Annotated in this window: 200 protein-coding genes, 3 tRNA genes, 1 other RNA gene and 4 riboswitches (1 of these 208 running past the window's edge); of the genes, 107 read left to right on the top strand and 97 right to left on the bottom strand. The window is 73.5% G+C overall.

Annotated elements, in window-relative coordinates; translation table 11 throughout:
- Both ACP7CD_RS08415 and ACP7CD_RS08410 read right to left on the bottom strand, forming a co-directional pair.
- Nucleotides 1-3,387, bottom strand: the 5' portion of a protein-coding gene (locus ACP7CD_RS08415; protein ID WP_426120030.1) for a Pls/PosA family non-ribosomal peptide synthetase. The gene continues 597 nt to the left of window position 1, outside the view; only the first 3,387 of its 3,984 coding nucleotides appear in the window; it begins with the start codon at nt 3,385-3,387; its stop codon lies off the left edge, out of view.
- A 432-nt stretch (nt 3,388-3,819) separates the two neighbouring features.
- Nucleotides 3,820-4,860, bottom strand: a complete 1,041-nt coding sequence (locus ACP7CD_RS08410; RefSeq protein ID WP_426119957.1) for a hypothetical protein — start codon at nt 4,858-4,860, stop codon at nt 3,820-3,822.
- A gap of 155 nt (nt 4,861-5,015) precedes the next feature.
- On the opposite strand from ACP7CD_RS08410, the gene ACP7CD_RS08405 reads away from it, so the two are divergent.
- Complete coding sequence (locus ACP7CD_RS08405; RefSeq protein WP_426119955.1) at nt 5,016-6,515, top strand: amino acid permease; 1,500 nt, start codon at nt 5,016-5,018, stop codon at nt 6,513-6,515.
- Nucleotides 6,516-6,668: 153 nt separating this feature from the next.
- Here the strand turns inward: ACP7CD_RS08405 and ACP7CD_RS08400 are convergent, their stop codons facing one another.
- Nucleotides 6,669-7,391 (bottom strand): sirohydrochlorin chelatase, encoded by a 723-nt coding sequence (locus ACP7CD_RS08400; RefSeq protein WP_426119953.1) that lies wholly within the window; start codon nt 7,389-7,391, stop codon nt 6,669-6,671.
- Nucleotides 7,392-7,534: 143 nt separating this feature from the next.
- On the opposite strand from ACP7CD_RS08400, the gene cobA reads away from it, so the two are divergent.
- The 11 genes from cobA to ACP7CD_RS08345 all read left to right on the top strand — a co-directional run bounded on the left by cobA (nt 7,535) and on the right by ACP7CD_RS08345 (nt 22,993).
- Complete coding sequence (gene cobA / locus ACP7CD_RS08395) at nt 7,535-8,557, top strand: uroporphyrinogen-III C-methyltransferase (protein ID WP_426119951.1); 1,023 nt, start codon at nt 7,535-7,537, stop codon at nt 8,555-8,557.
- Nucleotides 8,547-9,398: a uroporphyrinogen-III synthase gene (locus tag ACP7CD_RS08390; RefSeq protein ID WP_426119949.1), complete on the top strand. Its 852-nt coding sequence runs from the start codon at nt 8,547-8,549 to the stop codon at nt 9,396-9,398. The genes cobA and ACP7CD_RS08390 overlap by 11 nt, the downstream gene beginning before the upstream one ends.
- A 1,868-nt stretch (nt 9,399-11,266) precedes the next feature.
- Nucleotides 11,267-11,593: a hypothetical protein gene (locus tag ACP7CD_RS08385; protein ID WP_426119947.1), complete on the top strand. Its 327-nt coding sequence runs from the start codon at nt 11,267-11,269 to the stop codon at nt 11,591-11,593.
- Nucleotides 11,594-11,595: 2 nt separating this feature from the next.
- Complete coding sequence (locus ACP7CD_RS08380; protein ID WP_426119945.1) at nt 11,596-12,936, top strand: glycosyltransferase family 2 protein; 1,341 nt, start codon at nt 11,596-11,598, stop codon at nt 12,934-12,936.
- Between the two features lie 22 nt (nt 12,937-12,958).
- Complete coding sequence (locus ACP7CD_RS08375) at nt 12,959-14,731, top strand: polysaccharide deacetylase family protein (protein WP_426120029.1); 1,773 nt, start codon at nt 12,959-12,961, stop codon at nt 14,729-14,731.
- 58 nt (nt 14,732-14,789) lie between these two features.
- Nucleotides 14,790-16,577 (top strand): polysaccharide deacetylase family protein, encoded by a 1,788-nt coding sequence (locus tag ACP7CD_RS08370; RefSeq protein ID WP_426119943.1) that lies wholly within the window; start codon nt 14,790-14,792, stop codon nt 16,575-16,577.
- Nucleotides 16,565-18,268 carry an endo-1,4-beta-xylanase gene (locus tag ACP7CD_RS08365; protein WP_426119941.1) on the top strand — a complete coding sequence of 568 codons (1,704 nt, stop codon included), beginning with the start codon at nt 16,565-16,567 and terminating at the stop codon, nt 18,266-18,268. Before ACP7CD_RS08370 ends, ACP7CD_RS08365 begins: the two co-directional genes overlap by 13 nt.
- A 400-nt stretch (nt 18,269-18,668) precedes the next feature.
- Nucleotides 18,669-20,609 carry a glutamine--fructose-6-phosphate transaminase (isomerizing) gene (glmS, locus tag ACP7CD_RS08360; protein WP_426119939.1) on the top strand — a complete coding sequence of 647 codons (1,941 nt, stop codon included), beginning with the start codon at nt 18,669-18,671 and terminating at the stop codon, nt 20,607-20,609.
- A gap of 481 nt (nt 20,610-21,090) precedes the next feature.
- Nucleotides 21,091-21,744 carry a deoxyribose-phosphate aldolase gene (gene deoC, locus ACP7CD_RS08355; protein ID WP_426119937.1) on the top strand — a complete coding sequence of 218 codons (654 nt, stop codon included), beginning with the start codon at nt 21,091-21,093 and terminating at the stop codon, nt 21,742-21,744.
- A gap of 187 nt (nt 21,745-21,931) precedes the next feature.
- A complete protein-coding gene (locus ACP7CD_RS08350) occupies nt 21,932-22,372 on the top strand; it encodes a hypothetical protein (protein WP_368826944.1) in 441 nt (146 codons plus the stop codon).
- Nucleotides 22,373-22,549: 177 nt separating this feature from the next.
- Entirely contained in the window at nt 22,550-22,993 is a 444-nt protein-coding gene (locus ACP7CD_RS08345) for a hypothetical protein (protein WP_426119935.1), read from the top strand.
- A 138-nt stretch (nt 22,994-23,131) separates the two neighbouring features.
- Here ACP7CD_RS08345 and mfd read toward each other — a convergent pair whose 3' ends face one another.
- Entirely contained in the window at nt 23,132-26,851 is a 3,720-nt protein-coding gene (gene mfd / locus ACP7CD_RS08340; protein WP_426119933.1) for a transcription-repair coupling factor, read from the bottom strand.
- A gap of 197 nt (nt 26,852-27,048) precedes the next feature.
- Between mfd and ACP7CD_RS08335 the strand changes: the two genes are divergently transcribed.
- From ACP7CD_RS08335 to ACP7CD_RS08315, 5 genes are all read left to right on the top strand, one after another.
- On the top strand, nt 27,049-27,546 hold the full coding sequence (locus tag ACP7CD_RS08335) for a DUF2505 domain-containing protein (RefSeq protein WP_115162483.1): 498 nt from the start codon (nt 27,049-27,051) through the stop codon (nt 27,544-27,546).
- 313 nt (nt 27,547-27,859) lie between these two features.
- Nucleotides 27,860-28,573 (top strand): YveK family protein, encoded by a 714-nt coding sequence (locus tag ACP7CD_RS08330; protein ID WP_336650062.1) that lies wholly within the window; start codon nt 27,860-27,862, stop codon nt 28,571-28,573.
- Nucleotides 28,570-29,631 (top strand): glycosyltransferase, encoded by a 1,062-nt coding sequence (locus ACP7CD_RS08325; protein ID WP_426119930.1) that lies wholly within the window; start codon nt 28,570-28,572, stop codon nt 29,629-29,631. Before ACP7CD_RS08330 ends, ACP7CD_RS08325 begins: the two co-directional genes overlap by 4 nt.
- Nucleotides 29,628-30,971: a hypothetical protein gene (locus ACP7CD_RS08320; protein ID WP_426119928.1), complete on the top strand. Its 1,344-nt coding sequence runs from the start codon at nt 29,628-29,630 to the stop codon at nt 30,969-30,971. Before ACP7CD_RS08325 ends, ACP7CD_RS08320 begins: the two co-directional genes overlap by 4 nt.
- On the top strand, nt 30,968-32,308 hold the full coding sequence (locus ACP7CD_RS08315; RefSeq protein ID WP_336650065.1) for a polysaccharide biosynthesis protein: 1,341 nt from the start codon (nt 30,968-30,970) through the stop codon (nt 32,306-32,308). Before ACP7CD_RS08320 ends, ACP7CD_RS08315 begins: the two co-directional genes overlap by 4 nt.
- Here the strand turns inward: ACP7CD_RS08315 and ACP7CD_RS08310 are convergent.
- From ACP7CD_RS08310 to ACP7CD_RS08290, 5 genes are all read right to left on the bottom strand, one after another.
- Complete coding sequence (locus ACP7CD_RS08310) at nt 32,241-33,059, bottom strand: hypothetical protein (RefSeq protein ID WP_426119925.1); 819 nt, start codon at nt 33,057-33,059, stop codon at nt 32,241-32,243. The genes ACP7CD_RS08315 and ACP7CD_RS08310 overlap by 68 nt on opposite strands.
- Before the next feature lie 147 nt (nt 33,060-33,206).
- Nucleotides 33,207-33,785 (bottom strand): aminoacyl-tRNA hydrolase, encoded by a 579-nt coding sequence (gene pth, locus ACP7CD_RS08305; RefSeq protein ID WP_426119923.1) that lies wholly within the window; start codon nt 33,783-33,785, stop codon nt 33,207-33,209.
- Between the two features lie 302 nt (nt 33,786-34,087).
- Nucleotides 34,088-35,497 carry an MFS transporter gene (locus ACP7CD_RS08300; RefSeq protein ID WP_336649591.1) on the bottom strand — a complete coding sequence of 470 codons (1,410 nt, stop codon included), beginning with the start codon at nt 35,495-35,497 and terminating at the stop codon, nt 34,088-34,090.
- A 246-nt stretch (nt 35,498-35,743) separates the two neighbouring features.
- Nucleotides 35,744-36,961: a cobalamin-independent methionine synthase II family protein gene (locus ACP7CD_RS08295; RefSeq protein WP_052132989.1), complete on the bottom strand. Its 1,218-nt coding sequence runs from the start codon at nt 36,959-36,961 to the stop codon at nt 35,744-35,746.
- Between the two features lie 40 nt (nt 36,962-37,001).
- Entirely contained in the window at nt 37,002-38,204 is a 1,203-nt protein-coding gene (locus ACP7CD_RS08290; RefSeq protein WP_017833110.1) for a cobalamin-independent methionine synthase II family protein, read from the bottom strand.
- A gap of 13 nt (nt 38,205-38,217) precedes the next feature.
- Nucleotides 38,218-38,321, bottom strand: a riboswitch (SAM riboswitch).
- A 192-nt stretch (nt 38,322-38,513) separates the two neighbouring features.
- Between ACP7CD_RS08290 and ACP7CD_RS08285 the strand changes: the two genes are divergently transcribed.
- Entirely contained in the window at nt 38,514-39,278 is a 765-nt protein-coding gene (locus ACP7CD_RS08285; protein ID WP_017833111.1) for a 3-hydroxybutyrate dehydrogenase, read from the top strand.
- 157 nt (nt 39,279-39,435) lie between these two features.
- On the opposite strand, the gene ACP7CD_RS08280 is transcribed toward ACP7CD_RS08285, so the two are convergent.
- Nucleotides 39,436-40,215, bottom strand: a complete 780-nt coding sequence (locus ACP7CD_RS08280; protein WP_426119920.1) for an IclR family transcriptional regulator — start codon at nt 40,213-40,215, stop codon at nt 39,436-39,438.
- Nucleotides 40,216-40,357: 142 nt separating this feature from the next.
- Between ACP7CD_RS08280 and ACP7CD_RS08275 the strand changes: the two genes are divergently transcribed.
- The 3 genes from ACP7CD_RS08275 to ACP7CD_RS08265 are packed head-to-tail and all read left to right on the top strand — an operon-like array spanning nt 40,358 to nt 42,980.
- Nucleotides 40,358-41,095: a CoA transferase subunit A gene (locus tag ACP7CD_RS08275; protein ID WP_419966501.1), complete on the top strand. Its 738-nt coding sequence runs from the start codon at nt 40,358-40,360 to the stop codon at nt 41,093-41,095.
- Nucleotides 41,092-41,793, top strand: a complete 702-nt coding sequence (locus tag ACP7CD_RS08270) for a CoA transferase subunit B (RefSeq protein ID WP_115163072.1) — start codon at nt 41,092-41,094, stop codon at nt 41,791-41,793. The genes ACP7CD_RS08275 and ACP7CD_RS08270 overlap by 4 nt, the downstream gene beginning before the upstream one ends.
- On the top strand, nt 41,790-42,980 hold the full coding sequence (locus ACP7CD_RS08265) for an acetyl-CoA C-acetyltransferase (RefSeq protein ID WP_426119917.1): 1,191 nt from the start codon (nt 41,790-41,792) through the stop codon (nt 42,978-42,980). The genes ACP7CD_RS08270 and ACP7CD_RS08265 overlap by 4 nt, the downstream gene beginning before the upstream one ends.
- A gap of 79 nt (nt 42,981-43,059) precedes the next feature.
- On the opposite strand, the gene ACP7CD_RS08260 is transcribed toward ACP7CD_RS08265, so the two are convergent.
- Nucleotides 43,060-43,740 carry a hypothetical protein gene (locus tag ACP7CD_RS08260; protein ID WP_426119915.1) on the bottom strand — a complete coding sequence of 227 codons (681 nt, stop codon included), beginning with the start codon at nt 43,738-43,740 and terminating at the stop codon, nt 43,060-43,062.
- A 133-nt stretch (nt 43,741-43,873) separates the two neighbouring features.
- On the bottom strand, nt 43,874-44,473 hold the full coding sequence (locus tag ACP7CD_RS08255) for a MarR family winged helix-turn-helix transcriptional regulator (RefSeq protein ID WP_426119913.1): 600 nt from the start codon (nt 44,471-44,473) through the stop codon (nt 43,874-43,876).
- 97 nt (nt 44,474-44,570) lie between these two features.
- On the opposite strand from ACP7CD_RS08255, the gene ACP7CD_RS08250 reads away from it, so the two are divergent.
- The 4 genes from ACP7CD_RS08250 (at nt 44,571) to ACP7CD_RS08235 (ending at nt 49,456) form a co-directional block, all read left to right on the top strand.
- Entirely contained in the window at nt 44,571-45,797 is a 1,227-nt protein-coding gene (locus ACP7CD_RS08250; protein ID WP_017833117.1) for a homogentisate 1,2-dioxygenase, read from the top strand.
- Entirely contained in the window at nt 45,794-46,666 is an 873-nt protein-coding gene (locus ACP7CD_RS08245) for a hypothetical protein (protein WP_426119911.1), read from the top strand. The genes ACP7CD_RS08250 and ACP7CD_RS08245 overlap by 4 nt, the downstream gene beginning before the upstream one ends.
- Before the next feature lie 85 nt (nt 46,667-46,751).
- A complete protein-coding gene (gene fahA, locus ACP7CD_RS08240) occupies nt 46,752-47,972 on the top strand; it encodes a fumarylacetoacetase (protein ID WP_426119909.1) in 1,221 nt (406 codons plus the stop codon).
- 116 nt (nt 47,973-48,088) lie between these two features.
- The gene (locus tag ACP7CD_RS08235) at nt 48,089-49,456 is read left to right on the top strand and encodes a short-chain fatty acid transporter (protein ID WP_426119907.1); all 1,368 of its coding nucleotides are present in this window, start codon (nt 48,089-48,091) and stop codon (nt 49,454-49,456) included.
- A 69-nt stretch (nt 49,457-49,525) separates the two neighbouring features.
- On the opposite strand, the gene ACP7CD_RS08230 is transcribed toward ACP7CD_RS08235, so the two are convergent.
- Together ACP7CD_RS08230 and ACP7CD_RS08225 are read right to left on the bottom strand one after the other, a co-directional pair.
- A complete protein-coding gene (locus ACP7CD_RS08230) occupies nt 49,526-49,819 on the bottom strand; it encodes a hypothetical protein (RefSeq protein ID WP_052132987.1) in 294 nt (97 codons plus the stop codon).
- A gap of 206 nt (nt 49,820-50,025) precedes the next feature.
- Complete coding sequence (locus ACP7CD_RS08225) at nt 50,026-51,552, bottom strand: gluconokinase (protein ID WP_426119905.1); 1,527 nt, start codon at nt 51,550-51,552, stop codon at nt 50,026-50,028.
- Between the two features lie 217 nt (nt 51,553-51,769).
- Here ACP7CD_RS08225 and ilvD point away from each other — a divergent pair, with 217 nt between their 5' ends.
- From ilvD to ACP7CD_RS08210, 3 genes are all read left to right on the top strand, one after another.
- The gene (gene ilvD, locus ACP7CD_RS08220) at nt 51,770-53,602 is read left to right on the top strand and encodes a dihydroxy-acid dehydratase (RefSeq protein ID WP_272026195.1); all 1,833 of its coding nucleotides are present in this window, start codon (nt 51,770-51,772) and stop codon (nt 53,600-53,602) included.
- A gap of 157 nt (nt 53,603-53,759) precedes the next feature.
- Nucleotides 53,760-55,244 (top strand): alanine/glycine:cation symporter family protein, encoded by a 1,485-nt coding sequence (locus tag ACP7CD_RS08215; protein ID WP_426119902.1) that lies wholly within the window; start codon nt 53,760-53,762, stop codon nt 55,242-55,244.
- A gap of 71 nt (nt 55,245-55,315) precedes the next feature.
- A complete protein-coding gene (locus ACP7CD_RS08210; RefSeq protein WP_206539742.1) occupies nt 55,316-55,837 on the top strand; it encodes an OsmC family protein in 522 nt (173 codons plus the stop codon).
- 66 nt (nt 55,838-55,903) lie between these two features.
- On the opposite strand, the gene ACP7CD_RS08205 is transcribed toward ACP7CD_RS08210, so the two are convergent.
- Nucleotides 55,904-56,398, bottom strand: a complete 495-nt coding sequence (locus ACP7CD_RS08205) for a CoA-binding protein (protein ID WP_426119900.1) — start codon at nt 56,396-56,398, stop codon at nt 55,904-55,906.
- Complete coding sequence (locus ACP7CD_RS08200) at nt 56,395-57,798, bottom strand: O-acetylhomoserine aminocarboxypropyltransferase/cysteine synthase family protein (protein WP_426119898.1); 1,404 nt, start codon at nt 57,796-57,798, stop codon at nt 56,395-56,397. Before ACP7CD_RS08200 ends, ACP7CD_RS08205 begins: the two co-directional genes overlap by 4 nt.
- Nucleotides 57,799-57,879: 81 nt before the next feature.
- A riboswitch (SAM riboswitch) is annotated at nt 57,880-57,978 on the bottom strand.
- A gap of 152 nt (nt 57,979-58,130) precedes the next feature.
- On the opposite strand from ACP7CD_RS08200, the gene ACP7CD_RS08195 reads away from it, so the two are divergent.
- On the top strand, nt 58,131-59,198 hold the full coding sequence (locus tag ACP7CD_RS08195; protein ID WP_426119896.1) for a tartrate dehydrogenase: 1,068 nt from the start codon (nt 58,131-58,133) through the stop codon (nt 59,196-59,198).
- Nucleotides 59,199-59,267: 69 nt separating this feature from the next.
- Here the strand turns inward: ACP7CD_RS08195 and ACP7CD_RS08190 are convergent, their stop codons facing one another.
- From ACP7CD_RS08190 to ACP7CD_RS08160, 7 genes are all read right to left on the bottom strand, one after another.
- Nucleotides 59,268-60,887, bottom strand: a complete 1,620-nt coding sequence (locus ACP7CD_RS08190) for an SLC13 family permease (RefSeq protein WP_426119894.1) — start codon at nt 60,885-60,887, stop codon at nt 59,268-59,270.
- 79 nt (nt 60,888-60,966) lie between these two features.
- Entirely contained in the window at nt 60,967-61,689 is a 723-nt protein-coding gene (locus tag ACP7CD_RS08185; RefSeq protein ID WP_017833855.1) for a 2Fe-2S iron-sulfur cluster-binding protein, read from the bottom strand.
- 79 nt (nt 61,690-61,768) lie between these two features.
- Nucleotides 61,769-62,527: a succinate dehydrogenase gene (locus ACP7CD_RS08180; protein WP_426119891.1), complete on the bottom strand. Its 759-nt coding sequence runs from the start codon at nt 62,525-62,527 to the stop codon at nt 61,769-61,771.
- Between the two features lie 238 nt (nt 62,528-62,765).
- Nucleotides 62,766-64,892, bottom strand: a complete 2,127-nt coding sequence (locus ACP7CD_RS08175; protein ID WP_426119889.1) for an AMP-binding protein — start codon at nt 64,890-64,892, stop codon at nt 62,766-62,768.
- Between the two features lie 59 nt (nt 64,893-64,951).
- Nucleotides 64,952-65,773: an ABC transporter permease gene (locus ACP7CD_RS08170; protein WP_095649792.1), complete on the bottom strand. Its 822-nt coding sequence runs from the start codon at nt 65,771-65,773 to the stop codon at nt 64,952-64,954.
- Nucleotides 65,770-66,813, bottom strand: coding sequence for an aliphatic sulfonate ABC transporter substrate-binding protein (locus ACP7CD_RS08165; protein WP_426119887.1), 1,044 nt, complete (start codon nt 66,811-66,813; stop codon nt 65,770-65,772). Before ACP7CD_RS08165 ends, ACP7CD_RS08170 begins: the two co-directional genes overlap by 4 nt.
- 95 nt (nt 66,814-66,908) lie before the next feature.
- On the bottom strand, nt 66,909-67,742 hold the full coding sequence (locus tag ACP7CD_RS08160) for an ABC transporter ATP-binding protein (protein ID WP_426119885.1): 834 nt from the start codon (nt 67,740-67,742) through the stop codon (nt 66,909-66,911).
- A gap of 5 nt (nt 67,743-67,747) precedes the next feature.
- A riboswitch (SAM riboswitch) is annotated at nt 67,748-67,852 on the bottom strand.
- Nucleotides 67,853-67,959: 107 nt separating this feature from the next.
- Here ACP7CD_RS08160 and ACP7CD_RS08155 point away from each other — a divergent pair.
- A complete protein-coding gene (locus ACP7CD_RS08155; RefSeq protein WP_426119883.1) occupies nt 67,960-68,637 on the top strand; it encodes a maleylpyruvate isomerase N-terminal domain-containing protein in 678 nt (225 codons plus the stop codon).
- 97 nt (nt 68,638-68,734) lie between these two features.
- On the opposite strand, the gene ACP7CD_RS08150 is transcribed toward ACP7CD_RS08155, so the two are convergent.
- Nucleotides 68,735-69,700 carry a hypothetical protein gene (locus ACP7CD_RS08150; RefSeq protein WP_426119881.1) on the bottom strand — a complete coding sequence of 322 codons (966 nt, stop codon included), beginning with the start codon at nt 69,698-69,700 and terminating at the stop codon, nt 68,735-68,737.
- A gap of 180 nt (nt 69,701-69,880) precedes the next feature.
- Here ACP7CD_RS08150 and ACP7CD_RS08145 point away from each other — a divergent pair, with 180 nt between their 5' ends.
- Nucleotides 69,881-70,345 carry a CoA-binding protein gene (locus ACP7CD_RS08145; protein WP_017833863.1) on the top strand — a complete coding sequence of 155 codons (465 nt, stop codon included), beginning with the start codon at nt 69,881-69,883 and terminating at the stop codon, nt 70,343-70,345.
- Nucleotides 70,346-70,474: 129 nt separating this feature from the next.
- Nucleotides 70,475-70,589, top strand: a riboswitch (SAM riboswitch).
- Between the two features lie 78 nt (nt 70,590-70,667).
- Nucleotides 70,668-72,086, top strand: coding sequence for an LLM class flavin-dependent oxidoreductase (locus ACP7CD_RS08140; protein ID WP_426119878.1), 1,419 nt, complete (start codon nt 70,668-70,670; stop codon nt 72,084-72,086).
- Between the two features lie 92 nt (nt 72,087-72,178).
- On the opposite strand, the gene ACP7CD_RS08135 is transcribed toward ACP7CD_RS08140, so the two are convergent.
- A complete protein-coding gene (locus ACP7CD_RS08135) occupies nt 72,179-73,309 on the bottom strand; it encodes a Vms1/Ankzf1 family peptidyl-tRNA hydrolase (RefSeq protein ID WP_368795068.1) in 1,131 nt (376 codons plus the stop codon).
- 160 nt (nt 73,310-73,469) lie between these two features.
- Here ACP7CD_RS08135 and ACP7CD_RS08130 point away from each other — a divergent pair, with 160 nt between their 5' ends.
- Entirely contained in the window at nt 73,470-73,688 is a 219-nt protein-coding gene (locus ACP7CD_RS08130; protein ID WP_017833866.1) for a hypothetical protein, read from the top strand.
- A 39-nt stretch (nt 73,689-73,727) separates the two neighbouring features.
- On the opposite strand, the gene ACP7CD_RS08125 is transcribed toward ACP7CD_RS08130, so the two are convergent.
- Entirely contained in the window at nt 73,728-74,474 is a 747-nt protein-coding gene (locus ACP7CD_RS08125; RefSeq protein WP_426119875.1) for an SDR family NAD(P)-dependent oxidoreductase, read from the bottom strand.
- Nucleotides 74,475-74,700: 226 nt separating this feature from the next.
- Here ACP7CD_RS08125 and ACP7CD_RS08120 point away from each other — a divergent pair, with 226 nt between their 5' ends.
- The 4 genes from ACP7CD_RS08120 to ACP7CD_RS08105 all read left to right on the top strand — a co-directional run bounded on the left by ACP7CD_RS08120 (nt 74,701) and on the right by ACP7CD_RS08105 (nt 77,811).
- Nucleotides 74,701-75,519: a DUF4397 domain-containing protein gene (locus tag ACP7CD_RS08120; RefSeq protein ID WP_133409026.1), complete on the top strand. Its 819-nt coding sequence runs from the start codon at nt 74,701-74,703 to the stop codon at nt 75,517-75,519.
- Between the two features lie 176 nt (nt 75,520-75,695).
- On the top strand, nt 75,696-76,307 hold the full coding sequence (locus ACP7CD_RS08115) for a class F sortase (protein WP_426119873.1): 612 nt from the start codon (nt 75,696-75,698) through the stop codon (nt 76,305-76,307).
- A 129-nt stretch (nt 76,308-76,436) separates the two neighbouring features.
- Nucleotides 76,437-77,000 (top strand): RNA polymerase sigma factor, encoded by a 564-nt coding sequence (locus ACP7CD_RS08110; protein ID WP_368795064.1) that lies wholly within the window; start codon nt 76,437-76,439, stop codon nt 76,998-77,000.
- Nucleotides 76,984-77,811: an anti-sigma factor domain-containing protein gene (locus tag ACP7CD_RS08105; protein ID WP_426119870.1), complete on the top strand. Its 828-nt coding sequence runs from the start codon at nt 76,984-76,986 to the stop codon at nt 77,809-77,811. Before ACP7CD_RS08110 ends, ACP7CD_RS08105 begins: the two co-directional genes overlap by 17 nt.
- A gap of 16 nt (nt 77,812-77,827) precedes the next feature.
- Here ACP7CD_RS08105 and cls read toward each other — a convergent pair whose 3' ends face one another.
- The 5 genes from cls to purS form a co-directional block, all read right to left on the bottom strand.
- Nucleotides 77,828-79,321, bottom strand: coding sequence for a cardiolipin synthase (cls, locus tag ACP7CD_RS08100; RefSeq protein WP_426119868.1), 1,494 nt, complete (start codon nt 79,319-79,321; stop codon nt 77,828-77,830).
- A 31-nt stretch (nt 79,322-79,352) separates the two neighbouring features.
- Complete coding sequence (locus ACP7CD_RS08095; protein WP_426119866.1) at nt 79,353-79,871, bottom strand: GNAT family N-acetyltransferase; 519 nt, start codon at nt 79,869-79,871, stop codon at nt 79,353-79,355.
- A 91-nt stretch (nt 79,872-79,962) separates the two neighbouring features.
- A complete protein-coding gene (gene purL, locus ACP7CD_RS08090) occupies nt 79,963-82,260 on the bottom strand; it encodes a phosphoribosylformylglycinamidine synthase subunit PurL (RefSeq protein WP_426119864.1) in 2,298 nt (765 codons plus the stop codon).
- Between the two features lie 17 nt (nt 82,261-82,277).
- Nucleotides 82,278-83,072: a phosphoribosylformylglycinamidine synthase subunit PurQ gene (gene purQ, locus ACP7CD_RS08085; RefSeq protein ID WP_017833876.1), complete on the bottom strand. Its 795-nt coding sequence runs from the start codon at nt 83,070-83,072 to the stop codon at nt 82,278-82,280.
- Between the two features lie 2 nt (nt 83,073-83,074).
- Nucleotides 83,075-83,338 (bottom strand): phosphoribosylformylglycinamidine synthase subunit PurS, encoded by a 264-nt coding sequence (gene purS, locus ACP7CD_RS08080; RefSeq protein WP_031283211.1) that lies wholly within the window; start codon nt 83,336-83,338, stop codon nt 83,075-83,077.
- A gap of 187 nt (nt 83,339-83,525) precedes the next feature.
- On the opposite strand from purS, the gene ACP7CD_RS08075 reads away from it, so the two are divergent.
- Both ACP7CD_RS08075 and ACP7CD_RS08070 read left to right on the top strand, forming a co-directional pair.
- A complete protein-coding gene (locus tag ACP7CD_RS08075) occupies nt 83,526-84,017 on the top strand; it encodes a hypothetical protein (protein ID WP_426119861.1) in 492 nt (163 codons plus the stop codon).
- A 53-nt stretch (nt 84,018-84,070) separates the two neighbouring features.
- Complete coding sequence (locus tag ACP7CD_RS08070) at nt 84,071-84,685, top strand: helix-turn-helix domain-containing protein (RefSeq protein ID WP_426119859.1); 615 nt, start codon at nt 84,071-84,073, stop codon at nt 84,683-84,685.
- Nucleotides 84,686-84,692: 7 nt separating this feature from the next.
- Here the strand turns inward: ACP7CD_RS08070 and ACP7CD_RS08065 are convergent, their stop codons facing one another.
- From ACP7CD_RS08065 to ffs, 6 genes are all read right to left on the bottom strand, one after another.
- The gene (locus ACP7CD_RS08065) at nt 84,693-85,070 is read right to left on the bottom strand and encodes a Rieske 2Fe-2S domain-containing protein (protein WP_115163060.1); all 378 of its coding nucleotides are present in this window, start codon (nt 85,068-85,070) and stop codon (nt 84,693-84,695) included.
- Nucleotides 85,067-86,002: a 3-methyladenine DNA glycosylase gene (locus ACP7CD_RS08060; protein WP_426119857.1), complete on the bottom strand. Its 936-nt coding sequence runs from the start codon at nt 86,000-86,002 to the stop codon at nt 85,067-85,069. Before ACP7CD_RS08060 ends, ACP7CD_RS08065 begins: the two co-directional genes overlap by 4 nt.
- A 46-nt stretch (nt 86,003-86,048) precedes the next feature.
- The gene (locus tag ACP7CD_RS08055) at nt 86,049-87,335 is read right to left on the bottom strand and encodes an aspartate kinase (protein WP_017833882.1); all 1,287 of its coding nucleotides are present in this window, start codon (nt 87,333-87,335) and stop codon (nt 86,049-86,051) included.
- A gap of 96 nt (nt 87,336-87,431) precedes the next feature.
- Nucleotides 87,432-88,028, bottom strand: a complete 597-nt coding sequence (gene recR, locus ACP7CD_RS08050) for a recombination mediator RecR (protein ID WP_017833883.1) — start codon at nt 88,026-88,028, stop codon at nt 87,432-87,434.
- 91 nt (nt 88,029-88,119) lie between these two features.
- Nucleotides 88,120-91,233 (bottom strand): DNA polymerase III subunit gamma and tau, encoded by a 3,114-nt coding sequence (locus tag ACP7CD_RS08045; protein WP_426119854.1) that lies wholly within the window; start codon nt 91,231-91,233, stop codon nt 88,120-88,122.
- Between the two features lie 75 nt (nt 91,234-91,308).
- Nucleotides 91,309-91,405: signal recognition particle sRNA small type (ffs, locus tag ACP7CD_RS08040), an RNA gene on the bottom strand.
- A 132-nt stretch (nt 91,406-91,537) separates the two neighbouring features.
- On the opposite strand from ffs, the gene ACP7CD_RS08035 reads away from it, so the two are divergent.
- Nucleotides 91,538-91,622: transfer RNA gene (locus ACP7CD_RS08035), tRNA-Ser, on the top strand.
- Between the two features lie 125 nt (nt 91,623-91,747).
- On the opposite strand, the gene ACP7CD_RS08030 is transcribed toward ACP7CD_RS08035, so the two are convergent.
- On the bottom strand, nt 91,748-92,557 hold the full coding sequence (locus ACP7CD_RS08030) for a hypothetical protein (protein WP_426119852.1): 810 nt from the start codon (nt 92,555-92,557) through the stop codon (nt 91,748-91,750).
- A 181-nt stretch (nt 92,558-92,738) separates the two neighbouring features.
- Here ACP7CD_RS08030 and ACP7CD_RS08025 point away from each other — a divergent pair, with 181 nt between their 5' ends.
- Nucleotides 92,739-94,106: a hypothetical protein gene (locus ACP7CD_RS08025; RefSeq protein ID WP_426119850.1), complete on the top strand. Its 1,368-nt coding sequence runs from the start codon at nt 92,739-92,741 to the stop codon at nt 94,104-94,106.
- A 68-nt stretch (nt 94,107-94,174) separates the two neighbouring features.
- The gene (locus ACP7CD_RS08020) at nt 94,175-94,525 is read left to right on the top strand and encodes a type II toxin-antitoxin system VapB family antitoxin (protein ID WP_133409040.1); all 351 of its coding nucleotides are present in this window, start codon (nt 94,175-94,177) and stop codon (nt 94,523-94,525) included.
- On the opposite strand, the gene ACP7CD_RS08015 is transcribed toward ACP7CD_RS08020, so the two are convergent.
- Together ACP7CD_RS08015 and ACP7CD_RS08010 are read right to left on the bottom strand one after the other, a co-directional pair.
- Nucleotides 94,509-95,177 (bottom strand): TetR/AcrR family transcriptional regulator, encoded by a 669-nt coding sequence (locus ACP7CD_RS08015; RefSeq protein WP_017833887.1) that lies wholly within the window; start codon nt 95,175-95,177, stop codon nt 94,509-94,511. The genes ACP7CD_RS08020 and ACP7CD_RS08015 overlap by 17 nt on opposite strands.
- Nucleotides 95,178-95,383: 206 nt before the next feature.
- A complete protein-coding gene (locus ACP7CD_RS08010) occupies nt 95,384-96,241 on the bottom strand; it encodes a hydroxymethylpyrimidine/phosphomethylpyrimidine kinase (protein WP_017833888.1) in 858 nt (285 codons plus the stop codon).
- Between the two features lie 225 nt (nt 96,242-96,466).
- Between ACP7CD_RS08010 and ACP7CD_RS08005 the strand changes: the two genes are divergently transcribed.
- Both ACP7CD_RS08005 and ACP7CD_RS08000 read left to right on the top strand, forming a co-directional pair.
- Nucleotides 96,467-97,177, top strand: coding sequence for a queuosine precursor transporter (locus ACP7CD_RS08005; protein ID WP_426119847.1), 711 nt, complete (start codon nt 96,467-96,469; stop codon nt 97,175-97,177).
- Nucleotides 97,178-97,230: 53 nt separating this feature from the next.
- On the top strand, nt 97,231-97,890 hold the full coding sequence (locus ACP7CD_RS08000) for a DUF4126 domain-containing protein (protein WP_035927819.1): 660 nt from the start codon (nt 97,231-97,233) through the stop codon (nt 97,888-97,890).
- Here ACP7CD_RS08000 and ACP7CD_RS07995 read toward each other — a convergent pair.
- Nucleotides 97,875-98,684, bottom strand: a complete 810-nt coding sequence (locus ACP7CD_RS07995; RefSeq protein WP_426119845.1) for an MBL fold metallo-hydrolase — start codon at nt 98,682-98,684, stop codon at nt 97,875-97,877. The two genes, ACP7CD_RS08000 and ACP7CD_RS07995, sit on opposite strands and share 16 nt — an antisense overlap.
- A gap of 43 nt (nt 98,685-98,727) precedes the next feature.
- Complete coding sequence (locus tag ACP7CD_RS07990) at nt 98,728-99,201, bottom strand: SRPBCC family protein (protein WP_158279191.1); 474 nt, start codon at nt 99,199-99,201, stop codon at nt 98,728-98,730.
- Nucleotides 99,202-99,262: 61 nt separating this feature from the next.
- Here ACP7CD_RS07990 and ACP7CD_RS07985 point away from each other — a divergent pair, with 61 nt between their 5' ends.
- Nucleotides 99,263-99,985 carry a TVP38/TMEM64 family protein gene (locus ACP7CD_RS07985; protein ID WP_426119842.1) on the top strand — a complete coding sequence of 241 codons (723 nt, stop codon included), beginning with the start codon at nt 99,263-99,265 and terminating at the stop codon, nt 99,983-99,985.
- A 109-nt stretch (nt 99,986-100,094) separates the two neighbouring features.
- Here the strand turns inward: ACP7CD_RS07985 and ACP7CD_RS07980 are convergent, their stop codons facing one another.
- Nucleotides 100,095-101,648: an alanine/glycine:cation symporter family protein gene (locus tag ACP7CD_RS07980; RefSeq protein ID WP_284563288.1), complete on the bottom strand. Its 1,554-nt coding sequence runs from the start codon at nt 101,646-101,648 to the stop codon at nt 100,095-100,097.
- A gap of 212 nt (nt 101,649-101,860) precedes the next feature.
- Nucleotides 101,861-102,052 (bottom strand): hypothetical protein, encoded by a 192-nt coding sequence (locus tag ACP7CD_RS07975; RefSeq protein ID WP_017833895.1) that lies wholly within the window; start codon nt 102,050-102,052, stop codon nt 101,861-101,863.
- A 161-nt stretch (nt 102,053-102,213) separates the two neighbouring features.
- On the opposite strand from ACP7CD_RS07975, the gene ACP7CD_RS07970 reads away from it, so the two are divergent.
- The 3 genes from ACP7CD_RS07970 (at nt 102,214) to ACP7CD_RS07960 (ending at nt 103,804) form a co-directional block, all read left to right on the top strand.
- Nucleotides 102,214-102,639, top strand: a complete 426-nt coding sequence (locus ACP7CD_RS07970; RefSeq protein ID WP_035927806.1) for an Lrp/AsnC family transcriptional regulator — start codon at nt 102,214-102,216, stop codon at nt 102,637-102,639.
- A 67-nt stretch (nt 102,640-102,706) separates the two neighbouring features.
- Complete coding sequence (locus tag ACP7CD_RS07965) at nt 102,707-103,198, top strand: universal stress protein (RefSeq protein WP_095651286.1); 492 nt, start codon at nt 102,707-102,709, stop codon at nt 103,196-103,198.
- Nucleotides 103,199-103,336: 138 nt separating this feature from the next.
- Nucleotides 103,337-103,804, top strand: a complete 468-nt coding sequence (locus ACP7CD_RS07960) for a universal stress protein (protein WP_035927799.1) — start codon at nt 103,337-103,339, stop codon at nt 103,802-103,804.
- Here ACP7CD_RS07960 and tgt read toward each other — a convergent pair.
- The 5 genes from tgt to ACP7CD_RS07935 form a co-directional block, all read right to left on the bottom strand.
- Nucleotides 103,786-105,087: a tRNA guanosine(34) transglycosylase Tgt gene (gene tgt / locus ACP7CD_RS07955; RefSeq protein WP_172604389.1), complete on the bottom strand. Its 1,302-nt coding sequence runs from the start codon at nt 105,085-105,087 to the stop codon at nt 103,786-103,788. The genes ACP7CD_RS07960 and tgt overlap by 19 nt on opposite strands.
- 66 nt (nt 105,088-105,153) lie before the next feature.
- Nucleotides 105,154-105,696 (bottom strand): NUDIX hydrolase family protein, encoded by a 543-nt coding sequence (locus tag ACP7CD_RS07950; RefSeq protein ID WP_017833900.1) that lies wholly within the window; start codon nt 105,694-105,696, stop codon nt 105,154-105,156.
- Between the two features lie 62 nt (nt 105,697-105,758).
- Nucleotides 105,759-107,072, bottom strand: a complete 1,314-nt coding sequence (locus ACP7CD_RS07945) for a glycoside hydrolase family 76 protein (RefSeq protein ID WP_284563289.1) — start codon at nt 107,070-107,072, stop codon at nt 105,759-105,761.
- A 42-nt stretch (nt 107,073-107,114) separates the two neighbouring features.
- Complete coding sequence (locus ACP7CD_RS07940) at nt 107,115-108,368, bottom strand: DUF418 domain-containing protein (protein WP_017833902.1); 1,254 nt, start codon at nt 108,366-108,368, stop codon at nt 107,115-107,117.
- A complete protein-coding gene (locus ACP7CD_RS07935) occupies nt 108,365-109,306 on the bottom strand; it encodes a pseudouridine synthase (protein ID WP_043739122.1) in 942 nt (313 codons plus the stop codon). The genes ACP7CD_RS07940 and ACP7CD_RS07935 overlap by 4 nt, the downstream gene beginning before the upstream one ends.
- 121 nt (nt 109,307-109,427) lie before the next feature.
- On the opposite strand from ACP7CD_RS07935, the gene idi reads away from it, so the two are divergent.
- Complete coding sequence (gene idi / locus ACP7CD_RS07930) at nt 109,428-109,979, top strand: isopentenyl-diphosphate Delta-isomerase (protein ID WP_368827465.1); 552 nt, start codon at nt 109,428-109,430, stop codon at nt 109,977-109,979.
- A 27-nt stretch (nt 109,980-110,006) separates the two neighbouring features.
- Here idi and ACP7CD_RS07925 read toward each other — a convergent pair whose 3' ends face one another.
- Nucleotides 110,007-110,915 (bottom strand): LysR substrate-binding domain-containing protein, encoded by a 909-nt coding sequence (locus ACP7CD_RS07925; protein ID WP_426119836.1) that lies wholly within the window; start codon nt 110,913-110,915, stop codon nt 110,007-110,009.
- A gap of 127 nt (nt 110,916-111,042) precedes the next feature.
- Here ACP7CD_RS07925 and ACP7CD_RS07920 point away from each other — a divergent pair, with 127 nt between their 5' ends.
- A complete protein-coding gene (locus ACP7CD_RS07920; protein ID WP_426119833.1) occupies nt 111,043-114,549 on the top strand; it encodes a bifunctional proline dehydrogenase/L-glutamate gamma-semialdehyde dehydrogenase in 3,507 nt (1,168 codons plus the stop codon).
- A 104-nt stretch (nt 114,550-114,653) separates the two neighbouring features.
- On the opposite strand, the gene ACP7CD_RS07915 is transcribed toward ACP7CD_RS07920, so the two are convergent.
- Both ACP7CD_RS07915 and ACP7CD_RS07910 read right to left on the bottom strand, forming a co-directional pair.
- Nucleotides 114,654-115,352, bottom strand: coding sequence for a class F sortase (locus tag ACP7CD_RS07915; RefSeq protein WP_336649612.1), 699 nt, complete (start codon nt 115,350-115,352; stop codon nt 114,654-114,656).
- A gap of 14 nt (nt 115,353-115,366) precedes the next feature.
- Nucleotides 115,367-116,131: a hypothetical protein gene (locus ACP7CD_RS07910; protein ID WP_336649613.1), complete on the bottom strand. Its 765-nt coding sequence runs from the start codon at nt 116,129-116,131 to the stop codon at nt 115,367-115,369.
- A 553-nt stretch (nt 116,132-116,684) separates the two neighbouring features.
- Between ACP7CD_RS07910 and ACP7CD_RS07905 the strand changes: the two genes are divergently transcribed.
- Nucleotides 116,685-117,014, top strand: a complete 330-nt coding sequence (locus ACP7CD_RS07905) for a CU044_2847 family protein (protein WP_336649614.1) — start codon at nt 116,685-116,687, stop codon at nt 117,012-117,014.
- 78 nt (nt 117,015-117,092) lie between these two features.
- The gene (locus ACP7CD_RS07900; protein ID WP_336649615.1) at nt 117,093-119,093 is read left to right on the top strand and encodes a CHAT domain-containing protein; all 2,001 of its coding nucleotides are present in this window, start codon (nt 117,093-117,095) and stop codon (nt 119,091-119,093) included.
- An 18-nt stretch (nt 119,094-119,111) separates the two neighbouring features.
- Here ACP7CD_RS07900 and ACP7CD_RS07895 read toward each other — a convergent pair whose 3' ends face one another.
- Nucleotides 119,112-120,350: a S1C family serine protease gene (locus ACP7CD_RS07895; RefSeq protein ID WP_426119830.1), complete on the bottom strand. Its 1,239-nt coding sequence runs from the start codon at nt 120,348-120,350 to the stop codon at nt 119,112-119,114.
- Nucleotides 120,351-120,552: 202 nt separating this feature from the next.
- Nucleotides 120,553-121,044: a nucleoside deaminase gene (locus ACP7CD_RS07890; RefSeq protein WP_368795035.1), complete on the bottom strand. Its 492-nt coding sequence runs from the start codon at nt 121,042-121,044 to the stop codon at nt 120,553-120,555.
- A gap of 374 nt (nt 121,045-121,418) precedes the next feature.
- Here ACP7CD_RS07890 and ACP7CD_RS07885 point away from each other — a divergent pair, with 374 nt between their 5' ends.
- From ACP7CD_RS07885 to ACP7CD_RS07875, 3 genes are all read left to right on the top strand, one after another.
- Nucleotides 121,419-122,717: an MFS transporter gene (locus ACP7CD_RS07885; RefSeq protein WP_426119827.1), complete on the top strand. Its 1,299-nt coding sequence runs from the start codon at nt 121,419-121,421 to the stop codon at nt 122,715-122,717.
- A gap of 226 nt (nt 122,718-122,943) precedes the next feature.
- On the top strand, nt 122,944-123,306 hold the full coding sequence (locus tag ACP7CD_RS07880) for a hypothetical protein (protein WP_284563293.1): 363 nt from the start codon (nt 122,944-122,946) through the stop codon (nt 123,304-123,306).
- 102 nt (nt 123,307-123,408) lie between these two features.
- Nucleotides 123,409-124,512: a pyridoxal-phosphate-dependent aminotransferase family protein gene (locus ACP7CD_RS07875; protein WP_035927767.1), complete on the top strand. Its 1,104-nt coding sequence runs from the start codon at nt 123,409-123,411 to the stop codon at nt 124,510-124,512.
- A gap of 16 nt (nt 124,513-124,528) precedes the next feature.
- On the opposite strand, the gene ACP7CD_RS07870 is transcribed toward ACP7CD_RS07875, so the two are convergent.
- Nucleotides 124,529-124,651, bottom strand: a complete 123-nt coding sequence (locus ACP7CD_RS07870; protein ID WP_284563294.1) for a hypothetical protein — start codon at nt 124,649-124,651, stop codon at nt 124,529-124,531.
- Nucleotides 124,652-125,005: 354 nt separating this feature from the next.
- Between ACP7CD_RS07870 and ACP7CD_RS07865 the strand changes: the two genes are divergently transcribed.
- A complete protein-coding gene (locus ACP7CD_RS07865; protein ID WP_109221736.1) occupies nt 125,006-125,566 on the top strand; it encodes a hypothetical protein in 561 nt (186 codons plus the stop codon).
- Between the two features lie 89 nt (nt 125,567-125,655).
- Here ACP7CD_RS07865 and ACP7CD_RS07860 read toward each other — a convergent pair whose 3' ends face one another.
- From ACP7CD_RS07860 to tadA, 9 genes are all read right to left on the bottom strand, one after another.
- Nucleotides 125,656-127,185: a stealth conserved region 3 domain-containing protein gene (locus tag ACP7CD_RS07860; RefSeq protein ID WP_017833913.1), complete on the bottom strand. Its 1,530-nt coding sequence runs from the start codon at nt 127,183-127,185 to the stop codon at nt 125,656-125,658.
- Between the two features lie 127 nt (nt 127,186-127,312).
- Nucleotides 127,313-128,155: a DNA-formamidopyrimidine glycosylase family protein gene (locus tag ACP7CD_RS07855; RefSeq protein WP_017833914.1), complete on the bottom strand. Its 843-nt coding sequence runs from the start codon at nt 128,153-128,155 to the stop codon at nt 127,313-127,315.
- A 27-nt stretch (nt 128,156-128,182) separates the two neighbouring features.
- On the bottom strand, nt 128,183-133,201 hold the full coding sequence (locus tag ACP7CD_RS07850; protein ID WP_426119823.1) for an Lhr family ATP-dependent helicase: 5,019 nt from the start codon (nt 133,199-133,201) through the stop codon (nt 128,183-128,185).
- Nucleotides 133,191-134,036: a DUF4232 domain-containing protein gene (locus ACP7CD_RS07845; protein WP_095651279.1), complete on the bottom strand. Its 846-nt coding sequence runs from the start codon at nt 134,034-134,036 to the stop codon at nt 133,191-133,193. Before ACP7CD_RS07845 ends, ACP7CD_RS07850 begins: the two co-directional genes overlap by 11 nt.
- A 142-nt stretch (nt 134,037-134,178) precedes the next feature.
- A complete protein-coding gene (locus ACP7CD_RS07840; RefSeq protein WP_426119821.1) occupies nt 134,179-137,049 on the bottom strand; it encodes an FAD-binding and (Fe-S)-binding domain-containing protein in 2,871 nt (956 codons plus the stop codon).
- An 84-nt stretch (nt 137,050-137,133) separates the two neighbouring features.
- The gene (locus ACP7CD_RS07835; RefSeq protein ID WP_095651277.1) at nt 137,134-137,460 is read right to left on the bottom strand and encodes a 2Fe-2S iron-sulfur cluster-binding protein; all 327 of its coding nucleotides are present in this window, start codon (nt 137,458-137,460) and stop codon (nt 137,134-137,136) included.
- A gap of 122 nt (nt 137,461-137,582) precedes the next feature.
- The gene (locus ACP7CD_RS07830; RefSeq protein WP_035927749.1) at nt 137,583-138,416 is read right to left on the bottom strand and encodes a thioesterase family protein; all 834 of its coding nucleotides are present in this window, start codon (nt 138,414-138,416) and stop codon (nt 137,583-137,585) included.
- A 208-nt stretch (nt 138,417-138,624) separates the two neighbouring features.
- Nucleotides 138,625-138,714, bottom strand: a tRNA-Ser gene (locus ACP7CD_RS07825).
- A gap of 29 nt (nt 138,715-138,743) precedes the next feature.
- Nucleotides 138,744-139,289, bottom strand: a complete 546-nt coding sequence (gene tadA / locus ACP7CD_RS07820) for a tRNA adenosine(34) deaminase TadA (RefSeq protein ID WP_426119818.1) — start codon at nt 139,287-139,289, stop codon at nt 138,744-138,746.
- Between the two features lie 88 nt (nt 139,290-139,377).
- On the opposite strand from tadA, the gene upp reads away from it, so the two are divergent.
- The 5 genes from upp (at nt 139,378) to ACP7CD_RS07795 (ending at nt 144,218) form a co-directional block, all read left to right on the top strand.
- On the top strand, nt 139,378-140,013 hold the full coding sequence (upp, locus tag ACP7CD_RS07815) for a uracil phosphoribosyltransferase (RefSeq protein ID WP_031283230.1): 636 nt from the start codon (nt 139,378-139,380) through the stop codon (nt 140,011-140,013).
- Nucleotides 140,014-140,520: 507 nt separating this feature from the next.
- Nucleotides 140,521-141,345: a winged helix-turn-helix domain-containing protein gene (locus tag ACP7CD_RS07810; RefSeq protein ID WP_031283231.1), complete on the top strand. Its 825-nt coding sequence runs from the start codon at nt 140,521-140,523 to the stop codon at nt 141,343-141,345.
- Between the two features lie 96 nt (nt 141,346-141,441).
- Nucleotides 141,442-141,981 (top strand): SixA phosphatase family protein, encoded by a 540-nt coding sequence (locus ACP7CD_RS07805; RefSeq protein WP_017833923.1) that lies wholly within the window; start codon nt 141,442-141,444, stop codon nt 141,979-141,981.
- Between the two features lie 53 nt (nt 141,982-142,034).
- Entirely contained in the window at nt 142,035-143,021 is a 987-nt protein-coding gene (locus ACP7CD_RS07800) for an aldo/keto reductase (protein ID WP_017833924.1), read from the top strand.
- 12 nt (nt 143,022-143,033) lie between these two features.
- Complete coding sequence (locus ACP7CD_RS07795; RefSeq protein WP_095651261.1) at nt 143,034-144,218, top strand: FAD-dependent monooxygenase; 1,185 nt, start codon at nt 143,034-143,036, stop codon at nt 144,216-144,218.
- 83 nt (nt 144,219-144,301) lie between these two features.
- On the opposite strand, the gene ACP7CD_RS07790 is transcribed toward ACP7CD_RS07795, so the two are convergent.
- Nucleotides 144,302-144,377 (bottom strand) — tRNA-Arg (locus ACP7CD_RS07790).
- 299 nt (nt 144,378-144,676) lie between these two features.
- Between ACP7CD_RS07790 and ACP7CD_RS07785 the strand changes: the two genes are divergently transcribed.
- From ACP7CD_RS07785 to ACP7CD_RS07775, 3 genes are all read left to right on the top strand, one after another.
- Nucleotides 144,677-146,542, top strand: a complete 1,866-nt coding sequence (locus ACP7CD_RS07785; RefSeq protein WP_017833926.1) for a phosphoenolpyruvate carboxykinase (GTP) — start codon at nt 144,677-144,679, stop codon at nt 146,540-146,542.
- 178 nt (nt 146,543-146,720) lie between these two features.
- Entirely contained in the window at nt 146,721-147,212 is a 492-nt protein-coding gene (locus ACP7CD_RS07780) for an RrF2 family transcriptional regulator (RefSeq protein WP_017833927.1), read from the top strand.
- A gap of 58 nt (nt 147,213-147,270) precedes the next feature.
- Nucleotides 147,271-148,458, top strand: coding sequence for a globin domain-containing protein (locus tag ACP7CD_RS07775; protein ID WP_017833928.1), 1,188 nt, complete (start codon nt 147,271-147,273; stop codon nt 148,456-148,458).
- A 66-nt stretch (nt 148,459-148,524) separates the two neighbouring features.
- On the opposite strand, the gene ACP7CD_RS07770 is transcribed toward ACP7CD_RS07775, so the two are convergent.
- Nucleotides 148,525-149,925, bottom strand: a complete 1,401-nt coding sequence (locus ACP7CD_RS07770; RefSeq protein WP_035927725.1) for a phosphomannomutase/phosphoglucomutase — start codon at nt 149,923-149,925, stop codon at nt 148,525-148,527.
- A 73-nt stretch (nt 149,926-149,998) separates the two neighbouring features.
- Between ACP7CD_RS07770 and manA the strand changes: the two genes are divergently transcribed.
- Nucleotides 149,999-151,102, top strand: a complete 1,104-nt coding sequence (gene manA / locus ACP7CD_RS07765) for a mannose-6-phosphate isomerase, class I (RefSeq protein WP_035927721.1) — start codon at nt 149,999-150,001, stop codon at nt 151,100-151,102.
- Between the two features lie 23 nt (nt 151,103-151,125).
- Here the strand turns inward: manA and mdlC are convergent, their stop codons facing one another.
- Nucleotides 151,126-152,727, bottom strand: a complete 1,602-nt coding sequence (gene mdlC, locus ACP7CD_RS07760; RefSeq protein WP_426119812.1) for a benzoylformate decarboxylase — start codon at nt 152,725-152,727, stop codon at nt 151,126-151,128.
- Nucleotides 152,728-152,821: 94 nt separating this feature from the next.
- Complete coding sequence (locus ACP7CD_RS07755; protein ID WP_426119810.1) at nt 152,822-153,772, bottom strand: LysR family transcriptional regulator; 951 nt, start codon at nt 153,770-153,772, stop codon at nt 152,822-152,824.
- A 132-nt stretch (nt 153,773-153,904) separates the two neighbouring features.
- On the opposite strand from ACP7CD_RS07755, the gene ACP7CD_RS07750 reads away from it, so the two are divergent.
- The 5 genes from ACP7CD_RS07750 (at nt 153,905) to ACP7CD_RS07730 (ending at nt 157,675) form a co-directional block, all read left to right on the top strand.
- On the top strand, nt 153,905-154,870 hold the full coding sequence (locus ACP7CD_RS07750) for an ABC transporter substrate-binding protein (RefSeq protein WP_031283239.1): 966 nt from the start codon (nt 153,905-153,907) through the stop codon (nt 154,868-154,870).
- A 38-nt stretch (nt 154,871-154,908) separates the two neighbouring features.
- Nucleotides 154,909-155,703 (top strand): ABC transporter permease, encoded by a 795-nt coding sequence (locus tag ACP7CD_RS07745; RefSeq protein WP_051063790.1) that lies wholly within the window; start codon nt 154,909-154,911, stop codon nt 155,701-155,703.
- On the top strand, nt 155,700-156,473 hold the full coding sequence (locus tag ACP7CD_RS07740) for an ABC transporter permease (protein WP_017833935.1): 774 nt from the start codon (nt 155,700-155,702) through the stop codon (nt 156,471-156,473). The genes ACP7CD_RS07745 and ACP7CD_RS07740 overlap by 4 nt, the downstream gene beginning before the upstream one ends.
- Nucleotides 156,463-157,368, top strand: a complete 906-nt coding sequence (locus tag ACP7CD_RS07735; protein WP_244296652.1) for an ABC transporter ATP-binding protein — start codon at nt 156,463-156,465, stop codon at nt 157,366-157,368. Before ACP7CD_RS07740 ends, ACP7CD_RS07735 begins: the two co-directional genes overlap by 11 nt.
- Nucleotides 157,369-157,462: 94 nt before the next feature.
- Nucleotides 157,463-157,675: a hypothetical protein gene (locus ACP7CD_RS07730; RefSeq protein WP_017833937.1), complete on the top strand. Its 213-nt coding sequence runs from the start codon at nt 157,463-157,465 to the stop codon at nt 157,673-157,675.
- Between the two features lie 60 nt (nt 157,676-157,735).
- Here ACP7CD_RS07730 and ACP7CD_RS07725 read toward each other — a convergent pair whose 3' ends face one another.
- Nucleotides 157,736-158,950: a glycerophosphodiester phosphodiesterase family protein gene (locus ACP7CD_RS07725; RefSeq protein ID WP_035927705.1), complete on the bottom strand. Its 1,215-nt coding sequence runs from the start codon at nt 158,948-158,950 to the stop codon at nt 157,736-157,738.
- 130 nt (nt 158,951-159,080) lie between these two features.
- Between ACP7CD_RS07725 and ACP7CD_RS07720 the strand changes: the two genes are divergently transcribed.
- A complete protein-coding gene (locus ACP7CD_RS07720) occupies nt 159,081-160,421 on the top strand; it encodes a hemolysin family protein (RefSeq protein ID WP_031283023.1) in 1,341 nt (446 codons plus the stop codon).
- A 55-nt stretch (nt 160,422-160,476) separates the two neighbouring features.
- Here ACP7CD_RS07720 and ACP7CD_RS07715 read toward each other — a convergent pair whose 3' ends face one another.
- Together ACP7CD_RS07715 and ACP7CD_RS07710 are read right to left on the bottom strand one after the other, a co-directional pair.
- The gene (locus ACP7CD_RS07715; protein WP_426119804.1) at nt 160,477-162,195 is read right to left on the bottom strand and encodes a thiamine pyrophosphate-binding protein; all 1,719 of its coding nucleotides are present in this window, start codon (nt 162,193-162,195) and stop codon (nt 160,477-160,479) included.
- Nucleotides 162,192-162,974 carry a cyclase family protein gene (locus tag ACP7CD_RS07710; protein WP_095651255.1) on the bottom strand — a complete coding sequence of 261 codons (783 nt, stop codon included), beginning with the start codon at nt 162,972-162,974 and terminating at the stop codon, nt 162,192-162,194. The genes ACP7CD_RS07715 and ACP7CD_RS07710 overlap by 4 nt, the downstream gene beginning before the upstream one ends.
- A gap of 285 nt (nt 162,975-163,259) precedes the next feature.
- Between ACP7CD_RS07710 and ACP7CD_RS07705 the strand changes: the two genes are divergently transcribed.
- Nucleotides 163,260-164,135, top strand: coding sequence for a shikimate dehydrogenase (locus ACP7CD_RS07705; RefSeq protein ID WP_017833453.1), 876 nt, complete (start codon nt 163,260-163,262; stop codon nt 164,133-164,135).
- A gap of 63 nt (nt 164,136-164,198) precedes the next feature.
- On the opposite strand, the gene ACP7CD_RS07700 is transcribed toward ACP7CD_RS07705, so the two are convergent.
- The 3 genes from ACP7CD_RS07700 to ACP7CD_RS07690 are packed head-to-tail and all read right to left on the bottom strand — an operon-like array spanning nt 164,199 to nt 166,136.
- Entirely contained in the window at nt 164,199-164,546 is a 348-nt protein-coding gene (locus tag ACP7CD_RS07700; protein WP_095651254.1) for a GNAT family N-acetyltransferase, read from the bottom strand.
- A 22-nt stretch (nt 164,547-164,568) separates the two neighbouring features.
- The gene (locus ACP7CD_RS07695; RefSeq protein WP_017833455.1) at nt 164,569-165,579 is read right to left on the bottom strand and encodes a pirin family protein; all 1,011 of its coding nucleotides are present in this window, start codon (nt 165,577-165,579) and stop codon (nt 164,569-164,571) included.
- Entirely contained in the window at nt 165,576-166,136 is a 561-nt protein-coding gene (locus ACP7CD_RS07690) for a carboxymuconolactone decarboxylase family protein (protein ID WP_017833456.1), read from the bottom strand. Before ACP7CD_RS07690 ends, ACP7CD_RS07695 begins: the two co-directional genes overlap by 4 nt.
- A gap of 234 nt (nt 166,137-166,370) precedes the next feature.
- Between ACP7CD_RS07690 and ACP7CD_RS07685 the strand changes: the two genes are divergently transcribed.
- On the top strand, nt 166,371-166,667 hold the full coding sequence (locus ACP7CD_RS07685; RefSeq protein WP_017833457.1) for a DUF1540 domain-containing protein: 297 nt from the start codon (nt 166,371-166,373) through the stop codon (nt 166,665-166,667).
- A gap of 149 nt (nt 166,668-166,816) precedes the next feature.
- A complete protein-coding gene (locus ACP7CD_RS07680; RefSeq protein ID WP_017833458.1) occupies nt 166,817-167,386 on the top strand; it encodes a hypothetical protein in 570 nt (189 codons plus the stop codon).
- A gap of 34 nt (nt 167,387-167,420) precedes the next feature.
- Here ACP7CD_RS07680 and ACP7CD_RS07675 read toward each other — a convergent pair whose 3' ends face one another.
- The 5 genes from ACP7CD_RS07675 to ACP7CD_RS07655 form a co-directional block, all read right to left on the bottom strand.
- Complete coding sequence (locus ACP7CD_RS07675; RefSeq protein ID WP_426119800.1) at nt 167,421-167,924, bottom strand: metallophosphoesterase family protein; 504 nt, start codon at nt 167,922-167,924, stop codon at nt 167,421-167,423.
- Between the two features lie 5 nt (nt 167,925-167,929).
- Nucleotides 167,930-169,000, bottom strand: coding sequence for a HoxN/HupN/NixA family nickel/cobalt transporter (locus tag ACP7CD_RS07670; protein WP_426119798.1), 1,071 nt, complete (start codon nt 168,998-169,000; stop codon nt 167,930-167,932).
- 92 nt (nt 169,001-169,092) lie between these two features.
- On the bottom strand, nt 169,093-170,445 hold the full coding sequence (locus ACP7CD_RS07665; RefSeq protein ID WP_426119796.1) for an MBL fold metallo-hydrolase: 1,353 nt from the start codon (nt 170,443-170,445) through the stop codon (nt 169,093-169,095).
- A gap of 123 nt (nt 170,446-170,568) precedes the next feature.
- Complete coding sequence (gene trxA, locus ACP7CD_RS07660; protein ID WP_426119794.1) at nt 170,569-170,943, bottom strand: thioredoxin; 375 nt, start codon at nt 170,941-170,943, stop codon at nt 170,569-170,571.
- A gap of 144 nt (nt 170,944-171,087) precedes the next feature.
- Nucleotides 171,088-171,951 carry a sulfite exporter TauE/SafE family protein gene (locus ACP7CD_RS07655; RefSeq protein WP_426119792.1) on the bottom strand — a complete coding sequence of 288 codons (864 nt, stop codon included), beginning with the start codon at nt 171,949-171,951 and terminating at the stop codon, nt 171,088-171,090.
- A gap of 250 nt (nt 171,952-172,201) precedes the next feature.
- Between ACP7CD_RS07655 and ACP7CD_RS07650 the strand changes: the two genes are divergently transcribed.
- On the top strand, nt 172,202-172,621 hold the full coding sequence (locus ACP7CD_RS07650) for a DUF302 domain-containing protein (RefSeq protein WP_095651249.1): 420 nt from the start codon (nt 172,202-172,204) through the stop codon (nt 172,619-172,621).
- A gap of 98 nt (nt 172,622-172,719) precedes the next feature.
- A complete protein-coding gene (locus tag ACP7CD_RS07645) occupies nt 172,720-173,262 on the top strand; it encodes a type 1 glutamine amidotransferase domain-containing protein (protein WP_426119789.1) in 543 nt (180 codons plus the stop codon).
- Nucleotides 173,263-173,482: 220 nt separating this feature from the next.
- Here the strand turns inward: ACP7CD_RS07645 and ACP7CD_RS07640 are convergent, their stop codons facing one another.
- The 3 genes from ACP7CD_RS07640 to ACP7CD_RS07630 form a co-directional block, all read right to left on the bottom strand.
- A complete protein-coding gene (locus ACP7CD_RS07640; RefSeq protein ID WP_426119787.1) occupies nt 173,483-175,087 on the bottom strand; it encodes an ABC transporter permease in 1,605 nt (534 codons plus the stop codon).
- Entirely contained in the window at nt 175,084-176,040 is a 957-nt protein-coding gene (locus ACP7CD_RS07635; protein ID WP_336649631.1) for an ABC transporter ATP-binding protein, read from the bottom strand. The genes ACP7CD_RS07640 and ACP7CD_RS07635 overlap by 4 nt, the downstream gene beginning before the upstream one ends.
- A 136-nt stretch (nt 176,041-176,176) precedes the next feature.
- Nucleotides 176,177-177,274: an acyltransferase family protein gene (locus ACP7CD_RS07630; protein ID WP_017833467.1), complete on the bottom strand. Its 1,098-nt coding sequence runs from the start codon at nt 177,272-177,274 to the stop codon at nt 176,177-176,179.
- A 256-nt stretch (nt 177,275-177,530) separates the two neighbouring features.
- Here ACP7CD_RS07630 and ACP7CD_RS07625 point away from each other — a divergent pair, with 256 nt between their 5' ends.
- From ACP7CD_RS07625 to ACP7CD_RS07610, 4 genes are all read left to right on the top strand, one after another.
- Nucleotides 177,531-178,532, top strand: coding sequence for a hypothetical protein (locus tag ACP7CD_RS07625; RefSeq protein WP_426119785.1), 1,002 nt, complete (start codon nt 177,531-177,533; stop codon nt 178,530-178,532).
- A 56-nt stretch (nt 178,533-178,588) separates the two neighbouring features.
- Entirely contained in the window at nt 178,589-179,074 is a 486-nt protein-coding gene (locus tag ACP7CD_RS07620) for a hypothetical protein (protein WP_017833469.1), read from the top strand.
- 31 nt (nt 179,075-179,105) lie between these two features.
- A complete protein-coding gene (locus ACP7CD_RS07615) occupies nt 179,106-179,231 on the top strand; it encodes a hypothetical protein (RefSeq protein WP_426119782.1) in 126 nt (41 codons plus the stop codon).
- Between the two features lie 167 nt (nt 179,232-179,398).
- Complete coding sequence (locus ACP7CD_RS07610) at nt 179,399-180,682, top strand: cytochrome P450 (protein WP_426119780.1); 1,284 nt, start codon at nt 179,399-179,401, stop codon at nt 180,680-180,682.
- Here ACP7CD_RS07610 and ACP7CD_RS07605 read toward each other — a convergent pair.
- Nucleotides 180,640-181,482 carry an SDR family oxidoreductase gene (locus ACP7CD_RS07605; protein ID WP_035928139.1) on the bottom strand — a complete coding sequence of 281 codons (843 nt, stop codon included), beginning with the start codon at nt 181,480-181,482 and terminating at the stop codon, nt 180,640-180,642. The two genes, ACP7CD_RS07610 and ACP7CD_RS07605, sit on opposite strands and share 43 nt — an antisense overlap.
- A 135-nt stretch (nt 181,483-181,617) precedes the next feature.
- Between ACP7CD_RS07605 and ACP7CD_RS07600 the strand changes: the two genes are divergently transcribed.
- From ACP7CD_RS07600 to ACP7CD_RS07590, 3 genes are all read left to right on the top strand, one after another.
- Complete coding sequence (locus tag ACP7CD_RS07600; protein WP_336649637.1) at nt 181,618-182,118, top strand: pyridoxamine 5'-phosphate oxidase family protein; 501 nt, start codon at nt 181,618-181,620, stop codon at nt 182,116-182,118.
- A gap of 76 nt (nt 182,119-182,194) precedes the next feature.
- The gene (locus tag ACP7CD_RS07595) at nt 182,195-182,734 is read left to right on the top strand and encodes a DUF488 domain-containing protein (RefSeq protein WP_336649638.1); all 540 of its coding nucleotides are present in this window, start codon (nt 182,195-182,197) and stop codon (nt 182,732-182,734) included.
- The gene (locus ACP7CD_RS07590) at nt 182,722-183,054 is read left to right on the top strand and encodes a cupin (RefSeq protein WP_336649639.1); all 333 of its coding nucleotides are present in this window, start codon (nt 182,722-182,724) and stop codon (nt 183,052-183,054) included. Before ACP7CD_RS07595 ends, ACP7CD_RS07590 begins: the two co-directional genes overlap by 13 nt.
- A gap of 33 nt (nt 183,055-183,087) precedes the next feature.
- On the opposite strand, the gene ACP7CD_RS07585 is transcribed toward ACP7CD_RS07590, so the two are convergent.
- Nucleotides 183,088-183,255: a hypothetical protein gene (locus tag ACP7CD_RS07585; RefSeq protein WP_017833475.1), complete on the bottom strand. Its 168-nt coding sequence runs from the start codon at nt 183,253-183,255 to the stop codon at nt 183,088-183,090.
- 183 nt (nt 183,256-183,438) lie between these two features.
- Between ACP7CD_RS07585 and ACP7CD_RS07580 the strand changes: the two genes are divergently transcribed.
- Nucleotides 183,439-184,098 (top strand): SDR family oxidoreductase, encoded by a 660-nt coding sequence (locus ACP7CD_RS07580; protein ID WP_426119777.1) that lies wholly within the window; start codon nt 183,439-183,441, stop codon nt 184,096-184,098.
- A gap of 104 nt (nt 184,099-184,202) precedes the next feature.
- Here the strand turns inward: ACP7CD_RS07580 and ACP7CD_RS07575 are convergent, their stop codons facing one another.
- Nucleotides 184,203-184,667 carry a nuclear transport factor 2 family protein gene (locus ACP7CD_RS07575; RefSeq protein WP_426119774.1) on the bottom strand — a complete coding sequence of 155 codons (465 nt, stop codon included), beginning with the start codon at nt 184,665-184,667 and terminating at the stop codon, nt 184,203-184,205.
- On the bottom strand, nt 184,664-185,203 hold the full coding sequence (locus ACP7CD_RS07570; protein ID WP_336649641.1) for a nuclear transport factor 2 family protein: 540 nt from the start codon (nt 185,201-185,203) through the stop codon (nt 184,664-184,666). The genes ACP7CD_RS07575 and ACP7CD_RS07570 overlap by 4 nt, the downstream gene beginning before the upstream one ends.
- Before the next feature lie 145 nt (nt 185,204-185,348).
- Here ACP7CD_RS07570 and ACP7CD_RS07565 point away from each other — a divergent pair, with 145 nt between their 5' ends.
- From ACP7CD_RS07565 to ACP7CD_RS07550, 4 genes are read left to right on the top strand one after another with little or no spacing between them, the layout of a single operon-like run.
- Complete coding sequence (locus ACP7CD_RS07565; protein ID WP_017833479.1) at nt 185,349-185,831, top strand: pyridoxamine 5'-phosphate oxidase family protein; 483 nt, start codon at nt 185,349-185,351, stop codon at nt 185,829-185,831.
- On the top strand, nt 185,828-186,166 hold the full coding sequence (locus ACP7CD_RS07560) for an acylphosphatase (RefSeq protein ID WP_017833480.1): 339 nt from the start codon (nt 185,828-185,830) through the stop codon (nt 186,164-186,166). The genes ACP7CD_RS07565 and ACP7CD_RS07560 overlap by 4 nt, the downstream gene beginning before the upstream one ends.
- Before the next feature lie 41 nt (nt 186,167-186,207).
- Nucleotides 186,208-187,173, top strand: a complete 966-nt coding sequence (locus ACP7CD_RS07555) for a cation diffusion facilitator family transporter (protein ID WP_336649642.1) — start codon at nt 186,208-186,210, stop codon at nt 187,171-187,173.
- On the top strand, nt 187,163-187,552 hold the full coding sequence (locus ACP7CD_RS07550) for a hypothetical protein (protein ID WP_017833482.1): 390 nt from the start codon (nt 187,163-187,165) through the stop codon (nt 187,550-187,552). Before ACP7CD_RS07555 ends, ACP7CD_RS07550 begins: the two co-directional genes overlap by 11 nt.
- On the opposite strand, the gene ACP7CD_RS07545 is transcribed toward ACP7CD_RS07550, so the two are convergent.
- Together ACP7CD_RS07545 and ACP7CD_RS07540 are read right to left on the bottom strand one after the other, a co-directional pair.
- Nucleotides 187,527-187,970: a DUF779 domain-containing protein gene (locus ACP7CD_RS07545; RefSeq protein ID WP_336649670.1), complete on the bottom strand. Its 444-nt coding sequence runs from the start codon at nt 187,968-187,970 to the stop codon at nt 187,527-187,529. The two genes, ACP7CD_RS07550 and ACP7CD_RS07545, sit on opposite strands and share 26 nt — an antisense overlap.
- Nucleotides 187,971-188,057: 87 nt before the next feature.
- The gene (locus tag ACP7CD_RS07540) at nt 188,058-188,828 is read right to left on the bottom strand and encodes a spermidine synthase (protein ID WP_031283031.1); all 771 of its coding nucleotides are present in this window, start codon (nt 188,826-188,828) and stop codon (nt 188,058-188,060) included.
- Nucleotides 188,829-188,919: 91 nt separating this feature from the next.
- On the opposite strand from ACP7CD_RS07540, the gene ACP7CD_RS07535 reads away from it, so the two are divergent.
- Nucleotides 188,920-190,449, top strand: coding sequence for a DHA2 family efflux MFS transporter permease subunit (locus ACP7CD_RS07535; protein ID WP_426119770.1), 1,530 nt, complete (start codon nt 188,920-188,922; stop codon nt 190,447-190,449).
- Nucleotides 190,450-190,468: 19 nt separating this feature from the next.
- Here the strand turns inward: ACP7CD_RS07535 and ACP7CD_RS07530 are convergent, their stop codons facing one another.
- A complete protein-coding gene (locus ACP7CD_RS07530; RefSeq protein WP_197723068.1) occupies nt 190,469-191,083 on the bottom strand; it encodes a cyclodeaminase/cyclohydrolase family protein in 615 nt (204 codons plus the stop codon).
- 231 nt (nt 191,084-191,314) lie between these two features.
- On the opposite strand from ACP7CD_RS07530, the gene ACP7CD_RS07525 reads away from it, so the two are divergent.
- From ACP7CD_RS07525 to ACP7CD_RS07490, 8 genes are all read left to right on the top strand, one after another.
- Nucleotides 191,315-191,566, top strand: coding sequence for a hypothetical protein (locus ACP7CD_RS07525; RefSeq protein ID WP_017833487.1), 252 nt, complete (start codon nt 191,315-191,317; stop codon nt 191,564-191,566).
- Between the two features lie 81 nt (nt 191,567-191,647).
- Nucleotides 191,648-193,543 (top strand): pyruvate kinase, encoded by a 1,896-nt coding sequence (locus ACP7CD_RS07520; RefSeq protein WP_426119767.1) that lies wholly within the window; start codon nt 191,648-191,650, stop codon nt 193,541-193,543.
- A gap of 63 nt (nt 193,544-193,606) precedes the next feature.
- The gene (locus tag ACP7CD_RS07515; protein WP_017833489.1) at nt 193,607-194,581 is read left to right on the top strand and encodes an acyl-CoA thioesterase; all 975 of its coding nucleotides are present in this window, start codon (nt 193,607-193,609) and stop codon (nt 194,579-194,581) included.
- A gap of 105 nt (nt 194,582-194,686) precedes the next feature.
- Entirely contained in the window at nt 194,687-195,505 is an 819-nt protein-coding gene (locus ACP7CD_RS07510) for a di- and tripeptidase (protein ID WP_426119765.1), read from the top strand.
- Between the two features lie 169 nt (nt 195,506-195,674).
- Nucleotides 195,675-196,616, top strand: coding sequence for a glycerophosphodiester phosphodiesterase (locus tag ACP7CD_RS07505; protein WP_426119762.1), 942 nt, complete (start codon nt 195,675-195,677; stop codon nt 196,614-196,616).
- A 115-nt stretch (nt 196,617-196,731) separates the two neighbouring features.
- Nucleotides 196,732-197,649 carry an FAD:protein FMN transferase gene (locus ACP7CD_RS07500; RefSeq protein WP_426119760.1) on the top strand — a complete coding sequence of 306 codons (918 nt, stop codon included), beginning with the start codon at nt 196,732-196,734 and terminating at the stop codon, nt 197,647-197,649.
- 22 nt (nt 197,650-197,671) lie between these two features.
- Entirely contained in the window at nt 197,672-199,342 is a 1,671-nt protein-coding gene (locus ACP7CD_RS07495) for an FAD-dependent oxidoreductase (protein ID WP_109242922.1), read from the top strand.
- Between the two features lie 469 nt (nt 199,343-199,811).
- Complete coding sequence (locus tag ACP7CD_RS07490; RefSeq protein WP_426119757.1) at nt 199,812-203,879, top strand: Pls/PosA family non-ribosomal peptide synthetase; 4,068 nt, start codon at nt 199,812-199,814, stop codon at nt 203,877-203,879.
- Between the two features lie 112 nt (nt 203,880-203,991).
- On the opposite strand, the gene ACP7CD_RS07485 is transcribed toward ACP7CD_RS07490, so the two are convergent.
- Entirely contained in the window at nt 203,992-204,699 is a 708-nt protein-coding gene (locus tag ACP7CD_RS07485; RefSeq protein ID WP_426119755.1) for an AfsR/SARP family transcriptional regulator, read from the bottom strand.
- A 324-nt stretch (nt 204,700-205,023) separates the two neighbouring features.
- Between ACP7CD_RS07485 and ACP7CD_RS07480 the strand changes: the two genes are divergently transcribed.
- The gene (locus tag ACP7CD_RS07480) at nt 205,024-205,287 is read left to right on the top strand and encodes a hypothetical protein (protein WP_017833496.1); all 264 of its coding nucleotides are present in this window, start codon (nt 205,024-205,026) and stop codon (nt 205,285-205,287) included.
- A gap of 118 nt (nt 205,288-205,405) precedes the next feature.
- Here the strand turns inward: ACP7CD_RS07480 and purB are convergent, their stop codons facing one another.
- Entirely contained in the window at nt 205,406-206,833 is a 1,428-nt protein-coding gene (gene purB, locus ACP7CD_RS07475) for an adenylosuccinate lyase (RefSeq protein ID WP_426119752.1), read from the bottom strand.
- Nucleotides 206,834-207,000: 167 nt separating this feature from the next.
- On the opposite strand from purB, the gene ACP7CD_RS07470 reads away from it, so the two are divergent.
- The 5 genes from ACP7CD_RS07470 to ACP7CD_RS07450 all read left to right on the top strand — a co-directional run bounded on the left by ACP7CD_RS07470 (nt 207,001) and on the right by ACP7CD_RS07450 (nt 213,738).
- Complete coding sequence (locus ACP7CD_RS07470) at nt 207,001-208,164, top strand: histidinol-phosphate transaminase (RefSeq protein ID WP_035928359.1); 1,164 nt, start codon at nt 207,001-207,003, stop codon at nt 208,162-208,164.
- 56 nt (nt 208,165-208,220) lie between these two features.
- Complete coding sequence (locus ACP7CD_RS07465) at nt 208,221-209,528, top strand: thiamine pyrophosphate-dependent enzyme (protein WP_426119751.1); 1,308 nt, start codon at nt 208,221-208,223, stop codon at nt 209,526-209,528.
- Nucleotides 209,525-210,508: an alpha-ketoacid dehydrogenase subunit beta gene (locus tag ACP7CD_RS07460; RefSeq protein ID WP_035928182.1), complete on the top strand. Its 984-nt coding sequence runs from the start codon at nt 209,525-209,527 to the stop codon at nt 210,506-210,508. The genes ACP7CD_RS07465 and ACP7CD_RS07460 overlap by 4 nt, the downstream gene beginning before the upstream one ends.
- Nucleotides 210,509-210,590: 82 nt before the next feature.
- A complete protein-coding gene (locus ACP7CD_RS07455; protein WP_426119749.1) occupies nt 210,591-212,039 on the top strand; it encodes a dihydrolipoamide acetyltransferase family protein in 1,449 nt (482 codons plus the stop codon).
- A gap of 469 nt (nt 212,040-212,508) precedes the next feature.
- Entirely contained in the window at nt 212,509-213,738 is a 1,230-nt protein-coding gene (locus tag ACP7CD_RS07450) for an aminotransferase class I/II-fold pyridoxal phosphate-dependent enzyme (protein ID WP_035928190.1), read from the top strand.
- On the opposite strand, the gene ACP7CD_RS07445 is transcribed toward ACP7CD_RS07450, so the two are convergent.
- From ACP7CD_RS07445 to ACP7CD_RS07425, 5 genes are all read right to left on the bottom strand, one after another.
- The gene (locus tag ACP7CD_RS07445; RefSeq protein WP_426119747.1) at nt 213,704-214,465 is read right to left on the bottom strand and encodes a DNA-3-methyladenine glycosylase I; all 762 of its coding nucleotides are present in this window, start codon (nt 214,463-214,465) and stop codon (nt 213,704-213,706) included. The two genes, ACP7CD_RS07450 and ACP7CD_RS07445, sit on opposite strands and share 35 nt — an antisense overlap.
- A 130-nt stretch (nt 214,466-214,595) precedes the next feature.
- Nucleotides 214,596-215,609, bottom strand: coding sequence for a hypothetical protein (locus tag ACP7CD_RS07440; protein WP_426119745.1), 1,014 nt, complete (start codon nt 215,607-215,609; stop codon nt 214,596-214,598).
- Nucleotides 215,606-216,901: a sensor histidine kinase gene (locus ACP7CD_RS07435; RefSeq protein WP_017832666.1), complete on the bottom strand. Its 1,296-nt coding sequence runs from the start codon at nt 216,899-216,901 to the stop codon at nt 215,606-215,608. Before ACP7CD_RS07435 ends, ACP7CD_RS07440 begins: the two co-directional genes overlap by 4 nt.
- Nucleotides 216,902-216,934: 33 nt before the next feature.
- On the bottom strand, nt 216,935-217,651 hold the full coding sequence (locus ACP7CD_RS07430; RefSeq protein ID WP_058873970.1) for a response regulator transcription factor: 717 nt from the start codon (nt 217,649-217,651) through the stop codon (nt 216,935-216,937).
- A gap of 136 nt (nt 217,652-217,787) precedes the next feature.
- The gene (locus ACP7CD_RS07425) at nt 217,788-218,756 is read right to left on the bottom strand and encodes a hypothetical protein (protein WP_426119742.1); all 969 of its coding nucleotides are present in this window, start codon (nt 218,754-218,756) and stop codon (nt 217,788-217,790) included.
- A 113-nt stretch (nt 218,757-218,869) separates the two neighbouring features.
- Here ACP7CD_RS07425 and ACP7CD_RS07420 point away from each other — a divergent pair, with 113 nt between their 5' ends.
- Nucleotides 218,870-220,576 (top strand): long-chain-fatty-acid--CoA ligase, encoded by a 1,707-nt coding sequence (locus ACP7CD_RS07420; RefSeq protein WP_426119740.1) that lies wholly within the window; start codon nt 218,870-218,872, stop codon nt 220,574-220,576.
- A gap of 10 nt (nt 220,577-220,586) precedes the next feature.
- Here the strand turns inward: ACP7CD_RS07420 and ACP7CD_RS07415 are convergent, their stop codons facing one another.
- Nucleotides 220,587-221,201, bottom strand: a complete 615-nt coding sequence (locus ACP7CD_RS07415) for a flavin reductase family protein (RefSeq protein ID WP_426119738.1) — start codon at nt 221,199-221,201, stop codon at nt 220,587-220,589.
- A 186-nt stretch (nt 221,202-221,387) separates the two neighbouring features.
- Here ACP7CD_RS07415 and ACP7CD_RS07410 point away from each other — a divergent pair, with 186 nt between their 5' ends.
- From ACP7CD_RS07410 to catC, 3 genes are all read left to right on the top strand, one after another.
- Nucleotides 221,388-222,323 carry a LysR substrate-binding domain-containing protein gene (locus ACP7CD_RS07410; RefSeq protein ID WP_229587721.1) on the top strand — a complete coding sequence of 312 codons (936 nt, stop codon included), beginning with the start codon at nt 221,388-221,390 and terminating at the stop codon, nt 222,321-222,323.
- Nucleotides 222,320-223,423 carry a mandelate racemase/muconate lactonizing enzyme family protein gene (locus ACP7CD_RS07405; protein ID WP_017832660.1) on the top strand — a complete coding sequence of 368 codons (1,104 nt, stop codon included), beginning with the start codon at nt 222,320-222,322 and terminating at the stop codon, nt 223,421-223,423. The genes ACP7CD_RS07410 and ACP7CD_RS07405 overlap by 4 nt, the downstream gene beginning before the upstream one ends.
- Before the next feature lie 78 nt (nt 223,424-223,501).
- Nucleotides 223,502-223,780: a muconolactone Delta-isomerase gene (catC, locus tag ACP7CD_RS07400; protein WP_017832659.1), complete on the top strand. Its 279-nt coding sequence runs from the start codon at nt 223,502-223,504 to the stop codon at nt 223,778-223,780.
- Nucleotides 223,781-223,882 lie beyond the last annotated feature (102 nt).

Here is a 223,882-nt window from a genome sequence, read left to right as displayed (position 1 = left end):
GACGATGCCGTCGAGGCCTCCCCCGGCCCGCATGTACACGGTGGTGAGCACGAAGACGATCGCGAGGTCGATCCACGCGGTGACCATGAAGGGCACGGCGCGCAGCGACTCGACGAGCGTGCGGGCCACGACCAGGCGCCGGCGGGGCCGGTAGGTGACGGCCTCGTCCGCGGTGTCGGTGACGCGGCTGATCGGCTCGGGCAGCCGGCCCAGCCAGGAGGTGCCGCGCTCGGCGTCGGCCGGGGCGGAGGAGAGCACGGCGACCAGGGAGTCCTCGGGGACGTCCCGGTCCGGGCCCACGATCGCGGAGTTGCCCACGAAGGAGCGCTCGCCCACGGTCGAGGGGCCCACGTGGATCCAGCCGAAGCCGGTCCGGGCGGAGCTGACCATCGAGTGGTCGGCCATGAAGGAGCCGGACTCGAAGGTGGTGAGGTGCGGCAGGGTCTCCACGGTGGAGATCTCCACCTGGTTGCCCACCCGGGCGCCCAGCAGCCGCAGGAAGAACGGCGTGGCGATGGAGGCGTAGACCGGGTAGGTGGAGACGAGGCTCTTCTGCAGCAGCACGCCCGTGAGCCACACGGCCCAGCCCACGGTGCCGTCGGCGGCGTGGTGGCCGGGACGGATCAGCAGGGCGAGCGCGCGCACGATCAGCACGAGCAGGGCGAGGTAGACGAGGACCGTGAGCACGGCGAAGACGGGCACCCACAGGGCCATGACGGGGAAGACGAGCTCGTAGAGCTCGAGCCCGCGTACCTGGGTGAAGACGATCAGCGCGCCGGGGACCACAGCCAGCACGGGCAGGATGCCGACCGTGCCGAGACCCAGGGCGTACAGCAGCCCGGTGAGGAACCGGTTGCTGCGGCCGGGGGCCCACTCGAGCCAGGACTCCCCGGCGGGGCCGAGGTCCACGAGCGGGGAGCCGCCCTGCAGGCGGCCGGCGGGGACGGTGCCGGTGACGTGGGAGCCGGGGTCGACCTCCGCACCGGCCTCGACGACGGCGCCCGGGCTCAGGAGCGTGCGGGTGCCGACCCGGGCGTTCTCGCCCACGGTCACGCCGCCGAGGTGGAAGACGTCGCCCTCGAGCCAGTAGCCGGACAGGTCCACCTCGTGCTCGATGGCGGCGCCGTCGCCGATGCGGGCCATGCCGCTGACGGGGGGCATCGTGTCGAGGTGGGCGTGGCGGCCCACCCGGTTGCCGAGCAGCCGGAAGAGCAGCACCATCACGGGGGCGCCCATGAGGGGCTCGAACTTGTTGAAGATCAGCACCCGCTCGGCCATCCAGACCCGCAGGTGGGTCCAGGAGCCGCGGGCGTGCGCGCCGGGGCGCAGCCGGAAGGTCAGCAGCCGGATGAACAGCGCGGTGAGCACCAGCCGGCCGGGCAGGGCGAAGAGCACGAGCCAGCCGAGAGCCAGGGGCAGCAGCGGCGGGTTCGGGACCCAGCCCGCACCGAGCACGTTGAAGAGCAGCCACACGACGATCGTGGCGCCGACGACGTAGCGCAGCCCCGAGACGGCGTAGAGGGCCGTGAGGAAGGGGATCTGCACGAGGCCGTTCCAGCGGGGGACGTCCGTCACCCGGCGCTCGCGCGCGGCGTCCTGGGCGACGACGTCGACGGGCGCCAGCGTGGTCAGGTACTCGTGCATCCCGGCGAGCGTGGGGTGCCGGTAGATCTCGGCGATCGCGGCGTCCGGGTAGGTGCGGCGGATCTCGGAGACGAGCTTGGCCACCGCCACGGACGTGCCGCCGAGGACGAAGAAGTCGCTGTCCTCGTCGATGGGCAGGGGGCCGAGCTGGTCGGCCCACAGGGCGGCGAGCCACTCGAGCTCGGCGTCGATCTGTGAGGCCTCCGCGGCGGCGCCGGCGGAGGGCAGCGGCCAGGGCAGGGCCTTGCGGTCCACCTTGCCGGAGGTCTTCAGGGGCAGCTCGTCCATCAGGGTCAGCGCGGGCACCATCTGGCCCGGCAGCCGGTCGGCGAGCAGGCGGCGGGCGTCGGCGAGGTCCACCGAGCCCGGGGCCTCGGCCACGAGGTAGCCCACGAGGACCTGGTTGCCGGCCGGGGTGGTGTGCACGGCGGCGGCGCCGGCCTGCACGCCGGGCAGCCGCGACATCTGCTCGTCGATCTCGCCCATCTCCACGCGCCGGCCGGAGATCTTGACCTGGTCGTCGGCGCGGCCCACGAAGACGATGCCCTCGGGGTCGGCGCGCACGAGGTCCCCGGAGCGGTAGGCCCGCTCCCAGCCCAGGGTGTCCATGGGCGCGAACTTCTCGGCGTCCTTGGCGGGGTCCAGGTAGCGGCCCAGGCCCACGCCGCCGATGATCAGCTCGCCCTCCTCGCCCCACCGGACGGGGTTGCCGGAGGTGTCGACGATCGCCAGCTCCCACCCGGGCAGCGGCAGACCGATGCGCACCGGCGGCTCGCCGGTGAGCACGGCGCCGGTCGCGATGACCGTGGCCTCGGTGGGGCCGTAGGTGTTCCAGACCTCGCGGCCGGGGTGAACCAGGCGGGCGGCGAGCTCGTTCGGGCACGCCTCCCCGCCGAAGATGAGCAGGCGGATGCGGCTCAGCGCCTCGGCCGGCCACATCGACGCGAGCGTCGGCACCGTGGAGACGGCGGTGATGTCCCGCTCGACCAGCCACGGGCCGAGGTCGGTGCCCGAGCGCACCACGGCGCGGGGGGCGGGGACCAGGGCGGCGCCGGAGCGCCAGGCCAGCCACATCTCCTCGCACGAGGCGTCGAAGGCCACGGAGAGCCCCGCCATCACGCGGTCGCCCGGGCCCAGGGGGCGCCGGGGCAGGTAGAGCTCGGCCTCGGCGTCCACGAGGGCGGCGGCCGAGAGGTGGCTGATCGCCACGCCCTTGGGCTTGCCGGTGGACCCGGAGGTGAAGATGATCCAGGCGTCGTCGCCCGTGCCGGGCTGCTGGCAGTCCGCGCCCGCGCGGACGCCGGTGCGGGGCCGGAGGGACAGGTCCGCGCCGTAGACGGCGCACACCGAGGCCTCCTCCCAGACCGTGTTCGCCCGCTCGTCCGGGTCGTCGAAGTCGACCGGGACGTAGGCGGCGCCGGCGAAGATCGTGCCGAGGACGGCCACGTAGAGGTCCACGGTCCCGGAGGGGACGCGGATGCCCACGCGGTCCCCGCGGCCGATGTCGAGGTCCCACAGGCGCTGGGCCTGGGCCTCGACGCGCTCGAGGAACTCGGCGTAGCTGAGCACGGTGGTCCCGTCGTCGAGGGCCACCGCGTCCGGGTGGCGCGAGACGGTGTCCATGACGATGTCCACGAGCGTGCGCGGGGCCGGCGCGGGCGAGACGGGGAAGACGGCGCGGCCCGGGACCTGCGGCATGGGCTGCGTGTGCAGGGCGCGGTCGAGGACCTCGCCGTCCTCCATCGGGTCCTGCTCCGGGTAGCGGTCCTCGAGCAGGTGCCGACCGCCTCCCTGGCGGGTCGAGCTGCTGCGCGTGGTCGGGCGCACTGTCATTGAATCCCCCATCGACTTCACTGCCGCTGCGGATCTGCACAGCGGCCGGTGCCGACAGGAAGGACGGGCCCAGGGACCGGACGGACCGGACGGAAGGCACCCCGGGGGCACGCGCGCCGGATCAGCGCGGTGCCGAGAGTGTGTGTTCGGCCGTGATGCCCCCGCATCGGCCTTCCCCCTGAGCCGGCTCCCCTGCCAGCTTTGCTTACTGCACCGTACGGTCGGTGCTATTGCATATGCAAGCCGAACGGGGTGTCGCGGCGCCGTCCCGGAGCCCCCGCCTCGGCCACTGCGCCGCGCCATTCCGCCGATCTCGCACTGACCTGGGACGACGACGAGAGATCAGTCACGTCCGCCTGCCGCGGCCCCCCTCGGTGGCTCTGCCGAGGGGGCGGGCGAGAGCTCCGCCGAGCGCTCTTCCGGGGTCTCCCCGGCGGTCATCGCGGCGTCGAGCACCCGGGCCTCGGGCAGCTCGAAGTGGTCCACGCCCTCGCGGTAGCGCACGCTGGTCCGCGCCCAGCCGGTGTCCTCGTACCAGGCGTGCCCGGCGGCCGCCGCGGAGAGCGCGTCGAACGGGGCGTAGGGGTCCGTGCCGTCGTCCTCGAGGCCTACGTCCCAGTGCAGGACGAGCTGCTCGAGCTGCTCCTGAGTCGGCTCCGAGGTCCCGGTGGACGGCGCCCCGCCGCCGCCGGAGAGCACCGCGCCGCCGCCCTGCAGGAAGTCCGCGCGGTCGGCCAGCAGCTCGTAGCTGATGAACTCGGCGCCCCCGGAGTAGCCGTGCAGCCACGTGCGGGAGCGGTCGAGGTCGTACTCGGCGAAGATCCGCTGCTCGGCCAGGGCCAGGAACCACTCGGCGTTGCCGTCGAGATCCTCCCACCAGGTGGGCTCGCCCTGCCGGTCCGGGGTGCGGGGGGCCACGAGCACCGCGTTGTGCGAGCGCGCCACCTCCGCGAGGCAGGAGACCTTGTGCCCCGGGTGCTCGTACTCGTAGGCCCCGTCCCCGTGCAGGCGGAAGACCACGCCCACGGGCTCGCTCCAGTCGATGCCGTCGGCGAAGACGTGGTAGCTGCTGGTCGTGCCGTCGTGCTCGAAGGGCACGTCGAGCCGGTCCGCGGTCCCCTCCGCCCAGCGCAGTCCGCCGGAGAGCACCGGGCCGGTGCTGAGCGGGCGGGCTCCGCCGCGCGGGGCGGTGCTCACGTCCTCGAGGCCGTAGGGGGCGCAGGAGACCTGCTCGTCCGGCCCCGGGGCCGTCGTCCACGCCCACCGGGCGGCGAGCGTCGCGGCGACCAGGGCCAGGAGGGCGCCGGTGAGAATGGCCACATCCACGATCGGGCGGGATCCGCGGCGCGGCGCGGCCTGGCCCGGATCCGGATGCGTTTTCACCCGTCCATCCTAGGCGGAAGCACGACCGGCGGCTTCCCGCCGAATTTCGGTTTTGCAATCGTTCCCCCATAATCGGCCAGGACCGTTCGGGGGGACGGCGCCCCCCACTTCCTCCTTCCGTGGTCCGTCCACCGCAGCAGAGGAGAAGATTCCGCGTGACCATCACCGCACGCTCGCAGGCCGAGCAGAGCGCTCCTGAGATCCAGGAGCAGCCGCCGGCCCAGGACAGGCTGCGCCGCAGCCTCAAGCCCCGCCACCTGACCATGATCGCGATGGGCGGCGCCATCGGCACCGGCCTGTTCGTGGCCTCGGGCAACACCATCGCCACCGCCGGGCCGGGAGGGGCGCTCCTGGCCTACGTGGTCATCGGCTTCATGGTCTTCCTGCTGATGCAGAGCCTCGGCGAGATGGCCACCTACCTGCCGGTCTCGGGCGCCTTCGAGGAGTACTCGACCCGCTTCGTGAGCCCGTCCTTCGGCTTCGCCATCGGCTGGAACTACTGGTACAACTGGGCGATCACCGTGGCCGCCGAGCTCGTGGCCGCCGCGCTGATCATGCGCTACTGGTTCCCCGACTCGCCCTCCTGGATCTGGTCCGGGTCCTTCCTGGCCATCCTGTTCGCCCTCAACGCGCTCAGCGCCCGGGCCTACGGCGAGAGCGAGTTCTGGTTCTCCCTCGTCAAGGTCGTCACGATCGTGCTCTTCCTGGGGCTCGGCATCCTCATGATCGTCGGCATCCTGGGCGGGGAGTCGCCCGGCTTCGAGAACTGGACCACCGGGGAGGCGCCCTTCGTGGGCGGCGGCCTCGGCATCCTGGCGATCTTCATGGTGGCCGGCTTCTCCTTCCAGGGCACCGAGCTCGTGGGCGTGGCCGCCGGCGAGGCGGAGAACCCCGAGAAGAACGTCCCGCGCGCCATCCGCACCGTGTTCGTGCGCATCCTGCTCTTCTACGTGGGCGCGATCACCGTGATCGGCTTCCTCATCCCCTACACCAGCCCCAACCTGCTCACCAATGGCGTCGAGGACATCTCCATCTCCCCGTTCACCCTGGTCTTCCAGAACGCGGGCGTCCTGGCGGCGGCCTCGGTGATGAACGCGGTGATCCTCACCGCCATCCTCTCCGCCGGCAACTCCGGGCTCTACGCCTCCACCCGCATGCTCTGGGCGCTGGCCGACAGCGGCAAGGCCCCGCGCTTCCTCGCCAAGGTGAACCGCCGCGGCGTGCCCATGAACGCGCTGATCGCCACCACCCTGGTGGGTGGGGCGTCCTTCCTCACCACCTTCATCGGGGACGGTGACGCCTACGTGTGGCTGGTCAGCGCCTCGGGGCTGGCCGGGTTCATCGTGTGGATGGGCATCGCGTGGAGCCACTACCGCTTCCGCAAGGCGTACACCGTCCAGGGCCACGACCTGGCCGACCTCCCCTACCGGGCACGGTTCTTCCCGCTCGGGCCCCTGGTGGCGCTCGTGCTGTGCGCCGTGGTGATCCTCGGGCAGAACTACCAGGCCTTCATCGGCGACATGGACCTCATGGCCGCCCTGACCGCCTACATCGGCCTGCCGCTGTTCCTGGCCCTGTGGTTCGGGCACAAGCTGGTCACCGGCTCCAAGATGGTCCGCTACGAGGACGCCGACCTCACCCGCCCCCGCGACTGACCACCGGCCCACTTCCGCCACTCGCCCCGCCGAGCCCCCACACTCCGGGCCGCACTTCCGCCGAGTCCCCAGTGCTGTGGCAGTTCCCCAAACTTAATCTGGGGATCTGCGACGGGACTGGGGACTCGACGTTTCGGCAGGCGAGCTGAGGGCTCAGGCCACCGAGCGGTAGCGGGAGACCACCACGTCCACCAGCTCGGCGGGAACCTCTCCCTCCGGCACGGCCAGCGGCTCGGTGTCCACGTCCGCGCCGGCCTTCCGGGAGAGGTCCAGGAAGTAGCCGGGCGCCAGCAGGTAGTTGGCGACGACGACGCGACCCCCGTCCGCCAGGCCGGCCCGGGCGCCGGACACCGCCTCGGCCACGCGCGGACAGGCGGCGGCCAGGTAGGACACGGTCACGGGCCGCTCCAGCTCCTCTGCCAGCAGGTCCGCCACCGCGGCGCAGTCCATCACCGCGCGTCGGTCGGAAGACCCGGCGGTGGCCAGCACCACGGAGTCGTGCTCCCCCAGCGGGGCCCCGGCGGCCGTGCAGGCCTCGTGCACCCGCCGGGCGAGCAGCCGGGCGAGCGCCCGGTCCGGGCCCAGGGCGGCCGAGACCCGGTGGAGGTCGTCGGCGGCGACCGCCTCGGCCACGTCCACGTAGACGTGATAGCCGGCGGAGAGCAGCAGCGGCACCACCACCGCGGGGCGCCCGGCGTACTGCTCGGTGCGCTCGGCCAGGTCGGGGGTCTGCACGTCCACCCACGTGGGCACCACCTCGACGTCCGGCAGCTCGGCGGCGACGGCGTCCACGAGGCGCTGCACGGCGGTGCGCCCGGACGGGGAGCTGGTGCCGTGGGCGCAGGCGAGCAGGACGGGGGCGTCGGAGGTCGTCATGGATCCCAGCCTACGAAAGACGGCCCGCGGCGGTCGCCGGCGTCACGCGGCGTCACGGGGGCAACCGTGCTGTAACACGCGTGCCGCATCCTGGTAGTGGCGGCCGGCCCGCCACGACCCCCGCTCTCCCCCTGGAGGACCGCATGCTGTTGACCGCCGACCTCACCGGAGTCCCGGTGCTCGTCCTCGGCGCCCCGGACGACGCCCGCCGCGCCCGGCGCCGCTACGAGGCGGCCGGCGCCGCCGTCCGCTCCGTGGCCGAGCCCGCGCTGCTCGACCCGGCGGACCTCGCGGGCGTCGCGCTCGCCGTGGTCGTGGGCCCGGCGGCGCAGCGCTGGCGCGAGGCCTTGGCCGCGGCCGGCGCCCGCGTGCCCGTGGTGCAGGAGCCTGCGGCCCGCACCGGCGGCCGGGTGACCCTGGTCGGCGGCGGCCCCGGCGCGGACGACCTGCTCACCGTGCGCGCCGTGGCGGCCCTGCAGGACGCCGACGTGGTGTTCGTCGACCGGCTCGCCCCCGCGGGCGCGGTGGCCGCCGCGGCCCCCGGCGCCGAGATCGTCCCCGTCGGCAAGACCCCCGGCCACCACCCGGTCCCGCAGTCGCAGATCCAGGACCTCATGGTGGAGCACGCCCTGGCCGGGCGCTCGGTCGTCCGGCTCAAGGGCGGGGACCCCTACGTCTTCGGCCGCGGCGCCGAGGAGCTCGCCGCGTGCGCCGCCCACGGCATCCCCGTGGACGTGGTCCCGGGGATCACCAGCGCGGTCTCGGTGCCGGGCGCGGCCGGGATCCCCGTGACCTTCCGCGAGGTCTCCCGGATGTTCACGGTCGCCTCCGGGCACGTGCCGTTCTCCGAGGCGGAGCTCGCCCACTTCGCCGGCCTCGGCGCCGGCGGGGGCACCCTGGTGGTGCTCATGGGGGTGGCCACCCTCCCCCACCTCGTGGCCGGCCTGGTCCGCAACGGCGCCGATCCCAGGACGCCACTCGCTGTGGTGGAGCGCGGGTTCACCGACCGGCAGCGCTCCACCATCAGCACGCTCGCCACCGCGGTCGCGGACACCGCGGCGGCGGGCTGCGGCTCGCCCGCCGTCGTCGTCGTCGGTCCCGTGGTCCGCCTGGCGACCGCCGAGCGGGACGCGTTCCTCGCGGAGGTCACCGCCCATGGCTGCTGAGGACCTGCCCCTGGCCGGCCGGGTGGTCGGCGTGACCGCGCACCGCCGCTCCGAGGACCAGATCGCCGCCCTCGAGCGCCGCGGCGCCCGCGTGCTGCACGCCCCCGCCCTGCGCGTGGAGCCGGTCGGCGAGGACGCCGGGCTCGCGGCCGCCTCCCGGGCGATGTTCGAGGCCCGCCCGGACCTCGTGCTGCTGACCACCGGCTACGGCCTGCGCCGCTGGCACGACGCCGCCGTGGCCCAGGGCTTCGACGCGGACCTGCTGCTGTGCCTGCGCGAGGCCGCCGTCTACGTGCGCGGGCCCAAGGGCCGCGGCGCGGTGCGCGGCCTGGGCCTCGAGGACGCCGGCATGTCCGCGGACGAGACCACCGCCGGGCTCGTGGACCTGGTGCTGGCCGAGCACGGCGGGAATCTCGCCGGGCGCACGATCGGCCTGCAGCTGCACGGGATCGCGGACGCGGTCCAGCGCCGCCGGCTGACCGACGCCGGGGCTCGCGTGCTCACCGTGACCCCCTACCGGTGGGCCCCCGCCGACGACGCCGGGCAGGTGCCGGTGCTCGTGCGCGAGGCCGCCGCCGGGCGGGTGGACGCCGTGACGTTCACCGCCGCCCCGGCCGTGGACGCACTGTTCAGCACGGCGGAGGAGCTGGGGCTGCACGAGGAGCTGCTGGCCGCGTTCCGCCGCGGGATGCTGGCCGCGACCGTGGGGCCGGTGACGGCCGCGCCGCTGCTCGAGCTCGGGATCGACCCACTGGTGCCGGAGCGGTTCCGGATGGGCGCGATGCTCAAGCAGCTCACGGAGGCTCTGGCCGGGACGGGCACCGACGACGACGCACGGTAGGCGTCCCGACCGCGGCCGCACGCGGGGACCGCTCGGTGGTGGTGGAGCGCCCGGTGGCCGACCGGCCACCGCACGGCAACGACACGGCAACAGGTACGGCAATGGCAACGACAACGGCCCCGTGACCGATCGCCGGCGCCACGGGCGCGGGACGATTGCGGGGGCGCGCCGGAGCGGGGGTCAGGGGAACCGGGGGTACCCCGACGCACCCCTGCGACCGCTCAGCAACCGCCGACGTCGCAGGTCAGGCGGACTTTCGGTCCGCGTGCACTGAATGTAGCAGAATGTTCCGCATTAGCGAACACTTTCCTGATGTAATGGTGACGGAATGGTCACGGCCGCCGAGCTGCCGTCCGGCCGAGTCCCCTGCCGGGCCCCGCCGGGCCTGATACCGGACTCTCCGAGGGGCTGTGCACCGGGCTCTCCACCATGCTCCGTGGGGCTCCACCAGCCTCTTCGCCGGACTCTCCGTGGGGCTCCACCAGCCTCTCCGCCGGACTCTCCGCGGATTCCTCCTGCGGACGCCGCGGCGGTGGGCGGCAGGCTGGGCGCGGACCGCCCGACCGCCGACAGGCCGCCCGTGACCATCCCTCAGCTCGCCTCGTACGTCGACGACACGCTGCTCAAGCCGGAGACCTCCCGCGAGCAGATCGCCACCCTGTGCGAGGAGGCTCGTCAGTACGGCTTCGCCTCGGTGTGCACCAACCCGGTGTGGACCGGCTCCGTGCGAGCAGCAGCTGGCAGGCAGCGACGTACTGACCTGCGCGGCGGTCGAGACCGGCGCCTCCCGGATCGGCGCCGGCAGCGGTCCCGCACTCCTCAGCTGAGCCCACCGCGCCTTCCGCGGGCCACTCCTGCCCAGCCATGGCTGTCCGCGGCAGCCCCAGACATGCACACCGTCTCCGGCTCATGGCCTGCGCCCAGAGCCCCATGGTCCGGCACGTCGGAGGCGTTCGTGGCACAACTTCTCGCCCCATAGAATTGCATCCATTCCCACGGTACAGCGGACCCGGGCGGCTGCGCCCGCGGGGACTGCTTTGTCTAGTCAGCGCGACAGCCACCCGGTTGTGTCTGCAACACACCGTCACGAATGTGACCACACTTCACAGTCGCGCATAGCCAATTGGGGGACACGGGGAGATTGTCCCGACCACAGTTCGGCCTACATTTTTAGAGCGTATCGACGCCCCTGCCGTCCCGACCTACCTCCAATTCAGTCATTGACGATCCCAAATACATACTTCTGAATTGGCTGCCCTCAATGTGTCACGTGGTTCCGCCTATGACTGCAAGCGCAAATACTGCATGCTCTCTGGAGGTTGGTTCTTCCGGGGGGACGGGCCAACTGACTCGCGAACGAGAGTCGGTAATGCTTTCAGGGGGCTAGCAATGTGTTCGGCAGACAGATCCGTCATGCCTACAGGCGAATTCATCGGTACGCATGCATTCGGGCTCACTGGCCTTTCTGACATTTACGAAAAGAATCTCGGACGCGGTGCGCGACGCGAGCGTGGAGCACGCCGGAACCTCCGAGAGAGGTGCCGCGGAGTTCCCCGGTGCCGGTTTCGACTCGGACCGACAAGAGTTCCAGTCGCCGGCCAAGGGGCCGGACAGCGGTTCATCGACGACCCCACTCCGGAGATCAGATTTCTGAAACCGCTCAACGGTATCGAATCCCCGAAGACACATCTGGGAAGTATCGACACCATGGTCCGCCCGACATACTTTCCGCTCCCTGAGCGTGAAGTTCCATTCGCGCTCCTCGGAGCACAGGGGTTGGCGGAACAGTGCGGCCAGCTCCAGGGTCGCGCCGCAATAGATGACACGCACGTATTAGGGGAGGTTTTTTCATGATGCAGGTTGGGAACGTGGTCACTGTGACCGGGCAGGTGACCTTCGGCCGGGACGCAGCGATGTTCGAGAGCCTGCTCGATTTCGTGGCTCAGTTGAGTGTGGTGCTGTGGTCCTTGGTGATCCTCACTTTGGTCATCCGCTTCATCGGCGTCTCCATGTATCGGCGTGGTGCCGCTCGCACGGGCCTCGCCGGCGCCGTGGCGCCGAGCGAGACCGTTCCGGCCGCCGCCACGAGCACCACGTTCGACGGGATCCGGCAGCCGGCCGGGGTGTCGGCTGCCGCGTCCGCAAAGACCCCGCGCCGCGTCCCCGCGTTGGCCGGCAGTTCCACGGGGTGGTGAGCATGGACATCGCACTGGTGATCTTCTGGCTGTTCGCGGGCGTCAGCATCCTCTACGTCGTGCACTTCGGTCTGTACCTGGTGGGCGCCAACTTCTACGACGTCTGGCAACAGCGGCGGAAGAGCATGTGGGGTGGGGTCCGGCTCCCGAACGCGAGCGAGCCGGAGTGCGCGGCGACGGCCATCTGGAGCCGCTCTGGCCCTCCAGAGGTGCCCGGGCTCATCTCCGTCGTCATCGCCGCTCACAACGAGGAGGCCGTGATCGTCCGGACGCTCGACTCCCTGCGGCGCAGCACCTATCCCTTCTACGAGGTCCTCGTCGCCGACGACGCCTCCACAGACCGCACCGGTCAGCTGGTCCTCGACTACCAGATGCAGCACCCCGACCTGGACCTGCGCATCGTGGAGATGCCCGAGAACGTCGGCAAGGGCGGAGCCCTCAACGCTGCGCTTCGCCAGTACGCTCGCGGCCAGTTCGTCATGACATTCGACGCCGACTCGATCATCGAACCGGACGCCATGATGAATGCCCTGTCCTACTTCGATGACCCGTATGTGGCCGGTGTTGCCGCCAACGTGCAGATCCTGGAAGAGCCGACAGCGCTGGGCATCCTGCAGCGCTTCGAGCACATGATCGGATACCGCTCCAAAAAGCTCTACTCGATGCTCAATTGCGAATTCGTGGTCGGTGGAGTGGCCTCCACCTACCGGATGAGCGTGCTGCGCAAGGTCGACTTCTACGACACGGACACCCTCACCGAGGACATCGGGCTGAGCGCGAAGATCACCAACCTGGGCAACCGACGCTTCCGCATGATCTACGGCGCGGACGTGGTCGCCAAGACCGAGGGGGTACTCACCTTCCGGGCGCTGGCCAAGCAGCGCTACCGCTGGAAGTACGGCAGCATCCAGAACCTCATCAAATACCGCGGCCTGGTGCTCAACCCGAGCCGCCGGTACACCCGCACGCTGACCTACTACCGCATGCCGATGGCGCTGCTCAGCGAGTTCACGCTGCTCGTCTCACCCCTCGCCCTGTCGTATGCGGTCTACTGGTCGCTGGCCACGCAGACGGCGGGCCTGGTGATCGGCGCATACGCAACCATCACCGCATACACCCTGCTGACGGTCTGGATGGACGAGAACCTGTCGAGGCGCGAACGCGCCCGGTTGTCGATCTATGCACCGACGGCGTACTTCTTGTTCTACATCATGGACCTGATCCAGCTGACGGCGGCGATCCGCTGCATCGCGAACGCGCAGGGCCTGTTCAAGCGCCCTGAGATCAACACGTGGAAGTCCCCGGAACGGGCCGGCAGTGTGGAGGTGGCCAGTGGTGCGTGAGCGTGGATGGTTCCGCAGGGTGATGTTCAATCCGCTCGTCGTCGTCTCCCTGGTGGCAGCCCTCATCACCAGCGGATGGATGCTGTACACCGCGGGGACGGACGGCATCGCTCAGGCGCGGCCCGGCTCGAACCTGCTCCCCCCGCTCCAACCGACTGCGGAGGGCGCCCCGGCTTCGGGAGTGTCGGCGGCCGCTGAGTCCGCGGTCGACTGGAACATCAGCCGCAGCGGTGACGCCCAGGCTTCGCTGGAGCTGGTCGACGGGCAGGTGCGCGACCAGGCCCAGGCCTTGCAGCTGGACGTCGCCCGGTACGGCTCGGGCGATGTGACGCTGACGAGCCCACGGGTGGAGGTCGAGCCCAACGAGACCTATCTGTTCAAGGCCTTCACCACCAGCAGCACGGACTTCACGCTGCTGGTCCGCCGGCACCACGCCGACGGCAGTGTGACTCTGGAGCAGCTGCCGAACCAGCTCGAGCGGCCGAGCGAGCTCCCGTTCACGGTGAGCGACGCGTTCGACAGCGCGGACACGGTGACCGCGGTGGAGTACGTCTTCCGGGTCGCCTCGAAGGGCACCCTCACGGTCGAGGGCGCGTACCTCGAGGCGGCGGACGACGTCCGGTTGCCGCCCGCCGCGGCGACGGGCCCCAACCTCGTTCCCAACCCCGAGCTCACCGGCCCCCAGCCGGGCGCACCCGACTCATGGTCTCCGTACACCTCCGGAGCGTCGACGGTCGAGTCCGGCCGCGGCCAGGACGAGGACGGCAGCTTCCTCTGGACCCGCATCGCGAACTACCAGGACGGCGAGGCGAAGTGGGAGTACCAGCCGGTCCCGGTGACTCCTGACCAGTACTTCGAGTTCGGGGCGACCTACCGGTCCGAGCGCAAGGCGGACGTCGTGGCGGAGTTCGTGCGCGCCGACGGTGAGCGCGAGTTCCACCACCTGGCGACGGTGCCGCCGGCAGGTGAGTGGACGAGGATCAAGAAGTCCTTCCAGGTTCCCAAGGGTGCGACGACGGCCGTGGTCACCCTGGTCTCGCACGGCAACGGCACCACCGGAGTGCGCGACCACTCGCTGGTCGATGTCACGAAGGAGGGCCCCCTCCGCTGGGACCAGCCCATGGTGTCGATCTCGTTCGACGACGGCTGGCAGTCGATCTACGACCACGCCTTGCCCCTGATGGACGAGCACGGGTTCCGGTCCACCCAGTACGTCAACCCCAGCTCCCTCGAGACCCCGGACTTCATGACGGCCGCCGAGGTGCGGCAGATGCACGAGGCCGGGCACGAGATCGCCGCGCACAGCTACGAGCACGTCGATCTCACCTCGATCGGCGCCGACCGGCTGGAGGAGCAGATGCGGCAGGGTGACGAGATGCTGGAGGAGGCCGGTCTCGGCACCGACAACCTGGCACCCCCGTACGGACGGTCGGACCCCCAGGTCGACTGGCATGCGAGCAAGTACTTCGACATCGTGCGCAGCACGAAGCACGGCATCAACACCCGGCAGAACCTCGACACGCACGATCTCAAGGTCTACTACGTGACCAACGAGACCACGCAGGACGAGCTGGCCGCAGCGCTCGCCGAGACGTCTCGGGCGAACGGCTGGCTGATCCTCGTCTACCACCAGGTCGCGGATCCCGACTCGTCCTGGACTGAGCAGGAGGCGATCCTCGCGGACCGGAACAACATCAGCACCGACGTCTTCGCCGATCAGCTGCGGCTCATCGACGAGAGCGGCATCGAGGTCCAGCCGGTCGCACCAGCGTTCGAGCAGCTCCAGGGCTCGTGATGGCCCCCAACAGTGTGATCCGGCTCTGCCGGCCACCCGGAAGAAACCGGAGAATGCCATGAGCAGAAGCAGGTTCCGCTTCCCACGGTCGGGCGCCAGGCTCGCCGCAGCGGCAGGGGCGGTGCTGGCACTGACCGCGGGGCTGCTGACACCGACGACGGCGCACGCCGCCGTGGCGAACCCGGAGCCTTCGCCGCTGGTGTCCTTCACCTTCGACGACGGCTTCCTCAGCTCCCTCACCGAGGCCGCACCCACGCTGCAGAAGCACGGGCTCACCGGCACGAACTACGTCCCCACGGACTGCGTCGGCATCACCACCGTGCCGAACTCGTGCCGGGCGAATCCCAGCGTCCCGTACATGACCTGGGACCAGATCCAGGAGCTGCAGAACACCTACGGCTGGGAGATCGGCTCGCACACCGCCTCCCACCGGTGCCTGGCGAGCGCCGGCAACGGCTGCCAGGACAACAGGCTGACGCCCGCCGAGATCGATGCGGAACTGGCCGGCAGCAAGTCCGCCCTCGCTGCGCGCGGCATCAACGCGACCGCGTTCGCCCCGCCGTACGGCGACTACGACCAGACGGTCATGGCCACAGCGGCCAAGTACTACAGCTCGATGCGGGGCTTCGCCGACACGGGCAGCAACTACTGGCCGTACAGCGACTACCTGCTGCAGAACGTCCCGGTCCAGGAGGGGGTCACCCCCGTCGAGACCCTGAAGGCGAAGGTCGACGAGGCGATCGCCAACGACACCTGGGTCGTGTTCACCTTCCACGAGATCGCCGCGGATCCGAGCCAGGACCCCGATGCCTTCGAGTACGGGACGGCGGAGCTGGACGAGCTCGCCGCCTACGTGCAGACCAAGGTGGCGGCCGGGGAGATCGAGAACGTCAACGTCTCCGAAGGCCTCGTGTCCGGCACCCCCAACAAGATGCCCAACGCCAGCTTCAACGCGGGCGTCGGCGAGGGGTGGCGGACCGATGCTCCCGCGACCATCACGGCGGATGCCGGCGGCAGCGGCAGCTACCCCGATCCCACGAGGTCGGTGAAGCTCGTGTCAGGTGCGACCCCGTCGCACCTGTTCTCACCCCAGGTCGCCGTCACCCCGGGGACGAACTATCTGTACAAGACCTTCCTCGACGTCTCCTCGCTGACCTCGGGCGAGGTGGCGTTCTACATCGACGAGTACGTCGCGGCCGGGAACTGGGTCTCCGGGCAGTACAAGACGCAGGAGAACTCCCGGTGGGTGCAGGAGCTCAACTTCGCCTATACGCCGAGTTCGACGGACGTCGCCGAGGCCAGTCTTCAGGTGATCGTCGAGGGGACCGGGATCACGGCCCATCTGGACAACGTCGAGCTGCTGGCCCTCGGCGCCGAGACCCCGCCACCGCCCGCCGCCAACCTGGTGGCCAACGGCACCTTCGACGCCGGCATCGCCGATGGCTGGAGGACCGACGCCGCGACGGCCGTCGTGGCCGACGACGCCGGCAACGGCTCCCCGGCCAACCCGGTGAACTCGGTGAAGGTGCAGGGGACGGCGGCCAACGTCCACCTGTTCTCGCCGCTGGTCGACGTGACGCCGGGCGACTACCGCATCTCGGCGCACCTCGACATCAGGGATCGCACCACCGGTGACGTCGGCTGGTACATCGACGAGTACGACGCCGACGGCAACTGGATCTCCGGGCAGTGGAAGCTGGCCAGCTCCGACGCGGGCGTCACCGACGTCGACCTGACGTACTCGCCGAGCTCGGCCGACGTCGCGACGGCGAGCCTGCAGGTCTACGTGACCGGGGACACCGAGCTGCTGGCCTACCTCGACGACGTCCGCTGGTGGCGGCCCTGAGGGCCGGGCACACACGGGTCCTGGCCGTGATGGCGTCCGGTCTGCTGCTCGCCGTCGTGGGGTGCTCCCCCAACGATCCGGCGCCCGGGCCCGACGTTGCCGTCGACCTGCTCCAGCAGGACTGGCAGCACGTGCCGGGGGTGACGAACGGCGGCGACGTCCTGGAGGTCTCGTCCACCGCGCGGCGCATCGTCGAGCAGGACGGCGGGGGCGGCCAGCCGAACCCGGCGCTCAACCTGGCCGGAACGCACCTGGTGGCCGAGGGGGACTTCACTCTCAGCGCCTCCTTCTCCGACGTGACCGGCGATGCCTCCTGGGCCATCTACGACAGCCCTCCGGTGATCGCCGACGAGTTCCGGATCCAGCCGGCGGGCCTGCGGCTCACCCTGCGCGGCGACGACCTCGAGATCGAGGTCTTCGACGGTTCGCCGCAGGAGGATGTTAATGAACCCTGGCCGGTGTACGAGGAGCACGTCACGGTCTCGGACCCGGAGGCCACGCTCACGGTGCGCCGGTCCGGGGACACGCTCGAGATCGCGGACGACGGGGACACCGTGTCCTCGCTGCCCTACGGCGGGGTGTTCGAGTCGGGAGAGCTCTGGCTGGGGCTGTCGAGCGAGGACGGCTCCTTCCAGGTCGACTCCCTCACCGCCACCGCGCCGGAAGGGGCACCGCTGGCCGCCGCAGGCCCGGCGGTGGCGCGGGCCGAGCGGTCGGAGGACGGGCTGCAGGCCCTCGCCGACCGGGAACGGCCGGGCTTCAGGATCGGCGCCGCGGTGGCACTGGGGCCGCTGGTCTCGGACTCCGACTACGCGCAGGAGCTCATCGGCAACTTCGGCGCCGTCACGCCGGAGAACGCGATGAAACCCCAGTACCTCTCCCCGCAGCAGGGCGTGTACACCTTCGAGGAGGCCGACGCGATCCTCGCGATCGCCGAGAGCAAGGGCATGGCGGTGCACGGGCACACCATCGCGTTCGGCGAGGCCCTGCCCCGCTGGATGCAGGAGCTCCCGGCCGGCACCGAGGAGGAGCGCCGCGCGAGCGGCGAGGTGCTCCTGGACTACGTCACCACCGTGGTGACGCACTTCAAGGGGCGACTGGACTCGCTCGACGTCGTCAACGAGCCGTTCGACGTCGATCAGGGGACCAGTCTTCAGGAGCACGTCTGGTACCGGGTCTTCGGACCCGACTATCCGGCGGTCGTCTCCAAGGCCGTCCACGCCGCCGATCCCGACGTCAAGCAGTTCATCAACGAGAACGGGGCGGACGTGCCGGGTGACCGCCAGGACGCTCTGCTCGAGCTCGCCCTCGAGACCAACGCTCAGGGCGGTCACATCTACGGCGTCGGCCTCCAGGCCCATGTCTACGATCTCGACACCGACGCCATTCCCGCCGACGACCTCAGCGATACGCTCGATCTCTTCGAGGACGCCGGGTTCCGCGTCCGCATCTCGGAGAACGACGTCACGGACGACCGAGGAACGGAGGCCCAGGCCGAGCAGTACGCCGCAGTGCTGGCCACCTGCCTGCGTTCACGTACCTGCGTCTCGTACACCACCTGGGGCGTGGACGACCGCTACAACTGGTGGATCGACGGCCACGGCAAACTGCGCCAGGGCAACGACTTCCTGTTCGACGACGGGCGCCCGACCCCGGCATACGAGGCCATGAGGCAAGCGCTGGGCGGCTGAGCGCAGGGCTCCAGGCGCACAAGCCGTGCGATCACTGCTGCCGGGGAAGAGAATGCCTCAGCCAGCGAGCAGAATCAGTGCTGCCCTTGGCCTGAGCACAATACAAGCGGGTGTTGGGCCCCTTGTCCAAAAATTCCACCCAGTAATGCCTTCAGTTTTCAGTCCGAGCGAAGGCACTATTCAGTGATGCTTTCCGATCAACAATTCCTGATCCCCCGCGGAGTCGTGCACCTGCACTCGACAACCAAGTTTTTTCCGATACAGATCAACCGGCCCTCCTAATGACGCAGCATTACCAGCAGTGGCGTACTACTTTTCCGTACCGCTGGAGCAACAACATGTATTCGCTCAAGGCACGTCACACTATTTCACAAATACCGGCACCAGTAAGCTCGAGGTCATGTGTGGAATTGTGGGATATGCAGGCCGGAATAACGGCCAGTCATCGTCGGCGCTGAATTCAGCCGCTCCGGCATTCGAGAACGAGCCGTCCGGAGCGCAGCACCGAGCGCTCGACGTCGTCATGGAGGGCCTCCGGCGCCTCGAGTACCGCGGGTACGACTCCGCAGGCGTGGCGGTGATCACCGCCGACGGCATCGAGTCGCGCAAGAAGGCGGGCAAGCTGAGCAACCTCGTGGACGAGCTGACCGCCGACCCGCTGCCGCCCTCACTGACCGGTATCGGCCACACCCGCTGGGCGACCCACGGTGGACCCACCGACCAGAACGCGCACCCCCACCTCGCCGACGACGGGAAGCTCGCACTGATCCACAACGGGATCATCGAGAACTTCGCCGAGCTCAAGGCCGAACTCGCCGGTGAGGGCCTGATCTTTCTCTCGGACACCGACACCGAGGTCGCCGCCGGGCTCGTTGGCCGCCTCTACCGTGCACTCGTCGAGAGCGGCGCCGAGGGCGACCTCCTGACCCTGGCCCTGCAGCAGGCCTGCCAGCGCCTCGAGGGTGCCTTCACCCTGCTCGCCATCCACCGGGACCAGCCCGGCACCGTCGTCGCCGGACGCCGCAACTCCCCGCTCGTGGTCGGACTCGGCGACGGCGAGAACTTCCTCGGCTCGGACGTCTCGGGCTTCATCGACTTCACGCGCCGCGCCGTCGAACTCGGCCAGGACCAGATCGTCACCATCACGCCCGACGACGTCACCATCACCGACTTCTTCGGCGCCCCCGCCGAGGGCACAGAGTTCCACGTCAGCTGGGACGCCGCCGCGGCCGAGAAGGGCGGCTTCGACTCCTTCATGGAGAAGGAGATCCACGATCAGCCGGATGCCGTCGCCCAGACACTTCTCGGGCGGTCCGACGTCTCGGGCGACCTCGTCCTCGACGAGCTCCGCATCGACGAGTCGATCCTGCGCTCCGTCGACAAGATCGTGGTGCTCGCCTGCGGAACCTCTGCGTACGCCGGACAGGTCGCCAAGTACGCCATTGAGCACTGGTGCCGGATCCCCACCGAGGTGGAGCTCTCCCACGAGTTCCGCTACCGGGATCCCATCGTGAACGAGAAGACCCTCGTGGTAGCGATCTCGCAGTCCGGCGAGACCATGGACACGCTCATGGCTGTCCGGTACGCCCGAGAGCAGGGCGCCAAGGTCGTCGCGATCTGCAACACCAACGGCTCCACAATCCCCCGCGAATCGGACGCCGTGCTCTACACGCACGCCGGCCCCGAGATCGCCGTGGCCTCGACCAAGGCGTTCCTCGCCCAGATCACCGCGGCCTATCTGCTGGGCCTGTACCTCGCACAGCTGCGCGGCAACAAGTTCCGCGACGAGATCTCCGATGTGCTCGCCGACCTCTCGGAGATCCCCACCACGATCCAGACCATCCTCGACGACGCCGAGAAGATCAAACGGCTCGGCGCGGAAATGTCGAACGCGAAGTCAGTACTGTTCCTCGGCCGCCACGTGGGCTTCCCCGTGGCCATGGAGGGCGCGCTCAAGCTCAAGGAGCTCGCCTACATCCACGCCGAGGGCTTCGCAGCAGGTGAACTCAAGCACGGCCCGATCGCACTCATCGAGGCGGGACAGCCCGTCGTGGTGGTCATGCCGTCACCGAACGCATGGGATTCCCTGCACGCCAAAGTGGTTTCCAACATCCAGGAGATCCGTGCACGCGGTGCCGTGACGATCGTCATCGCGGAGGAGGGCGACACCTCGATCGACGACCACTCGGAGCATGTCTTCTACGTGCCTTCGTCCCCGGCACTCCTCGCACCGCTGCTCACCACGGTCCCGCTGCAGATCTTCGCTCTCGCCTTCGCCAGCGCCAAGGGCTACGACGTGGACCAGCCGCGCAACCTGGCGAAGTCGGTCACGGTCGAGTAGTCCCAACCCGGTGCCTTCGTCATGGGCTCGGAGGCCTTGGACTTGTCCTGGCGCCGCACGCGTCTGCAACCGGTGTACCGGTTGCGGCGGAGCATGATCGGCGGTGTCGTGGGACTCCATCCCAGTGGCTCGTGCGTCAGTTGCCGCACCACCGTGTCTCTCGGCACGCCTGGGCCCCGCAGTGTGGCACTGCTGGCCCGCCTCCACGGTCCGACGGTCCAGGGCCGCTCGATCAGGCTCGAGGCGCTCCCCGATGACGTCGGGGTCGAGCCCGTCCGGGCCGGCGCACGCGGGCAGGTCAGGGCAAAAGAGGTGGCGTCAGGCACTTCGACGTCCTCCGGAAGGGCGGCGTAGGAATCGCCATCATCGGGAGGCCTCGACGCCTACCGCGCGGGCATCGTTCAGCGGGGTGAGTGCCACAACGTCAAGGGTTCCGTGGGTAGGCTGGGCGCGACCCGCCCGTCCTGTCGAAAGGCCGCCCGTGACCACCCCCCAGCTCGCCTCCTACATCGACCACACGCTGCTCAAGCCGGAGGCCTCCCGCGAGCAGATCGCCACCCTGTGCGCGGAGGCGAGGCAGTACGGCTTCGCCTCGGTGTGCACCAACCCGCTGTGGACGCCGTTCGTGCGGGAGCAGCTCGCGGGCAGTGACGTGCTGACCTGCGCCGTGGTCGGCTTCCCGCTGGGCGCGTCCGCCACGGAGGTCAAGGCGTTCGAGACCGCGACGGCCGTGGCCGCCGGGGCCGACGAGATCGACATGGTCATCGACATCGCCGCCGCCCGCGCCGGCGAGCGCGAGCGGGTCGAGGCCGATGTGCGCGCCGTCGCCGAGGCCGCCCACCAGGGCGGGGCCCGGCTCAAGGTGATCATCGAGACGTGCCTGCTGACCGACGAGCAGAAGGTCCTCGCCTGCGAGGCCGCCGTGGCCGCCGGCGCGGACTACGTGAAGACGTCCACGGGCTTCTCGACCGCCGGGGCCACCGTGGCGGACGTGCGGCTGATGCGGGCCACCGTGGGCCCGGACATCGGGGTCAAGGCCTCCGGCGGGATCCGCACCCGCGAGGACGCCCTGGCGATGATCGAGGGCGGCGCCTCCCGGATCGGCGCCAGCAGCGGTCCCGCACTGCTCGGCTGAGTCCGCCGCCCGCTGGTCGGCCGAGCGCATCCGGTCCTGCTCGGTGGAGCGCACCGGCCCGGATCTCCTGAGCCCGCCGCGCCCTCCACCGGGCACCGCCGCGGGCCGCGCCCGAACGACTAGACTGGCCCCGAACGCCCTGCGGCCGCCGTGGCCGGCCGCTCCCACCGTCAGAAGGATTGGATCCATGGCCAACCGAGCCCAGTCGTCCACCAGCACCGCTGCGGACGCGACGCCCAGCGGCCGCAGCGGCGGCGCCACCGTCCGCTCCCACTCGGGCCAGGGACGCACGGTCAACAACCTGGTCTTCCTCGTCCTGTGCATGGCGATCATGATCGGCAGCTTCATCGCCTTCGCCAGCTACCCGAACAGCCCGCTGATCTGGATCGTCGGCCTGGGCCTCTACGCCCTGGCACTGCTGATCCCCGTGGGCATCCTGCAGAACAGCACCGCGAAGAAGGCCGAGGGCGGGCGCACCATCCTCATGCACGTCCCGCCGAGCACGGAGGTCGCCGGCGAGCCGACCACCGCGGCGGCCTTCCCGGACCCACCCCGCAACATCGGCACCCGGGACGCCGAGGTCCGTGCCGAGCACAAGAACGACACCCTGGGCAAGGCGACCCAGTAGACCGTCCCGCACGACGACGCACGGCCCCCTCCCGCACCCGCGGCAGGGGGCCGTCGGCGTTGCGGACGAGGCGGTCGCGCGGAGCATCCGGGCGTCGGTCGGTGCGACTAGACTGGCCGGGAATGCTTCGCGGCCGCCCGTGACCGGCCGCCTCCCACCGCCAGAAGGGTTAGATCCATGGCCAACAGAGCCCAGTCCTCCACCAGCGCCTCGGCGGACGCGTCGACCGGCCGCAGCGGCGGCGCCACCGTGCGCTCGCACTCCGGCCAGGGACGCACGGTCAACAACCTCGTATTCCTCGCGCTGTGCATGGCCATCATGATCGGCAGCTTCATCGCCTTCGCCAGCTACCCCAACAGCCCGCTGATCTGGATCCTCGGCCTGGGCCTCTATGCCCTGGCGCTGCTCATCCCCGTGGGCATCCTGCAGAACAGCACCGCCAAGAAGGCCTTCGGCGGGCGCACGGTCCTCATGGACGTCCCCTCGACCACCGAGGTCCCCGAGATGGGCCGGGGTCGCACCGCCGCCGCGTTCGACGACGGCCCCCGCGAACCCCGCGAGCGCGACGCCAGGACCGCATCTGTCCACCACGGTGACAAGTACGGCAAGAACGTCGAGTAGGGCCGCGCCGGGTTCGACGTCGTCGGGTTCGACGTCGTCGGGCCCGACGACCGCTCGCACCGCAAAGGTCCCCTCCCACCGCGGGAGGGGACCTTTTCCGTGCCCGGTGGACCGGACGGCGGCCGCCGCGCCCACGGATCAGGCCGTGGCCGGCTCCTTCGCGAAGACGGCCTCGACCACGCCGCGGGCCCAGGCGAGCACCGCGCCGTCCACGAGGTCCTTGCCGCCGATCCGCTCGGTCTTGGGCTTGGGGATGAGCACCTGGAAGGTGTCGGTGCCGGGCACCGCTTTGACCTGCGCGCCCGGGTAGAGGCGGGTGAGCCGCATCTGCCGGGACTCGGGGAGGTCGGCCGGGGCGAAGCGGACCACGTTACCCTGGGCCGCGACGTCGGTGAGGCCGGCGGCGCGGGCGGTCACCCGGAAGCGGGCGACCTCGAGCAGGTTCTGCACGGGCTCGGGCACGTCGCCGTAGCGGTCCACCAGCTCGTCGGCGACCTCCTGGATCGCCTCCTCCGTGGCGGCGTTGGCGAGGTTGCGGTAGGCCTCCAGGCGCAGCCGCTCCCCCGGGACGTAGTCGTGGGGCAGGTAGGCGTTGACCGGCAGCTCGATCTTCATCTCGGTGGGCCGCTCGTCCTCCTCGCCGCGGTACTCGGCGACGGCCTCGCCCACCAGGCGCAGGTACATGTCGAAGCCCACCCCGGCGATGTGCCCGGACTGCTCCCCGCCCAGCAGGTTGCCGGCGCCGCGGATCTCGAGGTCCTTGACGGCCAGCTGCATGCCGGCGCCGAGCTCGTTGTGGGCGGCGACGGCCTTGAGCCGCTCCAGCGCCGTCTCGGAGAGCGGCTTCTCGGCCTGGTACAGGAAGTAGGCGTAGGCCCGCTCCCGGCCGCGGCCCACGCGCCCGCGCAGCTGGTGGAGCTGCGAGAGGCCGTAGCGGTCCGCGCCGTCGACGATCAGGGTGTTGGCGTTGGCGATGTCCAGGCCGGTCTCCACGATGGTGGTGCACACCAGGACGTCGAACTTCTTCTCCCAGAAGTCCACGATGATCTGCTCGAGCCTGGACTCGGACATCTGCCCGTGCGCCACGGCGATCCGCGCCTCGGGCACGAGCTCGGCGAGCTCCTTGGCCTTGCGCTCGATCGAGGACACCCGGTTGTGGATGTAGAACACCTGGCCCTCCCGCATGAGCTCGCGCCGGACGGCGGCGGAGACCTGCTTGTCGGTGTAGGCGCCCACGTAGGTCAGCACGGGGTGGCGCTCCTCCGGCGGGGTGGCCAGGGTGGAGGTCTCGCGGATGCCGGTCAGCGACATCTCCAGGGTGCGCGGGATAGGGGTCGCGGACATCGCCAGGACGTCCACGTTGGTGCGCATCGCCTTGAGCTTCTCCTTGTGCTCCACGCCGAAGCGCTGCTCCTCGTCGATGACCACGAGACCGAGGTCCTTGAACTGGACCTCCTTGGACAGCAGCCGGTGGGTGCCGATCACCACGTCCACGGTCCCGTCCTTCAGCCCGGCGAGCGTCTCCTTGGTCTCCTTGGCGGTCTGGAACCGGGAGAGCGCGGCCAGGCGCACCGGGAAGCCGGAGAAGCGCTCGGTGAACGTCTCGGCGTGCTGCTGGGCCAGCAGCGTGGTGGGGACGAGCACGGCGACCTGCTTGCCGTCCTGCACGGCCTTGAACGCCGCGCGCACCGCCACCTCGGTCTTGCCGTAGCCCACGTCCCCGGAGATCAGCCGGTCCATGGGGACCTCCCGCTCCATGTCCGCCTTGACCTCGTCGATGGTGGTCAGCTGGTCCGGCGTCTCGATGTAGGGGAACGCCTCCTCGAGCTCGCGCTGCCACGGGGTGTCCTCCGCGAAGGCATGCCCGCGGGAGGCCATCCGCGCCGAGTACAGGCGGATCAGCTCGTTGGCGATGTCCCGGACAGCCTTCTTGGCGGCGCGCTTGGTCTTGTTCCAGTCCGTCCCGCCCATCTTGGACAGGGTGGGGGTCTCGCCGCCCACGTAGTTGGTGACCTGGTCCAGCTGGTCGGTGGGCACGAACAGGCGGTCCCGCGGGCCGTTGCGCTTGGACGGCGCGTACTCGAGCACCAGGTACTCGCGCACGGGCTTGGGCTGGCCGGGCTTGATCATCGCCCCGGCGATGGGCCGCTGGATGAGCTCCACGAACTGGCCGATGCCGTGCTGCTCGTGCACCACGAAGTCGCCCTGGCTCAGCGCCAGGGGGTCCACGGCGTTGCGCTTGCGCCGCACCGGGAGCTTGCGCATGTCCTTGGTGGTGTAGGGGCTGGCCTTGCCCAGCAGGTCCGCCTCGGTGAGCAGCACGATCTGCGGCCCGTCCAGGGCGAAGCCCTTGCCGGCCACGGCGGTGGTGAGCTCCACGATCCCGGGCTGCGGCGGCTCGGCGAGGGACTCGCGGCGGGCGGCGGGGATCCCGGCCTCGTGCAGCAGCTCGGCGATCCGGGCCAGCGGGCCGGGTCCTTCCGTGACGGCGACGACGCGCCAGCCGTCCGACACCCGCCCCTGCAGGAACTCGAGCATCGCCTCGACATCCCCGTGGAAGCCCAGCGGGTCCCGGGCGGCCACGGTGAGGGTGTCGGCGTCCGAGTCGATGAGGGCGATGTCCTCCGCGGCGGTGTCCGCGTCCACGTCCTGACCGGCCACGGCGTTGACGTTGAGCGCGGTGACGGCCCACCAGCCGAGGCCGGTGTCCAGCGCGGTGGCCCGGGCCTCGGCGAGGGTCTGGAAGGACCCGGAGGCCAGGGTGCGGCCCTCGCCGTCTTCGTTCCGGACGACGTGCTCGGCGGAGGTGATGTCGATGGGCGCGGACTGCCCGTCCGAGGCGGAGTCCCACGCGGCGAGGAGGAACTCCTCGTTGGTGGCCACGAGGTCGTGGGCGCGGGTGCGAACCTTCTCCGGCTCCATGACCACCACGAGCGAGCCGGGCGGGAGCAGGGACAGCATGGGCACCAGGCCGTCGACCAGCAGCGGCGCGAGGGACTCCATGCCCTCCACGTAGATGCCGCCGGCGATCCGCTCGAGCATCGACTCCGCGCCGGGCAGGGAGTTCTTGAGCTTCGCGGCCCGGGACATCACGGACGGGGTGATGAGCACCTCGCGGCACGGCGGGGCCACGAGCCGCTCCGGGTGGTCCCCGGTGGTCAGGGTGCGCTGGTCGGCCACAGCGAACCAGCGCAGCTCGTCGACCTCGTCCCCGAAGAACTCGATGCGCACCGGGTGGTCCTCGACCGGCGAGAACACGTCGATGATCCCGCCGCGCACGGCGAACTCCCCGCGCCGGGTGACCATGTCCACCCGGGCGTAGGCGGCCTCGGCGAGCGAGGTCACGGCGGCGTCGAAGTCGAGCTCCTCGCCCCGGGCGAAGCGCACCGGCGCCATGTCCCCCAGGCCTTCGACGACGGGCTGGAGCACGGAGCGGACCGGGGCCGTGACCACCCGCAGCGGGCGCTCGGCGTCCTTGCCGGCCAGCCGGCGCAGCACGTCCAGTCGGCGGCCCACGGTGTCGGAACGCGGCGAGAGCCGCTCGTGCGGCAGGGTCTCCCACGCCGGGAACTCCGCGACCTCCTCGGCCGGCAGATACGCGCCCAGGGCCGCGGCGAGGTCCTCGGACTCGCGGCCGGTCGCGGTCACGGCCAGCAGCACCGGGGCGCGGGATCCGTCCGGTGCCGGGGCGTCGTCGAGGGCGCCGCGCAGCTGGGCCGTGAGCACCGCGCGCATCCCGTCCGGGGCGCTGATCACGGTCTCGGCGCTGCGCTCCCCCGGCGGCAGGCCGGCCTGGGTGCGGAGATTGGCGAAGGAGCGCTCCGCCCCGAGGGCGGCGAGCAGTCCGGACAAGGTCATGGGGTGGCAGTCTCCTGGGACGCTGAATGGGTGCTGGTGGAGCACAGAGGCAGTCGGAGCCAACGTTCGCGGGTCCCAGCTTACTCCCGGGCCCCGACAGGGCCCCTCCCGGAACCCACGGTCCGGGGGTCGAAGGCCCGCCTACCATGGGAGCACGCAACCGCCGCTGCCGATTCACCCTTACCGAGGAGTCCTCCATGGCCGTCACCGCCTCCACCACCGTCCCCGCTCCCCTCGACCAGGTCGTGGTGACCTTCACCGACGAGGAGTTCATCCGGCACGTGACCCACCGCGCCGGGGCCACCCTGGACTCGGTGGAGGTCGCCGGGGACGTGGAGGCGCAGTTCGCCGTGACCACGGTGCGGACCATGGCCGCGGACCGGCTGCCGGAGATGGCCCGGAAGTTCGTGGGCTCCTCGGTGCAGCTCACCCAGGTGGACACCTACCACACCCCCGATGCCGACGGGATCCGGATCGTGCGCACCGAGATCTCCGTGGGCGCGCTGCCTGTCTCCGGTTCCGCGACCCAGACCCTCACCCCGCAGGGCGGGTCCACCGACGTGCACGTGCACTGCGTGGTCAAGGCCAACATCCCGTTCGTGGGCAAAATGGTCGCCGAGGCCGCCGAGCCGTTCATCGGCAAGGCCCTGTCCCTGCAGTCCCAGGAGGCGGAGGCCTGGCTCGCGAAGCGCTGAGCCCGGTTCGGCCGCAGCACCGGCACACCCCGGACGTCGTCGCGTTGCGTGCCCGGCAGCGCCGGGCCCGTCAGACGCCCCCTTCCTGTCCCCCGAACGGTCCGCGCTGTCCCCAGAAGAAGGTGCGCCCGGGGGATCTCCCCATCGGCACCCGGTCGGTACGCTTCAGATGCATATACATTCGCTTGCTTGTGCGAAGGACCGGGGGTTCTTCGCCTCGCACAGTCGCGGGCCGGGGGGTCGCCGCGGGACCGGGGGCTGAGCTCCGGACCGGTGCACCAGCCCCGTCGGACCGCAGGGGGAGAACACCGTCATGGAACCGATCGACTATCTCGTCGCCGTGTGGCGCAGCCGCTTCGTGATCGTGCTGCTCACCGCGCTGGGCCTGGGCGCCGGCCTGCTCGTGGCCACCAACACCACACCCACCTTCCAGGCCAAGAGCGCCGTCCTGCTGACCCCGAGCCCCGGGGTCTCCAACGACGAACTCGGGGAGGTGGGCAACTACATGAACTACCAGATCCACTCCTACGCGGAGCTGGTGAACAGCCGGGTGGTCCTGGATCCCGTTCTCGAGGACGTGGACCTGCCCTACGGCGTGGACTGGCTCGCCGCCCAGGTGGACGCCCAGGTGCCGGTGAACACGTCGATCATCGACATCAGCGTGGACGACACCGATCCGGCCCGCGCCGCGCGGCTGGCCAACGCCGTGGCCAAGCACCTCGAGACCGCCGTCGAGGCGGCAGCTCCCGAGCCCAGCGAAGGAGCGTCCACACTGGAGCTCCAGACCGTCGCCGATGCCACCACCCCGCAGAACCCGATCGCCCCGCGCACGCCCCTCTACGTCGCCGGTGGCGGGGGCGTGGGTTTCTTCCTCGCCGTGCTGCTCGGCCTCGCCCGCTTCGCCCTCCTGCGCTCCCGCCAGGTGTCCGAGCCGGCCCCGCCGGGCCGCCGCGCCGCAGCCGGCGCCATCCCCGGCGACCAGGACTACACGGTTCCGGAGCGCGAGCTGGAGGGCATCCGCTCATGACCACGGTGATGTCCTCGTTCCCGCAGCCGCGGCCCACCACCAATCCGTACATCGTCCAGCTCGCCGGCGCCCTGGCCCGGACGGAGGGGATCGAGTTCGCCACGTTCTCGTGGCGCACCGCCCTGACCCGCCGGGTGGACGTGTTCCACGCGCACTGGCCGGAGATCCTGGTGGGCGGGCGGACCGGGCCCAAGAAGCTCGCGCGGCAGGCCCTGTTCGCCGCCATGGTGCTGCGCTTCCGCGCCCAGGGCACCGCGATCGTGCGCACCGTGCACAACCTGCACCTGCCGGAGGGCATCTCCCCCGTGGAGCGCGCGCTGCTCACGTGGTTCGACCGCTGGACCACCCACCGGATCATCCTCAACGAGAGCACACGATTGCCCGAGGACCAGCCCCGCTCCCTGGTGCTGCACGGGCACTACCGGGACTGGTTCGCCGGCCAGGAGCGGCGGGAACCGGTGCCGGGACGGCTGGCGTTCGTCGGCATGATCCGCCGCTACAAGGGCACCGAGACGCTCGTCGAGGCGTTCCGGTCGCTGCCCGACCCGCGGCTGTCCCTGTCCGTGTCCGGGCAGCCCTCGAACGAGGAGCTCGCGGCCGACCTGCGCGCGGTGGCCGGGGAGGATCCCCGGATCCGGTTCCGCTTCGCGTTCGTCGACGACGCGGAGCTGGTCGCCGCTGTCACCGAGGCCGAGCTCGTGGTGCTGCCCTACCGGCACATGCACAACTCGGGCGGGGTGCTCACCGCCCTGTCCCTCGACCGCCCCGTCCTGGTCCCGGACAACGAGGTCAACCGGCGGCTGGCCGAGGAGGTCGGCCCCGGGTGGGTGCACCTGTTCCAGGACGAGCTCGACGCCGAGGACCTGCAGCGAGCCCTCGACGCCGTGACCGCGGGCGGCCCTGCCCGCCGCGCCGCCCGGCCCGACCTGAGCCGGCGCGAGTGGTCGACGGCCGGAACGGACCACGCCGAGGCCTACCAGCGGGCCCTCGTCACGGCGCGCGGGGCTGCCATCGATGAGACGGTCCCGCAACCCGCCTCCTCGGGAGATCTGCGGTGAGCGCCGCCCCGGCGGCCCACCGGCGCTCTCGGGCCACCAGCGCAGCGACCACGGGGACCGGCCGTCTCGAGGGCCGGCGCCCGTACCGGAACCTCGTGCTCCTGTGGCTCGTCTTCGCCGCAGCCGCGGTGGCCGTGATCAATGCCGGGATGCGGATCGAGCTCGGCGCCGGAGTGACCACCGGGTGCGTCCTGGCGCTCGCCCTGCTGCCGATGTGGCTCTCGACCGCCCTGCGCTACCGGCACTTCCCGTGGCTGCTGGGCCTGACCGTGGCCTCGGTGGCCTCAGGGGTCTGGCTGACCGCGGCCAGCTCCTCGACCTACGAGGTCTCGTGGTCCCTGTCCGTGCAGAACTCCGCCCTGCTGGCGGCCTCCGTGCTGGGCACCGGGCTGATCCTCTGGCTGCGGCCGGTGCTGAGCGAGTGGCAGATCGGCCTGCTCTTCGGCCTGGGCCTCCTGGCCGAGGCCACCACCGTGCCGGGCCTGGACAACCCGTGGAAGTACCAGTGGGCCATGCCCGTCGCGGTCCTGGCGCTGGCTGGGGCCCAGGCCCTGCACAGCCGTCTGCTGGGGGTCCTCGCCCTGTTCGGGCTCGTGGTGGTCTCGGCCGCCCTGGACTCCCGGTCCCTGACCGGGATGTTCCTGGTGGCCGGTGTCGTCCTCACGGTCCAGGCCCTGCCGCTGACCGACCGGATCCGGCGGATGGGCGCCGTGCGCATGATCGTGCTCGTGGGGGCCGTGGGCGCGGTGGCCTACTGGCTGTTCACCCGCTTGGCGCTCAACGGCACGCTCGGGCTGGCCACGCAGCTGCGCACGGAGGAGCAGGTGCTGCGCGCCGGCTCGGTGCTGCTCGGCGGACGGCCCGAGATGGCCGCGACGGCCGGACTGTTCCTGCACCGCCCCGAGGGCTTCGGCTCCGGCACGGTGCTGAACCCCATGGGGATCACCGCGGCCCAGGAGGCCATGAGCCGACTCAACTACGACCCGGACAACGGGTACGTCTACAACTACATGTTCGGGCGCAGCCTGGAGGTGCACTCCGGGGTGGGCGACCTCTGGGCCCTGTTCGGGCTGCCGGGGCTGGTGCTCGCGGGGCTCCTCGTCTGGGCGCTCGTCGACTCGCTCGCCCGGCAGTTCTCGTCCCGTTCCGTGACGCCCCTGCAGGCCGCCACCCTGCTGTTCACCCTGTGGACCATGTTCTTCGGCCCGCTGTACACGGTGGCGCCCATCCTGACCTTGTGCCTCGGTGTCATCCTGGTGCCCCAGGGAGCGCCGCGCTTCCTGGGCGTCCGCAGACGCGATCTGCCTGCCCCCGCCGATGTCGTGGACGGCCGGCCGTGAGCATCATCGCGACCACCAGGCGCCAGCAGTTCCGGGCCGTGGGATCCACCGCCATGGCCAAGGTCCTGCTCATGGGCATCTCGGGTCTCGTGGGCATCTTCACCACGCGCCTGATCATCAGCAACTTCGGCACGGAGGCCTACGCACAGTACGGGCTGCTGACCTCCATCCGCGACCTCCTTCCCTTCGCCGATCTCGGAGTCGCCGCGGCCGCCATCTCCGTGATCGCAGCGTCCCAGAACCCTTCGCAGGACGACGTCGTCCGGCGCACCCTGCTCTCCGCGTTCCGGATCATCTTCCTCTCCACGGCGGCGATCTGCCTGGTGGCCGTGATCCTGACGGTTTTCGGACTCTGGCGGCCCCTGCTCGGCAACGCCATGAGCACGGAGGCAGAGTTCCCGGCCATGGTCGCCATGGTGATCTTCGCCGTGGGGCTGCCTCTGGCGGTGGGCACCCGGGTCCTGGTGGGACTGGGGCGGACCACCCGCCAGATCGCCAATCAGTTCGTGGTGGCCCCCACCATGTTCCTGCTCGTGAGCCTGGCGGTGGCCCTGTCCGCGCCGGCCGGCAGCTGGCTGGCGGTCTTCTCCTACGGCGCCAACGCCTTGGCCGGGGCGCTGGGACTGTGGCAGGCCGCCCGGTTGCTGCGACCTCAGCTGGGACGGGTGGCGCGCCAGCTGCTGCGGCCCCGCCAGTTCCCGGGTCTGCGCATCATGGACGTGGCCGGGCCGATGCTCGTGCAGATGATCATGCTGCCGATCGCGCTGGCCACGGACCGGATCATGCTCTCCCACCTGGCCCCGGGCACAGAGCTGGTGCAGTACAGCCTGGGCTACCAGCTGTTCGGCATCATCCTGCAGACGGTGGCCGCCGCGGGCGTGGCCCTGTGGCCGGTGTTCGCCCGCAACCGCGCCACGGCGACCGTGCAGGCGCCGTGGCAGATGTCCTTCGTGTTCGTGGCGGGCGGGACCGCACTGGCCCTGGGGCTGTGCCTGGTCTCGCCGTGGGTGGTCGGCTTCGTCTCGGACGGCAAGATCGAGCTGCCCGCGACCCTGCTGGTGGCCTTCAGCGCCTACGTGGCCGTCGAGGCCGCGAAGTTCCCGCTGGGCATGTACATGACCGACGTGCAGGGGCTGCGGTTCCAGATCGCGCCGATCATCGTCATGGTGCCGCTGAAGATCGGTCTGGCGCTGCTGCTGATCCCCGTGCTGGGAGCCGCAGGCACGGTGTGGAGCACCGTGGTGGCCATGGGCCTGTGCCAGGTGCTGGTCAACGTGTGGTGGATCCGCCGGGACGTGGCGCGGCGTCGAGCCGCGGCGGTGCAGCCGGCGGGGTGAGCGGCTGCGGGACCGGTGTCGTGGCCGGTGCCCGGGCGGCGGCGCTCGGCTCTCCGGAGGGGTCACCGCCCGGCGGGGCCTGGGTCCAGCGCAGCGCCAGCACCAGACAGGCGGTCATGGTCAGCAGCTTCGCCGTGACGCGCACATCGACCAGTACGAATCCTGAGAGACCGTCGACCAGTCCGCCGCCGAAAGCGCTGAGCAGCACGTAGCCCACCGCCACGGCCCCGAACGGCGCCGTGGCGGTCAGCAGGAGAAGCGCGGCCCGGCGGGCCGGGGCGGCGCTGGTCGTGTACGTGCGGACCAGCGCGGCGCCCAGCACGGCGCCCACCACCGCCCAGAAGAGAAGTCCTCCCAGTTCCTGACCACCCGCCGCGGACAGCGCGGAGTCCCACCGCTCCAGTTCGAGGAGCGCTCCTGCGCGCTCGTGCAGGCGGAACAGGTCGTCGACCACCATGACGAGCAGCACCGCCCCCCACACCGCCAGGACGCGGCGCCCCGGCGCGCGCCGGGCCAGCAGCATCAGGAGCACCGCGGCGACGCTCAGCTGCAACAGGCCCCAGAGCTCCACGAGGGAGCCGTCGGCGCCGCCGTTCCACACGGCTTGGCTGCGGAAGGGCAGGGGCCACCGCTCGTCCGGATCAGCCCGCTGCACCACGTGATGCAGGCGGTGGGACGTCAGCACCAAGGCATCCGTGGCCAGCAGAGCCAGGGACAGCACCCCCAGGCCGAGCGTCCCGAATCTGGGCACGGCCCGGCGCGGGCCCCTTCTCGTCCTCGAACCCACCCCATGGTCCTTCCCCCGGTCGGCGCCGCGGTGGATCGCCCGCACGCCTGCGGGAAGTCTAGAGAAGTTGCCGGAGCGAATGCTGACGGTGTCCTTTGTGAAGGCCGCGCGTCAGCGCGCGTGGAACTTCTGCTGCGCCTCGAGCAGGCCGTTCTCGACGAGGTGCTCCACCGCGTCGGCGGCGTCGTCGAGCAGGAAGGGCAGTTCTTTCCCCTCGGTGGAGGAGAACGGCTTGAGCACGTAGGAGGCGGCGTCCATCCGGCCCGGCGGGCGGCCCACGCCCACGCGCACCCGGTAGTAGTCCTTGGTGGACAGGGCCTTGGACATGTCCCGCAGGCCGTTGTGCCCGCCCTCTCCCCCGCCGATCTTGAGCTTGAGGGCGGCGAAGGGGATGTCGATCTCGTCGTGCACGGCGATGACCCGCTCGGCGGGGATGCCGTAGAACTTGGCGAGGCCGGCCACGGGCCCGCCGGAGGTGTTCATGTAGGTCATGGGCTTGGCCAGCACCACCCGCGGCCCGCCCGGGCGCAGCCGGGACTCCAGGACCTGGGCGCGGGCCTTGTGCACCTTGAAGCTCCCGCCGAGCCGGGAGGCGAGCTCGTCGAGGACCATCTGCCCCACGTTGTGCCGGGTCCGGGCGTACTCGGGCCCGGGGTTGCCCAGTCCCACGACCAGCCATGCGTCGGACATCGGTGCCTCCATCGAAGGTGAGAAGAGTGGGGTGTGAAGAGTGCGGTCATGCGAAGTGGGGGGGGGGGGGGCCCCCCCCCCCCCCCCCCCGGCCGGAGGGGGGGGGGTGAGGGGGGGGGGGCCCGGCGCGGGCGCGGGGGCCCCCGCGCCCCGGGGGGGGGGGGGGGGGCCCCCCGGGGGGGGGGGGGGGGGGGGGCGGGGGGGGGGGGGGGGGGGGGGGGGGGGGGGCCCCCCCCGCGGGCCCCCCCCCCCCCCCCCGGGGGGGGCCGGGCGCGCGGCTCGGTCCTCGGCCGGGGCGGCGCTCAGTCGCGCTGCTTCTCGGCGGCCTGGGCGGCCGCGAGGATCTCGGCGGCCTCGGGGTGCTCGGCGACGTAGTCCTCGTGCACTTCCTCGACGTGCAGGTCGATCTCCTGGATGTCCTTCGGCACCATCGAGACGGCGATGAAGGAGACGATCGCGATGCCGGCGATGTAGACGCCGATCGTCCAGGACATCCCGGTCTCGTTGAGCAGCAGCTGCGCGATCATCGGGGCGAACGCGCCGCCGATGATGGAGCCGAACGCGTAGCCGATCGAGACGCCCGAGTAGCGCACGCGGGCCGGGAACATCTCGGCGTAGAGCGCCGACTGCGGTCCGTAGGACGGGCCGAGTCCCACGGTGAGGATCACGATCGCCAGGGCGAACAGCGGCAGGGACGCGGTGTCCAGCAGGAACCACATCGGCACGGCCCACAGGATGATGATGGCGTAGCCGATCTGGAAGGTGCGCACGCGCCCGATCCGGTCCGAGATCCAGCCGCCGAACATCGTGAAGACGAGCCAGCCCGCGCCACCGATCAGGGAGGCGATGAGGGTCTGCGAGCGCGGCATGCCCAGCACGTTGGAGCCGTAGGAGGCGAAGAACGCGATCACCAGGTAGCCGGCGGCGTTGTTGGCGGCGAAGATCAGGGCCGCGAGGGTGACCGGCTTCTTGTGGTGCTTGAACAGCTGGCCCAGGGGAGCGGAGGACTCCTTCTTGCGCAGCTGCATCTCCTTGAAGACCGGGGACTCGTCGACGGTCTTGCGGATCAGGTAGCCGACCACGATCAGCACCACGGAGGACAGGAACGGGATGCGCCAGCCCCAGGCCTGGAAGTCCTCGGGGGACATCATCGAGGTGAGGGCGAACATGAAGGACGTGGCGAGCAGCATGCCCAGCGGCACGCCGATCTGCGGGTAGGCGCCGAAGAGCCCGCGCTTGTTCCGCGGGGCGTGCTCGACGGACATCAGGGCCGCGCCGCCCCACTCGCCGCCGGCCGAGAAGCCCTGCATGATGCGCAGGAGCACCAGGAAGATCGGGGCCCAGATGCCGATCGTCGCGTAGGTGGGGAGCATGCCGATCAGCATCGTCGCGGCACCCATGCCCACCAGGGTGAGGACCAGGACGATCTTGCGGCCGTACTTGTCGCCGAGGTGACCGGCGACCACCGCGCCCAGCGGGCGGAAGAGGAAGCTGATGCCCAGGGAGGCCCACGCGACCACCTGGGCGAGGCCGGCGTTCTCCTCGGACAGCGGCGCGAAGTACAGCGGCGCCAGGACGAAGGCCGCGGCCTGGGCGTAGATGAAGAAGTCGTACCACTCGATGGTGGTGCCCACGAGGGTGCCGGCGAGGACCTTGCGCTCCTCGCGCGACATCTCGTGCCGCCCGGCCGGGGCGGAGGATGGGTGCGCCATGGGATCTCCAGGGAATCGGGGACGGCGACGTCCGCGGCGGAACCGAACGCATCATGACCGAACGTTCGGTATTGCATTGCGATACTACGGGCGGAAGTGACGCCTGTCACCCTCCGTGCGGAATAATCAAACCATGTATCACTAATGTGACACAGACCACCGGGGATGGAAACCGCCGGGCCCGGCCCTCGCAGGAGGACCGGGCCCGGCGGCGCGGCAGGGGCGTCGGGGACGCCGGGATGCGGCTCAGCGGTAGAGCCGCTCCGTGGCCAGGCGCGCTCCCTCGACGAGGGACTCGAGCTTGGCCCAGGCGATCTGCGGGTGCAGGCGCCCGCCCAGACCGCAGTCGGTCGACGCGACGACGTTCTCGCGGCCCACGACCGAGGCGAACTGCTCGATCCGGTCGGCCACCAGCTCCGGGTGCTCCACCACGTTCGTCGAGTGGGAGACCACGCCCGGGATGATCACGCGGCCCTCGGGCAGCGCGTGGTCCTTCCAGACCTTCCACTCGTGGGCGTGCCGGGCGGAGGCGCCCTCGAAGGTGTAGCCGCCGGCGTTGATGGTCAGCATCAGGTCCACGAGGTGCTTCAGCTCGAGGTCCGTGGTGTGCGGGCCGTGCCAGGAGCCCCAGCACAGGTGGAAGCGGACCTGCTCCTCGGGGATCCCCCGCAGCGCGTGGTTGAGCGCCTCGACGCGCAGCCGCGTGAACGCCAGGTAGTCCTCGACCGTGGGCTCGGGGTTGATCTGGTCCCAGGACTCCGCGATGGACGGGTCGTCGATCTGCACGGTCAGCCCGGCGTCCGTGATCGCCAGGTACTCCTCGCGCATCGCGTCGGCGCACGCGTAGACGAGCTCCTCGTCGGTCCTGTAGTACTCGTTCGTCACGCGCGCGGCGGAGCCGGGGGAGAGGGCGGCCACGAACCCGGTCTGCGCCCCGGTGGCCGCCATGGCCGCCCGGAGGTTGCGGACGTCCGAGGCCACGGCCTCCTGTCCCGTGTAGGTCAGCGGCCCGGTGATCTTGGGCTGCGTGGTCGAGGAGCGCCCGGTGAGGATGCCCGACGCCGGGTCCTCGTACGCCTCCCGGAAGCGCTCGCGGTCCCGGCGGTCCGGGAAGCTCGTGAGCACGATGTGGCCGGGCGAGGAGCGCCTCTTCTCCGTGGACGCCCACCGGTCCTCGTCGGTCGGGGTGAGCCCGCCGAGGCGGGAGAAGGAGTAGTTCCACCACGCGCCGTAGTCGACCGCGCTGGACATCGTGTGCCCGTACTCGCCGTCGTTGACCACGTCCACGCCGATCTCGCGCTGCCGGCGCACCACGTCCTCGACGCCCACGGCGAGCTCGTCGGTGAGCTGCTCGAACGTGATGGCGCCCTCGGCGTGCCGCTGGTTGGCCTCGAGCAGCCGCGGGGTCCGCGGCAGGGAGCCCACGTGGGTGGTCTGCACGTGGTCGGTGTTCTGCATGGTCATGCGTGTCCTCCTGAGGGTCTGCGGGAAGGTCGGGGGCCGGTCAGGACCAGAGCCGGCGGGAGGCGAGCTCGGCCCCGCGGGCGAGGGTCTCGAGCTTCGCCGCGGCGATCTGCGGGTGGATCCGCCCGCCCAGGCCGCAGTCGGTCGAGGCGATCACGTTCTCGCGGCCCACCTGGCGGGCGAAGCGCTCGATCCGGTCGGCCACCAGCTCCGGGTGCTCCACCACGTTGGTGGCGTGGGAGACGATCCCCGGGATGATGATCTTGCCCTCGGGCAGCTCGTGGTCCTGCCAGACCTTCCACTCGTGCTCGTGCCGGGCGTTGGCGGCCTCGAAGCTGTAGCCGCCGGCCCTGATGGAGAGCATGAGCTCCACCAGGTGCTCGAACCCGAGGTCCGTGGTGTGCGGGCCGTGCCAGGAGCCCCAGCACAGGTGGAAGCGGACCTGCTCCTCCGGGATGCCCTCGAGGGCATAGTTGAGGGCCTCGACCCGCTTGCGGGTGAACGCGAGGTAGTCCTCCACGCCGGGCTCGGGATTGACCTGGTCCCAGTTCTCCGCGATGGACGGGTCGTCGATCTGCACGATCAGCCCGGCGTCGGTGATCGCCCGGTACTCCTCGCGCATCACCTCGGCGCAGGCGGTCAGCACCTCGTCCTCGTCCGCGTAGTGGGTGTTCTCCAGCCGCGCGCACGAGCCCGGGGACAGCGCGGCGAGGTAGCCCTCGCTCGCGCCCGTGGCCTGCAGCCCGGCCTTGAGGTTGCGGATGTCCGCCTCCAGCGCCGCGTGGCCCGTGTACTCCAGCTTCCCGGTGATCTTCGGGAACGGCGCCTGCTTGCCCGTGGTGATGCCCGAGGAGGGGTCCGTGTACGCCTCGTGGAAGAGCCGGCGGTCCCGGCGGTCCCCGAAGCTCGTCAGGACCACCCTGCCGGGCGAGGAGCGCTGCGGCTCCTGCTCCCACAGGTCCACGTCGCCGGGGGTGAGGCCCGAGATCCGGGCGAAGACGTAGTGCCACCACGCGCCGTAGTCGACCTCCGCGGCCATGACGTGGCCGTACTCGCCGTCGTTGACCACGTCGATCCCGAGCTCGCGCTGTCGGCGGACCACGTCGACCACCGAGTCCTGCAGGAGCCGGTCGTACTCCGCCTCCGGGACGGCCCCCTTCGCCCGGTTGGCCTCGAGCAGCGCCGGGGTGCGCGGGAGGGACCCGGCGTGGGTCGTGCGGATGCGGTCGGCGCTTCGCAGCATGGGTCGTGCGTCCTTTCCATCGGTCCTGGCGGTAGCACCGGAGGCGGGACGGGGATGCCGTCGCCCGGGTTGCTGCGGCGTCGTCGAGCCAGATCTCTCGGCCGCTCTGGATGGTGACCCTGTCATCCAAGCGCACCCGTGCGCGCTGCGCCATTCGGCGCCCGGATGACGGACATGACGCCGTGTGACGCGACCCAGCGCGCACTCCCGGGAGGAGCTGTCCTTCGCGAACATGGCCTGGATCACATACCGTGGCGGTGATCCGTGCCCCTCACCCCGCGGGCACGACGGACCAGAGGAAGGACCCCCATGTCCCAGACGCCCCAGCAGCAGGACCTCGAGGGCCGCACGGCGCTCGTCACCGGTGGCGCGAGCGGCATCGGCCTGGCCGCCGCCTGGGCCCTCGCCGGCTCCGGCGCGCACGTGGTCGTGGCCGACGTCGACGAGGCCGGGGCGCAGCGCGTCGCGGACGAGCTCGGCGGCCGCGCGTGGGCCGTCGACCTGCTCGACACCGCGGCGCTCGCCGAGCTGAGCCTCGAGGTCGACGTGCTGGTCAACAACGCCGGCATCCAGAAGGTCGCCCCCCTCCAGGAGTTCGACCCCGCGGACTTCCACCGGATCCTGGTGCTGATGCTGGAGTCCCCGTTCCTGCTGGTGCGCGCCGCGCTGCCGCACATGTACGAGCGGGGCTGGGGGCGCGTCATCAACGTCTCCTCCGTGCACGGGCTGCGGGCGTCCCCCTACAAGAGCGCCTACGTCTCGGCGAAGCACGGCCTGGAGGGGCTGTCCAAGACCGTCGCGGTGGAGGGCGCGGCCCACGGGGTGACGAGCAACTGCATCAACCCCGGCTACGTGCGCACCCCGCTCGTCGAGAAGCAGATCGCCGACCAGGCGAGGGTGCACGGGATCCCCGAGTCCGAGGTGGTGGAGCGGATCATGCTCGGCGAGACGCCGATCAAGAAGCTCGTGGACCCGGAGGACGTCGGCAGCCTGGTCGCGTGGCTGGCCGGACCGCACGCGTCCATGGTCACCGGGGCCTCCTACACGATGGACGGCGGCTGGACGGCGCGCTGAGCCCGCCCCGAGCCGCGGCGGCGCCCTGCGGCGCCGCGTCCGGACGGCCCGGCGGCCCGGACTGACCTGGTGGTCCGGACGGTCCCGGTGGCCCGGACGGTCCGCTGCTGGTCCTGACGGACCGGCGGCCGGCCGGTCCGCCGCCGGTCCGGGCCGCTCAGCGATGACCCAGCTCCCGGGAGAGCCGGTGGGCCTCCGTGAGCAGGGCCCGGCCCAGGAGCTGCCGGCGCTCGCCGCTGAACCGGGGCTCGATGCCCGTGAGGCTCAGCGCGTAGACCGGCGCGCCCGTCGCGTCGAAGACCGCGGCGGCCATGCCCCAGCTGCCCTCGACGATCAGCCCCGGGTTCACGGCGAAGCCCTCCCGCCGGACGTCCGCGAGCAGCTCCCGGATCCGCTCGGGCGTGTGCAGCGGGCCCCACTCGGCGCGGGCCCCGGCCGTGGCCGCGAGGACCCGGTCCACCTCCGCGTCCGGAAGGTGGGCCAGGACCGCCAGTCCCGCCGAGGCCACGCCGAGCGGCAGCCGCAGCCCCTCGTAGAGGACGTGGGAGCGGATGGGGAACGCGCCCTCCACGCGCGCCAGGCAGACCGTCTCCAGCCCGCGGCGGACCGAGAGGAACGCGCTCTCGCCGGTGGCCTCCGCGAGCCGGCGCAGCGAGGGCCCGGCCAGCTCCCGGATCGGATAGCGGTGGGCCGCCACCGCGCCCAGCACGTACAGCTCGGGGCCCAGCTGCCAGGCCCCGGTTTCGGCGTCGCGGTCCACGAGGCCCTCCTCGGCCAGTCCCGTGAGCAGCCGGTGCACGGTGGGGCGGGTCAGTCCGGTCTCGGCGGCGAGCTCCGCCACCGTGCTGCCCCGCTCCCGCCCCGCGACGGCCCGCAGCAGCTGCCCCACCCGGTGGACCACCTGGGTCCCCTGGCCCGTCGTCCGCTCCTGTCCCATGACTCCACTATATGGACAGTCGGAGGACGAATGGCCGGATGCTGAGGAGAAGCGCCGTCGTCCCGCCGAATCTGTTGACCGTCATGTGGATGCTCCCTAGATTGAGTGCTGGGTCACAGTCCGACGAGAGGAAGGGACAAGGGTGTCCAAGGTCAGAGACAACGCCGCCGAGCTGCTGGCGGAGAGCCTGCGGGACGGCATGACGCTCGCCGTGGGCGGGTTCGGGCTGAGCGGGATCCCCCGGGATCTCATCGACGCGGTGCGGGACTCCGGGGTCACGGACCTCACGGTGGTCTCCAACAACATGGGCGTGGACGGCAAGGGCCTCGGGGTCCTGCTCGAGAACCGCCAGGTGAAGAAGGTCCTCGCCTCCTACGTGGGCGAGAACAAGCTGTTCGCCCAGCAGTACCTGGACGGCGAGCTCGAGGTCGAGTTCAACCCCCAGGGCACCCTCGCGGAGCGGCTCCGGGCCGGCGGCGCGGGCATCCCCGCCTTCTACACGAAGACCGGGGTCGGCACCCTCGTGGCCGAGGGCAAGCCGCACGCCGAGTTCGACGGCGAGACCTACGTGCAGGAGCGCGGCATCGTCGCCGACATCGCCCTGGTCCACGCCCACACGGGGGACGCCGACGGCAACCTCGTCTACCGCTACACCGCGCGCAACTTCAACCCGATCGTCGCCACCGCCGGGAAGGTCACCTTCGCCGAGGTCGAGCACGTCGTGGCGGTCGGCGAGATCCACCCCGACCACATCGTGACCCCGGGCGTCTACGTCCAGCACGTCGCGCAGTACAGCGGCGCACCCAAGGACATCGAGCAGCGCACCGTCCGCCCCCGCCCCGCCGGGCGGGCCACCCAGCAGAACGGAGACCAGGCATGAGCTGGACCCGCGACGAGATGGCGGCGATCGCCGCCGTCGAGCTCTCCGACGGCGACTACGTCAACCTCGGCATCGGCATCCCCACCCTCGTGGCCAACAACCTGCCCGAGGGCGTCGACGTGGTGCTGCAGTCCGAGAACGGCGTGCTCGGCATGGGCCCGTTCCCCTACGAGGGCGACGAGGACCCGGACCTCATCAACGCCGGCAAGCAGACCATCACGCTGCTGCCCGGAGCCTCCATCTTCGACTCCGCCACGTCCTTCGGGATGATCCGCGGCGGCCACGTCAAGATCGCGATCCTCGGCGCCATGCAGGTCTCCGGGACCGGCGACCTCGCCAACTGGATGATCCCCGGCAAGATGGTCAAGGGGATGGGCGGCGCCATGGACCTGGTGGCCGGCACCCCGCGCGTCGTCGTGCTGACCGAGCACGTCACCAAGGACGGCTCCGCCAAGATCAAGACCGAGTGCGACCTCCCGCTCACCGGGGTGCGCGTGGTCGACCGCATCGTCACGGACCTGTGCGTGTTCGACGTCGAGGACGGCGGGCTCGTGCTGCGCAGCCTCGCCCCCGGGGTCACCGAGGACGAGATCCGCGAGAAGACCGAGGCGTCCTTCCGCACGGACCTGCAGGACGTCACCCCCGACACCGTCCCCACCGAGACCGCCGCCGCCGGCGGCGCTGAGGAGAACCGATGAGCACCGCCACCGACGTCGTCGTCCTGTCCGGCGCCCGCACGCCCCAGGGCAAGATCCTGGGCCACCTGGCGTCCTTCACCGCGGCCGAGCTGGGCGCCCACGCCATCCGGGCCGCGCTCGAGCGCGGCGGGATCGCCCCCGAGCAGGTGGACTACGTGCTCATGGGCCACGTCCTGCAGGCCGGCGCCGGGCAGAACCCGGCCCGCCAGGCGGCCGTCACCGCGGGCATCCCGCTGAGCGTGCCCGCCGAGACCGTCAACAAGGTCTGCCTCTCCGGGCTCGTGGCCATCACCAACGCCGCCCGGATGATCCGCGCGGGCGAGGCCGAGATCGTCGTGGCCGGCGGCCAGGAGTCCATGACCAACGCCCCGCACCTCGCGATGGGCGTGCGGCAGGGCAAGAGCTACGGCGACCTCAAGCTCGAGGACGCGGTGGCCAAGGACGGGCTCGTCGACGTCGCCGCGTGCGTGTCCATGGGCTCGCTCACCGAGTCCGGCAACAGCGAGCGCTCCATCTCCCGCGAGGAGCAGGACCAGGTCGCCGCCCTGAGCCACCAGCGCGCGGCCCGCGCCGCGGAGGAGGGCGTCTTCCGCGACGAGATCGCCCCCGTGTCCGTCCCACAGCGCAAGGGCGACCCGCTCGTCGTCGACGCCGACCAGGGCGTGCGCCCCGACTCCAGCGCGGAGTCCATGGCGAGGCTGCGCCCCGCGTTCGCGAAGGACGGCACGATCACCGCCGGCAACTCCTCGCCGCTCTCGGACGGCGCGGCCGCCGTGGTCCTGACCAGCCGGGAGTACGCCGAACGCCACGGCCTCGAGTACCTGGCCGTGGTCGGTGCCCCGGGCCAGGTGGCCGGCCCCGACACCTCGCTGCACTCCCAGCCGTCCCGGGCGATCGAGGCCGCGCTCGAGCGGGCCGGCTGGTCCGTGCAGGACCTGGACTTCATCGAGATCAACGAGGCGTTCGCGTCCGTGCTGATCCAGTCCCTGCGCGACCTCGACTACCCGCAGGAGCAGGCCAACATCCACGGCGGCGCCGTGGCCGTCGGGCACCCGATCGGCGCCTCCGGGGCCCGGCTGGCGCTGCACGCGGCGTTCGAGCTCTCCCGCCGGGGCTCCGGCCGGGCCGCGGTGTCGCTGTGCGGCGGCGGCGGCCAGGGCGAGGCGCTGCTGCTCTACCGCGACTGACCCGCGTCCCGTCCGCTGACCCGCGGGGGGGGGGGCCCGGGTGACCACGAAAAATCGTGGTCACCCGGGCCCCGGCGGGTCATTCGATGATCCTGAGGTCACGCGCGGCGAGCTCCCTGCGCACGAGAGCCACCAGGTCGTCCGGCCGGTGCACCACGGTGGCCCAGTCCGTCCGCAGGATCCGCCACCCGAAGTCCCCGCGATACAGGCCGCGCGGCGTCCGGATGCGCACCTGCAGCTCCGGCCGGGGCAGTCGCGCGCGAAGCAGCACCAGCCGGGTCAGCGTCTCGCCGGGCGACTCGGAACGACCGTCGGCGAGGTCGAGCACCCGCCGGGCCCGGCGGCACCCCGGCGCGCCGGCGCGGCGCCCGAGCAGGGCGAGCAGCTCCGCGCGCTCGGTGCCCCGGTGGAGGGCGTGGTCGGCGGTCACCACCGCCTCGCGGAGGGGCAGGGTGGACGCGCAGTCCAGCACGGTGCGGGGCACGGACGTGGCCAGCAGCCCGCCCACTCGGACGACGTGCTCCGGCGGCAGCTCGGCCCAGTGGTGGACGCAGGTCCGGTTGTTCCGGGAACCGCGGCCGGGCGGAGAGACGACGTGCGGTGCCGCCGGTCGGTGCAGCAGGTCCAGGCCGTGGAGCAGGGCCGCCGAGGAGTGCCCGAACACCGGGGCACTGGCGGCGCGCAGGGCCAGGGCGGCGTGCACCTGCCGCAGCCGTCCCTCCGCTCCCAGGTCCCGCCACCAGGACGGTGTCGCGTACACCCCCTGCCGGATCCGGAGGAGGTCGCCCCGACGGACGGCCCGGGTGACCACGGAAAATCGTGGTCACCCGGGCCCCAGCGGGTCATCCGGCGAGAGAGTGGTCTGCGGTCCCGGGGGTGGCCCGCCCGCAGGGCTACTTGCGGGCGCGGGCGCCGATCCGCTCGCGCTGCTCCATGAGCTTCTCCAGCAGCGTCACGAGCGTGTGCTGCTCCTCCTCGGTCAGCGCCTCGGCCCACTGGCTCTCCCGGTCGTTCTGCGCCCGGAACGCCGTGCGGATCTTCTCCTGCCCGGCATCGGTGAGGTGCAGGGTCACGGACCGGCCGTCGGCGGCGGAGGCCTCGCGCCGGAGCAGGTCCTTGCCGACCAGCGTGCCCGTCAGGTTGGAGACCGCCGCGCGGCTCATCCCCGTGAGGCGGGCGGCCTCGTGGGGATTGAGGGGACCGGCCACCCAGAGGACCAGGAGCAGCCGGAAGCTCGACCAGGTCCCGCCGGCGGGGCGGTGGATCGACGACTCGAAGTCGTAGACCGCGGTGGACGAGGACCGGTTGAGCGAGAGGAACACCCGGTTGGCCGCGAGGTCGGCATCGGGGAACTCCTCGGAGATCCGGCGCTGGGCGGCCTGGACGAAGGACCAGTAGTCGGGCAGCGCGGCGGCGGAGGGCGTCGCGGAGGACGCCTCGGTGGACGCCCCGGTGGGCGTCGCTGGGGGCTCGGTGCGGTCGGCGAGGGGCATGGCGTCGATTCTAGGGGAGGGGTTGCCCCATATAATACAACGCTTTACTATCTGGGGGAGAGCTGGATCACAGACCGCCACACGCAAGGAGACGGCCATGGCCTACTACCGGCAGCTGGGCCCGGTGCCCCGGCAGCGTCACACCCTGTTCAAGGACGACGAGGGCAGGATCCTCTACGAGGAGCTCATGGGCGAGGAGGGCTTCTCCTCCGACTCGTCGCTGCTCTACCACCGGCACATCCCCTCGGCGATCGTCGGGACCCGCGGCTGGGAGCTGCCCGACCAGACCCTGACCCCCAACGACCCGCTGCTGCCGCGGCACTTGAAGCTGCACGAGCTGTTCACCGAGGAGCAGGCCGCCGGGACCGACGCGGTGACCGGCCGCCGGCTGGTGATGGGCAACGCGGACGTGCGGCTCTCCTACGCCTGGGTCGGGAAGACCTCCCCGCTGTACAAGAACGCCGTGGGCGACGAGTGCGTCTACGTGGAGCGCGGCTCGGCCCTGGTGGAGACCCAGTTCGGCCCGCTCGAGGCCGTCGAGGGCGACTACGTCATGATTCCGCGCGCCACGATCCACCGCTGGGTGCTGCGGGAGGGCGAGACGGCCCGGCTCTACTTCGTGGAGGCGAACTCCCACATCACCCCGCCGCACCGCTACCTCTCCAAGTACGGGCAGCTGCTCGAGCACGCCCCCTACTGCGAGCGCGACCTGCACGGTCCCTCCGGCGTGCTCCTGCGGGACGAGACCGACGTGGACGTCTACGTCAAGCACCGCGGCCGCGGCCCCTCGGGCCTGGACGGGACGGTCCACGTCCTGCCGCAACACCCCTTCGACGTGGTGGGCTGGGACGGGTGCCTCTACCCGTACACCTTCAACATCAAGGACTACATGCCGATCACCGGCAAGGTGCACCAGCCGCCGCCCGTGCACCAGGTCTTCGAGGGGCGCAACTTCGTCATCTGCAACTTCGTGCCCCGGAAGGTCGACTACCACGAGCTGGCCGTCCCGGTGCCCTACTACCACTCGAACGTGGACTCGGACGAGGTCATGTTCTACGTGGACGGGGACTACGAGGCGCGCAAGGGCTCGGGCATCGGCAGGGGGTCGATCTCCCTGCACCCGGGCGGGCACCCGCACGGCCCGCAGCCCGGGGCGATCGAGAAGTCCCTGGGCGTGGAGTACTTCGACGAGACCGCCGTCATGGTCGACACCTTCGCCCCGCTGGAGCTGGGCGAGGCGGGCCTGGCCGGCGACGACGGCAAGTACGTCACGTCCTGGACCCCCGGCCGGGAGTGGACCGGCGGGCTCTGGTCGAACTCGTGAGCGCCGCCCCGACCACGGAGACCGCCGAGCGGCGCGTCCCGGCCCAGTTCGTTGCGTTCTTCGACGACGCCGCGACCTTCCCGCCGGGACTCGCCCCGCTGGAGAAGGCGGTCGCGGACCACGTGGCGCGGTGGGCGGACCCGCTCGTCGCCGCCGTGGGTCCGGCCGTGCTGAAGCTCGACGACCTGCCGGAGGCCCGGCGCATCGCCGCCGGCCTGGACCGCGGCGGCCGGGCGGTCGAGGTCTCCGTCGTGGTCCCGGCCGGGCGGCTGCGGGCGGCGCTGGACGCCGTCGAGCAGGCCGGGCCCGAGCTGCGGGTCGTCTCGATCGAGCTCAGGACGGACCCGTCGGACACCGACACCTGGCAGGCGCAGATCACCGAGGCGGCCCGGGTGCAGGACGTCCCGGTCTACGTCGAACTGACCGCGGACCAGGTCCGCGGCGGGGCGCTGGAGCTGCTGCAGGGCACCGGGCTGCGCCTCAAGCACCGCACCGGCGGGATCGAGGCGCACCTGTTCCCCAGCCCCGAGCAGCTGGCCGCGGTGCTCACCGAGGCCGTGGCCGCCCGGATCCCGTTCAAGCTCACCGCCGGCCTGCACGAGGCCGTGCGGTACACGAACCCCGCCACGGGGTTCACCCACCACGGCTTCCTCAACATCGCGATGGCCACCGAGGCCGCCCGCGCCCACGAGCCCGCCGAGCGGGTGGCCCGGCTGCTCACCGAGACCGACCCGGCACCGCTCGTCGAGCTCGCCCGGGCCTCCGACGGGTCCTGGCGCGGGTCCTTCACATCCTTCGGGACGTGCAGCGTGGGCGAGCCCGCCGCGAGCCTCGAGCGCCTCGGCCTCTTCCCGCACGGCCTCACCTGACACCGAGCCCTCCCGCCCCGGGACCACCGGGGCGGGAGGGCGCCGCCGTCGCCACCGTCCCCCCACGTCCAAGGAGATCCACCCCGTGAGCACCGCCGCCGACCGTTTCGCCGCCGAGGGCTTCGGCCCCGAGAACCTGCCCTACGCCTCCTTCTCGCCCACCGGCGGGGACCCGCGCCTGGGGGTGCGCCTGGGGGACCGGGCGATCGACGTCGCCGCCCTGGCCGCCACGGTGGAGGGGCTCGACGCCGCCGCGCGCACGGCGGTGTCGGCCCCGAACCTGGACGCGCTGCTCGCGGCCGGCCACGGGACCTGGACCGCGCTGCGGGCCTGGCTCGTCGAGGTCGTGACCGCCGACGGGCTCGCGGACACGGTGGAGCAGGCTTCCCATCCGGTGGACGGGATCGCCCTGCACATGCCGTTCACGGTGGCCGACTACGTCGACTACTACGCCTCCGAGCACCACGCCTCCAACGTGGGGAGGATGTTCCGTCCGGACCAGGCCCCGCTGCTGCCCAACTGGAAGCACCTGCCCGTGGGCTACCACGGCCGGGCCGGCACCGTGATCCCCTCCGGCAAGGACTTCCCCCGGCCCAAGGGCCTGCGCCCCGAGCAGGACGGGCCGCCCAGCTTCGGCCCCTCCCGCCGCCTGGACATCGAGGCGGAGCTCGGCTTCGTCCTCGGCGGGGCGGCCCCGGCCGGGGAGGTCTCCCTGGAGCAGGCGGCGGCAGAGCACCTCTTCGGGGTGGTGCTGTTCAACGACTGGTCCGCCCGTGACATCCAGGCCTACGAGTACGTCCCCCTGGGCCCCTACCTGGGCAAGTCCTTCGCATCCTCGATCTCGCTGTGGGTCGTGCCCTGGCAGGCCCTGACCGCGGCCCGCGTGGCGCCCCCGGCGCGCGAGCACGAGCTCGCCCCCTACCTCGACGACGAGGGCAAGGAGCCGTGGGGACTGGACATCACCCTGGGCGTGAGCGTGGACGGCCGGACCGTCTCGCACCCCCCGGCGTCCACCCTGTACTGGACCGCACCCCAGATGGTCGCGCACATGAGCGTCAACGGCGCGTCCCTGCGCCCGGGGGACTTCTTCGGCTCCGGCACCGTCTCCGGCCCGGAGAAGGACCAGCGCGGGTCCTTCCTGGAGCTCTCCTGGGGCGGCAAGGAGCCGTTCGCCCTGCCCGGGGGCACCGAGATGACGTTCCTGGCCGACGGCCAGAGCGTGACCCTCACCGGCACCGCGCCCGGCCCCGGCGGCTCCGTCATCGACTTCGGCGAGTGCACCGCCACGATCCTGCCCGCCACCTGAATACTGGTCCCGTCCCCCGCCGGTGACCACGACCGACCCCGCCGACCCCGCCGCGCCGCGACCGGCGGGGGAGGGCGTGGCCGCCCGCGCGTCCGCCGACAGCAGGAGTCCCCGCCATGAGCACCGGCACCCGTGAACCCGCGATCGCCCGGGCGATGCGGCCCGTCAACTCGGTCGTCGAGAAGTACATCCCGTCCGCGCTCAACTTCGCCATCCTGCTGAGCGTCGCCGTCGGGCTCATGGCCCTGCTGCTCACCGACGCCGGACCCGCCGACGTGCTGCGCGGCTGGGGCGAGGGGCTCGCCGGGCTGCTCGCGTTCATGACGCAGATGGCGCTGATCCTGCTGCTGGGCCACGCCCTCGCCAACACCCGTCCCGTGCGCCGGCTGCTCGGCGCCCTGGCGCAGGTGCCCCGGACGCCCCTCCAGGCGTACGTGTTCGTGTTCCTGGTGGCGGCGGTCGCCTCCCTCATCACGTGGGGGCTCGGCCTCGTCGTCGGCGCCCTGCTCGCCCGCGACGTCGCCGCCGCGGGGGACCGACGCGGCCTGGAGCTGAGCTTCCCGATGCTCGTGGCCTCCGGGTTCTCCGGGTTCGTGGTCTGGCACATGGGCTACTCCGGGTCCGGGCCGCTCACCGCGGCCACCCCCGGCTCCTTCATCGAGGAGCAGCTCGGACGCACCGTGACCATCACCGAGACCACGTTCTCCGCCTGGAACCTCACCGCCGTCGTCGCCACCGTGGTCCTCGTCGCGCTGGCCCTGTGGCTCATCGCGCCCCGGGCCGTGGACCCCGCCCACCGGATGACCGCCGCCGCCCTCGCCGCCTCGGAGCAGACGGTCACCGAGGAGGAGGTCGTCACCCCCGCCGACCGGCTCGACGCCAGCCGGGTCCCCACCCTGGTCGTGGGACTGGCGCTCGCCGGCTACCTGGTGCTGCACTTCGCCGAGGGCGGGACGGTGACGCTCGATGTCGTGAACTGGATGTTCCTGGGCCTGATCTTCCTGCTCGCGCGCAACGCCTTCGAGGTCATGGCGCTGATCAAGAACGCCGCCGCGAACGTGGGCGACATCCTCCTGCAGTTCCCGCTCTACGCCGGGATCATGGGGATGATGGCGGCGACCGGCCTGATCCAGGTGCTCTCCGACTCGGTCGTGGCCGTCGCCACGCCCCAGACGCTGGGGCTGCTCGCGTTCCTCTCGGCGGGGCTCGTGAACTTCTTCGTCCCCTCCGGCGGCGGGCAGGTGGCCGTGCAGGCCCCGATCCTGCTGGACGCCGGCGCCCGCCTCGACGTGGACCCGGCCGTGGTGATCATGGCGATCTCCTACGGCGACCAGTGGACCAACATGATCCAGCCGTTCTGGGCGCTGCCGCTGCTGGCCATCGCCGGGCTCAAGATCCGCGACATCCTGGGCTACACCACCGTGGTGCTCGTGGTCTCGGGCCTGGTGTTCGGGGCGACCCTGCTGCTCGTCGGCGCGGGCTGAGCGGGCCTCGGCCCGCGCCGCCGGCTCCGTGCCGCTGGATCCGTGCCGCGGCGGCCGGGGAGCGTGTGCTCAGGCGGTGCGCTCCGGGGCGCCGCGGCCGGTGCCGTGGCGCAGGAAGTCGGCGCTCGAGGGCACGCGCGGGTGGTACCGGCGGTCGAGGAGGGTGTTGGCCGCCCAGCTCAGCAGGTCCCGCTCGCGGACCGGCAGGTCCAGGCACTGGTGCAGGTACGCGCTGACCTCGAGCTCGTCGGCCGTCCCGCCCAGGTACAGGTAGCGGACCCAGAGCCGGCGGTGCCCGATCGACGCCCGCTCGAGCGCCTGGTGCAGTCCGACGGCTTGTTCCCGGCCCAGGGAGTCCTCCATCGTGGTTCCTTCCGTGCGGTGCGGGGGTAGGGGGGTGCGGAAGCAGGGTGCTCGAGCTCCGGAGGGAGCACGCACCCGCACCCACAGGCTCCACGGTAGGAAGGCGGCCGTGCCGGGGCCACGGTATTAGCGGAGGTACACCATTGTGTCCGAGTGTGAGGGAACACCCGGCCGGCACCCAGGCGACGCCGAGCCGCCCGGCCGGGTCAGGAGCCGACGACCGCCCCGTAGAGCTCCTCGAAGCGGGCGCGCGCGGCGCGGTAGTGCTCCGCGCGTCCGGGCACCGGCCGGTGCTCCGGCCCGTAGGGCGGGGAGGCCCGCTCCACGTCCGGGGCGAGGCTCTCGAGGGCGAGCAGGGCGGTGCCGCGCAGGGTCGCCCGCTTGAACTCGGCCCGCGCCACCGGCTTGCCGAGGGCGTCGGCGAGCAGCTGCAGCAGCTCCGGCACGTCCTGCGACGCGCTGCCGGAGGCCACCACGCGGTCCACGCCGCCGGCGGCGTCCTCGAGCTGCTCGGCCACCCGGGCGTACGAGACCGCGACGCCCTCGAGCACCCCGCGGGCCAGGTCGGCCCCCGTGCTGGAGGCCGAGACGCCGGCGAACACCGCCCGGGCGCCGCCGGCCCAGCCCGTCGAGCGCTCGCCCGTGAAGAACGGCAGGACCACGGGGGTGGATCCGGACACGTCCGCGGCGGCGACGTCCGCGAGCGCGGTGCCCTCCGGCAGGGCCACCGTGCGCTCGAGCCAGGCGAGCGCCCGGCCGACGTCGTTGAGGGCCCCGCCCAGCAGGCACCGCCGCGCGTCCACGCGGTAGCACCACAGCCCCGGCGGCACCCGCTCGGGGATCCGGTGCAGCAGCACGCGCGCGGCCCCCGAGGTGGCGGTGGACACGACCATCGTCGAGGCGTCGGTGCCGCCCGTGCCGAGGTTCGCGCTCAGCCCGTCGGCCACCGGCGCGAACCACGCCGCGCCCTCGAGGACCGGCCAGCGCTCGGCCACGGACGCCGCGACGTCCGGGATCGGCTCGTGCGGGTCGGCGAGCGGGTTGAACTGCTCCGCGTCCAGCCCGCAGGCCAGGAGCAGGGGCTCGTCCCACCGGCCCGTGCGGCGGTCCAGCATCCCGGTCCACGCGGCCGTGGCGGTCCCGGCGCGCGCGGTGCCCAGCAGGCGCAGGTGCACGTACTCGCCCAGGGACATCCACCGCCGGGCCCGCTCCCACGCCTCCGGGTCCGTCTCCCGGAGCCACCGCAGCCGCGGGGCCAGGTACGAGGTGTGCAGGCGGGCGCCCGTGCGCTGCAGGGCGGCGGGCTCGTCGAGCTCGCCGCGCAGCCCGGCCAGCTGCTCAGCGCACCGGGAGTCGGCGTAGGTGAAGCACGTGGTGACCGCGGCGCCGTCGGTCCCGACGCCGACCAGCGAGGACGCGAAGGTGTCCAGGGCGACGCCCGCGACCCGGCCGGCCAGTGCGGGTTCGGCCAGGACGAGGTCGAGGACCGCCGCGAGCTCCTCCGTCACCTGGTCGGGGTCGATCACGGAGGTCCCGTCCGCCGCGGTGGTGAACTCGTGCTCGACCTTGTGCCGGTAGCCCCGCACGGGGGTCCCCGTGGCGTCGTGCAGACCGCCCCGGCTGCCCGTGGAGCCGACGTCCAGGGCCATCACCAGCGGGTCGAGGGCCTCGCGCAGGTCCACGCTGAACGCGGCGCCGTCGTCCGGCCGTGGGGGCGTCGGGTGGTGGCTCATGGTCGGCTCCTCCTGGGGGCTGCGCGGCTGGCCCCAGTGTAGGAGGCGGCGCGGCGCGACGGTCACATCGTGAGACGCGGGTCCGCCCACCAGGACGTTGCGGTCGAAAAGCGTATTCTGGACGGCGGACCGCCGGCGGCCGGCCCGGGTGCCCCACGGCCCGTGCGCCGCCCGCCCCGCCACCGGACATCCCCGACCGAGGAGACCCAGCTCCGCCATGCCCCACCTCCGCTCCCGCACCTCGACCCACGGCCGCAACATGGCCGGCGCCCGCGCCCTGTGGCGCGCCACCGGCATGGGCGACGACGACTTCGGGAAGCCGATCGTCGCGATCGCGAACTCCTACACGCAGTTCGTGCCGGGCCACGTGCACCTCAAGGACATGGGCGACCTCGTGGCCTCCGCGATCCGGGAGGCGGGGGGCGTGGCCAAGGAGTTCAACACCATCGCGGTCGACGACGGCATCGCGATGGGCCACGACGGGATGCTCTACTCCCTGCCCTCCCGCGACATCATCGCGGACTCCGTGGAGTACATGGTCAACGCCCACCGGGCCGACGCCCTGGTCTGCATCTCCAACTGCGACAAGATCACGCCGGGCATGCTGCTGGCCGCGCTGCGGCTGAACATCCCGGTGGTCTTCGTCTCCGGCGGGCCCATGGAGTCCGGCGAGGCCGTCGAGGGCGTCGTGGAGCACCGCCTGGACCTCGTGGACGCGATGTCCATGGCCGTCGACGAGTCCGTCACCGACGAGCAGCTGGGCCAGATCGAGCGCAACGCCTGCCCCACCTGCGGGTCCTGCTCGGGCATGTTCACCGCCAACTCCATGAACTGCCTCACCGAGGCCCTCGGCCTGTCCCTGCCCGGCAACGGCACCACGCTGGCCACCCAGGTGGCCCGCAAGGAGCTCTTCCTCGAGGCCGGCCGCCGGGTGGTGGACCTGTGCTGCCGGTACTACGAGCAGGACGACGAGTCCGTGCTCCCGCGCAACATCGCCACCAAGGCCGCGTTCGAGAACGCCATGGCCCTGGACATCGCCATGGGCGGGTCCACCAACACGATCCTGCACATCCTCGCCGCGGCCCAGGAGGGCGAGGTCGACTTCACCCTCCCGGACATCGACGCCCTGTCCCGCCGGGTGCCCTGCCTGTGCAAGGTCGCGCCGAACTCCACCCGGTTCCACATCGAGCACGTGCACCGCGCCGGCGGGATCCCCGCGCTCCTCGGCGAGCTGCGCCGCGCGGGCCTGCTCAACGAGGACGTGCACGCGGTGCACGCCCCGGACCTGGCCACCTGGCTGGACGAGTGGGACGTCCGCAGCGGCCGGTCCTCGGAGCGCGCCCGGGCGCTCTTCCACGCCGCGCCCGGCGGCGTGCGCACCACGCAGGCGTTCTCCACGGCCAACACGTTCGAGTCCCTCGACCTCGACGGCGAGGACGGCTGCATCCGCTCGGTGGAGCACGCCTACACACGGGACGGCGGCCTGGCGATCCTCTACGGCAACATCGCCGAGGACGGGGCGGTCATCAAGACCGCCGGCATCGACGAGGAGCTGTTCCACTTCGTGGGGAGGGCCTTCGTGGTCGAGTCCCAGGACGAGGCCGTCTTCGAGATCCTGTCCAAGAACGTGGAGCCCGGCGACATCGTGGTCATCACCCACGAGGGCCCCAAGGGCGGTCCGGGCATGCAGGAGATGCTCTACCCGACCTCCTACCTCAAGGGCCTCGGCCTCGGCCGGGAGTGCGCGCTCGTCACCGACGGCCGCTTCTCCGGCGGCACCTCCGGCCTCTCGATCGGGCACATCTCCCCGGAGGCCGCCGCCGGCGGCGCCGTGGGCCTCATCGAGACCGGCGACGAGATCGAGATCGACGTCGCCCGGCGCGTGCTGCGCGTGAACGTGGACGACGCGACGCTGGCCGCCCGGCGGCAGGCCAGAGGGCCGGCCCCGTGGTACCCCACGAAGCCGCGCGAGCGCCAGGTCTCCAAGGCCCTGCGCGCCTACGCCTCGATGGTCACCTCCGCGGACAAGGGCGCCGTGCGCGTGATCTGACCCCCTCCGGCCGCGATCCCGGGGCCCGCAGGACACCGAGACGCGGGTCACTTCCACTAGAGTTCCGTCGGGGCGCGCAACCGCTGCGCCCGGTCTTTCACGCGGGCCCCGCAGACCCCACGCCGGGGACCCGCGTCCGTCACAGTTCGGAGCTGCAATGGAACTCATCACCGATCTCGTGGGCACCCTCGGCGGCTGGGTGTGGAACGTGGTCTTCGCCATCCTCATCGGGGTGGGCCTCTACCTGACCGTCCGCACCGGCGTGGTGCAGCTGCGGCTGGTCCCGGAGATGTTCCGGGTGCTCAACGACAAGCCCGGTCTGGCCGAGGACGGCCAGAAGGGCATCTCCGCGTTCCGTGCCTTCACCGTCTCCGCCGCGTCCCGGGTGGGCACCGGCAACATCGCCGGCGTCGCGATCGCCATCAGCCTGGGCGGGCCGGGCGCCGTGTTCTGGATGTGGGTGATCGCCGGCATCGGCGCGGCCAGCGCGTTCACGGAGTCCCTGCTGGGCCAGCTCTACAAGATCAAGGCGCCCACCGGCTACGTGGGCGGGCCCGCCTACTACATGGAGCGCGGCCTCGGCGCCCGCTGGATGGGGCTGCTCTTCGCGGTCGTCATCACCTTTACCTACGGGTTCGTGTTCAACTCCGTGCAGTCCAACTCGATCGTGGACGCGCTCGGCGGCTCCCTGGGCGTGGACATCGCGGCGGCGGAGGCCCTGTGGTTCCGGATCCTGGTCGGCGCCGTGCTCGTGGGGCTGACCGCCGCGATCATCTTCGGCGGCATCCGCCGGATCTCCGCGGTCTCCGAGATCGTCGTCCCGATCATGGCGGTGCTCTACCTCCTGCTGGGCCTGCTCGTGGTCTTCCTGAACCTCGGCGAGGTCCCCGCCGTGCTCGGCCAGATCCTCGAGGGGGCCTTCGGCATCCGCGAGTTCGTCACCGGCGGGCTGATCGGCGTCATCATCCAGGGCATGAAGCGCGGCCTGTTCTCCAACGAGGCCGGCATGGGGTCGGCCCCCAACGCCGGCGCCACCGCGTCCGTGTCCCACCCGGCGAAGCAGGGCTTCCTGCAGGCGCTCGGCGTGTACTTCGACACCTGGCTGATCTGCTCGATCACCGCGTTCATCGTGCTCCTCTCCAACCCCGAGTTCGGCGGCCGGGAGGGCGCGTCCCTGACCCAGTCCGCGCTGGCCCTGCAGCTGGGCAACTGGGCGGTGCACTTCCTGACCGTGGCGATCTTCCTGTTCGCGTTCACCTCCGTGATCGGCAACTACTACTACGGCGAGTCCAACGTCCGCTTCCTCACGGGCTCGCCCGCGGCGATGACCGCCTACCGCGTGCTGGTGCTGGTGTTCGTCTTCGGCGGCGCCGTGCTGGCCCTGGACCTCGTCTGGTCCCTGGCCGACCTGTTCATGGCGGTCATGGCCACCATCAACCTGGTGGCCCTGGTGCTGCTCGCCGGCGTGGCCGTCCGGGTGCTCCGGAACTACGAGGCCCAGCGCAAGCAGGGCCTCGAGCCGATCTTCCACAGCGGCGACGTCCCGGGCCTGTCCGGGCTCGGCGCGTGGGACGGCACCGACGTGGTGACCACCCGCGGCTACTGGGACGAGCTGGCGCAGAAGCCCACGAGGACCCGCTGACGGGCACGGAGCAGCAGGCCGGGGCCGGGACCGCGTGGCGGCCCCGGCCCCGGCCCCTCTACAGTGAGGTCATGGAATCTCGTACGGACATCGACGCCTCGGCCCTGCGGCAGCTGCAGGCCCCCCTCAAGGAACGCTACCGGGAGCACCCCGAGGAGGCCCGCACACCCCTGCACGCCCGCGGCGACTTCCGCGATCCCGGGCTCACGACCACCGTCGACTCGTGGGCCGGGCCGGTGCGGGCCGGCCTGCACGCCGCCACCGGCGGTGACGGCAGCGACGCCTGCTCCGGGGACATGCTCCTCGACGCGCTCGCGGCCTGCGCGGGCGTGACCCTGCGCAGCGTGGCGACGGCCATGGGCGTGCCGATCCGGTCGGCCGAGCTCCGCGCGGAGGGCATGTTCGACGCCCGCGGGACGCTGGGCCTGGACCGGTCCGTGGCCGTGGGGGTCCAGGACGTCGTCCTCACCGTCCGCCTCGACACCGACGCCGACGACGCCACCCTCCAGCGGCTGGCCAAGTCGACCGAGCGGTACTGCGTGGTCAGCCAGAGCCTGAACACGGACGTGGCGTTCGTCGTCGAGCGCGTGTAGCGGCCGCATCCTCGCCGGACGCGGAACGGCTCCGTGCGCCCCAGGGCGCACGGAGCCGTTCCGCGTTCAGGACAGGACCTGGCGCCTCGACGAGATGACCCCGGTGTTGAAGCCGGCCAGGTGGAGCCCGCCGTGGAAGCGGGCGTGCTCGATCTTCAGGCAGCGGTCCATGACCACGGAGAGCCCGCCCTCCTCGGCGATCCGGGCGGCCTCCTCGTGCCAGGACCCCAGCTGCAGCCACAGGGTCCTCGCCCCGACGGCCACGGCCTCGTGGGCCACGCCGGGGAGGTCGTCGTGGCGCCGGAACGCGTCGACGACGTCGGGCGTCTCCGGCAGGTCCGTGAGGGACGGGTAGACGGGCCGGCCCATGATCTCCCGCAGCGCCGGGTTGACGAAGTACACCCGGTACGGCGAGGAGGACAGCAGGTAGGTCGAGACGAAGTAGGAGGCGCGGGACGGCTTGTCGGACGCGCCCACGACGGCGATCGACTCGGTGCCGTGCAGGATGCTCAGCCGCTCGGGCGCGCTCGGCCCAGTCCACGTGCGGGTCTCGGCGGTCATCGGAGCGCTCCTTCGGTCGTGACGTCGGCGTCGGCAGCGGCGGCGTCGGCGGTGTCGTCGGCGGTGGCGCCGGCCGCGCGGCCGGGGGTCTCCCGGGGCAGGCCGGTGGCCGCCGTGAGGGCCTGGTCGAGGTCCCAGAGGATGTCCTCGACGTCCTCGAGGCCCACCGACAGGCGGATGAGGTCCTCCCGCACCCCCGCGCCGACCAGCTGCTCGGCGCTCAGCTGCTGGTGCGTGGTGGAGGCGGGGTGCAGGACGAGGGTGCGGGCGTCGCCGATGTTGGCGAGGTGGCTGGCCAGCTGCAGGTTCTCGATGAAGCGCGCGCCGACCTCCCGCCCTCCGAGCCGGTCCGTGGGGGAGACCCCGAACGCGAACACGGAGCCCGGGCCGAGGGGCAGGTACCGCCGGGCCCGCTCGTGGTGGGGGTGGCTCGGCAGCCCGGCCCAGTTGACGTAGGAGACCCGGGGGTCCTCCTCCAGCCACCGCGCGACGGCCCGCGCGTTGGCCAGGTGCGCGTCCATGCGCTGCGGCAGCGTCTCCACGCCCTGGAGCAGGTTCCAGGCGGACTGGGGCGCCAGGGCGGGGCCGATGTCCCGCAGCTGCTCGGTGCGCAGCCGGGTCAGGAATCCGTACTCCCCGAAGTTCCCCCACCAGGTGACGTCGTTGTACGTGGGCACCGGCTCCGTCATGGACGGGAAGTTGCCGTTCGCCCAGTCGAAGCGGCCGGACTCGACGACGACGCCGCCCAGCGTGGTGCCGTGCCCGCCCAGGAACTTGGTGGCCGAGTGGATGACGATGTCCGCCCCGTGCTCGATCGGGCGGACCAGGTACGGCGGGGTCATGGTCGAGTCGACGACCAGCGGCACGCCGGCCTCGTGCGCGACCGCCGCCAGGCCCTCCAGGTCCGCGACGTCGCCGGAGGGGTTGGCCACGACCTCCGTGTAGACGGCCTTGGTGCCCGGGTGCACCGCCGCCCGGTAGTCGGCGGGGTCGGTGCCGGGGACGAACGTGGTCTCGATCCCGAAGCGGCGCAGGGTGACGTCCAGCTGGGTGACCGTGCCCCCGTAGAGCTGGGCGGAGGCCACGATGTGGTCCCCGGCCTGGGCGAGCGCGGCGAACACGAGGAACTCGGCGGACATGCCGGAGGCGGTGGCCACGGCGCCGATGCCGCCCTCGAGGGACGCAATGCGCTCCTCGAACGCCGCGACGGTCGGGTTGCCGATGCGGGAGTAGATGTTGCCGTACTTCTGCAGGGCGAACAGGTTGGCGGCGTCGTCGGCGTCCTTGAAGACGAACGAGGTGGTCTGGTAGATCGGGACCGCACGGGCGCCGTGCTCGGCGTCGGGGGTGCCCCCGGCGTGCAGGGCGCGGGTGCGGAACCCGAACTGGTGGTCGGCCATGGGGAAGCTCCTCGTGCGAGTGGTGCCGCTGGACGGTCCCGGACGTCAGGAGGGTCCCGGCGGGGGTGCCGGGGGTGCGGTGCCCCATCGGTCCTGGCGGTAGCACCGTGCGGTCTGCGACGTCGACCACGGTTGCTGCGGCGTCATCGGTCCAGGTCCCTCGGCCGCTCGGGATGGCTGCCTCCCATTGTGCTGCCCGGGGCCGCCCCGCGCCAACCGCGGGCCCGGGCCGGCCCGCCCGCACACCGGGCGGGCCGGCCGGAGCGCTATGATCTGCGCCATGCGCGGAAGGCGCCCGCCTCCCCCGCGCCCACGACGCTGCGGAGGACCAGGTGACGAGGACACGGCACTACACCATCGACGTGATCGCCGGCGACGGCATCGGCCAGGAGGTCATGCCGTCCGCGCTGCGCTGCGTCGACGCGCTGGCGCAGGCGCACGGCTTCACCGTCGACTGGCGCGAACGGGGGTGGGGCTCCGACCACTACCGGGCCCACTCCCGGATGATGCCCGTCGACGGCATCGAACAGCTCGCCTCCGGCGACGGCGTCCTGCTCGGGGCGGTGGGCGCCCCGGACATCCCCGACGACGTCACCCTGTGGGGCCTGCTGATCCCCATCCGCCGCGAGTTCCACCAGTACGTCAACCTCCGGCCGATCCGGATCCTCCCGGGCGTGACCTCGCCCCTGCGCGGGCTCGACGAGCTGGACCTCGTCGTCGTCCGCGAGAACATCGAGGGCGAGTACTCCGAGGTCGGCGGCCGGCTCTACCGCGGCCGGCCCGAGGAGATGGCCGTCCAGGAGTCCGTGTTCACCCGCGCCGGCGTCACTCGGATCGCCCGCTACGCCGCCGAGCTGGCCCAGCGCCGCACGGGCCGGCTGGTCTCGGCCACGAAGTCCAACGGCATCATCCACACCATGCCGTTCTGGGACGAGGTCGTGGAGGCCACGGTCGCCGAGTACCCGGGCGTGACGGTCGAGAAGGTCCTCATCGACGCGCTGGCCGCCCGGATGGTCCTCAAGCCGCGGAGCGTCGACGTGATCGTCGCCTCCAACCTCTTCGGCGACATCCTCTCCGACCTCGCCGCCGGGGCTGCCGGCTCGATCGGTGTCGCCCCCAGCGCCAACCTGAACCCGGAGAAGACCCACCCGTCCATGTTCGAGCCGGTGCACGGCTCCGCCCCCGACATCGCCGGACAGGGCGTCGCCAACCCCGTGGGCACGATGTGGGCGGCCGCCATGATGCTGGACCACCTCGGGGAGACCGGGGCGGCCCGGCACCTGGAGTCCGCCTTCGAGCAGACCATGGCCGGCGGCACCCTGACCGGGGACCTCGGCGGGACGGCGAGCACGGAGCAGTTCACGCAGGCCGTGCTGGCCCGGTGCACCGACGCCCCCTGACGCAGGAGGTGGCACGACCAGGGGGCCCGTGGACACCCATGGGCCCCCCTGCGCCGGGACGAGGACGGGCTAGATCACCAGGCCCAGGGCGAAGGGCCCGATGAGCACGGTGAAGATCGTGATCAGGATGACGCCCACGATGTTGAGGACGATGCCGCCGCGCACCATCTCGGCGATCTTGACCTGGCCGGTGGCGAAGACGATGGCGTTGGGCGGGGTGCCCACGGGGAGCATGAACGCGCACGTGGCCGCCAGCGCCGCCGGGATGAGCAGCGTCATGGGGTCCACCCCGATGCCGACGGCGACGCCGCCCAGGATCGGGATGAAGGTGGCCGCCGTGGCGGTGTTGGACGTGATCTCGGTCAGGAGCAGGACGATCGTGACCACCGCCGCGAGCAGCAGGACGATCGGCAGCGCGCCGAGCCCGGAGACCTGCGCGCCGAACCAGGCGTCCAGGCCCGTGCCGGCCACGGCCGCGGCCAGCGACAGGCCGCCGCCGAAGAGCAGGAGCACGCCCCACGGGAGGCCCTCCTCGGCGTCCTTCCACTCCAGGGTCATGTTGCCCTGCTTGTCCCCGGGGAGCAGGAAGAGCAGCACGCCGGCGCCGATGGCGACCACCGTGTCGTCGAAGAGGTCCAGCCAGGGCAGCTGCTCGCCGATGGTGCCGATGCCGGACAGCAGCCCCGGGACGATCCAGAAGAACGCGGCGATGACGAACACGACGAGGACGGTCCTCTCGCCCTTGCTCATGGGCCCCAGGGCGGCGATCTCCTCGTTGATCAGCTCCTTGCCGCCGGGCACCTCCGCCAGGTCGAAGCGGAAGATGACGCGGGTGATGAGCAGCCAGGCGAGGCCGATGAAGACCACCACGATCGGCACGCCGAGCATCATCCACTGCGCGAAGCCCACGGTCCGGTCTAGCTCGTCGCTGATGTAGCCGGCCACGATGGCGTTGGGCGGGGAGCCCAGCAGGGTGCCGAGGCCGCCGATGGTGGCGGCCCAGGCGATCGCCAGGACCAGGGCCACGCCGAACAGGCGCACGTCGCGGTCGTCGATGACGTCGCTGATGGCCTTGCCGCCGCGGATGTCCTCGCCCATGGCCTCGGTCTCGGCCCGGGTGCCGGCGTTGCGGCTGTTCTCGACCACCAGGGTCAGCACGGACAGCCCGATCGGCAGCATCATCAGCGTGGTCGCGGTGTTGGAGACCCACATGGAGAGGAAGGCCGTGGAGATCATCAGGCCGAGGATGATCTGCCGCGGGTGGGTGCCCACCCGGCGCAGGGTCAGCAGCGCGATCCGGCGGTGCAGGTTCCACTTCTGCATGGCGATCGCGATCAGGAAGCCGCCGAGGAACAGGAACACGATCGGGTTGGCGTAGGGTGCGGTCGTCTCGGCCACGGTGAGCGCCGTGAGCACCGGGAAGAGCACGATGGGCAGCAGCGAGGTGATGGACAGCGGCACCGCCTCGGTCATCCACCAGACCGCCATCAGCGTGGCGACCGCACCCACCACCCGGGCGTCGGCCGAGACGTCCGCGCCGCCGAGCAGGAACCAGACCAGGAAGGCCAGCAGCAGGCCGAGGCCGCGGAAGAGCCAGGTCTTCGCCGCCGGGCGGGCAGGTTCACGGTCGTCGGGCTCGTAGTCGAACTCGCCCTGTTCGGGGACGATCTTTCCGGGGCGCTCGCTCATGTGATCCACCTCATGGTCTCGGGGGCGTGCCCGAAAGGTAGCAGTCACGTCACGGGGCGGCAAGGCGCGCCGCGCCGGGTCATCCGGGGTCCGGGGCGTCCCTGCTCCGGCGCGGGAAACGGTTGCGCAGGTTCTCCTGCGCCACCGCGGAGAGGTTCTCGATCGGCAGCCCGGCCGGGCAGACCTCCACGCAGTCGCCGAGCAGGGAGCAGGGCCCGAACTGCTCCTCGGAGGCGTCGATCACCCGGGCGGAACGCTCGCGGCGCTCGGCGTCGTCCTTGGCCAGCGGCGGCAGCTCCCGCAGCATCGTGCCCACGAACAGCTGGCCGGACCCGTTGGGGCAGGACGCCACGCACGCCCCGCAGCTGATGCAGCCGCCGTTGGCCAGGGCCTTCATCGCCACCGGGAACTTGCCCGCCTTCGCCACGAGGCGCAGCGCCTTCTTGTCCACGGAGAGGTCCCGCTTGACCGGGAAGGACGCCGCCCGCAGCGGCTCGATGCGCACGCGGTCCCCGTCCCGGTAGGCCCCCAGGTGCTGCATGCAGCTCGCGGCGTTGCGCTCGGGGCCGTGCGCCACGCCGTCGACCGTCACCCCGCACTTGCCGCAGACCCCTTCGCGGCAGCCGTCGTCGAAGACCACCGGGTCCTCGCCGGCGGCCTCCAGCTGCGCGTTGATCCGGTCGAGCAGCTCGAGCACGGTCATGTCCGGGCTCGCGTCCGGGACGTCGTAGGCCGTGAAGTCCCCGGGCTCCTCCGGGGAGGGCTGACGCCACACGTCCACGGTCAGGGAGAAGGTGCTCACTCGCTCGGGTCCTTGTCGTCTCGAAGAAGGTCGTCCTGCAGGACGTCGTCCCGCAGGCGGGGGAGGGCGGCCACGGGGCTCAGCGCACCGCGCGGGTCAGCACGGCCACCGGGATCGTGGTGTTGCCGGCGGCCACCGCGGCGCCGAACGCGTTCGCCGCGATCCGCAGCCGCCGCTGGAAGCGCCGGTCACCGCCCACGCCCACGTCATTGGCGATCTCCGGGATGCCGTGCACCAGGTGGGCGGCCAGCGCCGCCATGGACAGGGCGTAGGCGGCGGCCACCGGCGGGCGGGAGAGGCTGGCCACGAGGTTGGCGTGGGCGCTGCCGTGCTCGAAGCCCCGGGCCGCGGCGGGCCGGGCGCCCAGGGTCAGGTCGAGCACGTGGAAGAGGGTGAACAGCCCGAGCACGCCGCCCGTGCTGCGCATCGAGCGCTTCGCCACCGTCCACGGGGAGCGACGACGGCCCCGCGGACGCCGGCCGGTGCGCGGCAGCAGCGTCCCGTTCGCCGCCCAGGACCGCGCGGTGAGCACCGCGGCGGCGCCCGTGTGGACCACGAGGCCGGCGGCGAGCACGCCGCGGGCCGTCCAGAGCACCGTGCCGCGCGGCAGCACGGGGGCGCCCGCCGTGCGGAGGAGCTCGGCGTAGGCGTCGAACTTCTCCGCGCCCTGGTAGACCTTCAGGTTCCCCAGCATGTGCACCAGCACGTAGCCCGAGAACAGGGCGCCGGAGGCTGCCATCGCGAGCTTGAGGTCGGTGTTCGGCAGAGCGGGCAGCAGCCCGTCCGGCGCGGAGCGGGCCGTGCCTGCGGGGCGGGGGGAGTCGTTCACGGCATTCATCCTAGGGGCGGTGCGGGCTGAGACGTCACAACTCTCAACGTCCTTGCGGAGAGGGTCGCGGACCGTCACGGAGCCGCGCCGAGGGATCGTTTCCCGCCTCCGCGGCGGCGCGAGGGGTCGTTTTCCGCCGGTGCGAGCAGCTCATTCCGACCGGAAGCGACCCCTCGCGGCCGGAGGAGCGCCGGAAGCGACCCCTCGCGGCCGGAGGAGCGCCGGAAGCGACCCCTCGCGGCGGGGGCTAGCGCCGTGCGGCCAGGACGTCGGCGATGCGCTCGAGGGACTCCTCGTTCTGCAGCGAGGACCGGTCGCCGAGCGGGGCGCCCTCCCACAGCTGCGCGAGCAGCCGCCGGGTGATCTTCCCGGACCGGGTCTTCGGCAGGTCGGGGACCGCCACGACCGCCCGCGGCTTGGCGATCGGCCCGATCTCGTGCGCCACGTGCTCGCGCAGGGCCGCGGTCAGCTCCTCCGCCGGGACCCGGCCGGCCTCGGGGGTCAGCACCACGTAGGCGAGCACCGCGTGCCCGGTCAGCTCGTCGCGCACCGGCGCCGCGCCGGCCTCCACCACCCACGGGTGGGTGACGAGCGCCGACTCGATCTCGATGGTGGACAGCCGGTGCCCGGAGACGTTGATGACGTCGTCGACCCGCCCCAGGATGTAGATGTCCCCCTCCGCGTCGTAGCGGGCGCCGTCCCCGGCCAGGAACCAGCCCTGCTCCGCGTAGGACTCCCAGTAGGAGGACAGGTAGCGCTGCGGGTCGCCCCACACGGTGCGGGCCATCGAGGGGCCGGTCCGGTCCACCACCACGAAGCCCTGCACCCCGGGCGGGACCGTCTCCCCGGCCTCGTCGACCACGCGGGTGGAGATCCCCGGGACCGCCCGGGTCGCGCAGCCGGGCTTGAGCGCGGTGCGCGGGGCTCCGTCGTCGAACGTCCCCGGGGGCGCGAACTGCGGGTCGTGCGGACGCGGGGACATCACGGTGGCGCCGGTCTCGGACTGCCACCACGTGTCCACGAACGGCACCTCGTCCCTGCCCAGCTGTGCGCGCAGCCAGCGCCAGGCCTCGGGGTTGATCGACTCGCCCACGGAGCCGAGCAGCCGGATCGAGTTGAGGTTGTAGAGCGGCGGGACGCCCTTCGGGAACGCGCCCATCAGGGAGCGGATCAGCGTGGGCGCCGTGTAGTAGGCGGTGACCCCGTAGCGCTCGATCACCTCGAAGTGCCGGCCCCAGTGCGGGGTGTTCGGGGTGCCCTCGTAGATCACCTCGGACACGCCGTTGACCAGCGGCCCGTAGATCTCGTAGGTGTGCGCGGTGACCCACGCGAGGTCCGCGGTGCACCAGTGGACGGTCGAGTCCACCTTCGCGGGGTCGTTGACGGTGGCCAGCTCGTCCGGGCGGAGCCGGCCCTCGTCGTCGAGCACGTCCGGCAGGAGGTCGAACAGCAGCGCGTGGGTGTAGGCGGTCTGCACGAGGTAGCCGCCCATCGTGTGCACCAGGCCCTTGGGCCGTCCGGTGGTCCCGGAGGTGTAGATGATGAACAGCGGCGTCTCGGCGTCGAACGCCTCGGGCACGTGCACGTCGGACTGCTCGGCGACCAGCTCGTGCCACCACACGTCCCGCCCGCGCGTCCACGGGACCGCGTCCTCCTCCTTCGAGTGCGTTCCCCGGGTGCCCCGCGGCAGGTCCGTGCGCCCGGGCCGGGAGGTGCGGCGCACGACGACGACGTGCTCGATCGCGTTGTCACCGCTGCAGGCCTCGTCGGCCACGGCCTTCACGGGCACCACGGCGCCGCGCCGGTGCTGCCCGTCCGTGGTCACGAGGACCTTGGCGCCGGTGTCCTCGACGCGGAAGCGCAGCGCCTCGGCGGAGAACCCGCCGAAGACCAGGGAGTGCACCGCGCCGATGCGGGCGCAGGCCAGCGTGATGATGACGGTCTCCGGGATGACGGGGAGGTAGATCACCACCCGGTCGCCCTGCTCCACGCCCAGCGCGAGCAGGGCGTTGGCGGCGCGGGAGACCTCCCGCTGCAGGTCGGCGTAGGTGTAGACCAGCCGGTCCCCGGGCTCCCCCTCGAAGTACAGGGCCACGTGGGCGCCGCGGCCGGCCTCGACGTGGCGGTCCACGCAGTTGTGGGCCACGTTGAGCCTGCCGCCCTCGAACCACGCGATCTCCGGGACCGACCAGGTGGGGCCGCCCTGCTCGTCCGTCCCGAGCCGCCGCGGGGCCTCGAAGCGGTGCGCGGTGGTCCACGGCCGCGCCCAGTCGAGGCGGGACGCCTGCGCCTCCCAGAAGGCGATCCGGGCCTCGTCCGAGACCAGGGCGGGATTGGGGGTGGGGGAGGAGGGGTCGCTCCAGCTGAAGCTCACGGTGCTGCTGTCCTTTCCGGCCGGCACGGACGACGGTTCCACTGTGCCAGGCGCACGTGTCAGGCCCATTTCTTGGCGGCCCACTTCTCGAAGACCCCCAGCAGCGCGTCCGTCGCCTTGCCGAGCACCGCGAGCAGCACGATGGCGAGCAGCAGGCGGTCGGTGCGGCCGTTGTTCTGCGAGTCGGTGAGCAGCCAGCCCAGGCCCATGGAGGCGCCCAGCAGCTCGGCGGCCACGAGGAACAGCCACGCCTGGGCCAGGGCCAGGCGCAGCCCCGAGATGACCGACGGCATGACGGCCGGCAGCTGCACCGTGGTGAGCAGGCGCAGCCCGTGCAGCCCGAACGCCCGCGCCGCCTCGATGAGGTTGCGGTCCACGTGCTGCAGGGCCGCGGAGACCGTGGTGTAGACCGGGAAGAACGCGCCGATGGCCACCAGCGTGACCTTGGAGTCCTCGCCGAGCCCGATCCACAGCAGCAGCAGCGGCACCCACGCCAGGGACGGCACCGCGCGGAACGCCCCGATCGTGGGGCCCACCAGCGTGGAGCCCCAGCGGGAGAGGCCGATGAAGGACCCGGCCACGAGGCCGAGCCCGGCGCCGATCAGGAAGCCGATCAGCACGCGCTGGGTCGAGATGCCCACGTGGGTCCACAGGTCCCCGCCGGCCAGCAGGCCGATCCCGGCCTCGAGCACCGCGAGCGGGGCCGGCAGCTGCACGGCGCTGAAGACCCCGGCGGTGGACAGCACGTGCCACAGCACCAGCAGCGCGGCGGGGAGCAGCAGGCCCAGCCCGGTGCGCAGCAGCGGCCGCCGCCGGGGGGCCGCGGCGGGGGCGTCCTCGAGACGCTGAGCCTCCTCGGCGGGGGCCAGGGGCTGCGTCACTGCCCGTCCCCGACCAGCTCGGCCGCGCGGGAGGCGTCGGCGTTCTCGGCGTAGGAGCTCTCCACGATGCTCCCGAGCGCCTCGTCGATCTGCTCCTGGCCGGCCACGTCGTCGGACTCCACGAAGATCGGCCCGACCTTCTCGAGGACCGCCAGCTGCTCGTCGCCCGGCACGTGGTCGATGTCCAGGTTGGTGCGCTCGAGCACCTTCTCGGCCACGGACAGCTCGATCCCGGCCGCCTCGGCGAGCAGCTGCGCGGTCTCCTCCGTGTTCTCCTGCGCCCACTGCCGGGCGTAGGCGTAGACGTCCACCACGGTCTGGGCGGCCTCGGGCTGCTCCTCGAGGAAGCTCTCGTGGGCGTTGAGGAAGCCGTAGGTGTTGAAGTCGACGTTGCGGTAGAACAGCTCCGCGCCGTTCTCCTCCGCGGCGGCCATGATCGGGTCGAGCCCGGACCAGGCGTCCACCTGGCCGTTCTCCAGGGCGGCGCGGCCGTCGGCGTGCTGCAGGTTCTGGATCGTGACGTCCCCGGCGTCCACCCCGGCCTCGTCGAGGGCCTGGAGCAGGAAGAAGTACGGGTCGGTGCCCTTGGTCGCGGCCACGGTGCGGCCCTCGAGGTCCGCGACCTCCTGCACCTCGCTGCCGGCGGTGGTGACCAGGGCGGACCACTCCGGCTGCGAGTAGAGATCGATCACCCGGATCGGGGTGCCGTTGCTGCGGGCCAGCAGCGCCGCGGAGCCCGCGGTGGAGCCGATGTCCACCGCCTCCGCGCGCAGCGCCTCGTTGGCCTTGTTCGACCCGGCGGACTGCACCCACTCCACCTCGATGCCCTCCTCGGCGAACGCGGTCTCGAGCCAGCCCTTCTCCTTGATCACCACGGAGAGCGGGTTGTAGGTGGCCCAGTCCACGCGGACGGTGCCGTCCCCGGCGGCCTCCGCGGGCGGCTCACCGGAGCCCTCACCGGCCATGCACCCGGTCAGGCCCAGGGCCAGGACGGCGGCGAGTGCGGGGACGGTGCGGACGGAGCGCTGGGGCAGGGGCATGGCGGAGCCTTTCGTGGTGGACGGACGGTGCCGGGCGGCGCGGGCGGGTGCCGCCGCTGGTCCGGGGAGGGGAGTCGGGGTGGGGGCGGGCCGCGTCAGCGGGTCGCGGGGTGGTGGGTGTCGACGCCGAGGTGGCCGAGGAGCTGCACGCGCAGCTCGGCGAGGACCTCGGAGGCCCGGTCCCGGGGGCGCTCGCCGGGGACGGCGAGGATCGTGCTGATCGAGGCGGGGGCGGTGGGCCCGGTCCGGCCTAGGACCACGATCCGGTCCGCGAGCTGCAGCGCCTCGTCGACGTCGTGGGTGACGAGCAGGACGGTGGTGGGCTGGGCCGCGTGGATCGTGAGCAGCAGGTCCTGCATCTTCAGGCGGGTCAGGGCGTCGAGCGCGCCGAAGGGCTCGTCGAGCAGCAGGACCCCGGGATTGCGGGCCAGGGCCCGGGCCAGGGACGCGCGCTGGGCCATGCCGCCGGAGATCGCGCGGGGACGGTGGCCGGCGTGCGCGGTGAGCCCCACCAGGCGCAGCAGGTCGTCGATCACGGCGTCCCCCTCGTCCCGGGGGAGTCCGCGGGGCAGGCCCAGGCGGACGTTCTCGCGCACCGAGCGCCACGGCAGCAGGCGGGGCTCCTGGAAGGCGACCGCGCAGCGCGGGTCGATGCCGGACACGGGGGTGCCGTCGATGAGCACCCGTCCGGCCGAGGCGGTGTCGAGCCCCGCCGCGGCCCGCAGGAGCGTGGACTTGCCGCACCCCGAGGGCCCCAGGACCGCCAGGACCTCGCCGGGCCGGGCCGTGACGTCCACGTCCTGCAGGACGTGGTGGGTCTCGCGGCCGGACGGGAAGGCCTTGCCGACGTGCTCGAAGGCCACGGAGAAGGCGCGCTTCGCGGCGCCCGGTGCGGTGGCCGGCGCAGAGCCCAGCAGGGAAGTGCTCATGATCAACTCCATCGGTCCTGGCATTAGCACCTCGCACGGAGGATCAGACGGATCCGTGCCGGTTGCTGCGACGTCGACGAGCCAGGTCTCTCAGCCGCTCCGGATGGTTACACCGCCAATTGAACGTCCTCGGCGTGTTCCCTGGCAAATCCGTCGCATCCGTGGTGATCGCGACACATCGCTGGCACGGGAGCCCTCCGTGCCGCACCATGGACCCATGACGAGCCGCAGCAGCCCGGCCCGGGCGGACCTGGTGCGCGACGCCTGCACGGCGTTCGGCGCGGTCCTCGACGGGCTCGGCGACGACGACTCCTGGGCCGCCACCGGCTGCCCGGGGTGGTCGGTCCGGGACCTCACCCACCACTGCGCGATGGACGCCCTGCGGGGGCTGGTCGCCCTGCACACGCCCACCACCGCCCGCCCCGACCGGGACGCCGCGACCTACTGGACCGACTGGGGCGGCGATCCCGCCGGGGCCGCCGAGGCCCGGCGCCACACCCGCGTGGTCGCGTCCATGGTCCTGGACTGGGAGCCGGTGCGCGCCCTCCACCGCGAGACCACCCGGGCGCTCGTGCACGCGGCGCAGCACTGCGGCGGCGGCGCGGTCCGCACCCAGGGGCACGTGCTGCGCGTCGAGGACCTGCTGAGCACCCTCGCGGTGGAGGCCACGGTGCACCACCTGGACCTGATCCAGCACCTGGACGGCTCCCCGGGTCCTGCTGTGGACGGGCTCGCCGAGGTCCGCCGGGTCCTCACCGACCTGTGGGAGCGGGAACCGCTCGAGCACTGGAGCGACGAGCACTTCGCCCGCGTGGGCACCGGCCGGGCGGAGCTGACCGCCCAGGAGCGGGCGGAGCTGGGCGCGCACGCGGACCTCCTGCCGCTCTTCTCCTGACCCTCCCCCCTCCGCGAGGTCGCACGTGGCGGCCACCTCGGGCGCGCCGGTCGCCGACACGTGCTGTCTCGGCGGGGTCGGTGCGGACCCCGCGGGGTCAGTGCGGTTCCCGGGTGCGGATCGCGCTCCGCACGAGCGCCACCGCGCGCGGGACGGTCCCGGACGGTGTCACCACGTCCTCGACGAGGTCGCGATGGGTGATGCGGACCTCGGTCCAGCCCGCGGCCTCCGTGCGGCGCAGCCGCCGGATGTCGATCTCGCGCTGACCGGGGCGGTCGTGGTGGGCGCCCTCGTACTGGACGCTGACCCGGGCGGACTCGACCGCGAGGTCGGGGAGGACCTCGGTGCCGTCCGGGGCGGCGATCCGGTGGTCGGCCACCACCTCCGCGATCCCGTGCTCCTGCAGCAGCAGCCGGAGTCGGGTCTCCTGGGCCGAGTCCACGCCGGGCATGGAGCGTTCCGCGGCGAGGCGGAGTCTGCGCACGCCCCGTCGCCGCGCGTACCCGCGCAGCTGGCGCAGCAGCTCGGCCCGGGGCACCAACGGTGGGACGCCGCTCCGGAGACCGTGGCGGTGCTCGCAGACGACGCCGTCGACGCAGGCCACGAGTTCGTCCGGGCTCAGCACCGGTGCCAGGTCCAGCAGCGTCCGCACCGGGACCGTGACGACGACGCCGTCCACGTCCACGGTCTCCCAAGGGGCGAGCTCCGCGTGGTGGCCGGTCACGCCACGGCGTCGTGGAGGCGCACCGTCGTTGGCGCGGGTGACGTGGATCGGCGCGACGCCCCGGAGCCGCCGCGGCAGCCGGAAGCCCCAGACCACACCGGCGCTCGCGTGGCTGAGCGCGCCGCCCTGGGTCAGCGCGAGCACGGGACGGGCGCCGGCGAGCACGGTGGTCCGCGCCTCGCCGGACGGGCCGCACGGCACGATCTCGTGCACCCCGCGGGAGAGGGTGCGGTACCGCAGCCCCCGGCGCTGGGAGTCGGTGACGCCCAGGGCGTCGGCCTCGTCGGCGGTGAACGGGCCGTGCCGGAGCGGGGAGGGAACGGGTCGTGGTGCGGGCATGGCACGACTCAACAGGTCGTCGAGGGCGACGGGCTGCGTCGTCGTCGGCCTGTGGAGGACGCTTCCGTGCGACACCGCCGCGGTCGCACGTGTCGGCGACCCGCGGGCCTGAGGTCGCCGACACGTGCAACCTCGCGGAGGAAGAAGGAGGGGGAACGGGTTCCGTGCCAGGCTGGGGGCATGAGCCGCAACGACCCCGCCGTCATCGACCGCCTCATGACCCGGCCCGGCCGGTGGGCCGTGGTGGGGCTGACCGGCAACACGGCCCGTCCGGCGCACTCGGTGGCGAAGCGGATCCGGGACGACCTCGGCATGACGATCGTCCCGGTCAACCCGAAGGGCGAGCCGGTGCACGGCGAGCCCGGCCATCGCACGCTCGCCGAGGTCCCGGGGCCGATCGACGTGGTGGACTGCTTCGTGAACTCCCGCCGCGTCGGCGCGGTGGTGGACCAGGCCATCGCCGTGGGCGCCGCCGCGGTGTGGCTGCAGCTGGGCGTCGTCGACGAGGACGCCGCCGCCCGGGCGGAGCGGGCCGGCCTCGACGTGGTCATGGACACCTGCCCCCTGATCGAGCTCCGGTCCCTGCTCCGGCGGGGCTGGACCCTGGACCCGGGCCGGACCCCGCCGCTCGCCCCGCCCGGCTGAACGACCCGGCGGAGCCGCCCGTACCGGATCGGCACCGTCCCGCTGCCGGCCGGGGCCGTCCCTGTGCGGCGGGACCGCACAGGGGTTGCACCCGGTCAGGGGCCACCCGCTAAGCTGTCCCCCGACGACGATGACGAGTCCCGACACGAAGCTCTGGCTGGTCGGGCGGCAACCCTCTCCCGTAGCGGGGTGCCCCAGATGAACATCGGGCCGCGGTGCACGTGCTCCGCGGCAAGTACGGCGCCCACCAGTGCGTCGGACCCGCGGGCAGGTCTCCACGACGCACGGGCGCGGGTCGGCATCGACCCGGGAGGAACACCCCATGAGCAAGCGCATCGCCCTGAACGCCTTCGACATGACCTGCGTGGGCCACCAGGCCCCCGGTCTGTGGAAGCACCCCCGCTCCCGGGCGGACGAGTACAACACGATCGAGTACTGGACGGACGTCGCCCAGGTCCTGGAGAAGGGGCTCTTCGACGCGCTGTTCCTCGCGGACGTCGTCGGGTACTACGACGTCTACCAGAACTCCGCGGCCCCGGTGATCCGGGACGCCACCCAGATCCCGGTCAACGACCCCTTCATGCAGATCTCCGCGATGGCGGCCGTGACGAAGCACCTCGGCTTCGGCGTGACGAGCGCGATCACCTACGAGCAGCCGTACCCGCTCGCCCGGAAGTTCGCGACCCTCGACCACCTCACGAAGGGCCGGATGGGCTTCAACGTGGTGACGTCCTCCCTGAAGTCGGCCGCCGAGAACCACGGGCTGACGGAGCAGATCTCCCACGACGAGCGCTACGAGATCGCCGAGGAGTTCATGGAGGTCTGCTACAAGCTCTGGGAGGGCTCCTGGGAGGACGGCGCGGTCCGGCGCGACCGGGTCAACGGGGTCTTCGCCGACCCGGCGCTCGTGCACCCCATCCAGCACCACGGCAAGTACTTCGACGTCCCCGGCATCGGGCTGACCGAGCCGTCCCCGCAGCGCACGCCGCTGATCTTCCAGGCCGGGGCCTCCTCCCGCGGGCGGGCGTTCGCCGGCCGCCACGCGGAGGCGGTGTTCGTGGGCGGCATCCGCCCGGACCTGACCCGGGTGGTGACCGACAAGCTGCGCGACGAGGCGGAGGCCAGCGGCCGGAACCGGGACGACCTCAAGATCTTCGCCATGCTGCACGTGATCGTCGACGAGACCGACGCGAAGGCCGAGCAGAAGCGCCGCGACTACGAGCGGTACGCCGACACCGACGGCGCGCTGGGCCTCGTGGGCGGCTGGTCCGGGCTGGACCTGGGCCGCTACGACGAGAACGACGTCCTGGAGTACATCAAGACCGACTCCATCCAGTCCTTCCTGACCCCCTTCACCACGGCCGACCCGCACAAGAAGTGGACGATCAAGGAGGTCGCCAAGCACATCTCGATGGGCGGCATGGGCGTGCCGATCGTCGGGTCCCCGCAGACCGTGGCCGACGAGCTCGAGCGGTGGATCGACGAGGGCGGGCTGGACGGCATCAACCTCGCCTACCACGTGTCCCCGGGCTCGTTCGAGGACTTCGTGGAGTGGGTCGTGCCGGAGCTGCAGAAGCGCGGCCGCTACCGCACCGGGTACGAGGGCACCACGCTGCGCGAGAACCTCTACGGCAAGGGGCAGACCAAGGTGCTCGGCACCCACCCCGCCGCCGCGTTCCGGGGTGCCTACGCGGGCAGGCCCTCCGCCGCGGACACCCCCGCCCGCCAGCTGGCCCTCTGAACCCCGTCCCCTGAGTTTGCGGCTCCGCCGGGAGCGCGGGGCAGGGCACGGACGAGGGCCCCCGCGTGCGGGGGCCCCTCGTCCGCGCCGGGTCAGGACGCCGGTGCGGCGCTCCAGCGCAGCAGGGCCGCGACGTCCGTGCCGTGGGGCAGCGCCCCCGGCGGCACGAAGACGGGGCGGCCGTCGGTCAGCACCGCGGCGCGCACCAGCGCGGCGTCGGCGGAGACCCGGCCCAGCACGCCGGCGCCCACGGCCTCCGACTCCTCCAGGGCGATCCACGGCTCGGCGTCCAGGGCGATGAGCTGCTGCTCCGTGTCCAGGTGGGTGTCGTCGAGCAGCAGCGTCTCCGCCTGGGCCTGCTGCAGGGCCGAGACCACGGGCGCCATCCCCGAGACGGCGGTGGGGTCCGCGCGTCCCTGCTGCTCGGCGAGCCGCTCGAGCAGCGCCTGCTGGCGGTGCGCCACGACCTCCGCCACGCGCTCCTCGACCTGGTGGTCGAAGTCGGCGGACTTGCTGCCCTCCGCCCGGGTGTTGGCGTCCACGACGCTCAGCATCGCCCGGGTCGCCTTGGACAGCTGCTCCTCGACCAGGCCCCGGGCCCGCAGGTCCCCGGCCAGGACGACGAGCTGCGCCCCGCTCTCGGCCACGACCTTGTCGATCTGCTCGGCCACCTGCTCGGTGTTGCGCCGCCACACGTCCTCCGTGTGCCGCTGCCAGCGCCCCTGCGACCAGCCGCCCCCGGGGAACTTCTTCAGGTGCTCGGTCTCGCCCTCGATCTGCTGCTCGTCCGCGGCCCGGACGCGGCTGGCGTGCTGGAGGCAGATCTCGCCGCCGTCCCGGCCCACCTCGGCGACCACGTACGGGAAGTCGTCCGGGCGGTGCCGGAACAGGGGAGTGAGATCGGGGACGTCCTCCACCTGGAGGACACCGCGGCCGGCCCGGGGACCGGGGAGGACCTCGTCGATCTCCACGGTGCCTCCGCGCACCAGCAGGTACCGGCACACCGGGTCCGGCACGCCCTCGGCCGGGCGCACGGCGGCCTCCACCGCGGCGAGATCGGCCTTGCTCGCGCCCTGGCGCTCCAGCTCTCGGCAGATGTTCTCCGGAAGCACGTCGATGGCGTGCAGCGAGTCGACGGTGCCGGTGCTGATGTCCGTGTAGACGGTGCACCAGGGGCCCTTGCTCTTGAACAGTTCGGCGTAGCGGTGGAATCGGCTCGTCATGATCGACAACTCCTGCTGTTGAGCGGTGCTTCCTGTGGTGCAGACCACGTTATCCGACCACCAGGGGGCTGGGAACAGACGACCCGACGAGTAGGGTCGGAGGCACACGACCGGTCCCACGGCCGGTGGTCCCGCAGGTCCCACGACGCAGGAGGCAGCCATGAGCGACGTACCCGAGTACGACGAGGCCGACCGGCTCGAGCAGTCGATCGACGCCGATCAGCAGGATCTCGACGACCAGGACGAGGAGGCTCCGGTGCACGCGCCCGACCGCTCGGAGGCGTCCTCCCTCGAGGCGAACCCCGACGACCTCGTGGAGCAGGACCAGGAGGTCGTCCTCGACGAGCCGCAGGAGGTCTCCACGCTCGAGGAGGAGTGAGCCGCGCACCGCGCGGGGGCACGGACCCCGCGCGGTGCGTCACACCGCGGACCAGCCGCCGTCCGAGGGCATGATCACGCCGTTGACGTTGGAGGCGTCGTCGCTCGCGAGGAAGACGATGACGGCGGCGACCTGCTCGGCCGTGGCCGTGTAGGGGATGTTCTGCATGAACCCCGCCATCCGTCCGGGGAAGAGGTCCGAGAGCATGGGCGCCTCGATGCCCGTGGCCGTGGCGCCGGGGGCGACCGCGTTGGTGCGGATGCCGTCCGCGGCGTGCATGAGGGCGGTGCTCTTCGTCAGCCCGGCCACCGCGTGCTTGGAGGCGGTGTAGGCCGCGCCCGCGGCGGAGCCGCGCAGGGACGCCTCGGAGGCCACGTTGACGATCGCTCCCCGTCCGGAGACCCGGAGCAGCGGGATCGCCGCGCGGGTCAGCCGCATGACGGAGCCGACGTTCACGGCGAAGACCCGGTCCCACGTCGCGTCGTCCACCTCGGCCACGGACTCGAAGCGGTCCATGATCCCGGCGTTGTTGACCAGCACGTCGAGCCGCCCCTCGGTCGCCGCCAGCACGCGGCCCACCGCCCCCTCGTCCGTGAGGTCCGCGAGCACGGGGAAGAGCGGCAGGCGCGGCGCGCCCGCCACCAGGGCCTCCAGCCGGCGGGCCGACAGGTCGACCACCACCACGGTGGCCCCCTCGCCGGCCAGCCGCAGCGCGGTGGCGCGCCCGATGCCCGAGCCCGCCCCGGTGACGACGGCGGTCCTGCCGGTGAAGCGGTGGGTGTCCACGGTTCCTCCTGGAGGTGCGAGAGGTGCCCGGGCGGGTGCCCGGACGGCGGCTACCGGGGGCCGCGCGGGCCACGGCGCCGCCCTCTTCATTGTGGTGCGGAACGGGTCCGGAAAAACTTCTCGGAAAAAATGTGACCTGCTGCATCCACGGAGGGGTCCGCGGCAGTAGTACGGGTGCAAGGTCGATTCCGCTTCCGCCAGGGAGCCCGTTCAAGGAGCAGTTACCATGCGCAAGACCCTTTCCGCCGCAGCAGTCCTCGGCCTCGGTGCCGGTGCCCTCAGCATGAGCCCGGCGTTCGCCGCCGAGCACGCCGAGCTCTCCGTGCTCCACGGTGTCCCCGACACCGTCGTGGACGTCTACGTCAACGGTGAGCTCACCCTCGACGACTTCGAGCCGGGAACCCTGGCCGGCCCGCTGGAGCTGCCCGCCGGCAGCTACGACCTGGCCATCACGGCCCCCGACGCCGCCGACGCCTCGGAGCCGATCATCGGTCCCGTCACCGCCGACCTGCAGACCGGGATGAGCTACACGGCCGCGGCCCACCTCGACGCCGAGGGCAACCCGACGGCCGCCCTGTTCACCAACGACATGTCCGAGATCGAGGCCGGGAAGTCGCACCTGACCGTCCGGCACGTGGCCGCGGCCCCGGCCGTGGACGTCCTCGCGGGCGACCAGGCGATCATCACCGGCCTCGAGAACCCGAACGAGGAGACCCTCCCGGTCGACGCCGGCACGGTCTCCGCGTCCGTGGCCGCGGCGGGCACCACCGACCCGGTCATCGGCCCCGCCGATCTCGAGCTCGCCGAGGGCACCCACAACATCGTGTACGCGTGGGGCTCCCTCGAGGCCGGGAACCTGGACCTCGCCGTCCAGACCCTGGAGGGCATGGAGCAGGCGCCCGAGGCCGTGCCGGGCGGCCAGTCCGGTCTCGCGGCCCAGGAGCAGCGCACGATGCTGACCGCCGGCCTCGCGGCCGCCGGTGCGCTCGGGCTGATCGGCGCGGCGTACGGTGCCCGCCGGGTGCTCGCGGGGAACCGCCGGTAGTGAGCGGTCCTGACAGGCACGGTCCGGGTGCGCGGCAGGCTGCGGCCCACCGCGCGCCCGGACCGACAACTCCCGGCACCCGTCGTCGTCGTCTGGCGGCGGTGGGTGCCGGGGCGGTCGCCTCGGTGTCCCTGCTCGCGGCAGCGGCCGTCACCGCTCTCCCGGAGAGCGGGGCCGTGCCGCCCGCGAACTCCCTGGCGGCGGGACCGTACCAGGGCGAGGACTCGGTGCCGGCACTCGCCGGCCTCGACCGTCCTGTCTCCGCGGAGGTCCCGGCGCAGTCCGCCGCGGCACCCGCGGAGATCCCGGTCGCTCCCGCCACCCAGGCTCCCGCCGAGAAGGTCCCGGCGCCCGTGCGGGTGGTCGTGGACGGCTCCCCGATCGACATGCCGGTGGTCCCGGTGGGGGTCGAGGACAACGGGGCCATGACCATCCCGGACAACCACGTGGAGCTGGGCTGGTACCGGTACGGTCCGTCCCCCGGGGCGGACGAGGGCGCCGCGGTCGTCGCCGGCCACGTCGACACCCTCACCGAGGTCACGCCGATGGCGCAGCTCGAGGACGTGCCGGTCGGGGCGGAGGTCCGGGTGGAGCGCGCGGACGGGAGCGTCCAGCGCTACCGCACCGAGTCCGTCCAGCACGTGCACAAGAAGTCCCTCGCGGAGGCGGACCTGTTCCGCCGGACCGGCGAGCCGGTGCTCCACCTCGTGACGTGCGGCGGGGAGTGGCTCGAGGAGATCGGGGACTACGAGGACAACGTGGTGCTGCGGGCGGTCCCGGTGCCCTGAGCGGCGGAGGGAGGCGAGAGGCGCATGACCGGATGGCCGGTGTCCACTAGGCTGGGCACGACTCGTGCGCCCGGGCACCGCCCGGCCGTCCGCGACCACGACCTCCGCCCCACGAGGAGCCCTTCCACGATGCCGACGCCGCCCCCGGAATGGGGACCCGAGCTCGACGCCGCGTTCGCCGCGGGGGACGAGCAGGCGCTGAGTGCCGCGTACCGGCACTGCGCCGGGGTCATCCGGGGTCTCGCCCTCCGGGCCCTGCGCGACGACGCGGGTGCCGACGACGTGGTGCAGGAGGTCTTCATCCGGGCGTGGAAGTACCGGTCCGGCTACCGCCCCGAGCACTCCTCGGCCCCCGCCTGGCTCATCGGGATCGCGCGCAACTGCATCGCCGACGCCGCGAGGACCGCCGGCCGCGAGGCGGAGCGGCGCCAGGCGGACGCAGTGCGCACCGACCGGGAGCCGCGGCACGAGGAGTCGGACCTGCTGGTGGACCGGCTCGTGGTGCGGGCGGAGGTCGAGCGGCTCGGGCCCCCGAAGTCGACGATCATGGCGCTGGCGTTCTACGAGGAGCTCACGCACCAGCAGATCGCACAGCACCTGGACCTGCCCCTCGGCACGGTCAAGAGTCATCTGAGGCGCGGCCTCACGAACCTGCGAACACGATTGGGAGACGGACATGGCACACCTGAGTGAGGAGTCGCTGACGCTCCTGGCTCTGGGTGAGGCCGTCGACCCCCAGAGCCAGGAGCACGTCGCCTCCTGCCCGGACTGCGCGGCCGAGCTCGCGTCCCTGCAGCGCGTCGTGCACGCTGGCCGGGCCGAGGCGCCCGCCCTGACGGCCCCCGGCCCCGGCGTCTGGGCCGCGATCCACGCCGAGCTGGGCCTCTCCGACGAGGTCGCGGCGGATCCGCTCGCCGGTGCCCGGGACGGCGCCCGCGGCGACGCCTCCGCCGGAGACGGCATCGCCGGCGACCCCCCGGGTGCCGCGGACAGCACGCGGGCCGACGACGCCGCAGGGCGCGGCGGGGCGACCGTCGTCGACCTCGACGCCCGCCGGCGGAGGCCCCGGCGCGGGGTGCCGTACCCCCTGGCGGCCGCCGCGGCCGCCGCGGCGCTGGTCGTGGGCGGCGTCTCGGTCTGGGGCGCGCAGCGGCTGGGCCTGGAGCCGGATCCCACGGTGCTGGCCACGGCGCAGCTCGAGCCCCTGGCCGGCTACACCGCCCGCGGCTCGGCGGAGGTGGACGAGCGCCCGGACGGCACCCGTCAGCTGGTGGTGCGGACCGACCCCGCCGACGTGGACGGGTTCAAGGAGGTCTGGCTGCTCGCCCCCGACGCGCAGCGGATGGTCAGCCTGGGCGTGATGGCGGGGGACGAGGCGGTGTTCGTGCTGCCCGAGAACCTGGACGTCGGCGAGTTCCCGGTCGTGGACGTCTCGAACGAGCCGATCGACGGCGACCCGACGCACTCGGGGGACTCGATCGTGCGCGGCGTCCTGGAGGTCTGAGCGCGGGCTCGGCCCCTCAGAGCAGGGCCGAGGTCAGCCGGGCCACGTTGTCGGCGTACTTGTGCCACAGCGGCCGCCGGTTCCACGCGTCGAAGTCCAGCAGGGTGCTGGCCTCGTGGAACTCGGCGACCACCGCGTCCATCCGCCGCCGGAAGTCCCGGTCCGCGATGAACACGGAGACCTCGAGGTCCAGGGCGAACGAGCGCTCGTCCATGTTGGACGAGCCGATCACGGAGACGTAGTCGTCGACGAGCACGAACTTGGCGTGCAGCACGGTGGGGGCGCGGTACCGGTAGATCTTCACGCCGGCCGCGACGAGCTCCTGGTAGTAGGAGTTCTGCGCGTGGTAGGCGAGGAAGTGGTCGGAGGTCTCGCCCACGAACAGCCGCACGTCCACCCCGGACTGCGCCTCGGTGGTCAGCGCGTGCATCAGCGACTCGTCCGGGACGAAGTACGGGCTGGCGATGACGATCTGCTCGTTGGCGTTGTAGATCAGGTGGTTGAACAGGCGCAGGTTGTTCTCGGTCTCGAACCCGGGGCCGGAGGGCACGACCTGGGCGAAGACCGGCCCCTGGGTGTCCGGGAGGTCGCGGGCGGCCTCGTCGAGCAGGAGGTCGCCGGTCTCGGAGTACCAGTCGCTCGTGAACAGGGCGTTGAGCTCGGCGACCACGGGACCGGTGCACTCGAGCATCAGGTCCTTCCACTCGAGTCCCTTCCGGCGGTTCCGGCGCTTGTTGTAGGAGCGGTGGATGATGTTCTGCGAGCCCGTGTAGGCCAGGGAGCCGTCGACCACGAGGATCTTGCGGTGGTTGCGCAGGTCGGGCCGCTGCCACTCGCCCTTCCACGGGCGGACGGGCAGCATGCGCTGCCATGGCAGCCCCGCCTCGTCGAAGCGCTTGATCATCCCCCGGTACCCCGGGTAGCCCACGGAGCCGAGGTGGTCGATGAGCACCCGCACCCGCACCCCCCGCCGGTGGGCGCGCACCAGGGACTCCAGGAGGGGGCGCGAGGCGTCGTCGATGGCCACGATGTAGAACTCGAAGTGGACGTAGTCCCGGGCCCGGTCCACGGCGTCCGCCATGGTCCGCATCGCCTCGTGGTTGTCGGTGAGGATCTCGAAGGAGTTGCCGCCGACCATGGGCAGGGCGCCGAGCTTGTAGTTCAGGGCCGCGGTGGAGCCGACCCACTCGGGCAGCTCCTCGTCCGTGTTGCCCAGGATGTGGAGGTCCGGGGTGTTCTCGCGGATGACGTCGTTCATCTTCGCCTGCATCGCCATCCGCTTCTTCGGCAGCTTGGCGGAGCCGATGGCCAGGAACAGCAGGATCCCCACATAGGGCAGCAGGAAGATCGCGAGCAGCCAGGCCAGGGCCACCGAGGGCCGCCGGTTGTGGGGGATCCAGCCCAGGGCCACCAGGTTGATGAGCAGGCCCAGCACCAGCACCACGAGCGTCGCGGTCTCCGGGAGGAGGTGCGCGGGGATGCCGCTGAAGGGGAACAGGGCCGGGATCACCTCGCCAGTCTAGGTTCCGGCGCCGCGCGGTCTACGCAGGGCGCGGCAGGACGTAGTCGGTCTCCGGGCCGGGGGTCTCGCGGTGGACGAAGCCCGCGGCGACGAGCACCTGCGCGGCCGGCGCGTTGTCCGCGGGCACGCTGGCGCGCACCCCGGTGACCGCGGGGTCCGCGAACGCGACGCCGAGCAGCGCGGTGATGCCCTCCTGGGCGTAGCCCAGGTTCCGGCGGTCCGCGGCGAGGGACCCCACGATCTCGAGCTCGTCGTCGATCGGGGGGCCCACGAAGCCGGCCGTGCCGACGATCTCGCCGGTCGACTTCTCCACGATGGCCATCCGCGCGTACACGGACTCCGTGAAGAAGTAGCCCCCGGCCATGAGGGACTCGCGGGCGAAGTCCATGTCCTCGGCGGTCGGGAAGCCGCGGGCGAAGTGGGCGCCGTGCTCGCCGGCCGCCACGGCGTCGAGCTCCTCGGCGGTGAAGGGGCGGAGCAGGAGCCGTTCCGTCTCCAGGACGGGTGCGGGGCGCTGGGCCTCGAGGTCCTCAGTCATGCTGGTGCTGCTTTCTGCGGGTCCGGGTGCCGAGGGTGGACAGGGGATCCGCGGAGCGGGGTGCCGGGGGCGGGGATCCGCCCCCGGCGGATCAGCCGAAGTACTTCGGCAGCGTGCCCTCGTGCGCCGTGCGCAGCTCGTCCAGGCCGATGCCGAACTCGCTCTGCACGTCCAGCGCGCGGTTCTCGGTGTCCACCACGCCGATCCGCGTGTGCGGATAGGCGCGCATGGTGCACATGTCCTTGAACCGTACTTCCTCGCTGCGGGGCACGGCCACCACGGCCCGTCCCTGGGTCTCGGAGAAGAGCATGGTGAACAGGTCCACGCCGTCGCGCTCGCACACCTCGCCCAGCCCGATGCGCGCACCGGTGTCGAAGCGCAGCGCCATCTCGGCGAGGGTCGCCGCGAGGCCGCCCTCGGCGACGTCGTGCGCGGCGTCGATCATGCCGTCGCGGGACATGTTGATCAGCAGGTCGCCGAGCAGCTTCTCCTGGGCGAGGTCCACGGCCGGGGGGAGCCCGCCGAGGTGCCCGCGCAGGTTCGCCCACTCGGAGCCGTCCAGCTCGTCCCGGGTGGTCCCGAGCAGGTAGATCGCCTGGCCGTCCTCGCGCCAGCCCGACGGCGTGCGTCGCCGGACGTCGTCGAGCACGCCCAGCACCGCCACCACGGGCGTCGGGTGGATGGCCACGCCGCCGGTCTGGTTGTAGAGGGAGACGTTGCCGCCCGTCACGGGCACCCCCAGCTGCTGGCAGCCGTCGGCGAGCCCGCGCACGGCCTCGGCGAACTGCCACATGGTCTCCGGGTCCTCGGGGGAGCCGAAGTTCAGGCAGTCGGAGACGGCCGCGGGGCGGGCGCCGGCGGTGGCCACGTTGCGGTAGGCCTCGGCCAGGGCCAGCTGCGCGCCGGCGTACGGGTCCAGGTAGGCGTAGCGGCCGTTGCAGTCGGTGGACAGGGCCACGCCGAGGCCGGTCTCCTCGTCCACGCGGACCACCCCGGCGTCGTCGGGCATCGCCATGGCGGTGTTGCCCTGCACATAGCGGTCGTACTGGTCGGTGACCCAGTCCTTGGCGCAGAGGTTCGGGGAGGCCATGAGCTCGAGGACGGCGTGCTTGAGCTCCGCGCCCGAGGGCCGCCCGGCGTCGGCCGGGGAGCCGGCGAACCGGTCGGCCTGGAGCCGGTCCTGGTCCGCGGGCCGGGTGTAGGGCCGGTCGTAGACGGGGCCCTCGTGGGCGACGGTGCGGGGGTCGACGTCGACGATGACCTCGTCGTCCCACTCGATCACGAGCCGGCCGGTGCCGGTGACCTCGCCGATCCAGGAGTGCTCGACGTCCCACTTGTCCATCACGGCCTCGAAGGCGGCGACCTTCTCGGGGGTCACGACCGCCATCATGCGCTCCTGGGACTCCGACATGAGGATCTCGCCCGGGGTCAGGGTGGGGTCGCGCAGGAGCACCTGGGTCAGGTCCACGTGCATGCCGCCCTCCCCGTTGGAGGCCAGCTCCGAGGTGGCGCACGAGATGCCCGCGGCCCCCAGGTCCTGGATGCCCTCCACGAGGGAGCCCTTGAACAGCTCGAGGCAGCACTCGATGAGCACCTTCTCCGCGAACGGGTCGCCGACCTGGACGGCCGGCCGCTTGGACGGCTTGGCGTCGTCGAAGGACTCCGAGGCGAGCACGGAGGCGCCCCCGATGCCGTCGCCGCCGGTGCGGGCGCCGAACAGCACCACCCTGTTGCCCACGCCGGAGGCGTTGGCGAGGCGGATGTCCTCGTGGCGCATCACGCCCACGGCGAGCGCGTTGACGAGCGGGTTGCCCTGGTAGCAGGAGTCGAAGACGACCTCCCCGCCCACGTTGGGCAGGCCCAGGGAGTTGCCGTAGCCGCCCACGCCCGCCACCACGCCGTGCACCACGCGGGCGGTGTCCGGGTGGTCGATCGCCCCGAAGCGCAGCGGGTCCATGACGGCCACGGGCCGGGCGCCCATCGAGATGATGTCGCGCACGATCCCGCCGACGCCCGTGGCGGCGCCCTGGTAGGGCTCCACGTAGGACGGGTGGTTGTGGGACTCGATCTTGAAGGTCACGGCCCAGCCGTCCCCGAGGTCGGTGACGCCGGCGTTCTCGCCGATTCCCACCAGCAGGTCCTTCTTCATCTCCTCGGTGACCTTCTCGCCGAACTGGCGCAGGTGGACCTTGGAGGACTTGTAGGAGCAGTGCTCGGACCACATGACCGAGTACATGGCGAGCTCCGCGGCGGTGGGCCGGCGGCCGAGGATCTTCTTGATCTCCTCGAACTCGTTGTCCTTGAGGCCCAGCTCGGCCCAGGGCAGCTCGGTGTCGGGGGTGGCCGTCGCGTGCTCGACGGTGTCCAGGTTGAAGTGCTTGTCGCTCATGGAGTGCTCGGTGTCCCTTACTTGACCAGTGCCTTGAGGGCGGAGACGAACAGGCCCAGCCCGTCCGTGCCGTCGCGCATGCCGACCTCGCCGGAGGCCGAGGAGTCCGCGCCGAAGCCCGGCTCGACCGCGTGCTCGGGGTGCGGCATGAGGCCCACCACGTTGCCGCCGGCGTTGCAGATCCCGGCGATGTCCCGCCGGGACCCGTTGGGGTTGCCCCCGACGTAGCGGAAGACCACGCGGCCCTCGGCCTCGAGGGCGTCGAGGGTCCGCTCGTCCGCCACGTACTGGCCGTCCTGGTTCTTGAGCGGGACCACGATCTCCTGGCCCTGCTCGAACTCGGTGGTCCACACGGTCGTGCTGTTCTCCACGCGCAGGCGCTGGTCCCGGCACAGGAACTTCAGGCGCTCGTTCTTGATCATGGAACCCGGCAGCAGGTGCGACTCGGTGAGCATCTGGAAGCCGTTGCAGATCCCGAGGACCGGCAGCGGGGCGGACCCGGAGGTGCCCGCGGCGTTCGCGCCGTCGATGATCGGCGCCATGATGGGGGCGAACCGGGCGATGGCCCCGGCGCGCAGGTAGTCGCCGTAGGAGAAGCCGCCGGGCAGGATCACGGCGTCGACGCCCTGCAGGTCCTCGTCGGCGTACCAGAGGGGGACGGGGGTGCCGCCGGCCAGCGTCACGGCGCGCGCCGCGTCGCGGTCGTCGAGGGTGCCGGGGAAGGTCACGACGCCGACGCGCGCGCCGGCGAGCCCAGCGTCCGGCGCGGGGCCGGAGAGGTCCGCGATGAGGGGGGTCTCGAGACCGGCCATGCTCAGTTCTCCTCGGTCTCGTCGAGCACGGCCACGCGCACGACGTCCTCGATGACGGGGTTGGAGAGCAGCTTCTCCGCGGCCTCGCGGGCCTGGGCCAGCGCGTCCTCGGTGGCCTCGCCGTCGACGGTCAGCTCGAAGCGCTTGCCCTGCCGGACACCGGCGAAGCCGTCCAGGCCGATGCGGGGCAGTTCGTTGGCGATCGCCTTCCCCTGCGGGTCGAGGATCTCGGGCTTGGGCATGACGTCGACAACAATGCGGGCCATCGGGGAACTCCTGAGGGTCGAGCAGCGGGCCGGGATCCGGCGAACGTCAGCCATTCTATCGGCTCGGGCACGCCGGTCGTGCCGGGCCCGGACCGCCCGCCGGGTGTGGTAGGGGTCACCCGCCGGCAGGCCGCCCGGGCGGTGGGCCCCGGGATTCTCCAAGGCGTGTCCGGTAGACCGTGGTGCCATGAGCACCGCACCGCAGACCGCAGGGGCCCGCACCGACGACGCACGCCTGGTCTCGGTCTACCGCCGGGTCCTGACCCTGCTGGGGATCGGCACGGTTCTCGGCGCCCTGACCGAGCTGGCGATGCTGCGGCACTGGCAGGGACCCGCCCAGCTGGTGCCGTGGGCGGTGCTGGCCGTGCTGCTGCTCGGGGCCGTGGCGTGGCTGGTGCGGCGCACCACCGGGACGGCCCGCACCGTGCGGGTCGCCGCGGTCGTCTCCGTGCTCGGCAGCGCCTACGGCGTCTACGAGCACGTCCTGGCGAACCTGAGGGCCGGATCGCTGGACCCGCGGTACGCCGAGGCCTGGGACGCGATGTCGGGCGCGGCCCGGCTGTGGGCGGCGACCAGCGGGGCCGTCGGGCCGTCCCCCGTGCTCGTGCCCGGCACGATGGGCCTGGCGGGGGTGCTGCTGTGGCTCGCCGTCCTCCGCTGGCGGCGCGGGACGGACTGAGCCCGGTCCGCTGCCGGCGGAGGGGAACGGGGCGGTGCTGGAACAATGGGCCCATGACCCAGCACCCAGCGACGACCACCCCCGGACTCAGCGGCCAGGAGGCCGAGCGGCTCGCGGACGCCCTCGAGGCCCGGGACGTGACGGTCTTCGTGGACGGCACCTCCCTGCGCCTGCCGGAGGGGGCGCGCGACGCCGTCGTGGACCTCCTCTCCCGGATGACCCGCGGGGAGACCGTCACGGTGACGTCCGCCGCGGTGACCTCCGCCGCGGAGCCGCCGGCGGACCCCGGGGACCTGCTGACCACCTCGCAGGCGGCCGCGCTCGCGGGGATCTCGGCCACCTATCTGCGCAACCTCACCACCGAGGGCGTCCTGCCCGTGCAGTACCGGGGCAGCCACCGCCGGATCCGGCGCGCGGACGTCCAGGCCTGGCTCGCCCGCCACGGCGAGGACGGGGCCGCCCCGGACTCCCCGGAGGACCTGCTGACCACCTCGCAGGCGGCCGCCCTCGCCGGGATCTCGGCCACCTATCTGCGCAACCTCACCACCGAGGGCACCCTGCCCGTGCAGTACCGGGGCAGCCACCGCCGGATCCGGCGCTCGGACGTCCAGGCCTGGCTCGCGGGGCGGCAGCGGCGCGACGACGACGGCGCGCCCGCGCCGCACTGACCCCGCCTCAGTCGAAGCGGGCCACGACCCAGCCCTCGACCACGTCGACCGCCGCCGCCCGCAGGAGGTCCTTGGCGGGGTCCGGCGGTGCCTCCCGGCCGGCCGCCAGGGCCAGGCGGGACCCCACGAACCGCCCGTCGGCGGCGAAGACCCAGAAGTGGTTGGGGCACTCGAACGTCTCGGCGCGCCCGGCGGACTCCCGGCACACGGTGGCCTGCTGGTGGGTGCAGGTGTTGCGCAGCACGTGCAGCGCGCCCCCGGCGTCACGGGTGACGAGGACCGGCCCCGTGCTGGAGGGCGCCGTCACGAAGTCGAGCGGGCCCGGCACGGCGGAGACCGCCACGATCCGCTCCCAGCCGCCGGCGGGCTCCCCGGGCGCGCTCACGCCGCCGCCCCGTCGGTGGCGCGGGCCGGGTCGAGGACCTCGAGGGCTGCGCCGAGCCTGCGGCGCAGCGGCTCGGCGCGCCGGGCGAACTCCCGCTGCCGGCGCACGTACTCGGCCTTGCCCTCCGGCGTCTCGATCCGCACGGGTTCGTAGCCCCAGCCGGAGAGGTCGTAGGGGGCGGCCCGCATGTCGGTCTCCCGCACGTCCCACGCCAGCTCGAAGCAGTCCATCAGCAGCTCGGAGGGGATCCCCGGGACGAGCTTGTACGCCCACTTGTAGAGGTCCATGGTGGCGTGCAGGCAGCCCGGCTGCTCCATCCGGCGCTGGGACTCCCGGGTGGGCCGCAGCTCGTTGAGCGGCACGGCCTGCGGCTGGAAGAACCGGAACGCGTCGAAGTGGGTGCACCGGATCCGGGCGGACTCCACCACGGCGTCGGTGCCCGCGGCCCCGAGCCGCAGCTCGAGCTGCTCGTGGCGGAGGTCGTTGTCCTCCGAGCGGTAGGCCATCGCCCACTCGTGCAGGCCGAAGCAGCCGAAGAAGCCCGGGTTGCCCGCGTGCGCGCCCAGCACCGCCCGGGCGAAGTCGATCGCGGGGGCCCGCCGGTCCCGGAGGGCGTCGTCGTCCACGGTCACGGCCCCGTCCCGGGCGCTGAGCCCCAGGGCCGTGAGCTCGGCGCCGGTGAGCGTGCGGTAGAACTTCTCCCCGGCGCGGTCCGCGGCGTCCAGCAGCACGGTGCCCGCCCCGGGGTGCCAGCGCTTCAGCTGCGCGGGCTTGAGGGTGTAGTAGGTGAACAGGAAGTCCTCGACCGGGTGCTTGTGCCCGCGGTGGCGGCGGGCCACGAACGGGTCCGCGCGGCGCGCCGCGCGCTGCTCGTGGGCGTGCGCCCGCGGCGCCCACTCCGCGCGGGACAGGACGACGACGGGGCGGGTCACGGGACCCGCCCCGTCGTCGACGGACCGGTGGAGCGCGGCACGGGGATCAGCGGCCGGTCCCCGCGTGGACCGTGGCCTCCTCGTCGGAGTCCAGGCCGAAGGCGCTGTGCACCACGCGCACGGCCTCGTCGAGCCGGTCGGCGGCCGTGACCACCGAGATCCGGACCTCGGAGGTCGAGATCATGTCGATGTTGATGTTCGCGGCCGCGAGCGCCTCGAAGAACGTGAAGGTCACCCCGGGGTTCGACTTCATGCCGGCGCCCACGAGGGAGAGCTTGCCGACCTCGTCGTCGTACTCCAGGCCCGCGTAGCCGATCTTCTCCTCGGCGGCGCGCAGCAGGCTCATGGCCAGATCGCCCTGGGACTCGTCCACCGTGAAGGAGAGGTCCGTCAGCGGGTCGTCGCCGGTGGAGATGTTCTGCACGATCATGTCCACGTTGACCTTCGCCTCCGCGAGCAGCCGGAAGATCCGGGCGGCGATGCCGGGCTTGTCCGGCACCCCGACGACGGTGACCTTCGCCTGCGTGCGGTCGTGGGCGATGCCGGAGATGAGGGGCTGTTCCAACGGGATCTCCTTCGGGGAGGTGACGGCGTCTTCGGGGCCCGGGATGACCCAGGTGCCCTCGTTGTGGGAGAAGGACGAGCGGACGTGCAGCTTCACGCCGAAGCGGCGGGCGTACTCGACGCAGCGCAGGTGCAGGATCTTCGCGCCGTTCGCGGCGAGCTCGAGCATCTCCTCGCTGCTGACCACGTCCAGCTTGCGGGCCCTGGGCGCGATGCGGGGGTCGGCGGTGAACACGCCGTCGACGTCGGAGTAGATCTCGCAGACGTCGGCGTCGAGGGCCGCGGCCAGCGCCACGGCCGTGGTGTCCGAGCCGCCGCGGCCCAGGGTGGTGATGTCCTTGGTCTGGCGGTGCACGCCCTGGAACCCGGCGATGATCGCGATGTTGCCCTGGTCCAGGGACTCGCGCACGCGCAGCGGATTGACCTCCACGAGGAGGGCGGCGCCGTGCGCGCCGTCGGTGACCATCCCCGCCTGCGACCCGGTGAAGGACTGGGCGGGAGCGCCCATCCCGGACACCGCCATGGCCAGCAGCGCCATGGAGATCCGCTCGCCGGCGGTGAGCAGCATGTCGAGCTCGCGGGCCGGGGGCTTGCGGGTGACCTCGTGGGCGAGGTCCAGGAGCTCGTCCGTGGTGTCGCCCATCGCGGAGACGACGACGACGACGTCGTGGCCCCTGTTGCGCGTCTCGACGATCCGCCGTGCAACGCGGCGGATGCCGTCGGCGTCCGCGACGGAGGATCCACCGAACTTCTGCACGATCAGGCTCATGGGTTCAACTCCTGTGCTCGAGGGCGGCCGGCGGTCGGGGCCGGGCCGTGCGCCCGCTCCCCGCGGCAGGGCACCAGGACATCCTACGCGAGTGCGTCAGGCGACGACCGTCCGGCCCTCGAACGCGCGGCCGAGGGTCACCTCGTCGGCGTACTCGAGATCGCCGCCCACGGGCAGCCCGGAGGCCAGGCGGGTCACGCGGATCCCGAGGGTCTTGAGCATGCGGGAGAGGTAGGTGGCGGTGGCCTCGCCCTCCAGGTTCGGGTCGGTGGCGAGCACGACCTCCTGCACGGTGTCGCCGGAGAGCCGCGTCATGAGCTCCCGGATGCGCAGCTGGTCGGGGCCGATGCCCTGGATGGGGCTGATCGCCCCGCCCAGGACGTGGTACCGGCCGCGGAAGCTGCGGGTGCGCTCGATGGCCATGACGTCCTTCGACTCCTCGACCACGCAGATGACGCTGTCGTCCCGGCGGGCGTCGCGGCAGATGGCGCACTCGTCCAGCTCGGACACGTTCCCGCAGATCCGGCAGAACTTCACCTTGTCCTTGACCGCCGTCATGGCGTCGGCCAGCCGCCGGACGTCCTCCTTGTCGGCGTCGAGGAGGTGGAACGCGATCCGCTGCGCGGACTTCGGCCCGACGCCGGGCAACCGGCCCAGCTCGTCGATCAGATCCTGAACAGCGCCTTCGTACACGTTTCCCTCGATTTCCGGGCCGGTGCACGGCCCTCCTGATCGTCCTCGGCCACGACGTCACCGGGGTGCCGGTGCGCGGGGCGGTCCCGGCTCACTCCCCGGTGTGGAGGTCCCGCTCCTCGATCAGCATCCCCCCGAGGATCCGCTCGATCGCGGCGCGGCCGTAGAGGGTGGAGTCCTCGAGCGCCTCGTCGTCCGAGCTGGGCACGAAGGAGTCGTCCCATTCTACGCCGCTGTCCTGCGGGGCCGCGGCGGAGGCGGGTGCCTTGCGCCCCGCGGCGATGGCCGCGGCGTGGCGCTCCCGGAAGCTCAGCCGTGCGTTCCGGTCGGCGCCGGCCGGTGCCGCCGACGGGGCGTCCTGCCGCGGGGCGGCCGGGGCCGCTGGGGCCGCCGGGTTCGCCGTCGGAGCCGGGGCAGAGGCGCCCGTCGCGGTCCGGGGATCCTCCGGGCGGGCGGCCGGGTGGGCGGTGGGGGGCGTGGCGCTGCCGGTCGACCGGTTGCCGGGTCCGCCCCCGGAACGGGGAGCGGACGCAGGGCTCTGCCGTGCGGGGGCCGCGGGCCGCCACTGCTCCGGGGGCGCCGCGTCCAGGTCGTCGGGGTAAGGGGGATCGTCCGGGTACGGGGGCTCCTCGGGCGGCGGGACGTCGTCGTCCGACGGGGGGACGCCCCGGTCCCGTGCCCCCGGGGCCTCGCCGGGGAAGGCGGGGCCCGGGCGCCCGGTCCGACCGGGGTCGGACGGTGCTCCGGGCTGCGTCCCGGGCTGCGGTGCCGGCCGGTCGGCGGGCTGGGCGCCGGCGGGGTCCTCCGCCGTCCGGGCCGGTCCCGGCGGCCGGGCCTCGGGCTGCGCCGGAGCCCGGGGTGCGGGTGCGGCCGGGGGCCCGGCAGGGGCCGCGGCCGGGGCGCCGCCCTGGGGAATGGCGGCCACGGACCAGCTGTGCACGGGCTCCTGGGCCCAGGCGGGGTCGGTCCACTCCGCCGGCGCGTCCGTGGCGGGTCGGCCGTGGGCGTCCCAGGGGTCCTGGCCGCCGCCGTCCCCGTCCGGGGACGGCGCGCCCGCGGGCGGCTCCGGCGCGGAGTCCGTCGCGGTGCCCGGTGCGCCGTCCGGGGGCGTGCTCGCGGCCCGGGGCGGGGTCGGCTGCTGCTCCCGGCCGCGCGGTGCGCCCGGCCGGTCCTGGGCCGGGGGTCGCCGGTCCTGGCCGCCCCGGGACCGGTCCTCGGGGGCGCGCCGTTCGGGGCGCTCCCCGTCGGTCCCGGGCCCCGGTTCGGCCGGGCGCCCGGGCGGGCGCGTCGACGGCTCCGGGCCGCGCGGGGCTCCGCCGCCGCCACCGCCCCGGCCGTGCCCGCCGCCGCCCGGCGGGACGGCCTCCGCACGGCAGTCGATGCCGAGGATCTGCTGGACCGCCTGCCGCAGGTCGTCCTCGAAGCGCGGGAAGTTCATGAGGTCGCCCTCGGCGTCGAACATGATGCGCAGCACCTTGCCGTCGAAGGACTGCGGGGTGCCGCGCTGGACCGTGAACCACGCGACGCGGCGGATGTCCGCGAGGGCGTTGACGATCTCCGGCCAGGAGGCCCGCAGCAGGTCGATCTCGTTGCCGCTCTGCTCGCCCGCCCGGGGCGTGTCCTGGCGGGGCGCCTGCGCCGCGGCGTCCTGCCGCGGCGCGTCAGGACGCTCCGCTGCGGCGGGCGCCTCCCGTCCGGTGGGCCGCTCCGGTCCGCTGTCCTCCCGGGCGGACGGGCGCTCGGGAGCCGCCGCGGCGTGCCCGGGGTCCTGTCCAAAGCCCTGTCCAGCGCCCTGGGCGGTCCGCTCGCGCGGATCCGTCCCCCGCGGGACCGCCGGGACCGCCTGCTGCGCGTCCCCGCCGGGCGCGGGCGGTGCCGGTCGCTCCGGCGCCGGGGCAGACTGCGAGTCGGGCTGCGAGTGGCTCCGGCCCCCGGGCGGGGCGCCCGGACCCGCCGGCGCGGTCGGCGCGGAGGATGAGGCCGCGGGGGAGGGCGCGGGGGCGTCGGCGGTCTCGTCCGGACCGGCCGCGGCGGCGCCCCGCCCGATGCTCAGGCGCCGTTCCAGCCGGTCGACGCGGGCCGTGACGCCGCGCGTGGTGTCCTCCGAGGACGGCAGGAGGATGCGCGCGCACAGCAGCTCGAGGTGCAGCTGGGGCGAGGTGGCCCCCGTCATCTCGGTGAGGGCCGTGTTCGTGATGTCGGCGGCGCGGGAGAGCTCCGCCGCCCCGAGCTGGGACGCCTGGTTGCGCAGCCGGGCGATCTGGTCCTGGGGCATGCCGTGCAGGATGTTGCCCGCGGACTCCGGGACCGCGTTGACGATGATGAGGTCCCGGAACCGCTCGAGCAGGTCCTCCACGAAGCGGCGCGGGTCCTGCCCCGTCTGCACCACCCGGTCCACCGCGCGGAACACCGTGGCGCCGTCCCCGGACGCGAAGGCGTCGACCACGTCGTCGAGCAGGGCGCCGTGCGTGTAGCCCAGCAGGGCCACGGCGAGGTCGTAGCCGATGCCCTGCTCGTCGGAGCCGGCCATGAGCTGGTCGAGCACGGAGAGGGTGTCGCGGACGGATCCGGCGCCCGCGCGGACCACGAGGGAGAGCACCCCCGGGGCCACCTGCACGTGCTCCTCGGCGCAGAGCTGCTCCAGGTAGTGCATGAGCGGCTCGGTGGGGACCAGCCGGAAGGGGTAGTGGTGGGTGCGGGACCGGATGGTCGTGAGCACCTTGCTCGGCTCGGTGGTCGCGAAGATGAACTTGATGTGCTCCGGCGGCTCCTCGACGATCTTGAGCAGGGCGTTGAAGCCCTCGCGCGTGACCATGTGCGCCTCGTCGATGATGAAGATCTTGTACCGGTCCCGGACGGGCGCGAACGTGGCGCGCTCCCGCAGGTCGCGGGCGTGGTCCACGCCGCCGTGGCTGGCCGCGTCCATCTCGATCACGTCGAGGGAGCCGGCGCCGTCCCGGGCCAGGTCGCGGCAGCTGTCGCAGCGGCCGCACGGGGTGGCGGTGGGGCCCTCCGCGCAGTTGAGGCAGCGGGCCAGGATGCGGGCGGAGGTGGTCTTGCCGCAGCCGCGCGGGCCGGAGAAGAGGTAGGCGTGGCTGACCCTGTCCTTGCGCAGCGCCGTCATCAGCGGCTCGGTCACGTGCTCCTGACCGATGACGTCCTCGAAGGTCTCCGGGCGGTAGCGGCGGTACAGGGCGGTAGTCACAGATGACACCTTAGCGACGGAATCCGACAGGCGGGCCGGGCGGATCGGCGCTGGGGACGCGGGCCGCCGCGGGGACGAGAAGACCCCTCGCGCACCCGCCAGAGCCCATTTACCCTTGCTACCTTCCGGTCCTGGGGGAGTTCAACAGGATGACGCCACGCGAGGGGCTGTCGACGAGTCTAGCGGATGCGGCGGGCCGGGTCGAAACCCGGCCCCGGCGCCGTGGATTCGGCATTGCCCGGCGGTTCGGTTATGCTGGACCCCGCATGTTCCGGCGCCGTCAGGCCGCCGGTCGTGCGTGCCTGGAGGATTCGCCTAGCGGCCTATGGCGCACGCCTGGAACGCGTGTTGGGTTCACGCCCTCGGGGGTTCAAATCCCCCATCCTCCGCACTCGCAGCAAGAGCCCCGCACCGGAGATGTTCATCCCGGTGCGGGGCTCTTTCTGGTTCCTCCACCGGCCCGAGGGTCGCCGGCCCGCGGCTCCGGCCGCCGCGGCGCCCCGGCGGCCGCCCCTCAGTGCGGGCGGCGCGCGCGGGAGCCGCGGGCGACGACGCCGCCGGCCGCCGCGGCGCCCAGTGCCGCGAGCCCACCGACCCACCACGCGGTGGAGGAGTCCCCGGTCGCGTCCTGCGCGGGAACCCGGGTCACGGTACCCACCGAGATGCGCGTGAGCGTCCCGGGCGTCACCTGCTGCTGCCCCGCCAGGACCTGCGCCCGCAGCGCGGCCCCGTCCCGGACCAGCGCTCCGGAGCCGGGACGGTGGGCCACGGCGGGGCCGGGCCCGACGAAGGAGGCGCGCTCCAGGGCGGAGAGCTCCCCCGGGTCCGGGTCCCGGTCCGGGTCCGAGCCGGGGTTCGAGTCCGCACCCGAGGGCGTGCCGGGGGCCGCCTCCGGGCGGGCATCCCCTGCGCGGTCACCTCCTGCGCGGTCACCTCCTGCGCGGTCACCTCCTGCACGGTCGTTCCCCGCGCCGCCGTCCTCTGCGCGGGCGTCTCCGGCACGGCCGTCCTCGGCGCGGACTCCGTCGGGCTCCGGTGCCGCGTGCCCGCCGGGAGCGGGGGAGAGGTGCGCGCCCGGCGCCGTGCCGCCGGGCTCCGGCGCGGGGGCTCCGCCGGGCTCGGGCGTGGTGTCGGGGGCCTCGGCGGGACCGGTTCCCGGCCGGGGGCCGGCCGGCTCGTCGTCGGACGGGGGCGCGGGGGACGGGACTGCGGCGGGGGAGTCCGCGCCCGTCGCGGGGGGTAGCGCGGTCTCGGCGGCGTGGGCCGCTCCCGGCACGGGGGCGAGCAGGAGCAGGGCGGCCAGCGCCAGGGGGCGAAGGGTCATGGGGGCGGTCTCTCCGGGGGGAAGCGGGCGGGACAGGAGCACACCGTAACTTTACGTCGTTCCGTTCCCTGCGTTCACTAATGCAATACCCTGCTGATGTGGCGGAACGGGCTGTTCCGCCACACTCGCAGCTGCCCCCCGGCTGCGCGCCCCCCGTCCTCTCTCCCCCCAAGAGGTCCTCATGAAGCTGCCTTCATTCCCCATGCCCTCGACCGCGCTGCCGGCCGCTCTGCTGGCCGGCGCGATGCTCGCCGGGACGATGGCCGGCGCGGCCGCCCCGGCCCACGCCTCGACGACCAACACGGTCCACACCGCCGCCGGCATCTCCTCCCAGTACCACCTCTACGACGCCGGGGTGGACCGCTCGAAGACCGTGGGCGCGGTCTTCTACTTCGACGGCGACGGACAGTACTACGCCCAGCGCCCCACCACGTCGATGCTCAAGAGCATGGCCGCCCGGGCCGCGGCCCGGAACATGATCCTCGTGGTGCCGGTCGCCCCGGCCAACCGGTCCTGGACCTCCAACAGCGAGGCGGTCGGGGACTGGTTCCGGGCCCTGGCGGCCAAGGTCGTCGCCGAACAGCGGGTCGACGCGACCCGCATCCACCTGGCCGGGTACTCCGGCGGCGCCGAGTTCATCTCCACCGAGGTGCTCTCCGACCGGGCGGGCTGGATCCGCGGCGGCGGGTCGACCCTCATCGGCGGCGGCGGCGTCTACAACGGCCGGCTCGAGAGCACTCCCGACGCCGCGCTCCGGGCCACGGACCCGACCTGGTACGTCGGCTCCCTCGACAGCTACGGCGCCACCCAGCCGTCCACCTGGTCCGCGCTGGAAGCGGCCGGCAAGGGCGCCGCCGCGTACCAGAAGGCCGGGTTCCCGAAGGCGGACCGCGTGGTCATGCCCGGGCTGCACCACACCAACTACGACCTGGCCGACCTGGTCGGCGACGACGTCGACCGCCTCTACGCCGGCGCCGCCCCGAAGCCCGAGACCGTCTCGCCGACGGGCAACGACGTGGTCGGCGGGTACCAGCTCACCGGTGCGATCGGCCGCACGTGGGCGGCGCTGGGCGGCACCGCGTGGGCCACCCCGGTCAGCGCGGAGTACGCCTCCGGGCACGGCTCCGTCTACCAGCGCTTCGCCGGCGCCGACGGACGGGACAAGGCCCTCTACTGGTCCGGGACCACCGGGACCCGGGTGGTCGACTACGGCGGGTCCATCGGCCAGAAGTTCGCGGCAGGCGGCTACGCGGGCAGCTACGGCCCGCCGCGGACGGACGAGCGCCGGGTCGCCGACGGCGGCGCCTACCAGGTCTTCGACGCATCCGGGAAGCGGACCAAGATCCTGTGGTCCGCGCGCACCGGATCGAGGGCGGTCAAGGAGTACGGGGCCATCGGCCAGAAGTGGGCGGCGCTGGGCCACGAGCGAGGACTGGGCTATCCGACCACCGACGAGTACAGCACCCCGGGCGGCGCGGCCCAGAACTACACCGGCGGGCGGATCGAGTGGAACGCCACCACCCGGGCCGTCACCGTGACCCGCGGCTGACCCCGGGCACGCGCCGGCCGGCGGGCCCCGCAGATGCCTCCTGCGGGGCCCGCCCCTAGGATGAACGCATGATCTTCAAGGCCGTGGGCGACTCCCGCCCGTACCCGGACCACGGCCTCGTCACGCCGACCGACTGGTCCGGCATCGCGCCGCGGCAGGTCCGGCTGGACGAACTGGTCACCACGAAGACCACCCTGGACCTGGCGACCCTGCTGGACGCGGACTCCACCTTCTACGGCGACCTCTTCCCGCACGTGGTGCGGTGGGAGGGCGACCTCTACCTGGAGGACGGGCTGCACCGGGCGCTGCGCACCGCGCTGCACCACCGCACCGTGCTGCACGCGCGCGTGCTGGAGCTCGCCCCCGCGCCGGGCGCGCGGGCGGGGAGCGAGCGGGGCGCGGTCAGGACGCCGCGCTGAGGGGGGGCCGCTCGGACGCGAGCGGCACGGGGTGGCCCCCGGCGTCGAACTGCGCCCCCAGGCCCTGCTGGATGAAGCGGACGGTGGAGCGGATGTGCTGCTCCCGCGCCGCCCGGTCCTGGTCGGAGTTCTGGCCGCGGTCCGCCGCGGCGGTCAGGGACCCGTGGACCAGGGCGGCGAGCTCCGAGATGTCGCCCTCCGGCAGGTAGGCCCGGCCGATCGCGTCCCGCAGGATGGCGGCCAGCAGGCCCTGCAGCTCGCCCACGTGCTCGCCCAGCTTCTGGTAGTCCTCCGGGGAGAGGACGGTGCGCATGGTGGGGCCCGGGGGCAGGTGGCGCCGGGTGAGGTCCTCGATCTGGGCGCGGATGTAGACGGCGAGCCGGTCGACCGGGTTGGCGACGCCCTCGAGGTCGCGGCGCAGGTCGGTCATGAACCGCTCGGTCTCGTCCAGGGCGTAGGCCACGAGGAGCTCGCCCATGTCCGCGAAGTAGTTGTAGACCGCGGTGCGGCCCACGCCGGCGTTCTTGGCCACGTGCGTCATGGTCAGACCGGTGAGGCCCTGCTGGTAGAGCAGCTGGCCGAAGGAGTCGAGGATCGCTCGTTTGGTGTTCTCCCGCTGCGCGGCGTTGGTGGCCGCAGAAATACGAGGCATGATGACACCTTATCTGTCCGTGTCACCAAATTATGCACACTTTTCTGGCCCTTGGTGACGGTGTGTCTGACTATGACACCACCGTTTCCCGCGTTCGGGCTCCTTCGCACAGACAGTCTGGGGAAACGTCCAGGAAACCCCCAGCACGGGCGGGGTGGGGCACGGCGGGCCCGGGTGCCGATCCGGCGGCCGGGCCCGCCGCCCGCTCACCGTTCGGCGGCCGAGCCGCCCTGCCAGAGGGAGTCGAACGGGGCGCGCGAGGTGATCCGGCGCCGGATGCCGGCGGAGACGAAGGCCTTCGCGGTGCGGGCCGCCTCGAGGGGTGCGGCCCCCTTCGCCAGCTCCGCGGCGACCGCGGCGGCCAGCGTGCAGCCGGCCCCGGCCACCGGGACCTCGCCGACCTTGGGCTCGGAGAGCACCTCGAGGGTGGTCCCGTCGTAGAAGACGTCGACGGCGTCGGGGCCCGCGAGGCGGACCCCGCCCTTGGCGAGGACCACGGCGCCGGACGTCTCGTGGATCCGCCGGGCGGCCTCCTCGAGGTCCTCGACCGTGCTGATCTCGTCCATGCCGGCCAGGGAGAGGGACTCGAAGTGGTTCGGGGTCACGAACGTGGCCAGCGGCAGGATCTTCGCCTTCAGCGCCTCGTCGGTGTCCAGGGCCGCGCCGGGCTCCTGGCCCTTGCAGATGAGGACCGGGTCCAGGACGAGGTGGCGCGGGGCCAGCGCGGTGAGCACCTCGGCGGTGGTGGCGATGGTCTCGGGGCTGCCCAGCATGCCGATCTTCACGGCGTCGAGCGCGTGGGCGGCCGTGATCGCCTCGAGCTGCTCGCGCAGGACGTCCTGCGGCACGGGGAACAGGCGGTGGCCCCAGTCGGCGGACGGGTCGAAGGACACGATGCAGGTCAGCGCGAGGGATCCGAAGACCCCGAGCTCCTGGAAGGTCTTGAGGTCCGCCTGCGCGCCGGCGCCGCCGGTGGCCTCGGAGCCGGCGATCGTCAGGGCGACGGACGGCTGGTCGGCGGGGCCCGCCGCGGCGGGCGTGGGAACGGTGCTGGTGTCGGTCATGGGAGCCATTCTGCGCCCCCGCGCGGTGCCGGGGCCAACCGCCGGGGCTAGACTGTCGGACGGTCTCCGGCCGGCACGCGGTCCCCGCAGGGACCCGCGGCGGCGGGAAAGGGGCTCCCGGGTGGCAGGCGGGCGCCCCGGGTCCGTCCAGCACACCGCACAGATCGACCCTCGGCGTCCGCCCCGCTCGGGCCGCGCCGTGTCACGACAGATTGGTGACCGACCGTGTCCTCCTCCGCTCCTGCCCCCGCCGGGTTCGCCCGCCGTCCCCGCACGTACTTCGACCTGGTGGTCGCGGCGTACTGCGTGGTCCTGGTGCTCTCCAACGTCGCCGCGACCAAGGGCGTCGCGTTCGGCCCCGTCATCACCGACGGAGGCTTCTTCCTCTTCCCCCTCGCCTACGTCCTGGGCGACGTGGTGGCGGAGGTCTACGGCTTCCGGGCCGCGCGCCGTGCCATCGTCACGTCCTTCGCCGCGGGACTGTTCTCCTCGGTCGTGTTCTGGCTCGTCATCGCCCTGCCCCCGGCGGAGTTCTACGAGGGCCAGGCGGCCTTCGAGTCCGTGCTCGGCCCCGTCCCCCTCATCGTGACCGGCTCCCTGCTGGGCTACCTCGCGGGGCAGCTGCTGAACGCGTTGGTGATGGTCCGGATCAAGGCGCGCACGCGGGAGAAGCACCTGTGGGCCCGGCTCATCGGCTCGACCCTGGTGGGCGAGCTCGTGGACACCGTGATCTTCTGCACCGTGGCGGCCCCGGTCATCGGCATCACCACGACGGCCGACTTCCTCAACTACGTGGTGGTGGGCTACGTGTACAAGGTCCTGGTCGAGGTGCTGGTCATGCCGGTGACCTACGCCGTGATCGGCTGGCTCAAGCGCCGGGAGCCGACCTACGGCGAGACCGCCGTCCCGGGGGCGGCCCTCGCGCCCCAGCGCTGACGGGCCCGGGCGCCCCGCCCGGCCGGGGCGGTGCACGGGCCTACGATGAGCGCATGGATCTCCTCACGGGCACCGGACTCGCGGCCTCGGCGGGACTGAACGCCTACATCCCGCTCGTGGTGCTGGGCCTGCTGGACCGCTGGACCGAGGTCGTCGACCTCGGCCCGGGCTTCGCCTGGCTGTCGAACGGGTGGGTCCTGACGGTCCTGGCCGTGCTGCTGGCCGTGGAGGTGGTGGCGGACAAGGTCCCGGTCGTGGACTCCTTCAACGACCTGCTGCAGACCTTCGTGCGCCCGACCGCCGGGGGCATCGTCTTCGGCTCCTCGGCCACCGCCCAGATCGCCGGGATCGACCTCGGCGGGCAGACGGCGACCGTCACGGACCCGGAGGCGTTCCTCTCCTCGCACGCCTGGATCCCCGTGGCCACCGGGGCGGTGATCGCCCTGGTGGTGCACGTGACCAAGACGGTCTCGCGGCCGGCCGTCAACACCCTGAGCGCCGGGGCCGCGGCGCCCGTGGTCTCGACCGTGGAGGACGTCTCCGCGCTCACGCTGTCCCTCGTGGCCGTCCTCCTGCCGCTGCTCGTCCTCGTGCTGCTGGCCGCCGTCGCCGTCCTGCTGTTCTTCCTCTACCGCGGGCTCCGGCGCCGCCGCCGGCCGGGGACGGACCCCGGCCGGCCGGGCGCCGCCGGCACGGCTCAGAAGCCGAGATAGGCCAGCTGCGCGCCCACCGAGCTCCGGGCGGCGGGCAGCACGTGCTCCGGGACGTCGGCGTAGATCCGCGCCGTGATGGCCTCGAGCGTCGCGGCGCGGCCCAGGGCCCGCAGGGCCTCCCGGACCTCGCCGAGACGCTCCATCCGGTGCTCGAGCAGCTCCTCGCACACCGCCTCCACGTCCTCCCGCACGTCCCCGTGCGCCGGGAGGACCAGGGCGTCGCCCAGCACCGCCAGGCGCTGCAGGGAGCGCAGGTAGTCGCCCAGGCTCCCGTCCGGGTGGTCGAGCATCGTGGTCCCCCGCCCCAGGACCGTGTCGCCCGTGAGCACCGAGCCCGAGGTGCGCCCCGCGGCGGCGGTGGCCGCGCCCGCGACCGGGGTGTCGTCGGGCAGGTGGAAGCTCACGGAGTCGGAGGTGTGCCCGGGGGTGTGCAGCACCCGGATGCGGCACCCGGCGGCCTCGATCGTCTCGTGGTCGAGCAGCGGTCCGGCGTCGCGGCAGAACTGCGGCAGGACGGCGCGCACGGGCGCGCCGGTGAGCGCGTGGAAGTCGTCGACGGCCTCGGTGTGGTCCGCGTGGCGGTGCGTGATCAGCGTCAGGACGGTCCGCCCCGCCGCGGCCAGGGCGGCGAGGTGCCCGCGGTCGGCCGGCCCCGGGTCGACGACGACGACGTCCTGCTGCCCCGGCGCCCCGACCAGCCACGAGTTGGTGCCGTCCAGGGTCATGGGGCCCGGGTTGGGGGCGGTCAGCCGCCGGGTCAGGGCGGTGGTGCGGGTGCCGGCGTCCTGGGTCATGCGGGCAGACTATCCGAGCCCGGCGGGGGACCGGCGCCCCGGCTCACCCCGCGGCCAGCAGGGTCTCGAGCCGGGCGAAGGAGCCGCGCCACGCCGCGGCCGCCCCGGGGTGCACCGCGGGGGGCAGCGGCCCCTGCGTGAGCACCAGCAGGGTGCCCCCCTCCTGGGTGGGGACGAACTCGGTGCGCGTCAGCACGTGGCCGGCGGTGGGCCGGCCGTCCGGTCCGGGCAGCGCCTCGCGGCCCTCGAGCAGGACGTCCCGCTCGACCCGCAGATAGGTGCCGTGCACCGGTGCCACCTGGGCGGGGTCGGTGTCGTGGACCATGCGGAAGCGCTGCCGGCCCCCGGGCCTGACCTCGAGCAGCACCGACTCCCGGGGCACGCTCCAGCCCGGCGGACCGAACCAGGCGGCGAGCCGGTCCGGCTCCGTGAAGGCGGCGAAGACCGCGGCCGGGGGGTGCGCGAGGGCGTGGGAGACGGAGAAGACCTCCGCGGGGTCCAGATCGGTGACGTCCATGCCCCCCATTGTCCCCGGTCGCTCTCGGCCCCCGGGCGCGGCGGTCGGTACAGTGGCGCACGTGAGCACCGAACCCGCGCCGGAGCCGGGGCCCCGCGAGCCCGGCACGCGGCCGGCCTGGGTCACCGCGCTCAAGGGCGGTGCGCTCCTGCTGCTGCTGGCCGTGGCGGTCTGGTACCTCATCGGCCACGAGCTGCCCACCGTGGAGCAGGTCCGGGTCTTCGTCGAGGGCTTCGGCGCGTGGGGGCCCGTCGTCTTCGCCGCGGTCTTCGTCCTCGTGGCGGCCACGCCGGTCCCGGTGACGATCATGGCCGTGTCCGGGGGATTCCTCTTCGGCATGGCCCAGGGCAGCGTGGTCGGGGTCGTGGCCACCACGGCGGGAGCCTGGCTGGGGTACTGGCTCGCGCGGTTCCTCGGCCGCGACGCCCTGTACCGGCTCGCGGGCAACCGGGTCGAGCTGGTGGAGCGCAAGCTCGTCGGCAAGGGCTTCCTCACGGTGCTCGTGCTCCGGCCCGTCCTGCCCAACTGGACCCTCAGCTACGGTGCGGGCCTCGTGCGCATCCCGCAGCGCGACTACCTCGGCGCGACCCTGCTCGGCGGGATGCCGGGCCAGGTGAGCTTCGCCGCCGTGGGGGCCTTCACGTCCCGGCCGTCGTGGCCGGCCCTCGCGGCGGTCGCAGCCTCCTGGGCGGTCGTGGTGGTCGTGGGCGTGCTCGCCTGGCGGCGCTCCCGCGGCGAGTCCGAGCGCGCCCCCGAGGCCGACGGCGTGGGGAGCGCCGACTAGGCTCGGCCGCGCCGCGGGTCCACGGCACGGCGACGCCCGGTCCTCGGAGCGAGGACCGGGCGGACGCCGTTCGGGGTGACCGGCCGGTGCGGCCGTGCGGTCCCCGGGCCTAGACCTGGGGCCGGACCGCGGTGGACCCGTCGGTCGGCTCGTTGCCGAGGAGGTGGAGCTTGCCGCTCCTGCGGTCGGCGAGGTACTCCTTCATGTCCCGCTTGATGACGGGCAGCAGCAGGTAGACGCCCAGCAGGTTCACGAACCCGCAGACGAACAGCGCCGCGTCCGCGAAGCTGATGACCTCGCTGAAGGTCAGGACGCAGCCCGCGATCGTGAAGAACAGGTAGATGCCGCGGAAGATGTTGTCGCTGAGCCGGCTGCGCCCGAACAGGTACTCCCACGCCTTGAGCCCGTAGTAGAACCAGGTGATCAGGGTGGAGAAGGCGAACAGGACCACCGCGACGGCCAGCACGATCGGGAACCAGGGGATGACCGTCGCGAAGGCGTCCGAGGTGAGGATGACGCCGTCCGGGGCGCCCCCACCGGCCTGCACCTGGTCGATGCCGGCCTGCAGGCTCGGCGCGCCGGCGATGATGATGGCCAGGGCCGTCATGGTGCAGATCAGCACGGTGTCGACGAGCGGCTCGAACAGGGCCACGAAACCCTCGCTCACGGGGCGGCGGGTCTTGACGGCGGAGTGGGCGATCGCGGCGGAGCCCAGGCCGGCCTCGTTGGAGAACGCGGCACGCTGGAAGCCCACGATCATGACGCCCAGGACGCCGCCGGCCATGCCCTCGGGGGAGAACGCGCCGTCGATGATCGCGGCGATCGCGCCCGGCACGTGGTCGAGGTTGGCGAGGATGACGATCAGGCAGGCGGTGACGTAGACGGCGCCCATGGCCGGCACGAGCCGGCTGGTGGTGGCGCCGATCGACTTGATGCCGCCGATGATGACCAGGCCCACGAACAGGGCGAGGACGATGCCGAAGATCAGGGCCGCCCCGACGCTGCCGAGGAAGCCGTCGGCGCCGCCGGTGACGTTCTGCACCTGGGCGAAGGTCTGGTTGGCCTGGAACATGTTGCCGCCGGCCGCGCCGAAGAACAGGATCGCCACGGCGAAGACGCCGGTGAGGATCTTGGCGGGGATGCGGCCGAACTTGCTGAAGGCGATGGGCAGGTAGCGGAAGGGCCCGCCGCTGACCGTGCCGTCCTCGTGGACCTCGCGGTACTTCACGCCCAGGGTGCACTCGGCGAACTTGGTCGCCATGCCGAGCAGGCCGGCGCAGATCATCCAGAACGTCGCGCCGGGGCCGCCGAGGGCCATGGCCGCGCCGACGCCGGCGATGTTGCCCAGCCCCACGGTCCCCGACAGGGCGGAGGTCAGGGCCTGGAAGTGCGGCACCTCGCCGGGGTCGTCCTTGGTCGAGAACTTGCCCCGCACCACGTCGGCGGCGACCTTCAGACCGCGGAACTGGATGAACCCGAAGTAGATCGTGAAGATCACGCCGGCCGCGATGAGCCAGGCCACGACGAACGGGAAGCTCACCCCCGCGATGGTGATGGGGTAGAAGACGATGGTCGAGAAGACCTCGGTGATCGGAGCGAACGCACTGTTGATGGCGTTGTCGATCGCTGCGAGCCACCCGACGTCGTCGGTGACGGTAGTCATGGGTAACGCCTGCGTGATCTGCATCTCACCACTACACCCTGTGGACAGCCCGTTGGCAACAGACACGCTTGTCGCCGAAAGAGCCATCTTGCCGTGGCAACAAAGAATTAACACGCAGCGGCCCGGCCTCCGCGCGAGGACGTCTCGTCGCGAGGGGGCCGGGCCGCAGGCGGTGCCGGGGCGGCGTCACCGTTGACGCCGCCGGCGCGGGGTCAACGGCCGGCGCGGGTCCCGCCGGCCAGGAACTGGGGGGCGGTCATGGCGCACACGCGCAGGCCGCGGGCCAGGTCGCTGCCGGCGCTGCGGAGGGCGCCGCCCACCGAGGTGGCGCGGGACGGTGCCGCAGCCCGGCCGATGGCGGTGAAGAGGAGGGCGGGGAGGCCGAAGACGAGGAGGAGAGCCATGGCAGCAGGCAACTTTCTGTGGGTGGTGCGGGGAGGTCCTGGGGTCCGAGGGCGTGCGGCCGGGTGGTCCGGCGAGCAGCGGCGCCTCGGTTGACATCTGAAGTCTAACGGGCCGATAGTGAACCAATCAATGTGAGAACCCTCACCAGAGAGGTGAATCGTTGCGTCTTGACGAGATTGACCAGCAGATCGTTGCGTCCTTGGTCCAGGACAGCCGGGAGAGCTACGCGGCCATCGGCCAGAAGGTGGGTCTGTCGGCCCCCGCGGTGAAGCGGCGGGTCGACGTCCTGCAGCAGACCGGGGCCATCAAGCGCTTCACAGCGGAGCTCGATCCGTCGGTCATGGGGTGGAACATCCAGGCGTTCGTGGAGCTGCACTGCGACGGCGGGCTCTCGCCGTCGATGATGCGCACCATGGCCGCCGAGATCGCCGAGGTGACCGCGGCCTACACGGTGACCGGCGAGGCGGACGGCATCTTCCTCATCCGGGCCGAGAACACCACCCACCTGGAGGACGTCATGGTCCGGATCAGGGAGTGGAAGGGCATCAACCACACGAGGAGCTCGGTCATCCTCTCGCACCTCTGAGCGCGGCCCGCCGGGCTCTGGAATACTGGCCGCACAGCACCCTCGTCACCGCATCGGAGGACCGGTCATGGAGAACGCAGCGGAAGCAGTCGTCGTCGTCGGGGTCGACGGATCCCCCCAGTCCGTGGAGGCGCTGCGCTGGGGCGCGCGTCTCGCGCCCGCGTACGGGGCGACCGTCAAGGTGGTGGGGGCGTGGGAGAACCCGCCCGAGTACGTCGGCTTCGTCCACTTCAAGGACGACCGGTTCGACGAGCTCGCCCGGGAGCGGGTGGAGCGGGCCGTCCAGGAGGCGTTCGGGGCGGACGTGCCGGCCGGGCTCAGCACCGTGGTGGAGTTCGGCCACCCGTCCAAGGTGCTGATGCGCCACTGCGAGGGGGCCGAGCTGCTGGTCGTGGGACGCCGGGGCCACGGCGGCTTCAAAGGGCTGCTGATGGGGTCGACGAGCTCCGCGTGCGTCGCCCACGCCCCGTGCCCGGTGCTCGTCCTCCCCGACGAGACGGTCGATGCCGGGCGGGCGGAGGACTCCGGGCAGGCGCAGGGGGCCGGGCCCGCCGGCTGAGGCGCCGCCCGTCCCGCCCGGGACCGGAGGGACTCGTCCGCCGTGTCCCCACAACATGCTCCCGCGATCGTGCGCGCGGCGCCGCGGCCTCTGTGATACTGATCACGTCAGCGTGATCACGTGAGCGAAGGATTCGGCATGAGCAACGGAACCGCAGCAGCGATCGTCGTCGGGGTCGACGGCTCCCAGCAGTCCGTCGAGGCGCTGCGCTGGGCGGCGCGGATCGCGCCGTCCTTCGGCGCGGGCATCAGGGCGGTCGGGGCGTGGGACTACCCGCCCGAGTACGCCGGGTACGTCCCGCTGGGCAGCGACAACTTCGACGAGGTCACCCAGAAGCAGGTGGACCAGGCGGTGCGGGAGGCCTTCGGCGACGACGTGCCGGCCGGGCTCACCACCTCCGTGGTGTTCGGCCACCCGTCGAAGGTCCTGGTGCACGAGAGCGAGGACGCCACGATGCTCGTCGTCGGGCGCCGGGGCCACGGCGGGTTCCGCGGGCTGCTGCTGGGCTCCGTCAGCGCCGCGTGCGTCGCCCACGCGAAGTGCCCGGTGCTCGTGATCCACGAGCACCCCGAGGCGGAGGGGCCGGCTCAGGAACGTCCCGCGTAGTAGCGGCCCAGGACCTCGTCCCGGTACTCGAAGTACGTCCCGTCGGCCATGGCCTCGCGGGCGCCGTCCACCATGCGCACGACGAACCGCTCGTTGTGGATCGACGTGAGCGTCGCGGACAGGCGCTCCTTGGCCTTGAACAGGTGGTGCAGGTACGCCCGGGTGTAGTGGGCGCACGTGTAGCAGTCGCAGCCGCTGTCGATCGGGGCGAGGTCCGTGCGGAAGCGGGCGTTGCTGACGGTGAAGCGTCCGTCCGGGGCGTACACGGCCCCGGTGCGGGCCACCCGGGTGGGGGAGACGCAGTCGAAGGTGTCCGCGCCGTTCTCGAGAGCCGTGAAGATGTCGTCCGGCTCCGAGATCCCCAGCAGGTGCCGTGGCCGGTCCTCAGGCAGCTCCTCGTTGCACCAGCGCACGATCGTGCCGAGGTTCTCCTTCTCGAGGGCCCCGCCGATGCCGAACCCGTCGAAGTCCATCGCGCCCAGGTCCCGGCACGCCTTCCGGCGCAGGTCCTCGTACTGGGCGCCCTGGATCACGCCGAACAGGGCCTGGTAGGGCCGGTCGGCGCGCTCCTCGGTGAGCCGGGCGTGCTCGGCGACGCACCGCAGCGCCCACCGGCGGGTCCGCTCGAGGGACGTCTCCTGGTAGCCGCGGGAGTTGTGCAGCGTGGTCAGCTCGTCGAACGCGAACATGATGTCCGCGCCCAGCCGGTGCTGCACCTGCATGGAGATCTCCGGGGTGAAGCGGTGGACGTCCCCGTTGATGTGGGACGTGAACGTGACCCCGTCGTCGTCGACCCGCGCCATGCGCTCCTTGCCGGTCGCGACGTCGTCGTCCCCCGCCGCCGAGGCCGCGACCGTGGACATGTCGATGACCTTCCGGAACCCCGAGCCCAGGGACATGACCTGGAAGCCCCCGGAGTCCGTGAAGGTGGGGCCGGACCAGTTCATGAACGCCCCGAGCCCGCCCGCGGCGTCCAGGACGTCCGCGCCGGGCTGGAGGTAGAGGTGGTAGGCGTTGGCGAGCAGGGCCTGCGCGCCGAGCTCCGCCATGGACTCGGGCAGCACCGCCTTGACGGTGGCGGCGGTGCCGACGGGGACGAACGCGGGGGTGCGGATCGTCCCGTGCGGGGTGGTGATGGTCCCGGTGCGGCCCAGGAACGGGCCGCCGTTGGCCTCGAGGCGCCCGCCGGCGATCGTGGCTGTCTCGGCGAGCCGGTGCTCCACCGCGAAGCCGAAGTCGGAACGGGCGGCGGCGGGGAGCAGGGTCTCTTCTGGAGCGGGCACCCGTCCATTGTGCGTCACCGCCCCGGGGGCGGGTGACGGCGAGCGCCCGTGCGCCGGTGACGCCGCTCAGCGGCCCCAGCCGGCGTGGGCCACGGCCTGGCGCACCAGGTCTCCGCGACCGCCCGCGAACTCCGCCTGCACCTCGGGGCTGAGCGCCTCCTCGGGGCTCATCCAGGACAGCTGCAGGGCGTCCTGGCGGGGGCTGCACTCCCCGCGCACCGGCACGATGTAGCTCAGCGCCACCGCGTGCTGCCGGTCGTCGGTGAGCCCCGTCTCGGACGGCGAGGGGAAGAACTCGGCCACGGCGAAGGGCGTGGTGGAGACCGGCAGCTGCGGGAACGCCATGGCCCCCAGGTCCTTCTCCAGATGGCGCAGCAGCGCGGCCCGGATGGTCTCCCGGTACAGCACCCGGCCGGAGACGAAGGTGTACATCATCTTCCCCTCGGGGGTCGCCTGCAGCAGCAGCCCGATCTCGGAGAGGTAGCCCAGCGGATCGAGCCGGACCGGCAGGGCCTGCACGTAGACCATCGGCAGGCGGCGCCGGGCCTCCTGCAGGTCGTCCTCGTTGAGCCAACCGGGGTTCGGATCGGGGGTGCGGAGGAAGTTCATACTGCTGTTCTATCCCAAGACCCCGGGCGGGGCCACGGCCCGCACCGCCCGGGGCGGCCGGTTCAGCGCTCAGCGGAGCCGGTGTCCCCGGGGACCGCTCCCGGGCGGGCCAGCCGGGCGGCGGCCTCCAGGACCGTCCACGCCTGCACCTGTGTGGACAGCTCGACCGGCACGCCGGGGCGCTGCGACTCGTCGGCGTGCCGCGCCGGGTCCGGGGAGAAGATCGCGACCGTCTCGCCGGCGGCCGCCGGTGCGGTGGGGGGCGCGTTGAAGTCCACCGCGGGATCGAACTCCCGCCGGCCCGCCCACAGGGCGTCGGCGGTGCCGGTCACGAGCGCGGCCGCGGTGCGGCGCGCCGCGGCGGGCAGTCCCGGGTGCAGGGCGGCATCGGAGAGGTAGCGGGCCAGGATCCCGCTGAACAGGCCGCCGTCCCCGCCGCCGTGGGTGCGCAGGACGGGGCGTCCGTCCAGGTCGCGGCCGTACTCCTGCGCGGCGCCCGCCACCACGTCGGCGGCCGTGCGCAGCAGGTCCGCCCGGTCCTGCTCGCCCGTGCCCGGGGCGTCCGCGAGCTCGAGGAGCAGACCGAGCACCGGCCCGGAGTTGTAGCTGAACAGCCTCTCGTCCCGGCGCGTCACCTCGGTGCCGGACCCGGCGGCGACCAGCTGCAGACCGTCGTGGAAGACCTTCCGTTCCGGGTCCCAGAGGGTGGCCCGCAGCCAGTCGAGCACCGCGCCGGCCTGTTCCCGGCGGTGCGTGCGCACGAAGCCGAGGGCCGTGGGCGCGGAGGACGCCGTGTTCTTGACGTCGTGGCGGGTGTTCCAGAAGACCCCGCCCCCGAGGTCCCCGGTGTGGCCCCGTTCGAGCCGGGCGAGCAGGGCGCTGCCCGCGTCCAGGCACGCGACGTCCGGCCGGCCGGTCAGGGCGCGGTCCAGCTCGGCGAGACGGCCCACGGCCAGCAGCAGCCACGCCATGTCGTCGTAGTAGGAGTTGTGGGTCACCCGGCCGCCGCTGCGCAGGGTGATGCCCCGCAGCAGGCGGTGCCCCTCCCGGCGGAACCGCCGGGCCCGCGCCGGGTCGTCCAGGTGCCGCAGCCCGGCGTCCACGAGGGCGTCGAGCAGGTGCGCCTGCCACCAGTAGTGCCACGGGGCCTTCGGGTACGTGGGACGCGGGTGCGCCGGGGCGCCGAGCAGCGTGCCGGGCACCCCCAGCGCCCGTCCGGCGAACAGCTCTCGGACCGAGTGGGCGGCCTTGTCGGCACGCAGCGCGGCCGCGGCGCCCGGTGCGGCGGCGCCGGGGTGCTCGGTGGGCGTGGGGTGTGCGGTGGGCTCGGGGGTCGCCGCGGTGGGCGCGGCGCCCGCTCCGGTCGTCGGGGGCATGGGAACTCCTGTGCTGGCGGGGGAGGGGTGCTGGTGCCGAGCCTAGGCGCTCGCCGGGGCCGGCGGCCCGCCGCGGTCCTCGGCGCGGTTCCCGCCGGGGCCGAGGAAGAGCCGCCGGTGCAGGGTCTCGGCCGGTCCGGGGAGGCCGCGCCGCTCCAGCAGGGCCGCGCCGAGCAGCGTGACCAGCCACACGGCGGAGCCGAGCAGCAGCGCGGCGGTGGGCGTCAGAGAGCGGCCGAGCCCCAGTGCGAACGGGGGCAGCAGCACGGTGAACAGCACGGACTGGGCGAGATAGCCGCTCATCGACCGGCGGCCGAGGGCCTGCAGCGACCACAGCGCGGGATGCTCGCGCGCCCGGAGGGCCGCGGCCCGGGGGCCCAGCACGCGGTCGCAGACCAGCGCCACGAGCAGCGCGTAGCCGATGCCCTGCGCGGCGCCGGTCACCGCGTCCAGGCCGGTGAGCACGGACCCGGCGGTCGGCGAGGGCTCGAGCCGGTCCGTGGTCAGGAGTCCGGTGCCCACGCCCGTGAGCAGCCCGAGCCCGATGCAGACCAGGGCCGTGACCAGCAGCCGGCCGCGGCGGGGCCCGGGGTCCTCGAGCACGCGGTACCGGCTCAGGGCCAGCCCGAGCAGCAGCATGGGCAGCAGGCCGAGCAGCTGGAGCGGGGCGAAGGACACCACCCCGAGCCCCTCCACGAGCCCGAGGACCAGCCGCTCCGGGATCGAGTCCGCCACCAGGCTGGGGAAGGGCGGCGTGCCGGGTGTCCGCACGGACCAGCTCGCCGCACCGTAGAGCACCATGAGCACCGAGCCGAGGGCGGAGAGGATCACGAGGGTGCGCGTGCTCTCGGCGATCAGCACGGCGAGGAAGAGCCCGCCGAACGCGTAGGCGGTGATGATGTCCCCGGGGAAGAGCAGGCACGCGTGCAGGGCCCCGATGAGGAGCAGCCACCCGTAGCGGCGCAGCAGCAGCCGGCGCGCCAGGGGCGGCGGCGTGCCGCGGGCGGCCTCCCGCGCGGCGATCTGGCCCACGCCGTAGCCGACCAGGAACGAGAACAGGGGGAAGCCGCGGCCGTCCACGAGCATCGACATGGCCATGTTGGCGACGTCGTCCGCCGTCCACGCCGCGGTGCCCGCACCGGTGCCCAGCGTCCGGTCCCGGGGACCGTCCGTGGGCCCGGCAGCCCAGATCCAGACGGTGACGTTGGCGACCGCGATGACCCAGAGCATGAGCCCCCGGGCCACGTCCGGCGCCGGGACGCGGCCCGTCGCCCGGGGGGCGTGCGGAGCCCTCACGCGGCGTCCCCGGACGGCAGGGCGCGGCGGCTCTCGAGCACGAGCGGCTCGCCGGTCACCGGGTGGACGAGGGCGATGCGGCGGGCCAGCAGCTGAAGCGGCCGGCCGGGGTCCTCGGCGCCGGCCGGCCGCACCTGCGGGTACAGGGGGTCGTGGCGCACCGGGACGCCCAGGCCGGCCAGGTGCACCCGGATCTGGTGGGTGCGCCCGGTCTCGGGCCGGAGGACGTAGCGGGCCCACGTCCCCTCCTCGTCCGCGAACGGCGGCCCGGCGCTCTCCACCTGGGTGCGGGCGTTGACGGGTCCCGGCACCTCCCGCGCCTGCAGGGACGTGCGGTCCTTGACGATGCGGGACTCGACGAGCCGCGGGAGGCGCAGCCCGGGCCGGTGCGCGGCCACGGCCTCGTACTCCTTCGCCACCGCACGCTCCTGGAAGAGGGTCTGGAACCGGCCCCGGGTGCCGGGGTCCCGCGAGAGCAGCAGCACCCCCGCGGTGCCGCGGTCGAGCCGGTGCAGCGGGGAGAGCCGGTCCTCGCGGCGGGAGCGGCGCAGCTTCACGAGCGCGCTCTGCGCCACGAAGCCGCCGCGCGGCGTGGTGGGCAGCCCGTGCGGCTTGTCGACCGCCAGCAGCCACTCGTCCTCGAACAGGACCGGCAGGTCCCCGGGCAGCTCCGGCTCCTCGGGCAGGGCGCGGTGGTACCAGACCGAGCCGCCGGGGCGGAGGGGAGCGTCGTGGGGGAGGGGCCGCCCGGCGTCGTCGACGATCCCGCCGGCCGCGAAGAGCTCCTCGAGCTCGGGCGCGGACGCGGGGAACCTGCTCAGCAGATAGCCGCGGACGGTCCCGGGGGCGTCGGCCCCGGCGGCCGGCAGCCGCACCCGGACCGGGTCCACCCCGTCCCGCAGCGGCAGGGGGGCGGTGGCGGGCCGACGTCGTCGCATGGTTCCCGATCGTGCTCCGCCCGCGCCCCGTTGTCCACTCGGCGGGCCCGCGTACCGCCGCCCCGCGGATCCTGCGAGAATGGGGAGCACCCGCACCCGCCCGCCGACCGGAACGAGGCCCATGTCAGCCGAAGAAGTCGTCCTCCTCGACGAGGCGCACCGTCCCATCGGAACCGCGCCCAAGGCCGGGGTGCACACCACGGACACCCCCCTGCACCTGGCGGTCTCGTGCTACGTCCTCGACGACGACGGGCGGCTGCTGCTGACCCGCCGGGCGCTCGCGAAGAAGACCTGGCCCGGGGTGTGGACCAACAGCTTCTGCGGTCACCCGGGCCCCGGCGAGGGGTTCGTGGAGGCCATCGCGCGCCGCGCCGGCCAGGAGCTGGGCTTCGAGGTGACGGGGATGACGGAGGTGCTGCCCGACTTCCGCTACCGGGCGGTGGACGCCTCCGGGATCGTGGAGAACGAGTTCTGCCCCGTCTACCTGGCGCGGGCCACCGGGCGGCCCCGGCCGCTGCCCGCCGAGGTCGCGGAGGTCGCCTGGATCGCCCCGGAGGAGCTGTTCGCCGCGGCGGAGGCCGCGCCGTTCCTGCTCAGCCCGTGGCTGCTGGAGCAGATCGCGGACGACCGGCTGCGCGGGGCGCTCACGAGCCGGGCAGCGCTCCGCCCGTAGCGCTCCGCCCGGCCGGCTCCCTCCGGCTCACTCCATCCGTCCGGCCAGGCCGGCGGCCACCGTCTCGAGGGCGGCGCGCAGCGCGAGGATCGCCGGGCGGTGGGCGCTCGCTCCGCGGATCGAGGTGAACACCGTCCGCCGGGGCCCGGTCGGCAGGTCGACCAGCCGGCAGGGCGAGTCCCCGCCCGCCCACATGAGGTCCGGCATGAGCGCCACGGCGTTGCCGGACTCCACGAGCCGGGTCTGCGCCTGCAGGTCCGCCGTCGAGAACCGGACGTCCGGCTCGAAGCCCGCCCGCCGGCACAGCTGCTCGCCCCAGTGCCGCGAGGCGGCTCCCCGCGGTTCCATGACCCACGGGAGCTCGCGGGCGTCCCGCAGGGAGGCGACGGACGCGTGCTCGGAGCCCGGGGGGACGGCCAGGCGGATGGCGTCCGTGATCAGCCGCCGCCGGTCCAGGTCCGGGTGGTGGGCGGCGGCGTGGCTCGGGTACTGCTCCGCCACGACCACGTCGAACTCCCGGGCCCAGGTCTCGTAGAGGGCCCGCTCCGGCTCGGCCTGCACCATCTCGACCCGCACGTCCGGGTGCTCGCGGCGCATGGCGCCCAGCACCTCCGGCAGCAGCGCCAGGGCCGCGGACTGGAACACGGCGACCCGCACGGTGCCGGTGACCGTGCTCAGCGACGCCGCCAGGTCCGACTCGGTGCGCTCCAGGACGTCCAGCAGCTCGGTGGTGCGCGCCACCAGGATCTCCGCCTGCGGCGTGAGCTGGACCCGCCGGCCGGCCTTCGAGAGCAGGGCCACCCCCGCCTCCTTCTCCAGCGCCGAGAGCTGCTGGGAGACCGCCGAGGGGCTGAAGTTCAGGGCGGCGGCGACCTCCGCGAGGGTGCCCCGCAGGGCGAGTTCCCGCAGCAGCCGCAGCTTGCGCACGTCCAGCATTCCGCCGCCTCCCAAAGATTAGTACTGCTGACGAATCATCTGCGGAATTCTTCACTTTATCCGAATCGTCCCGGGGCGCACACTGGACGTACCGCAGTGCTTTCGACCCAACCAGGGAGTACCACCCATGACGACGATCCCCGTCCCCCCGGCAGCGCAGGCCCCCGGCCTCCCCGCGGTGGGACGCACCCTTCCCCACGCCGCCATCCCGGCGTCGCTGCCCGAGCAGGCCGTGGCCACGGTGCGCCGCTGGCTCACCGAGGCGGAGCAGTTCCCCCGGGACGCCTCGGGGGAGCAGCTGGCGGGCGTGCTGAAGGATCCCGCCGGCCTGGACTTCACGGTCGGCTTCGTGGACGGCGTCATCCGCCCCGAGGACCTCCGGGTGGCGGCCCGCAACCTGGCCCGGCTGGCGCCGAAGGTCCCCGGCTTCCTGCCCTGGTACCTGCGCTCCGCGGTGCGCGCGGGCGGGGCCCTCGCCCCCGTGGCCCCGCAGGTCGTCATCCCCGCGGCCCGCAAGGCGCTGCGCGAGATGGTGGGCCACCTCATCGTGGACGCCAGCGAGGCCAAGCTGGGGAGGTCGATCGCGAAGATCCGCAAGGACGACGTCCGGCTCAACGTCAACCTCCTGGGCGAGGCCGTGCTCGGGGACCGCGAGGCCGCCCGGCGGCTGCAGGGCACCCACGACCTGCTGGCCCGCCCCGACGTCGACTACGTCTCCATCAAGGTCTCCTCCACCGTCGCCCCGCACTCGCCCTGGGCCTTCGACGAGGCCGTGACCGAGGTCGTCGAGAAGCTCACCCCGCTGTACGAGCGGGCCGCCTCCTTCGCCGCGCCCAAGTTCATCAACCTGGACATGGAGGAGTACAAGGACCTGGACATGACCCTCGAGGTCTTCACCCGGATCCTCGACCAGCCCCGGTTCAAGAACCTGGAGGCCGGCATCGTCCTGCAGACCTACCTGCCCGACGCCCTGGCCGCGATGATCCGCCTGCAGGAGTGGGCCGCCGCCCGCCGCGCCGCCGGCGGCGCCCCCGTGAAGGTGCGCGTGGTCAAGGGCGCGAACCTGCCGATGGAGCAGGTCGAGGCGTCCCTGCACGACTGGCCCCTGGCGACCTGGGGCACCAAGCAGGACTCGGACACCCACTACAAGCGGGTCCTCAACTACGCGCTGCAGCCCGAGCACACGGACGCCGTGCGCATCGGCGTCGCCGGGCACAACCTCTTCGACATCGCCTTCGCCTGGCTGCTGGCCACCGAGCGCGGCGTGGCCGGGGCCGTGGACTTCGAGATGCTGCTCGGCATGGCCACCGGCCAGGCCGAGGCCGTCAAGCGCGACGTCGGGTCCCTGCTGCTCTACACCCCCGTGGTGCACCCGGCCGAGTTCGACGTGGCCATCGCCTACCTGATCCGCCGGCTCGAGGAGGGCGCGTCCCGCGAGAACTTCATGTCCGCGGTCTTCGAGCTCTCCACCGACGAGGAGCTCTTCGAGCGCGAGAAGCAGCGCTTCCTCGCCTCCCTGGCCGGCCTCGACGACACCGTGCCGGCCCCCCACCGGGTCCAGGACCGCAGCCTGCCCGAGCCGCCCGCCCCGGTCGACGCGTTCACCAACACGCCGGACACCGATCCTGCCGTGGCCGCCAACCGGGACTGGGGCCGGGCGATCCTCGACCGGGTCCCCGGCTCGACGGCCGGGGTGGAGACCGTCGCCGCCGCGGCGCTGCAGACAGAGGAGCAGCTCGACCGCGTCATCGACGCCGCCCTCGAGGCCGGTCGCGGCTGGGCCGGGCTCACCGGTGCCCAGCGCGCCGAGGTGCTCCACCGCGCGGGCGACGCCCTGTCCGCCCGCCGGGCCGAGCTGCTCGAGGTCGCCGCCGCCGAGGCCGGCAAGACCCTCGACCAGGCCGACCCGGAGATCAGCGAGGCGATCGACTTCGCCCACTACTACGCCGAGCGCGCCCGTGAGCTGGACGAGGTCGACGGCGCGTCCTTCGTGCCCTCCCGGCTCACCGTGGTGACCCCGCCGTGGAACTTCCCGGTGGCCATCCCGGCGGGGTCCGCGCTGGCGGCCCTCGCCGCCGGCTCCCCGGTGGTGTTCAAGCCGGCCGGCCCGACCAAGCGCTGCGGCGCCGTGGTCGCCGAGGCACTCTGGGAGGCCCTCGACGCCTCCGGGATCCCCCGCGACGTGCTCGCCCTCGTGGACCTCGAGGAGCGCGCCCTCGGCCGCCAGCTGATCTCCCACCCGGCGGTGGACCGGCTGATCCTCACCGGCGCCTACGAGACGGCGGAGCTGTTCCGCACCTTCCGCTCCGATCTGCCGCTGCTGGCCGAGACCTCGGGGAAGAACGCGCTGATCGTCACGCCCAGCGCCGACTTCGACCTCGCCGCCAAGGACGTCGCCTACTCGGCGTTCGGCCACGCCGGGCAGAAGTGCTCGGCGGCCTCCCTGGTGATCCTGGTCGGCTCCGTGGCGCAGTCCCGCCGCTTCCGCAACCAGCTCGTGGACGCCGTGACCTCCCTGACCGTCGACCACCCGACCAACCCTGCCGCGCAGATGGGCCCGCTCACCGAGCCCGCCGAGGGCAAGCTGCTCCAGGCCCTGACCACCCTCGAGGAGGGGCAGTCCTGGCTGATCGAGCCGCAGCAGCTCGACGGGACCGGCCGGTTGTGGTCCCCGGGCGTGCGCACCGGCGTGCAGCGCGGCTCCGAGTTCCACCTGGTGGAGTACTTCGGCCCGGTGCTCGGCGTGATGACCGCCGAGACCCTGGAGGAGGCCGTGGCCCTCCAGAACGAGGTGGAGTACGGCCTCACCGCCGGCCTGCACTCCCTGGACCCGGAGGACATCGGCTACTGGCTCGAGCACGTCCAGGCCGGCAACCTGTACGTCAACCGCCACATCACCGGGGCCATCGTCCAGCGCCAGCCCTTCGGCGGGTGGAAGAAGTCGGCCGTCGGCCCCGGCACCAAGGCCGGCGGGCCCAGCTACCTCATGGGCCTGGGCGAGTGGGAGCCGGCGCCGCTGCGCGGGGCCGGGCTCCCCGTGGCCGAGGCGGCCGCCGTCGAGCTGCTGCAGGCCGCGCACTCGGGCACGGCGGACCTCGGGCCGGCCGAGGCGCAGGGCCTCGAGCAGGCGCTGCGCAGCGACGAGGCCGCCTGGGCCGAGGAGTTCGGCGTCGCCGAGGACGTCACCGGGCTCTACGCCGAGCGCAACGTCTTCCGCTACCTGCCCCTGCCCGTCACGGTGCGCCTGTCCGAGGGCGAGCCGCTCGCCGACCTGCTGCGCGTCGTCGCCGCCGGGCTGCGGGCGGGCTCCGCGCTGACCGTCTCCACGGCGCACGAGCTGCCCGCCCTGGTGCGCGCCGTGCTCACCGACCGCGGCGTGCCCGTGCGGGTGGAGGACGACGCCGCGTGGCTGGCCGGCGCCCCGGCCCTCGGCGGCGGGCGCGTCCGGCTGATCGGCGGGGACCGCGCGGCCTTCATCGCCGCGACCGGGTCCCGTCCGGACGTGGCCGTCTACGCCCACCCGGTCACCGCCGCGGGCCGGGTCGAGCTGCTGCCGTTCCTGCACGAGCAGGCGATCAGCATCACCGCCCACCGGTTCGGCACGCCGAACCACCTCACGGACGAGCTGGTCTAGCAGCCCTCCCCACCACGGCCCCGGGCCGCGGCCCGGACCCCTCGTGGCCCCGGGCCGCGGCCCGGGGCCGTTCCGTCCCCCTCCGCGGTGCCGCCCCCGGCGGCTCAGCCGTGGACCAGGGACGCGTGGACGACCAGGTTCTCGTCGAAGGAGCCGGTCGCGGGGTCGTAGCCGTCGCAGGTGATCAGGCGCAGCTCCGGGCCGGCGGTGTTGCCGTAGACGCGCAGCGTGGGGAACGCCGCCTTCTCGTACCGCTCGACGGCGTCCACGGCGAACACCGCCGCGGAGCCGTCCCGGCGGGTCACGGTGATCAGGTCCCCGTGGGTCAGGCGGTGCAGGTCGGCGAACACGCCGGGGCCGCCGCCGGTGGCGTTGACGTGGCCCAGCAGCACGGACGGGCCGGCCTCGCCCGGGGTCGGTGAGTGCCGGTACCAGCCGGCCGGTGTGCCGGGGCCCTCCGGAGGGACCTCCAGGCTCCGATCGGGGCGCAGCCCGAGCTGCACGAGCTCGTCGTCCAGTCCGATGCGCTCCACCGACAGGCGCTCCGGCGGCGACTCGGGAAGGGCCTCAGGCGCTGGAGCCGGCGCCTGCGCCGCGTCCGCGGGGGCGCTCGCCCGAACGGGCGGCGAGGACGGTGCCGACAGGGCGCCCGCAGCGAGGGGCACGACGCGCTCCGCGACCGACCCGCGCTCCGCCGTCGTCCCCGGCGCCGGGCTGTCACCGGTGCACCACAGGGCCAGGACCACGGAGAGCCCCACCACCCCCGTGCGGAGGTGGCGGGGCTCGCGGCGGTGCCGGGCCATCCGGTGTCCGCCGGTCAGCGTCCGCCGGCCACCCGGCGGCGCACGCCCACTGCGGCGCCCAGCGCGAGCATGCCGAGGACGGCCGCACCGATGATCCCGTTCGTGTCCGAGCCGGTCCCGGCGGTCTCCACGCCCGTGTCGGCAGGACCCTCCGGCACGGCCATCTGGGCGGGCGCCAGGACGCCGCAGGCCACCGGGATGTCGGAGGCGAGGGGCAGGTCCGGAGCCATCGGATTGACCTTGGCCTGCGCCGCGGCCGAGAGGGCCGCCGGGTCCGCCCCGTGGACGTTGACCACGGCGGTGCCGTTCTGCAGGGCCGCGACCATCGCGGCGTCCACCGGGACGGTCCGCTGATAGGTGTAGGCGTCACCGGCGGGGAACCGGTCGATCGCCACGGCCGAGGCCGGGGTCGTGTCGCCGGAGGTGGTCAGGGAGGCCCCGATCCCACCAGTCCAGGGCTGGCCCTCCATGGAGCTGACCGCGCCGTCCCCGTCGGCGTCGGCCGTCGGGGGAGCGCAGAGCCCCTGTCCCCCGATGTGGATGTGCTGGGCGTGCGGGTACGGTGCGCCCTGGAACAGGGCGGGAGCACCAGCGACCTCGACGGTCACCGTGGCCTCCTCACCCGTGACGTGGACGACCACGCTGCCGGTGGTGCTGCTGTTGACCGGGGCGAGCTCGGCCCGGACGGACCAGCTGTCGGCCGCGGCGGCCGGGGCGGCGGGTAGCGCGAGGGCCGCGAGGGCCAGGGCGGGTGCTGCGAGCAGTGCGGACTTCTTCACGGGATCGGCCTCTCGGTGAGAGCGACGGAATGAGATGTGACGCAGTGCACAGTTTACTGGGAGTTCCCTGGGTTTCGAGGTTCGGGGCGCAAGTGCTTCGGTGAATCCGGACCGGGTCCAAGGTGTGTCGGTGGCCGAGGGGCGCCGCCCCCGGAGAGATCGGGTCGGGAGCGGCGCCCGGAGAGCTCGGCCGACTGTGCTCCGGTGTCCCCCCACGTTCATCGCACATCGGACCCGTGAGCCGACCGCGGCTCGTCGATGCAAGGGTACTGATATGTAAATAAATGTTCATCATTTCGTAAGCCGCCTCATAGTCCGGGCGGGGTCCCGCTCCGACGTGGGGGAACGCGGCGGTGCCGCGCCGTGCCGCAGCATCCGGACCGCCACGGGCACGGCCCGGGTGCCCCGGCGCCCGGATGCGGCGCCGGGGGCTGTCTCATTGTGTCTCCGACCGCCGATCCTGGTGTTCTCCCTTGCCAGCCCGTGAACGGGGGGAGCACAGTGGGCTCACGGTGCGGTGCGGGACGGCGCGGGACGAGGGAGAGGTGCCACCATGGGCAACATCGTCGAGTTTCCCACCGCGGACGGACGCGGCGTCCTGGTGGAGACCGCGGACGGGTCCGGCGGACCGGTCACCCGGGGCGGTCACCGCGAGAGCGTGGTGCTGGAGGCCCAGCGGACCTTCGAGGAGGCGGTGGCGCACATCCAGCCCGCGGTCCAGGCCCTGATCGACCAGCTCGTGTCCCTGGCCCACCGCCCCTCGGGGGTGTGCGTGGAGTTCGGGGTCGACCTGCACGCGGAGGCCGGTGCCTTCATCGCGAAGACGGGCGGCGCCGCGAACTTCACGGTCAAGCTCACCTGGGAGGACACGCGCACGGAATGAGCGGGCACGATCCATCGGCGGTCCGTCCTGCCCCGAGCCGGGGGACCGCCCGATCAGGAGCCATGGGGTGAGGAACCGGTGAGCGTGCTGGAGCTGTCGGTCGTCCGGTCCGCGGAGGAGGGCCTCTACGACGTCGAGATCGTCCACTCCCCGGTGGGCGAGGCCTCGGCCATCGTGGCGATCGACTGCGCGGGGCTGATGCAGGGGCGCGACCGATGGCAGGACGCGCTCCTGGCCTCCGCCGCCAGCACCCGCCGACTGGTCGCCGGCCCCGAGACGACGGTCCGGACGGTGGGCCAGGAGCTCTTCGACATGCTGCTGGGCCACCCCGCGATCGGGGCCCGCTACCGGTCCAGCGTGGACGTCGCCGCCGAACGAGGTGAGCCGCTGCGCCTCGTGCTGCGTCTGGCCGCGCCGGAGCTGACGCCCCTGCCCTGGGAGGCCATGTACGACGCCCAGGCCGGCACCTACGTCGCCCGGATCGACCCCCTGGTGCGCCATGTGCCCGTCGCGGCCGCCCCGCCGCCGCTGCGGGTGCAGCAGCCCGTGCGGATCCTCGGGATCACCGCCTCTCCCCGGGGGCTCCCGGTCCTCGACGTCGAAGCCGAGGAGCAGTACCTGGCCCAGGCGCTCGCGGAGCCCCTCGAGCGGGGACAGATCGAGCTGACATGGGTGCGCGACGCCACGTGGGACGGCGTGCACGACATGCTCCTGGGCCAGGAGTGGCACGTCGTCCACTTCATCGGGCACGGGGACTTCGACGTGGAGCTGGACGAGGGCGTGCTGGCGCTCGTGGGAGGCGACGGGCGGGCGCACCGGGTGGAGGCCAGCCGGTTCGCCGACCTGCTGCACGAGGCGACCCCGATGCCCCGGCTCGTGGTGCTCAACTCGTGCCAGTCGGCCGTCTCCGGGTCGGTGGACCTGTTCTCGGGCACCGCCTCTGCGCTGGTGCGCGGGGGCGTCAGCGCGGTGGTGGCCATGCAGTTCGAGATCACCGACCCCGCGGCCGCAGCCTTCGCCCGGGGCTTCTACTCGGCCGTCGCCGCCGGGCGGCCTGTGGACCAGGCCGTGCGCAGCGGGCGCGTGTCCATCCTGGGCATGAACGGCCACACGCTGGAGTGGATCACCCCGGTCCTCTACCTGAGGGGTCTGGAGACCCGTCTGTTCAGCATCCGCAGACCCCGGGAGCGGAAGCGGGCCGCCGAAGCCCCCCGGTCCTCGCGCGCCGGCGCGCCGGTGGTTCCCGGGGCGCCGGCCGGCGGTGGCCCCGCCGCGGCGCCGGTCGAGCCGGTCCCGCCCCAGGCCGGGCCCGGGAGCTCACCCCCGACGGCGGAACCGCCGGTGGCCGAGCGTCCGGATCCGGTGGTGGAGCGTCCCGAACCGATGGCGGACGATCCCGGCCCGGTGGCCGAGCGCCCCGATCCGGTGGTGGAGCGTCCCCCGCCGGCGCCTGGACCACCGGCTCAGACGGGCCGCCCGGCTGCGGGGCACCGCCGGCGGTACGCGCGGGTGCGGTGGCTGGCCCCGCTCCTGCTCCTCCTGACCGGGGCGCTCGTGTGGTGGGCGCTGGCCCGGATCGGCACCGTCGAGGTGGAGGCCGCCGCCTACCGCGATCGGCCGGTGGACGAGGTGGTCCGGGAGCTCGACGAGCTCGGCCTCGGGGTGCGCGTGCGGGGGGAGCCCCACGGGACCGCGGAGGGCACGGTGCTCGGCCTGGAGCCCACCGGCAGGGTGGAGCGGGACACCGAGATCACGGTGGTCCACTCGACCGGTCCGCGGGGCCTTGCCGGAGGGCTGCACGAGCCGGGGAGCGAGGTCGGGACCGACAGCGCGTCGGGGGATCCCGCGGACGCCGGCCCGGGTGCGGCCCCCGACCCCGAGGTGGTGTACCTGCCCGTGGACATGGTGGGACGACCGGCCCAGCCCGTCATCGACCGGATCAGGGCGAGCGGGGTGCAGGTCACGGTCAAGTACGAGGACGGCACGGACCGGCCGCCGGGCGAGGTGGTCCGCACGGACCCGCTCGAGGGGACCCCGGTGCAACAGAACTCGACCGTCACCGTCTGGATCGCCCGGTAGGGCGCCCGCCGCTCCGGCTCAGTGCGGACCGGGCAGCGCGAACTCCTTGTAGAACTGCGTGTCGAAGCGCTCGGAGTCCGAGAGGAGGTAGCGTCCTTCGACCGCCGCGACCGTGCCGGGCAGCACCGACTCCACGATGGCGCACATCTCCGCGACCGTCGCCGTGGACGTGTTCTGGATCTTGGTGATGAGCATGCCCGGCCTGATCCCCGCCTTGCTGGCCCCGGAGCCGGGGGTGACGGCCTTGACGTAGAGGCCTCCCTCGATGCCGCTGCGCGCCATCCTCGCGTCGAGCGCAGGGCCGCCGGCGGGGTCGAGGGCCGTGAAGTAGCCCGGGTAGTACTCCTCCACGGCCCACCCCATGTCGTTCTGCGACTGGCCCTTGAGCAGCTTGTCGACGATCTCCGTCCGGGCCGAGTCGATCGCGATGGAGTAGAACTGGCCCTCCTCCACGACGTTCCGGCCGCTGAACTGCGTCGAGGTGTTGATCCCCACCACCCGGCCGTGGTGGTCGAGCAGAGGCCCTCCCGAGCTGCCGGGATTGACGGTGGCGCCGTGCTGGATGGTGTCCTTGTACTCCGGGGCGCCCTGCGGTTGTGCCGGGACCTTGGTCGCGTTGACGAGTCCCGAGGCGATGAGGAGCTTCTGGCCGGAGGGCTGGTCGGGCGGAGCGGTGGAATAGCCGAGCGCCGTGACCGTGTCCCCCGGGGTCACCGCGTCCGAGCTGCCGATGACGAGCGGGTGCGTCTGCTCGGGCAGCGGGGAGGAGAAGTGCACCACCGCGAGATCCGTGCACGGGTCCAGGGCGATGACGTGCAGGGACGCCTTCTGACCGGTGTTGAACCGTCCCGAGATCGCCGCGAGGCCCTGGACGACGTGCGCGTTGGTGACGGCCATCCCGGCGTCCTTGTCCACGACGAACCCGGTGCCCATCCCCAGGTAGTCGTCGGGCCGGCGTCCCTGGATCGCGAACACCGAGGTGTCGCCGAGGGCGTGCATCTGCTGCGTGGTGAGGTCGGGCGGGTGGTCCTCGCCCGGGGGGAGCTGGCCGGACACGGTCAGTCCGTTCTCCTCGTGGTGCGGGATGTCCGTGGCGCCGGCCGATGCTCCCGGATCGGCCGGTCCGCCCGCTCCGGCCTGCTCGACCTGGTCCTCGGGCGTCGTGTCCCCCGGCCCGCATCCGCTCACCAGCAGGACGCTGACGGCCAGGGCGGCCGCGCTCCTGCGCCGGACCCGCGTGCTCCTGGACGATCTCATGGTGCTCCCCCCCTCGGACACCGCTGACTATCCTGACCTCATTGTCGCCCGAGGGGACGCCCGACGGCCGGGCTTGACGAAGTAAGGCAGCTCACGATCCGGACACGGACCCGCTCCGACGTGCGGTGACGTCCTCCGGGAGGCCGCCGCCGCAGTCCGGATCGGCCGGCTCCGCGGCCCGGGAGTGCGCCCGCACGGACGCTCAGTAGGCCGTGCGCGCGACGTTCCTGGCCCAGGCCTCGAACGGCGCGGTGCGCTCGGCGAGGGCCACCGGGCGCACCGGCAGCGACCGTTCGTGCTCGGGCTTGGCGAAGTACTCGTAGAACTCGGCGTCGTCGAAGCCGCCGGCGGCCGCGTCGTGCCGGTCCGCGGCGAACCAGACGGCGTCCAGCCGGGCCCACAGCGAGGCGGACAGGCACATGGGGCACGGCTCGCAGCTGGTGTAGAGGGTCGCGCCCGAGAGGTCGAAGGTGCCCAGCTCGCGGCAGGCGGCGCGGATCGCCATGACCTCCGCGTGCGCTGTGGGGTCGTTGTCGGCCGTGACGCGGTTGACGCCGCTGAAGCGGCGGCCGTCGGCGGTGACGACGACGGCGCCGAAGGGGCCGCCGTCGACGGCGGCGTTGCCCACCGCCAGGTCGATGGCCTCCAGCAGCAGCTGCCGGGCGTCGGCGGGCGGGGTGCGGTCAGTGTCCATGCGGAACTCCCGGGGTGGGGGCAGATGCCGCCGGGGAGCGTCCCGGGCCGGGACGGGGGGACGTGCGCCGTCGGCGGCCGCTGCGTGGTCGATGGTGCGGTTCTGCCTGGTAGATGGCCCGGGGATCCGGGCCCGCCGTGGGCCTGTCCAGAGGTTACCGAGGAGTGTGCCCGACCACAACAGGTGCTCCGGCGTGCCGGCGGGGGAGGAGGGCCGGGCTCCGCGTGCCGCGCCGCCCGCGCTGTGTCACGCCGCCCGTCCCTCGGTCGATCCTCCGGCGAACCGTGGAACACTGCTGACAGCACTGCTCCCGGTTCCTCGGAGCATCAGCGGGCACGCCGTCCGGCGGGCCCACGACACCGGAAGGAGCGGCCATGGGCCGGCAGGCGAGACCCTCCGGCACGCCCGAGCCCGTCCGTCTGGGTCTGCGCGCCAACGCCGCCCAGTTCACGCTCCTGGTGGCGGTCAACGCCCTGGTCGGCGGCATGGTCGGCCAGCAGCAGACCGTGCTGCCGCTGCTGGCCGCCGACGAGTTCGGGCTGACCGGCTACACCTTCATCTTCACCTACGTGGCCGCGTTCGGGATCACCAAGGCGATCGCCAACTGGTTCGCCGGCACCTTCTCCGACCGGTACGGGCGCAAGCCGGTGCTGCTGGTGGGGTGGCTGTTCGCCGTGCCGGTGCCGCTGATGCTGATCTTCGCCCCGGACTGGGGGTGGGTCGTGGCCGCCAACGTGCTGCTCGGCGTCAACCAGGGCCTGACCTGGTCCACGACCGTGGTGATGAAGATCGACCTGGTGGGCCCGGCCCAGCGCGGACTGGCCATGGGGCTCAACGAGGCCGCCGGCTACGGTGCGGTGGCCGTGACCTCCCTGCTGGCCGGGTACCTGGCCGAGCAGTACGGGCTGCGCCCGGCCCCGTTCCTGCTGGGCCTGGCCTACACCGCCCTGGCGCTGCTGCTGTCGGGGGCCTTCGTCAAGGAGACCCGCGGCCACGCGCTGCTCGACGCCGGCCGGCACACCCCGCGCGCCGACGGGATGCACGACCACCTGCACGCCGGTCTCACCGACCGCCAGATCATCGCCCAGACCAGCCTGAGGGAGCCCGCGCTGTCCTCGGCCAGCCAGGCGGGGCTGGTCAACAACCTCAACTTCGGGCTCTCCTGGGGCCTGTTCCCCCTGCTGTTCGCCACCGCGGAGCTCACGGTGTCCCAGATCGGGCTGCTCTTCGCCCTCTACCCCGGGGTGTGGGGCGTCGGGCAGCTGGTCACCGGCGCCCTGTCGGACCGGGTCGGGCGCAAGCACCTGATCACCGCCGGGATGGCCACCCAGGCCGCGGCCCTGGCCGTCATCGCCGCCGGCGACGGGTTCGGCGGCTGGGCCGCCGGGACGGTCCTGCTCGGGGCGGGCACCGCGATGGTCTACCCGACGCTGCTGGCGGTGGTGGGCGACGTCGCCCACCCCGTGTGGCGCGGCCGGGCCGTGGGCGTCTACCGGGTCTGGCGCGACCTGGGCTACGCGGTCGGGGCCGTGCTCGGGGGGATCGTGGCCGACCTGCTGGGCCTGCACGCCGCGGTCTGGGCCGCCGCCGGCATCAGCGCCGTCTCGGCCCTGGTCGTGGCGGCGCGGATGTACGAGACCCACCAGCCGGTCCCGGCCGGCCCCCGGGACTGAGTCCGCGGGACCGAGCCCGCGGGGCGGGAAGCCCTCGGGCGCTCCCCCGGCCCGGGGCCCCGGCCGGGAGAGCGACCCGGCGCCTCGAGGGCCCCGCGACCGGTCGCTAGAGTGGGGAGCGCCCACCCGCCGCACCGGGTCCGCACGCCACCGGGCCCGGGCCGGACCGTCGCCGGCGCCGTGCCGGCGACCGGAGTCCCCGAGCTCTCAGGAGGACGCCCCTCCCATGGCCGACCTGTTCGACTTCAACCACGGCGGCGCCACGCATCCCGGCGCGCGCGCCGCCGTCCACCCCGGAGCGGGCTCCGGCGAGCACGCGGTGCTGTACACCGTGGTCACCGAGACGGAGCGGCACATCGTCCTCGACGACGGCTTCACCTACGACAAGCGCACCGGCGTGGTCCAGGGTCCCGCGGGACGGCCCACGCTCCAGGACCGCATGACGGCCACCGAGGGCAGCGCCATGTTCGCCTCCTGGTCCCGGACCGCCCAGCGGCCCCGCCGGCCGGACGGCGGCCCGGGCGGCCGTCCGCGGAGCGCTCCGGCGCGACGCCTCGGCTCGCTGCTCCGCCGGCTCGGACGCCGGTGAGGCCTCCGGCGACCTGCGGGGCAGCACGCTGACGCCCTCCGGCACGGGCAGGCCATAGGCTGGTCGGCGGACCCGTCCACCCGTTCCCCTGAGGAGTGCACCGTGCCCCTGATCCAGCGACACCTGTTCGGCCCCGGCCCGTCCAACCCCTACCCGGAGGCCACGGCGGCGCTGGGCCACCCGCTGCTCGGCCACCTGGATCCCGCCTTCCTCGACGTCATGGACAGCGCCTGCGACGGCCTGCGCACGGTCTGGGGCACGGACAACCGGCGCACCCTGCCGCTGAGCGCCACCGGCTCCGCCGGCATGGAGGCGGCGTTCGTCAACACGGTGGAGGAGGGCGACGTCGTCGTCGTCGCCGTCAATGGGCTGTTCGGCGAGCGCATGTGCGACGTCGCGGCCCGGTGCGGCGCCGAGGTGGTGCGCGTGGACTTCCCCTACGGGGAGCCGATCGACCCGCAGCGCGTCGCGGAGGCGCACCCGTCCCCGAAGATCATCGCGGCCGTGCACGCGGAGACCTCCACGGGCGTGCGCTCCGACATCGCCGCGCTGGGGGAGCTCAAGGGCGACGCCCTGCTGCTCGTGGACGCGGTCACGTCCATCGGCGGCATCGAGCTGCGCGCGGACGACTGGGGGGTGGACCTCGGCTACGCGGGCACCCAGAAGTGCCTGGGGGTCGCCCCGGGACTGGCGCCGTTCACGATCTCGGACGCCGCGTTCGAGCGCCGGGTGCAGCACCCCCGCTCCTGGTACCTGGACCTGGGCATGCTCGGCGGCTACGTGGGCGAGGCCCAGGGCCGGGCCCGGACCTACCACCACACCGCGCCCACGGCGATGATCGCGTCCCTGGACGCCGCGCTGCGCCGGATCGCCGAGGAGGGCCTGGAGAACGTCTGGGCCCGTCACCAGGCCGCGGGCGACGCGCTCCAGGCGGGGCTGCAGGACATGGGGCTGGAGCTGTTCGCCGCCGAGGGGCACCGCCTCCCGGAGCTGACCACGGTCAAGGTGCCCGAGGGCGTCGACTCCGCCTGGGTGCGGGCCTACCTGCTGGAGCACTTCTCCGTGGAGATCGGGGCGGGCGTGAAGGAGTACGCGAACACCGTGTGGCGGATCGGCCTGATGGGCCCCAACGCCGACGCCGGGTCGGTGGCCCTCGTCCTGGGCGCCCTCCAGGAGGCGCTGCGGAAGGTCCCCGCCCTGGTGTGAGCCGCTCCGCGTCCGCTCAGATGAGGTGGGTCTCGGAGCGCTCGATGCGCTCCCCGGTGCCGGGGTCCGCCACCGTGCGGCGGGTGGAGCGCCGCCGGGACGGGACGGTGTCGGGCCCCCGCCCGACGCGGAGGGTCATGTTCGGTCACGACGGCGCGGGCGCCCCGTGTCCCGCGGGGCGACCCGTGCTCCCCGGCCCGGCGCCGCGCTGCTCGGGCGGCCCGGGGGCGCGGCGGGGCGGAGCGGGAAGCGTGCTGCCGAAACCGCCGCTGGCAAGGCACGATCCCCCGGCCACTGCGCCGGCGGAGCACGCACCCGGGCGGTGCGGGTCTCCCGCGCACGCCGCCCGGCGGCCGGTGCGCCCCGTGCCGGTGGCACGACCCCGGGGTGCTCCGGCACGGAGCCGCCCGCCGGGGCGCCGGGGCCTGTAGCCGGACCCGTCCGGCTCTGCTTCTATTGAGGAACGTGGGGACCTACCGAGGAGGAACATCCGATGGAAACCTGGATCTGGATCGTGCTGGCCCTGGCCGTGCTGGCCGTGGTCGTCCTGGCCGTGCTGGCCGGGAGCCGCAAGAAGAAGGAGCGCGAGGCCGTGGAGCGGCGGGAGAACCAGCAGCGCGCCGCCGAGCTGCGCGCCCGCAGCGAGGAGGAGGACCTCTCGGCCCGCGAGCGGAAGGCGGACGCGGACGCGGCCCGCGCCGAGGCCGAGAAGGCCCGGATCGAGGCCGACCGCCTCGAGCAGGACGCCCAGCGGCGCACCGAGGACGCCGAGAAGGTCCGCCAGGAGGCGGAGACCCATCGCCGGGACGCCGCCTCGCTCGTCCCGGACGGGGACGACTCCACCCCTGCTGACGCCTCCCGCGGACGCCGCGAGGACGTCACCGATCGCGCCTCCGGGACGCGCTCCGACGAGGCCCCCTGGCAGGACGGCGACGCCGGACCGGACACCCGGACCCGGCACGACGGCGACACCCGGAGCGACGGCGACACCCTGCACGACGGCAGCACCCGCCCCGACGGCGACCCCGGCCCCGGGGACCGGCCGCGCACCTGAGCCCCGGCTCGGACGCGGCGGTCGTCGAGCCGCGGAGAGCGAGCGGGGCCGGTGCGGGATCCCGCACCGGCCCCGCTCATTCTCCGCGGTCACTTCTCCCAGGGAGCCTTGATGGGGTAGTAGCGCTCCAGGAACTCCGTCATCCGCTCCGCGCGCTCGGGACCGGGCACCTCCGGGAAGCTGCCGTCGTTGAGGCAGAACATGTCGAGGTTGCGGCGGCCGAGCAGCTTCTCCATCTGCTGCAGCCCGGCGCGCGTGGTGGTGTCCACGTACTCCGTGCGGGCCGTCTCCTGGGTCACGGCCCGGCCGGTCAGCAGCGCGTAGTAGTGGTAGAGCGAGTTCGTCACCGAGATGTTGTCCGCCGCGCGGAAGCGGCTGGACGCGGTGCGGGCGAACTCCGCCGGGAACTCCCGCTCCATCTCGGCCACCACGCTGCGCCGCAGGGGCGCGGCGCAGTGCTGCAGGTGGCGGGTGGTGATCCGGCCGAAGCGCTCCCACAGGAGCCGGCGGTTGACGCGGGCGGCGTTCTCGAAGCCGGAGCGCTCGGCGGAGTTCTCGCCCAGGCCGATCCGGGTCTCGTTCTCCACGAACTTCGTGATCCCGCCCGGGGAGAAGAACAGCGCCGGGCCGATCGGGCGGCCGAAGAACATGTCGTCGTTGGAGTACAGGTAGTGCTCCGAGAGCCCCTCGATGTGGTGCAGCTGCGCCTCCACCGCCTGGGAGTTGTAGATCGGCAGGGCCGAGGTGTCCGCGAAGAACTCCTCGCTGCGCACGACCCGCACGCGCGGGTGCTCGGCCAGCCACGCCGGCGGCCGGGAGTCGGTGGCGATGTAGATGTTGCGCACCCACGGGGCGAACATGTGCACCGAGCGCAGGGCGTACTTCAGCTCGTCGACCTGCCGGAAGCGGGCCTCGTGCGCGTCGCCCTCGCCCACCACGGCGTCGGCCATGTACGAGGCCCGGACCCTGCGGTACTCCTCGTCGGAGCCGTCCACCCACGAGAAGATCATGTCGACCGCGAAGTCGATGTCGATGGCGTGGTCGGCGAACATGTTCTCGATCGTGGGCCAGGTGAGGCCGAAGCGCTCCACGGTGCCGCGCACGGCCTCGGCCACCGGGACGGTGCGCCGGGTCAGCGAGTTCTCGATGGGCAGCCGGATCTCGTCCTCGCCGAACTCCCACAGCTCCACCTGCACCCCGGTGCCGGCGCCGTAGTAGAGCCTGGCCTCCGCGGAGTAGTGGGGCCGGAACAGCCGCAGGACCCGCGCGTTGCGGCGCGAGGACAGCTCGCCGTCGGCCAGCAGCTGCACGGTCTTCTTCTTGGTGTCCATCGGCTTGACGTAGTACGGCTCGCCCACGGCCGCGTCCACCAGGGCCTGCCGGAGCCGGGGACGGTCCTTGAGGTCCACGGCGATGACGGGGCGCTCGTCGTTGCCCCGCACCAGCAGGTAGTCGACGCCCGCCGAGTCCAGGACCCCGCGCAGGAAGAGCAGGTTCTGGACCATGACGTCGTGCGGGGTCTGGTCCGTGATCCGCAGCGCGAAGCGGTCCTTGTAGCGGACCACGTCCTCGCGCTGGTCCAGGGCCGCGGCAGAGGCACGGGAAGCGGAGCGGAACACCTCGCCGTCCGTGCCGTCCTCGGGTGCCGCGAAGTACTCTGCGCCGAGCAGGGTCGTGTTGATGGTGCCTCCTCATGGTGTCGGGCCGCTGGGGCGGCGATCTCATGATAAGCCGCGACGGCCGGACTCAGGAGGGGAGGGGCTGGCAGCGCTCGCAGAACCACACCGCCCGGTCCCGCGGCGGCCCGGGGTACGGCTCGCCGGGCACGAGCTCGGCGTCGTCGATCCGCGCCTCCCGGACCGGGGCCCCGCACCGGCGGCACGGCTGCCGGCCGCGGCCGTAGACCCAGAACTGCTCGCCGCGACGGGCCGGGCCCCCCACCGTGGAGCGCTGCGAGCGGTCCCGGTTGACGTGCAGCAGCCGGTGGGAGAGGTCCACGACCGCGCCGAGGTCCGGGACCTCGGCCACCGGGGTGAAGGGGTGCAGCCGCTGGAGGAACAGGATCTCGTTGCGGTAGACGTTGCCGATGCCGGCGAGGTTGCGTTGGTCCATCAGCGCGGCCCCCACGCGCCGGAGCGGGTGGCGGGCGAGCCGGGCCAGGGCCTCCGCCCGGTCCCAGTCGGGGCCCAGCAGGTCCGGGCCGAGGTGGCCCACGAGCTCGTCCTCGTCGGCGGTGGCCACGAGGTCCAGCATGCCGAGGTCGAAGCCGACGGCCTGCGCGGCCGCGTTCTCGAGCACCGCCCGCGCCTGGTGGCCGGGGCGCCGCCACCGGGCGCCCCGCGGGTAGACGTGCCACATGCCCTCCATGAGCAGGTGGGAGTGCAGGGTGAGCGGGGGCAGGCCGTCGGGCCCGCCGTCGGTGCGGACCAGCAGGTGCTTGCCCCGCGGCACCACCTCGGTCACGGTGCGCCCCGAGAGGTCCGCGGTGGCGATCGACGGGAACCGGAGGTCGCTGCGGGTCAGGATCCTCCCGGCCAGGGCGCGGCGCAGCAGGACGGCCTGGCGGTAGACGGTGTCACCCTCGGGCACGGCCGCCCCCGGTGCTCGGGTCCGCGCTCATCGGCGCATCCTCAGGCCGCGCGGCGTCGAGTAGAACCCGCCGGCCAGCAGGGACTCCCGCACCGCGGTCTCGACGGGGCCGTGCCCCAGGACCCCGGCGCCGTTGACCTTCTCGACGGTCAGCTTGTCCACCGCGCCCCGGCGGACGATCTCGGCCACGGCGGGTCCGGCGGCGGCCAGGGCGGCCGCGTCGTCGGTGTACGCGAGCACGGTCCGCCCGCCGCGCTCCACGTACAGGGCCAGGGCGCCGTCCACGAGCACGACGACGGCGCCCGCCTTGCGCCCGGGCCGGTGCCGCCCCGCGGGCGCGTCCCGGCCGTCCGGGGCGGGCACGGACACGGGCTCCGGCCACTCGAGGGCCGCCCCGTAGGGGTTGGCGGGGTCGGTCGCGGCGAGCGCCAGCGCCACGGGCTCCTCGGCGCGGACCTGGTCGTCGGTGCTGAACGTGCGCAGGTGGTCCACCGTGGCGGCCTGCGCGAACTGGGCGGCGCCCAGGCCCTCGATGAAGTAGCCGCGGCGGGCCCGGCCCGTGTCCTCGAGCGTGGAGAGCACCTTGTAGACGGTGGCGAAGCCGCCGGGGAGCTCCTCGACCGCCACGGGGCCCTTGGTCACCACGCCGTAGCGGTCCATGAGCAGCTCCGCGGTGGCCGACGCCCGCAGCGTGGGGTCGAGGGGCTCGGGGCGCAGCATCGACCAGCGCCCGGCCACGAGCGGGGAGTCGTGGCGCTCCAGGGTGGCCGCCCGCGCCGGGGCGCGCAGCGCCCCGCCGATCCCCGGGCGGGAGGCCGCGCCGGGCCGCAGCCGGGCGGCGCCCCGGCGGGACGTGGTGCGTCCCCGCGGGGCCTGGGCCCGGTGCCGGTGGGCGGCCTGCCCGCCGGAGAGCAGGGTGCGCACGGGCAGGAAGGTGTCGTTGGTGATCAGCCCGGACCAGACGAGGTTCCACAGCGCGGTGGTCAGCGCCGGGGCGGGAACCGGGTCCCCGGCGGCGTCGAGCAGGCCCAACAGCTGCGGGAAGAACCACGCGCCGCCGGGGGCCAGGACGTCGAGGACCCGCCGCTCCAGCGTGGAGTCCAGGGCCGACGCCGCGACCTCGAGGGTCTCGGCCGGGGGCAGGGTGAGCTGGGCCGCCTCGCTCAGGTGCAGCGACACCCATCCGTCGTCGCCCGCCAGGGACCCGGCCCCGGACCACAGGATCTCCCCGGTGGCGGTCAGCTCGTCCAGCAGCTCGGGCCGGTAGTCCGCCACCCGGGCGGCGAGCACCAGCGGCTCCCAGGCCGAGGCGGGGACGGCGACGCCCGCGAGCTGGTCCACCACCGTCAGCACCCCGTCCTCGCCGCGCAGCTGGTGGCCCCGGCCCACGTGCTGCCAGGCCGGCAGGAACCGGGCGTAGACCTGCCCGGAGACGGGCTCAACGTCCCGGCGCAGCGCGGCCAGCGAGCGGCGCCGGATCCGGCGCAGCACCTCGGACTCGCACCACTCGGAGGCCGCCGGGCCGGCCCCGCCGCCGTCGGGGCGCACCGGCCGGAACTCGCCCTCGACCACGCGCCGGTCCGCGGCCAGCCGCTCCAGCGTGGTGCGCACCACGGCCGTGCCCAGCCCGAGCCGCGCCGCGGCCTCGTCCACGGTGAACGGCCCGTGGGTGCGGGCGTAGCGGGAGACGAGGTCGGCCAGCGGGTCCTCGACCGGTTCCACGAAGGCCAGCGGCACCCCCATGGGCAGGGGCACGCCGAGCGCGTCGCGCAGCCGGGAGGCGTCCTCGATCGCGGCCCAGTGCTCGACGCCGCGCAGGTGCACGCGCAGGGCGCGGTTGGCGGCCACGAGCTGCTCGAGCCACCCGGCGGCGACGTCCTCGGGGCACGCGGACTCCGGGTCCCCGGGGTCCTGGAGCCGGCGGACGGCCTCGGCGGTGGTGAGCGGGCCGAGCAGGCGCAGCAGGTCGGCCGCGCCCTCGACCCCGCGCAGCCGCCGGTCCGGGGCCAGTCGCTGCAGCTCCGCCTCCGTGCGCTCGATGACGTCGGGGTCCAGCAGCTCCCGCAGCTCGGCGCGGCCCAGGAGCTCGTTGAGCAGGGCGGCGTCGAGGGACAGGACGGCCGCCTTGCGCTCCGCCAGCGGGGAGTCGCCCTCGTAGAGGAACTGGGCCACGTAGCCGAAGAGCAGGGTCCGGGCGAAGGGCGAGGGCTGCTCCGTGGTGGTCTCGACCACCCGGATCGCGCGCCGCTCGACCGCTCGGTGCAGCTCCTTGAGCGCGGGCAGGTCGTAGACGTCCTGGAGGCACTCGCGGATCGTCTCGAGGATGATCGGGAACTGCGGGTACTTCCGGGCGACGTCCAGCAGCTGCGCCGAGCGCTGGCGCTGCTGCCACAGCGGGGAGCGCCGGCCGGGGTCGCGCCGGGGCAGCAGCAGGGCCCGGGCGGCGCACTCCCGGAACCGGGAGGCGAACAGTGCGGAGCCGCCCACCTCCTCGGTGACGATCTGGTCGAGCTCGTCGGCGTCGAAGAGGAACAGCTCCGCCCCCGGGGGCTCGTCCTCCATGGCCGGCACGCGCAGCACGATCCCGTCGTCGGCGGCCTGCGCGGAGCCGTCGAGGCCGTACCGCTCGTGCAGCCGGGCCCCCACGGCCAGCGCCCACGGGGCGTGCACGGGCATCCCGAACGGGGAGTGCAGCACCACGCGCCAGTCCCCGAGCTCGTCGTGGAAGCGTTCGACGACGAACAGCCGGTCCGACGGGACCTGCCCCACGGCCTCCTTCTGCTCGCCCACGTAGGCCAGCAGGTTGTCGGCGGCCCACTCGTCGAGACCGGCCGCGCGCAGCCGGGCGCGGGCGTCCTCCGCGGAGGCCCCGGCGATCTCGCGGTTGAACCGGCCCACCGCGCGGCCCAGCTCCACGGGCCGGCCGGGGCCGTCGCCGTGCCAGAACGGGAGCTTGCCCGGCACACCGGGGGCGGGGGAGACGATGACGCGGTCGTGGGTGATCTCCTCGATCCGCCAGCTCGAGGCGCCCAGGGCGATCACGTCCCCCACGCGGGACTCGTAGACCATCTCCTCGTCGAGCTCGCCTACCCGCCGGGAGTTCTTCCCGTCCTGCTCGCCCACGAGGTAGACCGCGAACAGGCCGCGGTCCGGGATCGTGCCGCCGGAGGTCACGGCCAGGCGCTGCGCCCCGGGCCGGCCCTCGATGGTGCCGGTCTCCCGGTCCCACACGATCCGCGGGCGCAGCTCGGCGAACTCGTCGGACGGGTAGCGGCCCGCGAGCAGGTCCAGGGTCGCGTCGTAGGCGGAGCGGGGCAGGGTCAGGAACGGGCAGGACCGGCGGACGGTGTCGAACCACTCCTCGACGTCGATCGGCCCCAGCGCGGTCGCCGCGACCGTCTGCTGGGCCAGGACGTCCAGGGGGTTGAGCGGGACCGCGAGCGGCTCGATCCGTCCCTGCAGCATCCGCTCCACCGTGACGGCGGCGTCCAGTAGGTCCCCGCGGTGCTTCGGGTAGAACCAGCCGCGCGAGACCTCGCCCACCTGGTGGCCGGCGCGGCCCACGCGCTGGAGGCCCGAGGCCGCCGAGGGCGGGGCCTCGATCTGGACCACCAGGTCCACCGCACCCATGTCGATGCCCAGCTCCAGGGAGGAGGTGGCCACCACGCAGCGCAGCCGTCCGGTCTTGAGGTCGTCCTCGATCACCGCCCGCTGGTCCTTCGAGACCGACCCGTGGTGGGCGCGGGCCAGCACCGGCGCGGCGCCCTCGTAGCGGCCGGTCTGCCGGCGCAGGTCCGCGGGCTCGGGGGCGGCGGACCCGCCGGTCGCGACCGCCTCCCGACCGGCCAGGGCGGAGCGCAGCACGTCCCCGACCTGCTGGGGCGCGGAGCCGGCCGGGGGCCCCGGCGCCCCGTCGTCGCCCGGACCGGTGCCGTCCGCGGGGGCGCCGTCCCGGGCCCCGCCGTGCGGGTCCTCGTGCTCCACGCGGAACGCGTAGATCTCGTTGAGCCGCGCGGTGAGCTTCTCGGCGAGGCCGCGGGAGTTGGCGAACACGATGGTCGACCGGTTCTCGAGCACCAGGTCCACGACCCGCTCCTCGACGTGCGGCCAGATCGACGCCGTGGTCGTGGGGGCGAGGGCGTCGAGGTCGTCGTCCCCGAAGGCCGAGCCGGCCAGGGACGGCGAGGCGCTCGGCCCGCCCAGCACGGTCATGTCCGGGATGGGCACCGAGACGGTGAGGTCCCACGTCTTCTCCGTGCGCGGCGCGACGACGGTGACCGGCTCCCGGCCGCCCAGGAACCGGGCGACCGTCTCGATCGGCTCGACGGTCGCGGACAGCCCGATGCGCTGCACCGGCTGCTCCAGCAGGGCGTCCAGCCGTTCGAGCGTGAGCGCCAGGTGCGCGCCCCGCTTGGTGCCGGCCACGGCGTGCACCTCGTCCACGATGACCGTCTGCACGTCCGTGAGGGTCTCCCGCGCCTTGGAGGTCAGCATCAGGTACAGCGACTCGGGGGTGGTGATGAGGATGTCCGGGGGGTTCGTGAGCAGGGCCCGGCGGATCGCCTGCGGTGTGTCCCCGGAGCGGACGCCCACGCTGATCTCCGGCGGCTCGATCCCGGCGTGCCGGGCCGTCTGCGAGATGCCGATCAGGGGGGCCCGCAGGTTGCGCTCCACGTCCACGCCCAGGGCCTTGAGCGGGGAGATGTAGAGGACGCGGGTCCCGCGCCGCTCGCCCGCGGTGCTCGCGGAGCGGGCCTTGGCCCGCAGGGTCCCGCCGGGGGCCGGGGCGCCGCCCGCAGGGCCGGGGGCGGGCCCGGCGCCCGGCGTCCCGGCGCCGGGCGCGGCCTCCGCCACGAACCGGTCCAGGGCCCACAGGAACGCGGCCAGGGTCTTGCCCGAGCCGGTGGGCGCCACGATCAGGGCGTGGCGCCGCGCGGCGATGGCCCGCCACGCGCCCTCCTGGGCGGCGGTGGGCGCGGCGAACGCACCCGAGAACCAGGCCCGGGTGTGCTCGGTGAACAGGCTCAGGGCTGGTTCAGGCGCCAAAGCCCTGGATCTCGAGCTGGTGGATCCGCGGATCGCCGCAGGCCTCCACGGGGAAGGGGATCACGACGGACTCCGTGTTCTCGGGCGGGTAGACGCGCAGACCGGTGGCGGTCCGGGCGTCGCAGGTCGGGTGGTTGCCGGCCTGGCTGATGCGCAGGCCGGCGGTGACGGACTCCCCGGGTGCCAGGACCTGCCCGGTGCCGGGGACGGTGGCGTCCCGCAGGGCCGGGGAGCCGATCATCGTGCCGTCGGCGTCGACGAAGGACACCCCGGCGTAGCCGGCGAGCGTGCACGGGTCCTCGCCCGCGTTGGTGAGGACGACGTCCACGTGGACGGAGCCGGCGGCGCCGCCCACGGGGGCGGCCGCGACCTCGAGCCGGGAGGTGGTGCACAGGGGCGAGCCGCCGGTGCGGGTGCCCGCGGTGCCGCCGCGGGCGGCCGTGCCGTCGCCCTCCGCGCCGGGGGCACCGCCGTCCGTCCGCTCCGCCGCCTCGTCCGGCCCGTCGTCGTCGGCCCTGTCGTCGTCCGTCCGGTCCGCCGCCGGCCCGTCCGCGGCGGGCTCCGCCGCCGGGTTCTCCGCCGACGGGTCCTCCGCCGGACCGGCGGTGCCCTGCCCGCCGGCCCGGTCCTCGGCCGGGGCCGTGGTGTCCTCCGTCCCGGTGGCCGGGGCGGTCTCCGGGGTCGCCGCCGAGGTCGGGGCCGGCCCGCTCTCGGCGGGGGCGCCGGCGGTGCCGGTCTGCTCCGGCTCCTCGCCCGCGCAGGCGGTGAGGAGCAGGGCTGCGGCGAGGGCGAGGGCTCCCAGGACGGGGCGGGGGGCGGGGGAGAGCGAAGACACGGGGGGATATCCTCCTCGGACGGACGTCGTGGCGTGCCACGTCCCGGGAAGGGATCCCTCCCAGGTGCTTCATTCTAGGCAGGGCCACCGACACCGCTGCCGGAGGCGGCGCCCGCCCCGGCCGGGGCCGCTCCCGGCGGGGCTACCGCTCGCCGGGCTCCGCCGGGGGCAGCGCCGCGCGCATCACCTCGGCGAGGTGGACGCCGTCCGCGCCCGTGCCCTGGGCGATCTGGGTGCGGCACGAGAAGCCGTCGGCGAGCACGATCGTCCCGTCCGCCGCACTGCGGATCGCGGGGAACAGCTCCCGCTCGCCGAGGGTCTGCGAGACCTCGTAGTGGCCGGGCTCGAAGCCCCAGTTGCCCGCGAGCCCGCAGCACCCGCCGCCGACCACGGCAGTGTCCACGCCCAGCTTCGCGAGGACCTCCAGCTCCGGGCCGTAGCCGCTCATGGACTGCTGGTGGCAGTGGACCTGGCACACGGCGCCGGCGGGGCCCGCCTCGGTGGCCAGCTCCCGGAACGGCCACGCGCCGCCCTCGGCCAGGTGGCGGGCCGCGAACGCGCCGATCGTCGTCGTCAGCTCGGTGACCCGCCGGGCCCGGGGGTCGCCGGGGAGCAGCTCGGTGATCTCCTCCTGGAGCATGACCGTGCACGAGGGCTCGAGCCCGATGATCGGGTACCCGGCCTCGATCAGCGGCTCCATCACGTCCAGGGTCTGGCGCAGCACCTTCTGCGTCATCTCCAGCTGCCCGGTGGAGTGCCAGGTCAGCCCGCAGCAGACGTTGCCCATGGGCATCAGCACCCGGTAGCCCATGGCCTCGAGCACCTCCACGGCGGCCCTGCCGGGGGCGTCGGCGGAGAAGTTCGTGAACGTGTCCGGCCACAGCACCACGGACGGTCGGTCCTCGGCGGGCCCGCCCCCGGACCGCGCGGCGGGACGGCCGCGGAACCACCGGGTGAGCGGCTGCTCGGCGAAGGAGATCATCCGGCGCTTCGGCTCGATCCCGCCGAGCCGCTTGGTCAGCTCCTCGACGCCGCGGTGGGACTCGAGAAGGTTGATCAGCCGGAAGGAGAGGGGCACCTTCTCCACGATCCGCATCAGCAGCGGCATCCAGCCCATCGTGAAGTGGGCCATCGGCCGCCGGTTCCGGCCCAGGAAGGAGGTCAGGCCGTGCCGGTAGTGGTGGTGCAGGAACTCGGCCTTGTACGTCGCCATGTCCACGTTGACCGGGCACTCGGACGCGCAGGCCTTGCAGGACAGGCACAGGTCGAGGGCCTTGAGGGTCTCCTTCGACTTCCAGCCGTCCGTGATGGACTCCCCGCGCAGCATCTCGGCCAGGGACCGGGCGCGGCCGCGGGTCGAGTGCACCTCGTCGTGGGTCGCCTGGAAGGACGGGCACATGGCGCCGACGTCGGAGCGGCAGGAGCCCACGCCCACGCACCGGTTGACCGCGCTGGAGAACGAGCCGCCGTCGCGGGAGAACGCGTGCACGGGCGTCAGCTCGAACGTGCGGGCGCCGGGCCCGGGGCGGACGCCCTGGTCGATGGGCTCCGGGTCCACGAGCACGCCGGGGTTGAAGACGCCGTCCGGGTCGAAGACGCCCTTGAACTCCGCGAAGGCGGCCAGGGCCTCGGGGGAGTAGATCGTGGCCAGCAGCTCGGACCGGGAGCGGCCGTCGCCGTGCTCGCCGGAGACCGAGCCGCCGTAGCGGTGCACGAGCCGCGCGGCGCGCTCGATGAACGTGCGGTAGGTCGCCATCCCCTCCTCGGTGCCGAGGTCGAAGGAGATGCGGATGTGCACGCAGCCCTCCCCGAAGTGCCCGAAGGGGATGCCGGTGAGGCCCAGCTCGTGCAGCAGGTCGTAGAGGTCGCGCAGGTACTCGCCCAGGCGCGCCGGGGGCACCGCGGAGTCCTCCCACCCCGGCCAGGCCTCCCCGCCGTCGGGCAGGCGGGTGACGATCCCGGCGCCGGCCTCGCGGATCCGCCACAGGGCGCGGGCCTGACCCGCGTCGGAGACGATCACGGAGTCCACGACGTTCTCCGGGACGAGCCCCGGCAGGGTGCGGGCGGCCGCCTCGGCCTCCTCGAGGGTGTCCGCGCCGACCTCGCAGTAGAGCCAGCCGCCGCCGCGGGGCAGCTCGCCGCCGGCGTGCTCCTGGCCCTGCCGGGTGCGCAGGGCGTCGAGCAGGTCCGCGCCCATGCCCTCGATGGTGTACACCCCGGGCACGCGCAGCTTCGGCGCCGCCGTGGCGGCCTCGAACGCGTCCTCGAAGCCCAGCACGGCCAGGGCCGTGTGGGCGGGCCTGCGGACCAGGCGGACCGTGAGCTCGGTGATGACCCCGCAGGTGCCCTCCGTGCCGGCGAAGGCCTTGGCGGCGTCGAAGCCCTTCTCGCCGAGCAGGTAGTGCAGCCCGTACCCGGAGACCTGGCGCGGGAACTGGCCGAGCTCGGTGCGCAGCATGGCCAGGTGCCGGTCCCGGATCCCGGTCAGCGCCCGGTCGATCCCCGGCTCGGAGGTGCCGCCCTCGTGCAGCTCCACCACCCGGCCGTCGGCGAGCATGACCTTCAGCGAGACCAGGTTGTCCGCCGACGTGCCCCACGCCACGGAGTGGGAGCCGCAGGCGTTGTTGGCGACCATCCCGCCGATCGTGCACCGCGAGTGCGTCGAGGGGTCGGGTCCGTAGGTGAGGCCGAACTCGGACGCCGCGGAGCGCAGCTGGTCGCAGATCACCCCGGGCTCGATCGTGGCGGTCATCGCCTCGGGGTCGATCGACAGGATCCTGTTGAAGTGCCGGGAGGTGTCGATGACCAGCCCGTCCCCGATCGCGTTGCCCGCCACGGAGGTGCCGCCGCCGCGGGAGACCACCGACCAGCCCCGCTCCTTCGCCAGCGCCAGCAGCTCGCGGACCTCCTCGACGCTGCGCGGCTCGGCCACCGCCTCGGGCAGCCGCCGGTAGATCGACGCGTCCGAGACGTAGGCGGCGCGGGTGGTGAGGTCCTCGCGGATGTCGGTCATGGTCCACTTCCTGCGCGCCGGCGAGGCCGGTCCGTCCGGGGTCTGGTCAGGGCTGGCGGGGGCGTCCCCGCGGGGACGGGGGGCTCACCACTCGGGGGCGATGGTGACCTCGGCGCCGTCGAGCTCCTCCGCCCACTCGACCTGGCAGCTGAGCCGGGAGGTGTCGTGGCGGGTGTCGTCGAGCATGTCGAGGAGGTCCTCCTCCTCGTCGTTGATCTCGTTGGCCTTCGAGAAGGCGGCCTGGTCGAGGTAGGAGTGGCAGGTGGAGCAGGACGCGTTGCCGCCGCAGGTCGCGAGGATCGGGTACTTGTGGCGGGTGAGGGCCTCCATGAGGCTCTCGTAGTCCTTCCACTCGACGCCCTCGGTGCGGTTGCCCTCGCGGTCGATCACGGTGATGTTGATGCTGCTCACTGGGTGGCCTCCTCGGGGCACGGTCGCCCCTGGTCTCGACGTCGGAAATCCCGCCCCATTGTACGGTCGCGCGGCGGCGCCCACCGACGGGCCGGGGCCCGCGCCGGCCCATCCGGTGCGGCTCAGCCGGAGACCGGGAGCGGGCGGATCGTCAGGGACTGGGCGACCTGGCCCAGGTAGCCGGCCTCGTCGTGCAGCGCGGACTCGGTGAGGCCCACGCCGGTGTCGCCGAAGGTGACGTGCGTGTCGAGGCCCACCCACGGGGAGACCGGCTCCCGGACCAGGTGCACGCTCAGGTCCACGTTGGGGAAGACCATCTCGTCGGGGCCCACCCGCACGGCGATGCCGTTGGCGGCGTCCACGGCCGCCAGGAACCGCGCCGTGGTGGAGGACTCCTCCCCGGCGACGACGGCGTGCGGCGCGCGCAGCCACATGGCCGCCCGGCCGGGCCGGTGCTCGCGCACGGTGCGGCCCTCGAGGGAGGCGATGTAGCCGCCCGGCCACCGCCCGGTCATCGTGGCGGGCAGGGCGTCGCCCACCGGCGGCAGGGCCTCCCGGTGCGTGCCGGCGGTGTCGGCGGTCTCGCCCCGCAGCAGCCGCCACACGCTCAGCCGGATGCAGGAGCGCCCGGCGTGGCTCATGGTGGCCTCGACCAGCTCGATGGTGCGGCCCGGGCGGACCACGCGCGTGGTCACCTCGACCTCGCCGCCGGGGATGAAGCCGAGGATGTCGTAGGAGAAGCGCACGGGCAGGAGGTCCGCGCGCGGGTGGTCGGCCTCCACGGCGTGGGCGAGCAGCCCCGAGGCGGCGCCCATGTGCTGCTCGGCCTCGCTCCACGCGCCCTGCGAGTGCAGCGTCGAGCGGAACCGGGTGCGGTCCAGCCGCACGAAGTACGCGTCCGGGTACTCCTCCCCGTCCGCTCCCAGGTGTCCGACTGCCTGCGCCGACGTCGTCATGCTGCCCCTCTTCCGTTTCCGTCCGGGCCCGCCGCACGGCGGGCGTGGTGATCGCCACCACGGTATCCAACGGCGGCCCGCGCTCCCCGCCGCCGACCGCCCCGGATCCCGGGGCCGTCCACGTCCTCCGGGGGCGCCGGACGGGGCGGGACCGGCGGGCGGGCATGCGGAAGGCCCCGGATCCCTCAGGACCCGGGGCCTTCCCGACTGGCGGTGACGGAGGGATTTGAACCCTCGTTGGCTCTTACACCAAACATCATTTCGAGTGATGCACCTTCGGCCGCTCGGACACGTCACCAGCTCGCAGTACTGTACCGGCTGGCGAGCTCAACCGCCAAAACCCGCGGGGCCGGCGGGACCGGGAGCGGCGGGCCCGGCGTCGTCCTCCCCGCCGCGCCGGTGCTCCGCGAAGAAGTCGAGGAGCAGCCGGGAGCACTCCTCGGCCAGCACGCCGCCGGTCACCTCCACCCAGTGGTTGAGCCGCCGCTCCCGCAGGATGTCGAACACGGAGCCGGCCGCCCCGGCCTTGTCGTCCCACGCGCCCAGGACCACCCGGGGCACGCGGGCCAGGACGATCCCGCCCGCGCACATCGCGCAGGGCTCGAGGGTCACCACCAGCGTGCAGCCGTCCAGCCGCCACGAGCCCAGGGCGCGGGCGGCGTCGCGCAGCGCCAGGATCTCGGCGTGGGCGGTGGGGTCGCCGTCGGCCTCCCGGCGGTTGCGGCCCCGGCCGACCACCGTTCCGTCCGGGCCGACGACGACGGCGCCGATCGGCACGTCCTGCGTCCCGAGCGCCGCCCGGGCCTCGGCGAGGGCCAGCCGCATCCACTCCTCCGCCCGGGCCTCGGAGCGGGTGCGCGGGGGCAGTGCCATGCGGTTCTCCTCCTGGGCGGGTCGCCGGGCCGGGCGGGGTCCGGCGAGGGGGCGGGGCGCCCCCGTGGCCCGATGGTAATTTTGGTCCATGCGAGTGACCGTTCTCGACCACCCATTGGTGGCACACAAACTGACCGTGCTCCGGGACAAGAACACCACGTCCCCGGTGTTCCGCCTGCTCGTCGAGGAGCTCGTGACGCTGCTCGCGTACGAGGCCACCCGGGGCGTCCGCGTGGAACCGGTGGAGATCGACACGCCGGTCACGCGCACCACGGGCGTGGGGCTGTCGAAGCCACGGCCGCTGGTCGTGCCGATCCTCCGTGCGGGCCTGGGCATGCTCGAGGGCATGACCCGGCTGATCCCCACGGCCGAGGTGGGCTTCCTCGGCATGGCCCGCAACGAGGACACCCTCGACATCATCACCTACGCCGAGCGGCTGCCCGACGACCTCACCGGCCGCCAGGTCTTCGTCCTCGACCCGATGCTGGCCACGGGCGGGACGCTGCGGGAGGCGATCAAGTTCCTCTACCGCCGCGGGGCCGAGCAGATCACGTGCGTCTGCCTCCTGGCCGCCCCCGAGGGCCTGGCCGCCCTCGAGGAGGAGCTGGGGGACTCCGAGGTCAACATCGTCCTGGCTGCGAGGGACGAACGGCTCGACGAGAACGCCTACATCGTCCCGGGCCTCGGGGACGCCGGGGACCGGCTCTACGGCGTGGTCGACTGACCGCCGTCCCGTGACACCGCAGACCACGCGCTGAAAAGGCCCGCCGACGTCCTCGGCGGGCCTTTTTTCGACCTCCGGCCACGTGTTCACATCGTGAGACGAAGAGTTCACCGACGAAGCCGTCTTGACAACAGGATCGGGACCTGCTTGAGGGGCGGAAAAGCCCCCGGATGGTCCCAGAGGTCTGATATCCCGGGGGTCGGACGGAAAACGGCATCACAGCCGCAAGGTGAAGGAGGTTCATTTTGGCGGAGCACTTGGACAGCCGTCGTTCGAATCTCGCATCGTGAGATAACGCCTCGAATATTACTTGCGGGATCCAGGGGGCTGGTGGACCATGAGAGCAACGCCACTGTCAGGAATTTGCCAGCTTCGCGGGGACCCTCCCCGACCACCACGGAGCGGGCCGGTTCGGGAGCTGGGAGCGGCGGGGCCGTTCCGAGGGGCGGATCGACTCAGGCGGACGGAACCTCGTCCGCCGCACGACGGAAAGACGAGGGGCACCAGATGCCAGGCACACCGGGATACGTGCACATTTCCCAGCGCAACCGCACGAGCGAGGCCCGTGCTGTCCGCGGTCCGGCCGCGGCCCCCGAGCGGGGGCAGACCGCCCCCGCCGACTACCGCAGCCTCCGGAGCACGATCGGCCCCATGCCGGCCGCGCCGGGCGAGACCCCGCTCCCCACCCGCCTGCAGCGGGACACGGCGCCGCGTCCGCAGGTGCAGGAGAACGAGGCGCGCGGGTTCGTGATCTACGTGGGTCTCGACGAGGAGACCGCGGCGGCCAGCGGCACCTCGCTGGTCAAGATGGTCCAGAGCATCCGGGCGTACGCCCAGCAGCTGGTCCCGCAGGCCGACTCCTACGCCGCCGTGGCGCTGGCTCCCGCCAACACCGCCGGCACCGACCTCGAGGTCGTGCGCAACGCCCTGGGCGACCCCACCTCGGGGGCCGTGCGGCCCACGGCGCCCGCCGCGCCCGCGCCGGCGCCCGAGACGAAGACCAGCCAGTCCACCGGGGTGCTCATCGACCTCTCCCGCCGGGAGGTCTTCCTCGACGGCGGCCTCCTGAACCTCACGTTCAAGGAGTTCGAGCTGCTGAACTACCTCGTGGAGAACGGCAGCCGGACCGTGGGCCGCCACGAGCTGCTGCACAGCCTGTGGCGCGACTCCGAGGAGGTGCCCAACGAGCGGACCATCGACGTGCACATCCGGCGCCTGCGCTCCAAGCTCGGCCGGCTCGCGAACACCGTGCGCACCGTCCGCGGGCAGGGCTACCGCTTCTACGAGCACCCCGAGGTCGTCGTGTGGGCGGCCCCCGAGTACTCCATCTGATCCGCGTCCCCGATCCGTGCAGGCCCCGGTTCCGTCCCGCGACGCGGAGGAGCCGGGGTCGCTCCGTGCCCGGCGGACGCGTGGCATCATGAACCGATGACCCGCCACGACCGGAAGAAGCTCGTCCTCATGCGCCACGCGGAGGCCGAGCACCCGTGGGGCGTGGCCGACCACGACCGCCCCCTGGACCGCGGCGGGGCCGCGGACGCCGCCGCCGCGGGGCGCTGGCTGCTGGCGAACGGGCACGTGCCGGACATGATCCTGTGCTCGAGCGCCCTGCGCGCACGCCAGACCTGCACGTGGGTGTGCAGCGAGCTCGGCGACCTCGCCCCGACCGCCCGGCTCGACGAGTCCCTCTACGCGGCCCAGGACAGCCGGATCATCGCGGTGCTCAACCACGTGCCGGACACCGTGGAGTCCCTGCTGCTCATCGGCCACCTGCCCGGTCTGCGCGACGCCGCCCTCCGCCTGGCCACACCGGACTCCGACTACGACGCCGTCATGGCCCTCGCCGACGGCTGCCCCACCTCCGGGCTGGCGGTCCTGGAGGTTCCCGGCACCTGGGCCGGACTGGACGGCGCCGACGCCCGCCTGGTGGACTTCACGGTGCCGCGACCGTCCGCGGGAGACCGCTGACCGGCGGTCCTCCGGGCGCCGGCGCGGCGGCCGGACCGACGAAGGAGCACTGGATGCGACAGATCGAATTCACCCCGTCCGGGGACCGCGTGGGCGCGATCGGGTTCGGGGCCATGGGCCTGAGCTGGGTCTACGACCGGCACGGGCTGACCGAGCGGCGCAAGCACGAGGTGCTCGGGCTCGCGGTGGACCTCGGCATGAACGTGGTGGACACGGCGGTGCTCTACGGCGGGGGAGCCAACGAGGAGCTCGTCGGCGCCGCCCTCGCCCCGCGCCGGGACGAGGTGTTCCTCTGCTCCAAGACCGGGCTGCGCGCGGCCTCCCTGGAGCCGCCCCGGACGGAGCGCTGCGGGCACCCGGACGAGGTGCGCCGCTCGATCGAGGACAGCCTGCGCCGGCTGCGCACCGACGCGGTGGACCTCTACTACCTGCACCGCGTGGACCCCGACGTGCCCCTCGAGGACACCTGGGGCGCGATGGGCGAGCTCGTGACCGCGGGCAAGGTGCGCCACCTGGGGCTCTCCGAGGTCAGCACGGAGCAGGCCGAGCGGGCGCACGCCATCCACCCGGTCGCGGCCGTCCAGTCGGAGTACTCCCTGTGGACCCGCAACCCCGAGGGGTCTGGCCCCACCGCCGACGGGGACCCCTCCGGGGACGTCATCGGGTGGTGCGCCGAGCACGGGGCGGTGTTCGTCCCCTTCTCCCCGCTGGGCCGCGGCTACCTCTCCGGCGCCCTCGCGGGCCGGGAGTTCTCCGGCTCCGACTTCCGCTCGCGCAACCCCCGGTTCACGCCGGAGGCCATGGCCGCCAACGAGGACGCCGTGCTGGCGCCCCTCCGCGAGGTCGCCGGCCGGCACGGGACCTCGCCCGCGGCGGTCGCGATCGCCTGGACCACGGTGCGCGGCGAGCACGTGCTGCCGATCCCCGGCACCACCGACCCCGGCCACCTGCGGGAGGACGCCGCGGCCGCGGACCTGCGCCTGACGGCCGAGGACCTGACCCTGCTGGACGGCGTGGCAGCCGTCGGCGACCGGTACTGAGCGGCGCCGGCCGTGCGCGCGGTCGTCTGCGGGGCGGGCATCGCGGGACTGGCCCTGGCCGGGTGCCTGGGCCGGCGGGGCTGGGAGGTGGTGGTCCTGGAACGGGCGCCGCGCCCGCGGGAGCAGGGCTACATGATGGACTTCTTCGGCCCCGGCTGGGACGCCGCCGAGGAGATGGGCGTGCTGCCGGCGGTCCTGGAGCTCGGCTACCGGGTCGAGCGGCTCAGCTACGTGGACGACCGCGGCCGCGACCGGGCCGGGCTGCCGTTCGCCCGGTTCGCCCACGCCCTCGACGGGCACCTGGTCAGCGTGATGCGCCCCGACCTCGAGCGGGTCCTGCGCGAGCACGCCCGGGGCGTCGCGGAGCTCCGCTACGGCCGGCGCGTCGTCGGGGTCCGGCAGCGGCCCGGCGGGGCGGGCGCGGTGCTCGACGACGGCACGGTGCTCGACGCCGACCTGGTGGTCGGCGCGGACGGAGTGCACTCGGCGGTGCGGCGCTCCGCGTTCGGGCCCGAGGAGCGCTTCCGCCGCTGGCTGGGCCTGCACACGGCGGCGTTCGTGGTCGACGACCCGGAGGCGTGCCGGCAGGTCGGCGACCGCTTCTGCCTCACGGACAGCGTCGACCGGGCGATGGGGTTCTACGGGCTGCGCGACGGGCGCCTGGCGGTGTTCGCCGTGCACCGGGCCGCCGCACCGTCCCTGCCGGCCGACCCCCGGGAGAGCCTGCGTGCCGTCCACGGCTCGCTGGGCTGGATCGTGCCCCGTGTCCTGGCGGCCTGTCCCGGCGGGGACCGGCTCTACTACGACCAGGTGGTGCAGATCGAGCTGCCGCGGTGGAGCAGCGGCCGGGTCGTGCTGCTCGGGGACTCGGGCCAGGCGGTGTCCCTGCTGGGCGGCCAGGGCGCCTCGCTGGGGATCGCCGGGGCGTGGCTGCTCGCCGAGCGGCTCGACCGCGCCGGATCGGTCGAGGAGGCGCTGACGGGCTGGGAGCGGGTCTGGCGGCCGGTCGTGGCGGAGAAGCAGCGCGTCGCCCGCGGCGGGGCGCAGTGGTTCCTGCCGTCCTCCCGCGCCCGCCGCCAGGCGCGGCGCCTGGCGCTGCGCCTGGCCGCCCTCCCGGGCCTCGACACCGTGGTGACCCGCGGCCTCGTGGGGCGCGCCGGGGGAGACGTCCGGGCGCTCGCCGCGGCCCCGGCCTGAGCCGTCCGCGGCCCGGGCCGCAGCGGCCGGGCACGAAAGAGCCCCTCACCGGCGTCTCCGCCGGTGAGGGGCTCTTTCGTGGATGGTGCGCCCGAAGGGATTCGAACCCCCAACCTTCTGATCCGTAGTCAGATGCTCTATCCGTTGAGCTACAGGCGCATCGGCGTCCCGGCGTCACCGCCGTTCAAACCGGACATCACTCTACATGCGGCCCCCGGCTGCGCAAAATCCGGGGGCGCCCCGCCCGGCACCCGGCGCGACGGGCCGCGGCGCGCGTAACCCTGCTGGGGCGGCCGGGGCCGGGGCGATACGATGGACCCACATCACAGTAGAGACCGGCCGCCCACCTCCACGCCGCTCACTGTGGGCCCGGTGACACCGGGTCGAGTGTTCGACGACGAGCACCACCACGAGAGCCCCGGGCGGTCGGCGGACGGCCTCAACGAGGAGACATGTCAATGGCTGACAACCCCACTGCAACGACGGAGACCACCGGGCTGAACGAGGCTGTGAAGGACGCGCTGGACAGCGCGCCCACCACCCATGCGCACCTCCTCTCGTGGGTGCGGGAGATGGCGGAGCTGACCCAGCCGGACCGCATCCACTGGGTCGACGGCTCGGAGGCCGAGTGGACGCAGCTCACCGACGAGCTCGTGGACGCCGGCACCTTCGTCCGCCTGGACGAGGAGAAGTTCCCCAACTCCTTCGCCGCGTTCTCGGACCCGGACGACGTCGCCCGGGTCGAGGAGCGCACCTTCATCTGCACCAAGACCGAGAAGGGGGCGGGCCCCACCAACAACTGGGAGGACCCGGAGGTGATGCGCAGCTCCCTGCGCAAGAAGTTCCGCGGCGCCATGCGCGGGCGCACGATGTACGTCATCCCCTTCGTCATGGGCCACCTGGAGGCCTCGCGGCCGAGCTACGGCGTGGAGATCACCGACTCCGCCTACGTGGTGTGCTCCATGCGCATCATGGCGACCATCGGCACCCCAGTGCTGGAGAAGATGACCGAGCAGAACGGCTTCTTCGTCGAGTGCCTGCACTCGCTGGGCGCCCCGCTGGCCCCGGGCGAGCAGGACGTGCCCTGGCCCTGCAACCCCGCCAAGTACATCGTGCACTTCCCCGAGGACCGGGCCGTCTGGTCCTTCGGCTCCGGGTACGGGGGCAACGCCCTGCTCGGCAAGAAGTGCTACGCCCTGCGCATCGCCTCCGCCATCGCCCACGACGAGGGCTGGCTGGCCGAGCACATGCTCATCCTCAAGGTCACGAACCCCGAGGGCAGGAGCCGGTTCATCTCCGCGGCCTTCCCCTCGGCCTGCGGCAAGACCAACTTCGCGATGCTCGAGCCCACGCTCGAGGGCTGGAAGGCCGAGATGGTCGGCGACGACATCTCCTGGATCCGCTTCGGCAAGGACGGCCAGGCCCGGGTGACCAATCCGGAGGCCGGTCTGTTCGGCGTGGCTCCGGGCACGGGGTGGCCCACCAACCCCAACGCCATGCGCGCCATCGCCCGGGGCAACACGATCTTCACCAACGTGGCGCTCACCGACGACGGCGGCGTCTGGTGGGAGGGCATGACGGACGAGACGCCCGAGCACCTGACCGACTGGAAGGGCCGCGACTGGACCCCGGAGAGCGGCCGTCCCGCCGCGCACCCGAACTCGCGCTTCTGCACCCCGATCAAGCAGGCCGACATCCTCGCTCCCGAGTACGACGACCCGGAGGGCGTGCCGCTGTCCGCGATCGTCTTCGGCGGCCGCCGCAAGACCACCATCCCGCTCGTCTCCCAGTCCTTCGGCTGGGAGCACGGGGTGTTCCAGGGCGCCACGCTGTCCTCGGAGACCACCGCCGCCGCGAAGGGCGCCGTGGGCGTCGTCCGGCGCGACCCCATGGCGATGCTCCCGTTCATCGGCTACAACGCCAACGACTACCTCGAGCACTGGGTCGAGGTCGGCGAGCGCATCGGCGAGGACGACATGCCGAAGGTCTTCTACGTCAACTGGTTCCGCCGCACCCCGAGCGGCGGCTTCGCCTGGCCGGGCTTCGGCGAGAACTCCCGCGTGGTCAAGTGGATCTTCGACCGCCTCGAGGGCACGGCCGGTGGCCGGGAGACCCCGATCGGCATCGTGCCCACCAAGGAGGACCTCGACCTCACCGGCCTGGACGTCTCGGACGAGGAGCTCGAGGCCGCCCTCAAGGTCGACGTCGAGGAGTGGCGGGCCGAGCTGCCCAGCATCGACGAGTGGTTCCACCGGCTCGGCCACGTGCCCGAGCCCATCCTCGAGCAGCGTGCCGGGCTGGAGGACCGCCTGAACCAGGCGTGATCCCCGTCCCGGGGCGCTGCGGCGCCCCGGGGCCGGCGGTCGGACGAGGGGTCTCCCGTGCCGGGAGGCCCCTCGTCCGCGTCCGCCGCCCGCGTGGGACAATGGGGGCGCTCCCGCGGCCGGCCGGGACGCGCGAGGTCTCGGAAGGAGCCGCCATGAGCGACCGGAGGACCCCGCCGTGCGGCTGACCGCGTTCTCGGACATCGCCCTGCGCGTCCTGCTGCTGACAGGAGCCGTCCCCGAGGGGGAGAAGCTCACCACGCGCGCCATCGCCGAGGGCGTGGGCGCCCCCTACCACCACGTGACCAAGACCGTGGGCCGGCTGAGCGGGCTCGGGCTGCTGGCCTCGAGCCGCGGCCGCACCGGCGGGGTGTCGATCACCCCCGCCGGCCTGGACGCCACCGTTGGCTCGCTCCTGCGCGAGCTGGAGGCGGGCTCCGCGATGGTCGAGTGCGAGTCGGCCGGCGGCGACTGCCCGCTGGACCGCGGGTGCCGGCTGCGCCGCGCCCTCGCGGACGCGCGGGAGGCCTTCTACGGCGCGCTCGACGACGTGCGGGTGCGGGACCTCGTGAGCGAGCGGCAGGTGGGCCCGGTGCTGGTGTCCATCGGGCTGCGCCCGCCCGAGCCGCCGGCGGCCACCGCGGGGGGCGCGCCGCCGCCGATGACGTAATCAAGCATTTGAGATGCTACTTTTGAGGAGTCATCCACCGGCTCCCCAGGAGGCAACCGTGCTGTCCGACCAGTCCCGTCCCGTCATCGAGCAGACCATCGGCGTCGTCGCCGAGCGCATCCCGTTCATCACCCCCGAGTTCTACCGGTCCATGTTCGAGGCGCGCCCCGATCTGCTGGACGGCATGTTCAGCCGCTCCAACCAGAAGAACGGGACCCAGGCGCAGGCCCTCGCCGGCTCCATCGCGATGTTCGCCTCCTGGCTGCTGACCCACCCCGAGGGCTACCCGGACGAGCTGCTCTCCCGCGTGGCGCACAAGCACGCGTCCCTGGGCGTGCTGCCCCAGCACTACCCGATCGTCCACGAGCACCTCTTCGGCGCGATCGCCCGGGACCTCGGCGACGCCGCGACGCCCGAGGTCGTGGCCGCCTGGGACGAGGTGTATTGGCTGATGGCCGACGCCCTGATCAAGATCGAGGAGGGCCTCTACGCGGGCCAGGCGAACAGCGTGGTCTTCGCCCCGTTCCGGGTCGCGGCCAAGGAGCAGACCGGGACCACCACCACGGCGATCACCCTCGAGCCCGCCGACGGCACCCCGATGACCCCCGCGGTGGCCGGCCAGTACGTGACCGTCGAGGTGCGGATGCCCGACGGCGTGGACCAGCCGCGGCAGTTCACGCTGGTGCCCGGGCCCGAGGGGACCCGCCGGATCGCCGTGCGACTCGACGAGCGCGGCGAGGTCACCCCGGTGCTCTGCCACGACGTGCAGGTGGGCGACGTCCTGCGGGTCTCCAACCCCTACGGGGACGTGGTGCTCCCGGAGGGGGAGGGGCCGCTCGTGCTGGCCTCCGCCGGCATCGGCGTGACCCCCATGCTGGCGTTCCTGGACCGGCTCGTCCGCCAGGAGTCGCAGCGGCAGGTCCTCGTCCTGCACGCCGACCGCTCGGCGGAGGACTGGGCGCTGCGGGAGCTGCACGAGATGCTGGTCGCCGAGCTGCCCCACGCCCGCCTGGAGACCTGGATGGAGACCCCGGGGGACGGCGACCACGACGGGTTCATGGACCTCGGCGCCGTGCGGATCCCGGCCGACGCCCAGGTGGTGCTGTGCGGCCCGCTGCCCTTCATGCAGGCCGTCCGCTCCGCCGTGATCGCCCAGGGCGTCCCGGGGCGCAGCGTGGCCTACGAGATCCTGGGCCCGGACCAGTGGATGCTCCACGACGAGGCGCGCGAGACCGCCGCGGTCTGAGCGCCCGCAGCGCACGGGGCCCCGCCGGACGGCTCGTCCGGCGGGGCCCCGTTGCGTGCCGGGGTCTCAGACGCGCACGATGTCCAGCACCCGGTCCCGGACCCGCTCCATCGTCGCCGGGTCCTTCGCCTCGACGTTGAGGCGCAGGAACGGCTCGGTGTTGGAGGGGCGCAGGTTGAACCACCAGCCCTCGTCCGGGCAGCTGAGCGTGGTGCCGTCCAGCTCCTCCACGCTCACGTCCCGGCCGGCCAGGGCGTCGACGACCCGCCGGACGGCACCGGCCTTGTCCTCCACCGTGGAGTTGATCTCACCGGAGGCCGCGTACGGGTCGTACTGGTGCATCAGCTCGCTCAGCGGCCCGTCCTGCTCGCCCAGCGCGGCCAGGAGGTGCATCGCGGCGAGCATCCCGGTGTCCGCGTTGAAGAAGTCCTTGAAGTAGTAGTGCGCGGAGTGCTCGCCCCCGAACACGGCGCCCTCCTCGGCCATGACGGCCTTGATGAACGAGTGGCCCACCCGGGTCCGCACGGGGCGGCCGCCGCGGGCGGTGACCAGCTCGGGCACGGCGCGGGACGTGATGAGGTTGTGGATGATCACCGGGTTCTCCACGCCCTCCGCCCGGGCGCGCTCGATCTCCCGCTCGGCCACGAGCGCGGTGACGGCCGAGGGCGAGACGGCCCCGCCCTGCTCGTCGACCACGAAGCAGCGGTCGGCGTCGCCGTCGAACGCGATGCCCAGGTCCGCGCCGTGCTCGCGCACGGCCCGCTGGAGGTCCACGAGGTTCTCCGGCTCGAGCGGGTTGGCGGGGTGGTTGGGGAACGTGCCGTCCAGCTCGAAGTACAGGGGCACGACCTCCAGCGGCAGCGGCTCCAGCACGGCGTCGCCCAGCACCGCGGGAGTGGTCAGCCCCGCCATCCCGTTGCCGGCGTCGACCACCACCTTGAGCGGGCGGGTCCCGGACAGGTCCACCAGGGAGCGCAGGTACTCCGCGTAGCCGGTCAGCACGTCCCGCTCGGTGACCGTGCCGGGGACGGGGGCCTCCGGGACCGCTCCGTCGTCGAGGTAGCGCTGGGCGAGGTCGCGGATGTCGTAGAGGCCCGTCTCGGAGGAGACCGGGACGGCCCCGGCCTTCGACATCTTCATGCCGTTGTACTCGGCGGGGTTGTGGCTCGCCGTGAAGGTCACCCCGGCGGCGCCGAACGTCCCGGACGCGTAGTACAGCTCGTCGGTGGAGATCAGCCCGATCTTCACGACGTCCGCGCCGCGGCGGACCGCGCCCTCGGCGAAGGCGTCCACGAACTCCGGCGAGGAGGGGCGCATGTCGCCGCCCACCAGGACCGTCAGGCCGGCGAGGCCCAGGACGTCCACGAACGCGGCGCCGGTGGCCCGGACCGTCTCCGCGGTGATGGACTCGCCCACGATGCCGCGCACGTCGTAGGCCTTGAACGAAGCTGAGAGATCGATAGTCACAAGGGGTGATCTTAGGCCACGGGCGCTCCCGGGTGCCGCGGGGCGCGGGCGGTCCTGTGATTGGATGACGAGCATGGTCGAGATCCTCCGCATGCGCAATCCCGTCCAGCACTATGCGTGGGGCTCCCGCGAGGTGCTGGCCCGCCTCCAGGGCAGACCCGTGCCGAGCCCCGAGCCCGAGGCCGAGCTGTGGGTCGGCGCGCACCCCTCCGCGCCCTCCGTCGTCGTCCGGGACGGCCGGGACGAGCCGCTGGAGGGCCTGCCGTTCCTGCTCAAGATCCTGGCCATCGACGCTCCCCTGTCCATCCAGGTCCACCCCTCGCCGGAGCAGGCCGAGGCGGGCTTCGAGCGCGAGCAGCGGGCGGGGATCCCGCTCGACGACCCGCGGCGCAACTACAAGGACCGCTCCGCCAAGCCCGAGACCGTCGTGGCCCTCACCGACGTGGAGCTGCTCACGGGGGTGCAGCCGGCGGACCGGCTGCGCGCCACCGCCGCGCGCCTGGGGCTGGACTGGCTGCGCGACGCCGCCGCCGGCGGGCGCCCCGTGCTGCCGGCCGTGCTGACGCTCGACGACGACGCCGCCGCGGCCGCCGTGGCGGCGACCGTCGACGCGGCCCGCGCCGCGGGCCCGCAGGACCCGGTGGCCTCGCTGGTCCGCTACGTGCACGACCGGCACCCGGGCGACCGCGGGCTGCTGGTCGCGGTGTGCATGCACCACGTCCGCCTCGCCCCGGGGCAGTCCCTGCACACCCCGGCCGGGCAGCTCCACGCGTACCTGTCCGGGACGGCGATCGAGGTGATGAGCTCCTCGGACAACGTCCTGCGCGCCGGGCTGACGGGCAAGCACGTGGACGTGGCCGAGCTGCTCGCCGTGCTGGCCGACGAGCAGGCGGCCCCGGAGGTCGTCGAGCCCGCCGCCGACGAGCACGGCCGCCGCGTCTACCCCCTGTGGGACGAGCGGCTGTCGCTGACCGCCCACGAGCTCGTGCCGGGACGGGCCGTGCCCGTCGGGCTGCGGGGCACCACGGTCCTGCTGAGCACCGGGGACCGGGCGCTGGTGCGGGCCGCCGGCCGGGAGTGGGAGCTGGCCGGCGGGGAGTCGCTGCTGCACCGGGGCGGCCCCGGCACCGTCGAGCTGTCCGGCGACGCCAGGGTGTTCACGGTCTCCTGCCGCTGAGCCGCCCCGGCGCGCGGTGCCGCTCAGGGGGTGGTCAGCTCCGTGCGGACCTCGATGAGCGTGGGACCCTCGGCCGCGAGACCCTGCCGCACCAGGTCGGCGAGCTCCGCGGCCGTGCCCGCGGCCTGCGCGGGCACCCCGTAGCCCCGCGCGAGGCTCAGGAAGTCGATGCCCGGCACGTCCAGCCCCGGCACGTCCCCCGTGCCGAGCATGCCCGCGAACCAGCGCAGCGCGCCGTAGGTGCCGTTGTTGAGGATCACGAACACGACCGGGACCCGGTACTGCGCCGCGCTCCACAGGGCGGTGATCCCGTAGTTGGCCGACCCGTCGCCGACCACCCCGATGACGGGACGGTCCGGCCGGGCCAGCTTCACGCCGACCGCCGCGGGCAGCCCGAAGCCCAGGCCGCCGGAGGCCGGCCAGAAGTAGGAGCCGGGCTCCCGCAGGTCCATGTGCCTCCAGAAGTCCCCGTTGGTGGAGGTCGACTCCACCACGTAGGCGGTGTCCGCCGGCGCCGTCTCGCGCAGCACCTCGAACACGGCGCCCGGGTGGAAGACGCCGTCCACGGGCTCGCGGGCGGGCGGCGGCACCGTCCATCCGACCGGGGCGGCCGGGCGCGCCCCGCCGCGCCGCTCGTGCAGGGCGGCCACCAGGGCCGCGGCCGTCGCGGCGAGCCCGGCCACGAAGGAGGTCCCGAACGGCGCCCGGGCGGCCTCGCCCGGGTCCTCGGTGACGTGCAGCAGCTGCGTGCCCTCGGCCAGGTACCGGGCGGGTTCGTACTGGTGGTAGCGGAAGACGGGGGCGCCGAGCACCAGGACCACGTCGTTCTTCTCGAGGGCGGCGTGCACGCCCCGCTCCGAGGCGGGGAGGACGCCGCGGAACTGCGGGTGCCGGTTGGGGAAGGGCAGCCGGTAGGGGGAGGGTGCCACCCACACGTCGGCGCCGAGCAGCTCGGCGAGCTCGCGGCTGACCCCGTTCGCCGCCACGGCGTCCACCTCGGAGCCCAGCACCAGTGCGGGCCGGCGGGCTCCGGCCAGCAGACCCGCGATCTCCCGCACGTGCTCGGGGGCCGGGTGCAGGCCCTCGGCCACCCGCCGGGGCAGCAGGTAGTCGTCGTTGTCGGCGGACTCCCGGTCCCAGTCGTCGTAGGGGACCGAGACGTAGGTGGGGCCGCGGGACCCGGTGCACGCCTCCCACAGGGCCTGGTCCAGCATCCGGGGGACGTCCTGCGCGGACAGCGGCTCGCCCGCCCACTTCGTCAGCGGGGAGGTCAGGTCCGGGGCCGCCACGTTGGCGAGCATGGGCTCCGCGCCGATCGTGGCGCGCACCTGCTGGCCGGCCGTGACCACGAGCGGGGTGTGCGAGCTGGCGGCGTTGGTCAGCGCGCCCATGGCGTTGCCCGTGCCGGAGGCCGAGTGCAGGTTCACGAGCGCCGGCCGGCCCGTGGCCTGCGCGTAGCCGTCGGCCATGCCCACGACCACTCCCTCGTGCAGCCCCAGGACGTACCGGATGCCGGGGGGCAGGTCCCGCAGGAAGGGCAGCTCGTTGGAGCCCGGGTTGCCGAACACGGTGTCGAGGCCACGGGCCTGCATCCAGCGGTGGGTCCTGGCACGGATGGTGGTCACGCTGCGCTCCAATCAGAACGCGGCACCGGCGTGCCGCCTCACCGCGAGAGTAGAAGGGGGCCGGGGGCACGGCCAGTCGATGTTTTCTATCCCCTCATAGACGGCGACGATGCCAGTGCCCGGGCCGCAGCGGCGCCGACGGGTCCGGTGAGACGGACTCCCGCAGCGTGTCCACGACCAGCCGCGCGAACCACTGCTGCGCGGGGCGCTGGTGGGCGGTCTCGCGGGTGTAGGCGGCCAGCTGGAGGACCGGCATCTCGACCGGGTGCGGGAAGACCCGGATCCCGGCCGCCTCCTGGAGCGTCTCGGCGAGGAACCGCGGCAGCACCGCGAGGCAGTCGGTGCGCTCCACCACGGAGACCAGGCCCGTGAAGTGGGACAGCCGCAGGGCCGTGCTGCCCGGGGCGCCCGCCCGCTCCGCCGCGACCTCGGCGAGGTCGTGGCCCATCGACGGGGCGAGCCGGATCCGCGGCTCCTCCGCGAACTGCTCGAGCGTGAGCCGCTCCCGGACCCGCGGGTGGCCGCGGGCCGCGATCACCACGTACTCGTCGGTGCCGACGACGGTGCGGACGATGCCGGGCCCGCCGATGTACGGGGCGCAGATCGCGGCGTCCACCCGGTTGCGCAGCAGGTCCTCCGGGACGCGCTCCACGTCCAGGGGCAGCACGGTCAGCTCCACACCGGGCGCCTGCTCCCGCAGCGCCACCATGACGGACGGCAGGAACGCCAGCTCCCCGAGGTCGGTCAGCGCCAGGGTGAAGCGCTCGCGGGCGGTCTCCGGGTCGAACAGCCCGCCGGAGGAGACGGCCGCGGTCACCTGGGCGATCCCCGCCTTGACCTGCGGGAAGATGCTCCTCGCGAACGGCGTGGGGCTCAGGCCCCGGCCCTCCCGGACGAACAGCTGGTCGTTGCACTGCCGGCGCAGGTTCTTCAGGGCGTGGCTCACCGTGGGCTGGGTGAGGTGCAGCTCGGCGGCGGCCCCCGTGACGCTGCCCTGCTCGTAGACCGTGCAGAACACGCGCATCAGGTTCAGGTCCAGCTCCACGGCACCCCTCCTCGGTCAGCGACTCATAGATGTCATACATCGGTCCATCGACAACATGCACTGGTTTGTGAATGCTACGTCACTAGAGTGATCCCCATCACAACGGGCACCGGACGACACAGGGGAGGCACGATGCGGCGACCGCTCATCGGCTTGGGAGCAGCAGGATCCGTACTGGCGCTGGCCGCGTGCGGCGGCGGCGGCGACAGCGGAGGCGGCACGGAGGCCGAGGGGGAGATGCAGGCCGTCACCGTCGGCGTCATCCCCATCGTCGACACCGCCGCCATCTGGCTGGGCGAGGAGCAGGGCTTCTTCGAGGAGGAGGGGATCGACCTCGACATCCAGACCACCAGCGGCGGCGCCGCCGCCGTGCCGGGCGTGGTCAGCGGGGACTTCGACTTCGCCTTCGGCAACACCCTGTCCGTCATGGTCGCCCAGGGCGAGGGGCTGGACCTCGAGTACGTCGCCAACGGCACCACGACCTCGGGCGACACCGAGCGGGACTTCGGCGCCGTGGTGGTGCCCGCCGACTCGGACATCCAGGGCCCCGAGGACCTGGCCGGCAAGACGGTGTCGGTGAACAACCTCAACAACATCGGCGACACGACGATCCGCCACGTCGTCGAGCAGGCCGGCGGGGACCCGCAGAGCATCGACTTCGTGGAGGTCGGCTTCCCGGACGCCCCGGCCGCGCTCGACCGCGGCCAGGTGGACGCGGCCTGGATCCTCGACCCGTTCCTCACCCAGGTCCTCGACGAGGGCGCCCGCGCGGTGTCCTACAACTTCGTGGAGTTCGACCCGGAGCTCGACATCGCCGGCTACTTCACGACCGCCCAGAAGCTCGAGGAGGACCCCGAGCTGGTGGAGAAGTTCCAGAACGCCATGAACCGCTCGCTCGAGTACGCGAACGAGAACCCGGACGCGGTCCGGGAGATCGTCGGGACCTACACGGAGATCAGCGACGAGCTGCGCGCCGAGATGGCCCTGCCGCGCTTCCGCACCGAGTTCGACCGCGAGGCGCTGCAGAAGCTGGGCGACGCCGCCGTGGAGTACGGGACCCTCGAGCAGGCCCCCGACCTCGACGCGCTGCTGCCGTAGCCGTCCGCGGACCCGGCACCCGAGGGAGGGAGCACGACATGGCACGAAAGCGCACGGGACGGGCCTGGGGGCCCGGGGTTCTCGGGGTGCTGGGGATCCTCGGGTTCCTGCTCACCTGGGAGCTGCTGCCCCTGACGGGGATCGTCGACCCCCGGTACCTGCCCCCGGCCAGCGCGGTCCTGCTGGAGCTCGGGGAGCAGCTCGGCTCGGCGGGCTTCTGGCTGGCGGTCTGGCAGACCGTCCGGGCCTGGTTCCTCGGGCTGCTGATCGCCGCGGTCGCCGCGATCGTCCTGGGGCTGGTCATCGGCAGCAGCACGTTCCTGCGCCGGGCCACCCACAGCACGATCGAGTTCCTCCGGCCCATCCCGTCGGTCGCGCTCATCCCGCTGGCCGTCCTGCTGTTCGGCGTGCAGCTCGAGTCCACCCTGCTGCTGGTCGTGTACGCGTCCTTCTGGCAGATCCTCATCCAGGTCCTCTACGGGGTCGGGGACGTGGACACCGTGGCGCAGGACACGGCCAAGAGCTACGGGCTCGGGACGCTGGCCCGCGTCCGGTACGTCACGTGGCCCACGTCCCTGCCCTACGTGATCACCGGGCTGCGGCTCGGGGCGGCCGTGGCGCTGATCCTGGCGGTCACCGCCCAGCTCGTGATCGGCACGCCGGGGCTGGGCCGGGAGATCTCCCTGGCCCAGTCCGGCGGCGCCGTCACGGCCATGTACGCGTTCATCGTCACGGCCGGGCTGCTGGGCGTGCTCATCAACCTGGGGATGCGGGCGCTCGAGCGCCGGGCGCTGGCCTGGCACTCGTCCGTCCGCGGAGAGGTGGCGGTGTGAGACTCGTCAAGACCCTGGGCTACGCGCTCGCGCTGCCCGTCCTGCTGGTCCTGCTGTGGTGGGCCTACACCCTGACGACGACCAACTTCTACGTCCCGGAGCCGGGCGAGTTCGCCACGACGTTCGTGGACGTCTGGTTCGGCGACCGGTTCTTCGACGACGTGCTGCCGAGCATCGGCCGGCTCCTGGTGGGGCTGGCGCTGTCCATCCTGGTCGGCGTCGTCGCCGGTCTCGTGATCGGGTCGGTGCGCTGGCTGCGGAACCTGCTGGAGCCCGTGCTCGAGTTCTTCCGGGCGATCCCGCCGCCGGTGCTGGTGCCCGTGCTGATGCTGCTCATCGGCGTCAACGACCAGATGAAGGTGGTGGTGATCGTGCTCGGGTCCGTGTGGCCCGTCCTGCTGAACACCATCGAGGGCGTGCGCTCGGTCGACTCCGTCATGAACGAGACGGCGCGCTCGTACGGGATCCACGGGTGGTCGCGGATCGTCCACCTGGTGATCCCCGCCGCCAGCCCCCAGATGATGGCCGGCATCCGGCAGGCCCTGTCGATCGGGCTGATCCTGATGGTGATCTCGGAGATGTTCGCCTCGTCCTCGGGGCTCGGCTTCACCATCGTGCAGTTCCAGCGATCGTTCGCCATCCCCGAGATGTGGAGCGGCATCGCCGTCCTGGGTCTCATCGGGGTGGTGCTGGCGTTCGTCTTCCAACGTGTTGAACGCAAGGTCCTCGCCTGGTACCGGGGCCTGAAAGAGGTGGAGAATGCAGGCTGAATCAGGAAGCTCGGCAGTGGACGGCGGCGCGACCGCACCCCGGACCGGCACGGACGCGACCGCCACCGGGGTCTCGGACGCCGGCGCGGGACGCACCGGCGGGAAGGACGTGCTGCTGTCCGTGCGCGGGCTGCAGAAGATCTACCAGAGCGACCACGGCGACGTGGAGGCGGTCCGCAACCTCACGTTCGACCTCGGCCGCGGCGAGCTGGCGTGCCTCGTGGGGCCCTCCGGCTCCGGCAAGACCACGCTGCTCAAGTGCATCTCGGGGCTCATGGCGCCGACCTCCGGCGAGGTGCTGCTGGGCGGCGAGAAGGTGACCGGTCCGCCCAAGGACATGGCCGTGGTCTTCCAGGAGTACGGGCGCAGCCTGTTCCCCTGGATGACGGTCCGCGAGAACGTGGAGCTGCCGCTGAAGAACGCCAGGCTGGCCCGGGACGAGCGGAACCGGCTCGTGGAGGAGGCGATCGCCGCCGTGGACCTGCGCGGCGCGGACAAGAAGTACCCGTGGCAGCTCTCCGGCGGCATGCAGCAGCGCGTCGCCATCGCCCGGGCGGTCGCCTACCAGCCGAAGATCCTGCTGATGGACGAGCCCTTCGCCGCGGTGGACGCCCAGACCCGCGCCGACCTCGAGGACCTCATCCGGGACGTGTGGCACCGGATGGGCGTGACCGTGCTGTTCGTGACCCACGACATCGACGAGTCCGTCTACCTCGGCGAGCGCGTCATCATCCTCTCGAGCTCGCCCACCGTGGTCCAGGAGGACCTCCCGATCGACCTGCCCGACGACCGCGACCAGCTCACCACCCGCGGCCTGCCGCGGTTCACCGAGCTGCGCGGGCACGTCTACGAGGAGATCCAGCGCGCCAAGCGGGAGGCGGGCACGAGGGTCTGAGCCGGCCCGCGGCCGCGTCCGGAGCCGGTGCGCCCACTACACTGGGCCCACCGGCTCCGGAGCGCCCGGGGCCGTTCTCCCCGGGAGGCCCGCCATGAGCACCACCCCGTCCGACGGTCTGCGCGGCACCACCGCGCCGTGCCCGCGCTGCGGCGCCACCGGGTTCGAGCTGGTCTACGTGCAGATCATGCCCGACGACTGGGACCTGGCGCGCGACGTCGAGCTGGCGTCCCCGTCGATGATGCTGCCCGACGGGCGCGCCCCCGAGTTCTCCTGCCAGAACGGGCAGTGCCGCCACCTCTGGTGAGCCCGGGCGGGCCCGCCGGTGGTCGCCGGCGGGGCCCGCTCGGCGCGGGGGCGTCCCGGATCAGTTGGCGAAGACGTCCAGCAGCCGGCCGTTGTCCGTCCACAGGGCGACGGACTCGCCGCCGTTGTTGAGCACGGCGGAGGTGCCGCCGTTGTAGTGGGCGTCCTCCGTGCCGGTGCCCGGTCCGGTGTGCACGCGGAGCCGCTCGCCCGGGGCCAGCTCGTAGCCCTCGCCCACGGTGAGGACGTTGTTCGCGGCGTCGCGCAGCACGTACCCGCTGACGTCCACGGCGGTCCGGCCCGTGTTGGTGAGCACCACGTGCTCGCCGGTCCCGGGCTGGAGGTCGTCGCCGGGGACGTCGTTGACGGAGTCCTCGATCCGGATCCCGTTGTTCGCGGGGAAGGGGTCGCGCCCGTCCAGGTGGCGGGCCGTCTGGAGGGGGAAGTCGCCGGTGATCATGTCGACGCCGAGGTCCACCACGTGCTGGACCGCTTCCGGGGAGTTGACGGTGTAGACGCCCAGGGCCAGGCCGGCGGCGTCGACGCGCGCGACGTCGCCGGCGTCGAGGGTGCGGTAGTTCGTGCCCACGGAGTCCACGACACCGGCCCACCGCTCGATCGTGGCGGCGTCCGGGACGCTGCCGGTGAGCTGCTGCAGGGGCACGTCGGGGGCCAGCCCGGCGAAGGTCCGGTTGGACGCCTCGTCGAAGCCGATGACGGTGACCTTGTCCGCCGCGAGCAGCTTCGCCCAGTCCCGGTCCTCGGCCAGGGCGTCGGCCACGACCTGCTCGATGCCGGGGGAGTTCTGCGGGGACTTGATCTCGATGTAGACGCCGGTGTTGACGGTGGCGATCCGCGCGGCGTCGTCGAGGTGGGGGATCCGCTCCCCGGCGAACTGCGCGTCGAAGGAGGAGCCGGCGTCGAGCTGCTGCAGCTCGTCCCACGTGAAGGACGTGATCGGGTCGTCCTCGCGGCCGGGGAAGACCTCCTCGACGTCCGTGGTGCGCGCGGGGGTGCTGTCGTGGAACAGGAACGGCACGCCGTCGGCGCTGAGCTGGACGTCGATCTCCAGGTAGTCGACGCCGGCGGCGCGGGCGTCCTTGAACGCGGGGACCGTGTTCTCGGGGGCGGTGCCGGCGGCGCCGCGGTGCCCGACGACGATCGGGTCCTCGGTGCCGGAGGGGGCGGCGGCGGCCGGCAGCGCCGAGCCGAGCACGGCCACGGCGGACAGGGCCGCGGCGGCGCCGCGCAGGGTGCGGGGGGAACGGGTGGTCATGACGGTGCTCCTCGTGCCTGGGGGGACAGTGCCCCTCCACCGAAGCGGAGCGCGGAGACGAACCGGTCAACGCGACGTGACGAGCAGGTGATCTCCTGGCGTCCCGGAGGCGGCCGGTACTGTGGTCGCCATGGACAACAGCACGATCGTGAACATCCTCCTGGTCCTGCTGTTCGTGGCCGTCGGGGGCGTCTTCGCGGGCACCGAGATGGCGATCGTGAGCCTGCGGGAGAGCCAGGTCAAGCGGATCGAGCGCTCGGGCCGCAAGGGCGCCCGGACCGCCGCCCTCGTCCGGGACCCCAACCTCTTCCTCTCGGCGGTGCAGATCGGCGTGACGGTGGCGGGGTTCTTCTCCTCGGCCTACGGCGCCTCGACGCTCGCCCCGGACGTGGCCCCCGTCTTCGAGCGGGCCGGTCTGTCCACCGCGGCCGCGGAGACCTCCGCGCTGATCGGCATGACCCTGGTGATCGCGTACCTCTCCCTCGTCCTCGGGGAGCTCGTGCCCAAGCGCCTGGCCATGCAGCGCTCCGTGGGCTTCACGAAGATCCTGGCCCCTCCGCTGAGCGTCTTCGCCACGCTCATGCGCCCCGTCATCTGGCTGCTGTCCGTGTCCACGAACCTCGTGGTCCGGCTGGTGGGCGGGGACCCGCACGCCGTCACCGAGGAGGTCTCGGCGGAGGAGATCCGGGAGATGGTCGTGGACACCCGGGGCATCGGGGCCGTCTCGCGCTCGATCCTCACGGACGTCTTCGAGGCGGGCGAGCGCCGCCTCGCCGAGGTCATGCGCCCGCGCCCCGACGTCCACTTCCTGGACGGCACCCTGCCCGTCACGGAGGCCTACCGCACGGCCCTGGCCCTGCCGCACTCCCGCTACCCCGTGCTCGGCACGAGCGTGGACGACGTCCTGGGCTTCGTGCACATCCGCGACCTCGTGGTCGCGGACCAGGACGGCGACGGGGTCATCGAGGCCCCTCCGCGGACCCTGCGGGACGTGGTGCGGCCCATCCCCTTCCTGCCGGAGACCAACCACGTGCTGCGCACCCTGCAGGCCATGCGCAAGGACGGGCACCACATCGCGCTGGTGGTCGACGAGTACGGCGGGACGGCGGGCATCGTGACCCTGGAGGACCTCGTGGAGGAGCTCGTGGGCGAGATCTACGACGAGTTCGACGCCGGGGTCCGGGAGCACGAGGACACGGTGCTGCGCGAGGGCGGGGCCGTGCTCGTGGACGGCGGGCTGATCATCCAGGAGGTCCCGGTGGAGGCGGGGCTCGTCATCCCCGAGGGCCACTACGAGACGGTCGGCGGGTTCGTGATGGACCGGCTGGGGCGGGTGGCGCGCCCGGCGGACGTCGTCGACGTGGACGGCTACCGGCTCGAGGTCCTGGCCGTGGACCGCAGCCGGGTGGAGCGGGTGCGGATCACCCGGCTGCGGCGGGACGCGGCGGAGGACGGCCGGTCCGGGGCCTGATCCGTCCCGGCGGGGCCCGTCCCGCCGGCGGTGACCTCGTGGCGCGGGAGCCGGGTCAGTGGCCCCGGAAGGCCTCGGCCAGCCACCACGCCCCGCCGTCGGAGGCGATCTTGGCGTCGATCACCAAGGGCCGGTCCCGGGGCCCGTCGAGCCAGGTGCGCACGACGGCCAGGTCCTCGGCGGAGCGCACGACCACGCCGTCGGCGCCGAAGCCCCGGCCGATCGCGGCGATGTCGGCGTCCGGGAAGACCACCGTGTCCAGGGGCGCGTCCCCGTCACCGGCGAAGTGGTGCACCTCCGCGCCGTACGCGGCGTCGTCGTAGACCACGCACACCAGCGGCAGGCCCAGCCGGACGGCGGTCTCGAGCTCGGCGATCCCCATGAGGAAACCGCCGTCCCCCGTGCCGAGCACCGGCAGCCGGTGCGGCTGCGCCAGCGCGGCGCCGATGGCCGTGGCCAGGCCCAGGCCCACGGACTGGAAGGCCTGGGTGAAGCAGAACCCGCGCTCGTCCGGCACGGAGAGGTACTGGCTGGGGTAGCCCATGAAGTTGCCGCTGTCGACGGCCACGACCCGCTCGGCCGGCAGCATCGCGTCCAGCTCGCGGGACAGCACCCGCGGGTCGATCCGCTCCGCCGTGGAAAGGTCCTCGAACGCGACGTCCCGCCACCGGGCCTCCCGGGCGATCCGCGCGGCCAGCTCGGGCGTGCGCCAGGACGACGACGCCGGGGCGGCGGCTCCCGGCCCGGCGGCGCCCTCTCCTGCGGTGCCGCCCGTCCGCAGGACGTCGTGCTCCAGCGCGGCGAGGACGTCCCGGGCGGTGAGCGCGCAGTCGCCCACGACCCCGAGGTCCAGCGGCCGGTCCACCGGCCGGTGCGCGCCCAGGGCGGACTCCTCGAGGTCCACCTGCACCACCGCGGCCTCGGGGCCCAGGAGGCGCCCGTGCCGGGTGGTCCACATGGTCAGGGCGCAGCCCCACGCCACCACGAGGTCGGCCGCCCCGATCAGCTCCGCGGTCGCCGGCGAGGAGAAGCCCCCGGAGATGCCGAGGTCGAAGTCCTCGCCGGCGAACAGGCCCTTGGCCACCGCCGACGTCGCCAGCAGCGCCCCCGAGCGCTCGGCGAGGGCGGTCAGCTCGGCGCGGGCCCCCCGGGCGCCGCGTCCCGCCACGAACACCGGCCGGCGCGCGGCGGCCAGCATCCCCGCCAGGCGCTCGGCGGTGTCCTCGTCCGGGCGTACGCGCGGCGCGGGCGGGAGCGCGGGCACCACGGCGCCCTCGGGGGCGGGGGACGCCTGGACGTCGAGCGGGACGCTGAGCACCACGGTGCGGCGGTCGTTGCGGGCGCGCCGGACGGCCCGGGCGACGTCGGCCGCGGCGCTCGCGGGGGAGTGCACCCGCTCGGCCACCGCCCCCACCGCCCGGGCGAGGGCGTCCTGGTCGATCCGGAAGTTGGAGTGCACGGCCGCGGCCTGGGTGTCGGCGGTGAGCACGATCAGCGGGGTGCGGGACTTCGCGGCCTCGCCGATGCCGGTGGTCGCGTTGGTCAGCCCGCAGCCCTGGTGCGTGGTGACCACGGCGACGCGCCCGCTGGTGCGGGCCCAGGCGTCGGCCATGGTCGCGGCGCCGTTCTCGTGCCGGGCGGCCGTGAAGGGCACGCCCGCCGCGATGAGCGCGTTGGTGAGGTGGAAGTTCCCGCTGCCCACCACGCCGAACGCGTGCCCCACGCCCAGCTCCGCGAGCGCACGGCCCACGAGCTGGGCGACCGTGCCGGTCACGCCCCGGCCCGCTCGACGAGGGCGAGCACCCGGGCGGGGCTGCCCGTGCCGCCCACGACCGGCAGGGGCGCGACCACGAGCTGCGCCCCGAGGACCGGCAGCCGGTCGAGGCGGCGCAGGGAGGTCAGCCCGTACTTGTCGTGGCCCAGCAGGTGGTGGTGGGCGGGGAAGGGCGGGTCGAAGCCGCCGGCGATGCCCGCGTCGATGCCGACGGTCTCCACGCCGAAACCGCTCACGTGCGGGTGGGCGGCGAGCCACTCGGCGGCGGCCACCGACGGCCCCGGGGCGTGCAGGCCGTCCGCGTCGGCGTTGAGGAAGCGCTCGGGGTCGTCCGCGCGGGCGGACCAGCCGGTGCGCAGGAGCACCCAGCAGTTCTCGGGGAAGCGCCCGTGCTCGGCCTCCCACCGCTCGAGGTGCTCGGGCTCCAGCAGGGCGTCCGCGTCCGCCTCCGCCTCGGCGGTGAGGTCCAGGACGGCGGCCGGCCCGACGAGCCGCGCCGGTTCGATCCGGTCCACCGACCTCCCGTCCCGGCCGGTGATCCAGTGCACGGGCGCGTCCAGGTGCGTGCCGGCGTGCTCGCCCAGGGTCAGGTCGTTCCACGCCCAGCCGGGCCCGGCCTCGTCGTAGGCGCTCACCGGGGTCATGGACAGGCCCACCGTGTTGGCGAACGGTTCCGGCAGCCGCAGGATCGGGGTGTCCCGGTCCAGCGGGGTGGTCAGGTCCACGATCTCCACGGTCCCGGCGGCCAGCGCCGCCCCCAGTTCGCCCAGCACGCTCATGACGTCACCCTCCGCAGTTCGTGGGCCCCGTCGGCGGGGCCGTGGCACTTGCCTCGCCGCCCATTGTGCCCCGGCGCGGGCCCGGCGCCCCCGCGGTGGGAATCACTTCCACACTGTGGCATCCGTGTTCACACAGTGAGTGCAGAGCGGGTCCTGCGCGTCCTCCCGGTGTACTGTGATGGGCGTCCCAACGGCTCGCGATGCCCTCCGCGCCACCGGCACCGGTGCTGCGCCGAGAGCGGTCTGCGCGGCCGCGTCCTGACCGCACCCCGCAAGGAGCCCACCATGAGCACCACCTCCGAGTCCTACCTCGTGGGCCTGATCGGCGACGGGATCACCCGCAGCCTCACCCCGCCGATGCACGAGACCGAGGCGCGGAACCACGGGCTGCACTACCTGTACCGTCCGGTGGACCTCGAGGTGATCGGCCGCCCGGGCGAGGACGTGGGGGAGCTGCTGCGGGCCGGGCGGGACCTCGGGTTCAACGCCTTCAACATCACGCACCCGTGCAAGCAGCTGGTCCTGGACCACCTCGACGAGGTCGCCCCGGAGGCGGCCGCGCTGAGGGCCGTCAACACGGTGGTGATCCGCGACGGCCGGTTCGTCGGCCACAACACCGACGTGTCCGGCTTCGCCGCGGGGTTCCGGGCCGTGCTCCCCGGCGCGGCCAAGGACCGCGTGGTCCAGGTCGGCACCGGCGGCGCCGGCTCCGCCGTGGCCTCCGCGCTGCTGAGCGCCGGCGTGCAGACCCTGCACCTGTTCGACGTGGACCCCGCCCGGGCGGGCGAGCGGGCCGCCGCCATGGCCGAGCTCTTCCCCGGGCAGCAGGTCGCGGCCGCCACCGCCGAGACGCTGCCGGAGCTGGTGCGCGCGGCCGACGGGCTGGTCAACGCCACCCCGGTGGGCATGCACCACCACCCCGGCACCCCCGTGGACCCCGGCCTGCTGGAGGCCCGGCAGTGGGTGGCCGACGTGGTCTACCTGCCGGTGGAGACCGAGCTCGTCGCCGCGGCCCGGGCCCGGGGGTGCCAGGTGCTCGACGGCGGCCACATGGCGGTCGGCCAGGCGGTGGACGCGTTCCGGCTCATCACCGGCGTGGAGCCCGACCGGGCCCGGATGCGCGCCCACTTCCTCGATCTCATCGCGGCCCAGCGGGGCTGAGCCCGGGCTCCCGTCCCGGCCGCCGCGGGCCGGCGCCCCCGGGCTCCGGCCCGGGTGACGGGCTCACTGCTGCTCGTGCCGCGGGACGGCGGCGAGGTGCTCGGGCCGCACGGCCACGGCGTACTGCTGGTGGTCGGGGTGGCTGTGCAGCCACTTCTTGATGTAGGGGCACACCGGGACGACCGTCAGCCCGGCCCCGGCGGTGTCGTCCAGGGCTTCCCGGGCCAGTCTCGAGGCCAGGCCCTGCCCGCTGTAGGCGTCGTCCACGGTGGTGTGGTAGAAGATCCGCTGCGGCCCGCCGGGGCCCTCGAAGGGCACCCAGTGGGCCGAGCCGATGACGGTCTCCCCGTCGAGGAGCTCGTAGCGCTGCCGGCCGGGGTTGTTCCGCACCGTGACGGCGGAGGTGTCCATGGTGGTCTCCTGGGGGACGGGCTCAGCCGCGGGGCCGCAGCTGGACGGTGGGCAGCGGTGGGGCCGGCAGCGGGGCGGGCTGCTCCGCCGGGTAGGGGCCGAAGCGCGGGTACGGCGCCCCGTCCTCGTAGCTGCCGGAGGCCGGCGCGGGGGCCGGTTCGGCGTCGATCTCCGCCTGCCAGGCGGCGCGGTGGGCGACGACCTCCTCGTGGCTGCGGCCGACGAAGTTCCACCACATCACGATCTGCTCGCCCAGCGGCTCGCCGCCGATGAGCAGCAGCCGGACCGGGCTCAGGCCGGCCTCCAGCACCACGGGACCCTGCCCGACCGGGAGGCAGGCGAGGTGGTCCACCGGCACGGGGGCGCCGTTGAGCGCCAGGTCGCCGGTGTCGAGCAGCACGCCGTGCTCGAGGGCCGGGTCCAGCTCCAGCTCCAGCCGGGCGCCGGGCCGCAGGGTGGCCTCTGCGGCCAGCAGCGGCGGGGTGAAGGTGTCCACCGGGGAGGTGCTGCCGGCCAGGGAGCCGAGGAAGACGCGCAGCTCTGTGCCCTCCCCGACCACCGGCTCGGGGGCGTGGTGCTCGAAGGTGGGTGCCATGTGGCGGGTCGCCTCCGGCAGGGCGTACCAGAGCTGGACCCCGTGCAGCAGCGTGGTGCCGGGGGTGGAGAACTCCTGGTGGGAGATCCCCCGTCCGGCGACCATCAGGTTGACCTCGCCGGGCCGGACGATCGCGTCGTAGCCGGCCGAGTCCCGGTGGGCGATCCCGCCGGTGAACAGCAGGCTCACGGTGGCCAGGCCGGTGTGCGGGTGCCGTGCCACCCGCATGCCCCCGGACTCCGAGACCAGGTCGGGGCCGTAGTGGTCGACGAAGCACCACGCCCCGATGAGGCTGCGCTGCCGCTGGGGCAGGGTGCGGCGCACGGTCATCGCGCGGGGCCCGCCCAGGGGCACCTCGCGCGGGGCCAGCAGCTGCGCGCCGGCCCCGACGGCCTCGGAGCACAGCAGCTCCTGCGGGTCCACGTCCAGGTTGGTCACGCCGTGCCCCCCGCGACGGTCGACGGGGTGCGCGGGGCGTCCGGTGCCGGCTCGTCCGCGGCCCGTTCTCCCGGGGGATGTCCCTCCGGCGCGGCCGCACGGGGGCGGACCCGGTGGCGGGAGAGGACGGAGACCCGGTTGAAGGCGTTGATCGCCACCGCCGTCCACTGCAGGGCCGAGTACTGCTCGTCGGTCAGCTCCGCCCGGGCCACCGCCAGCTCCGCCAGCCGGGTCTCCTCGTCGGGCAGCAGGGCCACGGACTCCCCGATGGCCAGCGCGGCCCGCTCCAGGTCGTCGAAGAGCTCCGTCTCGCGCCAGGCGGGGAGCACCGCCAGCTTCTGCGCGCTCACCCCGGCCTCCACGGCGTAGCCGGTGTGCAGGTCGAGGCAGTAGGCGCACCCGTTGAGCTGGGAGACCCTGATGTTGAGCAGCTCCACGAGCGCCCGGGACAGCCCGGCGTCCTCGGCCGCGGCGGCGACCTTGCGCGCCAGGCCGTTGAGCGCCCGCCAGCTGCCGGGATCCGCCTTGTCGAGGTAGAAGTGGTCGCCGGCGCTCATGGGGTCTCCTCGGGATCGTCGCGGCGCCGCCGGGCGGCACCGCCGTGCGTCCAGCGAATACCCCGCGGCGGTGCCCCGTCAAGGGCGGCGCCGCGGGGCCCTGTCGGCCGCCCTGCGGACATTGGGGCACGAAAAAATGCGCTATCCATCGGACCTCGTGAGGCGCATCCTGGAAGAGCTTGTTCAGGCCGGGGCAGCAGGCTCCGGCCCGGAGATCCTCCCGGAGGAGAAGTCATGGCCACCACCGAGTTCGTTCCCGTCTCCGACTGCACCGTGGGGCAGTGCTCGTTCAACCACGACCACGAGTGCACGGCCCACGCGATCACCGTGACCGGGTCCTCCGGCCACGCGCACTGCGGCACGTTCATCTCGCTGGGCCCCGACGGCGGCCTGCCCACCGTCCACGCGGAGGTGGGCGCCTGCCAGCGCGGCGAGTGCGTGCACAACGAGCACCTCATGTGCACGGCCCACGACGTGAAGATCGGCGCCGGCGCCGACGAGGCCGACTGCCTGACCTACCAGGCCGCCTGAGGACCGTCGGCCGCCCCGTCCCCGGCCCCAGGCACCTGACCGGGGCCGGGGTATCCGACTGCCCGGGGGCGGACGTGCCACCGCGCCCGGGGCGCGGGACAATGGAGGGGCCCGCGCAGCAGCACGGGGCGACGAGAGGACGGTGCGCCATGGACGAGGAGATCCGGCTCAGCGGGGCCGACCACCCGCACGTGCAGATCCCCCGGCTCGGGGAGCTCGACGCGGTCTGGGCCCGGCGGATCGTGCTGGCCGTCGTGGCGAGCCTGGTGGTCGGGCTGCTGGGCGGCATCGCGGCCGCGCTCCTCCTGGGTGAGAGGGGGCTGCTCAGCCCGGTCCAGTGGGGACTCGTGGTGGGCGGGGCGGCCCTGCTGGTCAGCGGCATCATCCTCTCGCTCACCCGGGCGGACGACGCGCCCCGCAACGACCTCATGGACGCCCGCGCCCGGGCGAGCAAGGGGCTGCGGACCTCGGTGCGCCGCGGCGCCGTCCCGCGGGACCCGGTCCTGCGGGAGATGCAGGACTACATGGCGGTGGAGATGGTGCAGTACGCCTGGCCGATCCTGCTGACCGTGCCGGGCATGGCGCTGGTGGTGTGGGCGCTCTTCGTGCCCGTCCCAGCCGTGCTGGTGGCGCTGCTGCTCGTGCTGGTGTGGGCCGCCGTCCGGGTCAACGGGACCGTGGTGGGCCGGCGCTACTACCAGCTGCGGGGCCTGCTCTGAGCGCTCGGCCCGGCAGCGCCGGTGCCGCGGGGCGTCAGCGCGGCGGGAGGCGGACGAGCTCCACGTCGGTGAGCCGCCCGCCGTCGGCGACCGCCGTCAGATAGGTGCAGTGCGGCTGGCGCCGCCGGTCCGTGGGGGAGCCGGGATTGAGCAGCCGCAGGCCCGCCGGGGTGGCGCTGTCCCACGGGATGTGGCTGTGGCCGAAGACCAGGACGTCGAGGCCGGGGAACGCCCGGTCCATCCGGGCCTCCCGCCCGGCGGCGGCACCGGTCTCGTGGACCATCCCGAAGCGCACGCCCCCGAGCGTCTCGCGGGCCACCTCGGGCAGCCGTTCGCGCAGCTCCGGGCCGTCGTTGTTCCCCCAGACCCCCACGAGGCGCGCGGCCCGCTCCTCGAGCCGGTCGAGGGTCGCGAGGTCGATCCAGTCGCCCGCGTGGAGCACCACCTCGGCGTCGTCGACGGCCCGCCACACCGCGGCGGGCAGGTCGCGGGCGCGCTTGGGGACGTGCGTGTCGGCGAGCAGGAGGAGTCGGACCATGACGATCAGCCTCGCACAGGGACCGGACGTCCGTCGCGGCGGATCCGGTCCAGGCCCTTCGAGCCCAGCCAGACGACGCCGAAGAACACGATCACGGCCATGCCGAGGAAGTTGAGGTCGGCCGCCGCCACGAGGGCGAGCGCGCCGCCGGTCGGCTGCAGGAGCTCGGCGAGCACGGACAGCAGGCTCGTCCCGCCGATCACGAAGGCGATGACGACCGAGACGGTGGTCACCGTGACGTTGTAGTTCAGCCGGCGGCGGGCGTCCACCGAGGCCCAGCCGTAGACCCGGTTCATCAGGATGCCGTCGGCGCTGTCGAACATCGTCATGCCCGCGGTGAAGAGCACGGGCAGCACGAGCACCGCGTACCAGGGCAGCTCGGGGGTGAGCCCGCCGGCCATGACGAACAGCCCGATGGAGGCCGCCGTGTCGAGGCCGAGGCCGAAGAGGAAGCCGACGGGGTACATCCTGGCCGGGCGGTCCACCATGCGGGTCACGGGGTGCAGCACGCGGTGCAGCACGCCCCGGTCGGCGAGGTGGGCGTCCAGCTCGGCGGCGTCGAGGGCGCCGGTGCGCGCCGCGCGGCGGGCCCGGCGCAGCCGGAGCAGCACGGCGAGGTTGAGCACCCCGGCGGTGACGAGGAACAGCCCGGAGACGGTGCCGCCCCAGATCCCCGCGGCCTGCCGCAGCCCGGAGCCCTCGTCCGCGAGGCCGCCGGCGAAGGCCTCCAGGCCGAGGGCCAGCAGCAGCACGGAGACGAGGACCACCGAGGAGTGGCCCAGGGCGAACCAGAAGCCGGTGGCCGCGGACGCCCGGCCCCGCGCCATCAGCGAGCGCGTCGCGTTGTCGATCGCGGCGATGTGGTCGGCGTCGAAGGCGTGCCGGACGCCCAGGGCGTAGGCGCTGAGGGCGAGTCCCACGAACAGTCCCGTTCCCCCCTGGGGGGTGTCGGTGCCCAGGACGAGGGCGAGCAGCGCGCCCCAGCCCGCGACGTGCAGGAGGACGACCGCGGCGCCGATGACGGTGACGCTGCGCCGTCCGGCGGCGGACGGGGCGACGGTGCGGGAGGTGCTCACGGCGGGCCTTTCGCTGGGCTGGGGCGGGCTTCGGGGAGGGGCTGGGGGAGGGGCCGCGGGGGCCGGGGCGCGCACCGGCCCCCGCGGCGGCGTCAGTTCTCCAGCGGCACGCCGGCCTCCTCGGCCTCGGCGAACAGGGCGTCGATGTGCACCGGGTCCTTGCCCGCGCGCTCGAGCAGGCTGGCGGCCACGCCCGAGCGGTAGCCGGAGCCGCAGTGCACCCACAGCCGGCCCGCGGGCACCTCGTCCATCCGGGGCAGCAGCTCGTGCAGCGGGATGTTGACCGCGCCCGGGAGGTGCGACTGCTCGTACTCGTCCACCCGGCGGACGTCCAGGACGGTCTCGTCCTCGGGCCGCCCCTCGAGCATGCCCTTCCAGTCGACGCGCGGGTAGGAGGAGCGGGCCGCCCCGGGGGCGAGCTTCTCCGGGTCCTCGCCCAGCGCGGCGTCGGGGGAGTCGATGCCGATCCGCGACAGGTCCCGGATCGCGTTCTCGACGTCCGCGCGCGACCCCACGAGGGTCAGCTGCCGGTCGTAGGGGAAGATCCAGCCCAGGAACGCGGTGAAGCTGGAGCCGTCGCCGTACTCGAAGCTGATGGTGCCCTTCAGGTGCTCGGCGGAGTAGGCCACCCGGTGGCGCAGGTCCACCACCCACTCGCCGGCCTCGAGGCGGGAGCGCAGCTCCTCGGGGTCCAGGGAGTCGGGCACGGACAGGTCCGGCTCGGTGGGGCCGGCGGCGTTGGCCGGGCCCATGTGCACGTAGTAGTTCGGGTACGCCGTGAGGTTGCCGATGAGCTCGGCGACGAAGTGCTCCTCGTCCGGATCGGTGTACACGTGGTTGGTCTCGAACTGCTCGCCCAGGGTGGACTCGTCCGCGCCGGTGGCGGGGCCGGAGGAGCAGAAGGAGCCGAAGCCGTGGGTCGGGTACAGGGCGGCCTTCTCCTGCGCCTCGGCCGCGAGGCGGCGGGCGGAGGCGTACTGGTCGTGGGTCAGGCCCACCATGTGCTCGCGGCCCAGCAGGTCGGTGCGGCCCACGGAGCCGTAGAGGACGCTGCCGCCGGAGAACACGGCCTGCTCCTCGCCGTGCTCCACCACGAAGGACAGGTGGTGGTGGGTGTGGCCGGGGGTGGCCACGACCTTCACGGAGAGCTCGCCGACCTGCACGGTCTCCCCGTCGGCGATCGGGGTGCGCTCGAAGGAGACGTCGTCGGCGGCGTTGACGAGGTAGGCCGCGCCGTGCTTCCGGGCGTAGAGGCAGCCGCCGGTCAGGTAGTCGTTGTGGATGTGCGTCTCGGCCACGTGGGTGACCTTCACCCCGGCCTGCTCCACGGCGGCCTCGACGCGGTCGATGTCGCGCTGGGCGTCGATGACCAGCGCCACCTGCCCGTCGTGCACGAGGTAGCTGCGGTCCCCGAGCTGGGGGGTGTCGATGACGGTGACGTCCATGGTGCGTTCCTCCTTGGTGGTGCCCCGCGGCGCGCCGCGGGGCATGGTGACGGTATCGACGGGTTGTTACGGGAGTGTTCCAGGGGCGGGGCGACGGCGGAAGCGGCGTGCCGGGGCCCCTGCTCAGGCTCGCTGCCCGGCCCGCTGCCGGGCGAGCTCCGCGTGGACCTCGGTCATGTCGAGGGCCTTGACCGCGGTGATGACCTGCTCGAGCCCGGCGACGGGCAGGGCGCCCGGCTGGGAGAACACGAGCACGCCCTCGCGGAAGGCCATCAGCGTGGGGATGGAGCTGATGCCGGCGGCGGCGGAGAGCCGCTGCTCGGCCTCGGTGTCGACCTTGGCGAAGACGACGTCCGGGTGCTTGGCGGAGGCGGCCTCGTAGGTCGGGGCGAACATGCGGCAGGGGCCGCACCAGCTCGCCCAGAAGTCCACGAGGACGATGTCGTCGGACTCGATGGTGGGGGCGAAGTCGGCTTCGGTGATGTCGATGGTGGCCATGGGGACCTCCTTGGTCGGTGTTCTCGGTCGGTGTTCTTGGTCGGTGTTCTCGGTCGGTGTTCTCGGTCGGTGTTCTCGGTCGGTGATCTCGGAATCGGTCGTAGCGGACGGTGTGCGGAAACGGCAGGAAGAAGAGGGCGAGGGTCAGGCCGTGAGGGGCGTGCGCAACGGACACCTCGGGACCGCGAACCAGCAGACCGTGGCGGCCAGGGCCGCGACAGCGGCAGTGATCCCGACGGCGAGGCCGGCCGCGCCGGGCAGCTCCTGGACCAGGACGAAGACGCCCATGACCAGGACGAAGATGCCGAAGCCCTTGCGCAGGGCGGCCTCGGGGATGCGACCGGCCAGCCGCGCCCCGGCGAACGAGCCGGCGACCGCGGCGACGGTCACCGCGCCCACCAGGGCCCAGTCCAGGGAGACCGTGGTGAGGTAGCCGGCGAGGCCGGCGAAGGACTTCATCGCGATGACCACCAGGGAGGTGCCCACGGCCACGGGCATGGACAGCCCGCCCAGCAGGGCCAGGGCCGGGACGACGAGGAACCCGCCGCCGGCCCCCACCAGGCCGGTGACGAGACCCACGACCAGGCCCTCGGCGACGACCTTGCCGACCGGCAGCTCGCCGTCGTGGGTTGTCGCGGTGCTGTTCCTGCGGCCGCGGATCATGGCCAGGGAGGTCGCGACCATCATCAGGGCGAAGGCGACCATCAGCACGGTGCCGGGGATGTAGCCCCCGGCCAGGCCGCCGAGGAAGGCCCCGGCCATGCCGGCCGCGCCGAAGACGAGCCCGGTGCGCCACTTCACGCGCCGGTTGCGGGCGTGGTTGACGGCGCTGACGGCCGACGTCACCCCGACGACGAACAGGGAGGCCGCGATGGCCTCCTTGGGGTCCAGCCCGGCGACGTAGGTGAGGATCGGGACGGTGAGGACGGATCCGCCGCCGCCGAGCAGACCGAGCGAGAGCCCGATCAGCACCGACAGCAGGAGGGTCAGTACGAGGGTGACGGTCATGGTGCGTGTCCTTTGCTTCCCGCCGGCCGGGGCGGGTGGTCAGGCCGTGGAGGGGTGCCGGGCGCTCCGCCCGGCGTTCGTTCCGAGTATGGCAAATACCCCAGGGGGTATTAAACTACCCCCGGGGGTATCGAGGCCGGGCGCCGGTATCGCCCAGCGAGAACCCGGCCGTCCCGCACTTCCCTTTCCGGGCCCCGCGTGCCAACAGTGGAGTCCTGAGCAGGAGCCCGGACCGAGAAGGAGTGCAAGCATGAGCTACACCAACGCCGTCGTCGTCCCGCTGCCCTACGCGGAGGCGGTCGAGCGGACGCGGGCCGCCCTGGCCGAGCAGGGCTTCGGCATCCTCACCGAGATCGACGTGCGCGCCACCTTCGAGAAGAAGCTCGGCGCCGAGGCCGCCGAGGGCGTGGGCGACTACGTCATCCTCGGCGCCTGCAACCCCGGGCTCGCCAGCAAGGCCCTGGCCGCGGAGCCCCAGCTCGGCGCGCTCCTGCCCTGCAACGTGGTGGTGCGCCGCGGCGCGGACGCCGGCTCCTCCACGGTCGAGGCCATCGACCCGCAGACCATGGTCCAGCTCAGCGGCAGCCCCGCCGTGCAGGAGGTCGCCGACGACGCCGGCGTCCGGCTGCGGGCGGCGCTCGACGTCCTCGGCGGTCTCCGGTCGCAGTAGCGGCCGCGGCGACCCGGCACGGCTCCACCGGAGCCGCAGGTCCACCGAACGGACAGATCCACCCCATCCACAGATCCACCGCACCCAGGAGGCAGTCCATGACCACCGACATCACCGGCAAGAAGATCGCGTTCATCGCCACGAACGGCGTCGAGGAGCCCGAGCTCACCGAGCCGTGGAAGGCCGTCGAGGAGGCCGGCGGCACCCCCGTGCTCCTGTCCCCGGAGCAGGGCACCATCACGGCGATGCAGGGGGACTGGGACCGCGCCGGCAGCTACGACGTCGACGGCACCCTCGCCGCGGCGAAGGCCGAGGACTTCGACGCGCTGGTCCTGCCCGGGGGCACCCTCAACGCGGACACCGTGCGCACGGACCAGGACGCCCTGCGCCTGGTCAAGGAGTTCGACGCCGCGGGCAAGCCGATCGCGGCCATCTGCCACGCCCCGTGGATCCTCATCGAGGCCGGGCTCGCGCAGGGCAAGCGGCTCACGTCCTACACCTCCCTGGCCACGGACCTGAAGAACGCCGGGGCGGACTGGGTGGACGAGGAGGTCGTCGTCGACGGACGCCTCGTCACCTCCCGCAACCCCGGTGACCTCGAGGCCTTCAACCGGGAGGCTCTCACGCTCTTCGCCGGTTGATCAGCGCCGCCGGGCGACCGGCCCGCCGCGGAACCGCCCGGTTCCGCGGGTACCGCGGGGGGGGGGGGCCGGCGCCCCGGCGCGGGGGCGGCCGCGGCGGGGGCGGCCCCCCCCCGGGGCGGGGCGCGCGCGGCGGCGGCGCCGGGGGGGGCGCCCCGGCCCCCCGGGGGGAGGCGACGGCCGTCCGGGAGCGCCCCCGCGTCGGTGCCGGCCCCGCGGCTCAGGCCACGAGGTCCCGGCGGCGGAACCCGGCGGCGGCCGCGGCCAGGAGGGCGAGCGCCAGCGCGGCGAGACCCAGCAGCGGAGCGGCCTCCCAGTCCTCGGAGGGCACGAGCGGCGTCAGCTGCACGGGGGAGAGGTTCATCGCCGCCTCCGGCAGGTCGAGCAGCAGGCCGAACCACGAGACGAAGACCACGTACGCGACCACGGCCCAGCTCAGCGCGGCGAACCGCGGGACGAGTCCCACCAGGGCGGCGGCGACCCCCGCCACCACGAGCACGGCCGGGGCGTAGGCCAGGGCCGCCAGGGCGAGCTCGCCGGTCCAGCGCAGGTCCCCGGTGGTGGCGGTGACCCCGGCGCCCAGCGCGGCCCCGGCCAGCAGCAGGGCCAGGAGGGCCTCCACCACGACCACGGCGAGCCAGCCGAGCACCCAGCGCACCCGGTCGAGGCCCGTCGAGAGGAGCAGGGCCGTGCGGCCGGACTCCTCCTCGGAGCGCAGGCGCAGCACGCCCGAGACGGCGAACGCGACCACCCCGAGCGCGAGGTAGGACAGCGTCGCGGCGGCGAAGGACTCGGTGAGGGCGTCGAGGTCCATCACGAGCCAGTCGGTGATCGACGGGATGTCCGCGATGCTGTCCTCCAGCGAATCGGCCAGCGAGCCGAAGGCCAGGCCGAAGAGGACGAGCCCGGCGGTCCACCCCAGGAACGTGCCGCGCAGCAGCCGCCGCGCCAGCCCGGTCGCGGAGAGCAGGCCCGCCCCGGCCGCCGCGGGCCCGGGGCGTGCCGGCCGCAGCCCGGCGCCCAGGTCCCGCCGCTGGGCCAGCAGCACGGCCGCCACCAGCAGCGCCGCCGTGAGTGCCGCCGAGAGCGCCAGCGGCCACCAGCGCAGGTCCACGTAGAGCCGGGTCTGCTGGGCCCAGGCGATCGGCGAGAACCAGGACAGCCACGAGCCGGTGGGCTCGACGACGTCCCCGATCCCGCGCACCAGGAAGGCCGCGCCGAGCACGGCCATCGCCGTGCCGGAGGCGGCCCGTGCGTGCTCGGTGAGCTGGGCGGTCACGGCCGCCACGGCCCCGAAGACCAGGCCGGTGAGCGCCGTGGCCACGCCCCACGCCACGGCGTCGACCCCGCCCAGGCCCGCCGCGAAGAGCCCGGCGGTGATCCCGGCGCCGACCGCCGCGTCCGCCACGGCGACCGCTCCCAGGGCGGCCGCCGCCGGGGCGAAGCGGCCCACCGGCAGCGCACGGACGACTTCGAGCCGCCCGGACTCCTCCTCGGCCCGCACGTGCCGGCTCGCGAGCAGGATGCTCATGATCGCCGTCGCCACGAGCACCGACAGGCTCAGCTCGTTGACCGTCATGGCGCCCAGCGTGTAGTCGTCCGCGCCGAAGGCCGGGCCGGTCATCATCACGGCGGACGGGTTGTCCAGCAGGGCCGCCCGGGCCTGGCGGGCCTCGCCGTCCGGGAACGTCTCCTCGAGGGCGAGCGCCGTCGCGGACGCGGTGCCGGTGAGCGCGAGCACCCACACGAGGATCCGGACCCGGTCCAGGCGCAGGTTGAGCCGGAACAGCCGGCCGGTCGCGGCCCACGGCTCGGCGGTCCTCATCGGGGCGCCCGCACGTCCCGGCCGGCGCCGCGCCCGGTCCCGTCCGGGGCGGCGGGCTCGGCCGGGCGGTCGCCGTAGTGGCGCAGGAAGAGCTCCTCGAGCGAGGGCGGGGTGACGGTCAGGTTCTGCACGCCCAGGTCCGCGAGCGCCCGGAGCACCTCGGGGACCCGGGCGTCGTCGACGTCGAAGCCCAGCCTCCCGTCCTCGTGCACGAGGTGGTGCACGCCCGGCAGCCCGCCCAGGCGGCCGGGGTCGGCGGAGGTCGTGGCCGTGACGGCGGAGCGGGTCAGGTGGCGCAGCTGGGCGAGGGTGCCGCTCTCCACGTCCCGTCCGGCGCGGATGATGGTCACGGTGTCGCACAGCTTCTCGACCTCCGCCAGGATGTGGCTCGAGAGCAGGACCGTGCTGCCCTGCCCGCTCAGCCGGCGCACCTCGTCCGTGAACACGGCCTCCATGAGGGGGTCCAGCCCGGAGGTCGGCTCGTCCAGGACGTACAGCTCCGCCTCGGCGCTCAGGGCGGCCACCAGGGCCACCTTCTGCCGGTTGCCCTTGGAGTAGCTGCGGGCCTTCTTCGTGGGGTCGAGCTCGAAGCGCTCGACGAGCTCGTCGCGGCGGCGGCGCCGCCGTCGTCCGCCGCGGATGCCGGTGAGCAGGTCCACGATCTCGCCCCCGGTCAGGTTGGGCCACAGGTTCGTGTCCCCGGGGACGTAGGCGGTGCGGCGGTGGATCTGCACGGCGTCCCGCCAGGCGTCCAGGCCCAGGACGGTGGCCGTGCCCGCGTCCGCCCGGAGCAGGCCCAGCAGCACCCGGATCGCCGTGGACTTCCCCGAGCCGTTGGGGCCGAGGAAGCCCGCGACCTGCCCCGGCGCCACGGTGAGGTCGAAGCCGTCCAGGGCCGCGGTGGGGCCGAAGGTCTTGACGAGCCCGCGGGCCTCGATCACCGGGGTGTCCATGGGTGCTCCTGACGGGTCGGGGCCGGCGGCGTCGCGCCCGCCTGCTCCTCACGGTAGGCACCGCCCCGGTGCCGGACAAGGAGGCCCGGGGGTCCCGGGCGCGCCGGCCGGGCGGCGGGGGCGGGAGCCGGCGCGGTCACTCCGGACGGCGTCCCTCCACGGCCGCGGGCGAGGGGTTCTGCGCGCCGGCGGAGGGGACCCGCCGGTCGGGCCGGTCGCGGGGGTCGAGCCACGCCTTGGCCCGCAGGGCGGGCTTCTCGACGAGCGTCCACGACAGCAGCGCCAGGGGCAGCGTCAGCAGGACGACGAGCAGGGAGTTGACGGCGACGCCCCACGACGCCGTGCCGAGCAGCACGAGGAGCTGCTGCACCGGGTACGCGTAGATGTAGACGCCGTAGGAGAGGTCGGTGCGGGTGGTCCAGTTCCGGGACGGGGCGGCGCCGAGGCCGAGGAGCAGCACGGCGAGCGGCAGCTGCCCGTACAGGTCCGCCCAGCCCTGGTCCGTGAGCACGGCGTAGACGACGCCCGCCCCCGCGACGTGCACCCAGGTGGGCCGCCACGTCCCCGCCCAGGCCCAGACCGCCGCGCCCGCCAGGAAGTAGCCCACCAGCCGGGCGCCGTTGAGCCAGAGGTGGCTCGTGACCTCCAGCGGGCCCTCGACCAGGGGGCGCAGGACGAGCACGACGAGGAACAGCCCCGGCAGCACCCACCGGGCATGCCGCGCCGCGACGGCGAGGCTGAGGACGAGCCCGATCAGCAGGTAGGCGAGGGCCTCGTGGAACAGCGTCCAGAGCGAGCCGTTCCAGGAGTCCGGGGCCGGGACCCGGACCAGGGTCCCGTCGATGCCCCACTGCGAGATTCGCAGGTCGGCGTTGTTCAGCACGAAGCCGGCGGCGGAGGCCACGTCGAGCGACGTGCCCTCGAGCGCGGCCGCGAGCGGCGCGAAGACGGCGGCCACCACGAGCAGGCTCACCAGGAAGGCCGGGTAGATGCGCAGGAACCGCCGCCAGAGGTAGGGCACCAGTGTGGTCCGCACCCTGCTCTCCGCGATGAGGTAGCCGCTGAGCACGAAGAAGCCGTTGACGGCCACGTCGGACAGGACCTCGAGGCTCGGGCCGTCCGCGCCGGTCAGCGGCCAGGTGTGCCCGACGATCACCAGGGACGCCAGACCCAGGCGGAGGGCGTTGAGGCGGTTGTGACGGTCGCCGAGGCGGTCCCGGAGTGTCGTGGCCAAGAGAGGTGCCTTCCGCAGGAGGGGGCAGCGCGGCCGGTGCGGTCAGCTGCTGGGCGTGGGGGCGGTCCCCGGGGCGGGGAAGCGGTCGTGACGCCGGGCCCCCACCCGCCCTACTCCGAGTTTAGGTATGCAAACGCATGGTGGGGTGCGGTGCCGCAGAAGTGGGGACGGAGCGCCGGACGGGCGCGGCGCACCGGCTGTCACAAAAAGCCTCGGTGCCCGGGGTGCTAACGCCCAGGTCAGGAGCCGTGCCAGGGTGGGAGCAGAGCCGCTCGAGGAGGGGAGTCCCGTGCTGGAGATCCGCAGTGCCACCCAGGACCGGGCCGGGGGCGACGGGTGGCGCGCCGCCGCGCGCACCGTGCCGGAGCGGCGCCCGGTCACGGCGCCGGTCGTGCTGGCCGGCCTCGGCGCGGCGCTCGTCGTCGTCGCCCTGGTGGCCGGGCGGGCGTGGTCGGAGGTGCTCCTCGACGCCGGGGCCGTCCTGCTCACCGTGGGCGGTGTGGGGCTGCTCCTGGACGCCGGGCTGGCGCGCTGGCACGGCTCCGGGCCCGTCGAGGCGCAGCGTCCCCCGGTCCCCGCGCCGACGGCGGCCCGCGACGACCGGCTCGGCCTCGTGGGGGTCCGCGAGGAGCTCGACGCGGTCGACGTGCTCCGGGGCGTGCGCCCCGGCCAGGAGCTGTGGTGGATGGACACCTTCCCGCTGACCCTGGCCGGCGACCTGGACGCGATCCACAAGGCGCTCGACGCCGGGGTCCGCGTCCGGCTCCTGGTCCTCGACCCGAAGTCGCCCGCGCTCGCGTCCCGGCTCGGCGAGATCCGCCACCACTACGGTCTCTCGCCCATGGACCTGCGGCGCAGCTTCGACACGCTGGTCCACCAGCTCCGGGCCCTCGGCGAGCTCGACCCCGTGGTGGCCGAACGCCTGGAGGTGCGGGTCTACGACGGCCTGCCCGGAGCCCCGATCTTCCTGGTGCTCGGGGATCCCGCCGCGGCGGAGGAGCCGGCGGCGGACCCGGGCGCGCCGCAGGTGCTCCGGGCGTTCAGCAGCTACTTCCTGCTCGACGCGAGCCAGGACATGCCCTACCTGGAGTGGCGGGACGGGCCGTTCGCGGACCGGCTGCACTCCTACGCGCGGCACAAGTGGGCGGAGGGGCACACGGTGTTCCCGACCGAGCCCGCCGACCGCTCCGCCTCGGCGTTCAACGTCCGGCCCGAGGGGGCGGCGCGCCCGGCCCGGGGGAGCTCCGAGGGCTCCTGAGCGTCCGGCCCGGCGTCACTGTGGCGGTGAGCGCACAAGTCTGCTGAGATGACGGCATGGACGTTTCGGACTTCAAGACCCTGTTCGGCGACGACATCCGGGCCTGGCTCGACTGGGGTGCGGTGGACGACGAGAACTCCCGGATCGAGGACCTCGTGATCTCGTCCCGGGAGGAGCTCGCCGACCTCTACACGGTGTGGCACGTGGACCCCGAGGGCAACCCGGGCGAGTGGTCGCACCCGCAGCACCGGCCGCTGACCCTCGCCGAGGCGGCCGCGAAGCAGTGGCCGGAGGACCGGCAGGGCAAGATCGACCACATGCGCCAGGAGTTCGCGGAGGAGTCGGGGCCGGTCCAGCTCACCGTCCCGGCGTACCGGACCGAGGGCTTCCTCGTGGTACTCGACTCCAACCACCGCCTGGTGGGCGCCTACCTCTCCGGGGCCGACCTGCGCGTGCTGCTGGTCGTGCTGGACGGGCCCTCGTCCTCCCAGGTGCTGCCCGCCACGGCGCAGATCGAGAACGACCAGGCGGAGCGGAACTGAGACCGCGCCCGGATCCGGCGGCGAGATCGCCGTGGCGCTCTCGTCCGGGGGAGCGCAGGGGGAGGATCCGCAGCGGACCGCGGATCTGATGCAGCGGCACGGCATCACCGGGGACCGGCTCGAGGTCTCGGACCTCGTGGCGGAGCCGGTGCGCTGACCGGCGGGCCCGGTCCCCTGGGCGAGGAGCTGCGCCCAGGGTCCGGCGGCCGCGACGGGGCTCGTTCTGCGCTGGGCCTCGCCGGGGGTCGCGTCCGGTCGGATCGAGTGGCTGATCGCGGCAGGACGCGACCCCCCGGCGTCAGGAGGCGGGACTAGCATGAGCCCATGAGCGACGACGCCCGCCCCGAGACCCGCTGCCCCGTCCCGCACGGCGACCGGCGGCGGACCGCCCCGCCCGGCGAGCGCAGCGTGCCGCGGGTGGAGGTGCTCGACGGCGTCTGGCATGTCCGCTCCCTGCCGATGGTCCGCCAGGTGCTGCGGGAGGCCGACGGCACGGTCCAGGCCGGCTTCAGCGCGGAGACCGCCCGGCAGGGCCTGACCGGCGACCACCCGCCCGTGCTCTACGCGGACGGTCCGGAGCACCGGCGCCAGCGCACCGCCACCGCGAGGTTCTTCACCCCGGCCGCGGTGAGCCGCCGCTACCGGGCCCTGATGGAGGAGCGCGCCGACGAGCTGGTCGAGCGGATCCGGCAGGACGGCGGGGCCGAGCTGTCCGCGATCACGCTGCGCTACTCCGTGGAGGTCGCCGCCCAGGTGGTGGGTCTGACGAACTCGGACATCGACGGGATGTCCCGGCGCCTGGAGCGCTTCTTCAGCGGCCCCGTGACCGGCTCCGCCGGTTCCCCGCGGCGCCGGCTCCCCGCGCGGCTGGGCGCCGTCGCCGGGGCCCTGCGGCCGATGTGGGCGATGACCGCCTTCCAGCTCCGGGACGTGCGCCCGGCCATCCGGGCCCGGCGCCGGCAGCCGCAGGAGGACGTCGTGTCCCACCTGCTCGCGGAGGACTACACGGACCGGGAGATCCTCGTGGAGTGCCTCACCTACGCGGCCGCCGGCATGGCCACCACCCGCGAGTTCATCGCGGTGGCCGCCTGGCACCTGCTGGAGGACGACCGGCTGCGGGAGGAGTACCTCGCGGCCGACGAGCCGGCCCGGCACGGGATCCTGCACGAGATCCTGCGCCTGGAACCGGTGGTGGGCCACCTCTACCGCCGGACCACGCGGGAGCTGGTCCTGGAGGACGGGGACGAGCGCCACGAGGTGCCCGCCGGGGCGCTGCTCGACCTCTACGTCCGCCAGGCGAACAGCGACGAGCAGGCCCTGGGGGAGGACGCCCGGCAGCTGTGCCCGGAACGGTCCCGGCCGCGCGGGATCCGGCCCGAGGCGATGTCCTTCGGGGACGGCGCCCACCGGTGCCCGGGCGGGTTCCTCGCGATCCAGGAGACCGACGTCTTCCTGCAGCGCCTGCTGCGGCTGCCCCTGGAGTTCGCGCACCCGCCGCGGGTCTCGTGGGTCGAGCTGATCGCCGCCTACGAGGTGCGCGACGTCGTCCTGCGGGTCGGCGCCGGTCAGGGGTGGCGCACGCCCTCCCCGGCGAGCACCGCCCGGTAGCCCTCCCGGTACGTGGGGTGGCGCAGCTCGACGCCGGACTCCCGCAGCCGCCGGTTGGACAGCCGCTTCGAGCCCCGGCGCGGCGCGTCCGCCTCCGGGACGTCCTCGGGCCGGGGGACGCCGAGCTCCTGCGCCAGGAACTCGAGGACCTCGAGTTCGGGCACGGGCTCGTCGTCCGTGCCCAGGTACAGCGTGAGCGGCTGCGCGTCCATGGTCAGCAGGTGCACGGCGGCCGCCGCCGCGTCGTCGCGGTGGATGCGGTTGGTCCAGGCCGCCCCGGCGGCACCGTCCCCGGAGCGCACCTTGTCGATCAGCCGCGTCCGGCCCGGCCCGTAGATCCCGGACAGCCGCAGGACCGTGCCGTGCGGGAACTGCTCGTGGAACAGCTCCTCGGCCTCCAGCAGGATCCGCGCGGTCGGGGTCGAGGGGTCCGGCGGGGTGTCCTCGGTGACCTCCCCGCCGTCGGCGTCCCCGCACACGGCGGTCGAGGAGACCAGCAGGGCGCGCCGGGGCAGGGCCCCGGCGGCGCGCAGCCCGTCGAACAGGTGGTGAAGGCCGTCGACGTAGGCCGCCCGGTAGGCCTCCGGCGTCCGCCCGTCCGCGGCGGTGGCGACGACCAGCAGCTCGACGTCGCCCGGCAGCTCGGGCACCTCGGTGCTCAGGTCCACCGCGATCCCGGTCAGGGGCGGCGGCAGCAGCTCCGCGCGGCGGCGCAGGCCCAGCACCTCGTGCCCCTGCCCGGCCAGCCGCAGCCCGATCTCCGTGCCCAGGTCTCCGCATCCCGCGATCACCACGCTCATGGACCCGATTCTCCCACGTCCCGGACCGGGCGCCGCGGCGCGGGCCGGTCCTGTTCCCCCGGCGGCGGCGGCACCGTAGGTTGGAGGTGGCGACCGGGCACCCCGGGCGGCCGAGGAGCACGGAAGGGGTCGACGGTGGAGTGGTACCGCAAGGACGTGGAGGAGCTCGCCCCCGAGGACTGCTGGGACCGGCTGCGGGCGGACGGCGTCGCCCGGCTGGCCGTCGTGGTGGACGGGGCGCCGGAGATCTTCCCGATCAACTACGTGGTCGACCGCGGGACGATCGTGTTCCGCTCGGGCCTGGGCACGAAGGTGAGCGGCGCGCTCGAGGGCCTGGCGGTGGCCCTCGAGATCGACGGGCACGACCCGGCTACCGCCACGGCGTGGAGCGTGATCGTGAAGGGCGGCGCCGAGAGCGTCCGGCCGGGCCACGCCCTGATGGAGGCCCTGCAGCTGCCCCTGTTCCCGTGGCAGGAGGGGATGAAGGACCAGTTCGTCCGCATCGTCCCGACCGCCGTGACGGGCCGGCGCTTCACCATGGCCGACCACGAGGCGTGGAACTCCCGGGCGGCCGTCGGCCGCCGGACCCCGGGCGGGTCCGCCCGCTGGACCGGGGCCGGCTCCGGCGGGTCGTGACGGCCCGGGCCGGCTCCCGCGGAGCGGGCCGTGTCGGGACGGGGAGGCCTCCGTGCCCGGTCAGTAGGGTGGGGACATGACCGCGCACACCGTCTACACCGTGGGCCACTCCACCCGCTCCGCCGAGGAGTTCGTGGCGCTGCTGCGGGAGTCCGGGGTGCAGCAGCTCGTCGACATCCGCACGGTGCCGCGCTCGCGGAAGAACCCGCAGTTCGACCTCGACGCGCTGCCGGGCACGCTCGCGGAGGCCGGCATCGGACACAGCTACTGCAAGGGCCTGGGCGGGCTGCGCCCCACCTCGAAGGACTCGGTCAACACCGCCTGGCGCAACGAGTCCTTCCGCGGCTACGCCGACCACATGCAGACCGACGAGTTCCGGGCCGCGCTGGCCGGGCTCGAGCGCCTGGCCGAGGACCGCATCGTCGCGATCATGTGCGCGGAGGCCGTCTGGTGGCGCTGCCACCGCTCGCTCGTGGCCGAGGCCCTGCTGGTGCGCGGGCACGACGTGCAGCACATCATGGGCCCCGGCAAGCTGACCCCCGCGACGCTGCGGGACTTCGCCGTGGTCGACGGAGACCGGATCACCTACCCAGGAGGAGAACCATGCAGCACCTGAACGAGATCGCCCTGCAGCACCTGAACGAGGCACGCCACGCCCCGCACGGGCGCAGCGCCGAGCAGCTCCTGCACCAGAAGGTGCTGCGCCAGACCCTCCTGGCCCTCAAGGAGGGGGCGGTGCTCGCGGAGCACAACGCCCCCTACGCCGGGAGCCTGCAGGTGCTGCACGGGCGGATCCGGGTCACCTCGAGCGAGGACCTGGTGCTCGGGGCCGGACACCTGCACGTGATCCCCGCGGAGCGGCACTCCGTGGTGGCCCTGGAGGACTCGGTGTTCATCCTCACCGCCGTGACCGGCATCGAGGACGCCGCCGAGTAGCCCCGCAGCGGCCCAGGGGAGGAGCGGGGGCGCTCAGCGCCGGCCCAGGTGCTTCTCCCGGCGGTAGGCGATGAACACGCCGGACACCGCGATCATCAGCATCATGGCGGCGATGAGCGCGAGCGTCCACGCGCCGTCGATCAGGGCGACGACCAGCAGGACGAGGGCGATCGCGGTCAGCAGGAGCTGGAAGATCAGCACGGGGCAGCCTCCGGTCGGGAACAGGGGTCCCGTCGAGGCTACCCGAGGCGTCCGCGGCGCCGGACGCCGGGGCCGGGCGCATTCCCGGTTTCGCCCTCCGCGTGAGCCGTGTCCCTGCGGCCGGGAGGGGGCTAGCGTCGGGGGAGAACACCACGTCCTCTCACCACCCCAAGGAGCACATCCATGTCCCGCACAGCCATCATCGGCGGCCACGGCAAGGTCGCCCTCGTCCTCGCCCAGCTGCTCAAGACCGGCGGCAACGACGTCACGAGCATCTTCCGCAACCCCGACCACACGGACGACGTCGAGAACACCGGCGCGTCCCCCGTGGTGGCCGACGTGGAGCAGCTGTCGGTCGCCCAGCTCGCGGACCTGCTCGAGGGCCAGGACGCCGTCGTGTGGAGCGCCGGCGCCGGCGGCGGCAGCCCCGAGCGCACCTACGCCGTGGACCGGGACGCGGCGATCCGCGCGATGGACGCGGCCGTGATGGCCGGCGCCAAGCGCTTCGTCATGGTCTCCTACTTCGGCGCCGGCCAGGACCACGGCGTCCCCGAGGACGACCCCTTCCACGCCTACGCCCAGGCCAAGGCCGACGCCGACGACCACCTGCGCGCCTCCTCGCTCGACTGGACGATCGTGGGCCCCGGCGCCCTCACCGAGGACGAGGCGACCGGCAGGATCGACGTGTCCGCGGGCGAGCGGGACGGCGAGCACCGGACCTCGCGGGCCAACGTGGCGCTCGTGGTCGCGGCCGTGCTGGACGACCCCTCGACCATCGGGAAGACCATCGAGTTCTCCGACGGGCACACGCTCATCACCGAGGCGCTCGAGGTGCAGCGGTGACCGCCTGAGCGCACCGCACGAGGGGCGGCCGCCGCGCACCGGGACCCCGGGCGCGGCGGCCGCCCGTCGCAACAGGGCTCCTGACCAGGAACGGCGCAGGGTTCCTAGGCCAGGAAGTCGGTCGTCCCCAGGACGCGTGCGGTCGCGCCGGGCGCGGTCGTGCCGGGCCCGGGCGCGTCCAGGGCGGCGATGCGGCGCTCGGCGATCCGCCAGCCGTCCGGGGTGCGCACGAACAGGTCCAGCTGGTCCCCGGCCAGCGCGGTCCCGTCGGCGCACACCACCAGCCACTTGCTCCAGGCCCGCACCCGGTCCGGGGCGAGCCGGCGCAGCACCGTGTCGGTGACCAGGTGGGGGTCCCGGGTCTCGGCCAGGGTCCGCTCGGCGATCTCCGCGGGCCCGCGCGCGGTCCCGCCCGGGGAGACGACGACGGCGTCCCCGGTGAACACCCGGTCCAGGTCCGGCCAGGCGCGGGCGTCCACCACCCGGGCGCACCGGCTCAGGACGGTGCCGATCTCGAGCGCCTCGGCGGCGGGCACCCGGTCCCACCCCGCGCCCGGTGCGGGGCTCACCGGCGGGTCCGGTCGGCGGCCGCGAGCACGGCGTCGTCGAACATCGCGTAGGCGTACGGGGCCGGCGCGTAGCCGCCCTCGGCGAGCGCCGCGGAGGCGGAGTCGTTGCGGGGCGCCACGGTGCGCCGCTCGATCCGCCACCCGTCGGCGGTGCGCCGGAACGTGTCGATGTAGTCGCCGCAGGCCACCCTCCGGTCCCACGTCAGCAGCAGCATCCTGGACCAGCACACGGCGGTGTCCGCGTCCACGGCCTCTACGATCGAGTTCAGGGTGTGCGTGGCGGGGAAGCGGGCGAGATCGACGGACTCGACGAAGCGCCGCACGCCCGCCGGGCCGTCGAACTCCCCCTGCGGTGCGCTGAGGCGGACTCCCGGCACGAACACCTCCCCGAACATGTCCCACTGGCGGTTGTCCAGCAGGTGCGAGGAGAAGCTCAGGATCTCGGCGATCTCGATCCGGTCCTGGGCGCTGAGCGCCCCGGTGGTGCTCTCCGTCGTGCTCTCCGCGGTCTGCTCCGAGACCTGTGTGTCGTCCATGGTCCTGCTCTCGTCCTCTCGTCCTTCTCGTGGGCCGGCCGGCCGGGCCGTTCCGGCGCGCCGGCGCACGACAAGCGGTTCCGCCCATGATGAATTCCCGGGCCCGGCCGTGCCACGAGGCCCGGTCGTTCCCTAATCTGACCACATGAGCACCCACCAGGATGACATCCAGCACATCGTCGAGTTCGTGAACCGCACCCGCGTCGGCATGCTCAGCACCCGCGAGGCCACCGGCAAGCTCGTCAGCCGCCCGATGACCGTGGTCGACGTGGCCCCGGGGGAGGACCTCAACTTCTTCACCAGCCGGGACACCTCCTCGGTCCGGGACGTGGCGGCCAACGACGCCGTCAACGTCGCGTTCGTGGGGGACCACGAATGGGTCTCGATCTCCGGCGCCGCCGAGGTGGTCGAGGACCGGCAGGTGCTCGAGGGGCTGTGGTCCGACGCGCTGAAGGCGTACTACCCGGACGGGCCCGCCACCCCCGGGCTCGTGGTGCTGCGCGTGCGCACGGAGACCGCCGAGCACTGGCGCAGCCCCGGGACGGTCGCCACCGCGCTGCGCTGGGCCAGGGCCCGCGCCACCGGGGAGCAGATCGACCCCGGCCAGTCCACGGTGGTGGACCTGTGAGCCTGCCCCCGATCCACCAGGGAGCCACCGCCGGCCGGGACCCCGAACGGCTGGACCTCGAGGAGGTCCTGCGCCTGACCGCCGTGGTGCACGGCTCCGTGCAGGGCGTCGGGTTCCGCTGGTGGACCGCGCGCCACGCGGAGCGGCTGGGCCTGCACGGCTCGGCGGTGAACAACGCGGACGGCACCGTGGGGGTGATCGCCGAGGGCCCCCGGCACGCCGTGCGGGACCTGCTCAAGGCCCTCAACGGCGGCGGCACGCCCGGCGCCGTGATGAAGGTGGACTCCCACTACGGCCCCGCCACCGGGGAGTTCCGCGGGTTCGTCACCGGCTGAGCCGCGACGCCGCGCCCCCGCCCGCGTTCTACGATGGGGGCATGGCTCACGACCACGCCGGGGACCGCGGACGCGCGGAGCACGACCACGGGCCCGGGCACTCGCACGCCGGTCCCGGGACCGACCGGTGGCGGATCGCCACCGCCTTCGGGATCACCGCGGCGCTGTTCGTCGTCCAGCTGGTCGGCGCCCTGTGGACGGGCTCCCTGGCGCTCCTCATCGACACCGCCCACGTGCTCACGGACGCGGGCGGGCTGCTGCTCGCGCTGATCGCCGCGCAGCTGACCCTGCGCCCGCCCAGCGCCCGGCGCACGTGGGGCTGGCGACGTGCGGAGATCGTGGCCGCGGCCCTGCAGGCCGGGGTGCTGCTGGCCGTGGGGCTGTTCGTGCTCGTGGAGGGCGTGCGCCGGTTCCTCGAGCCGCACCCGGTGGCCTCGGCCGAGATGCTGGTCTTCGGCGCCCTGGGCCTGGCCGGCAACCTCGTGGCGATGGCGGTGCTCTTCGGGGGCCGGCGCTCGAACCTGAACCTGCGCGCGGCGATGCTCGAGGTGCTCAACGACGCACTGGGCTCGGTCGCCGTGATCGTCGCGGCCGTGGTCATCACCCTCACCAGCTGGGTGCAGGCGGACGCCGTGGTGGCGCTGCTCATCGGCGCGCTCATCGTGCCCCGCACCGTCCGGCTGCTCGTGGAGTCCCTGTCCGTGCTCATGGAGAGCGTGCCCCCCGGGCTCGACATGGACGAGGTCCGCGGGCACATCCTCGAGCTCCCGCACGTGGTGGAGGTCCACGACCTGCACGCGACCCGGATCTCCTCGGACCTGCCCGTGCTCACCGCCCACGTGGTGCTCGAGGAGGAGTACTTCTACTCCGGCGGCTCCGCGGAGGCGCTGGGCCGGATCCAGCAGTGCGTGGCCGAGCACTTCCCCGTGTCCGTCCAGCACTCCACGATCCAGCTGGAGCCCGCCGACCACGACGAACCGGAGGTCTGCGCCCCCCATGAGCACTGAGCCCCCGAGCGGCGAGCAGCACTGCCTGGTCGTCTTCGTCCCCGCCACCCACGCCGAGCAGGTCCTGCAGGCCCTGGGCGAGGCCGGGGCGGGACGGGCCGGGAACTACTCCCACACCGCGTTCGTGAGCCGCGGCACCGGGCGGTTCACGCCGCTGCCGGGGGCCCACCCCGTGATCGGGGAGGTCGGCCGGCCCCAGGAGGTCGACGAGGTCCGCATCGAGACGCTGTATCCGGCCGCCGAGCGCGAGCGCGTGCTGCGGGCGATGGCCGGGGCCCACCCCTACGAGGTCCCGGCCTTCACCACCTTCCCGGTCCACGACCGGGGCCCGTCCTTCGACGAGCAGGGCCGGCTCAGGAGCCGGCCGGATCCTGCATGAGCGCCGAGCGGATCAGGAAGCGCTTGCCCTCCGGTGCCTCCACCGAGAACCCGGAGCCGCGGCCCTCCACCACGTCCACCGTGAGGAGGGTGTGCTTCCAGTACTCGAACTGCTCGCGGGACATCCAGAACTCGAGCTCGGCCGTGGCCGGGTCACCGGGCAGTGTGAACACGCCCAGCAGCACGTCCGCCGGGCCGGTGAGGAAGTCCCCGGCCGGGTAGCACATGGGCGCGGAGCCGTCGCAGCACCCGCCGGACTGGTGGAACATCAGCCGCCCGTGGATCCCCCGCAGCGTCCCGAGCAGCTCCACGGCGGCCGGCGTCAGGGCCACCCGGGAGAACGTCTCGCCCTCGACGGCGGGGACGGACTCCAGGACGGCGGTGTCCCCGGCGGCGCTCCCAGCGGTGTTCCCGGGGATGTTCGCGGTGGTGTTCGTGGCGGTGCTCTCTGCGGTGTTCTCGGCGGTGCTCACAGCACGCTCCTCGGCTCGGCGGTGTGATCCACGCTACAGGCGGTGGAGCAGTTCCTCCAGGCCGAGGCCGTCCAGCACACCCGCCGGGTGCGGTCCGGCGGCGGCGAAGGCGTCCGCCCACTCCCGGGGCAGGGCTCGGCGCCCGCCCACGAGGACCAGGTTGCCCGGGTAGCGCCCCGTGAGCAGCCGCTCCTCGGCCAGGCACCACACGTCGGCCAGCGCCTCCCGCATCGCCCGCGCCTGCCCGGCGAAGAACGCCAGCCCGGGGTCGTCGCCCACGTTGACGACCAGCACCCCGCCGGGCGCCAGCAGCCCGGCGGCCTCGGCGTAGAAGGACGGCTCCGTGAGGTGGGCGGGGGCGTCCCGGCCCGAGAAGACGTCGAGGACCACGAGGTCCGCGGTCCCGGGGGCGACGACGTCCGGCAAGGCCGCCCGGGCGTCGTCGATCACGACGCGCACGTCCGCCCCCACGGGCAGGGGCAGCGCCTCGAGCACGAACGCGGGCAGCTCCCGCTCGAGCTCCACGGCCACCTGCGCGGAGCCGGGCCGGGTCGCGGCCACGTACCGGGCGAGCGTCAGGGCCCCGGCGCCCAGGTGGACCGCGGTGACCGGCGCACCCGGCGCCGCCACCACGTCGACGACGCCGCCGATCCGCCGCAGGTACTCGTAGAAGATCTCCCCGGGGCGGGCGAGGTCCACGTGGGACTGCTCGGCCCCGCCGATGGAGAGCACGAACCCGCCCTCGGTGAAGCCGTCCGGGGTGATCTCGGCGTGCACGCCGGCGTCCTTGAGGTATCTGCGCATGAGCCCATTGTCACTTCCCGGACGGGAATGAAGCGGGGGCCGGGACGGCTCTACCGGTGAACCACTGCTGCGTCCCGAAGGATCCCCGCCCATGGCACCCGACGTCCCCGTGTCCGAGACCCCTCCCGTCCCCGCCCCCGCGCCCGCCACCGGGCTCCCGGACACCGGCCCCCCGGCCGTCGTCGCGGACACCGACCACTCCGCCCGCAACCGCCTGGTCATCGGGCTGCTGCTGGTCTCCACGTTCGTGGTGATCCTCAACGAGACGATCATGGGCGTGGCGCTGCCCCGCCTCATGGCCGACCTCTCCGTCACGGCGGTCGCCGGCCAGTGGCTCACCACCGCCTACATGCTGACCATGGCCGTGGTCATCCCGGTGACGGGGTTCCTGCTCCAGCGCCTGCACACCCGGCCCGTGTTCCTGACCGCCATGACCCTCTTCAGCCTCGGCACCCTCGTCTGCGCGGCCGCGCCCGGGTTCGGGACGCTGCTCGCGGGGCGGGTGGTGCAGGCCGGCGGCACGGCCATCATGATGCCGCTGCTGATGACCACGGTGCTGACCCTCGTGCCGCCGGCCGGGCGCGGGCGGGTCATGGGCAACATCTCGATCGTCATCTCGGTCGCCCCGGCCGTGGGGCCCACCATCTCGGGCGTCATCCTCAGCGTGCTCGAGTGGCGGTGGATGTTCATCCTGGTGCTGCCGATCGCGGTGGGCTCCCTGCTGCTCGGCGCGTGGCGGATGCAGAACGTCACCGAGCCCCGTCCGGCGCCGCTGGACGTGGTCTCGGTGGTTCTCTCGGCCCTGGGCTTCGGCGGCCTGGTCTACGGCCTGAGCACGCTCGGCGAGGGCGGGGACGCCGCGCTCCCGGCGTGGGTGCCGCTCGTGCTGGGCGTGGCAGCGCTGGCCGTGTTCGTGCGGCGCCAGACGCGGCTGCAGCGCGCGGACCGCGCCCTGCTGGACCTGCGCACCTTCCGGTCCCGGGTGTTCACGATGTCCACGGCGGTGCTCGCCGTCAGCATGATGGCCCTCTTCGGCACGCTGATCGTCCTGCCCATCTACCTGCAGACCGTGCACGGCCTCGACCCCCTGGGCACGGGCCTGCTGCTGCTGCCCGGCGGGCTCGTCATGGGACTGCTGGCACCCTTCGTGGGCCGGGTCTACGACCGATCGGGCCCCACCGTGCTGCTCGTGCCGGGCTCGATCCTGCTGAGCGCGTCCCTGTGGTACCTCGCCTCCACCACGGGGGCCACGCCCGTCCCGATGCTGCTGCTCGCCCACGTGGTGCTCAGCACGGGTCTGGCCCTGATGTTCACCCCGCTGTTCACCGCGGGCCTGGGCGCCCTGCCGACACGGCTGTACTCGCACGGCTCCGCCATGGTGGGCACCCTGCAGCAGGTGGCGGGCGCGGCGGGCACGGCCCTGTTCGTCACCGTGCTGACCCTCTCCGCCGCCGGCGCGGCGGCCTCCGGGGCCTCGGCTCCGGAGGCCACCGAGGCGGGCGTGCGGAGCGCCTTCCTGTGCGGCGGGATCATCTCGCTGCTCGCCGTCGTCGGCTCCTTCGGGGTGCGCCGCCCCGCGGGCACGGCGGGCACGGAGAGCGCCGCGGGCGCGGAGGACTGAGGCCCCGCGGGCCCGGTCCTCAGCCCCGGACGCGCTCGCGGATCAGCCGCGTGAGCTCCGCGGCGTCCTCGACGGCCCGCTCGCCCTCGGCCAGCCCCGCACGCAGCTCCTCCCGGGTCGCGGCGTCCTTGAGGGCGCGGACGTTGATCTCGAGCGTCACCATGGCCGTGGCCACCGCGGCCCGGGCCGCCTCGGAGGCCGCCGCCACGTCGCTGAGGACGTTGGGGTTGCACCAGCCGGTCAGCTCGCGCGCGAGCCCGACCACCTCGGTGCCCACCCCGATCAGCTCCCGCGGGGGACGCGCGGCGCCGGCCGTGGCCTCCTGGACCGCCCGCGAGCGCTCCGCCTTCTCCTCGGCGGTGTCCTTCGGCAGGGTGTAGGCGGCCGAGAGCGCGCCGAAGGCCTCGGCGTCGGCGTCCGCCAGGCCCAGCGCGCGCGGGATCAGCTCCTCGGCCCGGTCGGCCGCGCGCCGGGCACGGTCCGTGTGCTCGGACGCCGTGGAGTAGCGTGCGGACATCGCGATCAGGGCCGCGCCCAGCGCCGCCTGCAGGGCGCCCGCGGCGCCGCCGCCGGGGGCGGGCTCGTCCGAGGCCATGCGCTCCACGTAGGCCCTGACGTTCTCCGAGCTGATCACAGCGGCTCCTTCCGGTGGCGGGACCTGCCGCCCGCCGCGGGGCGGGCGCAGGCGGTGGCGTCCGCACGAGCCTAGCCCTCCGCCGGTCCCCGTGGTGAGTCTCACAGCCACCGCGGGACGAGTGCACGGCCCGTCCATCGCACGGAAACGTGCCGGCCACATCGGCGGACGATCCTGGAGGTGTCCGAGGGCCCCCTCCCCGGACCCCGACCCCCGAGAGGACGTGCCGCCATGACGACCCTCCGAGCGACGACCGTCGACGCGACCACCGATGACACCTGGGTCCAGGACCCCGCGCGGATCCGCCCCGGCGACCGGATCGAGGTGTGGGAGCAGGACCACCTCCGCCACGTCGGCACGGTGGGCCAGTGCGCGCCCCACCTGCGGCTGCTCTGGATCCTGGAGGCCGGCACCGGCTCCCGCCGGCTGATCCCCGTCCACGGCTACCGCCTGCGCCGCTCCCCGTTCGCCCGCCCCGCCTGAGGCCCCGTCGCCTCGTGTTCAGCCGCTGTTCGCCCGGGGCGGGTACGGTCGGCGCTGACAGCCGGGCGGACGAGGAGGATCATGGGGAGTCAGCAGGTCGACGGCGGTCGCGGCGGGGCAGCTCCCGGCCGGGACCGCGGGAGGGAGCACGGCATGGCGGCGACCGCCCGGCAGGAGTGCGCCGCGCGGCTGCACGACCGGGTCGCGGCGCTCGTCGACGTGGTGCTCCGGGCCCGCCGGGCGGCCGTGCCGCAGCTCGAGCGCGTGAACCCCCGCCACCGCGGGTCCGCGCTCAACCTCGTGGACTACGTGGCCGTGCGCAGCCAGGACGTGCGGGACCTGCAGCGGGACCTCAGCGGCCTGGGCGTGTCTTCCCTGGGGCGGATGGAGGCCGGGGTCATGAGCCACCTCGGCGCCGTGCTGGAGACCCTCCGCGTGCTCGCCGGCCGACCGGAGGAGGACGTCGGGGCGCCCGGCCCCGACGAGCCCGACGAGCCCGGTGCGGAGGTGCTGCGCCGCAACACCGCGGCCCTGCTCGGCCCGGGCCGGGAGGGGCGCAGCACCCGGATCATGGTCACCTTCCCCTCGGAGGCCGCCGCGGACCCCCGGCTCGTCCAGGACATGGTCCGCGCCGGGATGGACGTGGCCCGGATCAACTGCGCGCACGACGGCCCCGAGCAGTGGGCGGCCATGATCGGGCACGTCCGGGCGGCCGGGCAGGCGCTCGGCCGCGAGGTCCGCGTGGCCATGGACCTCGCGGGGCCCAAGCTGCGCACCGGGCCGATCGAGCCCGGTCCGCAGGTCGAGAAGATCAAGCCCACCCGGGACAGCGGCGGCCGGGTGACCGCCCCGGCCCGCCTCTGGCTGGGCGAGGCGGACCCGGCGGTCGACGACGACGCCCCGGCCGTCCCCGTGGCCGGCGCCGCCTGGACCGCGGCCCGCACCCCGGGGGAGCGGCTGCGGCTCAAGGACGCGCGCGGCTCCGGACGGACCCTGCGGGTGATCGAGGCCACCGGGCCCGGCGTGCTCGTCGAGTGCGCCAAGACCGTGTACTTCGCCACGGGCCTGGCCGTGCGGGCCGAGGACGGCACGGAGGGCATGCTCGGCGAGCTGCCCGCCGTCGAGCAGTCCCTGCGCGTGCGCGCGGGGGACACCGTGGTGCTGACCCGGGACCTCGCACCCGCCCCGGTCCGGTCCGAGAGCCCCTTCCGGATCGGCTGCTCCCTGCCCGAGGTGTTCACGGACGCCCGGGAGGGGCAGCCGGCCTGGATCGACGACGGGAGGATCCGCTGCCGGATCACCTCCGTGGGGCCCGACGAGATCGTGCTGGAGGTGCTGCAGGCGGGCCCCGACGGCACCAAGCTCAAAGCGGGGAAGGGCATCAACCTGCCCGAGACGGACCTGCGCATCTCCTCGCTCACCGACGAGGACCGCACGCACCTGCCGTTCGTGGCCGAGCACGCCGACATCGTCAACATGTCCTTCGTGCGCTCGCGGGAGGACGTGACCGACCTGCTGCGGGAGCTCGAGCGGATCGGCAACACCGCCCTGGACGTCACCCTCAAGATCGAGACCGTGGGCGGCTTCGAGTCCCTGCCCGCGATGCTGCTGGAGGCCATGCGGTGGCAGGACGTGGGCGTCATGATCGCGCGCGGGGACCTCGCGGTCGAGGCCGGGTTCGAGCGGATGGCCGAGGTGCAGGAGGAGATCCTGTGGCTGTGCGAGGCCGGGCACGTGCCCGTGGTCTGGGCCACCCAGGTCCTGGAGTCCCTCGCCAAGAAGGGCCTGCCCTCCCGGGCCGAGGTCACGGACGCGGCGATGGGCCAGCGCGCCGAGTGCGTGATGCTCAACAAGGGACCGTTCGTGGTGGACGCGATCGAGGCCCTCGACGACATCCTCGTGCGGATGGAGGGGCACACCCGCAAGAAGTCGGACATGCTCCGCCGGCTCAACGCGTGGGCGCCCGTCGTCGAGTGAGCGGGCGAGCGGTCGGGTGAGCCGCGGGGCGGACCGCGCGGTGACCCGTGCCACACTGGGGGCATGGCCGCACGCGACACCGCCGTTCTCCGCTTCCTCGCCGCCCCGACCGACGCCGGGCGCACCGGCACCGTGGACGGCGGGCGCGTCCTCGAGTGGATCGACAAGGCCGCCTACGCGTGCGCCGTGGGCTGGTCCCGGGCCTACTGCGTGACGGCGTACGTGGGCAACATCCACTTCGACCGCCCGGTGTGCGTGGGGGACATGGTGGAGGTCTCCGCGAAGATCGTGCACACCGGACGGTCCTCGATGCACATCCGGGTGGAGGTCGCCTCCGCGGACCCCCGCGAGCACGGGGTGACCCTCAAGGACACGTGCCTGATCATCATGGTGGCCGTGGACGGGGACGGCCGCCCCACCCCCGTCCCGCAGTGGGCGCCCGAGACGGAGCACGAGCGCCAGCAGTCGGCCGTCACGCAGCGGCGGATCGAGCTGCGCAACAGCATCGAGGAGCTGATGGCGGAGCAGCGGTACACGGACGAGGGCACCGCCGAGGAGACCGTGCTACGCTTCCTCGCCGCGCCCACGGACATCAACTGGGGCGGGAAGGTGCACGGGGGCACGGCCATGCGCTGGATCGACGAGGCCGCGTACGTGTGCGGGGCCCGGTGGGCGGGCCGGCCGGTCATCGCCGTCTACGCCGGGGGCGTCCGGTTCTACCGGCCCATGCACATCGGCCACCTCGTGGAGGTCCGGGCGCGGCTCATCCACACCGCGGCCCGCGGCCTGCACATCTCCGTGAACTGCTGGTCGGGGGACCCCGCGACCGGGGAGCTCGCGCTGACCACCAACTGCCTCATGGTCATGGTCGCCCTCGACGACCAGGGCCACGCCCTGCCGGCCCGGCAGTGGCAGCCGGTCAGCCAGGAGGACCGGGACCTGGACGCGTTCGCCCGGGAGCTGGTCCGGCTGCGCGCCGAGTTCCCGGACTCCTTCCAGCAGGTCGACCCGTCCGTCTCCCGGCTGCCCGGGAGCTGACCGCGCCCCTCCTCAGCCGTCGGCGAATCCCGGGACCCGATCAGCCTGCTGTGCATATAGTGGGCCGAGACCCACCGTCCCGGCACCCCACAAGGAGAGCACGCCATGGACCTGAATCCCCTGAACAACGCGTTCGACGACGAGGGCAAGCCCAAGCCCGCCATGAACAAGCTCCTCGACACCGTGCTGCGCGTGCAGCGGCCCGTGGTCCTGGGCTTCGTGAAGAAGGAGCGCGCCGACCACCCCGACGAGACGCCCGAGCAGATCGCCAGGCGGCTCGAGAAGATCTACGTCCGGTCCGTGACCATGGGCGGCGGGGCCGTCGGCGCCACCGCGGTGGTCCCCGGCATCGGCACCGTCGCGTCGCTCGGCCTGTCCTCCTTCGCGGTGGTCGGCTACCTCGAGGCCACCGCCCTGTACGCCCAGGCGATCGCCGAGCTGCACGGGGTGCACACGGAGGACCCGGAGAAGACCCGCACCATGGTCATGGCCCTGATGCTCGGCGAGGACGGCCGCCAGGTCATGAACCAGATCCTGGCCAGCGGCACCAAGGGCCGCGGCATGATGTCCTCCTGGGGCCTGATGATGGGCAAGGACGACTCGAAGACCTTCGACGTCAGCAGGATCATCCGCAACATGTTCGTCAAGCGCTTCCTGCTCAAGCAGACCGGCGCCGTGTTCGGCCGTGCCCTGCCGTTCGGCGTGGGCGCGATCGTCGGCGGGGGAGCGAACCTGGCCATGTCCAAGCAGGTCATCGCCGCGACGCACGAGGCGTTCGGGCCGCTGCCCACCACGTTCCCGGCCGAGCTCGAGCCCGAGGAGCGGGCCCCCCGGTTCGACGACGGCACGTCCCGGAAGGGGAGGCGGGACCGGAAGGCCGACACGGCCGCCGCGGCCCGCGGCGAGATCACCGGCGAGCAGTAGACCCCGCGCCGCGCTCTCGCCCTGCCGTTCGACGACGCCCCGCGCCCGGCGGGGCGTCGTCGTCGTTCACGACAGGTCCGCCGGGGCGTGGCCCCGCGTTCACCGCGTCTCCCTAGCCTGGTGCACGAGCGGGGCGCACCGCGCCCCGACCGACAGCCGAGGGAGCGCCGTGCGGCCGATCGTCTACGCGCACCGGGGGGCCAGCGCGGACCTCCCCGAGCACACCCGGGCCGCCTACGTGCAGGCGCTGCTGGACGGCGCCGACGGGGTGGAGTGCGACGTCCACCTCAGCCGCGACGGCCACCTCGTCCTGCACCACGACGCCCAGCTGGGCCGCACGAGCGACGGCCGGGGCCCCGTCTCCGCGCGCACGCTCGCTGAGCTGCGCCGCCTCGACTGGACCTCCTGGAAGGGCGTGCGCATCCCGCCGGGCCACGGGGCGCCGGGCCGTCAGCTGCTCACCCTGCCCGAGCTGCTGGACCTGCTGCGGGGAGCGGGCCGGCCCGTGGGCCTGGCCGTGGAGACGAAGCACCCCAGCCCGTTCGGCCACCGGCTCGAGGAGGAGGTCCTCGGGCTGCTGATGCGGGAGGGCTGGGACCCCGAGACCGGGCGGCTGGACGACGTCACGGTCTCGCTGATGAGCTTCCACCCCGACGCCGTCCGGCACTTCCTGGAGACGGTGCCCGCCCGGCACGTGTGCCAGCTGGTCGGGACGACCACCCGCCGCACGGTCGGGGACAGCCTGCGCGTGGGCCGCACGGCCGCGGCGGTGCTCCACGCCGGGATGCGGTTCGTGGTGCCGCCGGCGCTGCCCGTGATCTCGGCGGGCCTCGTGGACCTGGTGGGCCCGGGGCTGGACTTCGTCCGGGCCCGCCCCGACCTCGTGCGGCAGTGGCGGGCGGAGGGACGCGTGCTGCGGGTCTGGACGGTCGACACCGCACGGGACGTGGACCTGTGCCGCGCGCTCGGCGTCCAGCAGCTCACCACGAACCGCCCGGCCGACGTGCTGCGCTGGGTGCGGGCGCCCTCCGGGGCCCCGCTCGGCGTCCCGGCCGGCGGCCCGGCGGCCGTCACGGGCCGGTCCCGGTGCGCGAGCACGGCGGTCGGGTAACGGGGGGTCACGTCACCGCCGGCCGGGCCCGGCGCGCGTATGCTCGACAGCAGCTGTCCGTGTCCCCCCGCACGTCACCGTTGTCCGCCTCTCCCCCCACCACCAGGAGACGGTCATGCCCACCCCGATCCCGCCCCGCGCCCCGGACGCCGGCGCCGTGCGCGCCCCCGCCCCGGACCTCCAGGCCGAGGCCGTCCGGCTCGCCGAGCACGTGCGCCGCGAGGTCGCCCGCGCCGTGGCGCCCGAGCGCATCGACTCAGAGCTGTCCCTGCTGAACCGGTTCGCCGAGCACGAGGACGTCGACGTCGTCCTCGGGCCCGTGCTCGCCGGGATCGTCGCGGCCGCCCTGCTCTCCTCCCGCCTCACGAGCGGGCTCACCGATCCCACCACCGGCGGGGCGGCCTGGCGGGCCCTGGACGGGCTCGAGCCGCACCCGGCGCCCGGAATCGGGAGCCTCGACCTGGACGTGGCCACCCGGCGGCTGCGCATGCGCCGCGGCACGGTCCTGGACCTCGCGCCGGTCGCCGACGCGTGGGCGGCGGACCGCATCGTCCGGGCCTTCACGGAGACGCACCCCGGCGTTGCGCTGGTCGCCGAGGTCGGCGCGGCGTGCGCCGTGGGCGGGCCGACCGCCGCGGCCGCCGCCCTCGTGGGCGCCGCCCCGGCGGCACGGAGCGCGGACCCCCGGACCGCCGACCCCCGGGCCGGTGTGGAGCCCGGGGCGCGGGCGGCCCTCGTCGAGCGCGGCCGGCGGGGCCTCGCGGTGGTGGAGAGCCCCGGGAGCGTCCTGGTCAACCCGGTGACCGGCGCCGCCGCGGCGAGCCCGTGGGACCGGGTCGTGGTCGCCGCGCAGAGCGCGGTGGAGGCCCAGGCCTACGCCCGCGCCGCGCACGTGCTGGGACGGGACGCGCCCGGCTGGGTCGCGGCGTGCGCGGCCGACGGCGAGTTCACCGGTTCCCGGCCCGGCAGCACCCTCCGGCGCCGCCTCAGGACACCGGGCTGGCCGGAGCGGGCGGGCCGCGCGGCGGCCTGAGCGGCGCCGGTAGCATGACCGCATGAGAATCGTCATCGTGGGCGGCGTCGCCGGCGGAATGTCCGCGGCCACCCGTCTGCGCCGCCTGCTGGAGGACGCCGAGATCACGGTGTACGAGCGCAGCGGCCACGTGTCCTTCGCCAACTGCGGCCTGCCCTACCACGTGGGCGGCGTCATCGAGGAGCGCTCCGCGCTGCTGCTGCAGACCCCGCAGTCCCTGGGCGCCCGGTTCGGCCTCGACGTCCGGGTGGGGCACGAGGTCGTCGGCGTCGACAGGGACCGGCACGTGCTGCGCGTCCGGGACCTCGCCTCCGGCCGGGAGGAGGAGCGGGGCTACGACGTCCTCGTCCTCTCCCCGGGGGCCGTCCCCGTCCGCCCGCCCGTGCCCGGCATCGAGCGCGCCCTGGTCCTGCGCGACATCGAGGACACCGACGCGGTCGTGGCCGCGGTCGAGGGCGCCCGCTCCGCCGTGGTCGTCGGCGGCGGCTACGTCGGCCTCGAGGTCGCCGAGCAGCTCGTCCACCGCGGCCTGCAGGTCTCCCTCGTCGAGGCCGCCCCCCAGGTCATGGCCCCGCTCGACCCCGAGATGGTCGAGCCCGTGCACACCCTGATGCGCGAGCGCGGGCTCGACCTGCGGCTGGGGACCACGGTCACCGAGGTGGGGGAGCGCACCGTGACGCTCGACGACGGCACCGAGCTGCCGGCCGACGTGGTCCTCGCCGCGGTCGGCGTCCGCCCCGACAGCACGCTGGCCCGGGCCGCGGGGCTGGAGGTCGGGGCGCGCGGCGGCATCGTCGTCGACGAGCACCTCCGCACCTCCGACCCGGACGTCTACGCCGTGGGGGACGCCGTGGAGAAGCGCGACGCCCTCGACGGGTCCGCCACGCTCGTCGCGCTGGCCAACACGGCCAATCTCCAGGGCCGGCTCGTCGCCGACGTGATCGCCGGCATGGACGTCTCCGACCGGCCGGTGCTGGGCACCTCCGTGGTCGGCGTCTTCGGCCTCACGGCCGCGGCCACGGGCTGGAACGAGAAGCGGCTGCGCGCCGCGGGCCGGTCCTACCGCGCGATCCACACGCACCCCGCGAACCACGCCGGCTACTACCCCGGGGCGGAGGGGATGACCCTCAAGCTGCTCGTGGACCCGGAGGACGACGCGATCCTCGGCGCCCAGGGCGTGGGCGGGGCGGGCGTGGACAAGCGCATCGACGTCCTCGCCACGGCCATCACCGGCGGCATCGCGGCCGCCGACCTCGCCGAGCTCGAGCTGGCCTACTCCCCGCTCTACGGCTCCGCCAAGGACCCCGTGAACATGCTCGGCTACATCGACCGCAACCACCGGGACGGGCTCGTCGAGACCGTCCAGTGGCACGAGCTCGACGACCGCCTCGCCTCCGGCGCCACCCTGCTGGACGTCCGCACCCCGGGCGAGCACACGGCGATGCCGATCCCCGGCGGGATCAACATCGAGCTGGACCGGCTGCGGGACCGCCTCGACGAGCTGCCGGAGGGCGAGCTCGTGGTGCACTGCCAGGCCGGCCTGCGCGGCTACCTCGCGGCCCGGGTCCTGGCGCAGCACGGACGGGACGTCGTCAACCTCGACGGCGGCTACCTCACCTGGGCGGCCCGGCCCGACGGCGCCGCGGCGACGCCCTCCGGCGACGACGAGGACCGGGGCTCCCCGGCCGGCTGAGCGGCACCCGGGACGTGGCGCAGCACGAGGCCCCCGCACGGGAACAGGGACGAGACGGTCCTGTTCCCGTGCGGGGGCCTCGTGCGTGCCAGGACGACCCGACGCTCGTTCACGAAAGGTAACAGGGGGAATTCTCCTGTCCCCGGAGCTGTGGCCGGGACGGGCGACCGGCCACCCAGCCCCCGGCGCCCGGCGCGCACCGGGGGAGCATCCCCGACCGTCGACTCCCGGCCCGGGAACCGCACGATTGCAGTCGAAAACGTCTCGCAGAGCGAGATGCGGGCTGTGATCTTTACCACTGGAAACCCATCGGGCGGTCGGCATCGCCCCTGGCAGCTCCACCGACGAACGCATCGATAACGGAGGAATAACGCCGCCGTGACGGATTCGTGAGGAGGCCATAACACCCCGCTCCGTAGAACGGACATGCCGGTAACACCGGTGTTACGTGCATCGAAAGGAGTTGGACATGACCTCAGTGCCACATCGCTCTCACCGCCGCGAGGAGACTGCGGCGGCAGAGCGAGTGCTGTGGGACGAGGCCGCCGCGAAGGGAGGCGCCGCCGGAGCAGCTCCGTGGACGGAGCCCTCGACCCGGGGCGTCCGGAGCACGGAGACCAAGCCCACCCGGCTGCACCACTTCTTCGAGCGCAGCTGCGACCTGACCCCCGACGCCCAGGCGCTGCACGCCGACGGCCGGGCCTACACCTACGCGGAGCTCGACGAGCTCGCCAACCGCCTGGCCCACCTGATCACCGGCTACGGCCTGAGCGCGGGCGACCGCGTCGGGATCCTGCTCCAGCGCTCCACGATGCTCTACGCGTCCCTCCTGGCGATCCTCAAGACGGGCGCCACCTTCGTCCCGATCGACCCGAACCTGCCCGCGGACCGCGTGCAGTTCATCGCCGAGGACTCCGACCTGTCCCTCATGCTGACCTCCGCCGAGTTCGTGGCCCTGGTCGAGGACGCGCCCGCCGACGTCGTCGACGTCGGCCGGATCGGCGAGCGGCTCGAGGAGGCGCCCGCGCACCGCCCGGTCGTCCGCCACGAGGGCGACCCCACGTGCTACATCATCTACACCTCGGGCTCGACCGGCCGCCCCAAGGGCGTCGAGGTCGCGCACTCGAGCATCTGCAACTTCATCGAGATCGTGCCCGAGGTCTACGACGTCCGCTCCGAGGACCGCGTCTACCAGGGCATGACCATCGCGTTCGACTTCTCCATCGAGGAGATCTGGCCGACCTGGGCCGTGGGCGCCTCCCTGGTGGCCGGCCCCACCGACGACGCCCGCCTGGGACAGGGACTCGCCGAGTTCCTGCAGCGCATGGAGATCTCTGTGCTCTACTGCGTGCCGACCGTCCTGGCCACCCTGGAGCACGACCTGCCCCGCATCCGCAGCATCCTGGTGGGCGGCGAGGCCTGCCCCGCCGACCTCGTGGAGCGGTGGTCCACCCCCGAGCGCCGGATGCTCAACACCTACGGCCCCACCGAGGGCACCGTGACCGCCACGTGGGGCGAGCTCGCCCCCGGGCGGCCCGTGACCATCGGCAAGCCCCTGCCCACCTACGAGGTGCGGATCCTCGACGAGGAGATGAACGAGGTCGCCGACGGCGAGCCCGGCGAGATCTGCATCGCCGGCCCCGGCGTGGCCCGCGGCTACGTCAACCTGCCGCACGTCACAGAGGAGCGCTTCCGCCCCCACCCGGACGGACCCCGGGCCGGACGGATCTACCGCACCGGCGACCTGGGCCGGTTCATGCCCGACGGCGAGATCGAGTACCTCGGCCGCGCCGACAGCGAGGTGAAGATCCGCGGTCACCGCGCGGACCTGCAGGAGATCGAGAACGTGCTGCGCCGGGAGGACGCGGTGGCGGACGCCGCCGTGAGGCTCACCTCCGGCGGCGACGACGTCGCGGCGTTCCTCACCCTGCGCGCTCCGGTGCGCGACGAGCGCGCCCTCTTCGAGCTGCTCCACGACTCCGTGGTCGCGGCGCTGCCGCCGTACATGGTGCCGTCCTTCTACGAGATCCTGCCCGCGATGCCGATGATGGTCAGCGGCAAGGTGGACCGGAAGAACCTGCCGGACCCCAGCACGCCCCGCTTCGTCACCACGATGGGGCTGGTCCCGCCGGCGACGGACGCCGAGTGGGGGATCACGGAGGTGTGGTCCAAGGTCTTCCGCATCCCCGAGGACCAGCTCTCCGTGGAGGCGGACTTCTTCATGGAGCTCGGCGGGCACTCGCTGCTCGCCGCGACGGCCACGTCCGAGCTGCGCCGCGCGCACCCGGACCAGGACATCTCCATCGCGGACATCTACACCTACCCGACCGTCCGGGACCTGGCGCGCCACCTGGACGCCGCCCCGGCGTACGTCCCCGCCGCGGCCGCCCCGGACGACCGCCCCGCGCCGCTGCACCACACCAGCGGCCGCGTGGCGCTGTGCGGCCTCGCGCAGGTGACGACGATGGTCCTGGCGGCCATGCTCGTCGGCTCCCCGCTCGCCGCGGTCCTGTACTCCTACGGCGGTCAGTTCAGCTACGCCCTGATGTGGGACATGCTCCTGGTGGGCGTCCTGGTCTCCGTGCTCGCCCGCGTCCTCCTGCCGTTCCTCGGCTCCCGCGTGCTGGGACGCTTCGTCAGACCGGGGCACCACGCCCTGTGGGGCCGGCAGTACTACCTGCTCTGGTGCATCGACGGACTGACCCGGCTCTCGCCGCTCAATCTCCTCACCGGCACCCCGATGGCCGCCGTCTACCTGCGCCTGCTGGGCGCCAGGATCGGTCCGGACGCCCACGTGGGCACCGCCGCCATCGGCCTGCCCTCGCTCGTCACCGTCGGCGCCCGCGCCAGCATCGGCTACAACTCCTCCGTGCAGACCGCCCAGGTCGAGGAGGGGTGGGTGACCATCGCGCCGGTGCACATCGGCGACGACGCGTTCGTGGGGGCCAACGCCCTCCTGCAGCCGGGCACCCGGATCGAGGACGGTGCCCGCCTGGCCGAGCAGTCCCTGGCCTCCCGCAACCAGACGATCCCCGCCGGCGAGCACTGGCTGGGCTCCCCGGCCCGGCCCGGTGACGGGGACGACGAGCTGCTCGAGCGGATGGAGCGGCGCCCGCTGCCCAGCGGCCGCTGGCCCGCCCCGCTGGCGGCCGGCCTGCTCCTGGGCTGGCTGGTCCTCGAGCTGATGCCCTTCGTCCTGGTGCTCCCGTCCTTCCTGATGATCTGGGCCGCGGCCCTGGAGTTCGGCCTCCCCGTGGGGCTCGCCCTCACCCCGGCGGTCGGCGTCGTCTACGTGCTCACGGTCTGCGCCGTGGTCGCGGGCGGCCGGAAGATCGTCCTGCGCCGCACGCCCACCGGCATCCACCCCGTGCGCAGCGGGCTCGGCGTGCGCAAGTGGATGGCGGACCAGCTGCTCTCCACCAGCCTGGAGAGCACCAACGCCCTGTACGCCACGATGTACACGGTCCCCTGGCTGCGCGCCCTGGGCGCCAAGGTCGGCCCCCGCTCCGAGGTCTCCACGGTCGGCCACATCGACCCGGACCTCCTCACCCTCGGCGAGGGGAGCTTCGTCGCGGACATGGCCAGCGTGGGCAGCGCCGTCTACCACCACGGTCACCTGTACATGGAGCGCACCGTGGTGGGCGACCGCTCGTTCGTGGGCAACGCCGCGTTCGTGCCCTCGGGCACCCGGATGGGCGAGGGCTCCCTGGTGGGCGTCGCCTCGGTGCCCCCGGCCGACGTGCCGGACGGCACGTCCTGGCTGGGCTCGCCCGCCATGTTCCTGCCCCGCCGGCAGGACAGCGGCAACTACGACGAGAGCCTCACCTTCAGGCCCTCGCGCGGCAAGGTGGCGGCCCGCCTCGTCATCGAGGCGCTGCGCATCACGGTCCCGCCGGCGCTGATCGGGCTGATCGGCTACCTGGGCCTGCTCGCCTCGGTCGCCCTGGTGCCCGAGCTGACGCTGCTCGGCTTCGTGGCCGTGCTGCCCCTCGTCGCGCTGGCCACCGGCCTGACCGTGGTCCTCGCCGTCGTCGTCCTGAAGTGGGCGATCGTGGGCCGGTACCGCCAGCGCGTCGAGCCGCTGTGGGACAACTTCGTCCGGCGCAGCGAGTTCGTCACCGGCGTGTACGAGTCCGCGGCGGTCCCCGCCCTCATCGGCGGTCTCGTGGGCACGCCCCTGATCGGCCCGGTCCTGCGCCTGTTCGGCGCGCAGATCGGCCGGCGGACGTACATCGGCACCACCTACCTGACCGAGTTCGACCTCGTCCACATCGGCGACGACGCCGCCGTCTCGACGGACGTGTCGCTGCAGACGCACCTCTTCGAGGACCGCGTGATGAAGATGTCCCACGTGGAGATCCTGCCCGGGGCCTCCGTCGGTGCGCGCTCGATCGTGCTCTACGACACGACGGTCGGCGCGGGTGCCTCGGTGGACGCCCTGTCGCTGGTGATGAAGGGCGAGCAGCTGCTGCCCCACACCGCCTGGCGCGGCATCCCGGTGCGGTCGGCCACGGCCGCCCTGACCTCGGGACGATGACCCGGCCATGACCGCCCAGTGGACGTCCCCGCGACCCGGCAGCGGGTCGCGGGGACGCCGTTGCCCCGCCGCCGGGCACGCACCGGCCGGGACGGCCCCGGGCGGGAGCGCGTCAGGCGCTGCGCATGTGGCCCATCAGCTGGGTGATCTGGGGGGAGGGCGGCGCTCCGAGCTCGTCGGCCATCGTGCTGCAGAAGCTGCGGAACGTCTGCAGGGCCGGGGCGTTGTTGCCGAGACCCAGGTCCGCCTCGATCGACACGCGGACCGCGCTCTCCCGCAGCGGGTCCAGGGCCCGGACGTTGTCGGCGAGCACGTGGGCCCGGTAGAAGTCGCGGTGCTCCAGGGAGAGCCGGGCGAGGTGCTCCACGGCGTTGACGTACAGGGTCCGCAGCCGGTCCTGCTCGGCCATCACCCAGCCGTCGTACCAGCCGGGCAGAAGCTGGGCGCCGTCGGGGGACAGGAACCAGGGGTCCTCCGTCACGGGCGCCGTGGCGGTGGCCGCCCGGTCCAGGGACGCGCGCAGCTCGTGCAGGTCCACGGTGACCGTTTCGGCCAGGGCGATGTTGTTGCCGCGGGCCCCGACGGCTCCGGGCGCCTGGCGCGAGATGTTGAAGACGGTGGTGCGCAGGCTGCCCATCGCGCGCTCCGCGGTCCGGTCGGGCCACAGCAGCTCGCCGAGGAACCGGCGCGGCTTGGGACCGAGGACGGCGAGCGCGGCCAGCAGGCGCTGCTGCCGGTGGCCCAGGGCCAGCACGGTGCCGTCGAGCTCGACCTCGACGTTGCCGAGAAGCCGCAGCCTGATCGAGTGTTCCCCATCCATTGTCATGATCCCCCACTGTCATGATCACTGTCCCCGGTGCGCCCGGAGCCTGCCTTCCCCCGAAGGCCGTGGTCCGAGCACCGTCCTCTCCGGTCCCGCGGACCAGGATCCAGGTCCGCCGCGAGAGAGGGTTCAGGCACCGATGATCCCGGGCAACGCCCGGTGAGTCAAAAGCGAACGCCCGGAGTGCGTCAAAAGCAAACGAAAACCCAGGCGGCCGGCACGCGACCCCGGTGGAGGGTGGTGCGCAGGACCGCACCGTGGTATACGACTGATTCCCGGACCGGCGGTGCCGGCCGGGGCACGAGCTCAGGAGTTCTACCGATGACCGACCAGCGACCCGTCACGGGCGTCCGCACGGACCCCCTCGGGAACATCGTCGCCCTGTGCAATCCCGCAGAGGTGTGGTCCCCGCGGTCGACCACCCGGATCATCCGGGACATCGAGAGCGAGGTCCACCTCTACTACGTCCCGGGGTCGTCGGGGCAGCTGCGGGTCCGCGTGGTGTCCGCCGGGTGCGAGAAGCGGCTGTGGGCCGCCCCGGAGGACACCGTGTGCAACAACCTGCACGACCTCCCGTCCGTCTGATCCGCACGGACTGATCCGCACGGACTGATCCGAACGGGCCGGTCCGCGCGGCACGGGGTGCCCGGGCGCGTCCCGGCGCCCCGTGCCCGGGCACCCCGTCGTCACGCGGGGCGCGGGCTCACAGGAAGCGCACGAGGTCCGCCGCGATGCCCGTGTAGGTGGCCGGGGTCAGCCCGGACAGCCGCTGCTCCGCGGCCGGGGACAGGCCCAGGCCCGCCACGAACTCCTGGAGCCGGGCGGCGTCCACCCGGCGGCCGCGGGTCAGGTCCTTGAGGCGCTCGTAGGGGTTGTCCATGCCCTCGACGCCGGCGATCGCCTCGGCGCGCATGACCATCTGGACCGCCTCCGCGAGGACCTCCCAGTTCGCGTCGAGATCGGCGGCCAGGACCGCCTCCGCCACGTCGAGGCGGGCCAGGCCCTTGCTCACGTTGGAGACCGCGAGCAGGGAGTGCCCGAAGGCCACGCCGATGTTGCGCTGGGACGAGGAGTCGGTGAGGTCGCGCTGCCACCGGGACGTCACGAGCGTGGCGCCGAGGGCGTCCAGCAGGGCGTTGGAGAGCTCGAGGTTCGCCTCGGCGTTCTCGAAGCGGATGGGGTTGACCTTGTGCGGCATGGTGGAGGAGCCGGTGGCGCCCTCCACCGGGATCTGCTGGAAGTAGCCGATCGAGATGTAGGACCACACGTCGGTGCAGAAGTTGTGCAGGATCCGGTTGAACCGGGCGAGGTCGGCGTAGAGCTCGGCCTGCCAGTCGTGGGACTCGATCTGGGTGGTCAGCGGGTTCCAGGACAGGCCCAGGCCCTCCACGAACTCGCGCGAGACCTCCGTCCAGTCCGCGTCCGGGACGGACGCGTAGTGGGCGGCGTAGGTGCCCGTGGCGCCGTTGATCTTCCCCAGGTACTCGGTGCGCTCGATCCGGGACAGCTGGCGGCCCAGGCGGTGGGCGACCACCGCCATCTCCTTGCCCAGCGTGGTGGGCGTGGCCGGCTGGCCGTGGGTGCGGGAGAGCATGGGGGTCTCCGCCGCGGACCCGGCCAGCGCCGCGACGTCGGCCACGAGCGCCCGGGCCGCGGGCAGCCACACGTCGGTCGTGGCGTCCTTGACCCCCAGGGCCCACGCCAGGTTGTTGATGTCCTCGGAGGTGCAGCCGAAGTGCACGAGGGGGACCAGGTGCTCCAGCCCCAGGGCGGGCAGCCGGCGGCCGATGTAGTACTCCACGGCCTTGACGTCGTGGACCGTCACGGCCTCGATCTCCGCGAGCTCCGCGACCGAGTCCGTGTCGAAGTCCGTGACGATCCGGCGCAGCCCCGCGGTCTGCTCCTCGGTCAGGGGCGCCAGCCCCGGCAGCACCGACCGCTCGGCGAGGTGCACGAACCACTCGACCTCCACGTGCACGCGGTTGCGGTTGAGGGCGGCCTCGGAGAGGTGGTCGACCAGGGGCGCGACCACGGGCTGGTAGCGGCCGTCGAGGGGCCCCAGCGCGACGGGCGGGACGGCGGCGGCGAGCGCCGCGCGCCCTGAGGACAGGATGCGATCGGTGTTGGGCATGGGCACATTCTTCCACGGCCCCCGCGCGCTCCCGGGCGGACGAATTGTCGTCCGCCGCCAACTTTCGCGGAACCCGGTTGTAGCTTTCGCCCCGAAAAGCAGCGGGTCGTCCGGAGGGGCGTCATCGACCGGGGGAACCCCGGGGGTGCGGGGATAGCATGACCTCCATGAGTACCAGCGACGCTACCCGCACCCTGGCCGGCACCGCCCCGGCCTCGGGCCCGGCCACCGCCACCACCCCGGCGGTCCGGCCGCGCCCGGCTCTGTCCCGACTTCCCCGCTACGCGGCCGGCAAGCCCCCGGTCGTGGTGGACGGGCTCGTGTCCTACAAGCTGTCCTCCAACGAGAACCCGTTCGGGCCCGTGCCCGCCGTCAAGGAGGTCCTCGCCGGCTGGGACGCGGTGCACCGCTACCCCGAGACGACCTCCGCGGAGCTGCGGGAGGTGCTCGGCGAGTTCCTCGGCGTTCCCGCCGAGGACATCGTCACCGGCGCCGGCAGCCTCGGCGCGCTCAACCAGCTGCTCGGCGCCTTCGTGGGCGCCGGCGAGGACGGCACCCCGGACGAGGTGGTGCACGCCTGGCGCTCCTTCGAGGCCTACCCGATCAGCATCGGGCTCTCCGGCGGGCTGGGCGTCCCGGTCCCGAACCGCCGCGACGGCTCCCACGACCTCGAGGCCATGGCCGCCGCGGTCACCGCCCGGACGAAGGTCGTGCTGCTGTGCACGCCGAACAATCCGACGGGCCCCAGCCTCACCACCGCGCAGGTCGAGGAGTTCCTCGCCGCCGTGCCGCGCGACGTGGTCGTGGTGATCGACGAGGCGTACCAGGAGTTCCAGCGCCGCGACGACCTCGTCGACGGCGTCGACCTGTACCGCCGGCACCCCAACGTCGTCGTGCTGCGGACGTTCTCCAAGGCCCACGGTCTGGCCGGGCTCCGGATCGGCTACTCCGTGGCCCGCCAGGAGATCACCCAGTACCTGCGCCAGGCGTCCCCCGCGTTCTCCGTGACCGACCTCGCCCAGCGCGCGGCGATCGCGTCCGTGCGCCACTACGACCAGGTGGCCGAGCGCGTCCAGCGGGTCGTCGACGAGCGGGAGCGGGTCCTCGCCGGGCTCGACGGGCTCGGCTGGCCGTACCCGCAGACGCAGGCCAACTTCGTGTGGCTGAACCTGGGCGAGCACAGCGGGGGCTTCGCCGAGCTGTGCGACGCCCACGCCCTGTCCGTGCGCCGCTTCGGCGACGAGGGCGTGCGCGTGACCATCGGGGAGCCGGAGGCCAACACCCGGTTCCTGGAGCTGTGCGCGCAGTTCCCCCACCCGCCCGTGCTCTGATCCTCGGCCGCGCCGGCCCGGCTCCCTCCCGAGCAACCCGAAAGGACGTCCTGCCCATGGATGCCGCCCCATCGTCCCCGGCCGCCCCCGTGCCGGCCCGCACCGTGCCGACGCCGGAGGTGCGCACGCGCCTGGTGCGGCTCCTCGACCGGGACGGCCGGCTGAGCGAGGACCCGGTCCTGTCCCCGTACGTGCGCGACGTCGACGCCGAGCAGCTGCGCGGGCTGTACCGCTCGATGGCGCTGGCCCGCCGCTTCGACGAGGAGGCGACCAACCTCCAGCGGCAGGGGCAGCTGGTGCTGTGGGCGCCGATGCGCGGGCAGGAAGCAGCCCAGGTGGGCTCCGCCCGTGCGCTGCGCCCGGTCGACCACGTGTTCCCGACCTACCGGGAGCACGCCGTGGCCATCGAGCGGGGCGTCGAGCCCGCCGAGCTGCTCACCGTGTTCCGCGGGCACAGCGCCGGGGGCTGGCGGCCCAGCCGGCACCACATGAACGTCTACTCCATCGTGCTTGGCTGCCAGGTCCCGCACGCCGTGGGCTACGCCATGGGCATCGACCTGGACCGGCGGACGGCCGAGGCGGAGGGCCGGGAGGCCGAGCCGGCGGCCGCGGTCGTCTACTTCGGGGACGGCACCTCCACCCAGGGCGAGGTCCACGAGGGCATGGTCTTCGCCGCGTCCTACGACGCCCCGGTGGTCTTCTTCGTGCAGAACAACCAGTGGGCCATCTCGGTGCCGTTCCGCACCCAGTCCCGCGTGCCCCTGGCCGAGCGCGCCGCGGGGTACGGCTTCGAGGGGATCCGCGTGGACGGCAACGACGTGCTCGCGGTGCTGGCGGCCTCGCGGTACGCGCTCGAGAAGGCCCGCGCCGGCCAGGGCCCGGTGCTCGTGGAGGCCGAGACCTACCGGCTCGGGGCCCACACCACCGCGGACGACCCCACCAAGTACCGCCTGCGGGAGGACGAGCACCACTGGAGCGAGCTCGACCCGCTGCTCCGTCTCGAGGCGCACCTGCGCGAGGCCCACGGCACCGGCGACGACTTCTTCGCCGACGTCGCGGCCGACGCCCAGGCGTTCGCCGACCAGGCCCGCGCCCTCGTGCTGGCCATGGACCCGCCCGCGTTCGAGGACTTCTTCGACCGGCCCTACGCCGAGCCGCACGCCCTCGTGGAGGAGGAGCGCGCCTGGTACGCGGCCTACCAGGCGGGCTTCACCGACACCGACACCGACACCGACGACGACGCCGGGACGGGCAGCGCCGGACCGGACCGGGGCACGCAGGCCGCGGGACTGACCGTGGCGGCCGACCCCGTGGCCGGGGCCCCCGACCCGGAGACCGCCGGCACCCAGGAGGACCTCGCATGAGCACCGCACCGGACCTGACGATCGCGAAGGCGGTCAACGCGGGCCTGCGCCGGGCCATGGAGGAGAACCCCCGGGTGCTGCTCATGGGCGAGGACATCGGCTCTCTCGGCGGCGTCTACCGCGTCACCGAGGGGCTCAAGGCGGACTTCGGCGCCCACCGGGTGATGGACACCCCGCTGGGGGAGGCCGGGATCGTGGGCACCGCCATCGGGCTCGCCCTGCGCGGCTACCGGCCCGTGTGCGAGATCCAGTTCGACGGCTTCTCCTTCCCGGCGTTCAACCAGATCACCACGCAGCTGGCCAAGATGCGCAACCGCACCAACGGGGACGTCACCGTCCCCGTGACGATCCGCATCCCGTACGGCGGGGTCATCGGCTCCGTGGAGCACCACTCGGAGTCCCCCGAGGCGCTGTTCGCGCACACGGCGGGGCTGCGCATCGTCACGCCGTCCAACGCCCAGGACGCCTACTGGATGACCCAGCAGGCCATCGCGTGCGAGGACCCCGTCATCGTCTTCGAGCCCAAGCGGCGGTACTGGCTCAAGGGCGCGGTGGACGTCGAGCGCCCGACCGCCGACCCGTTCTCCGCGCAGGTCGTCCGTCACGGCGAGGACGCCACCGTGGTGGCCTGGGGCCCCCTCGTGCCGGTCGCGCTCGCCGCGGCGCAGGCGGCGGAGGAGGACGGGCGCAGCGTCGAGGTGATCGACCTGCGCTCGCTGTCGCCGATCGACTTCGACACCCTCGAGGACTCCGTGCGCCGGACCGGCCGCCTCGTCGTCGCCCACGAGGCCCCGACCTTCGGCGGCCTCGGCGGGGAGATCGCCGCCCGCCTCACCGAGCGGGCGTTCTACTCCCTGGAGGCACCGGTGCTGCGGGTGGGCGCCTACCACCTGCCGTACCCGGTGGCCGCCGTCGAGGACCAGTACGTGCCGGACCTCGACCGCATCCTCGAGGCCCTGGACCGGTCCTTCGCCTACTGACCCCGCCGACCCGGTCGCCGGCCCCCGGGCCGGCGGCACCGCCGCCGGCCCGGGGGCCGCGCGCGAGAGAGGAAGTACTGACATGCCCCAGATCTTCAACCTGCCCGACGTCGGCGAGGGCCTGACCGAGGCGGAGATCCTCGCGTGGAAGGTCGCACCGGGGGACACCGTCACGGTCAACCAGGTGCTCGTCGAGATCGAGACCGCGAAGTCCGTGGTCGAGCTGCCGTCCCCGTACGCCGGCACCGTCCTGGACCTGCTGGCCGCCGAGGGCAGCACGGTCGAGGTCGGCACCCCCATCATCGCCGTGGGCTCCCCGGGCGAGTCGGCGGAGCCCGCCCCTGCCTCCGGCGTCCCCGGGATCCTGGGGGAGGGCGGGGAGCCCGGTGCGGACCGGCCGCTCGTCGGCTCCGGGCCCAAGGCCGACCCCGTGCGGCGGCGGCGCCGGGCGGTCCCGCCGCCGGCGCCGGACGCCGAGCCGGGGCCGGCCCGGCCCGCGGGCTGGACGGAGAAGCTGTCCCGGGGTCCGCTGGGGGCCGGGCTCGGCGGTGGGATCGGCACGGCGGCCCAGGGCATCGCCGGGCGCGCCGCCCGGCTGGCCGAGGACAGCGGCGTCTGGCGCCGGCCCGGTCGCGGCGACGTGCTCCCGGCCGTCGAGGTCGTCCCGCGCCGCCCCGCGCTGGCGAAGCCTCCGGTCCGGAAGGCCGCACGGGACCTGGGCGTCGACCTCGCCGACGTCCCCGCCACGGGCGCCGCCGGACAGATCACCAAGCAGGACCTGCTCGCCCACGTGGCGCGGCTCGGCGAGGCCGTGGACCGGCGCCGCCCCGCGGCCCCGGAGGAGCGGATCGAGCGGATCCCCGTCAAGGGCGTGCGGAAGGCCACGGCGCAGAACATGGTGCGCAGCGCCTTCAGCGCCCCGCACGCCTCGGTCTTCGTGGAGGTCGACGCCACGCGCACCATGGAGTTCGTCCGGCGGCTCAAGGCCGCCCCGGACTACGAGGGCGTCAAGGTCACGCCCCTGCTGGTGCTCGCGAAGGCCGTCGTGTGGGCCGCGGCCCGCAACCCGATGGTCAATGCGACGTGGACGGACGAGGAGATCCTCGTCAAGCACTTCGTCAACCTGGGCATCGCGGCGGCCACGCCGCGCGGGCTCATGGTCCCGAACGTCAAGGACGCCCAGGACCTCTCGCTGCGCGAGCTGGCCGTGGCCCTCGACGAGCTCTCCCGGACCGCCCGGGCGGGGCGCACGCAGCCGGCCGACATGCAGGGCGGCACCCTGACCGTGACCAACATCGGGGCCCTGGGCCTCGACACCGGCACGCCGATCATCAATCCCGGCGAGGTGGCGATCATCGCGTTCGGGAGCATCAAGCAGAAGCCGTGGGTCGTGGACGGCGCCGTGGTGCCCCGCTGGGTCACCACGCTGGGCGGGTCATTCGACCACCGCGTGGTGGACGGGGACCTCGCGGCCCGCTTCACCGCTGACGTGGCCCGGATCCTCGAGGAGCCGGCGCTGCTGCTGGAGTGAGCCCCGGCCCGTGCGGTCCGCGGCACGAGCGGCACGGCAACGGCCCCGCACCGATCGGTGCGGGGCCGTCTGCTGCGTCGTCGACGCGCGTGCCGCCACGTCTCACGGCTCTCCCCGCCGGGCCGTGGCCCGACGCCGCACCGACGTGGAACTGGGCGGTTGCGTCCCGTGCCCGGCGCCCCATCTCCTGTGGACCCGTGATTGAAATCCCCCCAGACACAATCACACATCTCATTCACGATGGATCACTCGTGCGACGCCGGCCGCGGTGGCAACCTGCCCGTCGGCCCCCGGCACAGCTGCCGGAGACCTGTCCCCCCACGCCCGGAGGACCGCCTCAGTGCGGCCTCCTGACGTCCAGGACTGGGTCCAGTATTGCGGAGGTCTGGACAAAAGTCTGTCCCCCGATGTGCGCATGACGGGGCATGACCGCGATCGCGCCGGACCGCGGCGGCCGTAGGCTGGGCGCATGCCTGCGCACCTGCCGCCCCGTCCCTCCGCACGCTCGGCGGTGCCGCCGTTCCGGGTGATGGAGATCCTCGCCGACGTCGAGCGCCTGCGCGCCGCCGGCCGGGACGTCGTCTCCCTCTGCGCGGGGGAGCCCTCCGGCGGCGCCCCGGGTCCCGTCGCGCGGGCGGCCGCCCGGGTGCACGCCCGCAACGAGGGGCTGGGCTACACCCCCGCCCTCGGGATCGAGCCGCTGCGCCGGGCGGTGGCCGGCCACTACGCCCGGTGGTACGGGCTCGACGTCCGTCCCGAGGACGTCGCGATCACCACGGGGGCCTCCGGGGCGCTCGTGCTCACCTTCCTGGCGGCGTTCGACGCGGGGGACCGGGTGGCGGTGTGCCGGCCGGGCTACCCCGCCTACCGCAACACCCTGGCCGCCCTGGGCGCCGAGGTGGTCGAGCTCGACTGCGGGGCGGCGACCCGCTTCCAGCCCACGCCCGGGATGCTCGACGCCGCGGTCGCCGAGCACGGGCCCCTGCAGGGACTGGTGGTGGCGGGCCCGGCGAACCCGACCGGCACCGTACTGGAGCCCGGGGAGCTGGCGGCGCTGGCCCGGTGGTGCGCCGAGCACGGGACGCGCCTGATCAGCGACGAGATCTACCACGGGATCGTGCACACCGCCCCGGAGGGCGGCGCGCCCCGCGACGGCGGACCGTACCGGGGCACCAGCGCGTGGGAGCACGACCGCGACGCCGTGGTGATCTCCTCCTTCTCCAAGTACTGGGGGATGACGGGGTGGCGGCTCGGGTGGGCCCTGCTGCCCCGGGACCTCGCGGCCGCGGTCGACGCGCTGGCGGGCAACCTGAGCCTCTGCCCGCCCGCCGCCGCGCAGCACGCCGCCGTGGAGGCCTTCACCCCGGACGCCTACGCCGAGGCGGACCGGGCGGTCGAGCAGTTCGCGCGCTCCCGGAGCCTGCTCCTGGACGCGCTCCCAGCGCTCCGGTGGGGCGAGGTCGCGCCGGCGGACGGGGCGTTCTACCTCTACGCCGACCTCGGGGAGCAGCTCGAGCGGCACGGCAGCTCCCTGGAGTGGTGCCGGCGGCTGCTGGAGGCGGAGGCCGTCGCGGTCGTCCCGGGCCTGGACTTCGACGCCGCGCGCGGCCACCGCGCGGTGCGGCTGTCCTTCGCCGCGGGGCCCGACCGGGTGGAGGAGGCCCTCACCCGGATCCTCCGGTTCCAGTCCCGTCCCTGAAGCACCCGGCCAGGTGCCCGGGGAGCACTCCGGTGCGGAGCAGGAACCGGTGCGCGGTGGTGCGCCCCACGAACACGAGTCCCTGCTCCTTGAGCCGGGCGGCCAGCCGGTCCCCCTCGGGGGATCGGCGCGACTCCTCCAGGACGGTCAGGGGCGGCTCGGCGGCGGCCGGGCGGAGGTCCCCGACGTGCTCCGCCCAGTCCTCGGGACCGAGTCCGCGGCAGGCGCGCGCGTTGTGCACCACGGCCTCGATCTTGACCCGGTTGCGGATGACCGCGGGATCCAGGAGCAGCTCGTCGACGTCGTCCTCGGTCATCCGGGCGATCTCCTCGGGGACGAAGTCCCGCAGCGCCCGGCGCAGGCCCTCCCGCCGCTGGGCGATGCTCCAGCGGGCCAGGCCCGCCTGGAAGATCTCCAGGCCGAGGGCCTCGAACCAGCCGGAGAAGTCCGTGGGCCGTGCGCCCCAGCGCCGGTCGTGCTCCTCGAGGGCGGCCGGGCCCGTGGGCGCCCAGGGGCAGCGGCGCAGGCCGTCCCCGCAGAGCACGGCGCGGAAGGCGTCGTCGGGGGAGCGGACGCCACCGTCCCGGAGGGCGGTGTCGGGCGGGCGGTCGCCGGGGCGGTCGTGGGCGCCGGGGGAGCGGTGGGCGTCGGGCGGGCGGTCGTCCGAGCCGGGGCGGGAGCGGTCGTCGGCGGGGTGCGGGCCGGGCCCGGCGGAGGCGGTGTGCATGGGCCCACGGTAGGAACGCCGGGCCGGCGGACCGCAGGGACGCGGCTCCCTGTGGACGGTGCCGCCGGTGTCCGCGGCGCCGGGGGACCGGGTGCAGTGCGGGTGCCCGCACCGCGGGCGGTGGAGCCGGTCAGAACCGGGAGACCGCACCGGTGCCGTCGGCGATCTCGATGGCCACGGGCTCCTCGTCCCCGGCGTTGCCGTCGTGGACGATGAACACCGCGGCGGGCTCTCCCTCCGGGAAGGCGCGGATCGTGACCGACCCCGAGGTCGCGGCGTTGAGCACCTCCATGGCCTGGCGGGTGGCCGCGCGCAGCACCGCCGTGGGCAGGGGCTTGCCGCGCTCGTCCAGGATGTCCACCAGCACGCCCCGGGCCCGCGCCGCCCGCGTCACCTCGAGCAGGTAGGGGGTGGCGATCGACCGGCCCCGGATGGAGTCCCGCAGCTGCGCCTCGGTGAGGCGGAACTGCTCGATCTCGTACCCGGAGACGGGGGAGGGGTCGTGCGCGATCCGCTCGAGCAGCCCGCCCGCGAGGCGGCGCACCTCGTGCACGCGCTGCACGGAGGCGTTGACCGTGTCCTGCTCCGCCTCGTCGTGGGAGCGGGCCGAGATCACCATGTCCCGCGCCTCGGCGAACGCGGCGGAGGCCCGGTCGTACTCCCGGGCGATGAGCTGGCTCGCGAGCAGCAGGGCCGCCGCCGCGGCGTTCGTCAGCGCCGCGTCCCAGAGGCCCAGGGCGGAGCGGGCGCCCCACGTCATGGACACGGCGACCGCGATGACGAGCGTGGCCCAGCCCCACCCCGCGCGGCGGCGGATGCCCAGGACCACGAGGAAGCCGTCGAAGCCCAGGGTGAACCACTGCCCGCCGAACAGCTCCGCCTGGGGGTTCAGGGCGTCGTAGGAGCGCTGGATCGACACCAGCATGAGGAGCACGCCCAGGGCCGCGGGCAGATCGGGCAGCCGGCGCTGCCCGTACGGGTAGACGACCAGCGCCACCGCGACCACGTAGGTCACGAGCGCGGCCTGCATGAGGTCCGGCTTGTCCATGCTGGGCGTCTGCAGGATCCCGAGCACCACGGGGATCAGGAAGAACACCGTGGCGGCGACCAGGCTCAGGGGATGGAAGAGGGTGCGGGAGATCACGGCTGCGCGTCCCGGGGCCAGAGGATCGTGACGCGGGTGCCGCGTCCCGGTGCGCTGTCGACGTCCACCGCGCCGCCCACGTGGCGCACGTTGCCCAGGATGGACACGCGCACCCCGAGCCGCCGGGAGTCGATGCTGCGGACCTGGAAGCCGCGGCCGCGGTCCACCACCTGGAAGCGCAGGAAGAAGCCCTCGGGGTTGAGGGGGGTGGGCGGGCACACGCCGCCGTCCATGGTCACGAAGGTGACCTCGGTGCCGGCGTGGCGGGCGCTGTTGGAGACCGCCTCGGTGACCGCCTGCACGAGCGCCTGCGCCGTCTCCACGGGGATGAGCGGGCGCGGCTGGCCGGGGGGCCTGATGTAGGGGGTGATGCTGTTGAAGCGCACCCGGTTGCGCCACGGGGACAGGGACTCGAGGAGGTCGTCGAGCAGGGTGTGCACCATGGTGGTGCCCTTGCCCTCGGCGCGGCGCTCCTCGAAGGCGAGGACCTCGAGGGCCCGCTGGGCCAGCTCCCGGGTGCGCCGCTGGACGGGGCCCGGGGCCCGTCCGGCGTCCAGCAGGGCGGCCATGACGTTGTCGTGGATGAGGCGGTCCAGCCGCTCCTGCTCCTCGGCCTGCGAGCGCGAGCGGTTCAGCTGCAGCTCCTGCGCGATCGCGGCCGCGTACACCTGGTCCGCGTTCTGCCCGCCCTTGTAGACCAGGCTGATCAGCACCACGAGGACCACGCCGAACGCGATCCGGCTCGTGGCGTCGAACAGCACGCCCATCACGTCGGCCGACTCCGTGGTGCGCACCATGACCAGGACGTAGAAGACCGTGACGGACGCCAGGTACGCGACGGCCAGCTCGATGCTCCACGCGACCACGGTGGCGGCGGCCGCGAGCAGGATGAACGGCTCCACCCACGGGTCCTGCGGCGGAGCGGCGCCCGTCCAGGCGAGCGGGAGGGTCAGGACGGTGAGGGCCACGAGCACCGGGGCCGCGAGCACCGGCCACATCCGCACCTGCCGCCTGGCGCCCTGGAGGAGCATCGCGCCGCCGTTGACCAGGAGGGCCAGCAGGAACACCAGGTGCCACCGCTCGAAGGCGCGCAGCTGGTCCTCGACGATGGTGAGGGCCTCCAGGAACAGCGCGACGACGACCAGCCCGTGGCAGATGTTCGCGAGCAGGTGGATGCGGTAGGAGTTCATCCCCAGCTCCTGCGGCGAGGTCGGCACCAGGAGGCTGCTGCGGCGCCGCCGGGCGGGGACCTTCCGGTAGGCGAGCGGGGGCCGGTGCGCGGCGTGGCTCACGGAGCGGCGGCCCTCACCGGGGCGAGGGGCGGATCACAGATGCTTCTCCGCCGTGGTGATGTCCGCCGTGGGCTCGACCAGGCCGTCCTCGATCGCCCGGATGCGCAGGTCGATCTTGGTGGGCGCCGGGCGCCCGACGCGCGCGTACTTCTCCCGGATGCGGTCGATGTTGGTCTTGACGGCGCTCTGCTTGATGCCCATCCGGCGTGCGACCTGGACCTGGGCGAAGCCGGAGGCGTAGAGCCGCAGGGTCTCCTGCTCCCGCGGGGAGAGGCTGGCCCGGGAGAACTCCACGTCCCCGTCGATCGCGGCGGCGAGCTCCTTGGTGATCACGGGCTTGCCCTCGGCGATGTTGCGGGCCTCCTCGATCGCGTGCTCGAGCGGGTCCGACTTGCGCACCAGGCCCAGCGCGCCGGCCCGCAGCGCCTCGCGGATCAGCGCGGCGTTCTCGCCGATGCTGAAGATGAGCACCTTCATGCCGGCGGCGCGCAGCAGCTCCACGTTGGTGGCGGGGCGGGACATGTCGTCGAGGGACAGGTCCAGGAGCACGACCTCGCACTCGATCCGCTTGGCGCCCTGGGCGGTGAGGGCGGGGTTCTCGGGGTCCCGGCCCAGCTGGTCGAGGAGTGCGGGGACGCTGGAGGCCGATCCGACGAGCTTCACGTCCGCCTGCGAGGTCATGGAGACGAGGCGGACGCCCTCCCGGACGACCTCGTGGTCATCGACGACGGCGACAAGGGTGGACGGCATGGGTGTTTCCTCCGGGTGCTGCTCGGTGGGCCGGTCCGCAGATTTCCGCGTGGGGGTGACGGATCTCACCGAGGTGCTCCGATTGTCCCCTCTTTGGTGGTCGGATGCGAATCCGACACGGTGCCGGGACGCAAAGTTACCGGGCCCGGTCCTCCGGTCCGTCCCCCCAGCGGTCGACCCTGCGGTGGTAGCGGACGCCCCACAGCCCGCCGAGCACCGCCGCGAGCAGGTCGACGGCGAGCACGGCGAGGACCGCGAGCAGGCCCGGGACCAGCAGGTCGCCGATCAGCGCCTGGGCCGAGACGCCCACGGGCGCCAGGCCGACGGTGTCGGCCCACACCAGTCCCGCGACGGTGGCCACGGAGCGGCCGAACAGGGACCACAGCCACACGGACACGCCCTGCCGTGCCCCGGAGAACCGCGCCATCCGGCCCGCGGCGTAGCCGCCGCCCAGGAACGCGAGGAACTCGACCAGGCCGAGGGCGGCCGCGCCCGTCCAGGCCGCCGCGGACCCGGCGGCGAGGTCGTCCACCACGCCGCCGACCCCGTCCACGAGGCGCAGCCCCAGCGCGGCCGCGGTCAGGCCCGCCAGGGCCAGCAGCAGCCAGGTCAGGGCCATGGCGCTGAGCCAGCCGAAGAAGCCGGGGACCAGCTGGAGGCCCCCGAACTCCTCCCGCTGCCGGGCGAGACGGGTCGCGGCGTCGACCGGGACGCCGGAGGACGGGTCGCCGGAGAACGGGCCGTCGGGTCCGGCGCCGTAGCCGGGCGCGGGGCCGTAGCCGGCCGCGGCGCCGGGGGCCCCGACCGCGGGCGTCGGGTCCGTGCGCGGCCCCGGGTCCTCCGGCACCGGGCGCTGGGCGGTCACCGCCGGCAGCGGCCGGGTGTGCTGGTCGTCCTCGTCGTCGTACCAGGACCAGTCCTCGGTCCCGCCGCTCCCGGCGCCCCCCTCGGGGGCGTCGTGCGGCGAGCCGCCGCCGGCCGGGGCGGTGAACCGGCTGACCGGGGGCAGCGGCCGGGTGGCGTCCGGGGAGTCGTGCGGACCGGTGTCCGACCAGGGCGTCGGGTCGTCGGGGGAGGGCGAGCCGGGGGTCGAGGAGGGCGTCATGGCACCGGAGTCTACGGCCGGTCCCCGGACCGGGCCTGGTGAGCCGTCCCGTCCGGCACGGGGTGTCGCCGCGGCCGGGCGGCCGGGCGCCGCCGCCGAGTAGGGTCGGGACCATGCCTGTCGACACCGTCCGCGAGTTCCTGCGTGCCCGCCCCTGGACCGCCAGCTACGACCCGGGCGTCCCCGCGGACCTGGACCTGCCGGAGACGTCCCTGGTGCACATGCTCGAGCGCTCCGTGGCCCGCCACGGCGCGAGCGCCGCGCTCGAGTTCTTCGGGGCCACGACCTCCTACGCCGCCCTGGGCCGGCAGGTCGACCGCGCGGCCGAGGGCCTGCGCCGGCTGGGCGTGGGCCGCGGCGACCGGGTCGCGATCGTCCTGCCCAACTGTCCGCAGCACGTCGTGGCGTTCTACGCGGTGCTGCGCCTGGGCGCCGTCGTCGTCGAGCACAACCCGCTCTACACGGCCCCGGAGCTGCGCCACCAGTTCGAGGACCACGGGGCGCGCGTGGCGATCGTCTGGGACCGGGCGGCCGAGCGGGTGCGCTCCCTGCCCGCGGACCTGCGGGTCGACGCGGTCGTGTCCGTGGACATCACCGCCGCGATGCCGCGGCCGAAGCGGCTGGCCCTGCGCCTGCCGCTGCCGAGCGCACGCGCCTCCCGTGCGCAGCTCACCGGCCCCGCCCCGGGCACGATCCCCTGGCGGGAGCTGCTGGCCTCCGCCCCGATCGCCGCGGAGCACCCGCGGCCCGCCGCGCACGACCTCGCGCTGCTGCAGTACACCTCCGGCACCACCGGGCTGCCCAAGGGGGCGATGCTCACGCACCGCAACCTCGAGTCCAACGCCCTCATGGGCCGGCACTGGCTCGGCTCCGGCGAGCGCGAGGTGGTGCACGGCGTGCTGCCGCTCTTCCACGCCTTCGGCCTGACCCTGGGCGTGACGTTCGCGATGTCCCTCGGCGCGCGGCTCGTGCTCTTCCCGACCGTGCGCGCGGACCTGATCCTCGGGGCGATGAAGCGCGCCCGCCCCACGGTGCTGCCCGCGGTGCCGCCGGTGTACCAGAAGCTCCTCGACGCCGCACCGGAGCAGGGCGTGGACCTGCGCGGCATCCCGGTGGCCGTCTCCGGGGCCATGAGCCTGCCGGTCCCGCTCGTGGAGCAGTGGGAGCGGGCCACCGGGGGGATCCTGATCGAGGGCTACGGACTGACCGAGTGCTCCCCGCTGGTGGCCTGCAACCCGCTCAACGACTCCCGCCGGGCGGGCTCCATCGGGATCCCGTTCCCGTCCACCGACATCCGGCTCGTCGACCCGGACACCCTCGAGGACGTCCCCCGGGACCACCCCGGGGAGCTCTGGGTGCGGGGCCCGCAGGTCTTCCAGGGGTACTGGGGGCGCCCCGACGAGACCGCCCGGACGCTCACGGAGGACGGGTGGCTGCGCACCGGCGACATCGTCACGGTCGACGAGGACGGGTTCCTGCGGGTGGTCGACCGGCTCAAGGAGGTCGTGATCACCGGGGGGTTCAACGTGGCCCCCAGCGAGGTCGAGGACACGCTGCGCCGGCACCGCGCCGTGGCGGACGCCGCGGTGGTGGGGCTCGCCGACCCCAGCGGCAGCGAGGTGGTCGTCGCCGCCGTGACCCTCGTGCCGGGCGCCGAGCTCGACGAGGCGGCCCTGCGCGAGCACTGCTGGGCGGGCCTGGCCCGCTACAAGGTCCCCCGGCGGATCGTGGCCGTGGAGGAGCTCCCGCGCACGATGCTCGGCAAGATCCAGCGCCGGGAGGTCCGCGAGCAGCTGCGGCGCACGGGCGTGCGGCTCTGAGCCCGGGGGCTCAGGGCAGGTCCGCCTCCGGGGCGGCGTCCCGGTAGGGGACCCGCCGGATCGACCGGATCCGGCCCAGCTCGCCCCACTCGTCGCGCCCCAGTCGCGCGATCGGGCGCAGCGTCCGCACGACCGGGCCCCGCTCGTCCATGTCCTCCTCGTCCACGACCACGTGCGTGACCTCGCCGAGGACCAGGAAGCAGTTGCCCACGGGGATGGGGTCCGTGTGCAGCCGGCACTCGATGGCGGCGGGGGACTCGGCCACGCGGGGGACGGCCACGGTGAGCGAGGGCTCACGGGTCAGGCCCACGGCGTCGAACTCGCTGATCTCGGGAGGGTAGTCGGTGCTGGTCGCGTTGATCCGCTCGAACAGCCCCTCGCGCGCGAAGCTGACCACGAACTCCCCGGTCTGCCGGATGTTGCGGAGGCTGTCCTTCTCGCCGACCGAGACGAACTGGACGATCGTGGGGTTCTCCGAGGCGACCGTGAAGAACGAGTGCGGGGCCAGGTTGTCGACGCCTGCGGCCGAGCGGGAGCTGACCCACGCGATGGGGCGGGGGACCACGAGGGACTTGACCGCCCGGGCGAAGGAGCCGTGCCGGTCGGCGGTGATGTCGGTGCGCATGGGCCCATTGCACCACCTCGACGGGCCGGGGGCACAGGGCGCGGCCCCGGTGTGCACGGCGGCAGCGGAGTCGATTAGGGGCCACGGATGTCCTAATGGAGCATTTTGGGTGTACTCTGTGGATCAATATGACGGGTGGCGGTCGACGACGACCCCTCCGACCGAGCGGAAGGGCCAGGTGCCACGATGGAGATCCGGCAGCTCAACTACTTCATCGCCGTGGCCGAGGAGCGCCACTTCGGCCGCGCCGCCAAGCGCCTGCACATGGCCCAGCCGCCGCTGTCCCAGCAGATCCGCCAGCTCGAGGAGCAGCTCGGCGTGCGGCTGCTGGACCGGACCACCCGGCGGGTGGACCTCACCGCCGCCGGCCAGGTGCTCCTGGACCGGGGGCGGCGGATCATCAACGAGATCGAGGCCCTCAAGGCCGACGTCTACCAGGTGGGGCAGGGGGCCACGGGTGTGCTGCGGGTCGGCTTCTCCGGCTCGGCCACCTACGGGGTGATGCCGCAGGTCGTGCGGCGGGCGAAGGAGACGATGCCCGGGCTGTCCCTGGCGCTGCACGGCGAGATGCTGACCCCCGCCATGGAGGAGGGGCTGCGGGAGCACACCCTCGACGCCGCCCTCCTGCGCCCGCCCGTGGCCTCTGCGGACGTCGAGTACCGGGTGGTCGCCCGCGAGCCGCTCGTGGTGGCGCTGCCCTCCTTCAGCGCCCTCGCCGTGGACCTGCCCGTGGCCGTGCACGAGCTGCAGGACCAGGAGTTCATCACCTACCCGCCCGACTCCGTGCTCTACCGCACCGCCGCGGACCTCTGCCGCCAGGCCGGCTTCCAGCCGCGGATCGCCCAGGTGGCGGGGGAGACGTCCACGCTGATGTCCTTCGTGGCCGCCGGCGGCGGGGTGGCCGTGGTGCCCGCCGGGGTGCGCGCCTTCCAGCTCGAGGGCGTCGTCTACCGCGACATCGAGCACTCGCCGCAGATCGAGCTCGCCGTCGCGTGGCGGCGCGAGGACCGCTCCGCGCTCCTGCACAACTTCATCGACCTCGTCGTCGACGTCCAGGCCGCCCCCGGGTCCCCCGGCGGCACGCCCGTCCCGCCCGCCCAGGAAAGGCCCGCCCGCCCATGAAGATCGCGACCGTCGAGGCGATCCCCTACTCGATCCCCTACGTCCACCCGCTGCACTTCGCCTCGGGCGCCGTCCACGAGGCGGACCACGTGCTGGTGCGGATCACCACCGACGACGGGATCGTGGGCACCGCCGACACCCCGCCGCGGCCCTACACCTACGGCGAGACCCAGAAGTCGATCGTGGCCGTCGTCGAGGACCTCTTCGCCCCGCAGCTGGTGGGCCTGGACGTCCTCGACCGCGAGAAGGTCCAGGCCGTGCTGGCCCGCACCGTCCACAACCAGACCGCCAAGGGCGCCGTGGACATCGCCCTGTGGGACGTCATCGGCCAGTTCCTCGGGCAGCCGGTGACCAGGCTGCTGGGCGGGTTCACCGACTCCATGCGGGTCTCCCACATGCTGGGCTTCAAGCCGGCCCAGGAGCTGCTGGACCTCGCCCTTCAGTTCCGCGAGACCTACGGCATCACCACGTTCAAGCTCAAGACCGGCCGGCACCCGATCGGCCTCGACGTCGAGGCCGCGGCCGTGCTGCGCGAGGGCCTGGGCGAGGACGCCGAGCTCTACATGGACGCCAACCGCGGCTGGTCCGCCAACGAGGCCATGGAGGTGCTGCGCCGCACGGCCGACCTGGGCCTGCAGTTCCTCGAGGAGCCCGACGACGCCCGCGAGGTGCTCGGCCGCCGCCGCCTGGTGGAGCGCTCGACGATCCCCATCGCCGCCGACGAGTCCGCCCCGAACCTGGGGGAGGCCGCCAAGGAGATCCTCACCGGCGGCGCGAACCTGCTGGCGGTGAAGACCGCCCGCTCCGGCTTCACCGAGGCCGCGAAGATCGTGGGCATGGCCGAGGGCATGGGGGTGGACGTCTACGTGGGCAACCAGATCGACACCCAGGTCGGCACGATCGCCTCCGTGGTCTTCGGCGCGGCCCTGGCCCACACCTCGAAGCGGGCCGGGGAGCTGTCCAACTTCCTGGACATGTCCGACGACCTCCTCGCCGAGCCCGTGGTCATCGCCGACGGCCGGATCCGCGTGCCGGACGTGCCCGGGGTGGGCACCGCCGTGGACGAGGACAAGCTCACCCGCTACCGCACCGACCGGTAGACCCGGCCCGGTAGACCCGGCCCGGGAACCCAGCACGAGATCTCAGCCCGAGAACCCATCCCGACGGAAGGACGCACCGTGAAGTACCTGGTCCACATGGACATCGACCTCCCCACCGACATGCCCGCCGAGGAGGCCGCGGAGATCAAGGCCACCGAGAAGGCCTACTCGCAGGAGCTGCAGCGCTCCGGGAAGTGGCCCGAGATCTGGCGCGTGGTGGGCGAGTACGCCAACTACTCGGTCTTCGACGTCGACTCCCACGACGAGCTGCACGACATCCTGCAGAACCTGCCGCTGTTCCCCTACATGGACATCACCGTGGTGCCCCTGGCCAAGCACCCCTCCGACGTGAAGTAGCACCGGCCCGCCCCGCGAGGTGGGGGGGGGGGGGGGGCCCCCCCCCCCCCGCCGGCGCGCGCCGCCCCCCACCCCGGGGGGCCCGGCCGGGGGAGCGGGGGG

It is taken from the genome of Kocuria sp. LHG3120 (assembly GCF_049897445.1).
In the GTDB taxonomy this organism is placed as follows: Bacteria; Actinomycetota; Actinomycetes; order Actinomycetales; family Micrococcaceae; genus Kocuria; species Kocuria rosea.
Note: the sequence above shows the minus strand (reverse complement) of the source record. Positions and strands in the feature narration are given on the sequence as shown.

What these genes read in the sequence shown, in the direction of transcription:
- ACP7CD_RS08400 (WP_426119953.1), bottom strand. Translation starts at nt 7,391, where the DNA reads ATGACGACCTCCGACGCCCCCGTCCTGCTCGCCTGCGCCCACGGCACC.
- cobA (WP_426119951.1), top strand. Translation starts at nt 7,535, where the DNA reads ATGCTGTTGACCGCCGACCTCACCGGAGTCCCGGTGCTCGTCCTCGGC.
- ACP7CD_RS08390 (WP_426119949.1), top strand. Translation starts at nt 8,547, where the DNA reads ATGGCTGCTGAGGACCTGCCCCTGGCCGGCCGGGTGGTCGGCGTGACC.
- ACP7CD_RS08380 (WP_426119945.1), top strand. Translation starts at nt 11,596, where the DNA reads ATGGACATCGCACTGGTGATCTTCTGGCTGTTCGCGGGCGTCAGCATC.
- ACP7CD_RS08375 (WP_426120029.1), top strand. Translation starts at nt 12,959, where the DNA reads ATGTTCAATCCGCTCGTCGTCGTCTCCCTGGTGGCAGCCCTCATCACC.
- ACP7CD_RS08370 (WP_426119943.1), top strand. Translation starts at nt 14,790, where the DNA reads ATGAGCAGAAGCAGGTTCCGCTTCCCACGGTCGGGCGCCAGGCTCGCC.
- glmS (WP_426119939.1), top strand. Translation starts at nt 18,669, where the DNA reads ATGTGTGGAATTGTGGGATATGCAGGCCGGAATAACGGCCAGTCATCG.
- ACP7CD_RS08350 (WP_368826944.1), top strand. Translation starts at nt 21,932, where the DNA reads ATGGCCAACCGAGCCCAGTCGTCCACCAGCACCGCTGCGGACGCGACG.
- ACP7CD_RS08345 (WP_426119935.1), top strand. Translation starts at nt 22,550, where the DNA reads ATGGCCAACAGAGCCCAGTCCTCCACCAGCGCCTCGGCGGACGCGTCG.
- mfd (WP_426119933.1), bottom strand. Translation starts at nt 26,851, where the DNA reads ATGACCTTGTCCGGACTGCTCGCCGCCCTCGGGGCGGAGCGCTCCTTC.
- ACP7CD_RS08335 (WP_115162483.1), top strand. Translation starts at nt 27,049, where the DNA reads ATGGCCGTCACCGCCTCCACCACCGTCCCCGCTCCCCTCGACCAGGTC.
- ACP7CD_RS08330 (WP_336650062.1), top strand. Translation starts at nt 27,860, where the DNA reads ATGGAACCGATCGACTATCTCGTCGCCGTGTGGCGCAGCCGCTTCGTG.
- ACP7CD_RS08325 (WP_426119930.1), top strand. Translation starts at nt 28,570, where the DNA reads ATGACCACGGTGATGTCCTCGTTCCCGCAGCCGCGGCCCACCACCAAT.
- pth (WP_426119923.1), bottom strand. Translation starts at nt 33,785, where the DNA reads ATGTCCGACGCATGGCTGGTCGTGGGACTGGGCAACCCCGGGCCCGAG.
- ACP7CD_RS08300 (WP_336649591.1), bottom strand. Translation starts at nt 35,497, where the DNA reads ATGGCGCACCCATCCTCCGCCCCGGCCGGGCGGCACGAGATGTCGCGC.
- ACP7CD_RS08295 (WP_052132989.1), bottom strand. Translation starts at nt 36,961, where the DNA reads ATGACCATGCAGAACACCGACCACGTGCAGACCACCCACGTGGGCTCC.
- ACP7CD_RS08290 (WP_017833110.1), bottom strand. Translation starts at nt 38,204, where the DNA reads ATGCTGCGAAGCGCCGACCGCATCCGCACGACCCACGCCGGGTCCCTC.
- ACP7CD_RS08285 (WP_017833111.1), top strand. Translation starts at nt 38,514, where the DNA reads ATGTCCCAGACGCCCCAGCAGCAGGACCTCGAGGGCCGCACGGCGCTC.
- ACP7CD_RS08280 (WP_426119920.1), bottom strand. Translation starts at nt 40,215, where the DNA reads ATGGGACAGGAGCGGACGACGGGCCAGGGGACCCAGGTGGTCCACCGG.
- ACP7CD_RS08270 (WP_115163072.1), top strand. Translation starts at nt 41,092, where the DNA reads ATGAGCTGGACCCGCGACGAGATGGCGGCGATCGCCGCCGTCGAGCTC.
- ACP7CD_RS08265 (WP_426119917.1), top strand. Translation starts at nt 41,790, where the DNA reads ATGAGCACCGCCACCGACGTCGTCGTCCTGTCCGGCGCCCGCACGCCC.
- ACP7CD_RS08255 (WP_426119913.1), bottom strand. Translation starts at nt 44,473, where the DNA reads ATGCCCCTCGCCGACCGCACCGAGCCCCCAGCGACGCCCACCGGGGCG.
- ACP7CD_RS08250 (WP_017833117.1), top strand. Translation starts at nt 44,571, where the DNA reads ATGGCCTACTACCGGCAGCTGGGCCCGGTGCCCCGGCAGCGTCACACC.
- ACP7CD_RS08235 (WP_426119907.1), top strand. Translation starts at nt 48,089, where the DNA reads ATGAGCACCGGCACCCGTGAACCCGCGATCGCCCGGGCGATGCGGCCC.
- ACP7CD_RS08230 (WP_052132987.1), bottom strand. Translation starts at nt 49,819, where the DNA reads ATGGAGGACTCCCTGGGCCGGGAACAAGCCGTCGGACTGCACCAGGCG.
- ACP7CD_RS08225 (WP_426119905.1), bottom strand. Translation starts at nt 51,552, where the DNA reads ATGAGCCACCACCCGACGCCCCCACGGCCGGACGACGGCGCCGCGTTC.
- ilvD (WP_272026195.1), top strand. Translation starts at nt 51,770, where the DNA reads ATGCCCCACCTCCGCTCCCGCACCTCGACCCACGGCCGCAACATGGCC.
- ACP7CD_RS08215 (WP_426119902.1), top strand. Translation starts at nt 53,760, where the DNA reads ATGGAACTCATCACCGATCTCGTGGGCACCCTCGGCGGCTGGGTGTGG.
- ACP7CD_RS08210 (WP_206539742.1), top strand. Translation starts at nt 55,316, where the DNA reads ATGGAATCTCGTACGGACATCGACGCCTCGGCCCTGCGGCAGCTGCAG.
- ACP7CD_RS08205 (WP_426119900.1), bottom strand. Translation starts at nt 56,398, where the DNA reads ATGACCGCCGAGACCCGCACGTGGACTGGGCCGAGCGCGCCCGAGCGG.
- ACP7CD_RS08200 (WP_426119898.1), bottom strand. Translation starts at nt 57,798, where the DNA reads ATGGCCGACCACCAGTTCGGGTTCCGCACCCGCGCCCTGCACGCCGGG.
- ACP7CD_RS08190 (WP_426119894.1), bottom strand. Translation starts at nt 60,887, where the DNA reads ATGAGCGAGCGCCCCGGAAAGATCGTCCCCGAACAGGGCGAGTTCGAC.
- ACP7CD_RS08180 (WP_426119891.1), bottom strand. Translation starts at nt 62,527, where the DNA reads ATGAATGCCGTGAACGACTCCCCCCGCCCCGCAGGCACGGCCCGCTCC.
- ACP7CD_RS08165 (WP_426119887.1), bottom strand. Translation starts at nt 66,813, where the DNA reads ATGCCCCTGCCCCAGCGCTCCGTCCGCACCGTCCCCGCACTCGCCGCC.
- ACP7CD_RS08160 (WP_426119885.1), bottom strand. Translation starts at nt 67,742, where the DNA reads ATGAGCACTTCCCTGCTGGGCTCTGCGCCGGCCACCGCACCGGGCGCC.
- ACP7CD_RS08155 (WP_426119883.1), top strand. Translation starts at nt 67,960, where the DNA reads ATGACGAGCCGCAGCAGCCCGGCCCGGGCGGACCTGGTGCGCGACGCC.
- ACP7CD_RS08150 (WP_426119881.1), bottom strand. Translation starts at nt 69,700, where the DNA reads ATGCCCGCACCACGACCCGTTCCCTCCCCGCTCCGGCACGGCCCGTTC.
- ACP7CD_RS08145 (WP_017833863.1), top strand. Translation starts at nt 69,881, where the DNA reads ATGAGCCGCAACGACCCCGCCGTCATCGACCGCCTCATGACCCGGCCC.
- ACP7CD_RS08140 (WP_426119878.1), top strand. Translation starts at nt 70,668, where the DNA reads ATGAGCAAGCGCATCGCCCTGAACGCCTTCGACATGACCTGCGTGGGC.
- ACP7CD_RS08135 (WP_368795068.1), bottom strand. Translation starts at nt 73,309, where the DNA reads ATGACGAGCCGATTCCACCGCTACGCCGAACTGTTCAAGAGCAAGGGC.
- ACP7CD_RS08130 (WP_017833866.1), top strand. Translation starts at nt 73,470, where the DNA reads ATGAGCGACGTACCCGAGTACGACGAGGCCGACCGGCTCGAGCAGTCG.
- ACP7CD_RS08120 (WP_133409026.1), top strand. Translation starts at nt 74,701, where the DNA reads ATGCGCAAGACCCTTTCCGCCGCAGCAGTCCTCGGCCTCGGTGCCGGT.
- ACP7CD_RS08110 (WP_368795064.1), top strand. Translation starts at nt 76,437, where the DNA reads ATGCCGACGCCGCCCCCGGAATGGGGACCCGAGCTCGACGCCGCGTTC.
- ACP7CD_RS08105 (WP_426119870.1), top strand. Translation starts at nt 76,984, where the DNA reads ATGGCACACCTGAGTGAGGAGTCGCTGACGCTCCTGGCTCTGGGTGAG.
- ACP7CD_RS08095 (WP_426119866.1), bottom strand. Translation starts at nt 79,871, where the DNA reads ATGACTGAGGACCTCGAGGCCCAGCGCCCCGCACCCGTCCTGGAGACG.
- purL (WP_426119864.1), bottom strand. Translation starts at nt 82,260, where the DNA reads ATGAGCGACAAGCACTTCAACCTGGACACCGTCGAGCACGCGACGGCC.
- purQ (WP_017833876.1), bottom strand. Translation starts at nt 83,072, where the DNA reads ATGGCCGGTCTCGAGACCCCCCTCATCGCGGACCTCTCCGGCCCCGCG.
- purS (WP_031283211.1), bottom strand. Translation starts at nt 83,338, where the DNA reads ATGGCCCGCATTGTTGTCGACGTCATGCCCAAGCCCGAGATCCTCGAC.
- ACP7CD_RS08075 (WP_426119861.1), top strand. Translation starts at nt 83,526, where the DNA reads ATGAGCACCGCACCGCAGACCGCAGGGGCCCGCACCGACGACGCACGC.
- ACP7CD_RS08070 (WP_426119859.1), top strand. Translation starts at nt 84,071, where the DNA reads ATGACCCAGCACCCAGCGACGACCACCCCCGGACTCAGCGGCCAGGAG.
- ACP7CD_RS08055 (WP_017833882.1), bottom strand. Translation starts at nt 87,335, where the DNA reads ATGAGCCTGATCGTGCAGAAGTTCGGTGGATCCTCCGTCGCGGACGCC.
- ACP7CD_RS08030 (WP_426119852.1), bottom strand. Translation starts at nt 92,557, where the DNA reads ATGACCCTTCGCCCCCTGGCGCTGGCCGCCCTGCTCCTGCTCGCCCCC.
- ACP7CD_RS08025 (WP_426119850.1), top strand. Translation starts at nt 92,739, where the DNA reads ATGAAGCTGCCTTCATTCCCCATGCCCTCGACCGCGCTGCCGGCCGCT.
- ACP7CD_RS08020 (WP_133409040.1), top strand. Translation starts at nt 94,175, where the DNA reads ATGATCTTCAAGGCCGTGGGCGACTCCCGCCCGTACCCGGACCACGGC.
- ACP7CD_RS08015 (WP_017833887.1), bottom strand. Translation starts at nt 95,177, where the DNA reads ATGCCTCGTATTTCTGCGGCCACCAACGCCGCGCAGCGGGAGAACACC.
- ACP7CD_RS08010 (WP_017833888.1), bottom strand. Translation starts at nt 96,241, where the DNA reads ATGACCGACACCAGCACCGTTCCCACGCCCGCCGCGGCGGGCCCCGCC.
- ACP7CD_RS08000 (WP_035927819.1), top strand. Translation starts at nt 97,231, where the DNA reads ATGGATCTCCTCACGGGCACCGGACTCGCGGCCTCGGCGGGACTGAAC.
- ACP7CD_RS07995 (WP_426119845.1), bottom strand. Translation starts at nt 98,684, where the DNA reads ATGACCCAGGACGCCGGCACCCGCACCACCGCCCTGACCCGGCGGCTG.
- ACP7CD_RS07990 (WP_158279191.1), bottom strand. Translation starts at nt 99,201, where the DNA reads ATGGACGTCACCGATCTGGACCCCGCGGAGGTCTTCTCCGTCTCCCAC.
- ACP7CD_RS07980 (WP_284563288.1), bottom strand. Translation starts at nt 101,648, where the DNA reads ATGACTACCGTCACCGACGACGTCGGGTGGCTCGCAGCGATCGACAAC.
- ACP7CD_RS07975 (WP_017833895.1), bottom strand. Translation starts at nt 102,052, where the DNA reads ATGGCTCTCCTCCTCGTCTTCGGCCTCCCCGCCCTCCTCTTCACCGCC.
- ACP7CD_RS07965 (WP_095651286.1), top strand. Translation starts at nt 102,707, where the DNA reads ATGGAGAACGCAGCGGAAGCAGTCGTCGTCGTCGGGGTCGACGGATCC.
- ACP7CD_RS07960 (WP_035927799.1), top strand. Translation starts at nt 103,337, where the DNA reads ATGAGCAACGGAACCGCAGCAGCGATCGTCGTCGGGGTCGACGGCTCC.
- ACP7CD_RS07950 (WP_017833900.1), bottom strand. Translation starts at nt 105,696, where the DNA reads ATGAACTTCCTCCGCACCCCCGATCCGAACCCCGGTTGGCTCAACGAG.
- ACP7CD_RS07945 (WP_284563289.1), bottom strand. Translation starts at nt 107,072, where the DNA reads ATGCCCCCGACGACCGGAGCGGGCGCCGCGCCCACCGCGGCGACCCCC.
- ACP7CD_RS07935 (WP_043739122.1), bottom strand. Translation starts at nt 109,306, where the DNA reads ATGCGACGACGTCGGCCCGCCACCGCCCCCCTGCCGCTGCGGGACGGG.
- idi (WP_368827465.1), top strand. Translation starts at nt 109,428, where the DNA reads ATGTCAGCCGAAGAAGTCGTCCTCCTCGACGAGGCGCACCGTCCCATC.
- ACP7CD_RS07925 (WP_426119836.1), bottom strand. Translation starts at nt 110,915, where the DNA reads ATGCTGGACGTGCGCAAGCTGCGGCTGCTGCGGGAACTCGCCCTGCGG.
- ACP7CD_RS07920 (WP_426119833.1), top strand. Translation starts at nt 111,043, where the DNA reads ATGACGACGATCCCCGTCCCCCCGGCAGCGCAGGCCCCCGGCCTCCCC.
- ACP7CD_RS07915 (WP_336649612.1), bottom strand. Translation starts at nt 115,352, where the DNA reads ATGGCCCGGCACCGCCGCGAGCCCCGCCACCTCCGCACGGGGGTGGTG.
- ACP7CD_RS07905 (WP_336649614.1), top strand. Translation starts at nt 116,685, where the DNA reads ATGGGCAACATCGTCGAGTTTCCCACCGCGGACGGACGCGGCGTCCTG.
- ACP7CD_RS07895 (WP_426119830.1), bottom strand. Translation starts at nt 120,350, where the DNA reads ATGAGATCGTCCAGGAGCACGCGGGTCCGGCGCAGGAGCGCGGCCGCC.
- ACP7CD_RS07890 (WP_368795035.1), bottom strand. Translation starts at nt 121,044, where the DNA reads ATGGACACTGACCGCACCCCGCCCGCCGACGCCCGGCAGCTGCTGCTG.
- ACP7CD_RS07885 (WP_426119827.1), top strand. Translation starts at nt 121,419, where the DNA reads ATGGGCCGGCAGGCGAGACCCTCCGGCACGCCCGAGCCCGTCCGTCTG.
- ACP7CD_RS07880 (WP_284563293.1), top strand. Translation starts at nt 122,944, where the DNA reads ATGGCCGACCTGTTCGACTTCAACCACGGCGGCGCCACGCATCCCGGC.
- ACP7CD_RS07870 (WP_284563294.1), bottom strand. Translation starts at nt 124,651, where the DNA reads ATGACCCTCCGCGTCGGGCGGGGGCCCGACACCGTCCCGTCCCGGCGG.
- ACP7CD_RS07865 (WP_109221736.1), top strand. Translation starts at nt 125,006, where the DNA reads ATGGAAACCTGGATCTGGATCGTGCTGGCCCTGGCCGTGCTGGCCGTG.
- ACP7CD_RS07840 (WP_426119821.1), bottom strand. Translation starts at nt 137,049, where the DNA reads ATGACCGACATCCGCGAGGACCTCACCACCCGCGCCGCCTACGTCTCG.
- ACP7CD_RS07830 (WP_035927749.1), bottom strand. Translation starts at nt 138,416, where the DNA reads ATGACGACGTCGGCGCAGGCAGTCGGACACCTGGGAGCGGACGGGGAG.
- tadA (WP_426119818.1), bottom strand. Translation starts at nt 139,289, where the DNA reads ATGGCACTGCCCCCGCGCACCCGCTCCGAGGCCCGGGCGGAGGAGTGG.
- upp (WP_031283230.1), top strand. Translation starts at nt 139,378, where the DNA reads ATGCGAGTGACCGTTCTCGACCACCCATTGGTGGCACACAAACTGACC.
- ACP7CD_RS07810 (WP_031283231.1), top strand. Translation starts at nt 140,521, where the DNA reads ATGCCAGGCACACCGGGATACGTGCACATTTCCCAGCGCAACCGCACG.
- ACP7CD_RS07805 (WP_017833923.1), top strand. Translation starts at nt 141,442, where the DNA reads ATGACCCGCCACGACCGGAAGAAGCTCGTCCTCATGCGCCACGCGGAG.
- ACP7CD_RS07800 (WP_017833924.1), top strand. Translation starts at nt 142,035, where the DNA reads ATGCGACAGATCGAATTCACCCCGTCCGGGGACCGCGTGGGCGCGATC.
- ACP7CD_RS07785 (WP_017833926.1), top strand. Translation starts at nt 144,677, where the DNA reads ATGGCTGACAACCCCACTGCAACGACGGAGACCACCGGGCTGAACGAG.
- manA (WP_035927721.1), top strand. Translation starts at nt 149,999, where the DNA reads ATGGTCGAGATCCTCCGCATGCGCAATCCCGTCCAGCACTATGCGTGG.
- ACP7CD_RS07750 (WP_031283239.1), top strand. Translation starts at nt 153,905, where the DNA reads ATGCGGCGACCGCTCATCGGCTTGGGAGCAGCAGGATCCGTACTGGCG.
- ACP7CD_RS07745 (WP_051063790.1), top strand. Translation starts at nt 154,909, where the DNA reads ATGGCACGAAAGCGCACGGGACGGGCCTGGGGGCCCGGGGTTCTCGGG.
- ACP7CD_RS07735 (WP_244296652.1), top strand. Translation starts at nt 156,463, where the DNA reads ATGCAGGCTGAATCAGGAAGCTCGGCAGTGGACGGCGGCGCGACCGCA.
- ACP7CD_RS07730 (WP_017833937.1), top strand. Translation starts at nt 157,463, where the DNA reads ATGAGCACCACCCCGTCCGACGGTCTGCGCGGCACCACCGCGCCGTGC.
- ACP7CD_RS07725 (WP_035927705.1), bottom strand. Translation starts at nt 158,950, where the DNA reads ATGACCACCCGTTCCCCCCGCACCCTGCGCGGCGCCGCCGCGGCCCTG.
- ACP7CD_RS07720 (WP_031283023.1), top strand. Translation starts at nt 159,081, where the DNA reads ATGGACAACAGCACGATCGTGAACATCCTCCTGGTCCTGCTGTTCGTG.
- ACP7CD_RS07710 (WP_095651255.1), bottom strand. Translation starts at nt 162,974, where the DNA reads ATGAGCGTGCTGGGCGAACTGGGGGCGGCGCTGGCCGCCGGGACCGTG.
- ACP7CD_RS07705 (WP_017833453.1), top strand. Translation starts at nt 163,260, where the DNA reads ATGAGCACCACCTCCGAGTCCTACCTCGTGGGCCTGATCGGCGACGGG.
- ACP7CD_RS07700 (WP_095651254.1), bottom strand. Translation starts at nt 164,546, where the DNA reads ATGGACACCTCCGCCGTCACGGTGCGGAACAACCCCGGCCGGCAGCGC.
- ACP7CD_RS07690 (WP_017833456.1), bottom strand. Translation starts at nt 166,136, where the DNA reads ATGAGCGCCGGCGACCACTTCTACCTCGACAAGGCGGATCCCGGCAGC.
- ACP7CD_RS07685 (WP_017833457.1), top strand. Translation starts at nt 166,371, where the DNA reads ATGGCCACCACCGAGTTCGTTCCCGTCTCCGACTGCACCGTGGGGCAG.
- ACP7CD_RS07680 (WP_017833458.1), top strand. Translation starts at nt 166,817, where the DNA reads ATGGACGAGGAGATCCGGCTCAGCGGGGCCGACCACCCGCACGTGCAG.
- ACP7CD_RS07675 (WP_426119800.1), bottom strand. Translation starts at nt 167,924, where the DNA reads ATGGTCCGACTCCTCCTGCTCGCCGACACGCACGTCCCCAAGCGCGCC.
- ACP7CD_RS07665 (WP_426119796.1), bottom strand. Translation starts at nt 170,445, where the DNA reads ATGGACGTCACCGTCATCGACACCCCCCAGCTCGGGGACCGCAGCTAC.
- trxA (WP_426119794.1), bottom strand. Translation starts at nt 170,943, where the DNA reads ATGGCCACCATCGACATCACCGAAGCCGACTTCGCCCCCACCATCGAG.
- ACP7CD_RS07655 (WP_426119792.1), bottom strand. Translation starts at nt 171,951, where the DNA reads ATGACCGTCACCCTCGTACTGACCCTCCTGCTGTCGGTGCTGATCGGG.
- ACP7CD_RS07650 (WP_095651249.1), top strand. Translation starts at nt 172,202, where the DNA reads ATGAGCTACACCAACGCCGTCGTCGTCCCGCTGCCCTACGCGGAGGCG.
- ACP7CD_RS07645 (WP_426119789.1), top strand. Translation starts at nt 172,720, where the DNA reads ATGACCACCGACATCACCGGCAAGAAGATCGCGTTCATCGCCACGAAC.
- ACP7CD_RS07640 (WP_426119787.1), bottom strand. Translation starts at nt 175,087, where the DNA reads ATGAGGACCGCCGAGCCGTGGGCCGCGACCGGCCGGCTGTTCCGGCTC.
- ACP7CD_RS07635 (WP_336649631.1), bottom strand. Translation starts at nt 176,040, where the DNA reads ATGGACACCCCGGTGATCGAGGCCCGCGGGCTCGTCAAGACCTTCGGC.
- ACP7CD_RS07620 (WP_017833469.1), top strand. Translation starts at nt 178,589, where the DNA reads ATGGACGTTTCGGACTTCAAGACCCTGTTCGGCGACGACATCCGGGCC.
- ACP7CD_RS07610 (WP_426119780.1), top strand. Translation starts at nt 179,399, where the DNA reads ATGAGCGACGACGCCCGCCCCGAGACCCGCTGCCCCGTCCCGCACGGC.
- ACP7CD_RS07605 (WP_035928139.1), bottom strand. Translation starts at nt 181,482, where the DNA reads ATGAGCGTGGTGATCGCGGGATGCGGAGACCTGGGCACGGAGATCGGG.
- ACP7CD_RS07595 (WP_336649638.1), top strand. Translation starts at nt 182,195, where the DNA reads ATGACCGCGCACACCGTCTACACCGTGGGCCACTCCACCCGCTCCGCC.
- ACP7CD_RS07590 (WP_336649639.1), top strand. Translation starts at nt 182,722, where the DNA reads ATGCAGCACCTGAACGAGATCGCCCTGCAGCACCTGAACGAGGCACGC.
- ACP7CD_RS07580 (WP_426119777.1), top strand. Translation starts at nt 183,439, where the DNA reads ATGTCCCGCACAGCCATCATCGGCGGCCACGGCAAGGTCGCCCTCGTC.
- ACP7CD_RS07570 (WP_336649641.1), bottom strand. Translation starts at nt 185,203, where the DNA reads ATGGACGACACACAGGTCTCGGAGCAGACCGCGGAGAGCACGACGGAG.
- ACP7CD_RS07565 (WP_017833479.1), top strand. Translation starts at nt 185,349, where the DNA reads ATGAGCACCCACCAGGATGACATCCAGCACATCGTCGAGTTCGTGAAC.
- ACP7CD_RS07555 (WP_336649642.1), top strand. Translation starts at nt 186,208, where the DNA reads ATGGCTCACGACCACGCCGGGGACCGCGGACGCGCGGAGCACGACCAC.
- ACP7CD_RS07550 (WP_017833482.1), top strand. Translation starts at nt 187,163, where the DNA reads ATGAGCACTGAGCCCCCGAGCGGCGAGCAGCACTGCCTGGTCGTCTTC.
- ACP7CD_RS07540 (WP_031283031.1), bottom strand. Translation starts at nt 188,828, where the DNA reads ATGCGCAGATACCTCAAGGACGCCGGCGTGCACGCCGAGATCACCCCG.
- ACP7CD_RS07535 (WP_426119770.1), top strand. Translation starts at nt 188,920, where the DNA reads ATGGCACCCGACGTCCCCGTGTCCGAGACCCCTCCCGTCCCCGCCCCC.
- ACP7CD_RS07525 (WP_017833487.1), top strand. Translation starts at nt 191,315, where the DNA reads ATGACGACCCTCCGAGCGACGACCGTCGACGCGACCACCGATGACACC.
- ACP7CD_RS07520 (WP_426119767.1), top strand. Translation starts at nt 191,648, where the DNA reads ATGGGGAGTCAGCAGGTCGACGGCGGTCGCGGCGGGGCAGCTCCCGGC.
- ACP7CD_RS07515 (WP_017833489.1), top strand. Translation starts at nt 193,607, where the DNA reads ATGGCCGCACGCGACACCGCCGTTCTCCGCTTCCTCGCCGCCCCGACC.
- ACP7CD_RS07510 (WP_426119765.1), top strand. Translation starts at nt 194,687, where the DNA reads ATGGACCTGAATCCCCTGAACAACGCGTTCGACGACGAGGGCAAGCCC.
- ACP7CD_RS07500 (WP_426119760.1), top strand. Translation starts at nt 196,732, where the DNA reads ATGCCCACCCCGATCCCGCCCCGCGCCCCGGACGCCGGCGCCGTGCGC.
- ACP7CD_RS07495 (WP_109242922.1), top strand. Translation starts at nt 197,672, where the DNA reads ATGAGAATCGTCATCGTGGGCGGCGTCGCCGGCGGAATGTCCGCGGCC.
- ACP7CD_RS07490 (WP_426119757.1), top strand. Translation starts at nt 199,812, where the DNA reads ATGACCTCAGTGCCACATCGCTCTCACCGCCGCGAGGAGACTGCGGCG.
- ACP7CD_RS07485 (WP_426119755.1), bottom strand. Translation starts at nt 204,699, where the DNA reads ATGGATGGGGAACACTCGATCAGGCTGCGGCTTCTCGGCAACGTCGAG.
- ACP7CD_RS07480 (WP_017833496.1), top strand. Translation starts at nt 205,024, where the DNA reads ATGACCGACCAGCGACCCGTCACGGGCGTCCGCACGGACCCCCTCGGG.
- purB (WP_426119752.1), bottom strand. Translation starts at nt 206,833, where the DNA reads ATGCCCAACACCGATCGCATCCTGTCCTCAGGGCGCGCGGCGCTCGCC.
- ACP7CD_RS07470 (WP_035928359.1), top strand. Translation starts at nt 207,001, where the DNA reads ATGAGTACCAGCGACGCTACCCGCACCCTGGCCGGCACCGCCCCGGCC.
- ACP7CD_RS07465 (WP_426119751.1), top strand. Translation starts at nt 208,221, where the DNA reads ATGGATGCCGCCCCATCGTCCCCGGCCGCCCCCGTGCCGGCCCGCACC.
- ACP7CD_RS07460 (WP_035928182.1), top strand. Translation starts at nt 209,525, where the DNA reads ATGAGCACCGCACCGGACCTGACGATCGCGAAGGCGGTCAACGCGGGC.
- ACP7CD_RS07455 (WP_426119749.1), top strand. Translation starts at nt 210,591, where the DNA reads ATGCCCCAGATCTTCAACCTGCCCGACGTCGGCGAGGGCCTGACCGAG.
- ACP7CD_RS07450 (WP_035928190.1), top strand. Translation starts at nt 212,509, where the DNA reads ATGCCTGCGCACCTGCCGCCCCGTCCCTCCGCACGCTCGGCGGTGCCG.
- ACP7CD_RS07445 (WP_426119747.1), bottom strand. Translation starts at nt 214,465, where the DNA reads ATGCACACCGCCTCCGCCGGGCCCGGCCCGCACCCCGCCGACGACCGC.
- ACP7CD_RS07430 (WP_058873970.1), bottom strand. Translation starts at nt 217,651, where the DNA reads ATGCCGTCCACCCTTGTCGCCGTCGTCGATGACCACGAGGTCGTCCGG.
- ACP7CD_RS07425 (WP_426119742.1), bottom strand. Translation starts at nt 218,756, where the DNA reads ATGACGCCCTCCTCGACCCCCGGCTCGCCCTCCCCCGACGACCCGACG.
- ACP7CD_RS07420 (WP_426119740.1), top strand. Translation starts at nt 218,870, where the DNA reads ATGCCTGTCGACACCGTCCGCGAGTTCCTGCGTGCCCGCCCCTGGACC.
- ACP7CD_RS07415 (WP_426119738.1), bottom strand. Translation starts at nt 221,201, where the DNA reads ATGCGCACCGACATCACCGCCGACCGGCACGGCTCCTTCGCCCGGGCG.
- ACP7CD_RS07410 (WP_229587721.1), top strand. Translation starts at nt 221,388, where the DNA reads ATGGAGATCCGGCAGCTCAACTACTTCATCGCCGTGGCCGAGGAGCGC.
- ACP7CD_RS07405 (WP_017832660.1), top strand. Translation starts at nt 222,320, where the DNA reads ATGAAGATCGCGACCGTCGAGGCGATCCCCTACTCGATCCCCTACGTC.